We start from the raw sequence: 230,686 nt of genomic DNA, 5'->3' as shown, positions 1-230,686 counted from the left end.
TTGAATGGTGTTGCTACTTATGGATTTACAGGTGGCATGGCTACCGCTTTTCGACAAGTGCCACAAAAGAAAATGACACTTATTTTGTTAGCGAATGCCATGTTCATTCACACTGCGCAGCGACCTAGTTTGGAGGCGATAGTCAATCGACTTTTATTGATGGCAGAGTCATTGCCGCAATAGGGAATGTTTGAATTGCATGTCCGAATTTGGCGATCATGATTGTTGGTAATGCTAGACAATGGCAGCTCTTCAACCACAATCTATATGGTGTAAAGCATGGAGCAAAGAGCAGAGCAAAACTCGCAGTCAGATTCATTGTATAAAATCATTCCCGTTAAGCCAGAATTTCTACAACGCGCCCGTGGCATGGGCGTGGATGATCAAGCTCAGCCAGTCGAGCGACTGATTGCGAGTGGTGGCGAACCGTGTAGAGATAGTTTATATCGTGCCAAGGCAGGCGAAGAACTGATACTGGCGAGTTATTGTCCGTTTGAAATTGCTGGGCCGTATAAAGAATATGGCCCTATCTTTATTCTCGCCAACGAGCTTGATCACTCCGCAATCTCATCAAGCTCGTCAGTCTCATCAGATGTAGCTGGGCTCATTGAAAATCACTATTTGGGCGAGCAATTTGTTCTACGTGCCTATTCTGCTCAAGAACGGATTGTCGATGCTTGTCTGAGTTCTCCAGCGCTGGTTGAAAGTGATTTGCATCGCCTCTTTATGCTCGATGAGGTGAAGTTTGTTTTGGTTCGTTTTGTTGCTTATGGTTGCTATGCTTGCCGCATAGAGCGTGCGATTTAAAAATAAATGCAGCGAAAATTGACGTCTATTTTTCGTAATACTGCAAAAACATATCCGCCGTTAGTTGTATGATTTTTTTCTGTTGCGCTTCATTGAGTAGTGGCTGACCCATCGCGATTTGTGGCCAAAAAGCGAGCGACTTTAATTGACCTTGCAACATATCGCCCATCAAGATGGCGTCCCCGGCTTTGAGTTTTTTATCGGCCTGTGCGGCTTTGATCCAAGCGACTATGCCTTCTTCACGTTGGCTGAGTTTATCCACCATATCGCGCGCACGTTCTGGCGTGTGTATGGTGGCGGCGACAGCGACGCGAACTAAATCCATGAAGTCTTGGTCACACATCATTTGCATTTTTTTATTTAAAAAATCATGTAACTGTACCTTGAGCGTACGGTCTTTTTGATATGTGAATTCATTTTGCGCAGCAGCGCTTTCCCACAAGTGCATTAAGATCGCCGCGAATAAATCTTCTTTACTAGGAAAATGGTTATAGACCGTGCGCTTGGATACTTCTGCGCTTGCCGCAATCTTGTCCATGCTGGTGGCCTCAAAACCATTGCTGCGAAATTCAGCAATCGCCGCTTGCAGAATTGCGCTACGTTTGCGATCGGTTTGACGTAAGGGCGTAGACATGGGCTTTCAATCAAGATTTGTGGGGTTACATAAATTTTACACTAAGTAGTTTACTTATTTAAAGTTTGAAACTACACTGTGTAGTGTACTTTCTGTTTTATTTAAGTCTCTTTGTCCAAAATAGCGCTAAAACTTAATTAGTGATCAAATGTGTTAATCAGTGAGCTGGTAAGCGAACGCGATTTCGCATCCATAAAATGAAAGAATTTTTCTATGTCTCTGAGTGTCGATAATAAAGCAGTTATAGCGCCTGATCAGGCTACATCAGCAAAAGTGAAGCCTGCTAAATTCAAAAATGCGCGTGCCTTGCGTGAACCCGGCTTTTTAAAAACACTGGGAATCGCTCTAAAATTTTTCTTCAATAAACCAAAAAATACCCAACCCGCAGGTAGTATTCCAGTGATGGAATTGACACGTGAACAATTGCTAGCGGCACCCGATAATACTTTGTACCGATTGGGACATTCCACTTTATTGATGAAAATGCAGGGCGTATTTTGGTTAACTGATCCAGTGTTTTCTGAACGCGCATCGCCGTTTCAATGGATGGGACCTAAGCGTTTTCATCAGGCACCGATTAGCATTGCTGAGCTGCCACCACTCAAGGCAGTGATTTTGTCGCATGATCATTACGATCATTTAGATCATGCCGCCATTATGCAACTCGCTGATAAAGTTGAGCATTTCATTACACCGACTGGTGTGGGAGACAGGTTGATTGCGTGGGGTATTCCAGCGGAAAAAATTCAGCAATTAGCATGGTGGCAAAGTACTTCAATCAAAGGCCTAGAAAATGCCGTTGAATTGGTGGCGACACCGGCGCAACATTTTTCAGGACGTAGCTTAGGTGATCGTGACCAAACTTTATGGGCCTCTTGGACTATCTTGAATCAAGATCAGCGTATTTTCTTTAGCGGCGATACGGGCTATTTTGCAGGCTTCAAAGAGATCGGTGATAAATATGGACCGTTTGATTTAACCCTGATCGAAACCGGTGCTTACGATAAGCAATGGCCGGATGTACACATGCAACCTGAGGAAAGTTTGCAAGCGCATTTGGATTTGCGCGGTAAATATTTGCTGCCCATTCATAACGGGACTTTTGATTTGGCGCTGCACGCTTGGCACGAACCTTTTGATCGCATCCTTGAATTGGCGCGACGACATCAAGTCAAAATCAGCACCCCCATGATGGGCGAAGCCGTTGATATGGCAGAAGCGCAAGCGGGGCAAGCGTGGTGGTTAGAGCAATTGCCATCGCTACAAACCAATAAAAAGGCCAATCAAAAGAACAAGCAAAAAGTCGCTTCTTTGTATTCTGTTGTTGCAGAATAAAGAAGCGAGTGCCAAAACGTAGTGGCACTCGCCTTGGTAGTTGTACAGAGAGATCGCGAGTCTGAACTTAGCCTAAGCTACCGAAAATTTATTTAGATTCTTTGAGCGCCAAAGCAATCGCCTTAGAAAAATTACCTGGCTTGACGATTTCTGCTGCTAACTGGGTGGCGGATTCAACTTGTTTGGGACCCATACGAGTGATAGCCACCGCTTTTGCTTTGGCGCCATTGCTGGCTGGGTCCGTCGCAATCAGCTCGAACAGTGCTAAAGCAACCACGGGGTTTTGTGCGACACCTTGGCCTTCTTTGTACATTACCCCTAAGTTATAGATCGCACTTTCGTGTTTTTGTTCAGCGGCTTTAGCAAACCAGATAGCGGCTTTGATTTCATCTTTAGGAACGCCTTGGCCGGTGTAGTACAGCGTACCAATATTGGTCTGTGCTTGAGCGTGTCCTAATTCAGCCGCTTTGTTATACCAACTGATCGCTTGCGCAAAGTCTTGTGCGACGCCTTGACCTTTGTGATACATGACACCTATGCAGTATTGAGCCGAGACATCGCCTTGCTCAGCCGCTTTGTCGAACCAGCTCATCGCAAGTTCATAATTTTGTGGAACGCCTTGTCCATTGCTATACATCAGGCCAAGATTCGCTTGGGCGAAAGCATCGCCACGTTTCGCTTGGCGTGAGAATTCTTTATAAGCAGTCGCGTAGTCGCCCGCTTTGTAGGCGGCGAGAGCTTCAGGGTTGCCAGCGTTAGCTGTGTTGAGGGTGGAGAGAATACTTGTGAGGAGTAGGGTGATTAGTTTGGTTTTCAGGTGTTTCATTTTTGAAAAGTGCTTGATTTGTAAAGGTATAGATATTTCTAATCATAAGTCATTCTTATAATTTTCTGATTGTTATACGGTGCAAAATTGGTCTTACCGAATTTAGTGTTGCGTATTTACGCCATTTGCGACTTTTGGGTGCAAGCGAAAAAATATGACGGTGAAAATTGCGGCCTTAAATTAGGTGGAGTGCACCTAAATTGTGCATTATTTTTTTACGCTTAGATTTGGATAGTCATCATTTGTTGAGAATTCATGTTTCGAACATTTCTTCTAATTCGAATAATCTCAGTGTCATTACCCTATTAGGTCATTGATGCGTCATATTCGCTTAATAAGATCGAGGCCTTTTCTACTTAGAGGCCGGTCATGAAAATTCAAAATTCACGTCGTCAATTTATCCGAGCATTCGCAGCGTCCACCGCAGCCGCGTCAGGCAGTCTCGCATTGAGTGCTTGCGGTGGTGCTGGTACTGCGCCAGTGTTTGCTAGTTTCGAACACGGCGTCGCCAGTGGTGATCCACTCAGTGATCGCGTCATCATTTGGACGCGCGCGACGCCTTCATCCAATTATGATGGCAGAGACTTTGAGATTACTTGGCAAGTCGCGGCCGATGAGCAATTTTCTAAAATTGTGAAGTCAGGCAGTTTTGTGACTAATGCGAATCGTGACTTCACGGTGAAAGTAGATGTCACAGGATTGACTGCCAATACGGTTTATTACTACCGTTTTAATTTCGATAGTCGTGTTTCACCGACTGGGCGTACTAAAACACTGCCGGTCGGAAACGTCGATCAAGTGAAGTTGGCGGTGGTTACCTGCTCTAATTATCCTGCTGGCTATTTCCATGTCTATGGCGAAATCGCTAAGCTCAGCGACATTGATGCCGTGATACATCTGGGTGACTATATCTATGAATATCCACGCGATGGTTACGCCTCGCAAGATGCCGCGAGCTTGAATCGTTTGGTTGAACCCAAAACAGAAATTATTACACTCAGCGATTACCGCAGCCGTTATGCGATTTACCGCAGTGATACGGATCTACAAGCGGTGCATGCGAAAACTGCATTTATCACGGTCTGGGATGATCATGAATTCGCTAATGACACTTGGATTGGCGGCGCGGAGAATCATGATCCAGTCACTGAAGGACCATTTAGCGCACGTCGCGCAGCGGCTTTGCAGGCTTATCATGAATGGATGCCGATTCGTTTGCCTGATGCTAGTAAAAATGATCGTATTTATCGCTCATTTGATTTTGGTAGCCTAGTCTCATTACACATGCTAGACACGCGTTTGATTGGACGAGAGAAGCAATTATCATATGCCAGCTACATCAGTGCGACAGGTGCTTTTGATGCCGCAAAACTTGCGCAAGATATGAGTAATCCTAACCGCCAATTGATGGGAGCAGAACAGAGCGCTTGGTTGCAATCGCAAATGACGAAATCGACAGCGACCTGGCAGATATTGGGGCAACAGGTATTAATGGCGCGCATGAATATTCCTGCGCCATTAGTGCTTGGCCAAATTGGTTTTTCTGATTACACCAAATTGTTGGTGAAAGCACAAACTGCATCGGATACGCTAACCGCAACCGATAAAGCCATCTTGGCGCAACCTGCTATTCCTTACAATCTGGATGCGTGGGATGGTTATGCGGCGGCGCGCGAAACGGTTTTTGCTACAGCAAGAACCTTAGATAAAAATTTGATCGCCTTAGCCGGAGATACGCATAATACTTGGGCTAGTGATTTGACTGATATGAGCGGCAATGCGATTGGTGTTGAGCTTGGTGTCACCTCGGTGACCTCGCCAGGTTTTGAAGAAATCTTCGCTAAGGAAGACCCGGCCGCCGTCGCAGCAGGACTTGAACAAATCATTGGACCTTTGGTGTACGCAGAAACCAAAAATCGTGGCTACATGATCGTGACCGCAACGCCGAGTGAAACTCGTTCTGAATGGCGTTATATCAGCACAGTAAAATCAAAAAATTACACTCTGGTTGCGGGAAAAACACTGAAAGTATTGCCAGGTAAAGCTAATCGGAAATTGTTAGCGGTTTAGTTAATGGTTTAGTTTGTGGCGTAGTTTTCGATGCGGTTCGCTGCGCGGTTAGTAGCGCAGTTAGCAGCTAAAGTTGGCATGAACGGGTACTTAGTCAACGAATTTAAGTTTGGACTAAGTTTGAGCTAAGTACCCGTAGTTGATAGTCGGTTTAAAACTTTGTGTCGGTGAGCACTATTCGACGCGGATGGCTAGAGTCGATTTCGTAGAATTTCATTGTGTTCTTTTGGGTTTGCTATACCAGAGCGCGTTCACAATAATCCAGCGCTCGCCAAATTTCCCCATATGAAAATAATCGACAAACCACGGTGTTTCTAACCGAACTGAGGCAGCTGTATCGGTGACATCCAGCACTTTGCAACTGCGGTTCCACTGTTCCGGAGCCGTTTTCAAGGCACCGTTTTTAGTCAGGGATACTAATTCCTCTTTAGACATACGGCGCAAGCCTAGTCGCTCATCGGGCGTGTCACCAATCACTGAGCGCTTCGCTAAGTCCGGATGTAGGGAGCGCGCCACACGGGCAGGATTCGCTTCCAGTTGACCGTCTATGTAATCGAAACAAGTCGCTTCAATGGCTGTGATGGTCGCTTTATCGACCGTACTATCGGGGGCATCGCTCGCATGACCAAGCAGTGCGGCGAAGAGTAAAAGTGCTGAATAGCTCATCATGTTATTCCTGGCTAATGACGCGAGAATTTGAAAATCGACGTTTTGATATGACTAGATCAGTCTCGCTTAGTTCCTATTTTAATTTCCGCATCTAACGAACAAAACCTCAGATAGTGGTTCTGAGGAATGTAACATTGCTTAACTTTTTAATTTTTCACCTAGGTTTAGAATGCGCTCTTTCTAATTTAGGTAAGAAAAATTAATCATGAAAAAAATCGCTTTATCTATCGCCCTAACCGGTGGTGTCATCGGCGTTGCTATGAGTGCGGCCGTCTTTGCACAAAGCAACACAAATAATGCAAGCGCTGCCAACAAAGTCGAAGTCAATCCATCTTGGTACATCGCACCAAGCATTAACTCCTTAAGTCCAGATCGTGATTTTGGCGTGAACAAAGATGGTCAAGGCTTGGGTCTGCGGTTTGGTAAAGCCTTGAGCGAAGATTGGGATATTCAATTGGGTGGCACAACGGCCAGTACTAAAAAAGGCTTAGCACATTACAAGCAACAGACTTTAGGTGCCGATGCTTTGTACATGTTTTCTCGTAGCGCGTTTCGTCCTTTCTTATTGGTCGGTGCAGGTTTCGAGCGTGATAAAGCCAGTTTGGGTGCTTTGGAAAAAAGTAGAACTTCTCCCTTCATCGGTGCGGGTTTGGGTTTTCAAGCTGACATCACTGAACAATTAGCCTTCCAAGCAGATGTACGTCGTTTGCAAGGTCAATTGCGTGGAAATGATTTTGGATTTAGTAAAGCGCACAATACTTATATCTCTATAGGTTTGAACTACGCTTTCGATAAGATTGCAAAGCCGACACCCGTGTTCACTCCAGCACCGGCACCAGCTCCTGTTGTTGCCGAGCCAGCGCCTGTTGCACCACCTGCTCCAGCACCAGCGCCTGCACCAAAATTTGAAAAAATCACTTTGTCGGCTACTGAGTTATTCGCATTTGATCGCGCAGAATTGAAAGCGCCACAAGCGAAATTAGATGAGATGGCCGCCTTGCTAAAATCTGCACCACAAATCAGTAATATCACCATCAATGGTTACACCGATCGTTTAGGTTCAGATAAATACAATCTGGCTTTATCCGCTAAACGTGCGAATGCGGTAAAAGCGTATTTGGTGAGCCAAGGCGTCGCTGCTGAACGCTTAACGGCGGTCGGTAAAGGCGAAGCAAATCCAGTCGCAGAATGTAAGCCAGCCAAAGGATTGAAACGTGCTGCATTGATCCAATGTTTAGAACCTAACCGTCGCGTTGAAGTCGAGCAAGTCAGCGTGGAACGTCGGGTGAATTAATCTCTCTTAAGCTGTACCAAGTTAGACCTAAGTTATTCCTAAGTTATTCCTTATGGCACCTCATTTTGAGGTGCCATTTTCTCGTTTTGCGTACTGAAGCAGCATAAGCAAGGATGACATTTCTGAATGGCGATTTTCGGATCCTAGCGCTTAGACAGTTTGTACGGTGTTCGCTAGTCGTGGGCTGGGAGTTGTTAATTATCGATAGTGAATAGCGATATTCACAAACAGACCACGAAATTTGTGGCACGCTTAGCCGTTATACCGATTATCCGTGCCGTTTGGTAGCTTTTGACTAAGCTCGAAGTATAGAGATGCCGCCATCCACCAACAGTGCATTCCCCGTCATGAAAGACGATGCATCTGAGGCCAAATATAAGACGGATAGTGCGATCTCCTCCGGCGTCGCGATACGTTTGAGGGCATGCAGATTGCTAATGTGCGCTAAGGCTTCGGGTGAATTGGCGATTTGCTGCCCCATAGGTGTATCAGTTCCGCCCGGAAGCAAGGCATTCACACGTATGGCCTGTGCGCCATATTCCACCGCTAGTGCTTGCGTTAAACCTATCAAGCCTGCCTTACTTGCCGCATACGCTGCGAGTCCTGAAAAGCCTACGGTATAACCCACAAAAGTGGAGGTGAAAATGATAGAGCCAGCACCCCGTTTTAACATTGCTGGGATTTGATGTTTTGCGGCATAGAAAGCACTGCTAAGATTCACGTCCAATGTGTCATGCCATCCGCTTGCGGTGATCTCAGGTGTTGAACCCATGGCACCTAAACTACCTGCATTATTAAAAGCAATGTCCAATCCGCCAAAATGCCTTAGGGCAGTGTCGACCATGGTTTGCGCGAAGGATTCATGTGTGGCGTCACCCGCTACCCATGCGGCGCGGCCTCCTTTTTGCTCGATTTCTTGTACTAATTGTTGTAGTTCGAGTTCACGACGAGCACCAACGACAACCGAGGCGCCTTTGCTGGCTAGAAGTAGCGCGCTGGCGCGACCAATACCTGAACTTGCACCTGTGACGATAGCTACTTTATTAATGAGAGAATTCATAAGTAAATGTCCGATCTCTAGTTGAGGAAAAGAGCGCGCAGTTTGCGCGTTGCCTCTTTTCTTGTCTGGCTGAATTCGGACGTTTAATTATGAATGACAGTGTCGGAGCGGAGATCGTAGAACGGAAGGGCTGCTGCGGTTACTCGATTTAGCGCATAGCATCAATTAGGGTCTGCAACTGTTTAATTTGTGCTTGATCTAATCCTCGTGTCGCATTGGTAGCACCGATGTCGAAGCTGGCTAGCGCATCTTGAAATAAGGCGATACCTGCGTCCGATAGCTTGACTAGGCTGACTCGTGCATCGCGTGGATTGACTTCTTTTTCTACCAGATTAATCTTTTCCATCGGCAGTAAGAGACGCGTCACACCGGATGCTGTTAAGCCTACCGACTCCGCCAAGTCGATACGGCGCATGCTGTAATTGGGCGCATTATTTAGATGGTGCATGACAGTGAATTCAGTAAAGCTAATACCATGCACGCTTAATTGTTGATCGACTTTTTTGAGCATCTGAGTCTGTAAGACGTTGAGTGAGATGATTAATTGCATGGCGGCAGAGTTATTGGCCATTTGTTTTCCTTTGTTGTATTGGGTTTGATGAATAAATGTAGGCGTAAATACAGACATAAGCGCTGGCGTTGGTGCGAACATAGGCATGGGTATCACAGCACTAAGCTTGAATTGTAGTTGATTAATACTTGATTGGTCAAATATAAATCAACTATTCCCCATATTTAAATCCCGAGCGTTCTATAATGCGCCACCGGATTTCTATAAAAAATCGGCGATATGATGCCGATGCACGATGGAGTAACTATGCAGAACAAAAATAATGACAGTAGTTTTGATCACATCGTGGCACGCGAGCAAGGTTTGCAGCGCAGTTTAAGTAGCAAACAAATGTCGATGCTGGCGATAGGTGGCGCTATCGGTACTGGTTTATTTCTGGGTAGTGGTTTTGCGATCAGTTTCGCCGGCCCCGGTGTTCTGGTGAGCTACGCGATAGGTGCGGTGATCGCTTTACTCCTGATTGCTTGTTTAGCAGAAATGACGGTAGCGCATCCTACGTCGGGATCATTTGGCGCTTTTGCCGAACATTACATTAATCCCTGGGCAGGTTTTGTTGTACGTTACTCGTATTGGGCGGCGAATGTATTGGTCATCGGTACCGAGGTGACGGCGATCGCTTTGTATATGCAGTATTGGCTACCTGATTCGCCGGCATGGTTATGGATTAGCATTTTTTCCGCGTGTTTGATATTTGCGAATGCCTTAAGTGTGCATGTGTTTGGCACCATAGAGTACTGGTTTTCCACCATCAAAATTATCGCGATTATCGTGTTCATTGTGCTGGGCTCATGGTTGGTATTTTTTGCGCCAGAACGGTCTGCGCAAGCCAGCATAGGTTTTGCCAATTACCTGCAACATGGTGGCTTTTTTCCCAAAGGATTAAGCGGTACTTGGTTGGCTGTGATCGTTGCCCTGTTTAGTTATCTAAGTATAGAAATGATCGCGGTCGCAGCGGGTGAGGCCAAAGATCCCGAGCACGCCATTACGCGCGCTTTTCGTTCCGCATTGGTGCGTCTAGTCGTGTTTTATCTACTGACTTTGATTTTGGTATTGGCTATCGTACCTTGGACGCAGGCAGGGCAGGGTAAGAGTCCATTTGTCACCGCGATGGAAGCGGCACATATTCCTGGTGCGGCAGGGGTGATTAATTTTGTGATTTTGATTGCCGCTCTATCGGCAATGAATAGCCAACTGTATACCGCGACACGCATGATGTTTAGTTTATCGCGCGCAGGCTTTGCGCCCGCGGTATTGGGTAAGTTGAATCGCCAAGGTGTGCCTATGCAGGCCTTGTTCTTGTCCTGTTTGGGCATTGCTGTGGCTGGTGTCTTAAGTGTTTTGTACCCAAAATCGTCTTTTGTACTAATGATGGCGATCTGCATGTTCGGTGCGATGTTTGCTTGGTTCATGATCTTCGTCACGTATTGGATGTTTCGCAGATACTGGGATAAACATAATAAGCCTAAACTGCCATTTCGTATGTGGGGCTTTCCGTGGCTGACTTTGTTAGGTGCAGGTCTAATGTTGGCCTTGATGATTAGCACAGCGTTCACCGAAGAATTTAAAATGACGCTGTTCACGGGTTTGCCATTTTTGGTGGTGCTCAGTGTCTTGTATTTTGTTTGGTATCGTAAGCGTTGAAATTCAATCTTGATTTGGCTATCTGCGAGGTCGTCGAGCTCATAATTTCACCAGACGGCCTTCACTAGCGCTGAGTATGCCCGCATCCAATAATTGCATGACTTGTAAAGCCTCAGTCGCCGGAACCGGATTGGGCGCACCGTGCAAAATCGCATCACGAATCGCTGCGTAATAACGCGTATAGTCGCCGCGCTCATTCGGCACTTGGGAATGCTGCATCCACGTACCACGCATCACATCGAGTCTACCCATGGTTTTGTCGATACCCCAATCTTCATCGCCCGGACGCAGGCCTGCTTTGAGCACGTCTTCTTGCGGATCGATACCCTCTTTCGTGTAGCTGCCTTGGGTACCATGAATGATAAAGCGCGGCCCTTCGTGTGCCACCAACATACTGGCATGCAGAATGACGCGCAATGTGCCATAAGCAAGTGTGGCATGAAACCAATCGTCAGTTTGTGCTCCATCGCGTTGTAAGGCTCGATCTAGATAAATGGTTTGCGGCATTCCAAATAAGCAGATGGCCTGATCCAGAAGATGGGAGCCCAAGTCATACCATAAACCACTACCGAGCCCGGCGCCTTCGCGCCAACGTTGCCTAACCTCAGGACGAAAGCGATCAAAGTGCGATTCAAAATGGGTGATACGTCCTAGTTGACCTGATGCCAATAATTTTTGTACCGTCAAAAAATCCGCGACCCAACGTCGGTTATGAAACACCGATAATAATTTTTGTGCGGTCTTGGCACGCGCAATCAAATCGAGTGCTTCTGCTGTGTTGAGGGTAAAGGGCTTATCCACCACGACGTGCTTGCCTGCGGATAAAGATTTGGCCGCTAAAGCATGATGTGTATCATTAGGCGTAGGGATCACGATCAGATCAATATCAGCGCGTGCGATTAATTCCTCTGGCGTGCTACAGACTTGAAGATGCGGCCAGTCAGCATGAACTTTCGCGGCGTTACTACTGGAGATAGCGACCAATTCCAAGCTGGGCACCGCATCAATCAATGGCGCATGAAACGTAGCTGTGGCATAACCATAGCCGAGGATGCCGACTCGAATGATGGACTTTGGTGTGGATGACATGGGCGAACTCTGGTTGATCTATGTAAATAATTGCGAATGATACCTTGCTTGCGTAAGCGTTAAGGCCCCGAGCTAAGCGTAAGCTGTCAAGCCATTGCTATAAGAATGGTGGCAATTTTAGCGCAGTCTAATTCGTATCCATATTCGCCTCGCATGATCATCTTCTAAGTTCACCGTGAAAAGCTAATTGGGAGTGCCGACCACCGCGGCATTCCTCTGAATATTCAAATACATACGGCGCACCAGATAGATGCACATCATAAATATCCCAACCACTACATATCCGAGGATATCAAAGTGCTGTAAAGGGCTGCTACTAGTCGGTTGGAAAACGATCATGCCAGCGATGATAGATCCGATACCGCCCGCAATTTGTTGTAGTGATGAAGAAATACTCATGTAAGCACCTCGATCTTCTTGTTTCGGCACCATGGTGTTTAATGCCATTACGGGTGACATCCTACTCATGATCGCTGCGAATAACAGCATATTAATGGTGATCACTAGCCATAGCGGTGACACCGGTAAATGCGTGTAAACCATCACCATGAGAGCTGCTGCACAGGAGCCAAAAGCAAAGAGTCGAAAGCGGTCTAGTTTATCGCTGAGTCTGCCTACGATGGGCATCACGATGAGCGAAGATATACCTGTACACAAAAAGACTAAAGGCAAATGCTCATACGAGACGTGCACATTGTTGATTAAAAATACCGAACTAAATGGCATCAGTATGAAACCACCGACCGCTAAAAACATGATGGCGAGAAATCCGGTTTGGTATTGTTTTTGATTGACGGTATGCCACAAATGGACAAAGGGATTTTTATCGATTTGTTTTTGTAAATGCGCATTGATAGGTTTAAATAGAAACACAATCCCGATCAACATCAATACCGACAAGATCACAATAAAAATAAAGGTGCTGTTCCAACCTAATTTATTGCTGATAAAAATGCCTAAGGGTATGCCGAGGATTTGACTCACCGCAAATCCCATTTGTACGCCACTCATCGCGCGACCGCGTAGCTGCGGCGCAAATAGATCTGCGATGATGGTAAAAATAGCTGAGCTAGTGACACCTGCAAAAATACCTGTGATGATTCTGGATGCAAGAATTTCTACATAGGTGGTCGACAGGCCGCACAGCAAAGTGCCGATGATGAAGCCAGTGAAAAAGACTAGTAGAACTTTTTTCCTATCGTATTTATCGACAAAACCGGCAACGGCGATACCAGAGACCGCCGCACTAAATGCATAAGACGATACGACAAATCCAAATTGTTCGGTACTGATACTCAAGGTCTTCATTAAGATATCGCCAATCGGTGCGATGATCATAAAGTCGAAAATAATCGTGAACTGGATAAAGGCCAAGCTCAACATGACAATTTTTTGGTAAGTGGTGAAACGGTCGCTAATTTGTTTGCTTTCTTGTTTGTTTTCTTCTTTTTTCATTGAATATCCTATTTTAAAAACGCAAGCCCGTAATACTCATATCGCTTTTGTTTTGTCACTAAAAGTAATTCATGGCTACGACAACGGGTAAAAACCTTGTTTGTCAGCGTTCGTCAACTTCTGACAGCGAACGATCTATGGTGTGAGTGGTGGCTGATGTTTAGCGGATGTGAGAGGGATCGCGATACATTCAACCAGTTAGATTAGTTTACAGTTATTTACGTTCCGACAATTGTACAAATCGGTCATCTGCATTTCTAAATAATTCTTTGGGTGTGTGACCGGAATATTTTTTGACGGTTTTAATGAAATGCGATTGATCAGAAAACTCATTTTCTGGAAAAAGCTTGCCTTCCTTGATGTGTTCGAAGCTAGATCGGAATTTCAAGATGGTGCAATAGGTTTTGAGAGACAGACCAAACCATTCATTGAAATAGCGATTGATTTGGCGGCTACTCCAATCGGCGATCTCAGCAATTTGTTTGACACTTGCTGCACCATTGGTGGCATAAATCAGGTCGAACATCTTCAATTTTCTGGTATCGAATTTCTCTTCCTCACGCTGCGTCTTAATCAGCGCAATCAGTTTGTCAGAAATCTTCTGGCAAAAATGAGGAAAACTGTCTAGATCCTTTTTTGAAATCCCCCAAAAGTCATCAGACAAGCGTGCCCGACTATTGAGTATAGGGGCAATACTGCTGTGTAGCAGATACTCAATTGCGGTCAACTTGAGACTAACGGCAAACATGACAGAGTGCGCAGGAATATTGGTATGGAAAGTTTCATGCTCTAAACCAGCCAAACTGACATGAAAAGGTGTGCTGTCCGAGTAGCGGAAATGAATATCTACTCTGCCATCGGGCATCACGACAATATCTTTGCTCTGCTCAGTCGTATTTACCACCATCCAATAACTTTCGACAAATGGCGCTAAGTGAGCGTCAGGGCTGGTGACTTGGTACTCGATCTGGGACATAAATGTTTAAGTATGCGGGTGACTAAGTAATTAATTATGTAAGAGCAAAGTGTTTTCGTTTTGCGTTGTTTGGAATTAAAACCAGAACATGTAAATCAATATCCATCATATACGAAACCGTTTAGTCGCCATTGCTTCTTCTAAAACTAAGGAAATGGTGGCGAAAACAACAGATAATTTTTTATATTTCCTATTCAAATTATTTTATTGACAAATTTATCTAACTCATAGAATCTCTCGGACATAGCTTGAATTTGAAAAATAAGGAGCGCTATATGCATCCCTTGAATGACGTTCCAAGTGAAACTGAGCTATTTGATGGCTTGTGGAATGCCGTTTCAAGAGACTTTAAATGGGTCGCATTGCCGGTCTTAGTGACCAACCTCTTTATATTTCTACTGGTTTATCGTGATGTTCCCCTATGGGCAAGTTTGGGCTGGTTGTGCCTGGCGTCTACCATACCATTGTGTCGCCCTCTCATCATGCGTTGGATTGCTCAAGGTGGTCAACGTGCGGTTCATGTTCGTTTGCGTATGTTGACTGTAGTCTGCATTTTGCACGGTAGTATCCGATCGCTCTCCATTGCCTTTTTCCCTTTTATTCCCGACCTAAGTAAAGCACTCCTTTCACTCATACAAGTGAGTGTTTGCACGAGCGCCATTGCCACTCTGGCAGGTTATCTCCCGCTAGTCCTAGGTTTTGTTGGTCCTATCTTGGGATCGCTGAGTTTGATGTGGTTTGCCTATCCTGTCAGACATCAGGACAAACAGGAAAATATTGGTTTTTGGATTGGAGGGATGCTTTTACTTTTATTGCTGATGACCGCCATTCAAGCCAAAAACTTCTATGCCAATTTTAAAGAATCTTTCATTTTACGTTTTCAACAGCGAGGCCTAGCCGAGAGCTTAAAGCTGGCGCTCACGCAAGCCGAATCTTCTAATCGCGCTAAGACTAAATTCTTGGCCGCCGCGAGTCATGATTTACGACAACCTTTACACAGTCTCGCCTTATTTGCGATGGCGCTTAAAAGACGACAATTGGATGCGCGTAGCGCTGAAATTAGCGATTGCATTTTGCAATCAACGCAAGCCTTAGCACTACAGATGGATGGTTTGCTCGATATTTCCAAATTGGATGCGGGTGTTATTACTGTTGAACATCAGGTATTTCAATTGAATCAGCTTGTTGAGCGTTTGGTACAGGAATTACGACCTATCGCTGAACAGAAACATCTCAATTTGAAATACTTAGCGGCAGAGGAGTTAATGACTAAAACAGATCCTGTACTGCTAGAAAGGATGCTACGTAATTTGCTAGACAATGCGATTAAATATAGTCATCAAGGCAGCGTTGAATTGAAAATTTGCGCACTTGTCGGACAAATCCTTGTGAGCATACAAGATACGGGTATCGGCATAGCACTACATGAACAAGATCACATTTTTGAAGAGTTCTATCAGCTCGACAATCCTGAGCGTGATCGCACTAAGGGGCTGGGTTTAGGGTTAGCCATTGTAAGACGGATTGCTAATTTACTTGAAATTCCTCTCAGCTTACATTCGCAAGAAAATCGAGGAAGTTGCTTTGAATTGATGCTGCCATTAATTACCTCAGACATTTCATTAAAAATTCATAAGCAGCAAATAGCTACAGCCCTTGATTACCGCATTTTGATTATTGCGATCGTCGACGATGAACCATCCGTGCGTCAAGGTATGAGTGTGTTGTTGACGGAGCTAGGTTGCCAAGTCCACCAAGCCGATAGTAGCGAGGCACTATCTGTCATTTGCCAACACGTAAAACCTGATTTGATACTCGCGGACTTCCGTTTACGGGGAAGTGATAACGGCGTTGTCGCCATCAGCAAAGCTAGGCAAATTTGGCCGCAAACACCTGCAGTTCTAATAAGTGGCGATACTGAAAAGAGCAGTTTGATCGCCGCTGCTGAACTCGGCGTGCCCTTACATCACAAACCAGTTTCCTTTGACATCTTGCAACGAGAGCTTGAACGAGCTGTAAAACATAAATATTCGGGAGTGAATAATGGTAGCTAATAATCAAACGGATAATCAAACGGATCATGATACAGATACACGGGATGCTGATTTTTCACTCTCTGAGGATCTACACGCATTTCTGGCAAAGAGAGAGAAACAGCAGCGACATTTTGATGTGTTGATTATCGGTAGTGGATATGGTGGATCGATAGCTGCATCAGAGTTATCCAGCACCAAAGATCCAGTCTCAAATATGCCACTGAATATCTGTGTTTTGGAACGTGGAAAGCAATATTTGCCAGGGATGTTCCCATCTAAGATGGCAGAGTTACCCGGCCATATCCGATACTCAGGAAAATCAGATGTCAAACCGCATGGCGCACGTACGGGCTTGTTTGATATACGCATGGGAGACGATGTCGTTACATTACTCGCCAGTGGTTTGGGTGGTGGCTCTTTGATTAATGCGGGTGTTCTGGAAAGACCCGATTCTGCGATTTTTCAGCATGCGCGTTGGCCTTCTGAAGTGCGAAAGCTATTTGGTGCTACAACTACCTTAGCTCATGATCCTGCAAATCCCAGTGCCGATATGCTTTTTGCTGAAACGGCACGCTTATTGGGCCAGCACGATACAGCACTGGACAGTAGGGATAGTCATCGACAATCGGAATTTTTAGAAAAGAATTTGCGTCATCGTGAGCTTGGCAGTGGAGAATTTAGGTACGCAAAAATTATTACCGTCTTAAATAAAGAAGGTTACGTGACTGAAGGAGGAATTAAATTAAGGCCTTGTAATAATTGCGGTGACTGTATGACAGGTTGCAATCACAGCGCCAAAGTGTCGTTGGATACTAGTTTGCTGGCGAAAGCGAAACGTAAAGCACCTGAGCATGTTAGCTTGGTGACTGGTGCAACAGTATTGAGATTTGAACGAGATCAAGATCATTGGATAATTCATGTTCAGCACACAGATGCGTCCGCGCGTTTGCATCAAGGACCGGCCTATCAAATTACTGCGAACAAATTGATACTCGCTGCAGGCTCTTTGGGAAGTACTGAACTATTATTGCGTTCCCAATCTTCTAAGCTGCAATTTTCGTCGCGTCTTGGACAACAGTTTTCAACAAACGGTGATAATGTACTCGCGGTCTACGATTTGCCAGATGAAGTGAATGCGGTTGCGAACGAAGGAGATCCGCCGGAGCAACGAGAAATTGGACCGACAATTACCGGTATTATCGATACGAATTTTAGCGAGACCAGTGATCCGCAAGGGCGATTTTTAGCTGAGGAGTTTTCTATACCCGGGCCATTACGTCGCGTCTTTGAAGAAATATTTACCACAGCGAATATCGTGCATGGTTTATCGACACTTGATTTGACTGATCATCATCAAGGGAATAGCACCGATCTCGATCCCTGCGCGGTGAATCCCACTCAAATCAAACACAGTTCCCTCATAGGTGTGAACGGCCATGATAGTGCAGACGGTCTACTCACGCTAAAAAATCACGATAAAACTAATGAAACACTAGGTGATGGCTTGATTCAAGTGGTGTGGCCTCACTTAAAGAAAGCCGGTAACTTCGAATCTCAGATTTCAAAGATGCAGAAATTGTTTAATGCAATGCCGGAGAAAAAACGCGGTAAGGCAAAACTGATACCGAATCCATTATGGCGGCCATTGCCAGACAATTTGAAACCGCTACTGGACGGAAATAACGAACCCGGCCCGTTATTGACCGTTCATCCTATAGGCGGTTGCCCTATGGGTGAGAATATCGAATCTGGTGTCGTTGATGCTTATGGTCGAGTTTACGATGCACATCAATCGGTCGCTAAACAAGCCTCTTGGTTCGGCTCTCTGTTAGTTTTAGATGCCGCAATTATTCCCACTTCTATCGGTGTCAATCCAACATTGAGCATCGCGACGCTAACGCGTTGGGCGATAGTGCATTTGCGAGATCGAGTTTGGCATTTGCAGCAAGGCGAGAACAGCCCGCTAGCAACTATTAAACTTCCGGTATTTCGTACGCCCATCTATCAGAAACCAGTGGAAACTAAAGTAGAGCTGATTGAGCGTTTAACGGGGACATTGCCAATGCCGAATAGCAATCCAAATGAAAAGTTTAGGATTGAGTTGACCTTAAAGTTTGAGCCAGTTGCACTTTCCTATTTATCCAGTAATTTACAGAGAGTTATTAAATTCGAATCCGGTACTAATACCAAAACTAATACTTCGACTTGTACACTGCGCGAATATAGGAACGAAACAGCATGGCGTAACGCCTATGACCAAGATGTGTCAAGCCAGGCTTTGAACCAGGTAAACGAGTGCAGCACGTTCAATATTGAGCGTGGCTACATTCAGATTCTGAATAGACCGGATGAATCTAGCGATACGAGTGATCGTATCAAACGAACGCTTTGGCCTTGGTGGCGCAATCGCGGTAAGCGGGACATTTGGCAATGGCTAGACGCTAAGACTAGCCATAGTACTTTCATGAAAAAAATAATGTTGGCATATGTCGAATTTTGTGTGCTGGTATTACATAAGAAGTCAGCGGACGTAGATCGGGAGGTAATGCAAAAAAATATGAGTAGGTTAGTCGCGTTGTTCGATCGATTCTTAGGAAAAAAAACATCCAATATAGGAGATGCATTTTCAAATCGAATCAGCTTGTTTCTGGCGGCGGCTTCGCATGCGGGAGAGCAGCGCGTTATTCATTACACATTATATTTAGAAAATGGCGAACTGATAGAAGGCAAAAAAGTCCTTTCTTATGATATTGCCGCGAATCCTCTGCTACAACTTAATGAATTGCAATTGACCTCGTATCGAGGGAGAAAAATCCCTGAACGCAAGAAGCCAAAAGAGAAAGTAGATGAGCCTATGCTATTTGGAAATAGCTATGGATTTTTTTTACTAACACTTCTTATCTGGGCGGTACAAGGTCTTTTTCATAAGCTAGTTAATTGGGTTCGATATTTCTTTTTTGAGAAAGTATCTTCAGAAAAAATATCGGATGCCCTACCTGACGGTGTCCTTGCACTCGATACTCGTTATTTGACACGTAAACATTTGCCCTTGATAAGGATTGTTAGCGAAAAAAATGTGTCCTATCCAACTCAGCCAGATGCCATCGTCGATCTGGTGTCGTTTGGGTTATACATGACTCGTTTAATGGCTCAGATTCATTTATGGACTTTCCGGAAGCCCGACGATTTTCCGCTAACTCCATCCACACCTAAAGATCATCGTTTACCTGGCCTACTAGAAGGCTTAGCATCACCAGAAATAGTAGAGTTAGAGGTAGCGCCGCCGTTAGCAAATGGAGTTCCTGTCAAAATTAGATTGACTCGCTATCGCAGCAAGCAGCCTTCAATCAACAATAGCGCCAAGTCAAAATCGAATCCGATTTTGATGATTCATGGCTACAGTGCCAGCGGAACGACCTTCGCACATCCAGCCATACCTTTAGATTTAACGCGTTATTTATTGCAACAACATGTAGAACGCGATATATGGATATTAGATATGCGAAGCAGTTGCGGTATGCCGACTGCCACTCACAGCTGGACCATGGAAGAGATCGGTTGTAATGATATTCCAGTCGCTGTAGCGCATATCGTATCGGTTACAGGGCGCAAAGTTGACGTGGTCGCACACTGTGTGGGCTGCGCGATGTTTAGTATGGCAGTCCTCATTCGACCTCAAGCAGGTGATGATCATTCTGAAGCACGTTTAGCATTACCCAACTCTATTAACAGCGCGGTTTTGTCGCAATATGGACCGGTCGTGGCGGTGACGCCCGATAATAATTTGCGGTCATTTGTCATGAATTATGTACGCTTGTACCTAGATAATACGGCGTATCAGTTTAAATCTACCCCGGAAGATAATTTGGCCTTGCTGGATCGATTGCTGGCAAGCCTTCCTTATCCAAGCCATGAATTTATGATTGAAAACCCGATTGATACTCAAGACGAAGAACGATTTGAGGAAATAAGACCTTGGACTTCGATTCGTCATCGTATGGATCTTCTGTATGGACGCACTTTCAATTTAGAGAACATGGATTTGCGGACACTTAATCAGATAGATGATTTTTTTGGCCCTATGAATTTGGACACGTTGGCGCAAATGACACAGTTCTCACGTTATCGTCGAGTGACGAATCGCCAGGGACAGAATGCTCTCAATCTTCCCGAGTCCATGCCGCAATATTGGTTGTTTCCAACATTAAGCTTGCATAGCGAGAAAAATGGCATGATTGATTTTTCAACCAAGAAGTTGATGGAGAATCTTTTTCAAGGATTCAATCATATTGGCTATGAATCGTTTGTCTGTGAGGGCTTGGGGCATCAGGATACTTTCATTGGTACTAAGGAAGCTACCGAGTCCGGGTTCAATAAAATTTCCAATTTTTTGGATGCAGTGCAAAGCGGCGTATATATCCCAGAACGCAAAAAACCTAAGCAAGTTAGGACACAAATACGCGTAGAGATTCCATTCATGGGGCCCTTTATTAAAGCGAGTGCAATGCCCATGACCAATTTTCAAAATCAACATTTGGAATTTTGTGTTGCAGCTTCACCAGCAAAACCTTTACCTAAGCGGCTGGTGGTTTTGTGCGGGAAAAATGCTGACAGCGACGTATGGTCAGGCAATATAAATCGTGCCTTAATATTACTCGATCTTGAATTGGATGCTGCAGCCATCGTGGACGGTTGGATACATGGAAGCATTCCCCTAGCAAGCCTTCCGAAAGATGGAGAATGGAGGCCTGAGAGAGCGAATGTTTTATTAGCATACAAGTCGGAAATTTTTATTGAGAGTGATGGAGTGGAAGCTGCCGAACTAGATGACGACGAAGAGTGCGCTGAGGCTTATATGAGGCTCGCTAGCGAACTATATAAAAACAATGATCCTAGAGAGTTCGAAAAAAGCGCAATCGCCTTAAACCCAGTCAATAGTGACGCATTTGCTTTAGCGAGCTGTCAATATTCGAAAGGTGTTTTGGATGAATTGCCTGCTTCGACCTCGATTCGACGTTTGGCTAAGCGGTTTAATACAAATACAAATGCAAATGCCAATGCAAAAGACGATCGCGTAAAACCTTCTTTCTTACTTCTCTTGGGCGATCAAATATACATTGATGAAACGGCAGGTGTATTTAATCCCGATACTCAGGAGGATTTGGATCAACGTAAGTATGAAATGCAGTATCACGAGAGTATAGGACTTCGTACTGTGCTCCAGAATATTCCTTGTTGGCGTATGTTAGATGATCATGAGATTGAGGATAACTGGGAACCAAGTTTTCAAGGCGGTACGAACAATGACTCCCGAGTGCATGAAAGTAAGCAACGACAAGAATTAGGAATTAAAAAATATTGGCGCAATCAAAGAATGACAGGACCACAAGCATTTCCTGGCAATCTAAGTGCTCTGTATTTCACTTTGAAGCAGAAATTAAATGGCGAATATTTTGATTTCTTCGTGTGTGATACCCGAACCGAACGTGCTTGTCGTTATGATTTTCATGGACCAATACAATCTGAAATTTTCAAGAATGCTCAGCAGAATGCATTGTTCACTTGGTTACTGGAGCAAAAAAATAGCGATAAGCCTAAATTCATCTGTTCACCTGCGATATTTTTACCGCGCTTAAAAAGTTCATCTGCTGGTCATGCTAATCCTTGGCTATCGGATGCCTGGGATGGTTTTCCTAGATCAATGGCGTCTTTGCTTAAATTTATTTTGGATGAGCAAATAAAAAATGTCGTGTTTTTATCGGGCGATGCGCATCTTTGTTGCACTTTGGAAGCGACAATTAGTAAACCAATATTGGAAGATAAAAAATCAACCAATATGCCGAAGGCAATAAGGATCTTATCGATTCACAGCTCTGGTTTATATTCACCGTATCCATTTGCCAATGCGCAATGGGAAGAGTTCGCCGATAGTGAAATTTTCTATTTTGAGGTTAACGGTGAAAATTATCGTTGCGAACTTGTGGCTCAACAGTCGCAAACGCAAGGAGATGGTTTTGCGATGATCGCACCAATAAAGGACACTGAAAATCAGTGGAACATCAACATCGAATTTGACCTCTCAGGAGGACGATCAACTAGTACGCTGACTTTCTAAATTCATTCGTTCTAAATTCATTCTATTCGTCAATGGATAGTGGCACCAAACCCAGACGCGCTGCGGCATAAACCGCCTCAGTGCGGTTGCGCACGCCGAGTGCAATAAAAGCAGCCGACAAATGAGCCTTGACCGTGCTATCTGACAAATAGAGTTCACGTGCTATGGTTTTGTTGGGTTTGCCTTGTATGGCTTTTAGTAAGACATTGAATTGTTTGGGTGACATCTGATCGAGTAAGTTAGGCTTTTTTACTTCGATGGTACTTGTCACGTGGTCGTCCATCAGTGCAGCTTTAGGAATATAAGTGCCGCCGGCAAGTATCAATTGTAAAGCGGCAGTCAATACTTCAGAGGTTGATGATTTTGGGATAAAACCAAGCGCCCCTGCCTCTATCGTTTGGCGAATCGTTGATGGGCTCTCTTCTCCAGAAATTATCACAATGGGCGACTCAGGAAAGCGCTCACGCATCATTTGCAACGCAGGTAAGCCCGAAAGCTCAGGCAGATTCCAGTCCAAAAGAATCAAATCAAAATGGGTATCGGTGGTTGATTTCTCAATCAACTCGTAAGACTTCGCTTCAACACATTCCATATCATCACTCAATTCCGACAATAGAAAGCGCATGCCTTTCATAAAGAGCACATGGTCATCCACCAATAAAATTCGCATGTCAGAGCTCCCTTATCACTTTAATGTATGTATTTCTAACATCATACACGCCGACACGCCAATGCAAAATTGCTAGTACGGCTTGATCTTGCTGCTACCCAATAGCCAATTGGCCAATTGACTTTGTTGGTTTGAGACTTTTGGCTTTTAAAATCGAGACTTCTGGCGAATGGATGTTCAGGTTTTGACTTGTCATACTCATTTTGTCATACCAGTATAAAAATCAATTTCAGTTCGACTACTTAAACAATAAATGGAGCGTTCAAATGAATCAACTATGGCGTAAAAAAATAGGGCAAAGTATTCTTCTAGCGTTGGGCTGTTCTTGTTTGGTCGTGGCTCATGCGCAGGATTCAACGGGAAAAACGGCTGATTCTGAGAAGCTAGTTACTAAAGATGAGTTAAAGAAAATATTAGCGAGCTATCCTAGCTCAGGTAATAGTTATGATGGAGACAAATTGAAGATTCGCAGCAATATTGTGGGTTTCAAACCGTTGGATGGCTCAGATAATTCAGCCACAAAATGTGCCCCGATTTCCACAAAAATGATAGTAAGCTCAGACACAGGAACTGAGTTGACTGTCAATATTACAAACATTCCTAAGCCATCTGATTGGATGGTAGATCAGGAAGAGCTAGATGGTCTAGAGGAATGTAAAAAAGGTGAGAAGCTGGTGAATTTGTATACGGCATATAAAATTGATAAAGCGACTCTTTCCCAATACGGTTTTAATCGCACTGGCGTGGAATTCGGTGCCTTGGTGGTGCCGTTTAAATTTCATTTAGGAGTCAATGAGTTTTCAAGTTCACCAACCGTAGCGCCATATATTGGATGGAGTTCTGGTTTTCTTCAGGATCGTGGAGTTAAATTCACACCAATTTTCTCTTCAGGATTGGCAATGGTTCCCATTACTCCTAAAGATGGAGGTACTAGTAAACCAACTCCCGCTCTTTCCACTGCCTTAGGCGTTATTTTAACGAGTGATAAAAATCAAAATTTTAATGCAGGTTTTCTTTTTGGACATGACTTTTTGGGAAAAAGTGAGCGTAATTTTGATCGAAAAGTTGGTAAATCTTGGATTTCGTTTTACGTTGGTTACAACACTAACTAGTACAAAAAACGAGCCCTTGATTTAAGCAAGCGGCTCGTTTTTTTTGGCAAGCTTAAATCTGCACCCGCGTCCCCAGCTCAATCACACAATTATTCGGCAAGTGAAAAAAATCCGCCACGCTGCGTGAGTTGCGTGACATCACGGCGAACAAGAGTTCGCGCCAATGTGCCATGCCTGTGCCTTTGGTCGGTACTACAATTTCTCGACTTAAAAAATACGAAGTCTCAAACAAGTTGATAGGCAAGCCGTGTTGTTCGCAGCGTTCTAATGCCTTTGGTAAATCGGGTTCATTTTTAAATCCGTAATTAACTTTGACTTTCCAAAAGCCTGGGACTAGCGCTTCTACTTGTATGCGCTCTTTGTCATCTATCCATCGCACATCGTGAAACACCACGGTCAAGATCAGATTGCGTTCATGTAGTACCTGATTGTGCTTGAGATTGTGCATCAAAGCTTGTGGCACAGTATCCGGATTAGCGACCGCGTAAATGGCGGTGCGGGCGGCTCTGTGCATACTGTCTTCGGAGAGTGCGGTGATGGAGGGTAGTAGTTCAGGGTCATCTTGTTGTATGTGCGTGATTAATAGTTCGCGGCCACGGCGCCAAGTGGCCATGATGGTGAAAATCAGTGCGCCTAAAATCAAAGGAAACCAGCCACCTTCGATGATTTTAAAGGAGCACGATACGACCAACAGGGCATCTAAAGTCATGAATAAACCGGTCGCACCGAGCGCCAATGCCAGGGGGAAATTCCACGCGTGACGCACCACAAAAAAAGTAAGCAGTGTGGTGATGAACATGGTGACCGTGACCGCTATCCCATATGCGCCCGCCATCGCCGACGAGCTGCCAAAGCCTACGACCGTGAATAACACGCCGACTAATAAAATCCAATTCACGCTAGGAATATAAATTTGGCCGATCTCTTTGACTGAAGTGAAATGTACTTGCATACGCGGTAGCAAGCCCAATTGCATGGCTTGTTTAGTCATGGAGTAGGCGCCAGAAATCACTGCCTGCGATGCGATTACGGTCGCGATGGTCGCTAGAAATACCGCAGGCATCAATAATTGATCAGGAAAAAGTTGGAAGAAGGGATTACTGATGGCCGTGGCATCACGCATTAATAGCGCACTTTGTCCCATGTAGTTCAAGGCTAAAGCAGGCAAGACTAAGGCTGTCCATGCGAGGCGGATAGGTTTTTTACCGAAGTGACCCATATCCGCATACAGAGCCTCCGCGCCTGTGAATGCAAGCACCACCGCACCGACCACGATGAAGACATGAGCGCCTTGTGCCCATAAAAATGCTATGGCATATAGGGGGTTGAGGGCGGCAAGGATGGCGGGCTGTTGAAGGATTTGTCGTATGCCAAACACCGCCAAGGTCACGAACCAGATCACAATCACTGGGCCAAAAAGTTTGCCAACCACCGAGGTACCATAGCGTTGCATGGCAAAGAGGCCAAATAAAACACCGATAGAGATCGGTAATACATAGGGTTTGAACGTGGAGGAAACAACTTCCAAACCTTCGACCGCGCTCAGCACTGAGATTGCTGGTGTGATCACGCTATCACCGTAGAACAACGCTGCGCCAAGTACGCCGATCAAAAGTAAAGCGACGCGCCGAGAATGCGTGCTGCCAGCGGCTTTGCTAGCGAGTGCAGTTAAAGCCATGATGCCGCCTTCACCACGATTATCGGCTCGTAAAATCAGCGTCACATATTTCAAAGTGACGACAGTCATGAGACCCCAAAAGATGACTGAGACCACGCCGATAATATGCTGCCCATCGAGCGGCACGCCAGTGTGAGTGCTGAAAATTTCTTTCATGGTGTACAAGGGGCTGGTACCAATGTCACCGTACACGACGCCGAGCGCCCCTAAAGTGAGTGCCGCGACACTGTCACGTTGGGTGAGCTGATGTTGTTGACTAGCAGATGCGTGACTCATAAAAACCTGACAAAAATGGAACAGGCTTTGATTGTCTTTGCATCGGTGTTAGGAAGGCATAAGGATGTTAAACCTCCTCCGTCATCGCCAATCGATAACCAACGCCAGTTTCGGTTAATAAGTAGCGCGGTTCGGCGGGATGATCTTCGATTTTGGCTCTGAGTTGTGCCATGTAGAGTCGCAAGTAGTGGGTGTGCTCAATAAATTCTGATCCCCACACATCGCTGAGTAATTGACGGTGCGTGACGAGATAGCCGGCGCTGCGGACTAGTCGTGCTAGTAGATTGAATTCGGTTCGGGTCAGATGGAGCAGTTGTCCACGCAAAGTGACGGTATGTTTGGCGAGATCGACTTGTAAATCCAAGTGGGTATAGCTCGTGACCGCCGCCGCCAAGCGTGTGCCGCGATGGCGTAGGGCGACGCGCATGCGGGCTAATAGCTCAGGTACGCTAAATGGTTTTACCAAAAAATCATCGGCACCCGCGTCGAGTAGGCGGATTTTTTGTAACTCTTGATGGCGCGCGGAGATGATTAAAATCGGCAAACTATGTTGAGTGCGTAGCAGTCGCACCAATTGTTCGCCATCACCATCAGGCAGACCCAAATCAAGTAAGAGTAGATCGGGCAAAGCGCGCTGTAGCATGGCGCTCGCTTCGCTGATGGAGGTCGCGGTGTCGACTTCAAAACCTTCTACACTCAGGCTTGCGTGTATCAGTTTGCGGATTTGTTTATCGTCTTCGACGATCAGTACACGTATCGTCATGGGATGGTCGCTGCTGGTTCAGAGATTGCGGATATTTCGGATAGTTCGGGATTTTCAGCGGCAAATGTCGGTGCATGAGGAATCGGTAGTGTGAGTAAAAAACAGCTACCACCGTGAGCGCGATTGTGAACTAGTAAATTGCCGCCATGGGCTTTAGCGATCGCGCGGCATACGGCCAAACCTAAACCCGCACTGCGTTGATTGGATTGATCGTGTTGCGCTAAACGTGAGTAGGCCACGAAGATGCTGTCATGTTCGGCATCGGGAATGCCGGGGCCGCGATCTTTGACTTCCACTTGCAATAGTGCGAGGGGCGTATTGGCTTGCACGCTTACTGCTAGTTCCACCATGCCATCACTATATTTCAAAGCGTTATCGATTAAGTTGCTCAACAATTGCGCGATGAGTATAGGATCGAGACGAAGTAAGGGCAGGTCTTGCGCTAGGCTAGCCTCAATGCGAGAGGCATTCTTCCCCTGCTTAATCCTCGCTAGCACCGAGCCGACGATTTCTTCTATCGATTCCCAATCGCATCTCAGACTATGCTCAGCGTAGGTAAGGCGTACTAGCTGCAAGGTGTTTTCGGTGACACTGGTGAGGTAATTGGCTTCACCGATGATGTTATTGAGTAGTCGATCTTGCTGTTCTGGGGCGAGTTTGTCGCGCTGACTTTGCAGCGCACTCGCCGCGCCCACCATGACGGCTAAAGGGGTGCGTAAATCATGCGAGATCGCCGATAAAAAAGTACTTTGTAGTTGCTGCTTTTGGGCTTCGTTTTGGGCGGATTGCCAATTTTTATTCAGTTGTAAATGCTCGAACGCTTGCGTTAATAATGAAGATAGAGCTTTGGCATGCTCGCGCCCATCGTCGTCATTAGCGTCTACCTTCTGTATTAAAACCGCGCCCCGACTTTGATCCGCGCGGCCCAAGGGAATATACCAATCATCCAAGTCGCCCCAACGCAAACTACCCGCACCGAGAAATTGCATCTCTTTCATACAACAGCGCAATCCATTGATTTGCTGCGTGCTCAAATCGCTTCGCGTGTCTAGACTTGGACTGTCATCGGCGAGTACCAGGCAACTGCGGCCATGATAGGCGCGCTCGAATGCCGCTTGTCCTAGTTCTTGAATGGCGGCACTGGTGTCGGTGCTGGCTAAACGTATCGCTAATTCTTGCAATTGACGGGCACGTTGTTCATTTAAGTGCGCTAAGGCTGTTTCTTGTTTCAGGCGTCTGGTCAATTGATTGATGACCAAGGCCACCACGAGCATCGTCCCCAACGCAATCAGATGTTCAGATTGTTCGACATGAAAAGTCCAGGTGGGCGGTACGAAGAAAAAATTCAGTAATAAAACAGAAGCGACCGCGCCCACGATGGATTGCAGCCTATCCAAGCGATACGCGGCAATCGTGACGACCAACACGAAGAGCATCGCTTGACTGGTGAAGCTGACATAGGCGTTCAACAAGGTCGAGAGCAGGGTCGCGAGCGAGAGCAAGAAGAACAGGGTGAACCATGCTCGTAATGCGTCTCTATGCACATAAAGTTGTCGAAAAAAAGTCTTAAAAATCGTCGTCATACGAAAGCGCTAACATAGCGCCCATTAGAAAAGCGTTAGGACGTAGCGCAATTTTTACACTTTGTTTACACCCCACCCCCGTCTTTTAACAAGATTCTTATGCGGTTTTTACTATGCTTCTACCTGCAGAAAATGCTTATGGAGGCTGGAATGAATAATTTGAGTACATATTTGGTCGATATTTTTTATGTCGGTGGAATCGCAGGATTCTTTTTACTAGCAGTGGCCTTGGCGGTCGGATGCCAAAAGATGGAAAACAAACAGGAGCGTCAATAATGAATAGCTTTTATGTTATCGGTGGCCTCGTGGCGGCGGCTTTGTTGGTGTACTTGGTCGTAGCATTATTGAATGCAGAGGAGCTGTGATGACGAGTCAATCTATAATTTTAATGCTGTTCTTTTTTGTGGTGTTGCTGGCTTTGGCATATCCCCTGGGTAAATTAATTAGTCAGATCGCGGATGAAAAAGCGAGGGTCACTGGCTTGCACTGGTTGCGCTATTTAGAACGTGGCTTGTATAAACTGGCGGGTGTGAAGCGCGATCAGGAAATGGGCTGGAAGGGCTATGCCATCGCCCTGTTGGTGTTCAATGCCTTCGGCACTTTGATGGTGTATCTGGTGCAACGCGTACAATTTTGGTTGCCCTTAAATCCTCAGGGTTTAGTCAATGTCAGTGCCGATTCTTCCTTCAATACCGCCGTGAGTTTTGTCAGTAACACCAATTGGCAAGGCTATGTCGGTGAAGCGACCATGAGTTATCTGACGCAAATGTTGGTGCTGGCTGGACAAAATTTCTTCTCCGCAGCGACTGGGATTGCGGTGGTGTTTGCTTTGATTCGCGGTTTCTCGCGCCACTCTTCCAAATCTATCGGTAATTTTTGGGTTGATATGACGCGCTCCACTGTGTATTTGCTGTTGCCCTTGTCGGTGATTTTCGCGACTTTCTTGATTAGCCAAGGCGTGATTCAAAATTTTTCTTCTTACAAAGAAGTGCAATTAATTGAGCCTGTTACTTATAGCCAAGCGATCACAGGCCCCGATGGACAAGCTTTGAAAGACGACAAAGGCGCACAAGTCATGGAAACCCTGACGGCCAAAACCCAAACCTTGGCGATGGGGCCAGTTGCATCGCAAGAAGCGATCAAGCTATTGGGTACCAATGGTGGCGGTTTCTTCAATATGAACTCGGCGCATCCGTTTGAAAATCCAACGGCCTTGACGAACTTTTTCCAAATGATCGCGATCTTCTTGATCCCCGCAGGTCTGTGTTTTGCCTTTGGTCGTATGGTCGGTGATCAACACCAAGGAATTGCGGTGCTCGCTACCATGAGTCTCTTATTCGTGCTGATGACGCTTGGTGTGATGACGGCTGAACAGCAAGTTCATCCGGCCTACGCAGCACTGAACATCGATCAAGCGCAGAGTGCTTTGCAAGCCGGTGGCAATATGGAAGGTAAAGAAAGTCGCTTTGGTATCAGTGCCTCGACCTTATTCGCGGCAGTGACGACGGCTGCTTCCTGCGGTGCGGTGAATTCTATGCATGATTCCTTGATGCCACTTGGTGGTTTGGTGCCAATCGCTTTCATGCAGTTTGGTGAAGTGGTGTTTGGTGGCGTCGGCTCTGGTCTGTATGGCATGTTGGTCTTCGCGATTCTCGCTGTATTTATCGCGGGCTTGATGATAGGCCGCACGCCGGAATATTTGGGTAAAAAAATTCAGGCCTATGAAATGAAAATGACCTCTATTGCGATCTTGGTGACACCGATTTTGGTCTTGGCCGGCACCGCGATTGCCGTTATGAGCGAAGCAGGGCGTGCTGGCATTTTGAATCCAGGCGCACATGGTTTCTCAGAAGTGCTGTATGCCTTTACGTCCGCAGCGAATAATAACGGCAGTGCCTTCGCCGGTTTGTCTTCCAATACGCCGTTTTACAACATTATGTTGGCGATCGCCATGTGGTTTGGACGCTTTGCCGTCATCGTTCCTGTGCTCGCCATCGCGGGTTCTTTAGCGGCGAAAAAACGCTTAGAAGTGAACGCTGGCACGATGCCGACCCACGGCCCTATGTTTATCGCCTTGTTAGCCGGCACCGTGGTCTTAATCAGTGTGTTGAACTATGTACCCGCTTTGGCTTTGGGGCCTGTGGTCGAACATTTACAAATGACTGCACCACGCTAAGCTTAGGAGAATGAAATGTCTAATTTAAATTTACCAAAAAATCGTTCGCCTTTATTCGATGCTAGCTTAGTCAAGCCGGCCATCATTGATGCTTTTTGCAAACTCACGCCACGCACGCAATGGCGCAGCCCAGTGATGTTCGTGGTGTATGTGGGTAGCATCATTACCAGTCTGTTGTATGTGGAAGCTTTGCTTGGCAAGGGTGAAGCCGATGCCGGTTTCATTTTGGCGATTTCGATCTGGTTGTGGTTCACGGTTTTGTTTGCGAATTTTGCCGAGGCGATTGCCGAAGGTCGCAGCAAGGCACAAGCCGCTTCCTTGAAAGGATTGAAACAAACGGTGATGGCAAAAAAACTGGCAATTCCTAAGCATGGTACGACATGGTTGCCAGCTTCAGTGCAAGACTTGCGCAAAGGCGATGTATTCTTGGTCGAAGCCAATGATGTAATCGCGATTGACGGCGAAGTGATAGAAGGTGTGGCGACCGTGGATGAGAGCGCGATTACCGGTGAATCTGCGCCTGTGATTCGTGAATCGGGCGGTGACTTTTCTTCTGTCACTGGCGGTACCCGTGTATTGTCAGATTGGTTGGTGGTGCGCGTGACTTCCAATCCGGGCGAAGCCTTTATAGATCACATGATCGCGATGGTCGAAGGCGCTAAACGTCAAAAAACGCCAAACGAAGTGGCACTCACGATCTTGTTAATTGCCTTGACGATTATCTTTTTGGTTGTGACTGTCACGCTGTTACCGTTCTCTTTGTTTAGCGTTGGCGCTGCGACTGCTTTAGGTATGAGCTCGGCACCGGTTTCTATCACGGTCTTGATTGCATTATTGGTTTGCCTGATTCCAACCACGATTGGCGGCCTGTTGTCCGCGATTGGCGTCGCAGGGATGAGTCGTATGATGCAGGCGAATGTGATTGCGACTTCGGGTCGTGCGGTGGAAGCCGCTGGTGATGTGGATGTGCTACTTCTCGACAAAACCGGTACTATCACTTTAGGCAATCGTCAGGCTTCAGAATTTTTCCCTGCGCCGGGAGTAACGGCCGTGCAATTGGCAGATGTCGCACAACTCGCTTCGCTTGCTGACGAAACACCAGAAGGCCGCAGTATCGTGGTTTTGGCCAAGCAGCGCTTTAATATACGTGAACGCGAAATGGCCACTTTGCAAGCGCACTTCGTGCCATTCACGGCACAGACACGTATGAGTGGTATCGATATCGGTGACACTGTGGTGCGTGTGGTACGCAAGGGTGCAGCCGATGCGGTGCGCAAATTTCAAGAAGCCGCAGGACGCGCTTTCCCTGCTGAGGTGATGAAAACCGTTGATGAAATCTCTCGTCGTGGTAGTACACCATTGGTGGTGGTGGATGACGGCAAAGTCATGGGCACGATAGAACTGAAAGACATCGTCAAAGGCGGTATCAAAGAACGTTTTGCTGAATTGCGTCGCATGGGTATCAAAACCGTGATGATCACGGGCGATAATAAATTGACTGCCGCAGCGATTGCGGCCGAGGCCGGTGTCGATGATTTTCTGGCCGAAGCCACACCGGAAGATAAATTGAAATTGATACGCAGTTATCAAGGCGAAGGTCGCTTGGTAGCGATGACCGGTGACGGTACCAATGATGCACCTGCCTTAGCGCAAGCCGACGTGGCGGTGGCGATGAATTCGGGTACCCAAGCGGCGAAAGAAGCGGGCAATATGGTGGATTTGGATTCAAATCCAACCAAGCTACTAGAGATCGTTGAAATAGGTAAACAAATGCTGATGACGCGCGGTTCTTTGACCACCTTCTCGATTGCCAATGATATCGCCAAATATTTCGCGATTATTCCGGCGGCTTTCGTTGCCACTTACCCTCAATTGAAATCGTTAGACATCATGAACTTGACGAGCTCAAATTCCGCGATTATGTCAGCCGTGATCTTTAATGCCATGATTATCGTGTTCTTGATTCCATTGGCGTTGAAGGGCGTCAAATATCGTGCGGTCGGGGCATCCTTGTTATTGCGTCGCAATCTCTTGATCTATGGCTTGGGCGGCATCGCTTTGCCGTTTGTTGGGATTAAATTGATCGATATGATTTTGACTTTGTTGAATTTGGCTTAGTTTTCAGAAAAATAGGAAACATCATGAATATAAATAACTCTATCCTTTCTACCTTGCGTTCAGCGGTGATGCTGTTTGCCGGTTTGACGATCGTAGTAGGAATCGTCTATCCCTTAGCAATGACCGGCGTTGCGAAAGTCGCTTTTAATGATCAGGCTGAAGGCAGTTTGATCGTGAAGGACGGCAAAGTGGTCGGCTCTAGTTTGATCGGGCAGTCCTTCAGTTCGCCACAGTTATTCTGGGGGCGCCCATCAGCGACAGGCCCGATGGCGAATAATGGCGTGAACTCCAGTGGCTCGAATTTAGGCCCCACCAATGCCGCGCAGTTGGATAATGTAAAAGCCAGAGTGGAGGCTTTGAAAGCCGCTGATCCTAGCAATACGACGGCGATTCCGGTGGACTTGGTGACAGCTTCAGCCAGTGGATTAGATCCAGAAATCAGCTTGGCCGCTGCGTATTATCAAGTCCCGAGAATCGCGCGTGAGCGTAAAATGACGGAAACGCAAGTGCGCGCACTGGTCGATCAATTCGTCCAAAAGCCGTTGATGGGTTTGTTCGGTGAGCCACGTGTGAATGTCTTGCAATTGAATTTGGCACTCTCGCCTAGCAAGTAATCGCATCTAAAATAGAATAGATTGCTATGGGAATCAACACCAATCAACGCCCCGATCCAGATGTTCTGCTGGCTCATGTGCAAGCGCAGGAGCGGCGTTCAACGCGTGGCAAATTACGCATTTATTTTGGCGCCTCCGCTGGCGTTGGAAAAACGTATGCGATGTTATCTGCTGCGCATAAGTTGTTAAAAAATGGTGAAACGGTTTTGGTCGGTGTGATCGAAACCCATGGCCGCGATGAGACTAGCGCGCTGTTGGATGGCTTAGACCTGTTGCCCTTGAAAAGCATCAACTATCGCGATAAGACGTTATATGAATTTGATATCGATGCCGCGTTAGCACGTCAACCTGCCTTGATCTTGATTGATGAACTCGCGCATTCCAATGCGCCGGGTTCGCGCCATCCTAAGCGCTGGCAAGATGTGGAAGAATTGCTCGACGCCGGTATTGACGTGTTCACTACCGTTAACGTACAACATCTGGAAAGCCTCAACGATGTGGTCGGCGGCATCACCGGAATTCGCGTCGCCGAGACTATGCCGGATACGATCTTTGATGAAGCTGACGAAGTCGTGTTGGTGGATATTCCTGCCGATGAATTACTCGCCCGGTTGAAATCCGGTCGGGTCTATAAAGTGCAACAAGCCGAACGCGCGGCCAAGAATTTTTTTCGCAAAGGGAATTTGATTGCCCTACGCGAACTGGCTTTACGTCGCACTGCCGATAGAGTTGAAGATGATGTCCAAGCTTATCGCGTAGAAAAATCGATTAATGCGGTGTGGAAGACCGATGCCGCCTTGTTGGTCTGCATAGGTCCTCAAGCCAATGCCGATCACGTGGTGCGTAGCGCCGCACGCCTGTCGCAACAGATGAACGCCGAATGGCAAGCGATCTACATTGAGACGCCGGCGCTGCAAAAGTTGCCAGCCGCAGTGCGCGAGCGCATTTTAAAAAATCTCAAATTAGCGCAAGATTTAGGCGCTAAGACGGCGGTGTTGACGGGCAATGATATTGCGCAAACCATCGTCGATTATGCCTATCAGTATAATTTTTCGCGTATCGTGATCGGTCGACGCAAAGCGGTTTTCAATTGGCGCACCACCTTGGCGCAACAGTTGGCGGCACGTGCTGACAATTTGGATTTGATTGAGATCGGTGGTGAGTCAAATCCGCTAGCAAGTCAACAAGATGCTCGCGCCAAAGAGACAAAACCATCGCCGACAGCCAACGCTCAGCCCGGCAAACGACGTGCCTTGCGTTATGTCTACGCCGCCCTCGCTAGCGTCTTCACCGCCGTATTGGCAACGCCTTTGCTCGCGGTATTTAATCTCGTCAATATTGCCATGCTGTTCCTGCTAACCGTGGTCTTAGTCGCGGTGCGATTTGGGCGTGGACCTTCGGTATTGGCGACCGTCTTAGGTGTCATGGCGTTTGATTTTTTCTTCGTACCACCGCGTTTCACTTTCGCCGTCAGTGATCTGCAATATGTGATGACTTTCGTGGTTATGTTGGTGGTCGGTTTGATCACCGGACATCTAACCGCTGGCCTCCGATATCAAGCCAAAGTAGCTTCACATCGCGAAGCACGTTCTCTCGCCCTGTATGAATTTGCACGTGATTTATCTGGCTATTTGCAAAGCGAGCAGATCACTGAAGCGACTCAAGCGGTGATACAAAGCGCCTTTCGCGCCCAAGCCACTTTGCTCTTGCCCGATGAGGAAGGGCGCTTGCAATTGCCTGAATCGACAGTGAGTGGTTTAGATTTAGGCATTGCGCAATGGGCTTTTGATAAAGTGGAGGCAGCGGGAATTAGCACTGATACTTTGCCCTCTAGCCCTTACTTTTATTTACCCCTCGTTGCGCCCATGCGCACTCGTGGTCTATTGGCGATTGCGCCAGAAAATCCGCATTGGATTTTGATTCCCGAACAACGACAACAACTCGATACTTTCGCGGCGCTAGCGGCAATCGCCTTAGAGCGCGTGCATTACATCGAGGTCGCACAAGGGGCTTTAATACACATGGAATCAGAGCGTTTGCGTAATTCCTTATTGGCAGCTTTGTCGCATGATTTGCGCACACCACTGACTTCGATTGTCGGTATCTCGGAAGCATTGAGTACCTCCAAGCCCGAGCTGAGTCGCAAACAGCAAGTGATGACGCAAGCGCTGTACGCTGAATCTCTGCGCATGAGTGCGCTGGTCGCCAATTTACTCGACATGGCACGCATACAAAGTGGCGAAGTGAAGCTCGATTTGCAGTGGCAGCCATTAGAAGAGGTAATCGGCAGCGCGCTACGCATTAGCGCACCGCAGTTAAAAGCGCATCAAGTGCAAACGCAGTTGGCGAACGACTTACCATTAGTGAATTTTGATGCGGTATTGATCGAGCGCGTGCTATGTAATTTATTAGAAAACGCCGCCAAATACACAGCAGAAGGCTCGCGCATTACCATCAAAGCGCAGCTTTTGGAAAGTGAATTGCAAGTGATGGTCTATGACAATGGGCCGGGTCTGCCGATGGGCAAAGAAGAAGCGATTTTTGAAAAATTTACCCGCGGCGAGCGCGAATCGTCTAAGCCAGGAGTCGGCTTAGGTTTGGCTATTTGTCGCGCGATTGTGGAAGCGCATCATGGCCGGATTCAAGCCGCCAAATCACCGGATGGTGGCGCCTGTATTGCGTTCACGCTGCCATTAGGTGTGCCGCCTCATATGCCGGATGTTGAATTGATGAACGCGCTGCACAAAGAGCTGCCCGACAATGCAGCGCTTGAAAAATAGGAATCAGCATGAGTCAAACTAGTAAAGATCCCAGTGTCAGTGTGCCGAATGCGCCTAGCGCGCTCTTGGTTGAGGATGAGCCTCAGATTCGTCGCTTTGTCCGCGCCTCTTTAGAGGAAGAAGGTTGGCAAGTGCATGAATCGAGCACCCTGCAACGCGGTTTGATCGATGCTGGCACGCGCCAACCCGATTTGGTGATACTTGACTTAGGTCTGCCCGATGGCGATGGGATCGATTTTATTAAAGATGTCAGACGCTGGTCTAACGTGCCGATTATTGTCTTGTCTGCGCGGGTCAACGAGGTCGAAAAAATCCGCGCCTTGGATGCGGGTGCCGATGATTATCTGACCAAACCGTTTGGCATTGGCGAGTTGCAAGCCAGAGTGCGCGCGACACTAAGACGACAACGTCAACCGGGCGTGGATCTGAGCGGTATCGTGCAATTTGGTGATGTGAAGATCGATATGCAAGCCAGACTAGTGACGAAAGCGGATGCCGTAGTGCATCTGACGCCGACCGAGTTTAGATTGTTGAATGTACTAGTCAATAGTGCGGGTAAGGTTGTGACCAATCCACAATTGCTGCGCGAAGTCTGGGGTCCATCGCATGGTGAAAACGGCCATTATCTAAGAATTTATATGCGCTATTTACGGCAAAAATTAGAAGATGATCCTACTCAGCCTATCTATTTGTTAACCGAAACTGCGGTTGGATATCGCTTGATGTTACCGCACTAATTTTCCACAAGCCCTGCTTGTAACTAACTGCATCGACGACCGCTAGGTCTGCCGATAGGGCTGTTGCACGCGTATTAATTGCATTATTTGTGCGCTGCTTGAAATCTACTTCAAGCAGCGCATTCACCAAAACGACATGGTCGCTCATTTGAAAGGAAGTAAGATGAAAAAAGTATTATTAGTCGCCGCTCTATCGGCATTATTTGGCAATCACGCAGCGCAAGCACAAGACGCTGCACCTGCTGCTAAGCCTGAACATGAAGTCAGCTTTAACGCGGCTCTAGCAACGGATTATCGCTATCGCGGCATTTCGCAAACACGTCTACAACCCGCCTTACAAGGCGGTGCCGATTATGTGAATAATCCATCTGGCATGTATGCCGGCGTTTGGGCATCGACGATCAAATGGACCAAAGATGCAGGTGGCGGCGGTAGTGTCGAAGTCGATTTATATGCGGGAAAACGTGGCGCTTTGACCAGCGATATCAGTTATGACGTCGGCGTCTTGACCTACGTGTATCCATCGAATGGCTTAGCGGTCAGTGCGAATACGACAGAAGTGTATGGTCAACTTAGCTATGGTTCCGCGTATCTGAAATACTCGCACGCGACCACCAATTTGTTTGGATTTGCCAATAGTAAAAACAGCGGCTATTTGGACTTAGGGGGGAATATAGAAATAGACAGTGGTCTGGTCTTGAATTTGCACGCAGGCCATCAGTCAGTCAAGAACAATAATACCTCCGCTTATAGCGATTGGAAAATCGGTGTTACCAAGGATTTTGGTGTACTCAGTGGATCCATCACGGTGATTGGCACGAATGCAGGTAAGCTCGCTTATACTTCACCCGCCAATGGAAAATTCCTTGGCAAGACTTCTGTTGTGGCGATGGTGAGTAAGACTTTCTAAGTTGAATGGTCGTCATGGCGGACTCGATCCGCCAAGCATGCTTTAGTAATGATTGGTGATGTTGACTTGGTTCCAGTAAAGTCACAGACTAAATATTAACTCTGGATTGCGGCTCACGCTTACAACGTGCCCGTGCACTGAGAAATCCTTAAGTCGTATCTGTATTAAGGATGGTGCTTGTGGCGATTTTTTTAATCAAGCGCGCATCGATGAAGTAAACTCCGACGCGCTATAAGCTATATCGATTCCTCTGCTGAGCGAAATGCGTCGTGCATAGTGCTCAGAAACTCTATTTGGCGCGCTTGTTACATCCATTGCGCAACACAAAGCGCTGATTTACGGCCATATTTTTATGAAAATAGCTAGAAACTAGGACTTCGCCTTTAAAATCACTGCTTACCTGCTTCTACATACAAATCTACAGCTTCGCCAAATACCAATGACCAAAGCGATATTTCCCGATGTTCAATACAGAACTTTGATGTTAACGCTCATTGTACTGTTGAGTGTGCTGAATATATGGGCAAATAGTCGTTGGCAACATATGGTGACGAGACAGATCACCGCCGAGTTGGGGGCGAATTTTGGTACGCCTAATCGAGAGCATCGTTTGCCGATCGTAGGACTGAATCCAGAGTCGCATTTGGCCAAAGCGGGCGCGAAAATTGGTGATCATGTGGTATTTGATCACGTTGGTGATCAATCCCGTTATCTGCTCATTGATGAGCAAGTCGGTTTGCGATGGTTTCCTTCTGATGCTGTGGTCGAGCAGGGGCAGCACTTGCAATTACCATTGATTCTTAAGCGAGTGCCGCATTTCGAAGCGTGGTTCGGCGTGACCTTGATCCAGTTCGCTACCAGCTTTGTGGTCATCTTCATTATCTTGATGTTAGTTTGGCGTCACGCTAATAGCGTGCCTATGCGGGTATTGGCGATAGCGATGATGGCGATCATTCCTGATATCTTTATTCCCTATCTTCCCAATGGTGCCTTGCAGGATTTTTTGACGGTCTATGTTTTTCCGATTGAGCTGTTCGTTGGGTATGTGTTTTTTACCTACTTCTGTTTGATTTTTCCAGAAAATCGGCCGCATTGGCGCTTGTCGTGGGTGCGTGTACTGTTCTACGTTTACGCATTGTGTTTCGCCAGTTACACCTTTTGTTTGATTTTTTTGCAGCTAGGTATGCTGCCATGGACGCTTCTTGAGTGGCTCAATTTGCGTTTGTGGCGACGCGCCTTGGCGATTACTTCTGTGATTTTTTCTTTAGGCTTTTTGGCGGTTTCATGGCGGGTGACGAGTGGCATTACGCGTCAGCGGCTGGCGTGGGTAGGATTTTGCATGAGCATTATCTATGCAATTTACCTGTTCTACAACGTCGCTCGGATTATGGACGAATATCTGGATTTTGCTTATCTTGAATTTTTCTTCAATCTATTTATTTTTTTGGCTTATGGCGGCTTAGGGTATGCCTTATTGCGGAATCGATTATTCGATTTTAGTTTCGCGATTAATCGTTTTAGTGTTTATGCCTTGGTGACTACTTGGATGGTCGGCTGCCTCGCGTTGATGCAGTACCTGTTTGCCCCACTAATCGCAACGCAGATTCGTTGGCAAACCTTATTATTTGACGCGCTATGTGGCTTGTTACTGATCGCAATCTATAAACCCTTGCGCGCTTTGGCAGAGAAGCTCGTTAGAATTTGGTTGTACCCGAAATGGCGGGCGCAGGAAGAGGCCTTACAACTCGCGGTCGCGAATGCAGCAAATATTGCTGGGCAAGACGCGTTGGCCACCCATTATCTCGATGCTTTGCGTGCCTACACGGGTGGTGCGCATACCGCACTGTATAACTGCCATGAAGGTTATTGCACTTTGGTGACGGGGGATTTTCCTGAATTACCAAATCGCATACATGCCTTAGGTGGCGATCTAGCACGTATGCTAAGTGCCCGTCTTCCTTTATCGTTGCAGGGGCTGACCGGGGAAAATGCACTGTTGGTTCCATTCACGCATCGTGGACAATTGACCGGTATTTTGCTGATAGGCGGTAAACTCGATTTTAATCAATATCGTCCTAACGAGGTGCGCTCAATTACACAAACAGCGGCATTGTTTGACCAAGATTTGCAAGCAGAAGCGCAGCGCGGACATCAACAGATGTTGGCGGAAAAAATGGCGGCGGAATTGCGCGCACGTGAAATGGCTGAATTAGCCAACGAAGCGAAAAGCGCATTCTTGGCGACCATGAGTCATGAAATTCGTACGCCTATGAATGCGATTATTGGCTTAGCTTATTTGTCTCTGCGTACGGATCTCAGCGTGAAGCAGCGCGATTACCTCAGTAAGATTCATGATGCAGGTAATGCCCTACTTGGTATTATCAATAATATTCTTGACTTCTCAAAAATTGAAGCCGGCAAAATGGAAGTCGATTTCAGCCCGTTTTCATTAGACGACGTGATCTCTCATGTGAAGACTGTGACCATGCAAAAGGCGCTGGATAAAGGATTGAATTTGCAGATTCGAGTGCCCGAGCATATTCCGCGTTTTCTGGTTGGTGATGCGATGCGATTGGGTCAGATTTTGATTAATCTGGTGAACAATGCGATTAAATTTACCGAGGCAGGGCAGGTCAGTCTGGCACTTGATTTGCGTAGTGCGGATGATTTTGATGCGACTAATCCCAACGAGCAGCCACTTGAATTGCACTTTTCTGTGTGTGATACCGGCATAGGGATGAGCGAACAACAGATGCAGCGTTTGTTCTCGGCTTTTAATCAGGCGGATAGTTCGACCAGCCGCAAATTTGGTGGGACAGGTCTAGGCTTGTCGATCTCGCGTCAATTAGTGGAGTTATTGGGCGGTAGCATACAAGTGCAAAGTCGCTTGGGCGAGGGATCGACCTTTGAGTGTTTCCTTCCCTTTCACACTTGTAGTGAGACTGCTTTATTACAAATTGGGCGCACCATTTCTAGTTCTCAATACCAGTACACCAATACTCGTGTCTTATTGGTTGAAGATAATGAAACCAATCAGCAAATTGCGGTGGAGTTGTTAGCGACGGTTGGCATTCAAGTCGAGTTGGCCGGTGCTGGACAAGAGGCTTTGGATAAATTACAGGCGGTTGCTGACGATTATTATGATTTGATTTTGATGGATTTAGAAATGCCAGGGATGGATGGCCATCAAGCGACTTTAAGCATACGTCAAAATGCGAATTTGAATCATGTCCCGATTATCGCCATGACCGCGCATGCGATGGCCGATGTGAGACAACGTTGTATGGATGAAGGCATGCAGGATTTTCTTGCAAAGCCTGTGCAACCGAATGCCTTATTCACGACTTTGGCGCGCTGGTTGGAATTTAAAGTAAGTAAAACAAGTAAGGTAAGTGAGGCAGGTAAAGCAGGTAAGGCCGGGGAGCTTCAAATTCAGGAATCCTTGGCACCGTATCAGCTAGGAAATCCTGACGCTGGGTTTAATTTTGCTGGGTTTAAGCATATTGATAGTGCTCAGGGACTCAGTCTGATGATGGGCAAACAGGATTTATATCTTAAAGTTCTGAGCCGCTTTTTGGGTGGACAAGCCAGCACTGCAATGCAACTGCACAACGCGATAGAGCAGGGCCAAGTGAGTCAGGCAGCGATGCTGGTACATACCTTAAAAGGATTAGCAGGCAGCATAGGTGCTCAACAGCTTCAGTTTGACGCTATGCAATTGGAATGCGCAATAAACACTGCTAATGCGGGCACTACGGGTACGGTTGAGAATTTGAATAATGCTCAAGTGCTGGATTTATGGCAAAAATTGAATAAGTCTTTAAATCTGGTGTTGGCCGATTTGCAGCAGCATCTTCCGACGCTACAGGCGACGAGCTTTCAAGCTAGTGCATCGGAACTCGAAAGCGAGTCCGAGTTAAGTCACGATAAGCTGACCGATATTTTGCAGCAATTGCGAGCGCTCTTATCGAATTACAGCGGAGATTGTCCACAGTATTTTGAAGAACATCGTTTGGCATTGATGCGTTTTTTAGACAGCAGCTTATTAGAGAGACTCAATCAACATATCGCGCAGTATGAATATGATGAGGCTTTGTCTTTGTTAGAGAATGCTTAGTTCTGGGTCGCGCTAGAACGAGATTAGGATCATAAACGTAAACTTGGTGTACAGGTAATCCACATAATCTACATAAGCCAAATCACTTCCACTGATAGTGCAATTAGTTTTGCATATTTCCCAAAGCGAGATTTAGTCAATACACTGTGCCTTGTTCCTAAATCTTGTGGTCAAGCTCCATCAATTTCATTTCAAACTTATTTTTAGTATGACGAATTCCAATATCAGCTATAGCGCACGTAGTCGTGCCATCGAACCCTTTCACGTGATGGCTTTATTGGCCCGTGCGAATGAACTACAAGCGGCCGGACATGATGTCATTCATTTAGAAATCGGCGAGCCCGATTTTGTGACGGCGGCCCCAATTATTGAGGCTGGTCAAGCTGCCTTGGCAGCGGGTAAAACTAGCTACACCGCGGCACGAGGCTTACCGCAATTACGTGAGGCGATCAGTGGTTTTTATCAACAACGATATGACCTAAATATTGATCCACGCCGCATCTTAATCACGCCGGGTGGCTCCGGCGCATTATTACTGGCGACCAGTTTATTAGTCGATCCGGGTAAACATTGGCTGATGGCAGATCCGGGCTATCCGTGTAACCGCCATTTTCTACGACTGATAGAAGCGTCGGCGCAGTTAGTACCAGTTAATCCATCGCAGCAATATCAATTGACGCCAGAGTTGGTGGCTCAGTATTGGAACGAGAACACGGTCGGTGCGCTATTGGCATCGCCTGCTAATCCGACCGGCACTTTGCTAACGAGTGAACAACTGCTCGCTTTGTCGCAAGCAATTCGCACCCATGGTGGGCACATGGTGGTAGATGAAATTTATCACGGACTGACTTATGGTCTCGATGCTAGTAGTGTCCTAGAGGTAGATAATGAGGCCTTTGTTTTAAATAGTTTTTCCAAGTATTTTGGTATGACGGGCTGGCGTTTAGGTTGGTTGGTGGCGCCGGATAACGCAATTTCAGAGTTGGAAAAATTGGCGCAAAATTTATACATCAGTGCGCCTAGCATTGCGCAATATGCGGCACTCGCTTGTTTTGAAGAACACACGATTAGTATCTTTGAAGAACGTCGCCATGAGTTTCAAAAGCGACGAGATTTTTTATTGCCCGCTTTGCGGCAGCTTGGCTTTAAGATCGCAGTAGAACCGGAAGGTGCTTTTTATCTTTATGCGGATATCAGTGATTTTGGTGGCGATGCCTATGCGTTTTGCCAGCACTTTTTAGAAACAGAGTTTGTCGCTTTTACGCCGGGATTAGATTTTGGTCAGCATCAAGCGCAGCAGCATGTACGCTTCGCCTATACTCAAAATCTAAATCGCTTGGAACAAGCGGTGGCAAGGATAGCTCGTGGATTGTTAAGTTGGAAGCAGAAAGTGCAATAGGCGCTTGCGCTAAGGCATTTACTAAGTTAAAAAATTTGTTAATGCAGGATGAATTTAGTTTGATCACGCGCCGTAGTTTAGTGGATGGAATTTATGCCAAAACTAAGGTAAAGTTTTAGCACTTTGAAATCTGTTGAAATTACCAGTTAAGATGTGAATGACAATGTGGATTTCATGCGGTTTCAGATATCAAATACACGATACTGAGTTGAAGCTTAGAATAAAAATGGAGAAGCAGATGAAATTAAAACGCGTTCTTTTCTTGTTTGTTTATATGTGTGTCAGCAACTTCGTTTTTTTGACTTCAGCGAACGCCGAATTCATACAATCGAGTATCACTTCGGGTGAAGGCGTCAACACTTTATACGGTAGCCTGTTGATACCAGGTCATAAAGTAAAGCCACCCGTGATCTTGCTCATTTCAGGCTCTGGTCCTACCGATAGAGATGGCAATAGTCCAGCATTGAAAGGAAAAAATGATAGCCTAAAAATGCTAGCCGAAGAATTGGCGATCGCTGGTTTTGCCACTGTGCGCTATGACAAACGCGGCGTAGGAGAAAGCTTTGCCGCAGGAAAATCGGAAGAAGAATTACGCTTTCAAACCTATGTCGCAGATGCGCTAGCATGGGTTAAACAACTGGAAGCGGATCCACGTTTTTCTGGCGTTGCTATTATTGGTCATAGCGAAGGCGCCAGCGTTGGTATGTTGGCTGCGGCAAGAAGTAATGTCGCTGCCTATGTTTCTTTGGCTGGGCCCGCCCGATCCGCCTCCAAGATTCTGAGAACACAATTACAGGATAAGTTGCCGCCTGATTTGCTCAAACTAAATGAAGAAATTTTGAGCAAATTAGAAAAAGGTGAAACGACACCTGAGGTTCCTGCACCTTTGTTAGCTTTGTATAGACCTAGTGTGCAGGCGTATTTGATGTCATGGTTTACCGTAGTACCGGCGGATGTCATCAAAAATTTGAAAATGCCTGTGGCGATTTTTCAAGGCGATACCGATATACAAGTCTCCGTCAGCGAAGCCATGCTTTTATCAAAAGCGCAGCCTTTGGCGCAGTTGCATATCATAAAAGGGATGAATCATATCTTGAAGCAAGTGCCGCCGGATTTAAAGCAACAAGTGGAGTCTTATAGCGATCCCAATCTATATTTAGATCCCGTGCTGATGAAGCCCTTGATTAATTTTTTGAAGAAAAGTTTTACTCGGTAATGACTGCTTACAAAGACTAACTAATGTCGATAGCTGGTCAATAAAATGTACTGTAAAAATGTCCGTAAGCGTTTGAGTCGGGTCCAGAAAGTTAGACAGTTTATTAGTCAGCGCTTATGAGCGTTGATTTCAGAATTGCGCAAGACTCAGTCTTCTTAATGTAAGTATTAATATGGTAGTAAATGTATCCTTTTATACCCTGTTTGATTTATCCAACACTGGTAAAAGTATCATTTAGTTTTGTAGCGTGCTAATACATATCCTTTTTTAGAATTTCAGTATCTCGTTATTGTAAGCAGGGAATTTTATTTTGATTTGTTCCTCGCGATGAATTGGCTAACTCATCGCGTTTTTCATCTGAGTTCGTATTTGTAATAATACAAAATACGAAGGCGGATTATTTTGTTTTAACTGCAGATTGGTACTTTAGTGCGGCAGTTTTGTCTATTGCCACAGGTAGTGCACTTGCAGGTAATGCGTATTCATATTGACCAGACCACCGCTCGCCAAAGAAAACGCCTAACGGTGCTTTTTCAACTAAATAGAATCGATTTGTCCAATACTTGTTTTCTTGATCTTGAAACACCGCGACGTAAACTCGGCTGCGTGTAACTATCGTATCGGTATAAGTATTGTTCACCCATTGTTTTTTGTTTTGATTTTCAAATGAGGTAGCTGGATAAGCATAGACAAGTTTGAACTGGCGTTTGGACTGGGTGCCGCCAACAGCCTGTGACTTGATTAAAATATTCCACTGGTTTTTCGCGGCGTCTAACTCTTGCTTCGTCGGCAAATCATTTGATGGTTCACGTAAGCTTAAATTTGGATCGGCAGTTGCTGCAGTGTCTTCTAAAGCGCTGTCGAACGCTGCATTGGCGGCACGATATTGTTTGATAATGCGTTCTACTGTCCACGCTTTTGCCGCTTCCTCTTTCCCTTCTTTAACTAATAGAGGCATTACCATTCCAGGAAGGAGCAGGTTATGACCGTCAGCTTCGGTCTTGTTTCCAGCAAATGGGGTTTCACCAATATACAGAATTCCAGGTTCAAGCTCTAACAAATTTTTTAGTCCGGTTGGAGTTAATTTGTCCGCTACTTTATTACCTTGCAAATCCGTTTTGTGAATCATTTGTCCGTACAGCAAGTGCATTCTTGATTCGGGATTGCCCTCTGGCAGTAGAAAATGGGTAGTATTTTGTAGTGCACGTAAATTGCGATCCTTATAAGTTGAAGAGCGTGTGAATTTTGCTTTTGGCACTAGTTTAGATGGGTCGCTCGCTTCGAAACCATAGCGCGTTGAGATGGTCGCTACGCCAGTACTGTCGTCATACTCAACTAAGAATTTTCCAATAGCAAAAGTCGCAGATTGATTGAGGGATACACCACCCATTGGTACGTTTGAAAAATATATACCGCTAATCCCGCGCTTATCAGCGGTCACTGGTTTTTTGTCTAAATTATTGTCTGCTCTATCTTGCTCGAATTGTTTTCTATCAGACGCGCTGAGATCAGCGTGCGATAAGCCACCGCTTGACTGGGTAGAACTTTGTACCTTCTCAATCAATTTGTTGAATAGCCCTTGCGCGTGAATTTGTGGGGCTGTTAATGCGAATATACTGGCGATGAGAATCGCACAGCTTTTTTTCTTATACTGATTTTTTTGATGACTTTGTTGATGAAGATTGTGCATAGATATCTGGTTTAGAAGGGTCAATAAAGAATAGTTGATTGTTCAGACTATTGGCTAGTTGAAATATTTTATAAAATACTTATCCCGCTGAAATCACATGAAGATGTGATAGAAAGTTTCTGTAAACTCCTTACTATTTTGTTTTGGAATTTATTTCGCTTTCCTTTTTCTATTTTTATGTATGGAAATTAAGATAGGTATCGTTGAAGATGACCCGAGAACTTTGTCACGCTTTGTAAGCACTATTCAATCACGCGCAAACTGGAGTATTGCCTTCGCGTGTGGGAAATGGCATGAAGCTCGCCACGCTATTTCTCAAGATTCGATAAACGTTTTGTTGTTGGATTTGGGTTTGCCGGACGGAGATGGGATCGACCTGATTCCTTGGACTCTTGCGCACTATCCAAGTTGTCAGGTATTGATAATTTCGGTTTTTGGTGACGAGGATAATGTAATTCGCTGCGTTGAAGCTGGCGCCTCAGGATACCTATTAAAAGGACAGGGAGACGATGAGTTAGCTGAGCATCTAGAAGATCTTATGGATGGTGGTTCACCAATGTCACCACAAATAGCTAGACGTGTTTTAACGCAGTTGCGTGACTACACTACACCAAATCGATTCGGCAATACGACTTTTGAGCAAAAATCATTCGTTAGCGGTTCTTTGCTGACTTCAAAAGAATTGCTTGTTCTCAAAGATTTGACAATTGGTTACACCTATGGGGAAGTCGCTGAGTTGAGACAGATGAGTTTGAACACAGTACGTCATCATGTTAAGAGTATTTATAGCAAACTTTATGTTAATTCACGCACTCAAGCAATTAATACTGCTACTCGTATGGGGATATTGGATCTCAAATAGTCTATTAAGTTTTTTGAGAAAGAAGCTAGTTCTCGTTGGTACCATTCTCTCTATAACGATGAGCGGATTTGTATATGCAGAGACTTCATTGGTGACGAATGCAGAGATAGCTTCTGGATTACAAACAAGATCAAGTTCGATAGGTGTCACATGGTCGTCAGTTACGTTATCTGACGTATGGCGACGCCATAAGCCATGTCGAGAAGGGCATTGGACTTATCGGATTCCGGTGACGTCTTTCCCAAAGAACGATGATTCTGCCGCATTTGTATATCGAGCTGGTAATCGTGTTCATTTCTATCTCGATGACCAAATAATCGCACGATATGGTGACTTATTTGATTCCGATTCAGACTATAGTAATCATGCAATCATCGTATCTTTTCCGAAATTAGAAACAACGAAGAATCTGAATTCCTTTGTTTATATTCAAGTTGCAGGTGACTGTCGACGTTACTCTGGGTTGTCTCAAGTTTTAATAGGATCTCAGCAAGATCTTTCAGCTTTACATGCTGAAAAACTTCGTACGTTCTTGTGGTCAACGATTGCCATCATAGTTATTTGTGCCATCTTAGGATTTATTAGTTTATCTGCTGCCATTTTGTACAGATCTTCTAATGCATTACTGTTTGGGATTGCGTCGGCACTTTGGGCGTTGCGAGCATGGCTTTGGTCCATGCATGACTTGTCGATTCCATACAGCTACTGGTTTTTTCTGATCGATTTGTGTTTTGGAATTTGGATGTCTTTGATTTGTATTCTCGCGTTGAGAGTAAATCAAATTCGAAGCAAGTGGTTGGAGAAGGCACAATGGTTATCTCTTGGCATTTTTTTACTTAGCTCAATTGCCTTAATTTTTGGAGCGCCACCTGTGTTAAAGGCGCTAGGAATTGATTTAATCGTTGTGGCTGGGGCATTTGCCTTGCTGTCTATAGCACGACAGAGTATACGAAAACCATCGCCTTCAAATATTGCAGTTGCTCTGGCTGGTTTGCTAATGTTGATTGTCGGTTTATACGATCATTGGAATGTTTGGATTTCCGATGCAGCTGACGCATATCAGCGCTTTTACTTCACACCTTTGATCGTTTTGTTTTTCATTCTTGCGATTGGTATCGTATTGAATTTGCGATATGTGCATGCCATACGAAGCGACGCTCAGTATAGACACGAATTGGAGGTAGAGGTCGCCAAACAACGAGAGCTATTAGAACATCATCATCAAGAAATGACGGTTCGAGCTAAGCAAGAGGCAATTAGTTTGGAGCGTGGCCGAATTATGAAAGATATGCATGATGGTTTGGGATCGCAGCTTGTGGGCTTGATGTCTTTGGTCCAAACCGCGCCTACGCAGCATACGGAAATTGAGTTTGAATTGCAGCAAGTGATTGATACACTTAGAGCGACAATTGATACCTTGAGTCCAAGTGGAGATGATTTGACTACAGTATTGGCTCAGTTTCGTTTTCGCTACGAATCTCGCTTGAAACGTTTAAAAATTCAATTGCATTGGCGGGTCAAGCCGTTTCATACCATCAACTGGACATCGAACGAATTAATTCAGTTTGAACATATGATTCGTGAAATATTCGCAAACATAATTAAACATGCACAAGCCTCGGAAATCTTTGTGGAGGCCGGTGGATATGGTCTATATGATAGGTTAATCATAAGAGACAATGGGCGGGGATTCAATCCTTTGGTGGTGTTGGGTGGTAGAGGGCTTGGGCATCTACATGAACGTGCAAAAGATTTAGAAATTCAATTGTCAATTGATAGCGAGATTGGTGATGGAACAGCGGTATGTTTGCAATGGAAGACGTAGCTTAACTGTTTGGGTGATACTCCAATGAATAACTTGATTTATAAGTAGAATTGTCTAGAGTATTTCTGTGGATACAGATGAATTTTTCAGGTGCTTTTCTCAATCGCTACAATGTATTACGTCGGTTTTGAGATTGATATAACAATCTGTGTGACACACAGATTGTTTTAGTTTTGGAATGGCCTGATCAAGTTTAAACTAATTCAAGTTAAGGTAGCATGCGACGTAGCGTATTATCTTTGACCACATAATGATGATACAAGCCAGCGAGTGCATGCAGGCCGATTAAAAAGTAACCGACTTTGCCCATGGTTTCATGTAGCTCTTCAATTTGATGCGCCAATTCTTTGTTCGGTCCCATCAGGGCAGGTAATTCCAGACCAAAAAATGGGATGGTTTGTCCTTCGCCACTTAAGATTAACCAGCCAGCCAGCGGCATGCCTATCATTAATCCATACAGTGCGATATGCATGAGGTGGGCGATGGTGGCTTGCCATGGAGGTGGGGGCGGCTGTATGGCAGGTGTCTGATTAGTCACTCGCACCAGCAAACGTACCAATGCAAACGCCAAAACGGACAAGCCCAGCATAAAATGCCACAGCTTCATTGCCTTACGTGGGTCACTACCTTTTGGGAAAAATTCTCGTAACTCTATGCTGGCATATACCGCGATTAAGAGGAGTAACATCAACCAATGTAAGCCGATTGATAGCTTGTGGTAGCGTTGAATACTGTTAGGTGTTGTGCTGTGATTCATAGGTTTCCTTTTTGGTGGGTAGGAAAATCAGATCGTTGATTGTTTTAGACAGCGTGAATGAAATGGAAACGACAGTATAGAAAATTTTTCAGTGAAAATATCATAGGCGACTTCAGCGCGAAATGCCATGCATAAACCAAAGTAAAATTTTATGCATCAATCCCATCAATCCCATCAATCCCATCAGTAACACCAATAGCACCAATGACATCATGAGATAGCTACATAAAGCTTTATACTAGGGTCTGTTAACATTTAAATTGCGAGTGCGAATGCGGAAAAACGGGTACAGGGCTAGGCGTCAAGTCGCGCGGCAGTGCGAGCACTGTAAGCGACTTGCAACAATGCCATGTGCCCGTTTTTCCCATTCCCGAAGGGTTCAATCCAAAACGCGCGATGGACAGCGCGAGGTTTATTTCAGCTCTTGCCGAGGCACCAGCCTCGGCGGCGAACTACGCCTTGCCATCCCACCTTTTGGCTTGAACGCACTTCCCAATTTAAATGTTAACAGACCCTAGCAATATCCCCCAAAAAATTGAAATTTGTATTGGAATTGATATGAATCAAGAGCAATTTAATCCAGCGACTGCGACTGTGATTGCTGATGTGCCTGAAAGCCCATCAACGGCGACCGACAATGCTCAATTATTAGATGCGGTCGAAGTTCGTGTGCTGGCCAGTCTTGCCGAAAAAGAAGCCGCAACACCAGACAATTATCCGATGTCGCTCAACGCCTTGGTCAATGCATGCAATCAACTGACTAACCGTGATCCGATTATGAGTTTGTCAGAAGACGACGTGGTGGAAGCGATCGACCGCTTGGTACAGAAAAAATTAGCGAGCGTGATACATCAAGCGGGCGCACGCGTAGCGAAATATGAGCACAGGCTCAGGATTAAATATTTGTTTGATCAGGATAAACTGGCGGTATTAGCGACGCTGATGTTGCGCGGTGAGCAAACCGCGGGAGAAATACGCAACCGTTGCGGTCGTCTGCATGAATTTTCTTCGGTAGAGCAAGTCGAGCAAAGTTTAAATTATCTGATGGATAAATACCCACCGCTGGTGACGCGTTTAGCGAAAGCGCCTGGCAGTAAAGAAGCGCGTTACGTTCATCTTTTGAGCTGCACTGAAGAACAAGCCCAAGCGAATTCTGCCCGATCGGTGACATCATTAAAAAGTGAAATCAGTGGAACGCAAGCAGAACGCATCGCCACTTTAGAAAGCGAAGTTCTGGCATTGCGTCAGCAAGTGGCGCTGTTGTCTGAACAATTCGGGCAATTTACTAAACAATTTGAATAATGCAATTTGAATAATGCCGCGTAATTCACTCCGTCGAAAAAACTAAAAATCGTATTTGAAACCCGCGTTTTCGTCATTGATCGTATCGCCCTAGTTTGTCATAGTGCTCAGGCTTAGTATGGCGCTAGTTCGATAAATTTTGCATGGATAAAGCGCGAAGGAAGAAAAAGATGTGGAGACAATTTGTAGATTGGCATCGTAATTGGCAAGACGAAATACTCGCGATTTTGCTAAATCCCGAAGTGGCGCAGGGCAGCCTTAATAAAAGAATTGCACGTAGCGTTGAGCGCTTGAGCAGCATCGAGCGCAAGCAATTACATCAGTTCTGCGAAACGTATAATGGTTGGCGTTTGTGGCGTGCTTTGTTCGCCTGCGCCACTTTTTTCTGCGGAGTGGGGCTGAGCTTCACCTACTGGAAAACGAGTGTTGATAAACCTACCGCGATGATAGTCGCGAATGTGGTCGGCTTTGGTTTATTGGTGGCGCTAACTTCAATTTGGTTTAATTACCGTCGGGTCGTCGAGAAAAAATATAGGATTTTTTTCTTCACACAACTTAGCGTATTTGGCGGCGCATTTATTGGTAGTGCGATAGGCGCCCTGATGAAAAATAAGCCCGTATTGCCTTTGTTGGTTGAGCGCATGCCGATTATTTTGACCGCGGCTGGCATTATTAGTGTCATCTATGGAATTTTGGTTGGCCTAGTCGCTGCTTGGCGCAATATCGGCTATGAACGCATCGCGACTCAATTGCAATGGGAAGCCGAACGGGAAAAGGCGGCACGTGAGTTGAGCGAATCGCAATTACGCTTACTACGCGCCCAGATCGAACCGCATTTTTTGTTTAATACCTTGGGCGCAGTTCAGCAACTGGCAGAACAGGGGAGTAAAGACGAACAAGGCCAGTCAAAAGCGGCGGTATTAACGGCTAACTTGATCGTCTTTTTACGCGCTAGTATGAGCGAGATGCGAGCAGAACAAGTGAGCTTAAAGGATGAGTTCGCGATGGTCGAAGCTTATCTAGAAGTCATGCAAGTACGCATGGCGCACAGATTGACATTTAGCTTGGATCTACCGCCCAGCTACGCTGACTACAAGATTCCAAGTATGGTGCTGCTGACCTTAGCCGAGAATGCGATTAAACATGGCTTGGAGCCCGCTATTCGTGGTGGCAGTATTCACATTAGCGCACAGGCGGTAGTTGGTAATTCTACAAGTAGTGATTTATGTATTACGGTGCAAGATACCGGTGTTGGTTTAAGCGATAAACCAAGTCATGGTATCGGTCTGCAAAATATTCGCGATCGACTACGCCTCGCCTACTCGGGTAAAGCAGGATTAGAGATCAGTGAGGCGGAAGCAGGTGGCGTGATCGCAGAAATTTCGATTCCGTTGAGCGAGGGCGTGTTGACATAATATGGATCATGAACTTTGAATAATCTAATGAGAGTGGCGCAATGACGATAAAAATTTTGGTCGCTGAAGACGAACCATTAATGCGAGACCGTTTGTTGGGGCAGTTAGAAAAATGTTGGCCGCAAGCGATGATTGTAAAAGTCGCAGAGAATGGCAATGATGCTTGGGATGGATTTTTGGAACATGAACCGAACGTCGTATTTCTTGATATTCGTATGCCTGGGATGTCAGGGGTAGAGGTCGCAAAAAGAATTGGTAAGGGGGCACACGTTGTTTTTATCACCGCTTACGATCAATATGCAATTGAAGCATTTGATGAGGGTGCCGTCGATTATTTATTAAAACCAGTACAGGAGCAAAGGTTAGAAAAAGCGATAGAGCGCATTAAAGAAAAATTGAATGCGACACCTGCGGATCTCTCACATTTGCTAAGTGGCTTACAACAAAGTTTGCAAAATGTGCAGAAACATTCCACCTCTACCGCCAAGCCAGAAAAGATGAAATGGATTAAAGCGACGGTTGGTAAACAGATCAAATTAATTGATGTCGATGAGGTTTTGTTTTTTCAATCCGATACCAAGTACACCCGTGTGGTGCTGGCAGATTACGAAGCTCTGATACGGACGGCTTTGAAAGATTTGATTGATGGTTTAGATAGTGAAAAATTCTGGCAAGTACATCGTTCGACGGTTGTCAATACCAAAGCGATTTTGGCAGCGGAACGCTTGGATGCCGAGCGCATGCAGGTTTTGATCAAAGGTAGTCACGAAAAATTATTGGTCAGTCGGAACTTTACGCACTTATTTAGAGAGTGAACATGTAAGCATAAGCGTCGAGCAGGGTACGAGTTGCCGCGCTGATTTGGGATGTTTGAGTCGGGAATCATCAATTTCACGCATACTCCGGCACCTTCTCCGCTGTTTTAAATTGTCTGGTTTCTTTTTGCTACGCAAATCGACACTAGAGGTCCGGCACGTAGAACAGCGTTCAACACCCATATCAATCAACTCTATTCGCAAGGAATTCCCATGTCACAAGTTCAATCATGGTCTGATATTTCAGACGCCGCCATCTCTGAAATCGGCGTACGCCAACAACATCGTCCATCTGAAAACTTTAAGTTTTATAGCAATACCTATGAAGCGAATCAAAGCATAACGATTAAAGCCACACATGGTTTTCGCGTTTATGTCCTGACCGGTAGCTGCGCTTTGAACGTTGATGGACAAGTTGTCGAGTTGGAAGCGGAACAATTTATACAATTAAAAGATGGCGCTTACACTTGTGATACGGGCGCTGAAGGCGTCAGCATCGTTAAAGTCTTCAATGCTGCCAAATCGGCAGCAAAACCGGCAGCAAAACCAACGGCGACCAAGAAATAAGAGATCGTAGTCATGTCAGATCAAGAAGTTCAACTGATACAAGAAGCCCGCGTGTGGCAAGCTAAGGAGTGGACCGCACGGGTCATTAAGAACGATGACGACGATGGCTGGGCGGTCGCCATGTACAAAGATGGTCAAGCAGAACCTGCCCTGATCGGCCCGTGGACTATGGGGCGCGATAAGAAAAATCCCAAACCATTAGACCACAATGCGTTCAATACTTTAGTAAAAACCGCCAGCGAATTCGTTCGTCGTCACGAGCAACAATTGCATGCGACTTTGAATAAAAATTTGATCGTGAGTGGTGTGGAGATGGATTACAAAATTTGTTTACAAATCATTCCGGATGAAGATGCGCCTTATGCTTATTTGAGTGCGTTTGATCTTGTAGGTGAACAGATCGCAAAAGTGAAAGTGCGACCGGATTTTAAGTTGAATCAGGTTTCTGCTTTGAAGTGGGTGGAGAGTGAGTTTGGTCGGATTGATTGAGCTAGTTAAATTTGACGCAATTTATATAATCTGTCGAAGAATTAAGAATTATGTTTGTTTTCATTTGAAAAGCAGGTATTTAGGTTTTCATAATCGAATTTCGAGAATTGCAGAATGTCTGCTAAGATTCTGGGCTCGGTTGGATTGATATAGCTAAAAAAACTATTTTTCTTAATGTTAAACTGCAGTTCCCAACTGTGTTTACTATTGTTTGGTTTATCTAAGATACATTTCAAAACTATGTGGCGCTCTCAAATTCATCAGCGTTTATTTAGCTGGATTGCGATTTTAGCGATCTTGTTGAACTCGCTTATGCCTTTGATTTCGCAGGCAGTTGAGCTTCAAACTGGCAATTCATTCAAACCATCTTCATCGTTTGTTGCCGCCGACGGTGCGAATTGGCAAGAACTTTGTTCCGCCAATGGATCGGTTTGGATTAAGCTTGATGCCAATGGCAATATCTTAGAAAAAACCAAAGAAAAGCCGGCTGGTGCACCGAGCACTATTCATCTTGAGCACTGCGCTTATTGCTTAACCCACGCTGGCAGTTTTGCACTAGCAGTGACCGATTTAGTCTATGCGTTTGCTCAAAGTGAACTAGATCAATTCACCGCAGTTGATTTTACACCAGACCTTCCTCAATCCTTTTGGATATCCCCAGCGGTTCGCGCTCCCCCAACTTTTGCATCCTAATTCTTTTGGTGCTCTTGCTTGCATCGTAGTTCTACATCGAAGACTTTTTGTTTGTTTTTGATGCAGCGCTATATGCTGTGATCAATCTTAGTCTGTCTTCAGAATGATTTGATTTCACAAGGGCGATTCAAGTTGGTTTCGACAGTTTTATGTTCGAAACTATCGTATGAGGATGCAAAATGAAACATCATTTAACTCATCGTCGTGCGCGCCAAATTGAAGCGCGCGAAGAATTAAGTCCACAGGATCTCGGTCTTTTGTGGCGCATCGAGGCAGGCACAATGCGAATTGATAGCGTAAGCGAAGACGGTAGCTTGCATTTCGTTCGTTTAGCGATTGCTGGAGACATTTTAGGCATGGAAAATGTCGCAGGTGTCACTGAAAAGTTAGCGATCCGCGCACTGACGCCGACTCGTCTTGTCCCACTAAATGTGGTGGAAGCGCCTCAATTGACACCGCTTTTGCTCGAATCCTTGAGCAAGGCGCATCAGCGTTGCCGCGAAGTCGTAAGTCTGCGAACTGGCGCAATTGAAGATCGTATAAAACGATTATTACGTATCTTATCAGTGGTCGAGACTGACTCTGATGCGACTGCAACTTGCAATCTTCCTAGTCTCGGCAATATCGCTGAGATAGTTCACTCAACACCCGAAACGGTTTGCCGTGTCCTAGCGAGTTTGCGCAAACAGCATGTGCTAGAAAAAACGACACCCAGCAATATTCGTAGCAAGGGCTTGGATTTTCACCAGCACAAAATTGCGACACATGCGCTAGCCGCTTGATTTAGCCGCGTTCTCTTGTTCACCTTCCACTCTTAATTAGAGTGGAAGGTGAACTCGCCCTGCATATGATGTGAAGAGAAAAATCGTTTCTTTAATTCTGATAAAAAACATGAAATTCAATAATCAATTAGTGCCGTTGAAGGCTATCGCTTTAGTTTGGTCTACGGTTCATTTGCTCAGTTATTCTGAGTTCGCACAGGCATCCTGCGGTAGTAGCTTTTGTTTGGTGAATACCGATTGGGCGGTGCAAGGTGCTTGGATGGATCGTGGCTATCGTTACGATCTGCGGTTTGAAACGGTGCGTCAAGATCAGCTGATGCGTGGTTCCAAAAAGCTCAATTTGACTGGATTCGATGCACGCAATGCAGAGCAAGAAACCGATAGTCGTCGTTGGTTGTTCAATTTGGATCATGGCATTAACGAAAACTGGGGCGTATCTGCTGCCATTCCTTTCATTGATCGACGTCACCAACACGCAGAGGCAGGTCAGTCCGTCAGTTGGGATTTTCGTCAAATTGGCGATGCGCGAATAACCGCACGTTATCAAACCGGCTTGCAAGATGCTAAGGATGGCGGTGCATCGGTGATCGGGGCGCATGTGGGAATCAAGCTCGCCACAGGTAAATTTGATATTGCCAATCTAACTGGAACCAAGGCTGAACGAAGTTTGCAGCCAGGTACAGGGACGAACGATCTATTGGCAAGTGTTTATTACCGCAGGGTGCTAGCCGATATCGCGACGACGTGGTTTGTGCAAGCGAATTTAGAAGCGCCACTGCAAGAACGTGATGGCTTCAAACCGGGTCGCAAAATCGGCGTCGATCTTGGCATTCGCACGCTATGGACGAGTTCTTTGTCGCCCATGTTGCAAGTGAATCTCCAACATCGCGCGTCCGATTCTGGCACCTTTGCAGAACCCGCCGATTCAGGTGGACGCAGCATATCTATTAGCCCAGGGCTTAGCTACAAAATGACACCACAGACCCATGCTTACGGATTTGTGCAAGTTCCCGTTTATCAACATGTGACAGGTCAGCAATTAAGCCCTAAATGGGCGGCGACCGTCGGCATTCAATCGCATTTTTGATTTTGTATCCACATTCTCAATTTTCCACTCTTTTACTTTTTTTAGGATAGACAATGAAAGCTACTTCTACATTTAAGCTGCCAACACTAATGACAATCGCAGCAAGCATCAGCTTGGCTGCTTGTGGTGGCTCTAGCAGCCCGGCGGCACCAACTGCACCAACTTATCCAGCGACGATGCAAGTTAGCATCAATTTTGATTTGTTGGCGAATGGCAGCACGGTGAAATGCGGCACAGCGATTACCAGTCTTGGCAGTAAAGCGACGACAGCAGAATTAAAAGACGCGCGCTTTTATATTTCTAGCGTGAATTTGATTGATGCGAATGACAAAGCGGTACCGGTGACATTAACTGCAAATGACTGGCAGAACGATAAGGTTAGCTTAATCAGTTTGATTGATGGTGGCAGCGCGGCTTGTGGTGGCACAACTTTACCAACAAACGCGGTCATCACCGGCACGGTTCCTGGTGCTGCATATAAAGGTATCTCTTATGAAATTAGCGTGCCAGAAGATCTCAATCATAGCGATTATGCTGCGGCTGCAAAGCCTTTGAATGTACAGGCTATGGCTTGGAGCTGGACCTCTGGTCGCAAGTTCATGAAGTTGGAAGTGAATCCAGTTGGCGGTGTCGATGTCGTTCGCACCAATTCAGGAACCACACCGCCAACTACCACGACCAACAAGGCAAGTACATGGAATGTCCATCTTGGTTCTGGTGGTTGCACGACCAATGCCACCACTGGTGCCTATAGCTGTACCAATGCGAATCGCATGTTGGTGAAATTAGCCAATTTTGACTACAACACACAAAAAATCTCATTGGATCTAAATGCCTTATTTTCCGGCAGTGATTTAACGACTGATTTGGCCGGCGCGACTGGCTGCATGTCTGGTGCTACCGATACGGACTGCAAAGCGATCTTTGACAACATGAAGATCAACTTAGCGACTGGCGCTACGACATCTGCGGGCGTTCAATCGATTTTTGTCGCACGCGCAAAATAAGCTAATAATTGAAAGTGATTTTGTACGTGAAACTTCGAATTAGCCGAATAACTTTCACCGCCGTGTGCAGCACGGCGGTTATCAGCTTGCTGGTAACCGCCTGCGGTGCTGGCGGTACTGGTGGAGGTGGCCCCTCCGCAACGCATTCGCATGCAACTCCTACAACGCCAGCATTGAACGGATTTCCAGCGCCTGTGATACCAGCATCCAATCCTTTGAGCGATGAGAAAATTGCCTTGGGGCGCCAATTATTTTATGACCAACGTCTATCCGGAAACGGAACACAATCCTGCGCGTCTTGTCACCACCAAGACAAGGCGTTCACCGACGGTAAACCGCTTGCAATCGGCTCAACGGGAGAAATTCATCCTCGCAATTCGCAAGGCTTAGCAAATGTCGTATACAACGCGACCTTGACTTGGGCTAACCCAGCACTCACCGAATTGGAACGGCAGATGGAGGTGCCCATGTTTGGTGATAATCCGGTCGAAATGGGCATCAACGACGCGAATAAAACAGAAGTACTAAACCGATTCAAAATAGATATTTCCATCCTCAATCAGTTTAAGGCGGCGTTTCCTAAAGATAGTGATCCAATTAACTTCACCAATATCATCGCGGCAATCGCTAGTTTTCAACGTACCTTAATTTCGAACGAATCGAAATATGACCAGTTTTTGCGCAAGCAGGTGACCTTTAACGAATCTGAAATTCGCGGTATGAATTTGTTTATGGGCGAAACCGCAGAATGTTTCCATTGCCATGGCAGCTTTAACTTTAACGATCAACCCAAGTTCGTTGGACTAAGTCCAGTGGAAACACCATTTCACAACACAGGCCTGTACAACATTGATGGCAAAGGAGGATTTCCTTTTCCGAATCGCGGCCTCTTTGAGTTCACCTCCAAACCTCAAGACATGGGTGCATTCCGTGCGCCGAGTTTACGTAATGTCGCAGTCACTGGCCCGTATATGCACGACGGTTCGATCGCCAGTTTGAAAGAAGTATTGGACTTTTATGCGGCAGGTGGACGCCATATTACTAGCGGTCAACATGCTGGCGATGGCAGGCTAAATCCCTATAAAAGTGATCTGATTACGCGGATCAACTTGAGTGAGCAAGACAAGATTGATCTAGTGAATTTTTTGGGAACCTTGACGGACGAAAACTTCTTGAAAAATCCCAAGTTTGCTAGACCACAATAAGTCCGATGTATAGCTGCATGCAGACCCAAAAAACAATGTAAACCAACTACATGGAAACAAAAATGAGAAATAAAACCAATCATCAATTACTACTGAAACCGATTGCTATCGCGATCTTATCCATGACGAGTCTAGGTGCTGTGGCTCAATCTACGACTGCGCCCGAAGTGGTGATTACCGGAACCCGTATTCCAACAATCTTGGGAACTACACAGTCAGCTACGCGCACTGATACGCCGATAGAATTTGTCCCGCAATCGATCGTTGCGATCTCACGTGCGCTGCTTGATGATCAAGGCATAACAAACCTCAACGATGCGCTCCGCAATGTGAGTAATGTGAACCAAGTGGATCCACGTGATACCAATAATGTGACATTTAAAATTCGCGGCTTTAATTCTGCCTTAGTCGTGGATGGCGTAGCGATGCCGGGCTATTTTTCCGGCAAAGAGAGTTTAATAAATGTCGAACGTATTGATGTCTTGAAAGGACCTGCCGGTGGCTTGTTCGGTAGCTCACAAGGAGTGGGTTCCTATGCAACGCTGGGAGGAACTATTGCGATTACCACAAATGCACCTCAAAACAATGAGATTCGCCAAATTGGTGTCGGTGTTGGTAGCTACCAGGCGCGTGATCTGCATATCGATTTAAATCAACCTATTTCGAAAGACTGGGCATTCCGTATCGTGGCAGACAATAGCCGCTCAGATAGCGAATCTCAATACGTGAACTTCAAGAATACAGCAATATTTCCAAGCCTGTCATGGACACCGAGTGCAGACACGAAGGTAGTTTTACGTGTGCGTTATCTGGAAAATACCACCAAAGATTATGGTGGATTACCGCAAGAAGGCACGCTCGTTACGACACGTTTCACGCTGCCACGTAGTAAAAATTTCACCGCTAACGGTATTCCAGATACGGTCAATAAATCTACTGGATTCAATTTGAACTGGACTACACGTCTCGATGCGAATTGGACAGCCAGTTTGATCGCCGCAAAGACGACAACCGACTTAGATCAACGTGGTACCTATGTATCCGCGGAAATGGGCATGCCAGGCTATGAATGCTTTGGTTTTGGTGTGATCGGCGACAAGTACAATTTCTGTGGATTGAGAATGTGGGAGCATTACAATGCAACTGCGATTTCGCCGAGTCTCACCGGTAAGCTTGAATTCGGTGGCATTAAGCATACGGTGAATCTTGGTTTAGATTGGGAAAAGACCTACGACAACGCTTTTATGTTGTATTCCAACATGATGGGATACATCGGACCAATCGATCTTACTAGTAATGTATTGCCAGCTTGGTCAGAGCCGATTGTGCCTGGCGCAGAAGGACGCCAACGTAATGTGTATCAATCGCGTGTTGCGTATATTCAAGACCAAATGCAATTCGGTGGTTTGCATGTGACAGCAGGTGTACGTCAAACCAAAGTCGATGTGACCGATGTGAATCCTGATCCTATGTTTGCGGTGAATAATATTAGTAGCAACAACAAACTGACTTCGCGTATCGGCGCGGTATATCAATTGACTCCGGGCTTGTCCGTATTTACTGGTTTCAACCAAGGGATGAAAGTACCGACGGTATCTGTCTTTGCTAAACCTCCCAAACCAGAAACTTCTACGCAAAAGGAGTTTGGTTTCAAGCTGAGTAACTTCTCGGGTGTGACAGCGACTTTAGCTTGGTTTGACTTGACTCGTCAGAACGCAGCAGTGACGGATCCCATGACCTTTAAAGCGGTGCAAACGGGTGAACAAGAATCGAAAGGAGTTGACCTCGATCTGCAATGGCGCGTCAACCCAGAGTTTTCCTTGTTAGCCGCTTTCTCCTCACAAAAAGTGGAAGTGACGAAAGATACCAATACCGCGCTGTTGAATAAACAGTTGTTCAATGTGCCGAAACAGAGTGGCCGTATTGCAGCTCGCTATGATGTTAATGGCGGAAGCTTGGATGGTCTAGGCTTAGGTCTAGGAATGAGTTACCACAGTAAATTGCCAGGTAATAACACCAATGATTATTTCACGACGGCAGCAACGGTATTCGATGCACAAGTATCCTATCGTGTCGGCAAGGCACGTTATGGCTTGAATATTGTTAACTTGGCGAATCGTCAGTACTATCAGCCTTCGTCGTATTTCCTAGGTGGGCAAGTGACGCCAGCGGCGCCACGCACCGTGATGGCCACTGCTGTTTTTGATCTATAAGGGGAATAGGATGCGACGTCGATTTTTGGGTAGATTGCTTGCTGGAAGTGCCGCGATGGCATGTTTGCCGATGTGGGCAAGAGCGAATGATGCTGCGGATGTAGATCATCAAACCAAGCACCAACAACCGCAAGCAGCCACCAAAGAATCGGCCGCCGCACAACATCAAGCAGCAATGGAAAAACATGCCGAGGCGCTCAAGGGTGATCTGGTAAAGATTGGTTTCTTGATTTATCCAGGCATGTTTTTACAGGATCTAGTGGGGCCGCTGGCGGTGTTTGAGTCATTGATGAATCGAGAGATTTATTTGTTATGGAAAGACAAGGCACCGGTGGTTAATGACGATGGTTCACCTACTTTAATCCCAGTGCAAGCGAGTCATACATTCGCTGAATGTCCAGAGCATCTTGACGTGCTGTTGGTTCCTGGTGGCGGATCTGGCACCCTCAGCATGATGGAAGATCAGGAGGTTCTTCACTTCCTTCGTGAACAAGGTAAAAACGCCAAGTTTATCGCCAGTGTCTGTACTGGTTCTTTAATTTTAGGCGCGGCAGGTTTGTTGCAAGGTTATCGCGCCAGCTCGTATTGGGCTGCGCTTGATGTACTCAAAGACTTGGGAGCGATTCCTGTCAAGAAGCGGGTAGTGATAGACCGTAATCGAATGACTGGTGGTGGTGTTACGGCAGGTATCGATTTGGCACTAACAATCGTCCCGCAACTGCGGTCTGTTGAATATGCCAAAATTGTTCAACTCTATTTGGAGTACGATCCGCAGCCACCATTTGATGCTGGCTCGCCAAGCAAAGCGCCACCAGCCGCAAAGCGATTTATTTTGGATATGTTTGAAGGCTTTGTTTCAACTGCTCGTGAAGCTGCAAAACGGGCGCGGGCGAGTTGGCCCAGCGTCTGAAATTATCTTCTTTGCTCAATATTCCAACTGCAATTTGTGTATTTGCTTGGCTTTTATTTTTTCTAGTACTCCGAGCGTTGTGATAATTTTTTGGGGCTGTAGGTCGGTGGTAGACCGACAGCTACTTACTTTCTTTGCTTCGCCAAAGAAAGTAAGCAAAGAAAGGCGACCACGCTGCCACTGGCCTTCGGCTTCCCAATTGTGCAGCACAAAAAATGGGAAAGCCATGAAACTCGCTCCCCTTGCAGGGCGCATCTTCGCTTGCAAGCGAAGACCGTACGCAGGCGATGTGCATGCACATCGAAACCCCTGCTTAACCTCAAACACAAGGCTTTCTTTATCCATTTTCTGTCCTGCACAATTGGCAGTGTCAGAAGTGGATTGAGGTCAAAAACAGAGTCAAAACCAAAACCTACCCCACCCCATTATCCTGAATCAATCTCAACAAAGCCGCACTATCCAAACGCGCCGCACCGTCTCCACCATCTAACAAACTATCCGCCAAATCACGCTTTTCTGCGTGCAGTGCGAGAATTTTTTCTTCTATCGTGTCTTGCGTGACTAAGCGATAAATAGTCACTGGGCGCGTTTGTCCCATGCGGTGTGCGCGGTCAGAGGCTTGGTCTTCTACCGCGGGATTCCACCATGGATCGAGATGAATTACATAATCGGCGGCGGTCAGGTTGAGGCCAGTGCCGCCAGCTTTTAAGCTGATTAAAAAGATGTCGCCTTGTCCCGCTTGGAAAGCATCAACGCGTTTTTTTCTTTCTAGTGCGGGCGTGCTGCCGTCCAGATATTGATAGGCGATGCCTTGTTCGTCTAGCCACTCGCGCACTAAAGCTAAGTGATCGACGAATTGGCTAAACACGAGCGCCTTATGGCGGTTCTCTAATAATTCTTCTACCGTGCTTTGCAATACGCTTAATTTACTGCCGCTGATGTTGGCGTTTTTCATAACCAGTTTTGGATGACAGCAGAAACGGCGTAGTTTGGTAATTTCTGCCAGCACTTGCATGGCTTGTCCTGAGCTTGGATCGGCTTGGCTAATTTTGTCTAAGGCCTCTTGACGCAGCGCTTCGTATAAGTGTCGTTCTTCATCGCTTAAGGCAACTTGCAGATTGATTTCGGTACGTGCTGGTAATTCGTTGAGAACTTGTGTTTTAGTCCGACGTAGTATGAAAGCTTGAATCAATTTTTTGAGATTGGCACGTGCGACTTTGTCGCCTTTTTCTATAGGGTAGGCGAAGCGTTCGGCAAAACTTTCTTTAGAGCCTAATAAGCCAGGATTAATGAAGCGGAATAGATTCCACAATTCGCCGAGATGATTTTCTATGGGCGTGCCGCTGGCGATCATTTTGAAATTAGCTTGCAATCCCATCGCCGCTTGACTACGTTTGGTGGCGGCATTTTTGATCACCTGCGCTTCATCTAAGACCACGCTATGCCAATGCACTTCGGCGAAGGCGCTGGCATCTTGTTGCAACATGCCGTAACTGGCGATGACGATATCGAATGCGCCTAACTCTTCTAAAGAGCGTTGCTGCTGGTAGGCGCGTACGCGCAAGGTTGGGGCAAAGCGGGCGACTTCGGATTGCCAATTCATGGCTACGGAGATTGGCGCAATCACAAGCGCGGGACCTTGTGGGGCGCGGTCGACTAAGAGTGCTAAGGTTTGTACGGTTTTGCCCAAACCCATATCATCAGCGAGGCAGGCACCGACGCCCCAATGCGCTAAGCGTGCTAGCCATTGATAGCCTTCTAATTGGTAATCGCGCAGTTGTGCCTGCAAGGTCGAAGGTACTTGCGGTGTAAATTGCGCCAACGCGTCGAGTTTACTCACCTGCTCGCGCCACGCTTGATCCGCTTTTAACTCTCCTGCCTCGGCCGCTAAATCCGCCATGGCCGCGGCCGCTAAGGGATTGAGTCGTACGCCGTCTTTACCGCTAGCTTCTCCAAACAGGCGTAATTCATCCAGACGTTTGCGGAAGGCGTCGGTGAGCGCGAGAAATTCGTTGTCGCCTAATTTTAAGAAACGACCTTTGCTGGTCGCTGCCATTTGTAGCAACTCTCGTAAAGCTAAAATCCTGCCGTCATCCAGACTGATTTCACCACCAGCGATAAACCACTCACCTTGCTTCTTGATCGATAAGCGTAGATTGCCTAGGCCACGTTGACCTTGCAGACGGAAGCGTTCTCCTTCGGGCCAGACTAATTGCAATTGATCTTCCGGTATGGCTTTGAGTTGCGTTAGTAATTCTAGACATTGCTCAGGTTCTTGCCACTGCCATTCATTATTGCTTTCTTCTGCTTCGGTAAATGCTGGACAGTTTTTCAATAAGCTTTGTAAAGCGTTTTTTTCTTGTGTGAGATCGCGATTGGCTTGTACCGGTTTACCGTCGTGTTCGCCGAGTACGTGAGCGGCGCCTTTACCGGGCGTGAACCAGCCAGATTCGGCTAAAGGACGTACTAAAATTTGTACGCGTAAACCTTGTTTTAAAGGGAGTAAATGTGCATACAGAGTTCCGTCAGCCGCTACCGTGTGCATGTGCTGCGCCAATTCAGGCAGATCGGAATGAATGGATAGATGCGGCGCAATCGCGGCGATGACGTCCACTAATTGCGCTTTGGCGGCGCTGGGTACCGTTAATCCAGCGCCTAAAATTCCCGCAATTTGTTTGATCTCTGGGCTAGAGCTAAAAAGCTGGAGTCGCGTCGGCGTTTCTTTGCGTATCAGATAGGCTTGCTCTTGTTGCAGCGCAGGTTCTAACTGCAGACTGATTTGTTGATTTTTCTCTTTTAGAAGTAAGCTAATTTCGCCTTTGGTAATTTCCACGCGCGTGTCCGGCGCATCGCCCCAATAGATGTGCGGGTGATTCAATAAGAGCGGTAGGGCTCGTTCGACATCGAGTAGATATTCGCTGCCGCCGTAATAGCCACCGTAAGTTTTACGGATGCAGCTCGCGATTTTTTTATCTTGTGGCGTTAAATAAGACAGGGTCTCATCTTCATCAGACAAACGCTTTAAGGCCACTGGGCGACCTTTACCCCATATACCTTTAGCACTCACTTTTTGTTCGCGCGGTTCTAGATGCGCGTCGTCGCGTAGCAATGTGAGCATCCATGCCAAGCGAGTGTCTGTACTGGTTTTTTTAGAGTCGCTGGGTTCTGCGATGTTCAATTTACTTAAAGCTTGTAAGGCACGTTGCCAACTTTCTTCCTTTTTGAAGGCCATCAATAGAGGGCGTATTTGCCGTTCCTGATGCCAGTTTGGCAGTTGTGGGCGATCCTCAAATTGTTTGACTAAAAGTGCATCGGTTTCGGCCGCCAGCCAATGATAGCCATGCTGCTGATAGTACTGAAATGCTGCTTGTAGGCGATGGTGTGCGTCTTCCCGTTGCGCCTGATCTTCCCAAAACAGCGCCAATCCTTCGAACAGGGTTTCGCTACTAAGTGGGCGCTGCAATACATAGCGTTTGGCATGTAGTGCGACACCTTGGCTCAGATGGTTGCTGAGCGCCTCTAGCAGATAATAGGTGAAGCCATCGTTTTGTTTGATGCCTTCATCGACGTGTTCTTTGAGTTTTTTTCTGTGTTCTGGTGTATCACAGGCCAGTAGGCTCACGGTGTAAAGCAGACCCGTAATATCACTCAGATGTATTTTGCGTTTGCCAGTTTTTGACTTGATTTGCTTAACGATTTGTTCGCTTGCGAGCACTGCGCTTGAGTAGTCGTTTTTTCTGATAGCCAGCATGAATTGATAGCTAGCTTGAGCCGATTCGGGACAAGACGCTGCAATAGACTCGACAACATCAAAGTCGCCCCGCAATAAACATTGCCATGCAAATTGTTCAAACACGAACTCCAATCCCAGACCGAAGGAAGTCAAATGCTTGCGGGTGTAATTGTAGGCGCGCTTAATTTCGTTGAGATACCAATTGGCTTCAAAAAAGAGGTCGGATAACAGTGATGCTTGGGCCATTTTGTCAAAGCCTGCAAAGACTTCTTCGCCTTGCGCAGTACGGAAAAGGATTTCTCCTAATGTGGCTCTGTCTTCGCTTTTTGCAGAAAAGAATTCATCGCGCCAATATACAATTTCTTGTACATCGTTGATGAATAATGAAAACAGTAATTCGCGACGACAGAACGCGACATTTTTGGCTTTCCAGTTATCGTATTCTTTTCGTTTTGCCAAGAGCTGGCGCACACTGCGCACCCAATTGGGCAAATCGGCATGCTGTTTTAAATGCAGTAAAACCGGCATTTGCAAATTTTCTGCCAAGGCATAGCCCTTGCCGCTAATTGGCACCACCAATTGTTGTTCATGTAAGCGCGCCAAGTAATCGCGCACGGTCAAGATCCCGGGAATCTCACCCGCCTTACCGATAGATTCTCGTCGCATCAGCAAAAGCTCCAATATCGCAGCCTGACTCAGTGGAGCATCAAATAGCGCAAGTGCGTATAAAAAAGGAAAATCTTCAGGAGCTAAGTGATCGAATTGGGACATGAGGTGTAATGCGCTCTAGGTGGCGCGTGGGCTAAAAGCAAATAGACGTGATTTTAACTGATGGGGACCTAGGGTGTTTTATTTTGCTAAGAATAAGACCGAAATCCCGAGAAACAATTAGCCGCCGAATTTCAGCTAAATCCTAGCTTAAGCTTCATACGGCAAACTCACAATAAACGTCGTTCCCTTACCGATCTCGCTTTCAAAGCTGATCGTGCCACGATGTTTGTTAATGATTTTTCTAACGATATCTAAACCTAGCCCACTACCTTCACCGACCGGTTTGGTGGTGAAGAAGACGTCAAAAATTTTGGAGCGTATCGCTTCGGGTATTCCCTCTCCGGTATCGCTGACGCTGACGACGGCGTTGTTATCGATTTTTTGTATGCGTATCGTTAGTCTTCCTTGGTAATTCATCGCTTGTAGCGCGTTGTGAATGAGATTGACCCAGACTTGTACTAGCTCGTCTGGCCAACAGCGTAGTTCTGGAATGTCGTCGAATTGGCAGATTAATTCGGTGCCTTGATTGATTTTGTTTTGATAGAGCGTGAGTACGGTGTCCATGCCATCGCGTAGATTGGCTAATATTTTTTCATTGTGATTGCCGATGCGGCTAAATGATTTAAAGGCGAACACAATTTTTGCGACACGATCGACCGCAACTTGTATATTTTCGGCGCTGTGTACGATCGCAGCGATGGCGCTGGCGGCTTGTAGTATGCGATTGGCTTCTTGATGTTGGAGTAGTGGCAGAAATTCTGGTATTCGTTGTTGTGCGCGTAATTGAACCAAGACCTTGGCCGTGCGGCGAGTGTCACTTAAACCGAGTTGATTTAGTGTTTCGGTAGTGTTGGCGATCAGTTGGCGTTCTTCACGAGTATTGAACAGATGTTGCGGAGTTTTGACCTGAGCGATCAAGTCTAAAAATAGTGCACGCGCCTGTTGATCGAGTGTCGCCATCAAATCAGCTAATTCGTGCATTGCCACATCTAATGCAGTGGAAATATTGTTGCCACTCGATTTAATCGCACCTATAGGCGTATTAATTTCGTGCGCCACATTGGCGACTAATTGCCCTAAGGAGGCCATTTTTTCTTGTTGGGCTAATTGTCTTTGTGCGTCTAATAAATGGCGATGCGATTGTGAATTGGCGACGGCGATTGCGACGTAGCTTGCTAGTGCGCGTAGGAATTCTAGTTGATCTTGACTGTAGGCTTGTTGACGTGGGCTTTGTACCGTCATGCAGCCTATTACTTTGCCTTCGACAAATAAGGGCAGGTAGATGATGGACTCCATCGGTTGCCCATATTTTAAAGGCGGTATGCTGCCTATGAATTGCAATAGTTCTTCGCGGTTGGCGGTGATCAGTTCGCGTTTTTGATTGACGCACCAGACCGCGGGGGTATGTGATTCATGCAATGTGTAGCGTATAGGTGGCTGACGTATGCCGTCCTCTACCAGATAGTCGAGTTCTATCAGTGCGTCTGGTTGATCACTATTTTCGCAAAAGGCGATTCCGAAAACGTGGGCATCTAAGCGTGCCGATACTTGCTGACGAATTTTGGCGAAGGTTTGCTCAGTATCCAAACTTGCGGTTAAACCTTGACCCGCTTCGGCTAGTTGCAAGATGTCTTCGGTTCGGGCGGAGACCAGTTTTTGTAAATTACGTTTTTCTTCTTTTACCCTTGCTAAGCGCCAGCGATATAGGGTGTAGATCAAACTCCCGATTAGCAAAGTGCAGAGTGTGATGAACCAAGAGGTTTGCCAGAATGCAGGAAACACTTTAATTGGGACTGACAGTTCTAAAGGACTCCAATCACCCTGGCGATTACTACCTTTTACTTGCAAGGTATAACTGCCCGGCCAAAGATTGCCATAGCTAATATTTCTGTGTGAGGCATCGGTTTCTATCCATTCATTTTGATAGCCCAGTAGACGATACGCATAGCGATTTTTTTGTGGCGATAAATAATCGAGCGCGGCGACTTCAATTTCAAAATGACGTTGTTCGGGTTGTAATTGCAGCTCGATCTGCAATAAATTCATGGGTTGATCAATACCATTAATCTTGAGACCGGTGGCGATCACAGGTGGTTGATATGACCAGCTATGAAATAACTCGGGTTGTATCAGCGCGACACCTTGCGTTCCACCGTATAGAAATAAACCATCGCGCGTACGTAAATAGGACCCGACCCACGCGGTGCCTATGTCAACGCCATTGGATTTGGATAAGTCATGCAGTTGTTTGGTTTTAGGGTGGTAGACAAACCATTGTGTCCAGATTCGTCCTAATTTGTCTTCTAAGAGATTGGCACCAAAGTAGAGGCCGGGGTGACCTAGTTGATCGCTGATGTGTTCAAATTTAGCGAGCTTGCCATCCCAGCTTTGCAAGCGATCAAATCCTTGTGCGGTATCGACCCATAATTGACCTTGATGATCTACCAATAAGCCATTGACTTCATTAGAACTTAAACTATCAGGCGACATGGGATCATGCAATATTTGTTGCAAATGTTGGCTACCAGGCAGGTGTAGCCATAAACCAGATTCACTGCCTATCCAAATACGTCCTTGCTGATCTTCGGCAAATGAAGTGACATAGCTGTTCATTGCAGCGCCCGAAAATTCAGTGAAACGAATGAATTTTTTTTGCTCCACGTTCCACAGCGCCGCACCCTGAGTGGTACCGACCCACAATGCATCATGCTTGCTGGTAAATAAACTGCGAATTTGGTTGCTGGGTAGCCCATGTTCCATGGAATAGGTTTGCCAGTCTTTTTTGCCGAGCGAAAGTTTTTGCAGGCCTGATTGTCTGGTGCCTGCCCATATGCTTTGATCGGCGGTTTGACTTAAGGCCAATACTGCTGAAGCGATGGTTTTATCGGGGTGTTCATTATCGCTACGATAGCCACCGATTAAGCCTAGCTTACGGTCGAAGATGTCGATGCCATTGCCATCCGACCCTATCAGAATTTTGCCATCTCTCGTTTCTAGCAGGCTGCGCACATTAGCGTGGCTGAGTCCGGTGCTGCGATTCGGGCTATGGCGCAACATACGCACGGCTTCTTGGTGCTTGCTATAGCGTTGTAGGCCGCCACCCCAAGAGCCCACCCACAGCATGCCGGAACGATCAAATAGCATGGCACCAATTTGATCAAATGCCAAACTACCGGGGACTGCTGCATCATTGCGTATTCGGTGTACCAGTTCGCCGCTGCTGGCATCTAAGATGTAAATGCCGTAGCCGTAGCGTGAAAGCCAGATTTCTTCTGGGCGTACTTGGGTAATGATGTCGATGACATTATCACCCAGACTGTTTAATCCCAAATTGTCTAGTTTGACTCTGTGCAATTGTGATGTTGCGGGGTCGATCCAGGCCGCGCCGTTTTTGGCGAATCCTAGCCAAATTTTCCCATCTTGTGCCTGAAAGATACTGCGGATTTCATGCCCAATGAGCGAATCGTTATGCTTGATGTCTGTGGCGATGAGTTCAAATTGTGTACGGCCTTTTTTCAGCTTTTGCACGCCATTAGTTGTACCTATCCACAAGGTCTCTTGTTGATCGAGGTAAATGCTGCGTACCTTGTCGTCTAATAAACTCTGAGGATCATCTGCGCGATGACGATAGCTAGTCGCCTGTTTGCGGTCGGGGCTTAAGTACAGTAGGCCTTGATCAGACCCAACTATCCAAACACCACCACGACGATCACCTTGTATGCTCTGTATCGCACCTAGATCGATACTTTGCGCTCCATCTGCACCATAGCGCAAGGGCGCAAATTTGCCTGTATGTGGATCGAAGATTGAAATACCGCTACTCAGACCTCCAATCCAAACCTTGCCATCGGGTGCGGCCCAAAGGCTTTTAATGTAATCGCCAGAGATGGAATCGGGATTACGCGGATTGTGTACAAATTTTTCAAAGCGGTAGCCATCATAACGTACCAGACCACCTTGTGTACCTATCCAGATTAGCCCACTCGCATCTTGTGCTAGTGCAGTGACGATGTTCATCGGTAAAGAATCTTCGTTGCCGATGCGCTCAAAATAATATTGGGTGTAAGAGAAATCTCTATTGCTTAATAGTGGATTAGGTAGATTGCCGGATGACCTTCCTATCTCGCCACTGGGCTGCCTGAGTTGGCTCGAGGTAGCAACAGTCACCGTGGACATCACTGTTGGTCCCGCTGTTGCGCTGGCGTCCGTGGCTACGGCGCTCTGAGACCATCCTATGAGTAACGTGCTGATGAAGGCAGTAAATGCTGTGAGAATGGGCATCGCCAGGTGGCTCCGGTCGAGAATAAATGTGTTTGCATAGTAGCATTGCGACCATTTATCAAGCGAGTAATTCATGGGATAAATGTGGTCATTTAACAATGTTGAAAATGTTTATCGCTGAGCGGACCTAGGTGATCTGATTAAATTCACACACTTCTTTTATTTTGCATCTTGGTATGCTTGCGATCAATGCGGAATTCGTGAATACTTGACTGAAAATATTAGGGTCTTATTAAGTTAACTCGATTCTATTTTCTTCGCTTGATTTTAGTATTCCTTACCGAAAGCGGTACTGCTTATGGTCGATAGCGGAATCATTCTATGTGTCGATGACGATACGACGGTCTTGATTGCTTTGCGCACTTTGTTGACGCATGCGATGGGACATGATTTGGCCATAGAGATCGCGGAAAGTGGTGCTGAGGCATTGGAGTTATTAACTGATCTGGAACAACAAGGTCAGCATCTGAGTATCGTCATTTCTGACTTCATCATGCCGGGTATGCGGGGTGATGAGTTGCTGATTCAATTGCATCATCGTAGCCCCAAAACCATCACCATTATGCTGACCGGACAAAGCGATTTTGAAGGCGTTAAAAAGGTAATTAATCAGGCCAACCTATATCGGTTTTTAGAGAAACCGTTCAATCATGACGATATCATTTTGACCGTCAAGTCAGCGATCTTAGCCTACGAACATGAACGTACACTGTGTGAACAAAATCAACAACTCAGAGAGCTCAACAATGAGTTGGGTCTGATGCTCAGCAAAGTTCAAGAATCGGAACGTCTATTAGAGCAACGTGTCATACAAAGAACGCATGAATTAGATGAAAAAAATCAGGCTTTACAACAGGCGTTGCAAAGCTTGGAAGACGTAGAGAGAATCGCCCGTCATGATTTAAAAACACCGCTGGTCAGTATTGCGGCTGCACCCTCATTGCTGCGCGCTGCACGTCAATTATCCGCGCATGAAGAAGATATTTTGAACATGATAGAAAGTGCCTCAAATCGGGCGCTGAGTATGGTTAATCTGTCTTTGGATTTGTTCCGTATGGAGAGCGGCAGTTATGTATTTCGCCCCGCCGTTGTTGATTTACTCTCTCTTGCAAATTCCGTGGCGATGGGTTTACGCGCCCAGGCGATGTCTAAGTTGGTGACGATACAAGTGACTCATGATAGCGCACCGATTTATGTCGAGGCCGATGATTCCTTGTGTTATTCCATACTAGGCAATTTGATTAAGAACGCGATAGAGGCCGCACCAGAACAAAGTACGGTACAGATTTCCTTACATAATTTTGTGCGGGATACTTCGCTTAGTTCTTCACTTGATTCTCCACTTAATTCCTCACCAAATAATGAGCAAGTCCAATTGCGCATTCATAATCAAGGCGCTGTGCCTCTTGCCTTGCGTGAGAAATTCTTTGCAAAATATGCGACCTCTGGCAAAAGTGGTGGAACTGGATTAGGGACATATTCTTCGCATTTATTGGCTAGCGTACAAGGCGGCACGCTTACCATGCAAACCTCAGATGATGAGGGAACCACCTTGTGTTTGTCTTTGCCACGTAGTCAGATGCTACCCATGCCAGAACCTAAAAAGCTCGGAGTATCTGGCTTGTGTGCAGCCACGCAGGCGGCTCTGTTGGTCGGAACCCAACATTACATTTTATTGGTGGATGACGATGATTTTAATCAGATGGTCATGGGAGAATATATCCCTGAGACCGCTTTTGTGTTTGATACCGCAATCAATGGACGTGTGGCGCTAGAGAAAGTCATGGCGCGACGCCCAGATATCATCATTATGGATTTGGATATGCCTATCATGGGTGGAATGGAAGCTTTGACACATATCCGTCAGTATCAAGATCAAACCGCACAAGTCGCCAGTTATATCATTGCGTATTCAGGCAACGACGATGCGCAAAGTTTCGCGTCCTATTTACAGGCGGGTTTTGATGCCTGTTTGAGTAAGCCTAGTAGCCGAGAAGAGGTTGAAACGATGTTGAGATTGGCATGTAAGGCTCTGTCAAATGAAATAAAATGGACAGATTAAGCATGGACGCATGCAATTACATGGAAGCATGCTATTCGTGAATCAATCAAGGACGCACGCAAGATGAGTGAATTTTCACAAGACATTAAAAAATTTAATGGTATCTATAAGTTGCCAGTGAATACTTTACCGAGTTTGGAGGTGGGTGTACCAGCTGCAGAGCGTATGACGGCCTTCAAAGATATTTTGATGGAAGAAATTCATGAGATAGATGACATCATCGCGGCACAAAACGCCGGCGAAGATCCCTTGAAAGTATTGACTATGTTGGCTGATTTGTTGGGGGACATTCAAGTGTATTGCGCGTCTGAGATGGCAAAATTTGGTTTGCCGCAAGATCAGATTTTATCCATCATTATGCAATCGAATTTCTCTAAACTCGGTGCTGATGGCTTGCCGATTTATGATGAACGCGGCAAAGTGCTGAAAGGGCCTGGTTACTGGAAGCCCGAACCTAAAATTGAGGAATTGTTGACCTCTTTGACAAAATAAGCTTGCTGGTATGTGCTTTCAGTAAGTGCTCTTAGTGGTTTGCACTAATAAATGTGCTTGGTAAGGCGATTTCAGCTACCAAGTTTATGTGCCACAAATCAGGTTGTGTTAAGTAATGGTTTCTTCTCAAGCAGTTTGGATCTTTGCGGGGGCATCGCTATTAATGGCGATTACGCCCGGCCCTAATATGATTTATTTGATCTCTCGTTCGATTTGTCAGGGAACGAGGGCAGGCTTTATTTCATGGTTGGGCGTGGTATGTGGTTTTGCGGTGCATGTCTGTTCCGCAGCGATAGGGCTAACCGCCTTGTTTATGGCCATTCCTATGGGCTATGAAATTCTGAAATATCTTGGTGCGCTGTATTTGTTATGGTTCGCGTGGCAAGCAGTTAGACCCGGTGCCCGTTCACCACTCGATCCGCAAAGTATGCCTGACGAAACACCTAAAAAATTATTTGTGATGGGCTTTTTGACGAATGCCTTAAATCCTAAAGTTGCAGTGTTTTATATGTCGGTCTTGCCGCAATTTATACAGCCTGAAGGTGGTTCTGTTTTGTTTCAGAGTTTTTTGTTAGGCGGTATTCAAACCTTTATTGCGGGTGGCATGAATCTCATCATTATGTTATCCGCTAGCCGTATGGCTGCCTGGTTTGCGGTGAATAAGAAATGGCTGTCAGTCCAAAGATATTTTATGGGTTTCGTATTGGGAGCGATCGCTTTACATCTCTTGCGTCAACATCGTTCTAGTTAACAAGGCTGCGGTGTCAGTGCCTAGTTTCAGGGCTCAGTGCCAGTGCTTAGTGCCAGTGCTTAGTGCCAATGTTTAATTTTAGAATTGCTAATTTGGATTCCAAATTCTTTCAAGACTCAAAAGGATTTATGATGCGACCTACTTTTCAGCTTTGGCAAAAAATCTTCTTAGTACAGTTGCTATTTCTAGTCGGTTGCGCCACGCAATTAGCGCCTGCGTACGATAAAAATGTAGCTGATGGTTTGAATGCCAGCAGTGTTGACGCGATGACTTTGTTTGCGACCATGTCGTCGGGCACCAAAGCGCAAGATTTCTCAACGCGTGCAGATAGGTACGCAAGTTTGATCGGAAAATTAGATGCCTTAGCGCTGGCTGCAGGCGCACGGCCACTGCCGAAAAATAAAGTGACAGACAGCATTAATCGCTTTTTGGAAAAACGCGGTGCTTCAGTATTGAGTGATGACGATGCCACACCGCCCAGTGCGCATGCGATTCGTCAAATTTCTGCCACGCTGAGTAAGATGCGCGACACCGATCAAAAGCAAGGAGTCACGGCTTATGAAGTGATCGCATTTAAAGGTCAAGCCAGTATCTATTTTGATCAGGCAATTACCTATGAGAATTTTTTGCAGCGCTGATAGTGATGTGAAAAACTTTTAAAGCGTTCGTAAAGAAGTGTTGTAAGAAGCTAATAATCAGTAAAGAAAGCTCAGTTTAGTAGAATATTCTTTAGGAGTCGGCGATGACATTCGATGCAAATCAATTGATGTTGGATATGAAAGCTGCCGCCACCGGCGTGCTTAATGCGGATGTGAGTACATTTCGTGGATTTTCTGACCGTCAGGTTGAAGCGATTGCAAAGCAATCTGAATTTGTTGCGATCGGCATTAGTACCGGCCAGATTACTGCTGAGACCAAAGAATTTTTCTTGAACAGTATAGAAGATATGACCTTGAGTTTTGTGAAGACTTTACGTGGCTTGGTGATGGTTACTATAGAAAAAGTATGGAATGCGGTCGTTGGGGTGATTTGGAAGGCAATTTCTACCGCAACGGGTTTGGTGCTGCCGGTGCCTGTTCCACCTAGCAGCGATGCGGATTCATAAAGATTTATTTACAGGCTCAGTTGCAAGCTTAGTTGCAAGCTTAGTTGCAAGCTCAGTTACAGGCGCGATCACAGACTCAATTAGAGACTCAATTACACATCACCAGTATTGCTTAGACTTTCTTTAGATAACAGGCTTTTAACATAAAGTTGCCTGCATCCATTTTGCAGTCAACTTCGTGGTCGCCGCCTACTAAGCGTATGCTTTTTACCTTGGTACCTTGTTTTAATGTGGTGGACGAGCCTTTGACTTTTAAGTCTTTGATCAGAACGACGGCATCGCCATCTGTCAGCACATTCCCGTTGGCATCTTTGACAATACGCTCATCGTTTTCTTCGGCGGCGGCTTGCATAGGCCATTCATGTCCGCAATCCGCGCACATATAATTTTCACCATCAGGATAAGTATTTTCTAAGCCACAAACGGGGCAGGCAGGTACATTCGGCATACATTCTTTCAGCGTAAAGCAAGGTTATCAGTGGCATTAGTATAACCGACCAGCACAGGGCTTTAGTTTGATCTGCCCCATATTCTGTGCAAACACATGAAGAGAATTCTCACAAAGAAATTTAAAAATAGTGATAGTTAAGCATAGATAGACGTCCAGACGTAGAGGACGCAGAGAAAAAATGACTCGCTCTGCGCCGCTACGTTAAGGACATAAGTGTTACGTATCTAGTTGACTGTGGCTTTTACCGTTAGAGCGGAATAAGCCGCATAAGAATACACGCCCAGATAGTAACGACCTGCGGCTGGTGCATTGACGGTACAGCTCTCTACCGATGTCGCGCCGTCGGATTTGCACTTGTAGGTCGTGGTGGTCGGTTTGTTAGTTAACTGGGTGAATAAATCGGCATCACCATTCGTACCATTAATGGAGAATACGACGCTGGTTTTTCCAGCGGGGACATCAATAGCGTAGTATTTCCATGTGCCTGTCGTATCACTTTGTCCAGTAAGCGCGATTCCGCTGGTCAATACTACATCGGTCGGTGTCGTTGTACCAGTCAAACTCCCTTGCATGGCGTAGTAGCCTAAGGATGAATAATTAGAGAAACCGTTTTGCGGTGTACCTTCCGCACCACCCGCGATAACTAGGCGATAGTTCCCTGCACTTAAGTTTAGAGCGATGAATTCTGCAGAACGATTAACGGCCTTATTGCTGCTGGCGACCAAGCTTCCTGCAGCGTTATAGATTTTGGCATCGACATCCAGCATGCCAAAGTATTCAATGGGATCGATTTTTAAATCTAACTTACCTGAGCCGGTGACGGTGAAAGTGAAGGCATCTGTATCACCGGTTCTTTCGATCTGACCAAAATTATTAGTTGCACTGATTGCGCCGTTACTAGCGATGTTTAGTGCTTTGCCTGATGGATTATCATCTGTTACGTAAGGTATAGATTCATTGACATTCATGATACGTAAATCGTCTTCGAAATTGCTAGCAGTATTGTATTCGCCTTTGCTCCAAGTCCAACGACTAGCCGCCCAGTTAGCACCCATCCAATAATTACCCATGATAGGCCCCCACTGATAGGCGGCGATACCCTCAAAATATTCACCACCTGTGCCGCCACGATCATGGTTCATGCCCATTTGATGGCCAACTTCATGCGCTGCGGTCATACCTATGCCGTAACCATAGTCAAATCCACTAGAGGGATTTCGATATAAAGTGCCGGCAGAGGTGGTGCCGAAAGAACTCAAAGGCGCGTTCGAGCGACCATCTTGATTGACAAAATTGATCACACCGGTGCGTAGAATATTGGCAGATTTTGCTGCGTTATAAACGGCAGGATTTGTGGTGATATTGATGTTGTACATGGAGTATTGATCCGCCACGATCTGCCATGCGCGATACATATTTTCTTTAGTCACGCCATTTAAAGGTGTGGAGCCACTCATGACCGCCGAATGATTAAGGTAAAACACCCATGCACTGCCTGGTTTGCTTTCAAGCTTGGTGACGTCTTCATTGCTATAAGGACCTATGTGTGGTGCTTGGCGTAAAGCCATTGGGCTATAGACAGGATGAATCGCACCCGCCAAGTTATTGACGGTGGTTGCCTTTAACCATTGATCATCCAAGTCAGGGATAATCTTGCTTATCGCTACTTCCACGACACTGACTACACCTTTGGCATCAGTACTGTATTCATAGGCTTTTTGGGTGTCGTGCCTAATTAAATATCCTTTAATGCTTTGCGTATTGCCTTTGAGGATGAAGCTTGAATTGGCGATACCGCGGGCTCGACCTGATACCGAAAGTTGTCCATCTTTAAAATGATAGTCCGTGATGTCAGTGTCTAGTTCTGGTCTGGTGTTTGTGTTGGCCGCCGTTATAGAGCGCAGGAAGCTGGCATTCGGGTTGGCATGTTGTGCGGCCAAGCCATTAATCACAGCGTTCACGCTGCCCAGTTCTTGTTTGGTTTTTACTAGCAAATTGTCGGCAGCAGTGACACTGCCTACGCTCAAAATCGATGTCGCCACTAAAGCTGAAAGTAGCTTAGGTGCGATATGTTTGATTCTCGTCTTTTTCATGTTGTCTCCCTGATAGTGTTATAGGCACAAAGCCTGTAATTGAAGCTACGCTGCAAGCTCAAGAGCTACCGCAATGACTATGTTGGCAAGCGCGCTGCCAGTCTCATCAGAACTCTAAAATTGAAGCGAATCCAGAGTTAAGCAGAAAAAAAGGAAAATTAATATGCTTAAAATATATCTTATTTGCTTCATATGTATATACATATGAAAAGACTTTTAGGTAAATTTAATGCGTTGACTTAAATAAAAAAGAATCGCCGTTCAGAGTCGGCTTTTAACGATGATTCGTTGTATTTAGATATTAAAACTAAAAGCAGTATTCCTAAATTATTAGTTGATTTAATTTTATTGGAACGTCGTATCTTGTGAATTTCACTGAACATTAGAATCTAGATTGAGTGAATGGCAGATGTATTTCTTGTACTCGTTTTGTGAAAATATGTTGCTATCTACGTTTGCCATGAGGGCTGTGGAATAGAATGCGGGATAATAAATAGTTACTGCTGTTTAAGTTATTGGTAAATCTTGTTGGTTAAGTTGAATACGCTAAATGAAACTTGTGAGTGAATTTTCTAAAATTGTCCCCCGATTGTTGCACTTAAAAAAAATGGGGGAATTTCAAGACGCGCAAGAGGTATGTTTAGCGTTTCTTCAAAAACAGCCACACCATGTGGAAGCCATGCATGAGTTGGCGATGCTATATATGCAGACAGATCAGGTTGCGCTAGCTCTGACATGGTTTGAGCGCGTGATGTCTGTGAGACCAGATCTACCGGGTTTGCAAAATAACCGTGCAATGGCGCTGCAAAATTTACATCGTTTTGACGAGGCAATGCAGGCTTACGATTACGCTTTGCAGCAAGTACCTGAAGATAAAATTGCGCAAGCGAATAAAGCGATGTTGTGCCTATTCCTAGGTCATTTTGACGCGGGCTGGCCGCTTTATGAAGCACGAAATCATGCGGCTTCAATGGCGTTGCATCCGGAATTGAACGCCTTTCCTCGTTGGAATGGACGTGATAGTTTGACGGATAAAATCATCGTACTGCATCCCGAACAAGGTTATGGTGACACCATACAATTTTGTCGTTACGCGATGCAGCTGGCCTCCCTCGCAGCTCAAGTTATTTTGGTCGTCAATAAAGATTTGTACACACTCATAAAGCTCAGTGTGTCTCGCTGGCCATCTGCTGAAAAGATACTGGTGGTCTCTGCTGGAGCCACCATACCTGCATTCCATTATCAAATATCGATTGTGAGTTTAGCTGCGGTGTTCAATACTCGCCTGGAAAACATTCCCGACCCAGGGCCTTATATTTTTGCACCAGAATCTTCAGTTAATAAATGGTCGCGCAAAATGCCACTAGGTCATAAACCCCGCGTTGGCTTAGTGTGGGCAGGTTCTACCAAACATGCAAACGACAAAAAACGTAGTCTGCCTTTATCCGAGCTGTTGGCTGCTCTGCAAATGCAATCGCAATCACCAACACAAACCACTGCACCATTAGGCATACAAGCAGAATGGGAATTTCATAGCCTGCAAAAAGAAATCAGTCTGAACGATCAGCGATTACTGCAAGAACAACAGATATACCAACATAGTGAGGATTTACAGGATTTTTCGGATACGGCAGCGTTGATCCAGCAGATGGATTTGGTGATTACCGTAGATACTTCGGTCGCACATTTGGCCTGCGCCATGGGGAAACCGTGTTGGATATTATTAGCTTCTTTACCTGACTTTCGTTGGTTACAGCAGCGAGAAGATAGTCCTTGGTATGCCAGCGCAAGACTATTTCGGCAGGAATTAAATAGCGATTGGCACACGCTTTTGAAAAAAGTAGTAGTTGAATTAATGAGTTATTTTTCTCATCCCTCAGGAAGAACTGATTCAGGGTCAGTAATCATGTCCTTGTCGACACATGCGCGGCAACAAATGCAGCAAGGACAATGGGAAGACGCCGAGCGCAGCTACTTTCAATTAAATGAACTTCAAGCGTCGTCTGCGATCATGCAAAATAACTGGGGTGTCGTGCTACAAAAGCTAGGTCGTTTCGAGGAAGCATTGCAGCGTTTTGATCGAGCTATGCAACTTGCGGAAGACTATGTTAGTCCGCGTATCAATAAGGCAATGTGTTTGCTCAGCCTCGGGCAATTTGACGAGGGTTGGCGCTTGTATGAGTGGCGCTGGAAAAATGCTCAATGGGATAGTTCTCGGCGTGATTTTAAGCAAACGCTATGGCTAGGCCAAAAGCTTGAGCCTGGTAGCACTTTATTGATCTACGCGGAACAGGGTCTAGGAGACACGATACAATTTTGCCGCTTGCTGGAGCTCGTGCAAGAACGTTTGCGTGGAGAAGATGTAAAGCTAATTTTTGAAGTGCCTGCGAGTTTGTTTAATCTATTGCGTTGCTTGCCATTAAATGTATTCGCGCGTACAGCTGAACCAGAATTAATGCCTACATTTGATTATCAATGCCCACTATTGAGTTTACCTTTAGCGTTGAATTTACAAACGGAGGATATACCAAGCCACGTGCCGTACTTAGATGTTGGAGCAGAAAAAGTACAACATTGGCGTTCGAAAATTGCGTCTGGCAAGCGCTTAAAAGTAGGTCTAGTCTGGGCTGGATCACCGCATCACCAGAATGATAAAAATCGTAGTATTTCTTTTGCGACGATAAGCCCCTTGTTGCAATTAGAAGCTGATTTTTATGTGCTTCAGAAAGAGCTTTCGGCATCAGAAAAGACGGGGCTAAAAATAATGCAAAGCTTTGGTAGGCAGATACAAATCTTGGCTCCAGAATTGGAGGATTTTTGTGATACCGCTGCTGTTATCAATTGCTTAGATCTGCTAGTTTGTGTCGATACTTCGGTTGCTCATTTGGCGGGTGCTTTAGGCAAACCTTTATATTTATTATTGCCTTATGAGGCCGATTTTCGGTGGATGCACGATCGGGATGATACGCCTTGGTACCCAACTGCGCGCTTGTTCAGACAATCGCAGATTGGGGATTGGTTGCCTGTGATAGCGGCAGTTAAAGCGCAGATTGTTCAAGAAATATTGAATAAACAAACGTATTAATTGTTTAATTCATCTAAATCCCTCTTATAAAATGAGACGCGCCACACGTGAACTTGGATGTGTCACGGTGGCGCGTTTTTATTCAGAGTTTAAGAACTGAGATTAAGCGCTGAGATTCGGGTTACTTATTATGGTGTAAAGAATTGGCATTGACGCAATTCACAACGTACTTTTAACTCACGACCATCTTCACAGGCGATGCGATACATTTCCACCGGTCCTTTTTTATACAATAAACCAGCACCTTTCTCGGATTGGCAGCTATTTTGCTTGGCCATGCGTTCTACCGTGATGGAGGAAACGCCTAGTTCAAACGGCACTTTCTCAATCTTCATATCGCCGTTCGTTGTGCTGAGTGGAGTGGCCGTTGCAGTGGTTGAAACTGCCTGGTTTGTTATCGGTGTTGTCCCAGCAGTAGACGCGTTATTCCCATTTGCCGCATTTGTAGCTTTCGCTGGATTGGTGCCTGTATCAATTAATTTAGACTCTCTTACACCCGCTTGTCCTTGGGCGGCATCGACTAATTGCAATTTAGAACGTGCCGACAGAAATCCCATTTTGATTTCTTGCCATATGTAGTAATTTTTACCTGCTTCTGTATCGATTTCTAAACTAGAATCGTTTTCAGCTTTTGACAATAAACTGTGCTTGCCTGGTGCTACGGTCGCAACTAGAAAGCTTTTTGATATGGTTTTTCCAATTTCTTTGCCATCAAGCTCGACTGGCATTTTAATCGACTGTCCCATGAATTCATTGCGATAGATATACAGCTTGGCAGATTGAGGATTGACTGTGAAATTTTTGGCTTGTGCATCTTCATTAGATGGGGCCATTTGTACCGAAGCACAGCCAGTAAGTAGTCCTGCGCTGAGGACAGTAATTGTAGTAAAGAATCTAAATAAACGCGCCATGTTGTTCCTGTATTGTATTTGCAAAGAATAAAACTCTAAGAGTGCAGCTATTTAAGCAAATTCTCGGCACTTAGAGAAGAAAAAAATGCGTTAAGTCTGGTCAATGTGGGGTAATTGGGCGATTTTAGTGAAATATCCTTGACCTGAAGCGGTGAAGCTGGAGCAATACAAAAAAGCGTGCATCCGTGTGCACGCTTTACTTTCAGCCTTTATTTGCTAATCCAGCTAACTTTTTTAATGACTACTCCAGATTGCGAGCAGGTAACAAACGGCCTTCAACTTCACCAAAACCAATACGCGGTGCACCGTCTTTTTGTGTCCAGCCGCGTATGATAATACTGTCGCCATCTTCGATAAAAATACGCTGCTCACCATTGCTTAAGATAATAGGTTTCTTTCCACCTTCTGTTAGCTCTAACAAAGACCCAGCTTCTTCCGGTAAAGGACCCGATTGTGTGCCCGAACCTAAGAAATCGCCTGCACGTAAATTACAACCATTCACGGTATGGTGAGTGACCATTTGTGATACGGTCCAGTAGGAGTGGCTGAAATTCGACAAAGAAAGGCGTTGCGCTGGCGTACCGTCTTGACGCATTTTTTCTGTTTGCACTAAGACTTCCAGTTGTATGTCAAACGCGCCCGTGCTGCGTAGATCGGCATGATCCAAGTAAGGCAATGCTTGTGGATCGGCAGCATCGCGCGTCCAGCCTTTACGGTAAGGCGCCAAAGCTTCCAGCGTTACGACCCAAGGCGAAATGGTTGAAGCAAAATTTTTGGCTAGGAAAGGGCCTAAAGGCTGATATTCCCATGCTTGCAAATCGCGTGCTGACCAGTCATTGAGTAAGCACATGCCGAAAACATGGTCTTCCGCATGATCAATAGCAATGGCTTCGCCCAGCGCATTGCCTTGCCCAATAAAAATACCGACTTCGCATTCGTAATCCATACGTTTTGCCGGCGCGAAAACGGGTGTGGTCGCGGTCGGTGGCATGGTTTGCCCAATAGGGCGACGGAATTGCTGTCCCGATACGCCTATAGAAGAAGAGCGACCGTGATAACCGATTGGCACCCATTTGTAATTCGGGAGCAAAGGATTATCTGGGCGGAATAATTTACCTACCGCAGTCGCGTGATGTACTGAAGTATAGAAGTCGGTGTAGTCGCCAATTTGCGCAGGTAGCGCGTATTCGGCATCTGCTTGTGCTAACAAGATCGCATGCAGAGCTGCTTGTGCCGAGGCACCTTCGCGCAAGGCTTGTGACAGCGCCAAGCGTACTGCTGAAGACACGCCATTACCTAAATCCATAAAGGCATTTAAAGAAGTTGAAGCCAAAGCATGCGCTAGTCTGGCGTCCATGATGGCAGAAAAAATACCAGCTTGTTGCGCTAAAGTGAGATCAAGAATTTGATCGCCAATAGCGACACCAATACGGAACTGCTCACTACTACCAGCACGGCGAAATACGCCAAAGGGTAAATTTTGAATCGGAAAATCGGTCGTACCATCATTGGCCGATGCTATCCAGCTTCGTAATGCTGGATCGTGGGTTTCATTAAGTTGTACTGGCATGCTGAGTGTGCTTTCTGTATGTGCTTTTTTTGTCTGAATTAGGCTTAGTTAAACATAGTTAATTAAACTTAGTTAATTAAACTTAGTTAGGCCTGATTAGGATTGAAATTCTTTTTAATACCTTGCCAGCATTGGAAATAATCAGCTTGTAAAAGCGGTGACTCCATCGCTTCTCTGCTTGGTTTGAGAATTGTGTTGGTCTCTATCATAAAGGCCATTGTATTATCCACTTTTTGCGGTGTGCTGGTGTCGATTTGACTGGCCTTCTCGAAGGTCGGTGCATCAGGACCATGACCACTCATACAATTGTGTAAGCTGGCACCACCCGGACGGAAACCACCTGATTTTGCATCGTATTGACCATGAATTAAGCCCATAAATTCGCTGGCGATATTGCGATGGAACCAAGGTGGGCGGAAAGTGTTTTCTGCAGCCAGCCAACGTGGTGGGAAAATCACAAAATCTATCGTGTCCACACCTGGCGTGTTACTCGGCGCTTGCAATACCAAAAAGATCGATGGATCAGGATGGTCGTAACTGATAGAACCTATCGTATTGAAGTGGCGCAAGTCATATTTATACGGCGCCATATTGCCATGCCAAGCGACGACGTCGAGTGGTGAATGGCCTATTTTTGCACGCCACAAATTACCGCTAAATTTAGCGACCAATTCAAAATCACCTTCGCGGTCTTCGTACCAAGCGATAGGCGTTAAAAAGTCGCGTGGATTGGCTAAACCATTAGAACCGATGACTCCTAAGTCCGGCAGTTTGAGCATCACACCAAAATTTTCGCAAACATAACCACGCGCCTCTCCATCTTGCAAAGTCACTTGAAAACGTATGCCGCGTGGAATCACCGCAATCTCTTGTGGTTCGATATCTAGTAAACCGAGTTCAGTTTTGATGTGCAAACGACCTTGCTGCGGAATGATCAGTAGCTCGGCATCGGCATTGTAGAAAAATTTATCCGTCATATCACGGTTTGCCGTGTATAGATGAATAGCACAACCCGTTTGTGCGTCGGCAGAACCATTGCCCGCCATCGTCAACCAGCCTTGAATAAAATCGGTTGGCGCGCTTGGCATAGGCTGTGGGTCCCAGCGCAATTGATTTGGGGTACTTGGGACTTGGGTGAAATTATTCGTCATGTTGCCATTATCAATCTGTGCGAAAGGCTGATGCATGGCCGCTGGGCGGATACGATAAGTCCAAGAGCGTCGATTAGCGTGGCGTGGCGCGGTGAATGCGGTGCCAGAGATTTGTTCCGCATATAAACCGTAGGCGCATTTCTGAGGTGAATTTTGATTTTGCGGTAAAGCGCCAGGTAAGGCCTCGGTGGCAAATTCGTTCGCGAAACCGCTCATGTAGTTAGTTGTCATGATCTTATCCAAAATAGAGAAAACACGAGAATGCGCTAATGTAGTGCAATCCCTTCATTTTTACGATATAAATACTAAAATATAGATCATTCATAAAATCAATAATGGGTAGTAGTTCGGAGCGACTATGATAGAAGCCAAAGATATCGATTTAAACTTGCTGGTGGTTTTTCAAGAAGTGTTTCAAGAGCGGCAGATTTCTAGTGTGGCGCGCAAGCTCAATTTATCGCAACCAGCGGTCAGCAATGCGCTAGCACGTTTGCGTAAAACGTTTAATGATGAATTATTTGTGCGCACTTCTCAGGGCATGCAGCCAACGCCATTGGCACAGCAACTGGCCGATCCGATTGCCGCTGCGCTGGTCAACATTACTAAGGCCTTGAATCAACAAGAAGTATTCAATGTGTCGAATAGCCAGCGACATTTCACAATCGCAATGACGGATGTGGGAGAAATGCATTTCATGCCGATTTTGATAGCGCAATGTCGGCGCGCTGCCCCGCATGTGCAGATCTCGACCATCCGAGCCAACAGTATTGATCTGATGGCGGCCATGGAAACTGGCAGGATTGATCTTGCGATTGGTGCGTTTGAAGCGATGCCTGGTGCGTTGTATCATCGACGACTATTTCAGCAAGACTATGTTTGTCTATATCGACAGCAGCATCCTATCTTGAGGGACGGCATATCGAGTAAAGATTTTTTAAAGGCAGAGCACTTGATCGTGTCTAGCCAAGAAAGTCCGTACGACAAAATTAATTTATGTTTAGAAAAAGCAGGTATCACCGCCGCTGCCAGTTTCACGGTACCGCATTTTTCATCAGTACCCTACATCGTCAGTAGTAGCGATCTGGTGGCGATTGTTCCACAAAAGCTCGCAGCAAGCGCTGCACCCGTATTCCGTTTGGCCTATATCAAACCACCGCTTAAGCTACCACGCTTGCAAACCAATATTTTCTGGCATCGTCGTTTTGCGCAGGATGAAGGCAATCAATGGCTACGCGAATTTTTGGTACGTTGTTGTTCCGATTTGGATTAGCCTTAATCAAGTTAATCAAGTTAATCAATTCGATAAAAATTTGGACGTAAAAGCGAATTTTAAAAATACAGCTAGCCCAGTAGATTGGAAACTTGATCATGCACGATCTAGGGGTGAGGGGACTATCATGGGCTGGAGAAATTAGCGCGATGAAGTGATCAGCGCTAATTTCTACCAGGTTTTCTAATAGCTGTTGAACTTAGTTGGTTACATTCACCATACGCTTGGTGTTCCATAATGGCGTATGACCCGCATCGGTACCGACAAAAGCGATTTGATATTGTTCACCAGCTGCTTTGACCGGTAAGCTCAAGCTGACGGCACGTGGATTGCCGTAAATACCCACATAATGGCTTTTGAGTAAGACGTTATTGACATAGACCTTGACGTGTTCGGTGTTGGCGACTTCTAAGCTAAAGCTGCGCGTACTGGCTGGCAGACTTAAAATATTACCGACAGGGCTCACAAAACGATGGAAAGATTTGTTCAAAGGTTTTGCTAATAAGGCGTCAGCAATTTTGTCGAACTGAGTTTGATCACCATTGCTTAAATCGCTTAAGCTGCGCGGCACGTCCACATTCGCGGTGCAACCTTGGTCTTCTATCATACTGCCGTTGTTGTAACCGCTACGGATACTCTGACGCCAAGAGACGCGCATAGAAACGCCACCCGGTAAAGCCGTAAACACTTCGGGAGCAAACGCGTTAAAGAAACCATGTTCTAAGACGTTGGCGCCACCCGCACCCGTCTGTCTATCTTCGCCGAAAATAGTGGCTGCACCATTATCTTGCATGGCACAGGTGAACAAATCGGTTGCAGAATAACTGCGAGCATTAGCTAATACGCCGACGGGTTTGTAATACATTTGTCCCATCGTGTTGGCATCTTGCGGTGTGGTGAATACACCGGTTTTGCTATAACGATTATTGGTTTTTTGAGCGTCGGTAATCAGCTGCACCCAATTTGGCCAGTATTGTTTAAAGATGTCTTGATTCAGGAATTTAAAATTCAGCGAGGTATTGAGTAGACGCGCTGAATTGGTCGTGGCGTTACCAGGCATGAACATTTGCGGCAATTTGTCGGCATAGACAATGCTACCGCCACCGTTATTGCGCACGTCGATCACCAAAGCATCTGTGCTTGCCAATTGATTTCGTAGCAAATTGGCGATAATGGCTAACGCGCCGTTATCCGTGACAGCGCTGGGAACAAAGGAGCCGATACTGATGTAGCCCAGCTTCTTGTCACCACGGATCACGATGGACCATTTGATCGACGGTTCGGCCGTTGCCTGTCTCGTGAAAGCAGCACTATCTTGATTCAAATTACGCGCGAGGAATTGGTTGTAGCGTTCTTGAATCGGCTCATTACTCATCGCCAAAGCATTGATGTTAGCTGTATTCGTGTTGGCTGCATTTTTGACTAATGCTGGCGCCAAATCAGCATCATCGTATTGGCTCATCCAAGGAATCGTAATGCTGTACTCTTCGCCAGTACGGGCTGACTTCAATTTCAAACTAATCTTATCTTTGGCTGGAGGCAAACTCGCCGCCTGTGAGCTGAAAGTCATATATTGCAAAGCGCGTGAAAAACCCGCATATAAATTGGCACCGTTACCGTTGATGACCGCATTATTTACCGCTTGTTGAATAGGAACGCCATCATATTCAAGTACCAAGTCGCCGACTTGAGGCTTGCGTTGATCGGGGAAAAACACATCAAAGAACACAGCATAAATATTCCCGATACGCACTTCGTTTTGATTGCTTGCGGACGCCGTACGCGCAAAATTAAACGGTAAAAAACTAATAAACGCCGCATGCGGCAATGGGAAGTTATAGTTCAAATGTAAGTCACGTTGACTGACAAAAATTTGACTTAGATTTTTGTGCAAATCGCTGGTGCTGAGACTATCAATTTTATTGACGACTTCCTGCACTTTGACGGCGGGATCAACGTGACCGGAGAAATTCGGATTGGTGCCGTAGAACTCATTTTTTTGATAACGATTCACATACAAATCACGCAATAACAATTGAGACTGCTGCGCCAAAATAACTTTTTCGGTACGTGTCAATTCATTGAATTTGATCAATGGACGCACATTCGCTAAATAATTGGTTTTGATTTCCGCTTGAGCAAAGCTGGACGCGATGGCGGCGCTGAGTAAGCTTAGTTGCAGATAATGTTTGATCTTCATGTTGGTGACTCCCTTATTTATGTTGGCGCGGAACACCGTCGCCACTTTATAGTAAGAACTTGCTTTTAAATCGATAGTAATTAATCAATAGAAAGAGAGTATGTTGATTTGAAATTAACAAGTCAATCATCAAAAAAATGATTGAAAATAAGGAAAAAATACTTGGATTTTATAAATTTTTAGACTAGATATTTTTGCTTGTATAGACCACTTTTCTTTGGGCAACTTGTTTCGTCTATGAAAAAAACTATCCGAAAATTTTAGGACGATAGTGCTTGAGTTGAATGAACGAAGCGCGATCTTGGCGGTGGCGATGGATGGATATGAGGCATTGGAGACCTCGACAACTAGAACTGAGCAAAAGTAGCAATACAATATAGGCAGGGAAGAGATACTGCTAGGTGCAAGGGTGGTGCAAAGAAAGTGCAGTCTTCGTTTAATACCAGTGATTGTGGGTATCGATTTTCAGCTCTGAGCAGGCAGCCTGCTCGCCTGTGCCTCAGAGCATTTCGTTCAATTTAATTTGATGAGCTGTATGAATTACATCACATTAAATGCGATGATAACTGCCGCCAATACTGGTTTGCTTATCTACTATAAAGATCAATGATGCTGCTAATCCCATCTTGGCAGACGCGGCAAAATTGATCGCTTCGGTCGAACATCAGGCATTGCATTTGTGAGCGGTAATAGCCTTTTGCTTCGTAGTTGGCACCTTCAAATGCGCCTATGCTGTGATAGTTGGGATCTTTCGAAAATAACAGGGTCGAGTCTATTAAGTCTTTTTTAAACAGTGCACTCATTTCTGATTCTGGGCGATTGTTTTTTCTTAGCTCTGCGCGTATTTTTTGATATGCGCGCGACGCTTCTTCATAGCGCTCTTTGGGCCAGTTTGTAGGAAGGTGAGTGCCCGCCTTTACGTGTTGTTGCCATTTTAGTTGAGAGGGATCTTTCAGCGCGGTGACATTGGGTTCCCATGGTTCTTGCTTGATTTCACCGCCCGTTTGATAGGCGACCGGCGAGGTATAGTACTCATCTGCTAGGCCAGCGAAATGATGGCCGAACTCGTGTACGAATAAATAATTAGCCCAATCGTTGTTCGCCGCTGCCGTAGAGAATTGTCCAAAAATTCCGCCGCCGCCATAGGTCTCGTTGTTAACCAATATCTCAATAAATTCGTAAGGCGCATTTTGTGCGATGTCGCGTAGGGCGCGATTGTCCAAGGTCAAGACATAGCGCTCGCTACCAAAAATATCGTAGCTCGCACCGAGGCTGGAGGCGCGATATTGGCCTGTCGATGGTCTTGAAACGCCTGATTCCTTGGTGGGCGCAGCCAGACCCCAAATATTGAAATCTTTGGCGCGCTCTTTAAATGGTGAAACAGTGAATAAATATTGACTCATACGCTTGGCATCGGCGACGAATTTCTTCATTTCCTGCTGTGTGTAGCCATCACCGATAATCAGCAAATCGACTTTTTCCGCGGAATTACCACTGACATGAATAGGAATGGGTTTGAGTTTGGATTCAGGAAGTTTTCGAATCACATCTGGCGCATCGGTATCGATATCGACGCTCCATACGGTTTGAAATTGATTTTTGTCATCGCGTTTGAGTACGCGTAGATTGACTGGGTGATTCGGTTTTGGAAAACGCAAGGATTCCTGAAAACCTCTATCTAATTTCGCAGCTTCTGCGGTGCTTTGCCATTCGCCAAAAACAGTAGAATAGCCGCGTGAATATAGCAGAGCGCCACTCGCTCTATCTCTGACCTCAAACAAGTTGACGCCACGATTGCTGGTGTCAATAGCCTTCTTTAAATTGCCAGGCCACGGTAATGGTTCTATCAGCACACGATCTAAGGCGTAGTGTTCTTGTTTGGCGTTGCCACTGTGTAGCACATCGACTCTTACGGTTGCTACTTGTGCTCCCTGTGCCACTGGTTGAGCATAGAGAATTTGAGAGGTTAGCAGTAAACCGCCACACAGAATTTTCTTAAAATGATGCATGAATTTTCTCCCCGTTTTGAACTTGATTGGCAAGTATCTTAACAGAGTCGAATTCGCATATTGGAATCAATTGTTGGAAAGAGACCGAAATAAAATCTGAATAAAATCGGAATAAAAAAAAGCGTGACTGTTGCCAGCCACGCCAGGAGGGGAACTTACAAAAAAGTAGATAACAACAAATTTATTACAGGTCTATCTAAAAAAATTTATGCGGCCTGTAGCTGCTCGGAAGAAGGTACCGAGCGTAAGCTATCGCCATCAATCAAAATACGACGTGGTTTGTGGGCTTCAGGAATTTCACGTTGTAGTTCGATATTCAATAAACCATTGTCCAAACGTGCACCGACGACTTTGACGTGATCTGCGAGGCGGAAGCTGTGTTCGAAATCACGTGAAGCAATACCACGATGCAGATAGGTACCTTGGGTTTCAGGTTTCGCTTTGCGACCGACTACTTTTAATACATCACGCTCGGTTTCAATATCAATTTCACTGCGATCAAATCCGGCGACCGCCATACTGATACGATACTGATCTTCAGTGACCAATTCAATATTGTAGGGTGGGTAACTTGGTGTTGCTTCGGCACGTTGTGCTTCATTAAACAGATGCGCCAAACGATCAAAACCAATGGCAGAACGATAGAGTGGAGAGAAGTCAAAATTACGCATGATATATATCCTTATAAAGTGAAGCGATTGTATTTCGCAGACCTCACTTGAGCATCTGCTGATACCGATATGTAGATAGAAAAACGGCTTTTCAAGAGGAAATAATTTAAATTTTTGGGGACTTGAAAGCGGTGAAAATAGCCCCATCTGGCTGCGCTTTTCGTATTGTTGCCAGCGCTACTTAATTGAATCTTATAGTGAGCCAGTTGCTATTCATTGGTTCATTGCCGCTTTATTGATGTCGTATACTCATCGTCAAGTTAAGCATGCTTTATGTGTCAGTTTCGGAACCTATAAAAAATTTTCAAAAAAATTTCAAATTCGTGTCAACAGAAAAAATACGGGTCTCGTTATTGGAGTACGCAGCAAGCACTGCGAGTTAGTAAAAAAAGCAGCACCGGATTAGCACTCACTTTTATGTCTTTATTCAGTTCACTTAATAGGAAATTATCATGAAAAAAATCGCATTGACAGTCGTTGCTACAGCAATCTCTTTTGGCGCAGCTTTGGCTCAAGCAAATCAAACTCAAGCAGCTCCAGCTGCTTCAGTAAAACCAGCGGCAGCAGCGTCCGCCGCGGCAAGCGCAGCTTCTACACATACCGCAGCAGCTGCACATAAAGCGGCAGCAAAAACGGAAACAAAAATGGAAGCAAAAACAGACGCGAAAGTAGATGTAAAAGCAGCGAGTGCGGCGACCGCAGCGCCAAGTGCGACAGCCGCCGTAGCCTCTACCGCCGCTAGCGTACCAGCGGCAGCAAAAGTTGCAGCCAGTGCCGATGTGAAAGCAGCGACAGCACCTGCGAAACACGCGGATAAAGCGGTGAAAAAACATACAGACAAAGCAGTAGAAAAAACAGCAGCATCGACTCCAGCAACAAGCAAATAATTAGCTTTCGAGTCAGGTAAAAACGGCGCTTTATGCGCCGTTTTTTTATTGTTGTCGGCAGCCACGGATAGGCATTTTGCATTCTGCACCCATAAAACGACAGTTCATCGAATTCGCCAGACAAAACCATAAAACATAGGCAAACTGCCTTCATCGCAGTTTTCTTATGTAAAAAAATCACCGATAAATTCATCGATTAATTATTAACCTATTTCTCTGGAGCTCATCATGCGTAAAGTTTGGATTTCATGTTTCACCATCGGTCTTGCACTCGCCAGCACTTTAGCTAGCGCGGGTGAACAAGTACGCAAGGTCACTCCATTTAATACGATACGTACCCAAGGTGCGTTGTCGGTAGAAGTCGTGGTGGGTAGCGCCCATTCAATTACGATCAAGGGCGATGACAAGTACATGGAAAAAATCATTACGGATATTTCTGGTGATGAGCTTTTGATCAGCTACAAAGAAAAAAAGAATATTCGCATCTCAGATGATTTGAAAGTAATCGTCACGATGCCCGCGCTCACAAAATTCAAAATGGAAGGTGCCGGATTGACGACTGTCAGCAAAATTGCGGGCGATCGTTTTGAGTTGAATTATGAAGGCGTTGGCTTGTTGAAAATGAGCGGTAAAGTACGCGATTTTAAATTGCGTGCACAGGGTGTGGGTTTCGTCGATGCGAAAGCTTTAGTTGCAGAAAATGTGGATGCGACTGTGGAAGGTATTGGCTCTGTTGAGGTGACTGCAACGGAGAAACTCAAAGCCAATGTGCAAGGCATAGGTTCTTTAAATTATTTTGGTAATCCTAAATCGATCAGTAAAACGGTCGACGGTATCGGCGGCGTGAGCGCTGGAAAATAAGAGCTTCAGTACAAAGCTGAAGGCTGAAATGAGAAAAGCCAGCGATGATCAATTTCTTCGCTGGCTTTTTTGTCGTCTATTCCAATAATCTGAACCTAATTAATTTAAGACACTTTCTGCTGCTACATATTGATAGCCGAGATCATGCGCCACGGCAGCATAGGTCACTTTACCTTCGCATACATTCAAACCGTTACGCAAATGTAGGTCGTCGCGCAGTGCTTGTTTCCAACCTTTGCTAGCGAGCGCGATTGCATGTCCGACGGTGGCGTTATTTAGGGCGAAAGTTGAGGTACGTGCGACCGCGCCTGGCATATTCGCTACGCAGTAATGGATGACGCCATCAACCACATAAGTCGGTTCAGCATGGGTGGTTGCGTGTGAGGTTTCAAAACAACCACCTTGATCAATCGCCACATCGACTACCACGGCTCCTTTTTTCATACGTGAGATCAGATTGCGGCTGACTAACTTAGGTGCCGCCGCGCCGGGAACTAATACACCACCAATGACAAGATCCGCCGACAATACCGCCTCTTCGATTGATTGAGCATTGGAATAAACTGTTGAAATTCGATTGCCATAAACTAAGTCTAATTGACGCAGGCGATCAATGCTCTTGTCTAACACGGTGACGCGTGCGCCCGTACCGACGGCCATTTGCATCGCATTGGTGCCGACCACTCCCGCGCCAATAATGACGATATGTGCAGGTGCTACACCCGGTACACCACCTAATAACAAGCCCATACCGCCTTTGGATTTTTCTAGATGCGCTGCGCCAGCTTGGATAGACATGCGACCTGCGACTTCGCTCATAGGTGCCAATAAAGGCAGGCCACCATTGGCTCCTGTGATCGTTTCATAAGCGATACAGATCGCGCCTGATTTCACCAGCGCCGCAGTTTGTTCTGGATCAGGGGCGAGATGCAAATAGGTGTACAGAATTTGACCTGGGCGCAGCATCGCACATTCGACAGGCTGAGGTTCTTTGACCTTGACGATCATCTCGGCGCGTTCGAAAATTTCTTTTGCGGTGTCGACTAATTCAGCGCCGACAGCTTGGTATTGCTCATCCGTCAAACCAATTTCGGTTCCCGCATTTTTTTGCACTAATACTTGATGTCCACGTGAAGTCAATTCACGCACAGAAGGTGGGGTCATGCCCACGCGATATTCGTGGTTTTTAATTTCTTTAGGTACGCCTACGATCATGATGTCTCTCTCGCTTACTTGAAAATAGAAAGCGCCGGAAATGCTTAATTTCCGACGCCGCTTTTTATTGTTGTATGTGACCAGATGGGTAATCAGCCGAGGTCGATTATGGCACTCGGTATTCGTACTATTTCAAGCAGCTTGTAGAATTTTTTATTTTGCTGATTTCAGGCAATTGTGCGATCGCACAATGTATTGATTTCTGTACGAAATGAGGATGTGTGTATTAAAAATTGGACAGATTTGCATCATGTTCAAAGAACTCCCTATGGCAAAAAAATATCCGCGTGCATTGTCTTTTCTGTACCGTCCTGTTAATTTGGCATATCCTTTTTTGGAATACAGACAATTTAGATGCCATTTACTCCTTTTCATTTTGGCCCTGGTGCCGCAATTCAAGCGGTTTTCCCCAAGCAGCTGAGTTTCATTGCATTTGCGTTGGGTAATGTCCTCATGGACTTTGAGCCCGCGTATTACATGCTCACCGGCCAGTTTCCGTTACATCGGTTTTTTCATAGTTTCTTGGGCGCGACTCTCGTTGTTCCTATTGTTGTTTTCATGTTTGTCGCGGCGCGAAGAATCGCGGTCGGCAGGGAGTGGGTTCCCAATCTTTATGACTGGTTGGGTTTGACGGTTAGACAAGTTTGTTTGGGAGCGACTATAGGTGTGTATTCACATATTGTACTGGACGGCATCATGCATAGTGATATGCAGCCCTTCGCACCTTTTAGTTCGTTAAATCCATTCTTACATTTGCTCCCGCTCGACCGATTGCACTGGCTCTGTGCTGGTGCTGCGGTGTTAGCATTTGGTGTTGCTATGGTGCGTTTGGGTCGGTCAGTTAGCACCGCAAGCGAGGAGTGTGACAGTGCGAAATAGGATTCTTGGTGCTGGAATGATTCTAATCGGCGGATTTTTAGGATTGATCGCATTGTCGATTGCGTTTGCTGATCATTCTCATCTCTCACAATTTAGACGCAATGCTTGGATTGCTATCATGCTGAAAGAGCTTTATGGGCGATTCGCGTCAATAATGGAGGCTTGGCTCATTTTTTGTATTGCTGTTGTGTTCTTGTATTTAGGTATTTATGAGGTAAAGTCAAAACCATCTGCTGAATCAGTGTCTGTTACACGAGGTTTGGTACTTTCAAGGTTGAGAAAACGAGCGTCACGTAAAAAATGAGCAAAAGTATGATTGCATAAATCCGAGTGTATAAATTCGAGTGCATGAGTTGGGCATCTTCCAGCGATTCCGATTTTTAAACAGTTAAATAAAAAGGGCGTAAATGCATAATATCCAATGCCAATGTGGCCAATTCCGCGCGCAAATAGTCGGTGATGGTACGCGCAATCATATTCGTTGTTATTGCAGTGATTGTCGTGCTTTTGCGCATTTTCTGGAGCAAGGGGAGCGTGTGTTGGATGCGCACGGTGGTACGGAAATTGTGCAAGTAAGTCAGGCGCGCTTGCAGTTGATACAAGGCAGTGAACATCTTGCTGTGGTACGTTTGAGTGATAAAGGAATGCTGCGTTGGTATGCTGCTTGTTGTAAGTCACCGATTGGCAATACTATGCCTGATCCCAAGATGGCTTTTATTGGCTTGATTCATACAGCATTAGAGCGTCCGCGTATCGATCAGGATTTTGGACCTGTCACGGCTTGCTTCGAAACGCAATCAGCGACGGGGGAGCCAAAACCAGTGCAAAAAGGTGTGTTGCCCGTTATTTTGCGTTTCATGTGGATGACAATTGCGGCGCGTGTTAACGGCAGTTATAAGCGGTCGCCATTGTTTGATGCGGATGCTCAAGCTATCGTTAAGCCCCAGATTTTGAGTGCACAAGCTTTACAAGTTTTGAAGAATCGATGAAACATATACCTGTAGAGTTGACGTTGGGCTTCGCTGCGCTCAGCACCTACCTACTCAATAGCATTCTGACCATCATTCCGGCCTATCCAGCTTAGTCGACAGTAATATCGTAGAGAACGTATCCACCACTCCCTTTATTAAACGTATTTTATCAATCACGGCATCAAGCTCGTGGGTGGATTCGGTGGACAGCATCGCGCATAAATCGTAGCGACCTGACACCGTATAGAGCTTGATGATTTCATGGCGCTTGGTTAGTGCGCGCATGATTTCGGGTTCGTGTTGTGATTCTATTGAAATGAGCACCATCGCTCGTATGCTGGGGCGGCTGCGACTGACCGAGATATCCACTGTGTAGCCGCTGATGATGCCGCGGTCTTCTAAGGATTTTAAGCGCAATTGAGCTGTGCTGCGGGCGCAGCCTAGGGCTTTGGCCATCGCCACAATGGGGAGGCGGGCGTTCACTTTGAGTAAATCGATGATTTGCTGATCGAGCGGGTCTATCTTATTAGGCATGGCGGATTTCGGCTAGCTTTCAGAGACCTCAGCACAACCGTAGCGAGCGGTCAAAGTTTGGATCGAGAAGCGCACCTGTGCTATAGCACTTGCTTTCATCGCAGATTCAAAATTTAGCCGCACAGTAGGGTGTGCAGAGGTCTATTTCAGGCACTTTGTTTGAATGTCATGCATTATGACTGATTTTTGTCTGCTGTTTAAGTCATTTTGTGCGTTTGTTGCGGCACAACACGTCCTTACACTATCTCCCTGTTACTCATATGGGTACCCATCACATTTTGCCGTCACAGTGACACAACCGCGACACAACAGAGAGAGACAAATCATGGACCAAAAAGTCGAATTTAATCCTATCAAGAAATTACTGACACGCGAAGAATTAGACGCTTATGATCCAGAGTCAGAATCTTGGCAAAAGCAATTCACGCGTCGTTATTCTCACCATTCTGAATTGATGGGCGTATTGAATAATGTGGAAGACGTCGACAACACCGTCTACAAAAAATTCGCGGTAGCAATTACGCCTTACATGGCGAAATTGATGGACAAAGATGATCCAAATTGCCCTATTCGCTTGCAATACATGCCTTCGCACCATGAGCAAACCATCCCAGGTTTCGCGACTTCTTTGGATCAATTAGGCGAAGAAGGTGACACCATTCCTGGTACTAGCGTGGTGCATCGCTATCCACGTCGCGTGTTGTTCTTGGTTTCGAATACTTGCGCAACTTTGTGCCGTTTCTGCACACGTAAGCGTATGGTGTCGCAGCCTGATGGTTCCGTTGCGAAAGACGAAATCGAAGCATCGATTGACTACATCGCTAGCAATCCAGAAATTGAAGATGTGCTCTTGTCTGGTGGCGATCCACTGACATTTACCGATGAGCGCTTGGACTATATCCTCGGCGAAATTCGTCGTCGTGCACCGCATGTTCGCTTCTTGCGTATGGGTTCTCGTATGGTCGTGCAATTGCCAACACGCGTTACACCAGAGTTGTGTGCGGTATTGGAAAAGCATCGCGTACAGATGATCAATATCCATATCGGTCATCCAAAAGAAATCACACCTTTGCTGCGTCAGCGCGTCAAGATGATACAAAAGGCCGGCATCATGATGGGCTTGCAAACAGTCTGTTTGAAAGGCGTGAATGATGATGTGATGGTGATGCGTGATCTGTTCATGCAAACCATTGAAATGGGCGTACGTCCTTACTATGTGTATTCCACAGACATGGTCGAAGGCGCAGCGCACTTCATCGTGCCACATCACCGTATGATTGAATTGTATGAAGGCTTGCGCGGTTGGATCAGTGGCCCAGCAGTACCAACCTTCGTGGTAGACGGTTTGGGTGGCTTGGGTAAATTGCCTATCATTCCTACTTATGTACGTGAAGAAGAATTGCCAGACGGTAGCGGCACCACAGTCAAGTGCCGTAACTACAAAGGCATGACTATCGATATGCCTGGCTTGGGTCATAACTTTAGTTTGCCTACGCGTAGTAACTAAGATATGGACTAAGTGTTGAAGTGAATTGAGTAGGGCGGGTGCAACCCGCGCCGCACCTAGGTCGTTTAACCCTATACGACGTTCTGGCGGCGCGGCTTGCACCCGCCCTACAATTTGACTTCGCTTAGCTGTCCTACCCCAGCATTCGTCACATCACTGCAAATAAAATTTCCGGTAAGGCTCATCATGACATTCACAACACCAAGCTCCCCCTACGGAATTCACCGCGTTATCGAACCACAAGGCGTCTTGCCACAAGGCGCGTGGAAGATCGATAACACGATGGAGATCACAGACAACGAAATCCTGATCGACGTCTCTGCGTTAAATATCGACGCCGCCAGCTTTACGCAAATCAAACAAGAAGCGAATGGCGATGAAGCCAAAGTGGCAGAAATCGTCAAAGGCATCGTTGAAAAGCGCGGTAAACATCACAATCCGGTGACTGGTTCTGGCGGTATGTTGATCGGAACGATCTTGGAAATTGGTTCATCCTTAGCTGGCAAGATTGACTTAAAAGTAGGCGACAAAATTGCTACCTTGGTCTCCTTGTCATTGACACCTTTGCGCATTGATGAAATCGTCAAAATTCATATGCAAAAAGATCAGGTCGATATCAAAGGTAAAGCGATTTTGTTTGAAACCGGCTTGTACGCTAAGTTGCCAGATGATATCGATGAAAAAATGGCGCTCGCTATTTTGGACGTGGCTGGCGCACCGGCGCAGACCGCACGTTTGGTGAAAGAAGGCGACACCGTTGTTGTTATCGGCGGTGGTGGCAAGTCTGGTACTTTGTGTGTGTACGAAGCGAAAAAACGCGCCGGTAAAAACGGCTGCGTGATCGGTGTTTCTCCGTTTGAAAAAGACTGCAAACGCATGCAAGAATTAGGTTGGGCTGATCATACTTTGCAAGTTGATGCGACCAATGCTTTAGCTTTGATGGAAGCGGTATCCAAGGTCACAAATGGCGCGATGGCGGATTTAGTCATTAATTGCGTGAATATCCGGAACACGGAAATGGGCAGTATTTTGTCCACTAAGCAGCACGGCAAAATTTACTTCTTCTCAATGGCAACTAGCTTCACCGCGGCTGCTTTAGGCGCAGAAGGTGTAGGTAAAGACGTGGAAATGATCGTTGGTAATGGTTATGCGACAGGTCACGCAGAGCATTCTTTAGCGCTCTTGCGCGAGAGTGAAAAATTGCGTCAGTTGTTCACAGAACTCTACGTTTAATTTCGCTCTAGAACTGAGAAAGCTGCCGACGATGGAGTTCAAACATCCCACATTAAGTCATATCAAAACCAGCCCGCTATGGCAACGCATCCACGATAGTGGCATGCAAACCTTAGCGGTGATGGGCATGACCAAAAACACCGGTAAGACTGTCGCGATGAATCACGTGCTGGCGCAAGCAGCGGCAGCGCAAGTGGACATAGGCTTGACCTCAATCGGTCGTGATGGCGAAGACCGAGATCAAGTTTTCTTCAATCCAAAACCACCCATCATGGTGTGGCCAGGCAATCTAGTTGCCACCGCACGTGAGACTTTGCAGCGTGCCAAAGTGCGTTGGAAGTTAATTGACTCAACACAAATCGACAGCCCTATGGGGGAGATTTTGGTGGTCAAGGTGTTGGAATATGGCGAGATGGAAGTTGCTGGCGCATCGCGTGGCAGTGATCAACTAAAAGTCATAGCGCGTCTGCGTCAATGCGGTGCAAGCTTGGTGATTTTGGATGGCGCTTTAGGCCGCAGTCATCATGCGTCTCCAGCGATTGCCGATGGCGTGATTTTAGCGACTGGTGCTGCAATTGGTGGCGGTATTCAAGATGTGATCCGCAAGACCCGCGACCGTCTTGGCATCCTTGGCATCAAGCAAGCAGATGATCATGTCAAAGCCCAATGTGAAGCCGTGTTTACACAAGGTGGCGTTGGCATTTGGGATCAAGATGGAAAGGTCCTCTTCTTAGAAGAAATCGCTACCCTTAATGCGGGTGCGAAGTTGATGGAATACATCGATGCCAAGGTCGGCACCATCGCCGTAAGCGGCGCAGTGGGGCGCAATTTGTGGCGTGCTCTGAGCAGCTTGGCAGAACGTCATCCAGCATTGACCGTGGTTGTTGCAGATGGCACGAAATTATTTATAGAAAATACCGATTTATTGATCTTTCAAAAACTCGGTGCGAAATTAGTCGGGTATCGTGGCATTAATTTGACGGGAATTACCTTGAATCCATTTTCGCCCATGGGTGGTAGCTTTGAGGCTGCTGAGTTCTTGCAAGTCGCGAAAGCTGCTTTTGTTGGCTACGACGTTTGTGACGTCGTCCTCGAAGCAACTTCCAATGAAAAAATTAAAGAAACAGGAGAAGTAGCATGAGCCAATTAAAACTAGATCAGGCACAAATCGACCGCGCACGTGATTCCGCGCGTCGCATTGCACGTCAGGTGTTCGACGAAATGTCACAGTACACGACGACGACGGTCGAGCGCGCGACTTTGCGTTTGCTTGGTATCGACGGCATTGATGAAAACTATGTGCCTTTGCCTAACGTTGTTGTTGATCATTTACAAGCACAGAACTTATTGCAACATGGCGCCGCACCAATCGTCGTCGCTGCCATGCAAGAGCACAATCTGACAGCTCAACAAGTGGCCGAGGCAGTTTCTAAAGGCACACTGACATTAGCTTTGCCGAAAGACGCCGATGCGGCTCGCAAAGCAACCGAAGTGCAAGCTGCGATCATGTGTCAACACATTGCTGGTCAACGTGCATTCCGCGCGAAGCAAATCGAGACCATGGGCGAAGCACCAACACCTTGGTTATATTTGATTGTTGCGACCGGCAATATCTACGAAGACGTGGTGCAAGCACGTGCCGCAGCGGAACAGGGTGCCGACATCATTGCGGTGATTCGCTCTACTGGTCAAAGTTTGCTCGACTACGTGCCGTATGGCGCAACGACCGAAGGTTTCGGTGGTACTTACGCGACCCAAGAAAACTTCAAACTGATGCGCGCTGCTTTGGATGAAGTTGGCGAAAAACTCGGTCGCTATATTCGCTTGACTAACTATTGCTCAGGTCTGTGTATGCCAGAGATTGCGGCAATGGGCGCGATTGAACGTCTCGATATGATGCTGAATGATTCGATGTACGGCATCATCTTCCGCGACATCAATATGAAGCGTACTTTCATCGATCAATTCTTCTCACGCATGGTGAATGCCTATGCGGGCATTATCATTAACACCGGTGAAGACAATTATTTGACGACGGCAGATGCCTACGAAGCGGCGCACACCGTCTTGGCATCTCAATTAATCAACGAACAGTTTGCGTATTTGTCTGGTTTGCAGCCAGATCAAATGGGTCTCGGTCATGCATTTGAAATTAATCCTGAATTAGAAAACGGCTTCTTGTGGGAAATGGCGCACGCGCAATTGGTGCGTCAAGTATTTCCAGATGCGTCATTGAAATACATGCCGCCAACCAAACACATGACAGGCAATATTTTTAAAGGTCAGGTTCAGGACACTTTATTTAACATCGTCAGTACCGTAACAAATCAAAATATTCATTTGCTCGGCATGATGACTGAGGCGATTCATACGCCATTTATTCAAGATCGTTTCTTGGCAATTCAAAATGCGAAGTATGTGTTCGGTACGATGAAAGATTTGAACTCAGAAATCGAATTTAAATCCGGTGGAAAGATCGAAACCCGCGCACAAGAAGTGTTGGCAGAGACAGAAAAAATTCTTGCAGAGATTGAAGCAATGGGTTTATCGGCCGCAATTGGTAAGGGCACTTTTGCCGAGATTTCACGCACCCCAACTGGCGGCAAAGGTTTGGCTGGCGTGATCAATAAAGCAGCGGATTACTACAATCCCTTCCCACAATTGATGTTGCCAACGACGTTGCCAAACCATGCAGCCTAAGGAGAATAACATGACAACAATGGCAGATATCAAAAAACCAGAACAATGGGTTAAACCTTACGGCGACACCATGAACGATGGTCGCGTACAAGTTTCTTTCACCTTACCGGTTGCACTCGATGAGACTTCAAAAGAAGGTGCAAAGCGTTTGGCACTGTTGATGGGTTTAGAAGAGCCAGCGGTCGTCCACAGCGAAGACATGGGTAAGGGTTTTAGCTTTTACGTTGTGTATGGTCAGTGCAAACATCAAGTCGATTTATCGAGCTTCCAAGTGGTTAAGCCAGAATATGAAACGCTGGATAAATATGCGATCGATGCCTTGATTGCGGAAAAAATGGGACGTCGTATGGTCGTTATTGGCGCGTGTATCGAGACCGACGCGCACACCGTCGGTATCGACGCGATCATGAATATGAAAGGCTATAACGGCCACAAAGGCTTAGAAAGCTATCATGAAGTTCGCGCGATCAATATGGGCGCACAAGTCGATTCAGAAGAATTGATCGCCCGTGCGATTGAAGAAAAAGCCGACGTGATTTTGGTGTCGCAAGTAGTGACGCAAAAGAATATTCACCTCGATAATTTGACGAAGTTATCTGATCTGTTAGAAGCAGAAGGCTTGCGTGATAAAGTGATCTTGGTGGTCGGTGGCCCACGTATTTCCCATGAATTAGCGAAGGAGTTGGGTTACGATGCGGGTTTCGGTACCAAGTCGTATGCAGAAGATGTTGCTTCATTTGCGATTCATGAGTGGATTAAACGTCACGCTGCTTAACTATCGGAAGAGAAAGATATGGAAGATTTATCCAAATACACAAGCATGATACGTCTACGCATGGGTTCGCACGATGCACACTATGCGGGTGATCTGGTTGATGGCGCGAAGATGTTGAATTTGTTTGGCGATGTCGCGACGGAGTTATTGATTCGTAGTGATGGTGACGAAGGCTTGTTTGTCGCGTATGACAATGTGCAATTTATGGCACCGGTGTTTGCGGGTGACTACATTGAAGCGACAGGTCGTATTGTTTCTATGGGCAAGACCTCGCGTAAGATGGAATTTGAAGCGCGTAAGGTGATTTCGCCTGCGAAGATTGCGGGGCAGGTTTCTGCTGCTGATGTGTTGGATGAGCCTGTGGTTGTTTGTAAGGCTTCTGGGACTTGTGTTGTGCCGGCGGATTTTCAGCGTGTAAAACGCTGATTGTTTTTATTGAGTGATTGCTGAATGTAGTGCTCGCATTACTCCTTCCCCTTCAAGGGGAAGGTTGGGATGGGGATGGGTTTTTTGTGGTTTAGTTTTGTCATTTTGTTTTGATGTTTTTGGTTGAGTGACTTTTCGTAGGTCGGGTGTGGCCCGACAGCCACTTACCTTTTTTGCTTCGCCAAAAAAGGTAAGCCAAAAAAGGCGACCGTAGACTCGCCCTTCGGGTGCTTACGCTACGCTCCAGCATAATTTGTGCATCACAAAAAAATGGGAAAGTGTTGAAACTCGCCTTCGGCTCAAACAACAACACTTTCTTATCCATTTTCTGTGACGCACAAATTACATCGTCTCAAACGGGGGCAGGTCAAAGGCAAAGTCAAAAACAACGGCCAACAACTGCTATTAGAAAAAAGTAGATCCTTCGATACTGATTGTTTTGATGTTGATGTTGCTGTTGTTTTTGACTTTCATCCACTTCTGACACTGCCAATTGTGCAGGACAGAAAATGGATAAAGAAAGCTTCGTTGTTTGAGCGAAGCGAGTTTCGAAGCTTTCCCATTTTTTGTCTTGCATAATTGGGAACCCGAAGGGCAGTGGCAGCGTGGTCGCCTTTTTGGGGTTACCTTTTTTGGCGAAGCAAAAAAGGTGACTAGCTGTCGGGCTACCCCCGACCGGTGAACGTTAAACGCGCGCGAATCTCAAAACGAAGTTTGAAAGGTTCAGCGCAGCGCGGGTTGCACCCGCCCTACAAATAAGCCAATAAATTAGTTAGAAAAAACGCCAACTATAAGAGGCAAAACATGGAAAAACTCATCATCACCGCCGCCCTAACCGGCGCAGAAGTCACCCGCGAACAACAACCCAATCTCCCCATCACCCCAGACGAAATCGCCGATGCCGCATTCGAATGCGCGAAAGCTGGTGCCTCTATCGTGCACGTACACGGACGTTATGACGACGGCACGCCAACCCAAGATAAAGAAGTCTATCGCCAAATCATCAACAAAGTTCGTGAGCGTTGCGATGTGATCGTGCAAGTGTCCACTGGTGGCGCAGTTGGCATGACAGCACAAGAACGTCTGGCGCCAGTCACGTTGAAACCAGAAATGGCAACCCTGTCGATGGGCTCGGTCAATTTCGGTAACGATGTGTTTATGAATCATCCCGATGACATGGATATCTTCGCGACGACGATGAAAGACTTGGGCGTCAAAATTGAATACGAAGTGTTCGATACCGGCATGATTACGACAGTAAATCGCTGGTTGAAAAAAGGCTTAATCAGCGCGCCATTGCACGTCGATTTCGTACTCGGCATTCCCGGCGCGATGGCAGGCACGCCAGAAGCCTTGATGTATATGCGTTCGCAGTTGCCAGCGGAGGCAAGTTGGACCGTTGCAGGAATCGGTGCCGCGCAATTGCCATTGGCGACTATGGCGATCATACTCGGCGGCCACGTGCGTGTTGGCTTTGAAGATAATGTGTATTACCGTAAAGGTGAACTCGCTACTAGCAATGCACAATTAGTCGAGCGTGTGGCGCGTATCAGTCGTGAGCATGATAGAGCGGTGGCGACACCAGATGAAGCGCGTAAGATTTTGGGTATGCCGGCACGCCATTAATATCTTGTTTTGCAATAATAAAAAAATAGCCGCGTCAGAGATTTTTCTGATGCGGCTTTTTTATTTCAGTATTGATTTTTAATCGACGCCAAAGTCAAAATAACTATTGGCAGCTTGCGCAAAAAAGCCTGCGACGCGTAATTCGCCAGTGTATAGAACGAGCGCATATTCACCTTTCGCCAACTCTTTTTCAGGTGTTACTTTATACAAGATAAATCCTTCGCGTGCCTTGCTTTGATTCGGTAGCGCTTCGGTTTTTACCGGAATGACGCGGTCTTTGTGTATGCCACTGGAGTAACTCAAAAAGCCACCGCCGATTAATACTTCACGATTGCCGTTATCGCGGACTACAAAGCTGGCCAAAGTCAGGTAATTCGGCGCTTGTGCGTTCTTAGGTACCGAGACAATAAACTCAGGTAGAGTGGACGTAATGCGTTTTTGCGCCGCTGAGTTATTGAGTGATGCATAAGTAGCGACACCGCCAAAACCAAATGCGCGGCTCGCGGTGCGCATTTGTGGAATGATGTATTGCATATTCGATTCGCTGCCATTAATTAGCATGGCAACTTCTTCAGGATTGCTTGTGTCATTCGCGGCGGGTTTGCTTGCAGTTGTTGCTGTTTTTTCTTTGCTAGTGTTTGGCTTACTGGCGAATTCGGCAGGATTCAAGATTGCTTTTAGTATCAATGGAGACGCGCCTTTTTCACGCAATTTGATGAGCGCAGCGGGAGAGGTATCAAATTTGTGCTGACCACTGCCTATCGCTTGTAAGATCACATCTTCCGGCATTTTGGCATCTAAGAGTTTAATGACGTCTTGGTTGGTTATAACACCGGCGATTGCCGCTTGCATTGCGGAGTACATGAGACCAGTGACAATAAGCTGACGAAATAGTTTACGCATAAGTATCTAAAATGAAGTTGAAAAAAGAGTGGCAAAGATAGATAAAGAGAGATAAAGAGAGATAAAGAGAGAGATGCTGTGACAAGTAACAATACTGAAATTTAGAAAATTTAACAAGTAAAAAGTACAGCAAAAAGTACATGAGGTCTTGATTTTGTGTGAATGGCGTAAAATCGCATACCTTTTGTTTTTCGCATCGCTATGAATTTTGTTCTTTTTCGTCATCTTCACCGTCACCTTCGTCTTCACCTTGTTTGGCTGATTTTTTGCGTATGTGCTGCATTACCGTCGACGGCCGGTGCGGCACAGTCGCACGATCTCTCTGCGCCGGGTATGACGCCAGCACCGCTAAGATTTTTGCTGACTTTTGACGATGGTCCTAGCGCCTCGGAGTATGACAATCCGACTGAGAAAATTCTCAAGGTATTGAAGACGAACCCCTATCAAGCCGACATTAAAGCCATTTTCTTCACACAGACGCAGGCCAAGGGGGCAGGTGGATCTGAGCATGGTCGCGCTTTATTGAAACGCATGCTTGAAAGTGGTCATGAGCTGGCTTTTCATACCGCGACTTCTGGTCATGCGAATCACCGCTATTTGTCGGATGAAGAGTTGAAGTCATCATTGACCTTAGGCGTTAATGACCTGAATGCAGTGCGAGGAAGTCCACCGCAATTTGTTCGCCCGCCGTTTTGGAGTTATAACGAGCAAACACTTGCTGCCTACCAAACACATGGGATGCAGATGCTGTTAACGGATTTGAGTGCTAACGATGGCGTAATCTATGTTTTTAATTTTAGTTTTACTAAACGAAAAAACATGCGAAAAATGTTGGCGGCGCTTCGACCTGCTTGGCTTGCGGGACTACTTCCTAGTGCCGATGGGGTAACGCCGATTGTCGTGACATTCCACGATATTAATCGTTACACCGCAGGTCACATGGAAGAATATTTGGATATCTTGTTGGATGTGGCTAAAGAGTTAGAGATGCCCGTCAGCGCTACGCCTTTTTATACCGATCACGACGAATTAGTACGAGCCGCTTCTTTGAAAACCGTTAAAGATATGAATGCCAAACAAGATTTGCCTGGCATCTGGAGTTGGTTTTGGCGTTGGTTTTAACGTCGGTTTTAGCGTTGGTTTTGTTCAGGCGTTAGTATTGATGTACGGCTTCAAATACTGACTTCAATGATAGATGGATTAGAGCTAATGACCTGGTCACTCGCAAAACAAATAGCTAGTTCGGCTGCCTGTGGCGGGTGAGGGTAGGACAAATGCATCAGACTTTTGCATGAAACATGTAATTTAAATTGAGCTTCTTGTGTTGTCCAATATCGATAAAAATAATCAATGCCTTGTTGTTTTTCGAGCGTCAAAAAATGTGCTAATTGCGTGGCTTCCAAACTGTGCTCGGCCAGTGCCAAGATATCCCGTTGATGATCGATGACTTCAATATCTAATCCAATGTTGGCATCGGTGCTGATAGCGCAGGCCACCCATAGTCTGCTGTGTGAAATACTAAAACTAATTTTTTGTGGCAGTGCTGGATCGAGCAGAGGGGCGTTGTTGGCGCGTTCTATTAACGGAACTTCCGCTGGTGCGATGTCTAACATTTCTCCGAGACGTTGCCGTAGTAGATAGCGCCCCACCAGAAATTGTCGAGCGCGTTCTGATCTGACAAAGCGATGGTAGCGTGCGGTTTCATCAGACGACAAACATGCTAGCAAAGATTGGATTAATGTCTGGCTGCTTTGGCTTGGTCGCGATAACGCGGTGAGTTGAGCAAGATAGATCTTCATGGTAGGTCGCACTTGCTCAGGTAGTCAGTATTTGATGACGATATTCAAATAAGTAGGACTTACGCAAAACAGACGCTGGCGTCGTTGTGTTCGCCTCGCCGTACATTTGTACTGTCTTCGGCTCCACGCCCCCGACTACATCATTCGAGGGCAGGCTCTAGCCAGCGCAATTTTGCGTAAGTCCTATGAAGACTATTATTTTTCTGCGATCTTGACGAAGTCGCCTTTCAGCGCAACGCCCGCCATGATGGCGCCTGCGTGACATTCGAATTCAGTTTCGCTGGAAAATTCTACATTGTCATAGTTACTGACAATATTCACTACGGCATTGGCACCTAATTCTTTGGCACGTGCTTGTAATTGCAACATGGCGGATAAGAAAACCCAGTTACAAGCTTTTTCGTCAGACTTGCCGAACGCATTGGTTTTTTTGCTGGTTTTGTCGGAGACCAGACGTTTTTCAATTTTCGGCGTTGCTTGTTTTCCGAAATAGAATTTCACCGAGTTATCTAAACGCGAGCTGGCATCGTTAGCGCTCATGGCGGCGGTGATGGGTAACATCACTTTTCTATCGTTTGCCTGTGCGTCTTGTGTAACCAAATTGAGCGTTGCGACCAGTGTCATGCCACAAAATGCGGAGAACCATGTTTTCATCTTTTTTCCTTTTAGATGTTTTGAGAAAAATATTTAATTGAATTGCTAAACTAAACGCTGCTGCGGCTTACCGCGTGATTCTGCCTAATTGTTTCTACGATGCCCACCGTTTAAAGATGAGCGAAGTATTAATCCCGCCGAAGGCAAAATTATTCGACATCACATAATCACAGTGTAAGACTCTGCCTTCGCCAGTGATGTAATCGAGTGGCGCGCATTGCGGATCGATTTCGGTGAGATTGATGGTGGGGGCAAACCAATTTTCACGCATCATCTGTATGCTGATCCATGCTTCTAATGCGCCGCAGGCTCCTAGGGTGTGCCCCATATAGCTTTTTAAAGAACTGATAGGAATGCCAGCGCCGAAGACTTGTGCCGTGGCATGTGATTCAGCGATGTCGCCATGCTGAGTACCGGTACCGTGCGCATTCACATAGCCGATATCGCTGGCTTGTAAGTTGGCATCTTCCAAAGCCAATTGCATCGCAATTTTCATGGTTTCGGCGTTGGGTTGCGTGACATGACAGCCGTCGCTGTTGGTACCGAACCCTACCAATTCTGCAAAGATAGTGGCACCGCGCGCTTGCGCGTGTTCTAGTTCTTCCAAAATCAAACAACCCGCACCTTCACCGATCACCAGCCCATCACGATGGGCATCGAATGGGCTAGGCGTGCTACCTGCCGCATCGTTCTTGGTGCTGGTTGCAAACAGCGTATCAAACACTGCCGCTTCGGTCGCGCAGAGTTCTTCCGCACCACCTGCTAACATCGCGATTTGTTTGCCGCTGCGTATTGCTTCATAAGCGTAGCCTATGCCTTGGCTACCAGAGGTGCAGGCGGACGAGGTAGTGATGACGCGACCAGTGAGACCAAAAAATACGCCCACATTCACCGGTGCCGTGTGTGCCATCATCTTGATGTAAGTAGTGGCGTTGATGCCTTTGGTGGTGCGGTCTTCCATCATGCGACCAAAGTCACCGATGGCGCTGGGAGTGCCCGCGGACGAGCCAAATGAAACGCCCATTTTGCCGCTCTTTAGCAGAGAGTGCTCGAGCAAACCAGCTTGTTCCAGCGCCAATTCACAGGCTCGGGTTGCCATCAAGGCGACTCTACCCATGCTACGGATGGCTTTGCGGTGATAGCGTTCATTTAATTCAAACGGTGCAGCGGGTACGCCTAATTGTGTGTTGAGGCCTTCGTAGTCGGCCCAAGTGTCCATGCGAACCACGGCGTTTTGATAACGCCCTAGATGCGCGCGTATGCTATTCCAATCATTGCCTAATGGACTAATCCCAGCCATGCCAGTGACGACGACGCGGTGGTTTGTGCAATTCCTTGTGCTACTCATGCCATACCTCCGTTGACAGCAATAACTTGTCGGGTAACGTAGGCGGCATCTTCTTGCATCAAGAAACTGACGACTGCAGCGACTTCTTCGGGTTTGCCTACCCGTTTTGCAGGAATGAGTTTCATCGCTTCTTCTAGTGGAACTTCGCTGATCATATCGGTTTCAATCAAGCCTGGTGCGACACAGTTGACGGTAATGGCACGCTTGGCCAACTCTATCGCTAAGGCTTTGGTGGCACCGATGATGCCGGCTTTGGCCGCACTGTAATTGACTTGCCCTCGATTACCTACCATGCCTGATACCGATGCCATAGTGACGATGCGCCCAGGTTTGCGACGCTGAACTAAGGGCATGACGAGAGGATTTAAGACATTATAAAAACCATCAAGATTGGTTTGTAGTACCAGATCCCAGTCTTCGCCGGACATCGCGGGAAACGCATTATCGCGTGCCACCCCTGCGTTACACACCACGCCATAGTAGCAGCCGTGTTGTTCTATATCTTGCGTCAGTATGGTGGCAGCTTGTTCGCGTTGACTGATATCAAATTGTAGTACCCGGGCTTTTCTACCGAGTTGAATAATTTCTTGTGCAACGGCCTCCGCTTGCTGCCGCTCACTGCGACAATGTAGGACGAGGTCGTAACCGTCGCGCGCCAAACGCAGGGCAATCGCTTTACCTATGCCGCGTGAAGAGCCTGTGACTAATATGCTTTGGTCTTTGTTCATAAAAGAGGGACTTACTTATGTATTTAGTTCTTTGTTTATTTGCTGATTTATCTGTTGCGGCGTAAAAATTTGGGGCATTCGTATGCTTGTATCACTGTATATGAATAGAAAATGCCTTACATTGCTTGTCCCTTTAGGAACTGCTCCGCATTATCCGGTTGAAACACCGTGATCGTCGCGCTCGCTAAGATATGCTCGCTTGCTGTGCTATCAACGATGTGACATTCAAAGGCGCCTAAGCCATTCTCGCTTTGTAAGCTACAGTGAACTTGTATATGCAAATTGCTGCCTAGTGTAAACCGTGGCGTCTTAGTTTCAAAGCGCCTTGTACCGAGTAAAAAACCTACTTTAACCGTTTCGCCTTTGGCTCGCGCCAGATAACCTGCATGAGCGGCAATCGCTTGTGCCATATATTCGATTCCTACCCAAGCACCGACACCCTCAGCTTCGCTATCAAAAAATGGACTGTCGCGGCAAATCTTGACCGCCGCGCACAAAGACTCGGCATCTGCAAATAACACTTCATCCAATAACACCATAGGATCTCGGTGCGGTACTAAATCTCGAATGGCCGGATAGTTAGAGACTGTCTGATTCAGAATACTCATGCTGAGGCCTGCTCCGTTCTGCCTAAAATCAGGCTGGCATTCGAGCCACCGAACGCAAAGGAATTACTCAGTGCATAGCGTAAGGGTCTGCCTAGACGACTATCGGCGCGACTCAAATTTAATATCGGTAATTCTGGATCTAGCGCGCCATCCCACAGATGCGCAGGTACCTGTCCATGAGGATTATCGTCTTGCATGCAAATCCAGCACAACGCTGCTTCAATTGCTGCCGCAGCGCCGAGTGTGTGACCGGTGAAGGCTTTGGTTGAGCTGCTTAATACTTGATCCCCAAATAGCGCATGTATCACGCGTGATTCCATCGCGTCATTTTGCAAGGTGGCGGTGCCATGCATGTTGATGTAATCGATATCGCTTGCGTTTAAGTGAGCACGTTGCAGTGCTTGTTGTATTGCTAGCGTTGCGCCAATTCCAGTGGGATCGGGTGCTGACATATGATGGCCGTCCGAGGATTCACCCCAGCCAACTAAGGCAATATTAGAGGCCTGTTTTGACATTAGAAACAAAGCCGCACCTTCGCCGATATTGATGCCATCTCGGTTGGCACTCATCGGTTGGCAGATTTGCTTGCTGACCGACTCAAGCGCAGAAAATCCAGCAACGGTAAATTCGCACAAGCTATCAACGCCACCCGTAATGACCGCATCACAGACACCCATTTTGATCAGTCTGGCGGCACTCGCCATGGCCTTGGCGCTCGATGAGCAAGCGCTGGAATGCACATAGGCAGGCCCGCTGAGTTGTAATTCGTAGGCTAAGCATTCTGCAAGCGAGCCCATCTCTTGTTGCGCGTAATGAAAATCAGCAGACAGTTTGCCAGTTTCTGCATAGTCGCGTAACGCGAGTTCGGTACCGCTGATGCCCGAAGTGCTGGTACCTAACACGATACCGACGCGATCTGCGCCGTATTCATTAATAGCGGCAGTGACTGCGGGACGAATTTGTTCTAATGCCACCAGCGCTAATTGATTATTACGGCTGCGCAAACGAATGGGGAGATGAGCCATATCCGGCAAGTCTGACTTGACTATCCCAAGTGGTAAGGTTTGCGTCTTTGACCAAGCGTCTGTCATTTGCACGCCGCTATGCACCTCCGTCAATAAGCTTTGTCTGACTTGCATGACGTTATCGCCTAGAGCGCAGATGATGCCGCAGTTGTTTAAGAAAAATGTCATGGTGGTTTATTCTTTAGCCGTTTGTATTGTTAAACGGTATTTGTAATGCAGGTTTTCTAAAACCACGGTACCAGCCCAGCGCGATGCTTCGCTGTAACGAATTTTGGTGATCAAAGTATCGCCTTGATACAGCGCACGTTCCAGTCCATTCTCGGTGATGCGCCATGGTGCCGGCAAATGTTGAGCGATAACTTCAGCAGGCCACAAACTCAGTTGTATATCTTCCAGCACGTCTTCAGCACGTACTTGTTGCGGCAACATAAAGTGACGCCAAGTTTTAATTTCCTTACCGTCAAAATTGACGCTCAGCACGCGCTGCCCAAAAGCTAGACCAACCAGTTCTAAGCGTTCAGCATCGATTTCTAAAGCGGCATCAAGATCATCGGTTTTGTTTTCACGTTCGACTTTGAGATGCTGTTGTATGCTGATAGTCGCCCCCAAACTGGCTGGCGTCAGTTGTAAATTCAAACGCTTCGCTACTGGCGCTGGTGCTTCGTTACATCCAGTTAAGCTCAATAGGCTAATGACGCCCAGCATAGAAAGGAGCTTGGCGGGGTAGATACGCCAGAATTTGGTAGTAGATTTATGATTAGATTGCATGCTGATCTTTCTTGAGAGCTGGTATCGTTTGACGGCGAATAAAGAAAGGCACAATCAGCCACACTAAGGCAGTACCTATCAACATAGTCAAACCAAAGGCGCGCAATGCTGGGGTATTACTCAAAGCTAATAAGCCAAACGACAGCAGGGTGCTAGCAGCAGAAAGTCCAGTGGCCAACCATGCCAGATTTTTGCTATCTGAACTGCTATCAGGATTCACATCTTCGTCTACATTTTCATGCATATTTTTACCAGCTTGGCGATTTTGTTCTTGCATAAAAATCCCATAATCCACGCCTATTCCTAGGAGTAGCATGAGAGCTAGAACATGGAATAACTGTAAGGCTTGACCACTGATACCCAATAACGCCAGAGTAATAATACTCGCCATCGCTGCCGGTGCCAAAGTGCGCCAAGTGTGCTTGCGATAGCGCTGATACATCAAGCCAAACACTAGGCCATATGCACCGAGTAAAACCCAGCCCATATTTTGACGATAGCGACCTAATACCGAGGAAATCTCTGCAATTTTATCGACCCATTGCACGCCAGCCAAGCCAGTTGCTGCTTGACTTAGTTGTGTCAGCTTTGTGTATTGCAATCCCTTAATCGCGACGATGCTGGCGTAGGTGTCACCTGTTTTTCCCAACCATAAATGACGCGTTGCTTGACTGGCAGAACTGAGGAAGAAATTCTCTACGGTTAAAACCTGATTCGATGCAGACAAATGTTGTGTGACTGATGTTTGCCAATGGCTATCCTCGCCGATTTTTTCTGCGATGATTTTTAAAGGGCCATCTTGCGCCAATAATTTGTTTTCTATCAGCGCTCGATGATCGGCTTGCATTTTGAGTGACGGCACCCAGTTGGAGATCGCTTGGTAGCCACTAATGATTTTTTGTTCGACTAAGGGATCGAGCGCGCGTTTCAAATTTTCTTCACGCTGCAAAACGATTTCAACCGAGTCACCTCGCACTAAAAAATATTGTACTGGAGTTGGTGCATCTAATAATTTGCCGAGTTTTAATTGGTCACTCACCAGATGCTTGGGCGGGGTTTGGAGTGAGCGAATATCATCATTGGTCTTGATTTGCGATAAACCAATCAGGCACCCAGTACCCAACAATAAGGCGACTAGCCACTTGCGGGCAGTCTTTTTGGGTGGTGCGAATAAATGCAGTAAGCGACTATAGCCCGCCACCAATTTGCCACTCTTTAAGCTATTGGCGTGGACTAATTGTGGAAACCAGCAAATCACGGTAAGCCATGCAAACAGTAAGCCCACTGCTGAAAAGACCGCCATATGACGCAGACCAGGGAAAGGCGTCAATGCTAATCCCAGATAACCAATAATGGCACACAGCAAAGTTAATAAGAGACCGGGAATTAGTTGTTTTAATAAAGTGCGTGAATCGACTTGTTTCGCACCCAGTCGGTGACACAAGTAGTAGATGCCATAATCCTGTGCGATACCAATTAAGCTGGCACCAAATACCAGCGTCATCAGGTGAATGCGATCAAACAAAAGAATGCAGACTGATAAAGCGCCTAAAAAACCTATGCCTATCGACAGTAGGATTAAGCCTATCGGCTTTAATGAATGAAAGCTAAGCCACATTAACACGATGATGCCGAGCAATGAGCCTACACCTATGGTGGAGACTTCTTGGTGGGCTTGTTGTCCCGCTGCGGCGGCGTGTAGCACGACACCGGTGCTAATGACTTCAATCTTGTTGCCAACTAAGCTAGTGCGTGCAGCACTTGCTGCTTGTTCCAGCAATGGCATGACTTTTTCTTGCGCCGTGATAGAAAATGCGGGCGGTACTAAATTGATCGCTAATAAGATGTACTGGTGTTTGGCGTCGGCTACAAATAGATAACCATCGCGCGGGCGTACTGGAGTTTCTTGCGCGCGTTCTTGTACCCATGTGTCAAAAGTACCAAATGGATCGTCTTGAAACGAGCCTAGTTTCGGTCCTGAAAATGCGCTATACAGTTTGCTTAAAGCGGTATTGGCCCAAGTATTTGCCAATGTTTCAGCGCTTTGTGTTTTTAGTTGCTCTTGTTGTTGGGCGGTGAGTAAACCCAGTCGATTTTTTTGAAATGGTGCCAGCCAGTCGCTTTGGGTTTTTTCGCTCAAGCTGGTAATGTCGAATAAATCCTTGTGAGGCGCTAAGACTTGTGTGTAAGCATTGGCCGCTTTTTTGCTAGCTTCCCAGTCCTCCGCACCTATCAGAATAATGACGCGTTGTTGCGCGGCATCCACCATGTGGGTGAACGATTGTTGCAATACCGGATCACGTTCTTGGGTCGGTAATAGAGCCAAAATATCGGTATCTGGCGTGATGCGTTTGCCCAGCCACAGATAAGCATTGTGGGCAAGTAATAGCGAGGCGACCAAGGCCCATACTACAAACCAGAGCCAGCCTCTTTGTTTTGATGTTGAATCAAACTGCTTCAAAATAAGCCTGCCTCTTCTGCGGTGATAGCAGTTTCACCTGTTTTGATTTCAGAGAAAACGATGGTGGTGCGATCGCCACTGGCTTCATTCATTTGTATATTTTTGACATACGCACTACCGTCTAAAGCGATCACACCGATTGCCTTGGCTAAAGCCGCTTCGCGTGCTTTCAAATTGACTTTCCAACTGTTGGCATCAGCACTACCATCGACTTCGAATAAGGATTCGAGTTGACTCAGATCGCCCGATAAGAGTGAAAACAGTACGCTATTAATCATGCGCACCACGGGTTCTTGTTTGGCATCCAAGCGCATCGCAACTCGTTCACCTTGAAAGTGCACGATCTCATCGCGCGTTAACCTGAGCGTATTGGGAAACGGCTGTAAGGTGCGCCATAGCACGCCTTTACCCGCCAGTACACAAAAACGCCCATTCGATAGCAGCGGTTTTTTCATACCGACTAAATGTTTGGTTTGATCGAAACGTCCACACAAAACTTTGGGCTTGGCCAGCATGTTTTGAATGGCCAAGACAGGATTGGTAGGATTGGCGGCGTTTGCGCCTTGAATCACGCTAAGACTAAAGCTGCAAAATAAGATGAGATTCAGGCCTAGCATTTTAATTTTTAACATAGTGTTCTTCCTGACTTTCTATACCTAATTTTTCGAATAAGATCGCTGGCGAGACAAAACACATTTCGCCGTTTTGGATATCGACCGCGACTTGCGTGGTGCTGGCGCGAGTCAGTCTTTTTCCACTGGCCGCATCGCTGATTAGATAATGGATGACCAGACGGTTTTCCCATTCCACGATTTCAGCACGCAGCTTTAATTGTTGACCAAAGCTAGCCGCTGCAACGTAGCGCAACTGCATATCGATGACAGGCCAGGCATAGCCCGAGGCTTTCATCTGTTCGTAGTTGTATCCAATCTTATCGAGCAAAGCGCACCGCACTATTTCTAAATACTTCACATAATTACCATGCCACACGATTTGCATAGGGTCGAGGTCGAAGAACTGAACTTTGAGTTCTGTTTCAGCGAACCAGCGACTTGGGACTTTCGACTTACGCATAGACTTAAGCATATAGTGTCCATGTTTGTTGACGCATGCTGACTAAGAGTTCGCGTAATTCTGGGTCGAGCCGACGGTCTTCTTGTATCGGTGCGATTTGTGTTTCTAAAGCTTGCATCATGTGCGTGATCGCAGGTGATAAAGTGAGTTCTGGATTAGTTTGCTGACGCAGCCAAACCCCTTGACGTACTGTGATGAGTAAGGCGGCGGCGACTTGTTCGGTTAACTCCAGCACGCGCAGGCAATCACGAGCGGCAATCGTGCCCATGCTGACTTTGTCTTGGTTATGACATTCGGTAGAGCGTGAGAAAACGGAGGCGGGCATGGTCAATTTTAAAGCTTCAGCGGTCCAAGCTGAGGCGCTGATCTGCAAGGCTTTCAAACCGTGATTAATTGCCGCGCGAGGACCTTGCATGCCAGATAAATTGGCAGGTAAACCGTGGTTGTAACGACTGTCTACCATCAGTGCCATTTGTCTATCCATTAAATCTGCCAAATTAGCGACCGCATTTTTCATACCATCCATGGCGAAGGCGATATGGCCGCCGTAGAAATGGCCACCGTGTAAGACGCGTTCATTCTCAGCATCAATAATCGGATTGTCATTGGCACTGTTGAGTTCATTTTCTATAGAGGTGCGGAAGAACGGCAAGGCATCGGCGAGGACACCGATCACATGCGGTGCGCAGCGTATCGAATAACGATCTTGCAGGCGCTTACCATTGCGTTCTGCTGCACCTGCAGGTAAATCTTGTCGCAACCATGCCGCGATGTTTTGCATGCCCGCATGCGGTTTTACTGAAAATAAGGTTTCATCGAAATGGTGCGCATTGCCGTCTAAGGTAATGGAGGCCATCGCCGTAATACGCGTCGTCAATTGGCTCAGATAGGCCGCTCTATCGTAGGCCAAGCAGGCGAGAGCGGTCATCACGGCGGTGCCGTTCATAATCGCCAGACCTTCTTTGGGACGTAGACGCAAAGGCTGCATACCGGCTTCTTGTAAGGCTTGTGCTGCGCTGATACTGACACCATCACGCAGCACTTCGCGTTCGCCACAGAGCACGGCGGCTAAGTAAGATAAGGGGGTTAAATCACCACTGGCACCGACTGATCCTTCTGCTGGAATCAGGGGCAATAAATCGGCATCGAGCAGGCCAGCGATTTGTTCCAATAATTCTATGCTGACACCAGAAAAACCTTTGGATAAAGACGCCAAGCGAGCCGCCAGCACCGCACGGGTTTGTTCTGTCGTCAGGTATTGTCCTAAGCCACAACCATGATAGGTGTACAAATGATGGGGTAATTCATCGACTAAATCCGCTGGAATATTCACGGTACAAGAGTCACCATAACCGGTCGTGACACCATAGATAGTGCCATCTTCGCGTAACAGACGATCTAAAAAATCAGCGCCACGGGTAATTGCGGCACGAAAGCCTGCATCGTTCGAGAGTTTTGCTTGTGCTTTGCGGTGCGCGATGGCAACGATGTCTTCTATCGTTAAACGTGAGCGATCGAATTGTACATGCGATTGTACTTGCGATTGCACATGAGATTGCACCTGAGCAGGTGAGGAAGTAGAGTCAGCGAGATGCATCAGAAATATCCAATTGGGAAGTCGGCACGCGATTTACTGGGTGCCAAAAATCATAAAAATTAAACCATTGTAGCGGCGCACTGGCGCAAAAAAAATTTAAACGCTGGGCGTACTTATTTGCCAATGATTGAAAGACTTGTTCGCGTTCTGCGCGTTTCGGGTTGACCGATTCGCTCAGTAATTCAAAGTGAACTTGTGGCACACCTTGAATCGGTAAAGAAAATAAAAGATAAACCGGGCATTGTAATAAGCTTGCCAAAACATAAGGACCAATAGGAAAAGCCGCAGGCTTACCTAAAAACTCAGCCATAGTAACGCGCGGATTGGGCGATACGGGGACACGATCACCTGCAATCACCACAAAGCCGCCTTGTGCTACCCGTTCCGCGAGCAAAATAGCGGTTGCTGGCGTCATCTCTGTGACTTGTAATAAATCAAGCTGACTATCCGGATTGAGTTTGGCCATCATGCGATTAAAACTCTGGGCATGCTTGGTGTGTACCAGTATCGTTAATTTAATGTCGGGATAGCGGCGCGATAACACCCGGCACATGTCGATATTACCTAGGTGAGAGCAAATTAATAATGCGCCTTTTTTATTCTCCACCTGTTGATGCAAGGAGGCTTGCCCATAGTATTCAACCTGATCGACTTTAAACAAGCCACCCCATAACAACATTTTATCGAGTATGGTTTCGGCGAAAGCAGCGAAGTGATTGAGTACGCCATAGAAAGTTGTAGAGACTTGCATAGCGTTATGCGCATTGAGCTGCTGCAAATACAAGCGTGAAGCCTGACGTGCTTTTTTTTGCGTCAACACATACCAACACAAGACGGGATACAGCACGAAACGGAACGGCCAGCGCCCGAACAGTCGGTAGATCCAAAATAATAGGCGCATGCCAGCCACGAAGCTGACTTCATTTAAATTCGCCCAGTGTTTGGATTTGGTTTCTTGCATCATATTGATTTTAGGTTTTGTGCATTTAGTTTTGCTCATTTAATTTTACTTAAAGCGGCGAGCTAACAAACGCGGCAAACGCAATAACATGCCGAAAAACAAGCGGGTATGCATAGCGGTAATGAGCGCATTGTCGCGCCACACACGGAAATGCGAAACCCCGTCCGCGGGGTAAGCGACGCGCGTACCTTCATTCACTACCTCTAAACCATCCCAATATAAGCGCACCAAAATATCCGTATCAAAATTCATGCGTACGCCAATTTTGTGACGCGCCATGAGTGCGATGACGGGAGCCACCGGATACACGCGAAAACCGCACATGGAATCACGTATCGCCAATGACAGGGTATTGATCCAGACCCAGACATGGGTCAAATAACGCGCATAGAGTCGAACTTTGGGTACCGATTCATCGTAGATGGGATAACCAGCGATGATAGCCTGTGGATGTTCTTGTGCGCGTTTGAGAAAGCGTGCAATGTCGGTTACGCAATGCTGACCATCGGCATCGACTTGCAATAGATGTGTAAAACCTTGTTTTGATGCGTAAGCAAAACCGGTTAGCACGGCCGCGCCTTTACCTTGATTATGCGTATGTCGCAGTAAAATCACTTGTTCAGGATATTTCTGTTGTAATTGATCAAGTACAGTCGCGCAAGCTGAATTGCAGCCATCGTCAACCAAGATGCACGGCACATGAAATGGTAAAACCGCCTCGACCACTGCGACGATCGCGTGTTCGTGGTTGTACACGGGAATCACCACACAGGGTTGGAAGTCCAGAGTTTGGTTCATCGGCGCTTGGGGAGTTAGTTTAGCCATATTTGATAAGCTAGGGTAATCAGGTCTACACTTGCTTAGCCGCTCTAAGCTGCTTTTGCAAAGCGCAATAAAGAATGGCAATAGCCTATGCCGTCACGAGCGGTCAGTAATTTCAGCCCCGCTTGTTCCGCTAAACGTATGTAATCCGTGCTCTCGTAAATTTTACTATTGCCGCTCGCCATCGCTGTGAAATACGGCGAAGTATTGATCAAGCAATACGCGGCGATATCGTATTGTTGTCTATCCCAAAAAGTGTCCATAATCAGTAATTGCCCGTTGGCGACCAGTGCTTGAGCTGCGCGTTTCAAGATACTAGAAATCGCATCTTCGGAAAAACAACTGAGAAACTGGCTCATCCAAATGAGGTCCATATTCTCGGGTAAAGCTGCAGATTTATCGAGCAAATTTGTCGGATGGAAATGCGCCCGTGCTTGCACGCCTTGTGCTGTTAGATTTTTTTTTGCGACTTCTAGTTGTATGGGTAAGTCAACTAAATGTAACTCCACTTCGGCCTGATAGCTGAGCGCGGCATAACTAAATTTACCAGTATTGGCACCGATATCCATGATTCGGCGCGGTGCCGTCGCAAACACATCCGGTAGGATGCTGGGAAACGAGGTGTCTGAGTAAAAATGATCGAATTCAAACCAACTGGTTTTAGCTGGCTCGGGCAAATTCGATAAACCTTCGTAAATGGTCGGCCACGCACCGAGATGTTGTAATCCCAAGGGTTTTTCTTCATCTAGTGATTGTTCTAGTTCGAATAAGCCTTGATAGCACACATCATGAGTAAAGTTGATATTGATTTGCGTGATGCTATCGGTCAAGACACAATAGCCTGCTTTGTCTAAGACATAATGCCCGTCACGCAGATAAACGACACCTGCCGATAAACAGGTTTCCAATACCAGTTTTAAGACGTAGCTACTCCACTTGCCACTCGCAGCCATAGTTTCCAGCGCCAGTCCGTCACTGCCTGCGTCGGCTAAGGCTTGTAACATGCCGCGTTTCCATGCGTAACGTACGCATTGAAAAACGACTGGGCCGAAAGCGATTTTTTGGGCTTCAAAACGTGCGGCGAATGCGCCTTGTTTTTCAGGTGAGAATTTTTTATTTAGCATGGCCTAGATTTATTGTAATTCGTTAGATTCAAATAAGACGCGACCCGTGGCGTGTGGCCCGGCATCGGAGTAATAGCGGAACTGCAAAGCTTGTTTCTGTACTTGATGTAGTAGCTCTAAGTGCACCGGCGTCTCAGGGGAAATAATCTGCTGAAATTTGAGTGCGTGTAGGCCGCTAAAGTTGGCAGGCAAGTTGAAATACTGGCGCGCAAAATAAATTGCCCAATCTACTTGCACCACGCCGGGTAGTACCGGCGCGATTTGAAAGTGACCTTTGAAATACAGCAAATCTTGCGGCACAATAATTTCGAACAGTAAGCGTTCTGGTTCTTGCTCAAGTAGGCGCCAGCGTGGCTTGGTGACAGGCTGCAAACTCGATTCCATTGGTGAATTTTCGTTGCCCGCTAACAGTGCGAGTAATTGTGCCTGTGTGGTTTTGCCTTGCGCGTTGACAGGTAGCGCATCGAGATAGCGCCAGCGGCGCGGTAACGCAACTGCTTCTACCAGCGGACTAAGAACACTGCGCAAAGTTTGATTCAGGGCAAATTTACTATGGGATTGCAAGTATGTTTTTCCTTGCTCGCTCAGGACGATGAAGGCATAAATGTGTTGACGTTGATTGTTGGTAGTAGCTTCTTTAGTATGGTTAGTGTCACCAGTATTGAGCATCAGACGGACTTCTAGCACCAAGTCGTTGCCGAGCAATGCTTTTTCCATCAAGTCGAGCGAGATACGTTTTTCTTCTATTTTGACTATGCGATCCTGACGACCTAATAACTGGAAATGTTGCGCGTCTATGGTTTCAATCTGATCGGCGAGCTGGTACCAGTCATCGTCGGCTAAGTGCGGTGATTGAATTTCTAATAAATGGTTTTCCTCGGACATGCGCCATTTGATTTTTGGAAAAACTGTCCAAGCAGCGTGTTGTGAGCGCTGACGTTGACGCCAAGCGATGCCGCCGGTTTCTGAGCTGCCATAGACCTCAAGCGGCGTTTGTTGCCATAGAGCTTGCACATGCTCCAACGCGTCGTTGGGTAGCGGACCTCCGGACGAAAAAACGGCACATAATTGGCTTGCTACCGACGACCAATCTAGGTGGGACGGTAAACGTTTTAAATGAGCTGGGCTAGCGATTAATGCACACGCATGAGTTGATAAATGTTGTTGTAATTGTTCTGGGAAATTGAGCGCCTGCGCAAACACGGCTCGGCCGCTGGCAAATGGCCACAGCACTTTAAATAGCAGACCATAAATGTGATGGTGCGATACCGTGGAGTAAATACTGGCGTCACCTAATTTTTCGCCGAACAATAATTCTAGGGTTTCAATCTCAGTCGCTAACTGTGACCATTGTTTGCTAATCGCTTGTGCTTCGCCAGTGCTGCCCGAGGTATATACCACTAGGGCAGGAAAGTGACTATCTAAGTGCGGCAAGCAAGTTTCGAATTCGGCATTGGTGGCTACATTGTCGATATTATCCGTGGCCGATTCGATTGTCGGTTGTGGTAAAGCAGTGGCATAGGGTGCTGGAAATTCACCAATAAAAATGGCGACCTCACGCGCCAGATTGCGACAATTATTTTCTAAAACATCGGCGCTTAAATAGACGGTTTTTCCTGCATGCCAAGCGGCGAATAAGGCCGCCGTAAACTCTATGCTGTCGCTCAGGTACAGGGCAATTTTGTCTTGTGTAATCTGTTTGAAAATCAGCTTCCAGTGGGCGACTTTTTGTACAAATTGCGCGCGCGTAATAGCGTTTTCGGCGAGCGCATTTTGTCCTTGCCATCCAACTAGATTAGTGTGGGCGTTGTTGCTGGTGCCGCGTTGTACCGATAATTTTTGGTAAATTTCAAACATAGTCAAACATTGTCAAACATACTTAGGCATAACTAGCGTCATTCGACGTTAGGATGCGAGTGATGAGCGGGTTGCGCGTGCCGTCGTTTAAATCGAATCCGAACTAGGTATTCGATTAAAAATAAACTTCCCATTAGTGCATAGGAAATCACCCCTGTGTACAAGGCCCAAACTTCTTGCGACGCCCAGATCGCCGTCGCCAATGCAATACTGCCGTTGAGGACAAAAAATCCGCACCACACTTTGGTGACATTGCGCGTATAGCCTATGGCAGCCTCGGGTAAGTCAGGCTCGGTCATGCGGGCAAAGCGTTCTATCATCGATTGTGGCGTTGATAGGCTGTAAGCAAAGGTGATCAAGAAAGCGATATTGACCAACACGGGATACAACTTGAGCGGCAATAAGGCGTTGGTCCATACTGCGGCGAACACCATCAAGAGGCCACACAATGCTGACCAGCGCGCCAGCTTACTGATTTTTAATGTAGGTAAACGGGTTGCCACCAGCGTAAGTAGCAAAGCTGCCAGCCAGCGCGGCTCTATTTGCCCTTTGCCAAACCAAATGGCGAGAGGGTAAATTAAGGTGAGAATGACTGTAAAGGCAGTCAACACCCGGGCGCGTGATTGAGCGTTGATAAGCTTACTCCGGCTTTAAATTTGAGAGCGCTTCGATTACATCGTCTATCGTACGAATTTGTTTGAACACTTCTGGTTGCAATCGCAGTCCCGTCATTTGTTTTAAACGGACGGCGAGATCAACCGCATCAATACTGTCGATATCCAAATCTGCATACAAATTGGACTGCAGTGTGAGCGTTGATTTTTCTAATTCAAACATCTCAGCTAACAGATCCGTTACCCACGCGAATAACTCGTCTTTACTCATTTCACTAACAACTACCATGGCGTAATTTCCTTACTTCTTTCTTTGTGTTTCAATTAAATTTACCAAGGCATTCACCGAAGAAAAATGTTGGCGTGTGTCTTCTGCATCAGCCGAGAGAGTGATGCCATAACGTTTCTGCAGGGCGACGCCTAATTCCAAAGCGTCGATAGAATCAAGACCCAAACCATCGACAAATAAAGGGGCAGCACTGTCGATGTCGGCAGGTTCTATATCTTCTAATTGCAAGACGTCGATGATCAATTCTTTCACTTCTTGTTCAAGCATGATGGGCTTTTTCCTGTATAAAATATTGTTGTAAAAATTCTGTTAAATGCCTTGCTGCGATTACTTCAGAATCACCTGTCCCGGTAAATGCTTGGATCGGGATATCCTCTTTTACCTCTATCGTGAACTGCACTTGCCGTTCAGGGATTTGCCACCACGGCACGCCTTTGCCCAGTGTTTGTGGCTTACAATTAATCACTACAGGCGTTAAGTCGCGCAAACCTCTGACCGCGATGTTGGCTGCGCCGCGTTTGAGCTTTATTTCACCATTGGCGGGAGTTCTTGTCCCTTCCGGAAAAATAATCAGATTATTGCCCGCTCGTAGTGTTGCTATGCAGGCGTCTAATAATTCTGTGCCTTGTTCGTTATTAATGTAGCCTGCGGCTCGCACTGGTCCTCGGGTAAATAAATTGTTCCATAAGCCACTCTTAACGATGCAATCAGCGTGTTCGACAAAGGCCATTAAAAAGACTGTATCAATCAAACTGGGGTGATTCGCCAGTAACAGTAATCCTTGCCTAGCTAATTTTTCTTGTCCTATGATTTGGTAGCGCAGTACACCTAAAAAATGCATTAGACCGATAAAACCGCGAAAGGTATAGCGAATAATGGCGCGGGCATAGCGCACACGTTTTGTCGGCTGCCAGACCAACATATGCAAGCAGGGGAAGATCAATAACCACAAGATTATTCCGCCTACACCAAAAGCACTAAAACTAATTGCGGTTGCGAATAAGCGCCAGGTGCGTCCACATATTCCTGCAAGATTTTGTATCAAGCTTGGCTTGATGACGGCACTCGATTTAAGCAAGGGCGTCATGACGTGACCAAATCCAATGTTGATTTCCTGCCTGTCGCTCCCACTTCGTTTGTCCATTTAAGTAACAGCGCAAAATATCCAAACCGGGTGGCATGGTTTGTTCTGCTGGCGGCAATTGTTCATGACGATCTGCGCTCGCGGTTTGCCATTGCAAAGTCAGATTTTTATCTTTGTTTAAAGCATCAGCGCTAGGGGCAACCATTAACCATGCCCAAGCATAAGCTTGTTCGATACAATCTTCGAAATGATGAAATAGTGGCGGCAATGCTTGTTCATAATTGACTAGCAAAACCGCCTTTGCACCATCGTTAAGCAAGCCACAGGCTTCGATTACTGCATGCTCTACGCTACTTGTTCCAGCCGCCAGCGCTATATGATTACTACGATCTTTACGCGCAATCGAAAATAAACCCGCAGTTGCGTTATGTACCGCAGAGCTAAAGCCAATCGGAGAAACCGTGCCCTCGTCGAGCTGGGCTTGCATGAGTTCTATCGAATGTCCAACCTCACCATGTCTTGAACAAAAAATAGTTGGAATTTCTGTGGGATCATCATCTGCATTGCCATAGTTCAGATCATCCAGACAAGCATAAGCGACTTCGAGTGCCATACGACCCAGCAAGCGGGCACGACGTCGTAACATCGCGGGCATGGACTTGACTGCTGGTGGTTCACCATCGGTTTCTTGAATAATTTTTGCTTGTTGTAACCACGTTTGCCACGCTTGCGTTGAATCAAGCCCTGGTGCCCATTGCGCATGTTTTGCTATTGAGAAATGAACACTGTTCGATGGCATAAAAAGTACCAATGAGTAAGCAATAAAAATTCGAAATGAAGCTAAAAAGTTTTTGCAAAGGTTTTATTGTGCTGGCTCCAAAGCTGCACGAGCACGTTCGCTTTCGAGTTTAGTCGGCTGAGTCATTCGCCACTCATCTTCTTCTTTTAATTTGTAGCGAAGCAAATTATTGGCTGGATCGAATTGGTAAAAACCATAAGCATCTCTGAAACCACCGATTGCTAAGGCGGGTGCGAAGAACGCAATACTCATTCCCATTTTGGTGCCATTGACGTGCAGAGGCAGAATGCCATACATCTTTTTACCTTCTGGCGACGTTGAAACAAATTCATATTGTCCAGTAGCTTTAGCATCCAAATCTAATTGGTAGGGAAGTTCCGATAAGGCTTTCCCTTTTAATTGCAAAGTGGTCTTTTCTGAAGTCGCGCTAAAGTTGGCTTTATTTGCAGCACAGCCGCTGAGGAATATGGCTGCAATTGCAAAGACGAAAGATGATGGTATTTTCATATTGGGCGTTTCTTTATTAGTATGTTTGGCAAAATTAGTAACATTGTAAATTACGGCTAGTAGAAAAACAAACAATCCTAGTCCGATGGAATGTTTACTTTAATGTTGCAGCATGCTCATTTTGTGCGCATTTTGCGCTCAGTCATCACCCAAACTAGCCAACAACTCTGCTTGATGTTCAGCCACCAGCGCATTGGTCAGTTCGGTCAAATCCCCGTCCATAATAAAATCGAGCTTGTACAAAGTCAGATTGATACGGTGATCGGTCATGCGGCCTTGTGGGTAGTTGTAGGTGCGTATACGTTCGCTGCGGTCCCCTGATCCGATTAAGCTCTTACGTGTGGCGGCTTCTTCGGCTTGTTTTTTGCGCAGTTGACCGTCCATGATGCGGGTGGCCAACACACGCATGGCTTGTGCTTTGTTTTGATGTTGGCTACGACCATCTTGGCATTCCACCACGATGCCGGTTGGGATGTGGGTTAAACGTACTGCGGAATCCGTTTTATTGATGTGCTGACCACCAGCACCTGATGCGCGGAAAGTATCGATACGCAAATCGGCATTATTGATCACGACGTCGGTCAGTTCATCCGCTTCCGGCATCACCGCAACGGTACAGGCTGAGGTATGAATTCGACCTTGGGTTTCGGTTGCGGGTACGCGTTGTACACGATGGCCGCCGGATTCAAATTTGAGCTTGGAATACGCGCCAAAACCAGCGATACGAATGATCACTTCTTTATAGCCACCGAGTTCTGACGGTGATTCGGACATGACTTCGACTTGCCAGCGATTGCGTTCGGCAAAGCGCGTGTACATGCGTAATAAGTCACCTGCGAATAATCCCGCTTCGTCACCACCTGTTCCTGCGCGTATCTCTAACAAAATATTGCGTTCGTCGTTAGGATCTTTCGGTAGCAACATGGTTTGTAATTCGCGTTGCAATGCTTCGATACGATCTTTCGCCGCTTGGATTTCTTCCAGCGCGAATTCCTTCATATCGGGATCGTTCAGCATCTCTTGCGCTTCGACGATGTCGCTCTGCGCTTGCTGATAGTTGTGATACAGCGCGACCAAAGGTTCTAGCTCTGCGTGCTCACGATTGAGCTTGCGGTAGGCGTCCATATCATTGGTGACGCCTTCTTGTACTAGCAGTTGACCAACCTCGACTAGACGTTCTGAGAGTTGATCGAGTTTGTGTAGCATGGATGGTTTCATAGTTTTTTCGCTTTATATTTGCTTGACTCGCTGGCGAGACTTAAATCTCGGTGAGCCGCAATTAATTAAATTTGGAGTATCGTCGTGACGACGCTAGAGCATGCGCAAATGCATGCATAGAATGCTGGAGGTAGCTAACGCTTAGTGCGGAATAATTGTGGCAGCAGGCGCACCAGATGTGCTCGCTCTTCGCCGTGTGCTTGATGTAAAGCTTGTTGTGGGCCGTGCAGGAATTTTGCAGTAATGCCTTTGGAGAGAGCTTCTAACACGACTTCGATATCGTCACCGCGCGCCAGCATTTTGCGTGCGCGCTCTAATTCATGTTGGCGAACTTGTTCGCCGCTTTCGTGCAAATCTTGGATTACAGGAACCACGTGACGACCATCAACCCAGTGCATAAAAGATTGCACACGGGTTTCGATAATAGCTTCGGCTTGCGCTACTGCTGCGTGTCGGTTTTCTAGACCGCTTTGCACCACGCTGGCCAGATCATCTACCGTGTACAAGAATACGTCGTCCAGCTTCGCGACTTCGGATTCGATATCGCGTGGTACTGCCAGATCGACCATGAAAATAGGGCGGTGCCTGCGTGCTTTGATCGCGCGTTCAACTAAGCCGAGGCCGATGATAGGCAGAGACGAGGCGGTGCAAGAAATGATGATATCGAATTCATGCAGGCAATTGGGCAATTCTGCCAAACGTATCGCTTTAGCGCCAAAACGATTTGCCAAGCTTTCACCGCGTTCTAAAGTACGGTTTGCGATCGTGATATTTTTAGGATTTTGTGCGGCAAAGTGAGTCGCGCACAGTTCTATCATTTCGCCAGCGCCGATGAACAGCACTTTTTGGTCTGAAATTTTATCGAAGATGCGTTGTGATAATCGTACCGCGGCGGCGGCCATAGACACACTGTGCGCACCAATTTCGGTGGTTGAACGAACTTCTTTCGCAACCGCGAAGGTGCGTTGAAATAATTGATGTAGATAGGTCCCAAGCCCGCCCGCTTCATCCGCCTGTCTAACCGCTTCTTTCATTTGGCCTAAAATTTGCGGTTCGCCTAGCACCATGGAATCTAAACCTGATGCGACGCGGAACGCATGACGTACCGCATTATCTTGCGGCAGCGTGTACAAATGATGACGCAAATCTGCGTAAGGCAATTTGTGAAAGTCTGCCAAAAAATGCGCAGTCATGTCGATAGGATTGTCCACATCGGCAACGGCGTATAACTCGGTACGGTTGCAGGTCGATAAGACCGCAGTTTCTGATCCTAGTTGAGAACCGCTTCGCGCAAACCAAGCGCGCGCACCCACCACCGCCTGAGAAATCTGCTCAGGGGAGAAGGCCACCTTTTCTCGTAAAGAGACAGGGGCAGTCGTGTGATTGAGGCCGACGGCGAGTAATTGCATAGGATTATTGAGGTTGAGGGCGACATTATAGCGCGACTCGTGCACTAGTTCATGGCTGGCTCACGCTTCTTGCGGAAAATCAATTGCATTTTAAATATTACTGACTGGAATTTCGATGGTAAAACAAGTTCCTTCTCCGGCAACACTGGTAAAACTGATGTGGGCGAAATGTCTATCAATGACCGTTTTGACAAATACCATACCTAGTCCTATACCGTCATTTTTGATGGATTCCGCTGTATTGCCGTGCCCTAAACGTTGAAAACGTTGGAACAGTCGACTCTGGTCTGAGCGCGCTATGCCATAACCTTGATCTTGTATGCGACAGATAATGCTGTCATTTAAGTTCTTAGTATTAAATTCTAAGCTACAAGTCACGGTGGTATCGCTAGGGCTGTATTTGATCGCGTTGGATAGTAAATTAGTTAGTACGCGCGTCATTAAACTGCGGTCAACCCGGACTGGATAATCACCTTCTGGAATCTCGGTCACTATTTTAATGCGTTTGCTTCTGGCCAATGTCCACATTTCCTCGGTGGCGTCGATCAGCAAATCTTGGAAGTCGAGATCGGTGTAGCGATATTCATTCGATTCCGCATGTGCGAGTTGAACAAAGCTATCAGCTAGACTGAGTGTGGTCGTGGCGGCTTTTTCTATGCGATTTAAAAAATCTTCGTGAGCGATCGCTGTTTTGGTGTTTTTTTGTAATTCAATTAGTGCCAATATCGATGCTTGTGGACCACGCATATCATGGGAAATGAAATGCAGCGTCTCGTCGCGGCGACGTTCCGCTTGTCGGATCTCAGAAATATCGAGAATGCTGATAATCCATCCAATCAATACTTTTTGCCCTGAATAGCATGGAGCACTCTTGATGATCAGGTTGCGGTTTTGCGGATCAATGACTTCTACGCCTTTGCTGAGCAATTGGGTTTGCTGTAGATCCAGAATATGCCACCAGCTAAAAGCAATATTTTGAGTCGATTTTGTATCGGTATTTAGGCTCAGATATTCCGTATGTGGATGGCTCATACTGGAGAATAAATAGGGCACTAAGGTATCGATCACTTGTGGCATGCCTATGCTTTGGAAATAGCTAATCGCGGTGGGATTGGTCAAGACTACATTGCCATCTGTGGTCGTGACCAAGGTGGCATCCGGTAAGCTATATAAGCTGTCTGTGACGAATTGGCGCAAGTCACGTACACGGCGCGCTGCGGCGCGCATGGCACTGATATGGCGTTCTAATTTATCTTGAATTTCCTTTTTTGTGCTGACGCTTGTTTGATCTTTGATAGTCAGATCGGGATTGAATTCTGGCAGTAAATGAGGCTCTTGATCGAGCAACATAAACTCTTCATCCAGAAAACCAATCGCGGCTTCCAAACGACGCCAGCTCCATAAAGGATAAGTGAGGAGTAGCACAATGATGGTGCTTGAGGGAGCTAGCCAGACACCCGACCGCAGCAAAATAAAGCTAGCGACTAGTAGACTCAGACACAGCATGGCAAGCGTAACTAAGGCAACCCGGGGTGAAAATAGGAAGCAGCACAATAAAGCGCCCAATACCATGGCGCAACTAATGACGGCGCTTAACCACGGATTGAGTGGTGTGATGCTGCGGCCATCTAATAAACTAGCAAGAATGTTGGCATTGATTTCGATACCTGATAGTGTGCCTTCATTGGAGGTGACGGGGGTTGGAAAGGCGTCGGCCATGCCGGTTGCGGTTGGGCCGACCAAGACATATTTACCTCGGAAAAAATCCTCAGGTACTTCACCGCGTAGTACGGCCACATACGGAACAGTATTAAAGTGGCCACTACTGCCATAGTAAGGAATGTGCATCTGCCAATCGCGACGCCAGACTTTGCTATCGTTCGAGAAATGTTTAGCAAATGAGGTGCTGCCTTTCAACTGCGCGACGCCATCTCCTTCTGTCTTATTGTTTCGAGCGCCTAGATCGTTCAGATCGCGCTTAATGTTCAATCCCAGATCATGCAGCGCCAGCGCAAAATGTGGCCACCATTGTTTCTGCATGCCTTCGCGTAAAAATACACTGCGCGCAACGCCATCGTTATCTAGTTCAATATGTATATGACCTAACGCAAATGCTGCTTGACTTAGTGATTGTAAAGGAGGAGCGACGCGCAAGCCTTTACCTGATTGCTCGGAAATAAGTGGGAGAACGACGTTGGATTTGGCGGCAATAGCGCGCGCTAATTGCGCATCGCCGCTATCACTCTCGCTAGAACCGTTCGACATGCTTGCAGTTGCGGAAGTGACCTCCGCTTCAGAAAACAGAATATCGACTCCAATCGCTAAGGCTTGCGCTTGATTGAGTTGATTGATAAGTGCGGCATGACGACTACGCGGCCACGGCCATTTTCCTAGCTCTGCTAGGCTGTAATCGTCAATCGCAACAATGATGATATCGTCGCGGGCTGGGCGATTTTGAGTTTGTAACAGGCGATCGTATAGCGTTTGGTCGAGTCGGGCTGTGCTGCCAGTCGCGAGCATCACTAAAGTGAGTAAAAGTAATAGACCACCCAAAATCAGGCATTCGCGTAAAGCGATGCTGTGATTTTGGGCGTGACTAGATGGTGTCTTCACTATGATATAAATTGATCCGCATAGCGCTAGCTTTTGAGTACCAGCAGCGTATGCGATGGACAGGCATTTTTAGGTAGTCGGTATAGTGCTTAGTATTAATTCACAGGCCGAACGGTACCACCGACGGAATTAAGTGGTTCACCATTACCCGTCGTCCAACGCAGTTGAATCTCAAATTTTTGTGCGGGTGAAAAATTCCCAATAAAACGATCCGCATCTGTGGCTCGTACTCTGATGTAATAAGTGCCGATTTCTGGACGGGGAATACTGACATTCGCCACATCTAAATCTTTGCTGAAATAAATCTTTTTGAACTCAGGATCATGTGCGATCTGTACTAAAAAGCTTTGGCCTGGCTCGGCTGGCCAACTAAAGTTCATGGTATTTTCACCTGTATCAACCACAGGATTCATGCTTTGCGCTGCTAATATTTGGAAGGCTTGAATTGGTGAAAATGGTCCTTGGTCTAGCTGTCCATTTTTTTCAATAATGGTTGCGACGCGCCAGAAATACTGACCTAAACCCAATTGTGATGTGTTCAGTTCGACGTCGGCAATCTTGTCTTGATCCAACACGACGTTTTTGAATTGGGCATCATTTGCTACCTGTAGACGATAGAATTTTGCAGTGCTGGTCGCCGTCCATTTAAAACTCACCGATTCGGAACGTACCTTATGTTTAGGTTGGAGTAAGAAAGGTGGTTCGGGACGTGCTTTCAATACGAAGGCATGGGTAGCCGGTATCCCTTCCAAATGATTGCTATCAACTGCGCTGACCCGAATAAAATAGGCGCCGTCATTTAAGCCGTCGAATTTGATGCGCGCTTCTTTGCTGAACAATTCACTCACTACGTTTTGCGCCTGTGCATCGGTACTTATTTGAGCGCGATAAGCCGTCGCATTGCCAACCGGGTTTAATTCAAACTGCAAGATCGGGCGTTCTTGTAATTGATATCCCGCTACTAAGCTGGGTGCAGGTAATAATTCTATGGCCTTGCCAACACTGGTGGCACTGACGACATTCCCTTTGCCTGCTGGTAGTAACATGGCATTGGGTGTTTCTGGTTTGCCGACAGCGACGCCACCTTCTAGGACTTCATTGCCTATACCATTGTCGTTAATGCCGACGCGGAAATGAGTGCCGCGTACACCTGCGATTGCCAAAGGTGAGGTGACTTCGTAGCGTCCCTTATTCTGAGTTAAAGGAGTCACTTTAGACTCAACTTTTCCTTGTACTAATTTGATCTCAGTACGTGGGCTTTTAGTAAATTTAGTGATCTTTAACTTCGCCAGATTGATCTGACTATTTGATGGGACGGAGACTCGCGAATCATCCACCAAGGCCAAAGTCGCGAAGCTATTTTTTCCTGTAATAATTTGGCTACCTTCACTCACCACGCTGCCGAGTTCTAATTCGATTTCATTACCATTTTTTTTGATCTCTATGACTTTGCCAGCCAGCGCGAATACTTTGGCAGTGCTTGGTTCTTCAGCCAGTAATTCGGCGGGAATAACGATGCCTGAGCCTACCGGTATGGTTCTATCATTGCCGATCTTATTGCGCTTACCAATGATTTCCCAGTTACTCGGTTTATCGGTAAATTGTTTGGCAATGCTGGTGAGGGTATCGCGCTCTAAGGCGTAGTAAGTGACTTCTGCCGGTGTTACGCTGATCGTGCCAGGATTGCCTTTTAGTTTTTGCGCGAAAGCGGAGCTGCTAAGCATTGTTGTAACTGCGGCTGAAAGTACGAATCTAGTCAGTACTGCTTTGCTTTTATTGGAAATAGGCGTTGAGGGAGTTCGATGTTGCTTCATGTATTTCTCCAGCAAAAACAGTAACTGAGACGATCTGAAAAACGCTGGAAACTAGCCGTACGTGGCTAGATTCCAAATGAAAAGATCTGATATTAAGACGGTTTTTTTGTCGCCAACTTGCGACGATAAGTCATTTAATAAAAATAGCTGCGCCGATACGTGCATTCATCAGAGAATGAATAAAAACCAAGCAAGCTAAGAGTTAGTCGCGGTCTGAGCACACAAAGCCGCTAATTTTATTCTTTGCTGATTTGTTCTAAGCGATAACCGTAGCTATACACTGGCGCTAATCGATAGCCATTTTCTGGGCGCAAATCTAACTTGCTGCGTACCCGCGAAATGTGGGTATCCATAGTGCGAGAGGGGATCTCGATATCGCGCGACCATACGGCTTCCAAAATATAGGCGCGCGACAATGGACGTCCCAGATTTTGGAATAACAATAAGGCGAGGTCGAATTCTTTTTGTGTGAGCTCTATGGCTTCACCATTTAATTTTGCACGGCTACCACGCACATCAAATTCATAGGCACCAAATTGAATTATCTCAGCGGCTGTCTGTGTTGGGTAGGCACGGCGTAGCAAGGCATTGACGCGCGCGATTAACTCAGCACGACGTATCGGCTTGATCATGTAATCATCGGCACCGGCTGCTAATCCGGTCACGATGTCATCTTCACTAGAACGACTAGTCATGAATAAGACGGGCAGTGTGGCAGATAATTTTTCACGTACCCAATGCAAAATTTCAGTACCGCTCAAGTCGGGTACTTGCCAATCGAGAATTAAGAGATCAAAACTTTCGCGGTGTAATTGATGCATCATCGCTTTGCCACTGGTAAACGGGTGGCAAGTATGACCAGCATCGATTAAGGTCGCGACGGTCAGATCTAATAAATTTTGGTCATCATCTAGTATGGCAATTCTCATAGGGTCTTGGATCAAAGCTCGGTAAAGAATATGACAGTGGAGGTGAGAAAATGGTTTACGTTCGTTTTATACGTACTTTACATTTTCTCACCGAAAATTAATTTATAAATGTGAGGAATGACTTTTAACTCAGTTGCGCAGATCAGCGTCTGGCAAGATGACATTCACATCTAAGACTTCAAGATTGCCTTGTTTGTCCAACGAAACTTTAATATCGTCAGGATTCACCTTGGTGTATTTTGAAATCACCGCAATCAATTCCTCACGCAAAGCGGGAAGAAAGTCATAGCCTTCGCGCGTTTCGTTGCGCTCACGAGCGATAATAATTTGCAGGCGTTCTTTTGCCGCACTCGCGCTTTTCGGCTGCGATTTAAACAAAAAATCAAGCAAAGCCATCTTACTTACCTCCGAAAATACGTTGCAGCAAACCTGGCTTTTCATAATCGACGAAGCGCAAAGGTGGCTGCTCTCCTAAAAAGCGCGCAACTACATCCGTATAGGCTTCCGACACGTCACTACCTTTGACATGAATGGCTGGATTACCGTGGTTTGAGGCATGTAATACAGCTTCGGATTCCGGAATTACACCGATCAAAGGTATGCGTAAAATTTCTTGTACGTCGGTATAAGACAGCATCTCGCCAGCCTCGACACGTTTAGGTGAGTAGCGCGTGATTAATAGATGCTCTTTCACTGGTTCGCCACCCGCTTGCGCACGTTTTGATTTGGCTTGGATAATGCCGAGAATGCGGTCAGAGTCACGCACTGAAGAGACTTCTGGATTGGTTACGACGATGGCTTCATCAGCGAAGGTCAAAGCCATTACCGCACCACGTTCGATACCCGCAGGCGAATCGCAGACGATGTATTCAAAGTCCATTTTGATCAAATCATTCAAAACGCGCTCTACGCCTTCTTCGGTCAACGCGTCTTTGTCACGAGTTTGTGAAGCAGGCAAGATGAACAGATTGTCGCAGTGTTTGTCTTTGATCAGGGCTTGATTCAAAGTCGCTTCGCCACTAATCACATTGACTAGGTCGTACACCACACGGCGTTCACAACCCATAATCAAATCGAGATTACGCAGGCCGACGTCGAAGTCGAGCACCGCTGTTTTATGCCCACGCAGGGCTAAACCAGAAGCGAAACTCGCGCTGGAAGTGGTTTTGCCTACACCGCCTTTGCCGGAGGTCACAACGATGATTCTTGCCACAGGGTACTCCTTTGTTGTACTTGAATTGAGTTTAAGTTGGGCTTGTGCTTAGCTCTCATTACGCTTTCACTGAGCTGCTTGAGCATCAGTAAAACCGAATGGCAGCTTTGCGCCACAACTGCAACGAAATAATATGAAAATAAAGCAAAAATACGAAAAAACATGAAACTTACAAATCGAAAAACTAACTAGACTTGATTGATGATACTTCAATACTGTCACCGACTAATTTGATTTGCACCGCCTGATTTGCTGCCAGCTTAGGAAAGCCCGCATCAAAGGTTTGATAAATGCCCGCAATTGAGACCAACTCAGCTTCCATCGCGGTCGTAAAAATGCGTGCATTGGTATTCCCACGCGCGCCTGCCAAAGCACGGCCTCTGAGCGGTGCGTAAATATGGATACTACCGTCAGCGATTACTTCCGCGCCATTATTCACGGACGCTGTGATAATTAAATCGCAGCCTCGTGCATAGACACGTTGTCCTGCGCGTATCGGCGTATCGATGACCATGGCTGGAATATGTTCTATTGCCGCTGGCATTTGTGGCGCCGAAGAAGTCACTGGCTCGGGTTCTGGCGCCTTGCTGATTTCTGCCTCGGCTGCTGGTATTGCGGCTGGCATTTCTTTGGCTAACTCAGGTCTTGCCTTGCTCACTACATCAATACTTAAGTCATGGGCACGAATCTTGGCATGTTGATCTTCGTTCGCGTTGCGAACGGCCACAGCATGCAAGCCACATGATTTGAATAATGTAATCAGTCCCGCCCAATCCAAAGTCTCATGCGCAATATTTTCTACATCAATAATGGCGAATTCGTCGTCAAAAAAATCGGGCGTTCCTCCCGTCATTTCTTTTAAGGCGACTTCTAACGTAGCTAGTGTCGCTTCGTTCAAAATGACGGACACCGCCACCACCGTGGATATTTTTATTTCTATAGGTTTGCGGGTAAGGCTATTTTGCATAATGCGGTGTTAAATCCAAGTGCAGAAAAATGAATATTTAGCGAGTATTAAAAGCAAGAAACTCTGTTAAAACTAAGTAAGTTGACCTTGAATTAGCTCAAATGTCGTAAAAACAGCTTAAAAATGCCATAAATCTCGCGCAGGCTCCATCCTACCAATTGATTGCCCACTTAGCAAAAAAACTGCATAAAAAAATCTCAAAAATCGCTCACTTGCTACGAAATTGGGGCGCTGTGTAATCAGCATGGAGCTTCTTGCGAGTAAAACGAACTTGCGAGGTAATTACTTGCTTTTAAGCATGTCGTTTCGGAGGAGGGCGTTTAGCGTGGATATGCTCAAATTTATCCAAACTCAGGCCTAGGGCAAAGAAAGTAAAGAAAGCACATCAATTTTAGATTGAGCTCAAATCACTCAACTGAATAACATGAGCAACAGATGCTGGGCGCAGTAATCAATGTGCAGTTGAAAATGAACAATCAAAACGGTGTTTCCATATTTTGATCACGCAGGCGGCGTCCAAAACTACGCCGTCTGCCATGATTTTTACGCGTATCTAAATAAGGATGACTCAGGACTTTGCGCCGTTCGTGCTGACGTCTATCCTGACTTGAGCGGCGGTCAATTTGTATGCTGCCATCCTTTGCAATGTAGCGAGCCTGTGGCGTGGGCGGATGTGGTGCTTGAGGCGTGGCAGCGATGACATCTGGGACTTCCGCTGAGTCCGACTTAAATAAGTCCCATACTTGCAAAATCCGTTGAATTGACATGATATTTCCTTACTAATTTGAACGACCAGCGTAATTGCGTGGACTTGATCAATACCTGCCCAATCTCATGGTTTTTGATGAGCCTATTTGTGAGAGGTACTTACTGCGCGCATTACTTCTGATCAAACGTATTTCCATGGAGCAAATTCGCACTAAGATTCAAAATAGCAGGAAGCGTGCCAATCTGTTTAGGTCTATACGTACAGAAGGATTGTAGACGAGTGCAGAGGGGAATGCCTTGAATTAACCAAAGTTCACAAGTGAGTTAGTCTGGTTTTTACATGTAAAATTTGTGGAGCCGATGATGCTGTAAAAAGCGCTGCTAACCTTTGAAATAAATCGGCCGATATTGCATGTGGTTTTCGACGTCACTGGCACGCCGTCCATGCGAGCGGCGACGGCCTTGGGTTTTACGCGTATTGAGAAACGTCGCCTGTTGTTTAAGTCTGCGCTCAATATTGCGACGATCTTCCCCTGTGCGTCGTTCTTCCAGTGTTTCGCCAGAAGTAGCAGCCAATGGCATCGTTTTATCAGCAACGCGCAAACGCTCAGTCCGATAAACATCGGCATCGGGTTGTTGATAGTCAAAAATGCGAGAGAGTTGCAGCGGGAACATGTTCAGCAATGCAATAGAAAAGCGACCATGCTGTAACGGCATGAAAAAGTATAAACTTTAGGAATCCCCTTAAAAAACAATAACTTGCAAATTAGAAAGAGTTTTTAAGCTGGCAAGAGAAAAAGAAAACGGCATAAGGTTTTTGCGCCTTATGCCGTTTTGATTTTGATGATGAAGCTTTAGAGAACCACTATTTCACATCCGTCCCAACCCCATGCGCTTGTTGATCAGCATGGTACGACGACCTAACCATTGCGCCCACCGCAGCATGGGCGAAGCCCATTTTGTAGGCTTCTTCTTCGAACATTTTGAAGACATCAGGATGTACATAACGGCGCACTGGTAAGTGATGGCCACTTGGCGCTAAGTATTGACCAATAGTCAGCATGTCGACATTGTGGGCGCGCATGTCGCGCATGACTTGCAGGATTTCTTCGTCGGTTTCACCTAGACCAACCATGATGCCGGATTTGGTCGGTACATTCGGATGTTTCTCTTTGAAACGTTTTAGCAGGTTCAGAGAATATTCATAGTCCGAACCTGGGCGTGCTTCTTTGTAGAGGCGCGGAGCCGTTTCTAGGTTGTGGTTCATTACGTCGGGTGGTGCCATGTTGAGAATTTCTAAAGCTCTGTCCATGCGACCACGGAAGTCTGGCGTCAAAATTTCTATGCGTGTCATGGGCGACAATTCGCGAATTTTGGTAATGCATTCAGCAAAGTGTGCGGCGCCGCCGTCGCGTAAATCATCGCGATCAACTGAGGTAATGACGACATAACTTAAACGCAATTCGGCAATGGTTTTTGCCAGATTTAAAGGTTCATTCACATCGAGTGGGTCAGGACGGCCGTGTCCGACATCGCAGAACGGGCAGCGGCGGGTGCACTTGTCTCCCATGATCATGAAGGTCGCCGTGCCTTTGCCGAAACATTCACCAATATTGGGACAAGTCGCTTCTTCGCAGACGGTGACTAATTTATTCGCTCGCAGGATATCTTTAATTTCGTAGAAGCGTGTCGTCGGTGAGCCAGCTTTGACGCGTATCCAATCTGGTTTCGGCAGACGCTCCGCAGGGACGATCTTGATAGGAATACGGGAAGTCTTACTCGCACCTTTTTGTTTTTCGGTTGGATCGTAATTGGGATTGTCGGTGGCGAGTGGCGTGTTTTCGGTAGTCATAGCTTCATTCAAGCGCGATTAGGCGGCGGTCAATAAATGTTGTAAACGTTGTGCTAAAGCAGTTTGTACTTGTTCGAGCGGAACGCGTACTTGTAGGGTTTGCATATCTACGGTGGCGAGTCCTGCGTAGCCACATGGGTTAATCCAGGAAAATGGCTGTAGATCCATCGCGACATTCAGCGATACGCCGTGATACGTGCAACCATTGGCGCGGACTTTTAATCCTAATGCGGCAATTTTTGCACCTTTCCATGCACCATCTTTCAGGTAAATGCCGGGTGCTCCAGCAATTCGTTCACCAGCGATATTATACGCCTCCAAGGTGTCGATCACAGCTTGTTCGATTTGATGGACGAATTCGCGGGCGAATAATCGCCCCTTCGTGTGACGACGTTTGAGATCGATCAAGAGATAAATGACCACCTGACCTGGGCCATGAAAAGTCACCTCACCACCCCGATCCGTTTGTATTACTGGAATATCATGCGGAGCCAGTACATGCGATTGGTCGGCGCCCAGGCCTAAGGTGAATACGGGCGAGTGCTCGACTATCCATAATTCATCTGGTGTATCGGCAGTACGTGCGTCGGTGAAGGCGCGCATAGCGGCGAAGCTAGTTGAATAATCTTCTTTCCCACGTTGGCGGATCAAGATTTGCAAGGCGTCATTTGTTGGCGTATTTATATTCGCACTCATACTCATATTGTTGTGGCCAAACGTTTGACGGTAACACGTTGAATGAAAAATTGACCATTCACGACTTTACGAAATGGAATGCCATCTAATACAAATCCTGGTCCTCCCGTTGCGATCCACGATTGCGCTAGACGATCAAAGCTCACTGGATCTAGACCCAGCATAGGCGCGGAAATAACGAAGCGTGCGCCTGGCTTTTGTTTCTCAACGATAGATTGCAAGTCTGACATAGTAGATTCTGGATGACACGGAAGCATTGCATTCCGTCGTGACATATTGAGAGTTGGTGTTTGGGAGTTGCGATTGTTTTGTTAGAGCGCAGATCTATTACAGCACCATTTTCACCATAGGATGAGAGGACAGATCACGGTATAAGTTGTCGAGTTGCTCACGATGAATGGCGCGAATGGTGACTGTCAGCGCCAGATAATTACCTTTGCTGGAAGGGCGCATCTCTAATTTACCCGCATGAAACGTCGGATCGTGAATCATCACTACTTCGACGATGGTTTGAGCAAATGAGTCTTGCATAACGCCCATGACTTTGATGGGGAAGTCACATGGATATTCAATAAGGCTATCTTCGGGTTTGATTTCGCGCATGTTAAAGCTTTTTAAAAAGGCAAGGTGGTTGGGGATATTTCTGTTTTCAGACTTTTTTCTGAATGTCTTATACCTGATGCCATGTTGGGGCATTTCCACCAAAGCCAATAGTTTGAACTTCTAACCGTCATACCGCAAGCCTTGTTTGCTAGCGGAGTAGTAAAACACTTGTGACTTTGACATAGGGAAGTTGCGTGATGTGCGACGGCGCGCCTTACATTTTGACACTTTGTACTTTGTACTAAGGGCATTCTGTATTTCAGGTGTTATTATTGTGGCACTTTTTGTTGAGGGCTTACTTATGAAAAAGCAAACCGAAGTGCTGGATTGGATTGCGGCAGGACATGTTGCCAAAGGCAAGGAATCAGACGCCTTAGCTGCATCTGGTTTTTATCCAAGCGCAACGCAGTGGCGGTGTTTTATTGATCAGATGTTGCTGTGGTGCGGCGTGATTGCATTAGGTGCCGCCATGATCTTTTTTCTGGCATATAACTGGCAGGCCATGGGGCGCTATGCCAAATTTGCTTTAGCAGAAAGTGCTATTGTGTTGAGCCTTTTTGCATGTTGGCGCTTTGGTTTGGGCAGTATGGTGGGTAAGGCAAGCTTATTGTTGGCGAGCTTATTGGTCGGTGCTTTATTGGCTTTAGTCGGACAAACCTACCAAACGGGCGCTGATACTTATGAATTATTTGCTGTCTGGGCGATTGCTATTTCGGCATGGGTTTTGGTGGCGCAATTAGGCGCTTTGTATTTATTTTGGCTGGCCTTAGTGAATCTGGCGGTGATGCTGTATTTCCATACTTTCGGTGGGTTTTTAGGCATGCTTTTTAGTACTCAGGCGCAGCTCTGGAGTCTGTTTGTTTTGAACACTGCGGCTTTGTTGGTGTGGGAATGGGCTGCGTGGCGTGGCGTACCGCATGTGCGTGAACGTTGGCCGGTACGGGTGTTAATCACGGCGAGTGGTGTCTTGATTACGATTTTGGCCTTACATGCCATCTTTGAAGAGCGTTATCGTTCCGACTACGCTGTGTATCTCAGGTCAATGACCTTACTTTTTGTGTATGTGGCTTGGCTGATCGCAGGTTTTGTAATCTATCGAAAATATCTTAAAGATTTGTTTGTGCTGGCTGGATGTGTATTGAGCTTGATTGTGAGCGCAAATGCTTTGGTGGGAAGGATAGTATTAAGTCATAGCGACGCACCTGGATTTCTATTAGTAGGATTGCTCATCATAGGCTCATCTGCATGGGGTGGTTTGTGGTTGAAAAAAGTGGCGAAGGAGATGTCAGCATGAATACGCTTTTGAACTTCAGCGATACTTCTGAGTCGCGTGAACATGTCTGGCAGCGCTTGTTGCAGCAGAAGTTGGTGCAGGGGGATTTACCTGCGCCTGACGCGACTCAAAGCAGCATCAATCAGGCTTGGTATATCCGGGTCATGCTTGGATTTGCGGGCTGGTTTGGCGCTTTGTTTTTGATGGCTTTTGTCGGCATTGGCTTTTCATTTGTGATGGACAGTTCGCTTGCCAGTATGGTCATTGGAATCGCGCTCTGCACGGCAGCTTATGTCATGTTTCGGGCGGTGAAACGGCAGGATTTTTTGGAGCAATTTGCCTTGGCGGTCAGCTTGGCAGGGCAGGGATTTATTTTATTTGGTTTGTTTAAAGAGTTCCGTTGGGAAGACCGTACACTATATGGTGTGATCTTGGGGCTTGAATTGTTTTTGACCTTCTTGATGCCGAATTTTATCCATAGGTTTCTAACCAGTTTGGCGGCTTTGTGTGCTGCTTATTGGTTATTGCAAGTAGCAGGTTTCTATGGATTGATGCATGGAGTATTAGCGCTTGCGGTATTGGCTTTGTGGTGGTCTCCGATCATGTTGCGACAAGCGGGATTATGGCGACCTATCGCCTATGCCTTAGCGTTCGCTCTCTTATGTTTGGAAGGAAGTCGTTTTGTGCGTCCATTTTATTGGTACGGATCAGAGCTGGCGTGGATTAAATACGCGTGGTTGTTCGGTAGTAGTTTAGTTAATATTGCTTGGTTATCGGCTGTCGTTTTGGTACTACGTCGCCAGCAGTTGGCGCTCAATTCGCCGATCGCAATCGCGGCCTTATGTGGCAGTTTGGCCTTGTGCAGTTTTAATTATGTAACGCCGGGTTTAAGCAGTGCCTTGTTGTTGATCTTGATCGCTGTTAGTTTTTCTAATCGTATTTTATTGGGATTGGGTTTGTTCGCATTACTGAGCTTCTTATCGCATTATTACTATCAAATGCAGATGAGCTTATTGTATAAATCGATGGTGCTCTTGAGCTTGGGGATTTTGTTGTTGCTTATACGGTGGGGATTGGGGCGTTTCTTTCCGCAGGCCGACATGACGTTAGACGAAGGAGCTTAATATGTCACGATCAGTAGATAATATGAACGCTAATTTCAGCGCCAAAGTGAGCCTACGAGCCATCATCGTTGCGCTGGCGGGATTGTTAGTATTACTTGCGGTGAATTGGTCTATCATGCAGCGCGAACACTTGTTGCGTGAGGGACAATTGGTTTTATTGGAATTGGCTCCGGTTGATCCACGTTCATTAATGCAAGGTGATTATATGGCTTTGCGTTTTAAAATTACCGATGAGGCTTTTCCGAATTCGCGTTGGGGATTACGTCCTAGGCAGGATGGGGCCGCGGAACCTGAATTTCCTGTCGATGGCCATCTGGTGGTGACGGTGGATGAACATGGTGTCGGCCATTTTCAGCGTATTGCTCGTGCTGGTGAGGTGCGCAAATCGGGTGAGATTTTATTGCGTTATCGAGTGCGTAACGATCAAGTTAAGTTCGCAACGAATGGCTACTTCTTCGAGGAGGGGCAAGCACAAACTTATGAGCAAGCGCGTTATGGCGCATTTCGTGTAGCAGAGAACGGAGACATGATTTTGACCGCCATGCACGGGCTTGATTATGCTTTGTTGAAAAATAAAATGAAACAAGACAATAAGTGAAAGTAGCGCTCTTTATTAGTCATGTCATCAGTGTGCAACTAGCGATGAGTCGTGGATGAGCGATCTTAATATAAGAAGATAGAGGAAAGAGAATGCCGAAAAATTTGCAAAAGCAGTGGTGGTTTATGTTTCCTGTGACTTTTATTTCTGGTTACGCCGCCTTTTTATTGGTGCAAGCCGCAGGCATTGGTGGTTTGGAAACGGTGGCGCAAATGTTGGTGTTTGCCTTGTGTTTTGCGGCGCTACGTGCGGGTTTGCAGTTTGTATCGTGGTTGGCGATCGTCGCGTTTTTGCCTAAGTTGGCGAAGTCGGTCATTGGTCAAGAGGGTGCTAAATAATACTAGGAAATAGTGCTAGGAAATTGTGCTAGGAAATTGTGCTTTAGATTGATACTGGAATCGTATATCTTTATTGAACTTTACGAGCTTTATCAAAGGTGATTTTCAGCGTATTTTCAGCATATTTTCAACATATTTCGCGCCAATAAAAAAGCCCGCAACAGTCGATAGCTGTTGCGGGCTTTTTGTGATTTAGCTCAAGTTTGCGCTAAATACTTATTTGAACCATAAACGTATCGAGTCCCAAGCACGACCAAAGATGCTGGCTTGACTGACTTCTTCTAAGGCCAGAACAGGAAACTCAGCGACGGGTTTGCCGTCTAACATCATCTTCATGGTGCCCACTCGGCTGTTCGCAGCGATAGGTGCCACCAATGGGTCTTTACGTTCTAATGCGGGTTTCATACGAGCCGCGCTACCCTTAGGTAAAGTGACGTATAAATCTTGATTAAAGCCGATTTTCACTTGACCTTGGCTGCCTTTCCAAACATCAGGCGTCGCGATAGGCGCACCTTTTTCATACAACTTAACCGTATCAAAATTCAGATAGCCCCAGTTTAATAATTTTAAACTTTCTTGTGCACGGATTTGATCACTTTTGGTTCCAGTCACGACTGAGATCAGGCGGCGTTGGCCTGTGCCATTAGGACGAATCGCGGAGGAAATTAAACAATAACCTGCCGCTTCTGTGTGACCTGTTTTCATACCATCAACCGTTGGGTCTAGCCATAACAGGCGATTGCGATTCGCTTGTGTGATTTTGTTGTAGGTGAAGCTTTTGGTTGAGTAATAGGTTTTGTAATAGTCTGGATGATCGGCGATCAGACGTGAAGCCAAAATGGCTAAGTCATAAGCTGTAGAAAAATTATCTGGACTAGGCAGGCCGTGTGAATTGGCATAGCGGGTGGATTTCATACCAAGGCGCGCAGCTTCGCGATTCATTTGTACGACGAACGCATCTTCACTGCCTGCGACCGCTTCAGCTAAAGCGACCGAGGCATCATTGCCTGATTGCACGATTAAACCATATAGCAAATCGCCAATGCTGACCGGTGTTGCAGGGTCAATAAACATTTTGGAACTACTGGAATCCACTTTCCAAGCGCGCGTAGAAACGGTGATTTGTTGAGCTAAATCCAGACGTTTTTCTTTCAGCGCATTAAATACTAAATACGCGGTCATAATCTTGGTCAGCGATGCCGGTTCAATTTGCAAAGTGGCATTATCTGAATTGATAACCTGATTGCTGGTCGCATCCAAAAGTATCCAGGACTTGGCTTCAATTAATGGTTTTGGCAATGTTTGTGCTTGCGCATTAGACAAGGTAGTTAATGCAACAGCAGCCAGTAGAACGGATGCCAGAAGTGAAGAAAGTGTTTTTTTCATGAGGAGTAAAACGTAAATACAAAAATTAAAAAACGGAAAACGAAAATTGACTAACTGTGGTTGTAAATGTAGTTGTAGATGAGCTTAGTTCAGTTTAGTTTAGTGCCACAGATCACTGATAATCTTTTTAATATGCGGCAAACGACGATGGAAAAAATGATCTGCGCCTGGAATCACTACAACCGGAATATCCTGCGGCCTGAGCCACTCAAATACGGCTTGTAAAGGGATCGTATCGTCCAACTCACCATGGATCAAAATGGTGTCAGCAGGAATATCAGGCATCGCCCATTTGCCCGCAGCCGCGCCCACCAAAACTAAACGTTGAACAGGAATGCCTGCGGCGCTTAAACGTTGATGCAAACGGGATTGCACAAAGGTACCGAATGAGAAACCACTTAATACCAAAGGTAAATCGGGGAAACGCTGACGCATGTGCTGCAATAGCGTTTCCATATCGTCGGTCTCACCTATGCCTGCATCGTGTACGCCTTCTGATTTGCCGACGCCACGAAAATTCATGCGCACGGTGATATAACCAAGTGAGACAAAAGTACGTGCTAAAGTTTGTGCGACTTTATTCTCCATGGTGCCGCCAAACAAGGGATGGGGATGCGCGACTAAAGCCAAGCCAGTCGGTTTGCTAAACAGTTCGGTATCAGGGGTATTGACAGCGCATTCTAACTGACCGGCATTGCCTGGAATTAAGAACTGCTCGGTATGTATATTCATAGTGATTCAGTTTTTTAAATGCTTATTTTTAAACGCGGATTCTTAAACTTTAAGGCGCTCAACCACGCCGCCGCCAATCAGGTCAACGTCGATGATTTCATCGATATCGCTTTGATCGACATAAGTGTACCAAGTGCCTTGTGGGTAAACTACGAGCACCGGGCCTTGCTCGCAGCGATCAAGACAACCTGCTTTGTTGATACGGATCTTGCCTGCACCATTTTGATCTAGCTGCTTGATACGACGTTTTGCATGTTCTTGTGCTGCTTGCGCGCCGCGTTCGGCACAGCAAGGACGGCCATCATCACGTTCATTCATGCAGAAGAACACGTGTTTCTTGAAATAGAGATTGTCAGACATGAGAAGTTTCGAAAAAAAACTATAAGGGAGGAAAGAAGACGCTATGATACAACGATTGGCGTGTTTTCTCTGGTGATAGGAGAAATTCTTATACGCGATTTCAAGCGCGTTCGGTCTTAGTAGATCAAATTGCCTATCGTACAGATAGTTCTAATTCAGAAAGGAAAATCAACCATGTTGGATCGCAAATGCTTGTCGTCTTTGGTGTATTTGAGTTGTGCATTGATATTAGTTGCCTGTGGCAAATCGAATCAGCCCTCCGCATCGGCCAGCGCTTCTAGTGTCGCTAATGCGGCGTCTAAACCGACTATACAAGTGATAGAAGATCAGCGTCAGCAATTGGAAAAAGCCAAGCAAATTGCTAAAGACGCAGAAACCGCTGCCGCGGCGCAAAAGCAGGCGCTGGATGCGGTCGGTGAGGGTAAGTAGGCGAGCTGGCGTAAGGGCTGGATAATTTTGTTTACTGGCTTGAACTGCGAGCTTACAAATTTCGCTCAGTAGGTCGGGAACCGACTAAGTACCATAAGGCGATAAATGGCCAGACTACAGATAGAAACTGCGCAGCACCATAAAAATTCAACATTTTCCCTTGCACCATGGTTTGCAAGGTATGCAAAAAATAAGGATTGCTAGGGATTAGATTCACCATCAATAAGCTTAAACTTAACAACAAGATGGCCAAACGTCTTTGTGCATGATTGGGGGCGAAGGAAAATCCATACAGCATAATCGCGCTGATCAAAATACCGCCTTGAGCGCTAGGCGTAAGCCATAAAAAGGCATTCTCAGGTTGGAACATCAGAGCACTGGATAATGCACGCACTGCCACGCTGGCTACCAGTAGCAGGCTGGCTAATATCATTTTGGGCGCTCGACGATTGAGTAAGGACAAGCCAATCAAAATGGCGCCGCTACAACCGCAGGCGGTAATGATAGTCTCAGATAACAGATACATTTCGGGACTCAGCTCTATATCGTTACGTAAGACGGCGCTGAGGTCGATGCTGACATCTAAATAATCTTCACACCACAAAGAAATGATGGGCAAAATTTGCCCATGACCGAACAAAAACGCATGTGGAAAAATTTGCGCCAATGGCCATAAGCCGATAACGACTAATTCGCGTGCGGAATTGGGATAAAGCCACTGTGTTCGGAGTTGGTGCAATCTGCCACTTTCTAAAATAAACGGCAGTAAGCAAACGCCGATTAGTGCACCCAGCAAGCAGCCGCCAGCATTGGTAATCAGATCCAATAGTGAAGTGACGCGCGAGGGGAGAAAATATTGCACGCTTTCCATCAGCAGACTCATGGCACATCCGCCTAAGGTCGCGAGCAGCAAAGACCAGCCGCGCGCAATGACGGGATACAGCGAGAATACGATGAGCACTCCTAGCGGCATATAACCCAAAACATTCACAATGGCATCAAACTGTGACCAGTAACGCGGCCATTGAGAAATCTGCGCACTAAATGCGGCGATATTTTCAAATTGCCAGCCTGAGAAGGGATACAAGCTGGCGTACACGATCAAAACTGCGTAGGCAAACAAGCAGGCGCGAGAAAGGGGCGATGCAGTATGGTCTTGGGCGGACACTATAGGGCGTATATAAATGGAATCAATCGTTAGGTTAAAGCTGAGCTAAAGGCAGCATCGCTCTTTTACCTGGTTCGTTTTATAGGGAAAATTATTCACCATAAGACTCATTTTAATTGAGTCTGTAGCCAAGTAATTAGTTCCGTAATGAGCTGATCGCTGACTTGTGGCATAGCGCGCGCTGCGCCTGCCGCGTCAGCGCTGGTGGTATTGAGTTGAGCGGTAAATACCTTTTGCGCAATAAGCTTCTTATTATTGATTAAGCTCGCGCGCCAGCGCAGCTGGACTTGACTATGCGTTGGAGTTGGAAAGTGTTGCGTAAATTCTTCCAGATCAATTCGGAGTGTGGGTAGCCCGGCAATCCCGTCGGCGCTAGAACTGACCGCGCCACCTTCTTGATTGATACGCGCCATCATTCTTTGTTTCAGTAATTGCGCCGGCGGCATGCTCCAGCGACTATTGGCATAGGCGCGTAGTTCTTGTGGATGGTCATACAGTAGCCGGTACAACATAGCTGAACCATCTAGGCTCATCGGCACCTGAATATCGGCTAGATTGAGTTTGAGCGTTGTGAGTTGTTGGTTCGCGGGCGGTGGCGCGATGTTGCTACCGAAGTCGTAGCTGCGTTGTACTTCGTTGCTGGCGCAAGCGCTTAGGAGTAGCAGCAATAGCAACAAAGAGGTGCCGATCAGCATGTTGAGTGTGTACCTAAATTTTTGTGTTGAGGATAAAGTCGATTGATTCATCATGGAGTCATCCTGATTAATGGGGTATCGGAGTATCAGAGTGCCGGAGTATCACTATTGTTTATTCGTACCGGAAGGATTAAAACCTGCTTCGCCCGGCCCTGGCGTCGCAGGTTTTGCGCCAAATAATAAACTCTGAGGGCGTTCGTTAAAATTATCGCTCGTTCGATGAATGCTACGTAGCGTGCCACGTGCGTCTTGTATTAAACCATGCATAGCTGGCAGCGTTTCGTATTGTAAGCTGGTGCTTAACTCTTCCACGTTTTTAGACAGGCGGTTGATACTGCCATTTTCGCCTTGTAAGTTGTTGATCAGATTGTTCAGATTGCTACTGGTTGCTTTGGCATTATCGGAAAACTGTTTGAACGCCAATGCACTGTCGCGCGCTTGTTGTAGCGTTTGCGGTAAGGCATTGAGTGCCGGATCGAGTTTGGCTGGCAGCGCTTCCCACGCAGCTGCGGTGCGACCAATTTGATTGACCGCATTCATTAGGGATTGTTGATTATTTGGATCTAATAAGGTATTTAAGCGCTTACTCAATTCTTCGGTTTGACCTAAGATCGCCAGGCCGTGTTTTTCGACTTCTTGCAATAGTCCGGGGCGCAATGGTATGAGGGCACCCAGTCTGGCGTCTTTGACGATGGCGGCGGGTTTGCTGCCGTCATCGTCCAACTCTATATAAGCGATGCCAGTAACACCTTGGTAGCCGAGTGTGGCGTAAGTCGATTGAGTAATTGGTGTATCTGACACGATGTCCAGATTTAATATTAATTGTCCGGGTACTTTAGTATCAAAATCGATGTCCGTGACTTTGCCGACTTTAATCCCTTTATAACGAACCGCCGCTTGAATGTTGAGACCTGACACCTTTAAAGGCGTCGCTATGGTGTACGGCGTGCGTTGAATCTCGTCTTTACCTAACCATAGTGCCAGTAAGCCTGCCATTATCGCTAAACCTATCGCAAACACGCCAGCGATCAGCGCGTGAGATTTACTTTCCATAATGAACTCCGGTGTTCGTATCCCGTGGGGACGAGGTGCTGCTTGTGTGGGGTGATAATACTTCCATAGCGCGCATACCGCGGCCACCACGGAAATAAGTTTGGATAAACGGATGTGATACTTGCACTACTTCTTGCGCATTACCTATCGCGATCATTTTCTTGTCGGCGATCACACCGATGCGTGAGGAGAGGGCGAATAAGGTATCGAGATCGTGTGTGACCATGACCACCGTCAGATGCAATGATTGATGTAAGGATTGAATCAGACTAACAAAACTGTCGGAACTGTCAGGATCTAAGCCGGCAGTTGGTTCATCCAAAAATAATAACTCAGGGTCGAGTGCAATTGCTCGCGCTAAGGCAATACGTTTAATCATACCGCCTGATAAATCGGCCGGCATTTTTTTCGCATGCTCAAAGCCGATACCGGACATGTGTAATTTGAGGTAAGCGATGTCCATGATCAGTGACTCGGGTAGCACACCCAATTCGCGTAAAGGCTGCGCGACATTCTCAATCACGTTCAACGCAGAATATAAAGCACCATGTTGAAATAACATGCCAGAACGACGGCGCAGGTGGTGTAGGTGCTGCTTTTCTGGAGCGTGAATATCCTCGCCAAATACTCTAATGACGCCACGTCTAGGTGTTTCCAAGCCAAGTATTTGACGCATTAAGACCGTTTTGCCCGAACCTGAGCCGCCTACGATAGAGAAAATTTCGCCACGTTGAATTTGTAGATTCAAATCTTGATGAATCACAGTACGTCCGAATTGAGTGCACAAATGCGCAATATCGATGATATGTTCATTGTTGTCAGTGTTGGCGGACGTGGTCATGATGTTGGCTGAATCTAATAGGCGATATTGCTGAATATGACGGCAAAAAACGCATCGGCAATAATGACACTGGTGATAGAGACCACCACGGAGCTGGTCGTGCCTTGTCCTAAACTCTCGGTATTGGGTTTAATCCTCAAGCCATAGTGGCAAGAAATCAGTGCAATTAAAATGCCAAACACAACACCTTTGCCCAAACCTATCCAATAATTTGCCAAGCTGACGGCATCGGGTAATTTATGAAAGAAAAATCCCGGTGACATATCAAGAATGACTTGCGCTGAGATCGCGCCACCGATCAGTGCCATGATATCCGTCCAGATGACGATCATCGGCATAGTGAAAGCTAACGCTATCACTTTTGGCATGATGAGTCGAAAACCGATAGGAATACCCATGACACGCATGGCATCCAATTCTTCCGTCACTTTCATCACGCCCAATTGCGCTGTGATCGCTGAACCCGAGCGCCCTGCAATCAGGATCGCAGCCAGCATAGGCCCGAGTTCGCGAATGATGCTGATTCCTAGTAAATTGACGATAAATAAATCACCACCGTAACTGCGTAGTTGCTGCCCTGATAAATAAGATAAAACGACACCGATTAATAAGCCGACTAAAGCGGTAATAGCTAAGGCTTGAAATCCAGTACGATAGATATTGGCAGAAATTTCTTTCCACGGGCCTTTGGTTGGGTGGCGCGCAAAACGAGCCAAGTCAATCACCAACTGACCTATCAGTTCTGTGATGGCAATGACATGCAGTGCAAAATTCAGCGCTAAGCCACCCAAGCGCCCAAAAGGAAGGCGGGCCGCTTTTTGCGGTGCGGGGATCGCAATTTTCTGTAACTCTTCCAAGCGCGCAAAGAGGCTGCGGTAATTTTCTTCTAGCTGTAATTTTTCTGGAAAGCGCTTTCCCCAGGTTTGCCACAGCAATTGAGCACCGATATGATCGAGTGCCGTCAGTCCGGTCAAGTCCCAACTCAAGTTGGGCTTAGCTAGCAGACCGGCAAGCAGCGTACTGAGCTTGCGCATGGTGGTGGGTTCTGCCAGCATGTCGGTTAGCCAAGCGCCATGTACTTGGACAGTGGGCTCGTCATTAGCGGAGATAAGCAAGGTGGGAGTAGTGTCGCGACGCATAGTGCAAGTGTAAGGCACAAATTGCTCTACGGGCAATTTTAGTTGTGAGGAAAAACCTGAGTTTCCTCAACTCTCGTTTGTTTAGCTAACTTAAAGCGAACTTAAAGCTCACTTTAAGTTGTCTGCTAGGCGGGCATGCGCTGATTTTGCAGTAGCGCATTATCCGTGCCGTGAGCTTATTTTTCTTGGGTTAAAGGTGTCTTGTTATCAATGACTTCACGGCAATCGCCTTTCAAATACGAGTCATCATAATTGCTCCACCCATAGCTATCGACATAGCGCGTGTGGTATGTCCATTGTGGACTGAAAACACTGCGACTTAATTTTTCATCGGGATAGCGTATATCGACCATATCAAGTACCGAATGGAAGACGTTTTCAGTGCTTAGTTTGGCATTCTGGTGGGCTTTCAACTGTTGAATTTTGTCTGGATGTTGTTTGGCATATTGATCGGAATACCAGACAAATGCGGGAATATGAAATTCAAATTGTGTGTTGTGACCGTGAAAAGCCAAATTGCAAGTGCCGTCATATAAAGTTTGACCATGGTCTGAGACGTACCACAGCGCGCTCATATGGGGTAATACTTTCAATTGTTGAATCATGCGAGCTAAGATCCAATCGGTGTACAGAATAGAATTGTCATAGCTATTGTTGATAGCTTCTTTATTCTTGAGGTCGGTGTACGCGGGATTGCTAACGCCGTACAAGGATGGCTTCCATTGATCATAAGCCTGCGGGTAGCGATGACTGTAGTTCCAGTGATTGCCTAAGGTGTGCAGCACAATCAATTTATTCGGCGCTGAGTCATCTAATGCATTTTGTAGCGGTGTTAATAGGATCTGATCGTAGCTCGATTGGTTGGTAAAACCGCCCAGGTTTAGAAATTGCGTTACGTCGGCTTCCTTCGCAATGACCGAAGTGGGAGTATCAAACTGACCAAAGCTCATTTGATTAGAAATCCAAAAAGTTTTGAATCCGGCTTCTTTGTAGGCGCTTAAAAATGATTTTTCTGAGAACCCTGCTTTTAAGCTCTGTGCCGCGGGTTTGCGGGTGGTGATAATGGGAACGGATAATCGGGTAGCGGCCACTGCTGTAATCATGTCACTAAAATTGACCAAATTAGCTTCTTGGCTCAGATACGGATTGGTTTCGCGCTGGTAGCCATTGATGCTCCAGCGGTCATAGCGAGCCGATTCGCCAATGACGACCACGATGGTTTGTTGGAAATCATTTCCAGATGCTTGTCGTGCGTGAAACAGGAATTCACGACTTTGGTCGCTGAGCTTGGATAAATAACGACGTTCTTTATAAAAATCCGTGCCACGTAATAAGATTCCTAAGGGCCAACTACGAGCAAAGCTTTCCTCGTCATATAGCGCTTCTGCCCAATTGGGCAAAGGCGGCTGTCGTGCCAGATAGTTTTCTATATCCAACCAAGTGCGCAATTGCCAGATCGTTTGGTTCCCAACGCTACTGTTACCGTCGTTGGCATTGTTGCTAGTGCTGATATTATCCGATGCGGATGCGCTTGCTACACCGACTTGCGCACCATAAGTCCAGCAAAGTAGGCAAGCGGCCAGCGCTGACAAAACGATCCAGCGGGAGCTATGTTGCCAAGTTAGGCGGGTTTCATGTTTTGCCGATTGTAATAAGCTCCACCACCAAAGCAAGATGAATGTTGCGATAGCGAATAATAGCCATACTTTATTTCCTAGAAACTCTAATGCTTCTTTCGGACTGGTTTCAGTAATAATGCCTAAATGATGGGTAGAAATGCCCTGTCCATAATATAAACGTAAGTAAATTTCTATCGGCATGGCCAAGAATGCCGGAAGTAAAACATAGTGAAACCAACGAGGTTTTTGGAAAACCGCCCACAGTCCTAACCACGATAAAGCTTGATAAGCCAGAATTCGCCAGCCATGGTCGGGCGACTTACCCAAAAGGGTACTAAAAAACGCTAAACAACTAAGTAAAAAGTAGCTGCCGAGTAAATAGGGTTTGGAAAAACGTTGCAGAAAGTACATAGAAATAATGTTGCCTCAGAATGGATGGGTAAGGCGACCAGCTCTATGAGTTTGTGATCTGGTAAAACCTGACGTCTGATTGGATAATTCAATTAACCGAGAATGGCTAGTATTTTAGCGTTGATGGCGAGCATTGGTTGAACCTTAGACAAGTAAGCACACTAATTTGAATCTGGTGTCCTATCACCGTTAGAGTTTTTCATATCCTCACACCACGCTAAGTCGTTGTTTCCATTGTTTTTCATTGACTTTGCTTGGAATAAAGGTGTACACTCGCGAGTTCTCGATTTTATATAGTTTATTCTTACGCACTGCCAATTTGCATTTAAGTATGTGTGCAGGTGTAAATATTCGAGGGCTTGTATATTTTTACGAGTACATATATAGATTTAAGTGCCCGGGCAACCGTTTCCGGGCGTGTGTTTAACGTTGTATTTTGTTGGATTAAAAACGATGCCAACCATCAATCAACTGATTCGCCAACCACGCGTTTCCGCAGTGGTTAAGAGCAAATCTCCGGCGCTGGAAAACAGCCCGCAAAAACGTGGCGTATGTACCCGCGTTTATACGACAACTCCAAAAAAGCCTAACTCGGCTTTGCGTAAAGTTGCCAAAGTACGCTTGACCAACGGTTTCGAAGTTATTTCGTATATCGGCGGTGAGGGCCATAACTTGCAAGAACACAGCGTAGTTTTGATTCGCGGTGGTCGTGTAAAGGATTTGCCGGGTGTGCGTTATCACATGGTTCGCGGTGCTTTGGATACTCAAGGCGTTAAAGACCGTAAGCAAGCTCGTTCCAAATATGGTTCTAAGCGCGCTAAAGCAGTTAAGAAGTAATTTTTTAGTTCGCTAAAAATTCTTTGTAACTTGCTTGTAAATTAAACTCAGTAATATCTCCGTAATTCGGAAAGGTGTCGGTCTCGAATGAGCCGAGTAAGTGGTGGCTATGATGGCTTACCGCGAGCGTTGATAAGTTGTTATCGGCCGCTCAACTGAAGATTGAAAGGAATTGAAATGCCACGTCGTCGTGAAGTCCCGAAACGGGACATTTTGCCGGATCCAAAATTCGGTAATGTAGAAGTATCTAAGTTCGTTAACGTGTTGATGTTGTCTGGCAAGAAGTCTGTTGCTGAAGGCATCATTTATGGCGCGTTTGATCACATCCAATCTAAATCTGGTAAAGATCCATTGGAAGTGTTCGCAACTGCAATTAACAATGCTAAGCCATTGGTTGAAGTTAAATCCCGCCGTGTTGGTGGTGCTAACTATCAAGTTCCAGTTGAAGTTCGTCCAGTTCGCCGTTTGGCTTTGTCTATGCGTTGGTTGCGTGAAGCAGCGAACAAGCGTAGCGAAAAATCCATGCCACAGCGTTTGGCTGGTGAGTTGTTGGAAGCCGCTGAAGGTCGCGGCGGCGCAATGAAGAAGCGTGATGAAGTGCATCGTATGGCAGAAGCCAACAAAGCCTTCTCCCACTTCCGCTTCTAATTTATTTAGGCTTTGCGTTAAAAGTGAGAGACCATTGTATGAGATATTTACAGTGGTTTTTCCAGGTATATTGAATCAGGCCGGGCGTGATTTCTTCTTGAAAATTGCGCTCGGTTTTGTCCATTAAAAGATTTAGGAATAGCTATGGCCCGTAAGACCCCCATTGAGCGCTACCGTAATATCGGTATTTCGGCTCACATTGATGCAGGTAAAACGACAACGACAGAGCGCGTATTGTTTTACACAGGCGTAAATCACAAAATTGGTGAAGTTCATGATGGCGCAGCAACCATGGACTGGATGGAGCAAGAGCAAGAGCGCGGTATTACTATTACTTCCGCCGCGACCACTTGCCACTGGAAAGGTATGGCGAATAACTTCCCAGAACACCGCATTAACATTATCGATACGCCAGGCCACGTTGACTTCACGATTGAAGTTGAGCGTTCCATGCGTGTATTGGACGGCGCTTGCATGGTTTACTGTGCGGTCGGCGGCGTTCAGCCACAATCTGAAACAGTTTGGCGTCAAGCTAATAAGTACAAAGTCCCACGTTTGGCATTCGTCAACAAGATGGATCGTACTGGCGCGAACTTCTTCAAAGTTTACGATCAAATGCGCGCGCGTTTGAAGGCGAATCCAATCGCAATCCAAATTCCAATCGGTGCGGAAGATAATTTCCAAGGTGTGGTTGACTTGGTCAAGATGAAAGCAATCATCTGGGATGAAGCTAGTCAAGGTATGAAATTTGACTACCGCGATATTCCAGCGGAATTGGCTGATCAAGCTGCTGAATGGCGCGAGAAAATGGTTGAAGCAGCTGCTGAAGCCAGTGAAGAATTGATGAACAAATACCTCGAAGAAGGTGATTTGTCTGAAGAAGAAATCAAGAAGGCATTGCGTCAACGTACGATCGCTTCTGAAATCGTTCCAATGATGTGCGGTACTGCGTTTAAAAACAAAGGCGTACAAGCGATGTTGGACGCGGTTATCGAATACTTGCCATCTCCAGTGGATATTCCACCAGTGGCTGGTACGGATGAGGATGATCAGCCTACAACACGTAAAGCAGCTGATGATGAAAAATTCGCAGCTTTGGCGTTCAAGATCATGACGGATCCGTTCGTTGGTCAATTGATTTTCTTCCGCGTTTACTCCGGTACGATCAATTCTGGCGATACAGTGTACAACCCGATCAAAGGCAAAAAAGAACGCCTTGGTCGTATTTTGCAAATGCATGCTAACCAACGTGAAGAAATCAAAGAAGTTCGCGCTGGTGACATCGCTGCTGCAGTTGGTTTGAAAGATGCGACAACAGGTGAAACATTGTGTGATCCAGCGTCTATCATCACTTTGGAAAAAATGGTTTTCCCAGAGCCAGTTATTCAACAGGCTGTTGAGCCAAAAACCAAAGCTGACCAAGAAAAAATGGGCCTGGCTTTGAATCGTTTGGCGCAAGAAGATCCATCTTTCCGCGTGAAAACTGACGAAGAATCTGGTCAGACTATCATCGGCGGTATGGGTGAGTTGCACTTGGAAATTATCGTTGACCGTATGAAGCGTGAGTTCAACGTGGAAGCAACTGTTGGTAAGCCGCAAGTTGCGTACCGCGAAACAATTCGTAAAACATGCGAAGAAATCGAAGGTAAGTTCGTTAAACAATCTGGTGGTCGTGGTCAATACGGTCACGTTGTCTTGAAAATCGAACCACAAGAACCAGGTAAAGGTTTTGAATTCGTTGACGCGATCAAAGGTGGTACAGTTCCACGTGAATATATCCCTGCGGTTGAAAAAGGTGTTATTGAAACATTGAACTCTGGTGTGTTGGCTGGTTACCCAGTGGTTGATGTTAAGGTCACTTTGTTCTTCGGTTCTTATCATGACGTTGACTCCAACGAAAATGCTTTCCGTATGGCTGCTTCGATGGCGTTTAAAGATGGTTGCCGTAAGGCGAGCCCAGTTATTCTGGAACCAATGATGGCAGTTGAGGTGGAAACGCCAGAAGACTACGCTGGTACAGTGATGGGTGACTTGTCTTCACGTCGCGGTATGGTTCAAGGTATGGACGAAATCCCAGGTGGTGGCGGTAAGATCATTAAAGCAGAGGTGCCATTGTCTGAAATGTTTGGTTACTCGACTTCATTGCGTTCTGCAACACAAGGTCGCGCGACTTACACAATGGAATTTAAGCACTACTCTGAAGCGCCGAAGAATGTTATCGACGCTATCGTAACTGCTAAAGCGAAGTAATCTAAATCGGAAATGCAGCCTTCATTGCTTGCCGTGATGAAGGCTGATTATTAATCTAATCGTTCTTTTTGAAGGAAGAATAAAATGGCAAAAGGTAAGTTCGAACGCACCAAGCCGCACGTAAACGTCGGTACAATTGGTCACGTGGATCACGGTAAAACGACATTGACAGCAGCGATTGCGACAGTATTGTCAGCAAAATTCGGCGGCGAAGCAAAGAAATACGACGAAATCGATGCAGCTCCAGAAGAAAAAGCACGTGGTATTACAATTAATACAGCACACGTAGAATACGAAACAGCGGCGCGTCACTATGCACACGTTGACTGCCCAGGCCATGCTGATTATGTTAAAAACATGATTACTGGTGCTGCTCAGATGGACGGCGCGATCTTGGTTTGCTCCGCAGCAGACGGTCCAATGCCACAAACACGTGAGCACATCTTGTTGGCTCGCCAAGTTGGTGTTCCATACATCATCGTATTCTTGAACAAATGCGACATGGTTGATGACGCTGAGTTGTTGGAATTGGTTGAAATGGAAGTTCGTGAATTATTGTCTAAATACGAATTCCCAGGCGACGATTTGCCAATCATCCAAGGTTCTGCAAAATTGGCGCTCGAAGGCGACAAAGGTCCATTGGGCGAAGAAGCAATCATGAAATTGGCTGATGCGTTGGATTCTTACATCCCAACACCTGAACGTGCTGTTGACGGCGCATTCTTGTTGCCAGTGGAAGACGTATTCTCTATTTCTGGTCGTGGTACAGTTGTTACTGGTCGTGTTGAGCGCGGTATCATCAAAGTTGGCGAAGAGATCGAAATCGTTGGTATTAAAGACACAGTAAAAACAACATGTACTGGTGTTGAAATGTTCCGTAAATTGCTCGACCAAGGTCAAGCAGGCGACAACGTAGGTGTATTGTTGCGCGGTACAAAACGTGAAGATATCCAACGTGGTCAAGTTTTGGCTAAACCAGGTTCAATCAAGCCACACAGCCACTTCACAGGCGAGATCTACGTTTTGTCTAAAGATGAAGGTGGTCGTCACACACCATTCTTCAACAACTATCGTCCACAGTTCTACTTCCGTACAACGGACGTAACTGGTTCGATCGAGTTGCCGAAGGATAAAGAAATGGTGATGCCAGGTGATAACGTATCTATCACTGTTAAGTTGATCAACCCGATCGCGATGGAAGAAGGCTTGCGCTTCGCTATCCGTGAAGGTGGTCGTACTGTTGGTGCGGGTGTTGTTGCTAAAATCATCGAGTAATATATTTTGAATTAAGCTCTGAAGTTTGATCTTGAGTAATCACGATAAAATTTAGAGAAATTTAAAATTTGGTGTACACTAGTCGGCTGTCGTGCTTTTTTTAGTGCGACAGCCGTTTTGTTTTAGCGGTCGTAATAAGCGCTCTTTGTTAAAAATGCCACATTCACTACATCGTGGCTCGTTCTTTACAGGAAATATCATGTCTACAGCAAATCAAAAAATCCGTATTCGCTTGAAAGCTTTCGATTACAAATTGATCGACCAATCAGCTTTGGAAATCGTAGAAACAGCTAAGCGCACCGGTGCTGTTGTTAAAGGCCCAGTTCCTTTGCCAACACGTATTCAACGTTTCGACGTATTGCGTTCCCCTCACGTCAACAAAACTTCCCGTGATCAATTCGAAATCCGCACGCATCAGCGTTTGATGGATATCGTTGATCCTACAGATAAAACTGTTGACGCATTGATGAAGCTCGACTTGCCAGCTGGTGTCGACGTAGAAATCAAATTGCAATAATTGCTAACTCGATAAATCCAATTCTGGGGCGCAGCACCGCGTTGCTTGTCCTCGCAATGCCAAAGTATTGCTGCGGGAAGTGCCTTGTTCTGCATCCCCATAATTGAATTTCTCAAGCCAGCTTTCGATGTGCTGAAAAGATTTTGAAAATAGTAAGAATCGTTTTAAGTGCTAAGAAAAAAACTGACATACCATAATTTTTTTCATTTTCAAATAAATTTTTCTTGTAAGTGGAAATTATTCGGGTTAAAATCGAAGGCTTAAATTTTGATAGGCTTTGGCTTGTCTATTTTTAAGTTTTAAAAGTAAGTTTCTAAACATCAGCCTCACCCAATCGTAGGTGAGAATGGAGAAAACAATGAGCTTGGGCCTAGTTGGTCGCAAGGTTGGTATGATGCGTATCTTTACTGAAGACGGTGATTCAATTCCAGTCACAGTATTAGACGTGTCAAACAACCGCGTGACACAAATCAAAACTCCTGAAACAGACGGTTACTCCGCTGTTCAGGTGACATTCGGTCAGCGCCGTGCATCCCGTGTAACTAAAGCGGCTGCCGGTCACCTCGCAAAAGCGGGCGTGGAAGCTGGTACTGTCTTAAAAGAATTCCGTGTTGACGCTGCTAAAGCTGCTGAACTCAAAGCAGGCGATGTTGTGCCTGTTGGCTTGTTCGAAGCTGGTCAAAAAGTCGACGTGCAAGGTGTGACAATTGGTAAAGGCTATGCCGGTACTATTAAGCGTCACCACTTCGCATCCGGTCGTCAAACGCACGGTAACTCACGTTCACATAACGTACCTGGTTCTATCGGTATGGCGCAAGATCCTGGTCGCGTTTTTCCAGGTAAGCGCATGACTGGTCACTTGGGTGATGTTACGCGTACTGTGCAAAATCTTGTTATCGCTCGTGTAGATGCTGATCGCCAATTGTTGTTGGTGAAAGGTGCTATTCCAGGTGCGAAAAACGGTCAGGTGATTGTATCGCCAGCTGTTAAAGTTAAAGCAAAGAAGGGGGCTTAATCTATGGAACTGAAGCTCCTAAATGCAGAAGGTCAAGCTGCTTCTAATGTTGCTGCGCCAGATACTATTTTTGGTCGTGATTACAATGAAGCTTTGATTCATCAAGTTGTTGTTGCTTACCAAGCGAATGCTCGCAGTGGTAACCGCAAACAATTGGGTCGTGATGAAGTTCACCATACAACCAAGAAGCCATGGCGTCAAAAAGGTACGGGTCGTGCTCGTGCTGGTATGTCATCTTCCCCATTGTGGCGTGGAGGCGGGCGCGCTTTCCCTAATTCTCCTGATGAGAACTTCTCTCACAAAGTTAACAAGAAGATGTATCGCGCAGGTATCTGCTCGATCCTGTCTCAGTTGGCGCGTGAAGGTCGTTTGAATGTTGTTGACAGTATGACTGTTGATGCACCAAAAACTAAGTTGTTGTCTGAAAAATTGAAGACAATGGGTTGCTTGGATTCAGTATTGATTATCACTGAAGACTTCAACGAAAATTTGATGTTGGCTGCTCGCAATCTGGTTAACGTATTGGTTGTTGAGCCACGTTATGCTGATCCAGTTTCTTTGGTGTTCTACAAGAAAGTGTTGATCACTAAAGCGGCCTTGACAAAGATTGAGGAGATGCTGGCATGAGCGTAATCAAGCATAGTGAAGAACGCCTGATGAAGGTGTTGCTGGCTCCGGTGATCTCTGAAAAAGCAACTATGGTTGCAGAGAAAAACGAGCAAGTTGTGTTCCTGGTAACGCCAGATGCAACTAAGCCAGAAATCAAGGCTGCTGTTGAGTTGCTGTTTAAGGTTCAGGTTGAATCTGTGCAAGTAGCTAACCGCTTGGGCAAACAAAAACGTACTGGTAAATTTAATGGCCGTCGCAATCATACAAAACGCGCTTTTGTCTGCTTGAAACCAGGTCAAGAAATTAACTTTACCGAGGGGGCATAAGCATGGCACTCGTTAAGATGAAGCCAACCTCACCAGGTCGTCGTGGTATGGTTAAAGTGGTAACTGAAGGCTTGCATAAAGGCCGTCCGTTTGCTGCTTTGTTGGAAAAGAAAAATAAAACTGCTGGTCGTAACAACAACGGTCATATCACTACACGTCATATCGGCGGTGGTCATAAGCAGCATTATCGCGTAGTCGATTTTAAACGTTCTAAAGATGGTATTCCTGCAAAAGTTGAACGCATTGAATACGATCCTAACCGTACAGCGCACATTGCTTTGTTGTGCTATGCGGACGGTGAACGTGCATACATCATTGCATCTAAAGGTATGGCTGCTGGTGATCAGATCATGAATGGCTCTCAAGCGCCAATCAAATCTGGTAACTGTTTGCCAATCCGCAATATCCCAGTTGGTACAACTATGCATTGCGTAGAAATGTTGCCAGGTAAGGGTGCGCAGATTGCTCGTACTGCAGGTGCTGGTGTGGTATTGATGGCTCGCGAAGGTACATACGCTCAAGTGCGTTTGCGCTCTGGTGAAGTGCGTCGTATCCATATCGAATGCCGTGCAACTATCGGTGAAGTCGGTAACGGTGAGCATAACCTCCGTAAAATTGGTAAAGCTGGTGCGATGCGTTGGCGCGGTGTTCGCCCAACAGTTCGCGGTGTTGTCATGAATCCTATCGATCACCCACACGGTGGTGGTGAAGGTAAGACAGCGGCGGGACGTCATCCAGTTTCTCCATGGGGTCAGCAAACTAAGGGTAAGAAGACACGTCGCAATAAGCGTACGACTTCCATGATCGTCTCACGCCGTGGCAAGAAATAAGGGGTAACACATGACACGTTCAGCTAAAAAAGGGCCGTTTTGTGACGCCCATTTGGTAAAGAAAGTCGAAGCTGCGCAAGCAACTAAAGACAAAAAGCCAATCAAAACTTGGTCACGTCGTTCGACTATCATGCCTGATTTCATCGGTCTGACAATCGCTGTGCACAATGGTAAGCAACACGTACCAGTGTACGTTTCTGAAAACATGGTAGGCCATAAATTGGGCGAATTCGCATTGACTCGCACATTTAAAGGTCATATCGCGGATAAGAAAGCGAAGAGATAATATGGAAACCAAAGCAATATTGAAGGGTGTACGTCTGTCCGAGCAAAAAGGTCGCTTGGTTGCAGACTTGATCCGTGGTAAGAAAGTCGATCAAGCATTAAACATCTTAGCTTTCAGCCCGAAAAAAGGCGCAACAATCATCAAGAAAGTGTTGGAATCCGCAATTGCGAATGCCGAACACAATGATGGCGCTGACATCGATGAATTGAAAGTGACGACGATTTATGTCGAAAAAGGACCAATTTTGAAGCGCTTTACAGCGCGCGCAAAAGGTCGTGGTGATCGTATCTCTAAACAATCCTGTCACATTTATGTGACTGTTGGTAACTAAGGAGTCACGATGGGACAGAAGATACATCCAACCGGTTTCCGTTTAGCGGTAACACGTAATTGGTCTTCTCGCTGGTATGCAGGCAATGGTAACTTTGCCTCTATGTTGAGCGAAGACATCAAGGTACGTGATTACTTGAAAAAGAAACTGAAAAATGCATCAGTAGGTCGTATCACTATTGAGCGTCCAGCTAAAAATGCACGTATTACTATTTACAGCTCCCGTCCAGGCGTTGTGATTGGTAAAAAAGGTGAAGATATCGAATCCTTGAAAGCGGATTTGGGTAAGATTATGGGCGTGCCTGTGCACGTAAATATCGAAGAAATTCGTAAGCCAGAAATCGATGCGCAATTGATCGCTGATTCTATCTCTCAGCAACTTGAAAAACGTATCATGTTCCGTCGCGCGATGAAGCGTGCGATGCAAAATGCAATGCGTCTCGGTGCTAAGGGTATCAAGATCATGTCTAGTGGTCGTTTGAACGGTATCGAAATCGCACGCAAAGAATGGTATCGTGAAGGCCGCGTGCCTCTGCATACATTGCGCGCTGATATCGACTACGGTACAAGCGAAGCTTCTACGACATACGGTATTATTGGCGTTAAGGTATGGGTTTACAAAGGCGATCGTTTGGCTAATGGCGATGCACCTGTAATCGAATCCGCACCAGAAGACGACAAAAAACGTCGTGGCCCACGTCGTGAAGATGGTAAGCCAAACAGCCGTCCACGTGCGAAGCGCCCTGAAGGTCAAACTCCAACTGGTGCAGCACCAGCAGCTAAACGTGTTCGCACAAAAGCAGCTGATGGCGCAGTATCAGCTGAGAAAGCAGGAGAATAATCATGCTGCAACCAGCACGCAGAAAATATCGTAAGGAACAAAAAGGCCGCAACAAGGGTATTTCCCATGATCGTGGTACAGCAGTTTCCTTCGGTGAATTTGGTTTAAAATCAATTGCACGTGGTCGTATTACTGCACGTCAAATTGAAGCTGCACGTCGTGCTATGACTCGTCATATCAAACGTGGTGGCCGTATCTGGATTCGTATTTTCCCAGATAAGCCAATTTCTCAGAAGCCAGCTGAAGTTCGTATGGGTAATGGTAAAGGTAATCCAGAGTACTACGTTGCCGAGATTCAACCTGGCAAGATGTTGTACGAAATGGATGGCGTTGATGAAGCGCTGGCACGCGAAGCTTTCCGCTTAGCAGCTGCTAAATTACCATTGTTGACAACGTTTGTCGTACGTCAAGTCGGCACTTAATAGGGAGTTGTAAATGAAAGTATCTGAACTCCAAGGCAAAGACTCCGCAGCTTTGACGAAAGAATTGAATGATTTGTTGAAGGCACAATTCAGCTTGCGTATGCAAATCGCTACGCAACAACTGAATAACACTTCGCAACTCAAAAAAGTTCGTCGTGACATCGCCCGAGTTAAAACAGTCATGAATCAGAAGGATGCCAAATAATGAACGATCAAGTTAAAGTTGCACTGAAGCGCACATTGATTGGCAAAGTTGTTTCCGACAAGATGGATAAAACAGTGACAGTCTTAGTTGAGCGTCACGTTAAACATCCTTTGTACGGTAAGATCATTGTGCGTACAGCGAAATACCATGCACACGATGAAGCGAACCAAGCAAAAGCCGGTGATACAGTCGAGATTCAAGAAGGTCGTCCAATCTCCAAAACAAAGGCTTGGACATTGACTCGCGTTGTACAAGTTGCGCCAGTTTTATAAAAGTTGTTGCAGTAATCGTTTTTTGATGTAATAATGATGGGCTGTCATTTGCAAAGCATGCGAATGACAGCCTAAATGTCTCTCAGGTCAGTATTTTGAGAGTGGTTAAAAAATCGTCCACCTAATCGGTTGACTCGTGTGTTGTTATTTGTGCTTCTAAGGGCGTCTGACAATAAATGGGTTGGCTGGCGGGACCAAGACTGACTACAGATTTGCAATGTGCGGATTGTGTGGATTAAGTTGGGAAAGAGAACAATATGATTCAAACAGAAAGCCGGCTAGAAGTGGCTGACAATACTGGTGCGCGCGAAGTTTTGTGCATTAAAGTGTTGGGCGGTTCTAAGCGTCGTTATGCAGGGATCGGTGACGTTATTAAGGTCACAGTGAAATCCGCTGCTCCACGCGGTCGCGTGAAAAAAGGTGAAATTTACAATGCGGTTGTGGTTCGCACTGCTAAAGGTGTACGTCGTCAAGATGGCTCTTTGGTGAAGTTCGACGGCAATGCTGCAGTGTTGTTAAATGCAAAGCTCGAGCCAATCGGAACACGTATTTTCGGCCCAGTTACACGCGAATTGCGTACTGAGCGTTTTATGAAAATCGTTTCGCTTGCTCCTGAAGTGCTGTAAGGGGTCGTGATGAATAAGATTCGTAAAAACGACGAAGTCATCGTCTTGACGGGTAAAGACAAAGGTAAGCGCGGTCAAGTGCAGCAATGCATCGACAGTGAATACGTTGTTGTAGCGGGCGTGAATGTTGCTAAAAAAGCGACTAAGCCTAACCCAATGACTGGAGCAGTTGGTGGTATCGTTGATAAATTGATGCCGATTCATGTTTCCAATGTTGCGTTGTTTAACGCTGCATCTGGTAAAGCAGACCGCGTAGGTTTTAAAGTTGTGGATGGCAAAAAAGTCCGCGTCTATAAATCTACTGGCGAAGTTGTGAAGGCGTAAGTCATGGCCCGTCTACAAGCATTATACAAAGATAAAATCGTTGCAGATTTGACTGAGAAATTCTCTTACAAGTCTCCAATGGAAGTTCCTCGCATCTTGAAAATCACCCTGAATATGGGTTTGTCCGAAGCGATCGCTGATAAGAAAGTTATCGAGCACGCTGTTGGCGATTTGACGAAGATTGCAGGTCAAAAACCTGTCGTAACTAAAGCACGTAAAGCGATCGCTGGTTTCAAAATCCGCGAAGGCTATCCAATTGGTTGTATGGTCACCTTGCGTGGTGCTCATATGTACGAATTTTTGGATCGTTTCGTGACTGTAGCTTTGCCACGTGTTCGTGATTTCCGCGGCGTTTCTGGTCGCGCATTTGACGGTCGTGGTAACTACAATATCGGTGTTAAGGAGCAGATCATTTTTCCTGAGATCGAATACGACAAGATTGACGCGTTGCGTGGTATGAATATTAGTATTACTACGACAGCTAAGACCGACGAAGAAGCAAAAGCGCTTCTCGCCGCATTTAAATTTCCGTTCAGAAACTGAGGTCGCCATGGCAAAATTGGCACTGATTAATCGTGAGCAAAAGCGTGCAGATTTGGTGAAGAAATTCGCTGGCAAACGCGCCGAATTGAAGGCCATCATTGATGACCAATCAAAAACTGAAGAAGAGCGTTATTTAGCTCGTTTGAAGTTGCAGGCATTGCCACGTAATTCTAATCCGACTCGTCAACGCAATCGCTGCACTTTGACAGGTCGTCCACGTGGCACATTCCGTAAGTTTGGTTTGGGCCGTATTAAAGTCCGTGAATTCGCCATGCGTGGTGAAATCCCGGGTATGACTAAAGCTAGCTGGTAATAGGAGAATAGCAATGAGTATGAGCGATCCTATCGCCGATATGCTGACTCGCATCCGTAACGCGCAAGTTGTTCAAAAGACTGCCGTCGCGATGCCGTCCTCTAAGGTAAAAGTTGCAATTGCAAACGTACTTAAGGACGAAGGCTACATTGAGGATTTCGCAGTAGTAGAAGCTGCTGGTAAATCTGAATTGAAAATCGGTTTGAAATATTATGCAGGACGTCCTGTTATTGAACGCTTGGAACGTGTTTCACGTCCAGGTCTCCGTATTTACAAAGGTAAAGACGAGATCCCAAGTGTAATGAACGGTTTGGGCGTGGCCATCGTGTCCACACCTAAGGGCGTTATGACTGACCGCAAAGCGCGCGCAACCGGTGTCGGTGGCGAAGTTATTTGCTACGTCGCCTAAGGAGTGCAAGATGTCTCGAGTAGGTAAAATGCCAATCGCGTTGCCAGCAGGTGCAGAAGTTGCCATCTCCGCAGCAGCGATTACAGTAAAAGGCCCTATGGGTGTATTGACACAAGGCTTAAATGGCTTAGTGTCTGTAGCTAACGAAGGTGGTTCGTTGAACTTTAGTCCAGCGAACGACAGCCGTGAAGCAAATGCAATGACAGGTACTTTGCGTGCGCTGGTCAACAATATGGTGACTGGCGTAACTAAAGGCTTCGAGCGTAAGCTGACATTGGTAGGCGTTGGATACAAAGCGCAAGCGCAAGGCGATAAATTGAATCTCTCCTTGGGTTTTTCTCATCCTGTCGTACACGACATGCCTGCTGGCGTGACATGTGCAACACCAACTCCAACTGAAATCCTCATTAAAGGTGTGGATAAGCAGAAGGTTGGTCAGGTCGCAGCAGAAGTTCGTGCATACCGCAGCCCAGAGCCTTATAAAGGCAAGGGTGTCCGCTACGCGGATGAAGTGGTTGTGATTAAAGAAACCAAGAAGAAGTAATAGGGGTTAGACGATGGATAAGAAACAATCACGTCTGCGCCGCGCGACTCAAACCCGTGCCAAGATCGCAGAGCTCAAGGTCACACGTTTATCTGTGCACCGTACGAACCTGCATATCTACGCTAGCATCATTGATGCAGATTCCAAAGTTTTGGCATCTGCTTCTACAGTGGAAGCTGAAGTGCGTGCAGAATTGGCAGCGGCATCCAAGCACGGTGGTAATGCTGCGGCAGCCACTTTGATTGGTAAGCGCGTTGCGGAAAAAGCGTTGAAAGCAGGAGTTACCGAAGTCGCGTTTGATCGCTCCGGTTTTCGTTACCACGGTCGTGTGAAGGCGTTGGCGGAAGCTGCGCGTGAAGCCGGCCTTAAGTTCTAAGGAATATTGTCATGGCAAAAATGCAAGCAAAAACAGCAGCCGACAAGCCGGATGATGGCATGCGCGAAAAAATGATCGCGATCAACCGCGTAACCAAAGTGGTTAAGGGTGGTCGTATCATGGGCTTCGCAGCGCTGACAGTTGTTGGTGATGGCGATGGTCGCATCGGTATGGGTAAAGGAAAATCGAAAGAGGTTCCTGTAGCTGTACAAAAAGCGATGGAAGAAGCGCGTCGTAAAATGATCAAAGTTACATTGAAGAATGGCACGTTGCAACACACCGTTATCGGTAAGCATGGTGCATCTTCAGTCATGATCTCTCCAGCTAAAGAAGGTACTGGCGTGATCGCTGGCGGTCCAATGCGCGCTATTTTCGAAGTGTTGGGTGTTACTAACGTTGTTGCAAAGTCAAACGGTTCCACAAATCCATACAATATGGTGCGTGCTACTTTGAATGGCTTGGCAAAAATGAGTACGCCAGCTGAGATCGCAGCGAAACGCGGCAAGTCCGTTGAAGAAATTTTGGGCTAAGGTGATCGCAATGACTAAAACAGTAAAAGTACAATTGGTCAAGGGTTTGATCGGTACGCGCGATTCACATCGTGCGACAGTGCGCGGCTTAGGTTTGCGTCGTGTCAATTCAGTTTCTGAATTGGAAGACACACCAGCAGTGCGCGGTATGATCAATAAAGTCTCGTATCTTGTGAAGGTTGTATCGTAATCCCTTGGGCTTACGATCGGAGCAAATTATGGAATTAAATACAATCCAACCAGCTGATGGTGCAAAACACGCTAAACGTCGTGTTGGTCGCGGTATCGGTTCTGGTTTAGGTAAGACGTCTGGCCGTGGTCATAAAGGTCAGAAGTCACGTACTGGTGGTTTTCATAAAGTCGGTTTCGAAGGCGGTCAAATGCCTTTGCAACGTCGTCTGCCAAAACGTGGTTTCAAATCTTTGGCTACGCCATATAAAGCAGAAGTACGTTTGTCTGATCTGGAAAGTTTGCCAGTGACAGAGATCGACGTATTGGCTTTGAAACAAGCTGGTATCGTTTCTGATTTGGCACGTGTAGTTCGCGTGATTTTGTCAGGTGAGATCACTAAGAAAGTAACTTTGAATGGCTTAATCGCTACCAAAGGCGCTAAGGCTGCGATCGAAGCTGCTGGCGGCTCTGTCGCTTAATAATTGATTGCGAATTCTGGAGCAATAATTGGCAACATCTCCTCAACAAACAAAGAGTGCTGCAAGTGGTTTTCCTTGGGGGAGACTATGGTTTTTGCTGGCAGCACTGGTTGTATATAGGATAGGCGCACATATACCTGTTCCTGGAATTGATCCAAAGGTATTGGAAGATCTATTTAAACAAAACCAAAATGGTATTTTGGGAATGTTTAATATGTTTTCTGGTGGTGCTTTGTCTCGCTTCACAATTTTGGCGCTGGGAATTACGCCTTACATTTCTGCCTCTATTATTATGCAGTTAATGTCTGTCGTGTCCCCTCAGCTGGAAGCTTTGAAGAAAGAAGGCGAGTCGGGTCGTCGTAAGATTACCCAGTACACACGTTACGGCACTTTAGTGTTGGGTGTGGTGCAAGCATTTTTCATTGCTTTTGGTTTGGAAACGCAAGCAGGTCTGGTATTAGATCCTGGAATGGCATTTAGATTTACTACTGTCGTTACTTTGGTAACTGGCACGATGTTCCTGATGTGGTTAGGTGAGCAAATCACTGAACGCGGTTTAGGTAACGGTATTTCTATCATCATCTTCGCAGGTATCGTCGCAGGCTTGCCCGGTGCATTAGCTGGATTGTTCGAATTAGTTCGCACCGGTTCTATGCAAGCGTTTTCCGCGTTGATTATTTGCGTGATGGTTGCAGCGGTAACTTACTTGGTCGTGTTTGTAGAACGCGGTCAGCGTAAGATTCTGGTCAACTATGCGAAGCGTCAAGTTGGCAATAAAGTTTATGGTGGTCAAAGCAGTCACTTGCCACTGAAGTTAAACATGGCAGGTGTAATTCCTCCGATTTTTGCGTCTTCTATTATTATGCTTCCTGCCACGATAACTGGCATGTTCGCAAAAGGAGCGCAAGATCAGGATTCTGGTTTTGTTCGGTTCTTGCAAGATTTGGCAAGTTCTTTGACGACTGGTGAGCCTGTGCATGCATTGTTGTACGCTGTAACGATTATTTTCTTCTGTTTCTTCTACACTGCGCTGGTATTTAACAGCAAAGAAACAGCGGATAATTTGAAGAAAAGTGGTGCGTTCGTGCCAGGGATTCGTCCTGGTGAGCAAACTTCCCGTTACATCGACAAGATTTTGATGCGTTTAACTTTAATTGGCGCGGTGTACATAGCATTAGTTTGTTTGTTACCGGAATTGTTGATCGCACATTGGAAAGTACCATTTTATTTTGGCGGCACTTCGCTGTTGATTATCGTGGTGGTGACAATGGACTTTATGGCTCAAGTGCAGAATTACGTAATGTCACAGCAATACGAATCGCTTCTTCGTAAAGCAAATTTCAAGGGCGGCATGCCTTCACGGTAAGCACCCAGAGGAACAGCAGATCGAATGGCAAAAGACGACGTTATACAGATGCAGGGAGAGATTCTTGAGAATCTTCCGAATGCAACATTTCGAGTTAAGTTGGAAAATGGGCATGTTGTGCTTGGCCATATTTCAGGAAAAATGCGAATGAATTATATTCGCATTCTCCCAGGTGATAAGGTAACAGTAGAATTGACGCCTTATGATTTGAGTCGAGCACGCATCGTGTTCCGGACCAAGTAACGCATTAGTAGCATTAAATTGAACTAGAAGGGAAGAGGGCAAAAATGAAAGTTCTCGCATCAGTTAAGCGGATTTGCCGCAACTGCAAGATCATCAAGCGCAAAGGTGTTGTTCGTGTTATTTGCACAGAACCACGCCATAAACAGCGCCAAGGTTAATTAACGTTATTGAACGAGGAATAACGAATGGCACGTATAGCAGGGGTTAATATCCCAAATCATCAGCATACCGTAATTGGCTTACAAGCTATATATGGTATTGGCGGCCCACGCGCAGCAGATATCTGTGCAGCAACGGGTGTACCGACCACTAAAAAGGTCAAAGATCTGGACGACAACGAGTTAGAAAAGCTTCGCGACAGTATTGCAAAATACGTCGTTGAGGGTGATCTTCGTCGTGAACTCTCGATGAACATCAAACGTTTGATGGACTTAGGCTGCTACCGCGGTCTGCGTCATCGCAAAGGTTTGCCTGTTCGCGGTCAACGTACACGTACAAATGCACGTACACGTAAAGGCCCACGTAAAGCAGCGCAATCATTGAAAAAATAATCCAGCGTAGTTGAACAACTGGATTCAAGGAACCAATTATGGCAAAAGCACAAAATAACGCAGCGGCAGCACGCGCTCGTAAAAAAGTTAAGAAAAATGTTGCTGAAGGTATCGCACACGTTCACGCATCTTTCAACAACACCATCATCACGATCACTGATCGTCAAGGCAATGCATTGTCTTGGGCAACCGCTGGTGGTCAAGGTTTTAAAGGCTCACGTAAATCTACTCCTTTCGCGGCACAGGTTGCAGCAGAAGCAGCAGGTAAAGTTGCGGTTGAGTGCGGTATTAAAAACCTCGAAGTTCGCATCAAAGGTCCAGGTCCAGGCCGTGAATCTTCTGTGCGTGCTTTGAATAATTTGGGTATCAAGATCTCCTTGATCCAAGACGTTACGCCAGTACCACATAACGGCTGCCGCCCTCCAAAGCGTCGTCGTATCTAATTCAGCGCTTAGCTTAGGCTAAGCTTTGGATAATTCTAGCAATCATGTTAGAATGCAGCCCGCCAATTCATTTGGTGGGTTTTGTCTTTCGTATTTTTGATACGATTTTATTTTTTCTTATTCGATCTTTATTTAATAAGACCACTGTCTGATTGCAGGTAGATCAGACTAGCGTAGGTTGTCAAACGGCACTTACGTCATTTTTAAAGGAAATTATTGTGGCACGTTATATCGGACCTAAAGCAAAATTGTCCCGTCGCGAAGGCACGGATCTGTTTCTGAAAAGCGCACGTCGCTCTTTGGATTCTAAATGCAAATTAGATGTAAAACCAGGTCAACACGGCGCGAAATCTGGCGCACGTACGTCTGACTTTGGTAATCAATTGCGCGAAAAACAAAAAGTTAAACGTATGTACGGCGTGTTAGAGCGTCAATTCCGTCGCTATTTCGCAGAAGCTGATCGTCAAAAAGGTAACACTGGCGAAACTCTGTTGAAATTGTTGGAATCTCGTTTGGACAACGTTGCATACCGTATGGGTTTCGGCTCTACACGTGCAGAAGCGCGTCAGTTGGTGAGCCATAAAGCATTCACAGTTAATGGTACTGTAGTGAACATCGCTTCTTACCAAGTGAAAGCTGGCGACGTTGTTGCAGTTCGTGAAAAAGCCAAAAAACAAACACGTATCGTTGAAGCTTTGTCTTTAGCTGAACAAGTTGGTATGCCTTCTTGGGTAGCTGTTGATGCGAAGAAAATGGAAGGCACATTCAAAGCCATGCCAGATCGTAGCGACATCGCTCACGATGTCAACGAATCTTTGATCGTTGAATTGTACTCACGTTAATATTAAGTTTCACCGCCTGCCCATTTTACGATGGGCAGGCTTTTTTCTTTTTGCCATCAGCCTTATCGGTGTAACGAGCCGAGGGTATTGAAAAGGACAAATAATGCAAAACAATCTGTTTAAGCCTCGTATTATCGACGTTGAAATGTTGGGCCCTGGCTCAGCTAAAGTAGTGATGGAACCATTTGAACGAGGTTTTGGTCACACACTCGGTAACTCTTTACGCCGTGTCTTGTTGTCTTCTATGGTTGGTTATGCGCCAACAGAAGTAACAATCGCTGGTGTTGTACATGAGTACTCAACTCTCGATGGCGTGCAAGAAGACGTCGTGGATATTTTGTTGAACTTGAAAGGCGTTGTCTTCAAGTTGCACGAACGAGACGAAGTCACTTTGACTTTGAAAAAAGAAGGCGAAGGCGCAGTATTGGCTTCCGACATCGATTTGCCACATAACGTAGAACTGATTAATCCAGATCACGTGATTGCTAATTTGACCGCTGGCGGCAAATTGGATATGCAAATCAAGGTAGAAAAAGGCCGTGGTTATGTTCCTGGTAACGTTCGTCGTTTGTCTGAAGATGCCAACAAAACAATCGGTCGTATCATTCTGGATGCGTCTTTCTCTCCAGTACGTCGTGTTTCTTACTCTGTTGAGTCTGCTCGCGTTGAACAACGTACGGATTTGGATAAGTTGATCATTAACATCGAAACCAACGGTGTGATCACGCCAGAAGAAGCAATTCGTCAATCTGCGCGCGTATTAGTCGACCAATTGCACGTATTTGCTGCATTGGAAGGCACAGAAGCAGCCGCAGAAGCACCATCTCGTGCGCCTGCTGTTGATCCAGTATTGTTGCGTCCAGTTGATGATTTGGAATTGACAGTACGTTCTGCAAATTGCTTGAAAGCAGAAAACATTTACTACATTGGTGACTTGATCCAACGTAGCGAAAACGAATTGTTGAAGACACCAAACTTGGGTCGCAAGTCTTTGAACGAAATCAAAGAAGTATTGGCTTCCCGTGGTTTGTCTTTGGGCATGAAGTTAGAAAACTGGCCACCAGCTGGTTTAGAGAAGTAAAAGCTTTAGAATCTAAAACCTCTCAACACAGAGACTCAGAGAAAATCAGGAGGAAGTGCAAGATTTTCTCTGTGAATCTCCTAAACTCTGTGACTCTGTGGTGAGAGGTTTTGAAATCTCAATTTACCGGTCCGCGTCAAATGGTTTGGCGATAGAAGAACTGGAATTTTTAAACAATCGAAAGGAAGTACCATGCGTCATCGTCACGGCTTACGTAAGCTGAATCGTACATCATCCCACCGTTTAGCAATGTTGCGCAATATGACAGTTTCTCTGTTGCGTCACGAAGCAATCAAAACAACTTTGCCAAAAGCAAAAGAATTGCGCCGCGTTGTTGAGCCAATTTTGACTTTGGGTAAAACAGATACATTGGCAAACAAACGTTTGGCATTCAACCGTTTGCGCGATCGTGAAATCGTACAGAAATTGTTCGCTGAATTGGGCCCACGTTTCGCAAATCGTAACGGTGGTTACCTGCGTATTTTGAAAATGGGTTTCCGTGTTGGCGACAATGCACCTATGGCTTATGTAGAATTGTTGGATCGTCCAGAAGTCACTGACGCAGCAGATGCACCAACAGTTGACGAATAAGCTAAGTAGCTATTAGCAGTTCTGAAATAAAAAGCCGTTCAGTAAAATGAACGGCTTTTTATTTTGTGTATCGCAGCAATGTTGTCATGAGTGCCCTCAATGACGCGATTCTTCGTAATCCGTTAAGATGACGAACCTTGCCGCCGGTCTGATTTTATTTCGACGTTTTGAACCATGCGAGCGTAAGTGACTCTGATGGGCTATCTGTAGAATTGTAAAGAACATGATCAAACTTTTTTTAAGTACGCTTTCAGGACAAGATGAATCACATTCAAGGAATGCACTTAATCGCTATCTAAGGGTGTTCTCCGCGCTTGTGATTACCTTTCTCTTGTTCATATCATCTGCTAAGGCTGAGGACTTTCTCGAGCCCGAGAAGGCGTTTCAAATCAAGGCGCAGATGGTAAATGGCGGCAAAGTGCAGATTACTTACACGATTGCAGATGCCTATTATCTTTATCGTGAGCGTTTAAAATTTGCTGTTCAAGGAGCGGAGTTGGGTGAGTTTCAACTCCCTGCGGGTAAAGTGAAATTCGATGAAACTTTTCAAAAAGATGTAGAAACCTATCATCACGAATTGGTAGTGCAAATTCCTGTCAAGGCGACTACCGATTTTCAATTGAAATTAGAGTTGCAAGGTTGCGCCGAAGCCGGCCTTTGTTACCCACCTATGGAATTAACATTGCCGGTTAGGTTGGCTGACATCGCAAATGGTAATAGCAGTGCGGCAGGACTGGCTGGTGCAACTCCAAATACAACAGCAAACCTGAAGCCGGATGCAGCGTCGCAGTCAGTGCCAGCTAGTAGTGAACAATCCAGTATTGCTGATGCCCTGAAAAGTGGGCGTCTTAGCTTGATTATCCCTTTGTTTTTGGTACTTGGTTTGGGCTTGTCCTTGACGCCTTGTGTGTTGCCTATGGTACCTATTCTTTCATTCATTATTGTGGGTGAAGGTGCGGGTGTAAAACGTAGTCGAGGATTTTTCTTGTCCCTCAGCTACGTGCTGGGAATGGCATTGGTGTATACCAGTTTGGGCGTCGCAGCTGGCTTATTGGGCGAAGGCCTTTCAGCCACTCTGCAAAATCCTTGGGTACTGTCGGCATTCGCGTTGCTGATGATAGTTTTATCCTTGTCGATGTTTGGGGTGTATCAATTGCAAGTGCCGGCTGCGATTCAAACTCGGCTGACCTATTTTTCCGAAGGCCAGCGCAATGGGAAAATGGCAGGTGTTTTCTTAATGGGCGCGATTTCGGCATTGATCGTTGGTCCTTGTGTCGCTGCACCCTTAGCGGGAGCGCTGGTGTATATCAGTCAAACCAAGAATGTCGTGGTAGGCGGAACGGCATTGTTTTCTTTAGCGATGGGTATGGGAGTTCCTTTACTGTTGGTAGGCTTATCGGCAGGTAGTTTATTGCCGCGCGCTGGAGTCTGGATGGAGCAAATCAAACGCTTTTTCGGCGTATTGATGTTAGCGATGGCGATATGGATGGTGTCACCTGTTTTGCCACCTGCGGTGCAAATGAGCTTATGGGCAATCTTGCTGCTTGGTTATGGGATTTATCAGTTAGGCTTCTATCGAGGTAAATTATTTTCCAAACTGATTGCTTTTGTTTTTGTGCTGGCCGGTAGCGCGCAACTTATTGGCGTTGCGACAGGCGGGCGCGATGCACTTGCGCCTCTCGCGCACCTTACTGGAACCGTGCAGAATGTCAAATTTCATCGTATCAAATCTTCAGCGGAATTGGATGCGGTGTTGGCACAATCCAAGGGCAAAATAGCGATGTTAGATTTTTATGCAGATTGGTGCGTATCTTGCAAAGAGATGGAGAAACTGACTTTCGTCGAACCTAGAGTGAAAGCGCAATTAGATCAAATGTTGTTGCTGCAAGTCGATGTGACTGCAAATAACGCGGATGACAAAGCCCTATTAAAACGCTTCGGTCTATTCGGTCCACCAGGGGTTATTTTCTTTGGTGCTGATGGAAAAGAACTACCTAATACACGGGTGATCGGCTATCAGAATGCGGACACATTTTTGAATTCATTACAGAAGTTAAAATGACGCTGCAAGCTAACACGCTGAAACCAAGGCATTGGCTTCATTAAGAGAAATAAAGAAGCTGGCTTGGCCTCGCATCAAGTCAGCTTTTTATTTTGTTTTATCGAACCGGAACTACCAGTTCAGCGTAGTCATAGAGCGCCCCAAGAATTTCTTCTGCATCATCATCGGCAGATTCGGATAATTGATCAATCTCATTGAAATACATGTCGACAGTGCGTGCATTCGCTGCGCCATCCAACAATCGCGCTACCCGATGATCTTCCCATGCGGCCATCTCATCTTGGTTGAGTGACTCGGGGAAATTGCGGGCACGGTAGCGGAACAATAATTCACCTAAGCGCTGATCGTTAAAATGCGGATGCGCGTTCGCCAATTGCTGGGGACTCATTTGTCGTAAATCATTCAATACTTTTCTATCCGCACCGCTGATAAATCCGCCGTATAAATCTTCATCCACATCGACTGCTTCAAAACTAGGGCGCGCATAGACTTGCTCCCATAGTTGCGGGTTGAGCTTGGTTTGAGTGTCTTGTGCGATCTCAGCGTGCGCCATGACTTGTTGCATGTCGATGTTCCAGCGCTCCGCCATGTTAGTGCTAAGTGTTTTCAGATTTCCAATCACGATAGGTGATTTGTTCAGATGTATGCTCTTGACAGGCAAACGTAATATGCCTTCGGGCAAATCCGCTGTTTTGCTAAACATGCGTTGCTGTATCGTAGCCACATCCAAGTGCTGCAATTCGCTGGGATCAAATTGTAAGTCCCAAGCGATAACTTCATTTTTATTGGTTGGATGTATAGCTAAAGGCCACATCACCGCAAGGCAACCGCGCTCCGTACTGAACATGCCAGAAATATGTAAGAATGGTTTGCCCAATAACGGCAAACCGATTTCAGCCGCAACTTTCTCTTTCTTATGAAGTCCGAAACAAAAATCAAACAGTTTTGGCTGCTTATCTTTGATTAATTTTGCCAAAGCAATCGTCGCGCGTACGTCCGATAACGCATCATGTGCTGCTGTGTGTGAAATGCCATTTGCTGCTGTTAAATGTTCGAGACGAAAACTAGGTTTGCCATCCTCATTTAATGGCCAGTTGATACCTTCTGGACGTAGCGCGTACGTCGTGCGTACCATGTCCATAATGTCCCAACGCCCACATTGATTTTGCCATTCACGTGCATACGGATCAATCAGATTGCGCCAAAACATGAAGCGCGTGATTTCATCATCAAAACGTATGGTATTGTAACCGACGCCTATAGTGCCGGTGGTGGCCAAAGCACGTTCTACTTGTGCGGCGAATTCATGCTCAGGTAGTCCTTGTTCAAGACATTGCTGCGGCGTGATGTGAGTGATTAAACAGGATTGCGGATCCGGTAAAAAATCATTCGCAGGCTGGCAGAAAATATTGATAGGTTCGCCAATTTCATTGAGATCTGCATCGGTGCGGATGGCAGCAAATTGTGCAGGACGATCGCGCCTCGCCTGCGCGCCAAATGTTTCATAATCGTGCCAGAGAAAGCTATGTGTATGCATGCCAGGAGAATGTCAGTGATATAGATAAGGTTTTAGGTTTGAGAACTTCAGCGATCCGCGCGTTGTCCGCGATTTGCGAGATAGCTTTGCACGCCTAAGGCAATGAGAAACAATAATACCGACAAGCCCATTAAACCTATAGTCCATTTAAATCCAGTCTCTTCATTGATCCAAGGCATCTTGGTGAAGTTCATTCCAAAGATGCCAGTGATTAACGTTAGCGGCATGAATAAGGCCGTGATGACAGTCAAGAGTCGCATGGTTTCGCTGGTCTTATGAGCGACTGCGGCGAAATGAATTTGCACGGAAGATTCAAGAGAAGCTTCTAATCTACGGGTGTGATTCAAGACGCGATTGATATGTTCCATCACGTCATTAGTGCGCACTAATAATAAATCTTTGGCGCGACTGAGTTCTCCGCCTTTCGCATCATAGGTATCCACAAAATGATCGCGTAATTCCTGAATGGCGTCGTATTGTTCTTCACACAGATGTTCTAGTTTGCGTAGTTCAACGCGTGAATCAAGCAGGGCGACCCAATTATTAAAGGGCTTGCGTGGATCAAGTAATGCGTGTTGCCAACGGTCTAATTGATTGGTCAAAGGCTGACGTAGATCGAGGTACTGATCGACCATGAGATTCAACAAACGTAGCATCAGATCTTCTGGAGAGACGGGTAAGCGAGTGCTCAGGTTATTGCCATCTTTCGGTTTGTAATTGAGCAGACGTGCACGCATGCCTTCGATGGTGCGACTTTGTGTCGAGCGTATCGTGACTAAAGTATTGCCAAGCAGAAGAAATGAAATCGGTTGTGTTTGCAGGCGATGTAATGCTGCCGGAATTTTCTTCTTATTAGCTTCCGTTGTCGTAGTTGCTTCACCATTTAAAGCCAACTTTTGAAATACCACTAATTCGTAATCTTGTGTGGCATCAAAATATGAAGGATGGCTTAGATTGCAAATATCTTTTAGATGTAAATCGTAGATACGGATGCCTGTTGCGGTCTCGATTTGATCACGCCATGCTTCGGTATCGCAAGCAACTTCATCGTGCGTGCAATCGATCCAGGTATAGACTGAGGCTTCATCAGCGTGATCGTTTTCGCCGTCACCAATATGACCGAGGTCAGGCGCGACAGTTTTAGTATTTAGGGTGACCTGAGTTTCGCTGATGAAGAAAATATCCATGTTTTACAAGCTAAGCCATTCAAATGGTATCAAGATATCTTGCGCTGAATTATTTGAGTAAGCGGGCAATGTCACGCGCAAAGTAGGTTAACACGCCATCGGCGCCAGCACGTTTAAATGCCATGATTGCTTCCATCATCGTCTTGTCATGATCGAGCCAACCATTTTGTGCGGCGGCTTTGATCATCGCATATTCGCCACTTACTTGATAAGCAAAAGTGGGAACTTTAAATTCGTCTTTGACGCGGCGTACGATGTCGAGATAAGGCATACCAGGTTTGACCATGACCATGTCTGCGCCTTCTGCTAAATCCAAGGCCACTTCGCGCAGTGCTTCGTTGCTATTGGCAGGATCCATTTGGTAGTTGGCTTTGTTGCTCTTGCCCAAGTTGCTTGCGGAGCCAACGGCATCACGGAAAGGACCATAAAATGCCGACGCGTATTTAGCCGAATAGGCCATGATGCGGGTGTGGATAAATCCATTGCTTTCTAAAGCCGAGCGAATCGCGCCTATACGTCCGTCCATCATGTCGCTAGGCGCAACTACATCGGCGCCCGCCGCAGCATGGGTTAATGCTTGCCTCACTAACATCTCGGTGGTTTCGTCATTGAGTACATAACCATCTGCATTGATTAAGCCATCTTGGCCGTGGCTAGTGTAAGGATCTAAAGCAATATCCGTCAAAATTCCGAGTTCAGGACAGCGTGCTTTTAAAGCGCGAATAGCACGTGGAATTAAGCCATCAGGATTAGTCGCTTCGACGCCATCTTCGGTCTTTAATGAATTATTAATAGATGGGAAGAGTGCCAGTACAGGAATTCCTAGTTGCACACAGTCATCCGCTACTTCTAATAATTTGTCCAAAGTCATGCGCTCCACACCTGGCATGGACCCGACTGCTTCTAGTTTGTTTTCTCCATCAATTAAAAAGACTGGATAAATTAAGTCAGATGCCGTGACATGGTTTTCGCGCATCAGATTGCGGGAGAAAGCATCGCGACGCATACGGCGCATACGGATGTGTGGGAAGTGAGCGGACAGTGTATTAGACATGGCAATAAAAAATTATCGAGGTTGATGAAACTTTTCTTACGAATTTAACTCATAGTAGCAGGCATTACGCTTACCGCTGGTCCTCCCTAAGCGGGGCGCCATTTGTTCCCATTCGATTGGCGTTTTTTTTGCCCCGACACCTTCAAGTGTCGGGGGTTTTTTTCTTGAAATTTTATTCAGAGCTAGGCGCGGCGTTATGTATGTTGCTTGGTTCCGTATCTAATTCTGGCACCTGATCTAATCCCGTTAATTCACGAATTTTTGCATCCGCTTCTTCCACGCCGGTGCGATTTAACGCTGAAAATAATTGTGCAGTGTAGGGGTAACTAACGCCATCTCTAGCGTTATAACTGGCGAGGATATTTTGTGCCAATCGTAAAGCATTCGTGGCTTCACTGCGATTAAGTTTATCGGCTTTGGTCAATAAACAATGGATAGGGCGACCAGTAGGTGCGAACCACTCTAACATCTGTTTATCTAAATCAGTAAACGGGCGACGCGAATCCATGATCAATATCAAAGCAGATAGTTGATCGCGCGACTGAACATAGTTACCGAGCAAAATATTCCAATGATTTTTTGCCGCGCCAGGTACTTCTGCGTAGCCATAACCCGGCAAATCAACAAGCAGGGCACGAATCTCATCTTGACGTGTTTCATCTTTACGATGTTGTCCCACATGTGCGCCACCGATGGAGAAAAAATTAATGTGCTGAGTGCGCCCCGGTGTTTTGGACGCAAAACAGAGTTTCTTCTGGTTGCATAAGATATTGATGGCGGTGGATTTGCCCGCATTAGAGCGGCCGGCGAACGCTACTTCTGGTACGGTTAATGTCGGCAAATTGCGTAAATGGTTGACGGTCGTGAAGAACCGAGCTTGCCAAAGGATAGACATAAATGGGGCCAATCAAAAGGAGTCATGCATAAATAGAATGCAAATAAATGCGAAAAACGGGGCAAAATGCGGGTGTTTCCCCTTGAAAAGTGAGGTTTCCTAACGTCAATTGACTTGGAATAGCTCAACATTTCCACTAAAGCTATTGTACAATAAGGGGTTGGCTACGTGGGCTTCATGACACATTGTGCGTTCCGTATGCTTTTTAGCTCCTTTAGCTTCTCTAGCGCTTCCAAAGAACCGATTTCCAATTTTTAGTCTCAAGGTGTTTGAATGAACCGTGCATTTTTATCATTTTCCAAGTCCCTCAGCATTATTGCTTTAGCGGCCTCTTCACTTGTTTCTGTTGCTTCCGCGAATGACGCTGCACACGCAGCGAAACCAGCAAAAGCTGATCCAGCTAAGGGTGATGCACTTTATACAAACGGTGATGCGGCGCGCGGTATCGTTGCCTGCGTTTCTTGTCATGGTGCTGCAGGTAATTCTACGATCAGTGTTAACCCAAAACTGTCTGGCCAGCATGAAGCCTATCTGGTAAAACAATTAACGGATTTCACCACACCAGCACGTAATAATGCAGTGATGACGACATTCGCAAAATTAATGACAGCCGACGATATGAAAAATGTGGCGGCATTCTTAGCAACACAAAAACCAAAAGCAGGTGCGGCAAAGAATAAAGAGACTGTGAATTTAGGTCAGACTATTTACCGCGCAGGTATCGCTGAGAAAAACGTAGCCGCTTGTGCTGGCTGCCATAGCCCAAATGGTGCTGGTATTCCAGCGCAATTCCCACGCATCGCTGGCCAACATCAGGATTACACCATCGCTCAGTTGACCGCATTCAAAACTGGCGTGCGTAAAAATAGTCCGCAAATGGTAACTTTGGCAAAACGTATGTCTGATGATGAGATTAAAGCAGTGTCAGATTACATTGCTGGCTTGAAATAATTTCTGCCTTCTTCAGTTAAGAATTCGCAGTCAGTAATTCATAGTCAATAAGAAAATTAACGGAGGGGGTGGCGCAGGCCATCCCCTTTTTGCTTTTGGAGTTGTATGGAACTTGAATCAAATACTTCTGGCATAGAAATTAAGACCCAAAGAGCTTGGCTCGCAAGCAGCGTAGAGCTGCTGTCGTCTATGCGTTTTGCAATTAGTTTGCTGACGATTATCGCGATTGCTTCCATTATTGGTACTGTCTTGAAGCAGAATGAGCCACTACCTAATTATGTGAATCAATTTGGACCATTCTGGTTCGAGGTATTTCAGCATTTGAGTTTGTATTCTTTGTATTCAGCGTGGTGGTTTTTGACCATCATGGGCTTTTTGGTGTTATCAACCAGCCTTTGTTTGATTCGCAATGCGCCTAAGATGTTAAAAGATATGCGTAGTTGGCGCGATAATGTGCGCGAGCAATCTTTGCGTAATTTTCATCACAAAGCAGAGTGGCACAGCACAGTCCCAGCGGCGGATTTGACCGAGCAATTATCTGCCAAGATTAAGCGGCTCGGTTATCAATTTAAGGTAGTGAACAAAGATCAGGCGACCCTGATTGCGGCCAAACAAGGCGCAGGTAATAAATGGGGTTATATCTTCGCCCATGCTGCGATAGTTGTGATTTGCGTCGGTGGTTTGCTTGATTCGGATTTGGCAATTCGTTTTCAAACCTGGTTCGGTGGCAAAGTACCTTTTGAGGGGAGTGGTGTCCTGATTTCACAGATTCCCGCGCAACATAAATTGTCTTTGTCTAATCCTACATTCCGGGGGAATATCGCCATCCCCGAAGGTATGAGTGGTAATACGGCGGTAATTCCACAAACCAAAGGCGTATTGCTGCAAGATTTGCCGTTTACGATCGAACTAAAAAAATTCAATATTGATTTCTACTCTACAGGCATGCCAAAGTTGTTTGCCAGTGAGGTCGTCATTAAAGATCATGAAACGGGTAAAAGCTTTCCAGCTACGGTGAAAGTAAATCATCCTCTAATCTACAAAGGTATCGCGGTATTTCAATCAAGTTTTGATGATGGCGGTAGTCGTTTGAAGATCAAAGCACATCCTATGCAAGGTAGTAATTTAGCGTCATTTGACATGGATGCGACGATAGGTGGTGCTACGCTATTAAGCGCGCAGCAAACCGGAGATCGGGGTGATTTTACGATTGAGTGGACTGGTTTTCGGCCATTTAACGTAGAGAACATGGTGCGTGATGGGCAAGACTTGCGTGCTGTCAATCCAAACGAAAATTTCGCGCAAAAGTTACGCTCTGATCTCGATAAACACTCTGGCTCAGCGGGTAAGAATGCGAATAATAAAGATCTCAAAAACGTCGGGCCAAGTATGCAATATAAATTGCGTGATAAGACGGGGCAGGCGCGTGAATTCCACAACTATATGGTGCCAGTGCAATTGGAAGGTCGTTGGGTCTTTTTAGCCGGTACGCGTGAATCACCTAATGAGGCTTTCCGTTATTTGCGGATTCCTGCGGATGAGAATGATAGTGTCAACGAGTGGATGCGATTACGCGCAGCGCTGGCTGATCCAGAGTTACGCGCTAAAGCTGCGGAAGTCTACGCTAAGCGTGCTTTGCCTGCGTCGAGTGCTCAAAGTATGCAGTCACAGCTTGCCGCATCGGCAAAAAAAGGCCTGGGTATTTTTGCGGGTGAAGGCGCTACGCCAAAGCTAGCGGGTTATACCGCGATTGCTGGCTTCTTGGAAAATATTCCAAGTGCCGAGCAAGGTAAAGCCGCCGATGTATTTATGAAAATTCTCAACGGAAGTATGTGGGATTTGTGGCAGTTAGCACGTCAAAAGGATGGCTTACCTGTTTTGGAATTAAACGAAAAACGAGCTGAATTTTTACAACTAGCGACGGCAGCATTATCCGATGCGTTCTTTTATGGCGCACCAGTGTATTTGCAAATGACTGGCTTTGAAGAAATTAAGGCATCGGTGTTTCAAGTGACGCGCGCGCCAGGACAAAATGTCGTGTATCTTGGCTGCTTATTTTTAGTGATAGGCGTATTTGCCATGTTCTATATCCGTGAACGTCGTTTGTGGTTATGGATTAAGCAGGAGGGGCAACAAACTAGTGTGCTGATGGCGTTAAGCTCACAGCGTAAAACACTGGATTTTGAAAAAGATTTTGAGCAGTTAAAGTTGCAATTGGGTGTGTCTGACAAAGGGGGGAATAGTCAAACTGAAACCCCAGCTAGTAATGAAGTTTAACGCCTGACAGGAATTTATTATTATGGAAACGTCAATGGAAACGAATGTAACTTACCCAAGTTATTTTAAGCGCTTGTCAATTTTTGACTGGATATACGCGGTCATGCTGTGTTCGGGAGCTATGTTTGCGATGAGTCGCTACGGCGCTTATATGGATGGCTATGAAAAAGCGATCTTAGTATTGGCCGTGCCAACATTCGCCTGGTTGGGGTGGAATTGGAAGCCAATGCGAGCTTTGATGATCGTGTTGGCGGTGTTGTCATTATTTGCGATTTCTCAGTACGGCGGTACTTTAGATGCTGCCAATAAAAAATTCTTTTTGAAGTATTTGTTGTCGAGTCAATCTGCGATTTTGTGGATGAGTACTTTTTTCTTTTTGTCGACCTTGTTTTATTGGGGGGGGGTGATCGCTCGTTCTGATTTTGGCGCTTCGGTGGGCTCGGCTTTATGCTGGGCGGCCGTGGTGATGGGATTTACCGGTTTGTTAGTGCGTTGGTACGAGTCGTATTTAATTGGCGCTGATGTTGGTCATATTCCGGTGTCGAATCTCTACGAAGTGTTCGTTTTGTTCTCAATGATTACCGCCTTATTTTATCTGTACTACGAAGCTAGCTATGGTACTCGCCAATTGGGTGCTTTTGTCTTGTTGGTCATTTCTGCTGCGGTCGCTTTCTTGTTGTGGTACACGGTGAGTCGTGATGCGGCTGATATTCAACCTTTGGTGCCAGCACTGCAAAGTTGGTGGATGAAAATACATGTGCCAGCTAACTTTATTGGTTATGGTACTTTCTCTTTAGCCGCAATGGTCGGTGTCGCTTATTTGTTCAAGGCAAAAGGCATGTTACATGACCGATTACCAAGTCTGGAAGTGTTAGACGATGTGATGTATAAAGCGATCGCGGTTGGCTTTGCCTTCTTCACCATCGCGACTATCTTAGGTGCCTTGTGGGCAGCGGAAGCTTGGGGCGGCTATTGGTCTTGGGACCCGAAAGAAACCTGGGCGTTGATCGTCTGGCTCAATTACGCGGCGTGGCTGCACATGCGTTTGATGAAAGGTTTGCGAGGCCAAGTAGCGGCGTGGTGGGTAGTAATAGGATTGTTGGTTACCACTTTTGCCTTCTTGGGTGTGAATATGTTCTTGTCCGGTTTGCATTCTTACGGTGCTTTGTAACAAATAGAGCAGTTGCAACTAGTAGTTAGTTTGAAATATCTGAACGCGGTACTGATTAACTTGATCAGTACCGCGTTTTGTTTTTGTCCCGGAAAATGCTCGAAACGCAGAAACTTTCTCTGTTTTGTAAGGTTCAAACGCGATAAGCCGACTTATGACACACTAATGCAATTCAATTTTCGTCGGTAGCACTAACAAGGAGTCATTATGCGCGCACCGTTTCAAAAATTTGGTGATCATCCACCTGTAGCATCCGAAATTACACCACGCGAGATGTTCGAATCGCGGCGGGATTTTATTCGTCAAATGGCGCTCGGTTCGATTGCTAGCGCTGGCCTCTTAGAAATGGCGCAGCGTGAAGTCTTTGCGCAAAATGCGGGCGCCAAGTTGGCGGCGGTGAGTAACCCTAGTTATATTAGTCTCGATAAGAAAACGGCTTATAAAGATGCGACTAGCTATAATAATTTTTACGAATTCGGAACCGACAAGTCCGATCCTGCAGAGACTGCAAGTAGTTTAAAAACCCGTCCATGGACAGTCACGATAGAAGGTGAAGTCAAAAAGCCGATTACTCTCGATATAGATAGCTTGTTGAAATTAGCACCTTTAGAAGAGCGTGTGTATAGGCTGCGGTGCGTTGAAGGTTGGTCTATGGTGATTCCGTGGATAGGTTACTCTTTATCGAATTTGCTGAAAAAAGTGGAGCCAACCGGCAATGCTCGTTACGTGGAGTTTATTTCGCTCGCTGACAAGCGTCAGATGCCGGGCGTGAATCGCCCCGTTTTGCAATGGCCTTATACCGAAGGGCTGCGTATGGATGAAGCGATGCATCCGTTGACGCTGCTTACCTTAGGCATGTACGGTGAAGTGTTACCAAACCAAAACGGAGCGCCTGTGCGTTTGACCGTACCTTGGAAATATGGGTTTAAGTCAGCAAAATCGATCGTTAAAATTCGTTTAACTAAAGATCAACCGCGTACTTCTTGGAATGTGTCTGCACCTGATGAGTATGGTTTCTACTCAAATGTAAATCCAGATGTGGATCATCCACGATGGTCGCAGGGATCTGAACGTCGTATTGGTGAGGACGGTTTTTTGACACGCAAGCGCAAGACTTTGATGTTTAATGGTTATAGCGAAGTCGCTAGCTTGTACAGCGGCATGGATTTGAAGAAGTTTTATTAAGGTAAGGCATGAAATCTTTCAGTAAATCTTTAGGTAAGGTTTTAACTAATCGTCAGTTACAGCTGCTTAAAATTACCGTTTTTCTACTCGCGGCATTACCTTTTTTACGCCTTGTTTTTGCGGTATATCGCGAGGATTTAGGCGCTAATCCTTTAGAGTTCATAACACGTAATACGGGCGATTGGACTTTGTATTTTCTGTGTATCACTCTGGCACTGACGCCACTGCGCAAATTGCTACAATGGCATTGGTTGATACGCCTGAGGCGCATGTTGGGCTTGTATAGTTTTTTCTATGCATCACTGCATTTCCTCACCTTTTTATGGTTCGATCACTTTTTTGATCTTAGTGATATGTGGCACGATTTGGTAAAACGTCCATTTATTACGGTGGGATTTGTAGCTTTCGTTTTGCTTTTGCCATTGGCTATCACCAGTAATAACGCCATGATTAAACGGCTCGGTGGCAAGCAATGGCAATTGCTCCATAGACTGATCTATGTGATTGTGCCTTTGGGTGTATTGCATTATTTTTGGATGAAGGCGGGTAAAAACTTGTTGCTGCAGCCGCTGCTTTTCGCCGCCTTGGTCAGTGTTTTGTTAGGTGTACGTTTGTACTGGCGTTTTCAGCCCGCGGCTAAAAAATAAGTGGATTATTTTTTAACGTTTTCTGATGTGCTAGTACTAGTGGTGGGTGCGTCGGCTGGAATCGTGGTCGAGCTCGGCGTAGCCACTTTTTTCTCCGGCATGTAAAGCGGGCCTTTTTGACCACACCCGCTCAAAAGTAGTTGGCTAGAGAATATCAGCCCTGACAAAAGTAAGGCTTTTAAGTTTGTGTGAGTGCGTTTATTCAAAGTCTAAGAACCCGTATAGAATGCTGCTTGAAGAAATGGTAGCAGTAGAACCTTAATCAAAGCAGGAGTGTAACATGACGGAATCAGAATTTTTATCGCTGGCGGATACTTGCCTGCAACAAGCGCAAGATATGTTTGAGCAGGCGTTTGAGAGTGATGTGTGGGATGTGGATTGCAAACGCAGTGGCAATGTATTGGAAATCGAGTTTGTCGAAAATGGTTCCAAAATTATTGTCAATAGTCAGGCGCCTATGCAAGAGATGTGGGTGGCGGCGCGTGCGGGTGGATTCCACTATAAATACAATGGTGAGCACTGGTTAAATACGCGTGATAATTCAGAGTTGTTTGCAACTTTGCGCAGCAGTGCTGAGGCTCAAAATGGGTTGTAATGCTGTCTAATGATTGATGTTGGGTGTCGCCTCTGTGGCAAAAACATCCAGTGTAGTGCATAAAAAAAAGCGAGACTGATTTTCATCTAGGTCTCGCTTTTTTCATGTTATTCGACGATAACTTCTTCGGAATTCAAATTACGCAGGGCTGAGTTCGGTGGATTTTCCACATAAAAATAGTCTCCTTCTGCCTGAATAATGCCATTCGGTACCGGTCGTTCCATAATGGGAATGTCGCGTAAAGCTCTTTGCATGTAGCCTATCCAGATTGGTAATGCGAGGCCACCGCCGGTTTCCCGATTACCTAGATTGCGAGGTTGGTCATAGCCAATCCAAGCAACTCCCACGATCTTTGCTTGATAGCCGGCAAACCAGGCATCAATCGAGTCATTGGTGGTACCTGTTTTACCTGCGATGTCGGGGCGTTTTAAGACCAATGCTTTGGTGGCGGTGCCGAAGCGAACTACATCTCGTAACATGCTATCCATCAAGAAGGCGTTACGCTCGTCAATGACGCGATTGGCTTCATCATCGGCGGTATCCGGACGTGCTTGCGCTAAGACTTTGCCCGTGGTGTCGGTAATTTTGCTAATGAGGTAGGGATTGACTTTGTATCCTCCATTGGCAAATACCGCGTAAGCACCCGCCATTTGCAATGGGGTGACTGCGCCAGCACCTAAGGCGAGGGTTAGGTAGGGCGGATTTTTTTCAGGTAGGAAACCAAAGCGGCTAGTATATTCTTGTCCATATTTAGCACCTACTTTTTGCAAAATACGGATAGAAATCATATTTTTTGATTTGGTCAGACCTTTACGCATGGTCATAGGGCCTTCGTATTTTCCATCGTAATTTTTAGGCTCCCAGGCTTGCCCACCCGTTTGTCCCGCATCGAAACTAATCGGTGCATCGTTGATGATAGTGAGTGGTGAAAGTCCTTTTTCTAAAGAAGATGAATAGATAAAAGGCTTGAAACTGGAGCCAGGCTGACGCCAGGCCTGAGTTACATGGTTAAATTTATTTAAGTTGTAGTCAAAACCGCCAACTAAGGCTCGAATCGCACCATCGTGCGTATCCGCTGCGACAAAAGCTGATTGCACTTCTGGCATTTGTATGATGGACCAATTTTTCCCCTCTAGCATGACGCGTATCACTGCGCCGCGCTGAATGCGCTTGTTGGCAGGAGCGTTGGGCTTAAGTCCTGATGCCGCAAAGCTCAACCCCGGGCCAGTGATTTGGATTTCTTCGCCATTCGACAGTACGGCGCGCACAGTCGTGGGGTTGGCGTCTAATACCATCGCGGCCAGTAAGTCATCGCTATCAGGGTGGTCAGCCAATTCTTTTTCTATGGCTTCGTCGGCTGCGTCTTTATTTCTAGGTAGTTCGATGATGGCTTCGGGGCCGCGATATCCATGACGGCGTTCATAGTCCATGACGCCTTTGCGCAATGAGGCGTATGCGGTTTCTTGCTCTTCTTTGGTTACTGTGGTGTAGACGTTTAAGCCACGTGTGTAAGTTTCTTCTTTGAATTGCTCGTAAACTAGCTGGCGCGCCATTTCTGCAATGTATTCGGCATGAATGCCAAATTCTGCGCTATTTGTTTTAATGTGTAATTTTTCTACTTTGGCTGCCTCATATTGCGCTTCGGTAATGTAACCAAGTTGTTTCATTCGTTGCAAAATGTATTGCTGACGAACGGCGGCGCGCTTTGGATTGGCAACGGGATTATAGGCTGAGGGCGCTTTTGGCAAACCAGCTAGCATCGCCGCTTCGGCAGCTGTAACGTCTTTTAAACTTTTGCCAAAGTAAATTTGCGCCGCAGATGAAAAGCCATAGGCACGCTGTCCCAAATAGATTTGGTTCATATAGACTTCTAGGATCTGATTTTTGGTCAAATTCTGTTCTATTTTCCACGCTAGTAAAATCTCATAAACTTTACGTTTGACGGTTTGTTCTGTCGACAAAAAGAAGTTGCGCGCAACTTGTTGTGTGATGGTTGAGGCGCCTTGTTTGTTACCACTAGTAACATTATTAAGAGCTGCGCGTGTGATACCGATATAATCCACCCCGCCGTGTTCGTAGAAGCGATCATCTTCAATAGCTAGTACTGCTTTTTTCATGACGTCGGGGATTTCTGCAAAATGCACGACATTGCGGCGTTCTTCGCCAAATTCTGCAATGAGCATATTGTCCGCAGAGTAAACCCGCAGCGGCATTTTGGGTCGATAGCTGGTAATGGCATCGATTTCAGGCAAATTGGGATAGGCCATGGTCAAAGCAAATGCTAGAACAAGTAAGCCTGTAAGCCCAAGACCGAAGACAACCAGTAAAATTTGCAAAAAAATACGCATGGCCCGGCTTCTTGGCTGTTTTTCCTCAGGCTGCGATAGATTTGGGGTCTCGGGAGATGATGTGGATGACATGGCATTTTTCGATAGGGAATACAGGCCTGCATTATAACGGGCTGCGACAAACTATAAAAATTGCATTTGGGGCTTTTTTAGGCCGAAGTGGAGAATTGACAACGTAAAACATGCTTTCAATCTTGAAAATGCTTTACATTACACTCCCCTTATTGCTAGGATTTAACGTAAGCTAGTATGAGTGTCTGCTAAATAGCGGTTTTTAAAAGAAAAAATGTGTTTTGAGATGATTTAAATTGTTTTTTATTTGCAATTTATCCTTCAAATAACAGGTACGATTGTAAATAAAATATTATTTTTTTGAGGGGATATCCTTGGCTTTAGATCTCGCATCATTGCTCGGAAAAAAGAATCCACCCTTGGTGGGTTTGGATATCAGCACGTCCGACATCAAGCTGGTGGAACTCTCCCGTTCCGGCGAAAAAGCTTACAAACTAGAACGTTGTGCCACTGAACCTTTACCTAAAGGCGCGGTGGTTGACGGAAATATTGAAAATTTAGAACAAGTTTCAGAGACCATACTGAAAGTGTTGAAGCGAGCGGGTACTAGCACAAAAAATGTTGCTCTGGCGATGCCAGCATCTTCCGTTATCACAAAAAAAATGATGTTGCCAGGCCATCTCAGTGAGCAGGCCTTGGAGTTGCAGGTTGAATCAGAGGCAAGTCAATATATTCCGTTTGCGATGGATGAGGTCAGTATCGATTTTTGTGTGATGGGACCGAGTGCCAATTCCGAAGAAGACGTAGATGTGCTATTGGCAGCTTCGCGCAAAGAAAAGATTGAAGACCGCGTCGCTGCAGCGCAGGCAGCTGGTTTGCAAGCAAAAGTTATGGACATTGAATCCTATGCTGCGCGTTCGGCGGTGGAGCGACTAATTGAGCAGCAAGCGAATGGTGGTCAGGATCAAATTTATGCCTTGTTCCAAATAGGCTCAAAAGTTACTTACATCTCAATATTGTTAAATGGAGAGGTGGTCTACGAGCGAGATCAACAATTTGGCGGCAACCAGCTAACCCAAGACATTGTGCGTAATTATGGATTGTCTTTTGATGAAGCCGAAACAAAAAAACGCCAAGGGGATTTGCCTGATAGCTATGAAATGGAGTTATTGGAGCCTTTCCTTGAGAATGCAGCCTTGGAAGTGACTCGAGCAATACAGTTTTTCTTCACGTCGACGCCTTATACCCGCATTGACCAAATTTTCTTGGGCGGCGGTTGTGCCATGTTGCCTGGATTGGTTGATATCGTAGCTGATCGAACTAAATTATCGACCTCAGTCATTAGTCCTTTTAAAGGAATGGATTTAGGATCCAATGTCAACGAGAAATCTTTGCGTAATGATGCGCCTTCTTATCTGGTCGCATGTGGATTGGCTATGCGGAGGTTTGGCTAATGATAAAAATTAATTTACTTCCCCATAGAGAAGAGAAGCGCAAAGAACTAAAAAATAAGTTCTATACGCTGATGGCATTAGCGGCGTTAATTGGAGCAGTGATTCTGATTTTGGGTGGGCTTTATTTTTCATCTCAAGTTTCTGCTCAGAATGAGCGGAATGCTTTCATTACGAAAGAGAATCTCTTATTAGATGAAAAAATTAAAGAAGTCGCTACTCTAAAGCAAGAGATTGACGCTCTGAAAGCTAGACAGGAAGCGGTTGAAGACTTACAAAGTGATAGGAATCAACCCGTTTTCATGATGAATGAATTGGTTAAACTTTCTCCTGAAGGACTTCACTTAACCCTGATTAAGCAAGATGGCCAGCGAATTTCTATCAAAGGTTATGCGCAATCTCATGCGGTGGTTGGTATTTTCATGAATGAGTTGAATGCATCTCAGTGGATGTCAAAACCTGAAATTATTCAGAATAAAGCCACGGTCATAGGAAAAGACAGAGAAGCTAAGCGTGTCATTGAATTTGATATGAACGTAGGCATTCGTCGGCCACGTGAGCTAGAGGCTGCGGCTGCCAGTGCAGCATCAGCCCCCAAAGCTAATGCGCAAGCCACTAAGAAACCGTAATAGAGATAAATATGGCGAATTTTAAGGAAACAATGGAGTCAATAGAGTCACAATTTCGTGACCTAAATGGCTTACATCCAGGATTGTGGCCTGTTGCACCGCGTATGCTGGCTGCTGGTGCTTTGCTGCTTGTCGTATTGGTGGCGGGCTGGTTTTTTTACTGGGATCCACAAATTGAAGAAATCGATCGTGGGCAGCAGGAAGAACAAAAATTAAAGGATACCTACAAATCTAAGGTGCAACAGTCGATTAGCTTAGAAGCTTTAAAAGAGCAGAAAAAGCTGGTTGATCAATATGTTTTGCGTATGGAGAAGCAACTGCCTAGCAGTGCTGAGATGGGAGCTTTGCTTGACGATATTAACTCTGCTGCTAATGGTCGTGGTCTGAGTTTTGACTTGTTTAAACCCGGCGCGGTTGTGGTTAAAGATTATTACGCTGAACTGCCTATCGATATACAAATGGTCGCTAATTATCACGACTTAGGGCAGTTCGTTAGTGATATCGCTAAATTGCCGCGCATTATTACTTTGAACAATTTAACTTTTTCTGTCAGTAAAGACGCTAAAAAACCGGGTATTGTTTTGGATGGAATTGCAAAGACGTATCGTTATTTAGATCCTGAAGAGGTTGCTAGTCAGCAGGAATTAAAGAAAAAAGAAAAAGAGAAAGGAGCTAAAAAATGAAAATGATAAAAATACTTAGCTCCGTATTCGTGCTGTTGGCTTTAACTGCTTGTGGTGATAACGGTGTAGGCGAGCTAAAGGTCTGGATGGATCAAGTACAAAAAGAAACTCAGGTACGTGTCAAACCAGTGTCTGAGCCTAAATTATTTGTGCCCGTTTCCTATGAACATGGCAACCTGATTGATCCATTTGACGCAAGTAAATTGATGGTGGTATTTGCCCGCTTGAAAGCTGCAAATGACAATGGTCTCAAACCTGACTTTGATCGTCCCAAAGAGGCACTGGAAGGTTACCCACTAGAGTCGATGAAAATGGTTGGTACTTTTGATAATCGCAAATCATTTCAGGCGTTGATACAAGTAGGGAAAGCAGTTTTTCCCGCTACTTTAGGTGCTTATATTGGACAGAATTTTGGCAAGATCGTCAGTATTAGTGATACCAAAATCGACATAGTAGAGACCGTACAGGATGCAACTGGTGAGTGGACTGAACGAAAAGCAAGCTTAGAATTGCAAGAGGCGAAAAAATGAATGCATTGATAAATAAAAGCACGAGGAGCGCCATGCGCATTAAGTTTCTTTTTCTGGGATTGGCCATGGTATGCCAATCCGTATTCGCTCAAAACGATAATTCGATTGATTCCATTACGGCAAATCAACAAGGTGCGAATGTTATCGTCAAAATTAATCTGAAAAAACCAATCGAAAAAAATCCGATTGCATTTTCTATCGCTAATCCAGCTCGTATTTCTCTTGACTTCGCTAACACTACCAATGCCACTGGGAAATCGGCGATAGATATTGGTTTGGGGGAAGTGCGTAATCTGAATCTGATTGAAGTCCCTGGACGTTCAAGATTAGTGTTCAATTTAAATCGATCATTGAACTATGCGACTTTGGTGGAAGGAAACTCATTAATTGTGACGATTGATGGTTCCGGTGGTTTGGCAACCCCGGTAAATTCTGTTGGCTTGCCTGTTGTCGATCAAACTAAGCAGGCCATTGGTAAGCAGAGTATCCGCGATATTGATTTCCGTCGTGGCGTAGCTGGTGAAGGACGTGTGATTATTGATTTACCGAGTAACCAAATTGCCGTCGATCCTAAATTACAAGGACAAAAAATCGTTGTTGACTTGTTTAATGTGAGTTTGCCTGAAATCTTAAAACGTAATTTGGATGTTTCCGATTACGGCTCACCAATACAAAAAGTGAGTACTGAACGCAAAGGTGAAAACGTCAGAATGACGATAGAACCCAAAGGTCTTTGGGAACACAGTGTGTATCAAAGTGATACCCAGTTAGTGATCGAAGTTAAGCCTATTAAAGAAGACCCAAACAAATTGACTCAAGGTACCCAAGGGTATAAGGGCGAACGTTTTGGTATGAACTTCCAAGATGTTGATATACGAGCAGCCTTACAAATTATTGCTGAACAAGGTGGCGTTAATATTATTGCGACAGATTCAGTGGTTGGTAGCCTGACTTTACGTTTAATTGACACGCCATGGGATCAAGCCTTAGAAATTGTCATGCAGATCAAAGATTTGGATATGCGTAAAAATGGTAATGTCATTATGATAGGACCAAAAGAAGAACTCCAAACCAAAGAAAAATTGGAACTTGAACGTAAAGCGCAGATCGCAGAGCTTGAGCCTTTGAAAACGGAAGGATTCCAACTGAAGTATCAAAAAGCTGAGAACCTCGTTAAACTTTTCTTAGGTGAGACACCCGCAAATCGTATGATATCTAAGCGTGGTAGCGTGTCGCCAGAACCTAGAACCAATCAATTGTTTGTGACTGATGTCTCCACCAAGTTGGAAGAAATTCGTAAACTGATCCAAAAAATAGATGTGGCAACTAAGCAAGTTGTTATTGAGGCTAGAATTGTTGAGGCAGATAATAAATTTAGTAAAAATCTTGGTGCAAAACTAGGCTTTGCCGATATGCGAGGGTTTAGAGGTGGGGATGTTGGTTTTGGTATTTCTGGCAATCAGAGAGCTGCCATCACAGGTAATTATTTAGGTGTGGGTGAGCAAACTGGGCAGGCAAAGATTACTGAGAAGAGCTATATACCCAATACGCAATTTATTAATTTGCCCGCAGCTGGTATTGGTGGTCTTGACGCTGGTAGTTTTGCCGTTAGCTTGTTTTCTGCGGCTGCCAATCGTTTCCTTAATCTAGAATTGTCGGCATTAGAGGCAGACGGTGATGGCAAGATTATATCTAGCCCACGTGTTGTGACAGCGGACCAAACTCCCGCGCACATCGAGCAAGGTCAGGAAATTCCTTACCAAATTGCGACTCTAAGCGGTGGAACTGCTATCTTTTTTAGAAAGGCGACATTAAGTCTTGATGTTACCCCTCAAATTACACCTGATGGCACGATTATTCTTAGCGTTGATGTTCATAAAGACAGCCGAGGTGAAGAAACTCGCGGCGGCCCTGTAATTAATACTAAGCAAGTTAAAACCAATGTCTTGGTTGAAAATGGTGGCACTGTTGTACTCGGTGGGATTTACACGCAAGAAGAGCGTAATGATGTGACAAAAATTCCTTTCTTAGGCGATATTCCCTTGTTTGGTAACTTATTTAAGTCTAGTGGTAAAACAAATAATAAAACCGAACTCTTGATATTTATCACACCAAAAGTTCAATTGACAGGTAGTTTAGCCAATCAGTAATTAGTAATCAGCAATCAGTAATTCGAGGGGCGTTTTTAGGTTCATATTAAAACGCCTCTGGTATCAATTTATATTTAATAGGTGTTCCATGATGAAGTATATTCGCGCAGTTCTAGCATTCACCACATTTGCTCTGCTATCTGCCTGTGGCGGTGGTGGCGGCTCTCCTGGTAATACGAGTGGTGCCGCTCTGTTTACAACTGCGGCGGAGAAAATCACGATCGCCCCTAATGAAGTGCAAACTTATAATATTGGTGGTGGTGTCGGTGGTTATAAAGCGACTAGTAGTTCAGGTGCTGCTAGTGTCAGTGTTAATGGAAAAATTTTGACGATCACTGGCGGCGGTGGCGGAGCTGCCACAATCACTGTAACCGACAATAGTGGTGCACGGGTATTAATTGAAGCGACCGTTGGTTCTGGCGTAGATTTATTTACTACTGCACCTGAAAAAATGACATTAGGAGTTGGTGCAACTTCTACTATATTTTCTATAGGTGGTGGTAGTGGAGTTTATTTTGTAACGAGCGGAAGTCGTCAGGTAGCAACGGTGGATCAAAATGGATCTAAGTTTTCCATAGTAGGTGTAGCACCGGGATCAACAACGATTACTGTTACTGATAGTTTGGGTGGAAATAAAAAAATTGAGCTGACTGTCGTGTCTGGGTCGACTCTATTTACATCTGCGCCTAGTACATTGATTGTTGCGGTTGGTACTACTTCACCTGAGTACTCTATCAATGGTGGCATTCAACCATATACAATAACTAGTAGTAACACAAGTGTCGCTGCGGTAACAATGAATGGGAAAAATTATGTTGTGAATGGCGTTGCTGTAGGATCCGCACAATTGTTAATTCGTGATGCTACTGGTGTTACTGCGGACGTAAATGTGACTGTTACTTTAGCCGCGTCGGCGTTGCTGGAAGTATTGCCTGGTGATTCAACAGGTGCTTTGGGGGATACATTAAATTTCTCGATTTTAGGTGGAATCGGACCATTTACCATTACGAATAATAATCCTAGCATCGCTACTATTGTTCAATCTAACAATACTTTTACTGCAAAATTAATAAATGTCGGATCTACAGTGGTTTCTATTGTAGATGCGCAAGGGGTTGCAAAAAAAGTGTCTATTACAGCAAAGCCGGATGCCTCATTGATGCGTATCTCACCTTCAACAATTGAAGTGGGCGAAGACAATACAGGTACAATCGTTTTGGAAATAAAGGGTGGCACTGCTCCATATCGTGCGCTGACTAGTGACTTAGTAAAGTCTAATGTTACAATTTCTGGCTCTTCCATTTCTATCGGCGTCGGAAGTCAAGGGACTCGATGCATTCATCCTGTAGATCTTTCTAATGTTTATCAGCGTGGTTCCACTTATTTACTGACAATTACTGCTTTAGATAATTTGGGCGCGACCGCGACTAGTACATTGGTAATTCGCGATAATTCAAGAGGTGCTGGTGCAGATGGTTGTGGCAACTAAACGATTAGTCATAATTTAAGCAGAATGCAGTGAACAGTAATATATTTTTAGTAGGTCTGATGGGCTCTGGCAAGACAACGGTTGGCAGAGCCCTCGCAAAAAAACTTAACAAGCGATTTGTGGATTCTGATCATGAGATAGAGGCACGTACTGGTGTCGCTATCTCAGTGATATTCGAAATTGAAGGGGAAGCGAGTTTTCGTCAGCGTGAAGCTGATGTGATTCGCGATCTTTGCCAACAAGATGGCATCGTACTGGCCACAGGTGGTGGTGCGATTTTGAATCCACAAAGCCGTGCCCTTCTTCATACACGTGGAACGGTGGTTTATTTGAAAGCCGGTATCAGCAGTATTCTGCATCGAACCCGGCATGATAAAAAACGACCGTTGTTGCGTACCGCAGATCCCCGTAAAAAACTCGAAGAGCTGGAGCAACAACGTGATCCTTTGTATCGCGAAGTGGCACACATGGTCATCGAGACTGGGCAGCCACAATTACAAACCTTGGTGCAGACGATTATAGAAAAGATGCCTTCAGAGCGAGATGCATTTGCCGTCACAGAGAACTTGTCTAAACAAGTAATAAAGCAACTTAATCCGACAGCCAAAATAAAGTCAACGATGGAATTTGAATCAGCGCAAGCACATACCTTAAACGTGGATTTGGGCGAGCGCGCTTATCCGATTTCCATAGGCCAAAATCTCCTGTCGAATGATGGTTTGTTACAAGCGCGAATCAAAGGACAGCGCGTGGTGATAGTCACCAATACCGTGGTTGCTGCGCTGTATTTGGACGCTTTGCAAAATCAATTAATTCAACTCGGAAAACAGGTCGAAGCTATCGTACTGCCAGACGGTGAAGAACATAAAACCTGGGAAAGCCTGATGCTAGTGTTCGACGCATTGTTGGCGAAAAAGTGTGATCGTAAAACCACCTTGCTGGCATTAGGTGGTGGTGTGATCGGAGATATGACTGGTTTTGCCGCATCGGCTTATATGCGTGGTATTCCCTTTGTTCAGATCCCAACTACTTTGCTAGCTCAGGTTGATTCTTCGGTTGGTGGAAAGACTGGGATTAATCATCCCTTAGGCAAAAATATGATAGGCGCGTTCTATCAACCGCAAGCCGTGATTGCTGATATTTCTAGCTTGAATACTTTACCTGATCGCGAATTGTCCGCAGGTTTGGCCGAGGTGATTAAGCATGGTGCGATTATTGATCTCACATTCTTTGATTGGATAGAAGTCAACATAGAAAAATTACGTGCTAAAGACCCAACGGCGCTTGCCTATGCGGTGTTACGTTCCTGTGAGATCAAGGCCAATGTGGTGCGTCAGGATGAACGCGAAGGTGGATTGCGTGCGATCTTGAATTTTGGCCATACTTTCGGACATGCGATTGAATCGGGGCTTGGTTATGGCAAGTGGTTACATGGCGAAGCGGTCGGTTGCGGTATGGTGATGGCTGCAGATTTATCGTATCGCCTTGGCTATATCGACTATGTGACTAAAGTCCGCATCAGTAAATTAGTTGAAGCCGCTGGATTACCTACCGTCGCACCAGATCTGGGCGAGCAAATTTGGTTGGATCTGATGGAAGTGGATAAGAAGAATGAAGGCGGTCAAATCAAATTCATTCTGTTGAAGCCTCTGGGTCAGAGTATGATTACTCAGGTTCCTAAAGCCACTTTGTTGGCGACATTGAATGCTTGTATTTTGCCTACCTGATGTCTGCATAAAATCACCGAGGACAGTATGTTCACCGATACGCATCTAGCCCCTTATGCTGCACAATCCGCGCAAACTAAGGGGCGGCGTTTCGTAGAACCTAGTCCCGGTACCCGCTCCGAATTTCAACGCGACAGAGATCGTATCATCCATAGCGCAGCGTTTCGTCGCCTAGAATATAAAACTCAGGTCTTTGTGAATCATGAAGGCGACTTGTTTCGTACTCGTCTCACACATAGTATTGAAGTCGCCCAAATCGCACGTTCTATCGCCAGAAATTTACGTTTGAACGAAGACTTAGTGGAAGCGATCTCTTTAGCCCATGATCTCGGTCACACACCTTTTGGTCATGCTGGACAAGACGCTTTGAATGCCTGCATGAGAGACTATGGTGGCTTTGAACATAATCTACAGAGCCTGCGCGTCGTTGATACTCTTGAAGAGCGCTATGCCAGCTTTGAAGGTTTGAATTTAACATTCGAAGCGCGTGAAGGCATACTTAAACACTGCTCAATAAATAACGCCAAGGCCTTGGGTGAATTGGGCCTGCGCTTTATTAATAAAACGCAACCTAGCTTAGAAGCGCAACTCACGAATTTGGCGGATGAAATTGCCTACAATAATCACGATATTGACGATGGGCTGCGTTCTGGCTTGTTGACCGAAGCACAGTTAATGGAAGTGGATTTCTATGCACGTTTTCGCCGCGAAGTGGATGATACTTATCCGGGTATCAGTGGTCGGCGCGCGATTTCCGAGACGATACGGCGCATGATTAATATGCTGATTAGTGACCTGACCCAGACAGCGCAGCAAAGGATACGCGACGCAGCGCCCAAGTCGATTAATGATGTGCGCACCTTGCCCGCTATGATGGCATTCTCAGATGCGACCTACCAAGATGCGAAATCATTGAAGCAATTTTTATACGAGCATTTGTACCGGCATTATCTGGTGAATCGCATGAGTCATAAAGCCAAGAATACTGTGCGTGAATTATTTGAAGTGATGATGGCGCAGGCTAATTTGGTGCCACCTGACTATCGAGTGCAAGCCTCGTTAGATAGTGAACAATCGCGCTTGTTACAAGCACGTCGTATCGCCGACTATATCGCGGGAATGACGGATCGTTTTGCGATTCGTGAGCACAAGCGCTTATTCTTGATAGAAGAAGTTTGAGAACTGATAGTGGTACGTAGCACCTAGAATTTCTTGAAGAAGTGCTAAAGTGCATTTGACTCGTATTTGATTCGCATTTAATTCGAATTGAATTAACCGTAAGGACATAAAATGAAACCATGGGTAAAACACAGCGCTAGCGTGATCGTCGTGGCCTGTGCAAGTTTTCAAGCGCATGCTGCCGATTTGAGTAAGCTTAGCAACCAAGATGCGAATGCGGGTTTAAAGGCTGCGCTAGAAACGGGCGCAAACGCTGCGCTACAAAAGCTCGGTGTCGCCGACGGATTTTTAGGTAACGACAAAGTAAAAATCCCGCTGCCGTCAATGTTAGAAAAAGCACGCCCTTTGTTGAAATTGAGCGGACAAAGTAAGCAGCTAGATGAACTCGTCGTTGCCATGAATCGAGCGGCAGAGTCAGCGGTGCCGATGGCAAAACCACTATTGATGGATGCGGTAAAAAGCATGTCGGTAACGGACGCAAAAAATATTTTGAGTGGCGGTGATACTTCGGTCACCAATTTTTTCCGTGAAAAAACATCGGTATCTTTAAGCGCAAAATTCTTGCCTTTAGTCAAAGGCGTCACCGATAAAGTTGGACTCTCAACCAAGTACAACGCCGTGATGGGCAAAGCACAAAAGTTAGGTGCAGTACCTGAGAAAGAAGCGACGGTCGAATCTTACGTCAGCAACCGAGCAGTGGATGCGCTCTACACGATGATTGCAGAGGAGGAAAAAGCCATACGCCAAGATCCTTTGGCTGCGGGTAGTAAGATTATCGGTAAGGTGTTTGGCTTACTGAAATAAGCTGCTACGCAATTACTAGATATTCGAGATTCGATAAAAAAAGCCGAAAGATGTTCGCATATCTTTCGGCTTTTTGTCGTCGGTATTAGGTATTACGCTGAGGTGCCCTACGGTAAATGCGCCAAAGGATGCGCATAGCTTGGCCATACCTCAACAAAAAAATCGGATATCATTTCTTCAGTCACTTCAGCAATAGTAGCCGGTGACCACTTTGGCATATTGTCTTTATCGACGACCAAAGCACGCACGCCTTCTAATACTTCACCATGCTTGAAACAATGCCTTACCATGGTACGCTCCAGACGTAAGCAGTCAGCCACCGATCTTGATTGGCAGCGACGTAATTGCTCTAAAGTGACAGCCATCAATAGTGGTGAACGTTTATGCATGGTGGCTAGGGTTTTCTTTGCGAATTCGGTGTCATCACCTGCAAGCGACGCACAAATGTTATGCAGACTATTGCCAGAAAAATGTTGGTCTATTGTCGTTCGGTATTGTGCCAGCTGTGAATGCTCTGGCGAAATATCAGATGCAAATTGCGCTGAAAATTGACGTATCGCTACCCGTAAATCCGCTTCTGTGTGGTGTGCAATCAAATCCATTAAAGCCGGAATTTGTGTGGTGGGAATATAGACATCTGCTAAGTTAGCATAGATGGCATCAGCTGCCTGAATAATTTCTCCCGTGAGACCTAAATAGCTACCGATTTCGCCTGACGTTTGATTTAGGAAGTAACCACCGCCCACGTCAGGAAATAAGCCAATATTCACTTCCGGCATCGCCATTTTCGTACGCTCTGTGACGATGCGCAAACGACTGGCAACACCAGACTGCGCGATACCCATACCGCCGCCCATCACGACACCATTCATCAGAGCGATATAAGGTTTTGGGTAAAAGTGAATCAAATGATTGAGCGCATATTCTTCCGTGAAAAAATCTTCTAACAAAGCGCTGTCACCCTTAGGTGTCAGTGTGCCTACATCGTAGAAAAAGCGGATGTCTCCGCCCGCACAAAAAGCTTTTTCGCTACTGCTGTGTATGAATACAGCACGAATATTAGGATCGTTATGCCAAGCGCGCAAAGTGGCGGTGAGCACACGCACCATGTCTAAGGACAGGGAGTTTAGTGCTTTAGGACGATCTAAAGTAATGATGCCAACATGATTACGGATTTCGGTGATGACGTGAGAGCTCATTTTATTTGCCAAAAATAGTGATGCTGAATTTTACCTTAGGGCATAAAGTAAAAGATGAAAAAGACCGACAGTCTTTTAAGTTGAAATTTCCGATGTCTGCCAGTTTTAAGACGTAAAAAAGGACGCTAAAAAGCGTCCTAGGGATCATCAAATTGATGAATCGGGATTCTGAATTAATCTAATTGTGTAGAGGCCGGATCAGGGATATGTTTGATCGCATCATGTTGATGGTCTTGAATTTTATCCTTGTGTTTGATGACCTGACGATCAAGTTTGTCGATTAAGGTGTCAATGGCGGCATATAAATCGTGCGCCAGACTTTCTACATGAATATCTTTGCCGCTGAGATGTAAATTAATGTCCGCTTTGTGGCGTTTGTCCTTTTCTCGGAGCTTATCAACCGTCAGGATAACGGCGATATCAATGACTTGATCGAAGTGTCGTCTTACCCGCTCTAGCTTGTTTTGTACATATTCACGAATTGCAGGAGTAACTTCGACGTGGTGTCCACTGATGGTGAGATTCATACTACGCTCCTATGGTGATATTGCTTCATTTGTTTCTATACTGCCGTTACTACGATCGCTCATTGGCAGAAATTTGTTTTGAGCTAAATCATATATAACGATAGAAAACAATATTTCAAGAACTGGTTTATAAAGATTTTCTTAGACTCACTGGGGGAATTTTCAGAGCTTCGCGGTACTTCGCCACTGTGCGGCGCGCGATGACCATGCCTTGTTCTCCCAATATGTCGGCGATCTTACTGTCCGAGAGGGGTTTTTTCTGGTCTTCTTCTCCTATTAATTGTTTGATCAGCGCACGTATCGCAGTAGAAGATGCTTCACCACCCGTTTCCGTTGCGACGTGACTGCCGAAAAAATATTTCAACTCAAACATACCATGGGGTGTCAGCATAAATTTCTGAGTTGTTACACGCGAAATAGTGCTCTCGTGTAATCCCAGTGTATCAGCTATTTCGCGCAAAACAAGGGGTCTCATCGCGACTGCGCCGTGCGTGAAAAAATTATATTGCCTTTCCACTATGGCTTGTGCAACGCGCAAAATCGTATCAAAACGTTGACGCATATTCTTGATCAGCCAACGCGCTTCTTGCAGTTGTGGGTTGAGACAAGGATCTCCGCGTTGTTGCTTCATTAAACTCGCGTACATCTGATTAATCCGCAGACGCGGCATGACATCACGGTTTAACATCACCTGCCATTCGTCGCCGATTTTCTTGACCACAACATCCGGCACCACATAGTCTGATTTCGCTATCGCAAATGCCAAACCCGGTTTGGGGTTACATTGACGAATGACCACTTGCGCTTCGCGTAAATCTTCATCATCGCATTGCAAAAATTTGCGTAATTTGGTGAAATCTCGTTGCGCGAATAAAGGTAAATATTGCTCGACAATTTGTAGCGCCAAGCGGCGTGTCACAAAAGGAATTTTAGGAAAACGTTTGATTTGTAAGGCCAAACATTCCGCTGTATTGCGCGCTCCGACGCCTTCAGGCTCGAAGCTTTGCAGCATAGTTAGGGCGAACTGTAGTTCTTCTAATTCGACACAAAGGTCAATTGGAAGACTCTCGTAAATTTCGTCCAAGCTCTCGCACAAATAGCCATTTTCATCGATAGCGTCGATGATTAATTCTATCAAGGCACGATCACGCGGCTCCCTGATGTTCAGACGCATTTGCTCTAACAGATGTTCTCTTAAAGTGGTCTGCGCGGCTTCTAATTGCGGGCGACCATCTTCTTCATCGTTGTTAGATTTAGAGCCATTACTAGGCGCATCGTCGAAGCTCCAGTCATCATTGTTAACTGGCCCTGCATCGGCATCTGGGGCTGTCTCGTTAACTGTCTCGTTGCTACTCGTGTCGGGTGTTTTTTCTGCGCTTTGGAATTCTTTTTCATTTTGCTGAGTGGCATTATTAATGCAGCCATCCGCCAGCAAACGCACAGCATTGTCCAAAGCATCATCGACGCGTTCTAACAATGGATTTTCAGTCAGTAATACCTCTAACTCTTGATGTAATTCTAAGGTCGATAATTGCAGTAATCGTATGGATTGCTGCAATTGTGGCGTCAAAGCCAAATGTTGCGAGGTACGTAGCTGTAAGCTCTGCTTCATGATGAGTTCGTCGCTTACATGCGGAAATGTTCACCCAAGTAGACTCGGCGCACAGTCTCATTGGTGATGATTTCATCGGGGCGTCCGCTCGCCAATACCGAGCCTTGATTGATAATGTATGCATGATCACAAATGCCGAGTGTTTCTCGCACATTGTGATCGGTGATCAACACGCCGATATTGCGCTCCTTCAGAAAACGCACGATACGCTGAATTTCAATCACGGCAATCGGGTCTACACCAGCGAACGGTTCATCGAGTAAAACGAAGCGTGGATTGGTTGCCAAAGCACGCGCAATCTCCACCCGGCGACGTTCGCCACCCGATAAGGCACGAGCAGGATTCTCGCGTAGGCCATCAATTTGCAATTCTTCTAGTAGCGTGTCGAGACGTTGCTTGATCGCGGCTTTAGACAGTGCCTTACCCTCTTCATCGCGCTGCAGTTCGAGCACGGCACGCACATTGTCTTCTACAGACAGTTTGCGGAACACCGATGCTTCTTGCGGTAAATAAGACAAGCCTAAACGTGCTCTTTGATGAATCGGTAAATGCGAAATGTCAGTGCCATCGACATCAATTTTTCCGGCATCGGAGGGCACCAAACCAACGATCATATAGAAGGACGTGGTTTTGCCGGCACCGTTTGGGCCTAGCAATCCGACGACTTCACCACTTTTAACTTGTAGCGAGACGTCACGAACTACCTGGCGCATGCCATAGCGTTTTTGCAGACCTTGAATTGCGAGAGTGCTGGATATCATTTTTCTTGTTTAGCTTCTGTCTTAGCTTGCTTAGGTTCTGAAGTAATCGTCACGCGACCGCCACCGGGAACACGTTTGCCTGAGGTTGAATTAGTCGCAGTAAAAACATCGTTAATACTGTCATACGACAAAAATTCACCATTTTGTTCTTGCGTCATTTTTTGTTGACTCAAATAACGCACATTGGCTTTGGCAATAAATTTCACGACTTCTGTTTTCTTGTCATATTCAACGCGATCTGCGGAGCCTTCTATCCATAAGTCGGGGCCACCATCACGTTTTTGACGGAAAAATACCTGGCTACCGGGTTTGCCAGACAGCGTGACCATGCCGCCATCGCTAGTTTCGGTTTCTACTGCGTTCTCTGCTTTAATCAACAAAGTCCCACGCGTCAATTCGACATTCCCCGCTAAAGTTTTGGTGCCGGTCTTGCCGTCATAGACAGTGTGTTCTGCATTAATTAAGGTCTTTTTTTGGCTATCTGCTTTTTCAGCGTGGGCGGACGAAGTCAGTGTTGCCGTCAAAAATAATGCGCTGCCAAAAAATGTTAAGAAACGCGCAGTGGGATTTAGTTTGAAATCCATATTTAATCCTTTTTCATTGATGTTATAGCGACTTAAATGTGAGATATTTTTACAGTATCTCGGTATTTCCCCACCTCGGTAATGGCTTTATTTTGCTATTTTATTGTCGATCTCTATGTGTACGTTCTTTAAAAAATGAACTTTTTGATCTGCGTTATTGGCTACCATACCAAATGCGCTAATCGTCGCTCTTGCAGTCGTCATTTTGATTCGTGCATCTGTTTTCATTTTTTCACTATCAGGGTAAAGAATTAAGGAACTCGTTTCCATGATAATCGCAGCAGTACGCGCACTCTTTGCTCTTTCTATGATCACATTGTCCATCATGTGAATCTGGTCTTCTGGTTTGGCATTTGCCGACTCTTGGACTTTCTGTTTCACGATCGCGCGATCAGCACGAATTAACATCGGCGTCTTGTCTTCATCAATGCTGACAATACGCGGCTGTAGGATTTCAAATTCATCTTCTTGCGGAAAGTGAGTTAGTTTTTCACCTGTCACGCGGTAATTAGTATTCCCTGATTGCGACAAGCGCACGAAATTAAAATCTTCCACAAAATAGTCTGGCTCACTACGCACTTTGGCGCCATTTGCACGCTCTTCACTATTTCTGCGCATAACCTCATAGGCCCAGAAACTGCCTAGCATTAATAGTCCAAGCAGTGAGACGCCTAGCCATACTCGGATACGATCAGCCGTCATTTGTCACATCCAACCGCACATCCAAATTCACATCCAAACGCACATCCAAATTCACATCCAAACGCACATCCAAAAAAGGTGCTAATGCCGTGTCATATTTGTTTTGTGCTTTCAGAATGAAGTCACATACCTCGCGCGCTGCACCGCGTCCGCCGCTGGCTTGGGTAATATAGTCAACTCGGGTACGTACTTCTTGATGGCCATTGGGTACGCTGGCAGCGAAGCCCACGCGTAATAAAATTGGCAGGTCAATCACATCGTCGCCAATGAAGCCGCAGTGTTCGTGCGCTACACCTAACTCTCGTGTTAATTGTAAGAATGCCGATTTTTTATCGTGTATCCCTTGCATCACATGTGTGATCCCCAAGTCCGAGGCACGCTTAGAAACAATCGCCGATTGTCGGGCGCTGATAATGGCGGTGGCGATACCTGCTTGTTGTAGTAATTTAATGCCTTGGCCATCAAGTACATTGAAGGTTTTCATCATTTCGCCTTCGGGACCAAAATGCAAACTACCGTCGGTCAAAATACCGTCAACATCAAATATCATCAGGCGCACTTGCGCGGCCTTGTTTTGTATTTCTGTGAAAGTGATGTCACTCATTAAATCACCTTGGCACGAGTTAAATCATGGATGTGCAAAGCGCCTACTAATTTGCCTTCCGCATCCGCAACCAGTAATTGATTGATACGATGCGTTTCCATTACTTCCACAGCTTCAACTGCTAATTGTTCAGGACGTACTGTACGTGGATTTTTTGCCATCACGTCAGCAATACTGAGGTTGGAGAAATTACTTTGTTTTTCCATCATGCGGCGTAAATCGCCGTCGGTAAATACACCAACTATGCGATTGTCGTCATCAACGATCGCCGTCATCGCCATCCCTTTTTGGGTAATTTCGAGTAAGGCTTTGGTCAAAGCAGTATCGGGTGTGACATGAGGAATCGCAGCGCCTGCGCGCATAATATCTCTCACATGAGTCAGTAAGCGTCGTCCTAGCGCACCACCTGGATGTGAGCGAGCGAAGTCTTCTTCTTTAAAACCGCGTGCATCCAATACCGCGACCGCTAATGCGTCACCTAAAGCTAAAGTTACTGTTGTACTCGCAGTCGGTGCCAAGTTGAGGGGGCAAGCCTCTTTTTCTACATGCACACTTAAATGAATATCGGCCAACTTGGCGAGGGTTGATTCAGGATTGCCAGTGAAGGCGATCAATTTGACACCCAAGCGTTTTAAAATCGGCAAAATAGCGATTAGTTCACCCGCTTCGCCAGAATACGAAATCGCGATAAACACATCTTGTGCCGTTACCATACCTAGATCGCCATGCGCTGCTTCGGCTGGGTGAACAAAAAACGACGGCGTTCCGGTGGAGGCAAAGGTCGCCGCGATTTTTCTGGCGATATGTCCTGATTTTCCGATTCCGGAAACCACTACTCTGCCGCTGCAATGTAGCAGCATAGACAAAGCATCTCCAAAACTGCGCGCATCGTCACCCGCGAGTCGTTGTTTGAGATTTAAGATGGCATCTGCTTCGATTTGCAGGGTTTCGCAAGCCAACTGCAAAGCCAGACTTGTGGTCTGCTTAGTAGTTGCATCAGGGGCGGCCGAGAACGGCATAGGGGAAGAATTTGATGTACTCATAGTTGGAGTATAAACCAAATACGAACAAGCAAGAACTTTGCCAGAGCTAATTTGATGTCTTCTTGATGGGTTCGAATATCATGAGCTAATGAAAAAAGTGTTGGGTAAATGTCCTAATTCGAATTTGTACAGATAGAAAGAATTGCTAAGCTTGTAAATTAAAATGTAATCAAGGATACTTTTGCGGATACGAATTTTCGTATTTGTATTTTGCGCTTTTTTGTATTGTTGTTTGTGTCGTTGTTTGTGTTTTTTGGCGCAGATATAAAAGTTTTTTAAGCATATTTAATTAGATTATTTTGTGAAAGTCATACTATGAATCCATACTCAGTAGATCCTAACGGTAGTTCATCCGATCCAGCGTCACAAGTTGTAGAGGCGCAAACTACGCCAGATGGCGCCCAGTTCGTTCAAGAAGGAAATTCCGTCGACGCCGGAAGAGCAACCGCTTGGTATGGTTATGGCTTTGATCAGTTCAAGGCAAATGCCGGTGTTTGGATCGGTATGTTAGTTGTATTATTTGTCATTATGATGGTGTTGGCCTTCGTGCCTGTGCTGGGTAGTTTGGCATCGAATGTGTTAATGCCAGTCTTTTTTGGTGGATTGATGTTGGCCGGTCAGGCTAGCCGTGAAGGCCGTCCAGTTACATTTGATTATTTGTTTGCGGGCTTTAAAGACAAATTTGGTTCCTTGGCTTTGTTAGGTGTATTTTGGATGATCGCGATTTTGTTGATTACTGTTGTAGCAGGTATTTTTGCTGCGCTGTTATTTGGCGGTGCGATGGCAACGGGTGCACTCGTTGGCGGCGCGGGAATGAGTGGCGGCGCTGGCTTGCTGGGCTTAGGTTTAACGGCGATCTTGGGTTTTGTTTTGGTTGCAGTGATTATTTCCATTCCTATGGCAATGGCGATCTGGTTTGCACCAGCTTTGGTCGTTTTTCACAACATTTCACCTATTGATGCGCTGATGACTAGTTTGAAAGCTAGTTTGAAAAACTGGGTCGCATTCTTGGTATTCTTTGTTTTGTATATCGTTTTTGCGATTATCGCGACCATTCCATTGGGCTTGGGTTGGTTAGTGTTGGGGCCAGTTTTGATTGGGGCTATGTACGCTGCTTATCGTGATATTTTCTTGAAATAAAATTCATAGTCGTTTTTAAAAAATGAACGCAGAGCCGAAATGCTCTGCGTTTTTTTTCGGCTTCATTTTTATATCGCGATATGCTTCATTTGTGGTGCCGCCGATATTTTCTGCAACTTACATGAATTCTCTCTGCCTATGAATAAGCAGAATCGGTAATAATAGAACGCATGAATGCTCTCGATACCACTTTACTTTTGCTCAGTAGCGCCGTGTTAGGCGTAGTTGCTTTACGTTTATTGAATTTGCCACCCATGCTCGGTTATCTGGCTGTCGGCATTGTGATTGGGCCGCATGCTTTGGGATGGGCGCAAGAGAGTTCGACCACCCATTTGCTGGCGGAATTTGGCGTTGTGTTTTTGATGTTTTCGATTGGCCTAGAATTTTCCTTGGCGAAGCTCATTTCCATGCGACGCGCGGTATTTGGTTTGGGCATGGCGCAGGTGATATTGACGATCGCGTTGGCAATGGTGGTCTGTTTGGGGGCCGCAATTATTTTGCCACAGTATTTTGACATGACTTGGGAAGCGGCCTTCGCCATCGGCGGCGCTTTGTCCATGTCGTCTACCGCGATTGTGTCGAAAATGCTGACCGAAAAACTGGAGCTGGAGAGCCCGCACGGGCGTCAGATTATCAGTGTCTTGTTGTTCCAAGATTTGGCCGTTGTTCCTTTGTTGATCTTAGTTCCGGCCTTGGCATCTAATGCTGAAAATTTACCTATGAGTCTGGCAATCGCAGGCGGGAAAGCGGTGCTCGTACTGTTTCTTTTGTTCTTCGTTGGTCAGAAAATAGTACGCGAATGGTTTGCGATAGTCGTGCGACGTCGTTCTCAAGAACTCTTCATGCTCAATTTGTTGTTGTTCACTTTAGGCGCAGCGTGGTTGACTGAGAAAGCTGGTTTGTCATTGGCATTAGGTGCTTTTGTTGCCGGCATGTTGATTTCAGAGACGGAATATAAACATCAGGTTGAAGAGGATATCAAATCTTTTCGTGATGTTTTATTAGGCCTGTTTTTTATTACCGTTGGCATGCTTCTGAACTTGGGATTGATCTTGGAGTATGGTTGGCTCATTCTCATTTTATTGATCGGTCCGGTTTTGCTGAAATGTGGTTTGATCTTCGCTCTGGCTCGTTTGTTTAAATGTCCGACCAGCGTCGCTTTGCGCACTGGATTGGGCTTGGCGCAGGCAGGCGAATTCGGTTTTGTATTATTAAATCAGGCGGGTGGTTTGAATTTGATTGATCCTTTATTGCTGCAATTGATTTTGGCGTCCATGGTGTTGTCGATGCTTATCTCTCCTTTTATTTTGGCGAAATCGGATTGGATCGTATTGAAATTGTCTTCCAGTGAATGGATGATGCAATCACTCGCTTTGACGCAGATCGCAGCCAGAACCATGACCACCAAAAAGCACGTGATCATTGCCGGATTCGGACGTAGCGGACAAAGCTTGGCGCATTTGCTGACGGAAGAAAAAATTGATTACCACGCGCTTGATCTAGACCCTGATCGCATCAGCGAAGCACAAATTGCTGGTGCCAATGTTTCTTATGGCGATGCTGGGCGACGAGAGAGTTTGACAGCGGCGGGTATTAATCGTGCGGCTGCATTGGTCATCACTTACACCAACACACCTTCTGCATTAAAAATTCTACATTTAGTGCATGAATTAAATCCTAGTTTGCCGGTCGTGGTGCGTAGTCATGACGATACTGATTTAGAAAAATTGCGAGCCGCAGGAGCGACTGAAGTCGTGCCCGATTCTATGGAAGGTAGCTTGATGTTGGCATCGCACGCTATGGTATTGCTGGGCGTTCCTTTACGGCGCGTGGTGCATACGGTGCAGGCGGCTCGCTATGCGCGCTACGAATCCTTGCGTGGATTCTTCCGGGGCGCAAGTGACGCAGCGGATGATGCTGAGACTATGCAAATTCGCTTGCACACCGTCGTGCTTACCGAGCGATTGAAGGCGCTAGGTAAAACGATTGCTGATTTAAATCTGAACGAATTCGAAGTCGACGTAACGACCATACGACGTGGTAAAAATCGTTTGGAGCCTACGGAAGATTTGCTGTTACAGCCGGCCGATGTGGTAGTTTTGCGTGGTACTGCGGAAGGCGTCGCACGTGCAGAACAGCGCCTGTTGAAGTGATAGCTGTGTTAACGACGCCATGAGCCGAATAGACTAAGTCAACAAGGCTAAATAAGTTAGCCAACAATCGCACACAAGCGAATAGAACATAATAGAAAGAGCGCCACCATGATGAACGTCAACGATTATATTAAACAGCACATACGCACCGTGGCCGATTGGCCGCAAGCGGGAATACAGTTTCGAGACATTACGCCTTTGCTGCAAGATCCTAAGGTGTTTCGCGTATTGATCGATATTTTTCTGGCGCGTTATGCAAACGCCAAACTCGATCTAATTGCTGGCTTAGATGCGCGTGGTTTTATTCTCGGTTCGGTAGTGGCGTATGAATTGAATTTAGGTTTTGTCCCGATTCGAAAAAAAGGTAAATTACCGTTCACCACGGTATCCGAACAATATGAATTAGAGTATGGGAGTGCCACTGTAGAGTTGCATACCGATGCCTGTAAAAGCGGTGATAGGGTGTTGTTGATTGATGATTTGATCGCCACGGGTGGCACCATGATGGCGGGCAAGAAGCTGCTAGAGCGACTGGGCGCTACTGTGATTGAAGGTGCGGTGATTGTGGATTTGCCGGAGCTAGGTGGTTCAAAATTGATTGAAGAAAGTGGTTTACCCGTTTTTAAAGTATGTGATTTTGCTGGACATTGAGTTGGACTTTTTCTTTGGAATTGAGTTTGCGCCTAACATTGAGTTGCCTAATATTTAAGCAAATATTTTTTAGACCTTACACCAGCCCGCCCGAATTGCGTTATACTTCGAGTCCTCCAAGGAGCGCTGCGACAGATTTTTGCCTTCATTATCTTTAATGAAGCACACTGCCAGGCTTGGATCAGACGAGTAGATCGCTAGAAAGTCTAGAGATCGTACTCACAGCAACTGCGCTCACGTTACTTTTTTCTTGATCATTTATTAGAAAGGAGGGCGTGAGAACGCCACCATCATGACATCTCAAACCACACAAGATTTCCACGTCGCAGACTTAAGCTTGGCTGACTGGGGTCGTAAAGAAATTCAAATCGCAGAAACAGAAATGCCAGGCTTGATGGCGATTCGTGAAGAATTCGCTGCTAGCCAACCTTTGAAAGGTGCGCGCATCACTGGCTCACTGCACATGACGATCCAAACTGCGGTGCTGATCGAAACCTTGAACGCACTCGGCGCGCAAGTACGTTGGGCATCTTGCAATATCTACTCAACCCAAGATCACGCTGCTGCGGCAATCGCTGCTGGCGGCACGCCGGTGTTTGCATTTAAAGGCGAAAACTTAGATGAGTATTGGGAATTTACACACCGTATTTTCGACTGGAAAGATGGTGGATACTCCAATATGATTTTGGATGACGGCGGCGATGCAACTTTGTTGTTGCACCTCGGTACCCGCGCGGAATCTGATATTTCTGTTTTGAACAATCCAGGTTCAGAAGAAGAAACTTGCTTGTTCAGTTCCATCAAAAAACATTTGGCGATTGATCCAACTTGGTACTCTAAACGTCTCGCTGCAATCAAAGGCGTGACCGAAGAAACGACAACTGGCGTGCATCGTTTGTACCAAATGCACAAAGAAGGCAAGCTCGCCTTCCCAGCAATCAATGTCAATGATTCTGTCACTAAATCCAAGTTCGATAACCTATATGGTTGCCGCGAATCTTTAGTCGATGGCATCAAGCGCGCAACCGACGTCATGATCGCTGGTAAAGTTGCTGTGATCGCTGGTTATGGTGATGTAGGTAAAGGTTCAGCGCAAGCGATGCGTGCATTATCTGCACAAGTGTGGGTTACAGAAATCGATCCTATCTGCGCCTTGCAAGCAGCGATGGAAGGTTATCGCGTCGTGACTATGGATTACGCTTGTGAACATGGTGATATTTTCGTGACAACTACGGGTAACTACCATGTGATTTCACACGAACACATGTTGAAGATGAAAGATCAAGCCATTGTTTGCAACATCGGTCACTTCGATAATGAAATCGACGTTGCTTCGCTCAAGCAATACAAGTGGGAAAACATTAAACCACAAGTGGATCATGTGATTTTCCCAAGCGGTCGCCGTATTATTTTGTTGGCGGAAGGTCGTTTGGTCAATCTTGGTTGCGGTACTGGTCATCCATCCTATGTGATGAGTTCTTCTTTCGCGAATCAAACCATCGCGCAAATCGAATTGTTCTGCAATACCGATAAATATCCAGTGGGCGTTTACACTTTACCGAAACATCTGGACGAGAAAGTCGCACGTTTGCAATTGAAAAAACTCAATGCACAATTGAGTGTGTTGACGGATGAACAAGCGAACTATATTGGTGTGAAAAAAGAAGGTCCGTATAAACCAGAGCACTATCGCTACTAAGTCGCGCCATAAATCCAATTGCTGGGCGCATACCTTTGTCGTGAATAATCGCAATATCAACTATTGCTGTGCTTCACTTCGCGGTCTGCTTCCCAGTAATTGAATTTCTGCCGATCTTAGCTTTTCAAATTTGTAAAAACTTTGGAGATGCCATGCGCTTACTCGCTACCTGGCTAATCAACGCGTTGGCATTATTAGCCCTGCCGTATTTACTCAGTTCCATCACGATAGATAGTTTCACAACTGCGCTATTAGTCGCAGTAGTTTTGGGTTTTGTGAATACCGTGATTCGCCCTATCTTATTAATCCTTACATTACCTGTAACCGTCTTAAGTCTAGGCCTATTTATTTTTGTGATTAATGGACTGATGTTCTGGGCAGTTGCCAGTATGTTTGACGGCTTTCATGTTGCAGGTTTTTGGTCAGCCGTTTTTGGTGCTTTGTTATATAGCGTGATCTCATGGACACTCTCCACCTTACTTCTTTCAAACAATGAATCCACATAATTTTAGTATTGAATTCTTTCCGCCTAAGACGGAAGAGGGAACCGAGAAATTACGGGTGACACGTGCCAAGTTGGCAGAGCTTAATCCCAAGTATTTTTCTGTCACATTCGGTGCGGGTGGTACGACTCAGCAGGGAACTTTAGATACGGTTGTTGAGATCCGTAAAGAAGGTTTTGACGCTGCGCCTCATTTGTCTTGTGTTGGCGGCACTCGTGAATCGATACGTCAGATTTTACAAACATATAAAGATCACGGTATTCATCGCTTAGTTGCCTTGCGTGGCGATTTACCGAGCGGCTACGGTATGGGCGGCGAGTTCCGTTACGCGAATGAACTCGTTGAGTTTATTCGTGCCGAAACGGGCGATTGGTTTCAGATTGAAATTGCAGCGTATCCTGAAATGCACCCACAAGCCAAATCACCACAAGATGATTTGAATAACTTTGTTCGTAAAGTGAAAGCGGGTGCCAATGCCGCAATCACTCAATATTTCTATAACGCGGATGCGTATTTTCAATTTGTAGAAAATGCGCAAAAAGCGGGTGTTAGCATACCTATCGTTGCCGGAATTATGCCGATCACGAACAGTAGTCAACTCATGCGTTTCTCAGAAATGTGCGGCGCAGAAATCCCTCGTTGGGTACGCCTGAAGTTGGCAAGTTATGGCGACGACAGCGCATCGATTAAAGCTTTTGGTTTAGACGTGGTGACGCAGATGTGCGAACGCCTATTAGCGGGCGGCGCGCCGGGTTTGCATTTTTATTCTTTGAATCAAGCGGCAGCGACGACGGCGATTTGGCAGAGATTAGTGAGCTAGTTTCCGACAATCGCATTCACTTAGTAACAAACATGCCACGGAGTAGATTCTTTTTCCGTGGCATTTTTTATTGGTCAAAGTTTTTAGTACCTTTTGCTGTTAGAAAAAATGGATTTCTTAAAAAAATCCTTTTAGCTATGAAGATAAAATAATATGTTGATTAATATTGTTGACTAATCTGATACAGTACCGCCTTTACTTTATTATCAAGTCCAAAGTGAGCTAAACGATGGAGACCTTTACATAATGATTTTTAGTACTGTTACCTTTCTTTTCTATTTTTTGCCTCTCTTTCTTCTTATCTATTTCGTATTGCCATTTCGAAATACCGCTTTATTGATTGCGAGTCTTATTTTTTATGCATGGGGAGAGCCAGAAAATTTCGGTTTGCTGGTGATTTCTATTTTGTTAAATTATGGATTCGGATTAGCAATTGGCAAGGCAAAGAGTCAAGGACGCACTGGCAAACCAGAGTTAATTCTCGGCATCATTGTTAATTTAGGTGGGTTGACTTACTTCAAGTATTTCAATTTCTTAATGGCCGGGATTAAAAGTATTTTTGTAACTGCCAATGTTGCGCTGCCTGAGTTTGAAGTCGTAGCACTGCCTTTAGGGATTTCCTTTCTCACTTTTCATGCGATTTCGTATTTAGTTGACGTCTATCGAGAAAAGACTAAGTGTGAGAAAAATGTATTTGCGCTTTCAACCTATATGACGATGTTTCCTCAATTGGTTGCTGGGCCCATTATTCGTTTTTCGACAGTCGCTCGACAATTGCATCACCGCCATCACACTTGGAATAGGATAGACATAGGGCTACAAATTTTTATTGTGGGTTTGGCGCAAAAAGTATTGATTGCCAACATCGTAGCGCTCCCAGCTGACAAAATTTTCTCCGTAGCCGCAACTGACCTGAGTTTTGTCGTCGCTTGGCTAGGTATTGTTTGTTATTCCCTGCAAATCTATTTTGATTTCTTCGGATATTCAAATATGGCAATTGGACTTGGATTGATGCTTGGTTTCACCTTTCCGAGAAATTTTAATTTGCCTTATGTCGCGCGGTCTTTGACAGAATTTTGGCAACGCTGGCACTTAAGCTTGTCACGATGGTTTAGAGATTATTTGTATATTCCATTAGGTGGAAATCGAGTTGCTCCATGGCGTACCTATCTTAATCTTTTTGTCGTCTTCTTCCTTTGTGGTCTATGGCATGGAGCAAGTTGGACCTTTGTTTTTTGGGGTGTTTTCCATGGATTTTTTCTGATTGTCGAGCGAGCAGGTCTAGGAGAATTATTAAAAAAAGCGCCCAATTTTTTGCGTCATTGTTATACCTTAATAGTGGTGATGATTGCGTGGGTTTTCTTTCGCGCTGACTCGTTTTCTCAGGCGGCCGGCTTTTTGTATGCGATGTTCGGTTTGAATCATTTCCAGATCGCAGCAGCACCAGTGGGCAGCTTCTTGAATGGTGTGACGACCACAGCATTGATCATTGGTGTACTTCTCGCGCTGCCAGCTAAAAATATCGCTGCTAATGTATTTCGAGCATATCGTCGTAGCGTGTGGGTAAGGATGCATTTTCTTTTCGCGACTGTTCGACGCGCCTCCTTATTAGGTATTTTCGTTCTTTCCGCTATCAGTCTTGCTAGCGGTGCGTACAATCCATTTATTTATTTTCGGTTTTAAAAAGGGCGAGATATGATTAAGTTAGAGAATGCTCGTTTTATTTTTAATAGACTTCTAGCCGCCGTATTCATTTTTCTCTGGTTTGGGCTATTAGCCACACCTTCCTATATTCAATTTTTTATGCCGAATAGCGAAAAAGTGAATAGCGAAAATAGAGAACTAGCAGCTTTGCCAGGGACCCCGTTCACTTCGCAGGAACGTTTGTCTTGGCCAGGGAAAATGGATCGCTATTTGAATGACCATTTCGGCCTACGTATGGAAATGATTGAGTGGAATAATCTATTCCACTTTAATGTATTTGGACATCTGAATTCTGTTCAATTGACATCAGGGAAAAATGATTTTCTGTTTTTCAATTCTCATAGCGCACAAGATCCTTTGTCCATGATTCATTTTTTGTGTGGACGTAGGACCAAGGCTGATGATCATCAACGTATGGCAACTACGGCGAGTGCATTTATGCACTCCGCGCTGTCCGCTATCCCAAATAGCCATTTCCTCGTTGTGCCGACTAAACCTGTTGTGTACCAAGAGATGTTGCCGGATTGGTTGCAACAACAATGCGCGGGGTTGACGCCACCTGTTCCAGAAATCGTTGGGCAATTGAAGCGCGATCCAAGCTTGACTACAAAAGTCATTTTTCCCTTATCAGAAATGAGAGCGATCGCGTCGCAACATGAGTTTTATACCAAGGCAACTTTCCACTGGACCGGTGATGGGGCTAGACCCGTCGCGCAATTAATTGCTTCAGAATTCTTTCATCTGCCATCGATTTCGACTTTGTCTACCGTTCCCAAAAGAGAGGTCGCGGATATGCAAAGATTTTTACCTGGCGTTCTTTTGGAAGATAGTTTTAAAGAGCCCGATTATCAAAAAGCTGGCATTACAGAATGTAGAGGGGATACTTGTTTTCCTGAATTTTCAAGCGCTTCCACCAAAATTGGCGATCTATCTCGCTTTACTCAGAATGAAAAGAAAGGACCTAAACTATTGGTTATTTCTGATTCCTTTGGACGCGGAATTGCCGGCATGTTTTCAGAATATTTTGGTGAAGTTTGGCATATTTCCGTCAATAATTTTAAAACCCTCACTCCTACAGAATTGAGTGCTGTTCAGGATATCTCTTTAAATCAGTTTAAGCCCGATCATGTTTTGTTTCTATGGCATGATTTCTCTATTGGCTATTTCGATCAGAATGCAAAAGTATTTTTAACCGCTGCTAAGAACTAGTTTGCATGAAATCGCAACCAGTTGGGCTTTGGGAGCAAAAAAGCCCTGTACATTGATTCTATAGATTCGAACTTACATTCTGTTTTCTTATTAAGCTCCAGTAAACTAGATGTCCCAGTAAAGCGATTTTTACTGGGACATTTTTTTGACCTAGCGGAGAATATTCATTGATTAGATTGAGCAAACCTCGGAAAACATTAGGGCTAGCATTGCTATTGTCGGTGCTCGTATTGTTTCTATGTTTATTGTATGTGTGCTTGGCAGCTGATGAACATCAAGGTCGGAGCGTAGCTAATCCGACCGAGCAATCACCTAAGTGGTTTGAGCAATTGCTGGCACCAATGACTGCCGCCAATCGAAACGAGATTGACCGAGTAAAAGTATTATCAGACGTAAGCGCAACAGCGAATAGTGACAGGCGTGATGCAGAGGTTTGTCATGATTTTATGAGTAAAAACGATCCCCAGAAAATAGCGACGGATACTCGGGGTGTGATGTACGCGTATTTACGTCGGGCCGATCCTAAGCTTAAAGAAACCTTGATGCAGATAGCGGCGACTGGTGACCCATTACAAAAAGCGACGGTTTTACTACTGTCTGCCGAGATTGAGCAAAGGAATGCGCGAGAGTCTTATTTTCAAGGCCATCCCCATTGTGAATTAAACGACGCTTGCCAGCTTGAGTTAAGTCGCTTGCAAATGTCCGCTAGTAGAGCGAACGTCGATGCAGTGGCGAAAATGGCGGTTTATTCTAAAGACCCAAGCTTATATGCCACCGCATTTCATGCTTGCGCTAGCTCACCTTCAAAAAAAGACGGTTTTTGCACCCAAGTGAATGCCGCGCAGTGGGCGAGTCGAGATCCCGAAAACGGTATTCCGTGGTTACACGTACTGCAAGAATTAAGTCAAGGTAGCGAAGGAGAAAATCAAAGTACCATCGCTGATGCCCTATATAAAATTTCAAAAGCAAAACGTTTTGATGCGCAAACGAATATTTTGTCGCAGTTACACAATCAGACACTGTCCGAGAGCGATAGTATTTCGCATGCACGTTTGCAGGATTTAGCGTTCAATATCACGACGAAAATACCGATGCCAAGCTATAAACCGATTATCAATGCTTGTAAAGGAAGTGCGCTGAATGATGGAAACAGGCGCGCGATTTGTGAAGATTTAGCGAGTCAGTTACAACGCGAAAATGCTTCAATGATTGAAGTCATTTTATCTGGGAAAATTGGAGAACAACTAGGCTGGGATAAGGTAAGAACGCAGTCTATTCAAGATGATCGTGATGCCTTCCGTGGATTGATGATCGATAAGGCAAATAAAGCACTAGCGAAGAAAAAATCTCAAGAAGACGTCATGAAATTGTGTCTTGATGATTTAGGTGCGTCCCGTAAGTTTAGCCAGATGAACGTGGAAGGCGAGTACAAACAATATCAAGAAGAATTAAAACATTATCCTGTCCCACGTGCTGAGTTAATTCGTATGGGTAAGAAGTAAGGGGAGCATTTAAAATTATTGTAGATGGAATTGCCGAGCATGGATGTCGCTTATTTAATGGCGTACATGTTCTTCCAAAGAGTTAGTCTCAATAAGAATGGCGACAATTACGTGTTAATTTAGAGATATTGACGAATACGAACCACACGCTTGATGTTGACGACATAGAACGCATCCTACGAGCCCAGATAGCTTAGATCCCTCGTTCCAATTTTACTGCGTTCCATCATTCTTCTTTTGCAATGCAGCATGCTGAGCGTTGTTTACGAGAATGACACTGCTTGCCAATTACCGCTTTCGCTTCCGGTGCCTTGAGCCCCTACTTAGAAATCTTAGAATTTTTTAAAATTACGGCGCGATCGGTCTCTTATTATCGATCTCTTAGTGCGACGCATTCTTTCGCAAAATAATTTTTCATTCAAAACAATTTACTTGCCAATCAAAATAACTCGGCGTATTTTTGTACTGCTTCGATATAGTACAAGAAGATACTAGAAGTAATGTTGATGAGCTAATCACCAAAGGCGTGAACTATGGACCTAGAAATTGATGAAGACAGTAGTGAACCTGTATATGAACAAATCGTGAGATTAATTCAACTGGGTGCACAACAAGGTCGTTTGGCGGCAGGCTTGGCACTGCCTTCGATAAGGCAGTTGGCTAGTGATTTGTCGCTTAACCACAATACCGTGGCGAAGGCGTACAAAATCTTGGAAAGTAAGCGCGTGATTCGTACTGCGGGAACTAAAGGTACGTTTATTCATAGCGAGGCTGCATCTCATGTGGAGCAGCACAATCAAACGGATGCACTTCTCTTGATGCGTGAGTTGGTCGCACGCTTGCGTGAACAGGGAATGAGTAATAAGCAAATTCAGGCGGCGTTTAAGGCTGCGATCAGTCAATAAAATTAGGAGAATTGGCATGAATGATTGGATTATTGTTGCATTGGCGGTGAGTCAAATTGTGGTGTTGTTTTGGCTCAGTACGCGCAGTTGTCTGGCGTTGATTAATAAGATTTATTTGGATAAAAATGTGGCTTGGGTACGAGATAATCCGACATTCTACAAGCGCTTTTCACAACCCAAATATGCCAAGTTTATGATGTACCTTATCGGTGCGTTTTGGCTGTTTAGCCTATTTTCGATGCCGGACGATAGGAGTGACGCGAAGCTATTTTTCTACACAATAATGCCGAATTTTGTCTGGCAGTTGTTGCTGGCTGTGTATGTAGTCGCGATGTATTTTCTGATTGCGAAGAAGATACCTTTGGCGGCTAAACGCAGTGCCAATCTCGCTCGGCGCAATTTGCGTGATTATGTGCACCCACTTTGGACGGCATTGTGTGTGGGTTGCTATCTCTTTGTGTTCGGCGCTTATGTTGTTGCGCTCTCGAATCAACAAATTGAGATGAACACTTTTCTCTATCGAGTGACGTATGTGTGCTTCGTGCTGTTGATTACCACGGTGCTGCTGCGTTATAGCATTCGCAGAAAGAAGCACTTTCTTGATGACGTTTTTGGTCCTTCATTTAGGCGTTGGGAGGTGATTGCCAACTTCGTCTTTTCCATGTTGGGTGGTGCTTTGGTGGTGCTGTGGGTCATGATCAACGATCTCACAGCTAGCCTATGGGCGACTCAAATCAATATTGCTGTGGCCTTGAGCGTAGTCACTCAGATACTGTTGATTTATTTGACGTTCAACGCGCGCATTAAGTTGGCGATCGGATATGCGGCGCCCGTTGAAATGAAAATGTAAACATCTTCATAACTATAAACACAAATAAGGAAAGACCATGTTAAAGAAAACCGTTTTGCAACTCATCATCGTAGCCTTAAGTTTAGTTAGCACGATGAACACGATGAGTCAGTCGCATGCTATGCCAATCAAAGATATCGTCAAGAAGAAATCTGCTGTGACATCAAGAGTTACAGTGATCAGTGATGCGCAGGTGAGGGAAATTTTGGAGCAACGTATCGGTCAATGGCAGCGAGGTGTGGGGGCAGTAGTGGGCATCATTGATGCGCGTGGTACTCGCTTTATTTCTTATGGCAAATTTGATCAAGCGCGACCTGAATTGATCTCGCCTGACTCACTCTTTGAAATCGGTTCGGTGACTAAGGTATTTACCTCTTTACTCTTAGCCGATATGGTAAAACGGAGTGAAGTCGCGCTGACTGATCCACTCTCTAAATTTTTGCCGAGCGGTGTCAAACTACCGCAAAGAAATGGTCAATCGATACGATTAATCGACCTCGCTAATCACACTTCTGGCTTGCCGCGTTTGCCGAGTAATTTGAATCCTGCTGATCCAGCAAATCCCTATGCGGATTACAGCGTGGAACAGCTACTCACATTTTTATCGACTTACGAATTACCGCGTGATATCGGCGCAAAATATGAGTATTCTAACCTTGGCGTTGGCATCCTTGGGCAGGTGTTAGCCATGCCTGCTGGGAGTGATTTTGAAACGCTGATCAAAACCCGAATCACACAGCCTTTGGGAATGAACAGTACGACGATTGCGCTTGATGCCGATCTTAAAAGTCGTATGACTATCGGTCACAATGAGCGTCTAAATCCAGTTGCGAATTGAGATATTCCAACTTTAGCGGGGGCGGGGGCTTTGCGTTCAGATGCTAACGATATGCTTCAATTCGTTGGCGCACATCTTGGTTTGGTGAAGACTTCATTGAAACCTGCGATGCAGTCTATGCTCACAAAGCTTACCCCGACAGAGAACCCCAATGTCTCGATTGGATTGGGTTGGCATACCCTGAAACTTCATGACGCGAACATCGTTTGGCATAACGGTGGCACGGGTGGGTTTCGCAGTTTCGTTGGATTTAGTCCAGCACGTAAAGTCAGCGTTGTAGTGTTATCCAATACGGCCAATGAAGGAGTCGATGACATCGGACGTCATATTCTCGATGCGCGCTTTGAACTTATCAAGCAACCCAAAGCACCTACAGAGAATGTCAAGGTAGCAGTAGATCCCAATTCCTTGGAGAGCTTTGTTGGAGAATATCAGCTCATGCCAGGCATGGTGCTGACGGTGAGTCGTGAGGGCGATAAATTGTTTGTGCAGGCGACGAATCAGGCGCGAGGTGAAGTACATGCAAAATCAGCTCGCGAATTTATCTCGAATGATGTGGATGCCTGGGTCAGCTTTGATGCAGATGTGAATGGAAAAGCGGCGAGTTTGGTTTTGCATCAAGCTGGACAAGAAATGAAAGCCGTCCGGTTGGAAGAAAAGGCGGCGAGTAGTTCTGTTGCTGCTGCCGTTGCTACAGTTGAAAGTAAGAGTGACAGTCTAGTTTCAGCTCAGATCCTGGATCAATATGTGGGCGACTATGCGATCACACCGAGTTTCATTCTAAGCTTGAGTCGAGAGGGTGAAAAATTTTACGCTCAAGCGACGAATCAACCTAAGTTTGAACTCTTCGCTAAAGATGCTAAAAACTTCTATCTAAAAGTCGTTGATGCACAAATTAAAATGGACGTCGATACCAACGGTCGCGCAACGAGTCTGACTTTATTTCAGGGTGGGGCTGTGATGCCTGCTAAGCGCATACGCTAAAACGAGATTAATTCAAGTTTGTAATTTGTAATAGTTGCGTCCCGATCTGACAGCCACCTGTTTTGTTAGGCTGACTGTCAGATTAGATGTCAGATTAGATCAGAGTAGATTCCAGTCAAACTCAGGAAAAGATCTTTTGTAGTTCTACTCCAGGTTCCTGCGCACGCATAAATGCCTCGCCAACTAAGAAGCTATGTACGTTCGCAGCGCGCATCGCAGCTACATCTTCGCGCGTGAAAATGCCGGATTCCGTCACTACTAGTTTATCGCTTGAAATCTGTGGCAATAGCTGTAGGGTTGTATCAAGACTCACTTCAAACGTACGAAGGTTGCGATTATTAATGCCGACTAAATTCGTTTTTAATTTAAGTGCCGCATCGAGTTCTTCCCCGTTATGCACTTCAACCAAAACACCCATACCGAGTTCGTGTGCACAGGCTTCTAGCTCTGCCATGAGGCCATGATCGAGTGCTGCAACGATCAATAAAATGCAATCTGCGCCCCAGCTTCTGGCTTGATAAACTTGATACGGATCGATCATGAAATCTTTGCGTAGCACAGGAATAGTGCAGGCAGCGCGAGCTTGTTTTAAATAGTCGGGTGCGCCTTGAAAGAATTTTTCGTCGGTCAAAACGGATAAGCATGCAGCGCCATGATGGGCGTAACTGATAGCGATATCGGCAGGTATGAAATTCTCGCGTATCACTCCCTTGGATGGCGATGCTTTCTTAATTTCTGCAATCACTGCTGCCTCACCATTTGCAATTTTATTGCGCAGGCTTGCTTCAAAGCCGCGTAAATTTTGTTTTGCTTCTTTGTTGGTTTCAACATCGGCACGCAAGCTGGTATAACTCTGCACCTTCTTATCGCGTGCAACTTCTTCTACTTTGACTTCGAGAATTTTATTGAGTATGTCTGACATGTTTGTTCCTGAAATGCGCTGATAGAAAACGCCATGAAATCTTCATCGTGTAGGGCGGGTGCAACCCGCGCCGCTCAGGTGCTTGATATCCTGGCGGCGCGGGTTGCACCCGCTCTATGATTCTGCGTTTGAATTATCTATTTTCCCAACTGATGCGTGACTTCCACCAATTGATTTAATTTCGCCAAAGCGGCTCCTGAGGCGATTGCAGCTTGTGCTTTCTTTACCCCATCGGCAATTGAATCGGCAATCCCTGCGCCATATAAAGCCGTACCCGCGTTCAGGCTAACGATATCGGTTGCTGGACCGGCGACATTGTTCAGTACATCTAAAATACGTGCTTTAGACTCATCAGCGCCCGACACTTTAAGGCTCCGGTTAGAAACCATTTGTAAGCCAAAGTCTTCAGGATGAATATCGTATTCACGAATCTCACCATTCACCAATTCGCCGACCATCGTAGGTGCGCCGAGTGAAACTTCATCCATATTGTCGCGCCCCCAAACGACAATCGCGTGTTGCGCACCTAAGCGTTGCAAGACACGTACTTGAATACCAACCAGATCAGGATGAAATACACCCATCAAAATATTCGGCGCACCAGCGGGGTTGGTGAGCGGCCCCAAAATATTAAAAATCGTACGCACGCCGAGCTCACGTCGCACCGGTGCTGCATGTTTCATCGCTGCGTGGTGATTCGGTGCGAACATGAAACCGATATTGGTTTGCGCTATCGATTGTGCGATTTGCTCAGGTTGCAAATTGATATTCACACCCAGCGATTCGAGTACATCTGCGCTACCTGATGAAGATGACACGCTACGACCGCCATGCTTAGCAACGCGTGCGCCTGCTGCTGCGGTAACGAACATCGACGCGGTAGAAATATTAAAAGTGTGCGCGCCATCGCCGCCGGTGCCGACGATATCAATCAAGTTCTTGGTGTTCGCCATCGGTACTTTGGTTGAGAATTCACGCATGACTTGTGCTGCGGCAGTGATTTCTCCTATGCTTTCTTTTTTGACGCGTAGTCCCATGGTGAGCGCCGCGATCATGATTGGCGACATTTCTCCACCCATGATTTTGCGGAACAGCGACAACATCTCATCATGGAAAATTTCGCGATGTTCGATGAGGCGGGTTAAAGCTTCTTGCTGTGAGATCGTCATTTTATTTTCCCAATAAAAAATTCTTCAACAATGCATGACCGTGTTCTGACAAAATTGATTCAGGGTGAAATTGCACGCCCTGTAAATCAAAAGTCTTGTGACGCACACCCATGATTTCACCGTCTTCGGTCCATGCCGTGACTTCTAAACAGTCTGGCAAACTGGAGCGCTCGATCGCCAGTGAGTGATAACGCGTCACCGTATAAGGGCTAGGCAAGTCGCTGAATACGCCAACACCGGTGTGGGCAATTGGTGAAGTTTTACCATGCATGACTTCTTTGGCGCGAATCACTTTGCCACCGAAGGCTTCGGCGATACTTTGATGGCCAAGGCAAACACCGAGAATAGGAATCTCGCCCGCAAAGCGTTTCAGCACAGGTACAGAAATGCACGCTTCTAAAGGCGTGCAAGGGCCAGGTGAAATACAAATGCGATCAGGCTTCATCGCCTCGATTTCTTCCAGCGTAATTTCATCATTGCGATACGTGCGAACTTCCTCACCCAATTCAGCAAAATACTGCACGAGGTTGTAAGTGAAGGAATCGTAGTTGTCTATCATGAGTAGCATTTATATTTCTCCGTCTAAACCATCTTGTACTTGTTCCGCGGCTCTGAGCATCGCACGCGCTTTGTTTTCTGTTTCTTGCCATTCCATTTCAGGCACGGAATCGGCAACCACGCCGGCAGCCGCTTGTACGTAGAGCATGCCATCTTTAAGCACGCCAGTGCGAATCGCAATTGCTAAATCCATTTCGCCACCGAACGATAAGTAGCCGCAAGCGCCGCCGTAGATGCCGCGTTTGACAGGTTCTAGTTCGTCGATGAGTTCCATGGCGCGTACCTTCGGTGCGCCCGATAAAGTGCCTGCAGGGAAGGTGGCTTTGAGTACGTCGAGATTCGACATATTCGGCTGTAATAAGCCTTCGACATTCGATACGATGTGCTGTACGTGCGAGTACTTCTCAATCACCATTTTTTCGGTGAGCTTGACGCTGCCAGTTTGGGCGATACGACCAATGTCGTTGCGGGCGAGATCGATCAGCATCACGTGTTCAGCGATCTCTTTAGGATCGGCCAATAATTCCACCGCGAGTTCTTCGTCACGCTCTGGCGTTGCGCCGCGCGGACGTGTACCGGCTAATGGGCGTATCGTAACTTTTTTATTGCCATCGCTGAGCTGCTCGTTACGCACGAGAATTTCTGGTGAAGCACCGATGATATGCATGTCGCCAAAATTGTAGAAGTACATATACGGTGATGGATTAATTGAGCGCAGCGCACGATACAAGGACAGCGGTGAGTCAACATACGGCTTCTTGATGCGCTGTCCAATTTGTACCTGCATCAAATCGCCCGCCATGATGTATTCCTTGGCTTTGAGCACGGCCTTCAAATAATCTTCTTTGGCGAAATCGCGGATGGCTTCTGTGCGTACCGATGCTGAGGTCACTGGAACATCCACACTGCGACGTAACATCGCGCGTAAATCCTTCAACCGTTGGCGAGCTTTGCTCCACGCCTCAGCTTGCGTCGGGTCGGCATACACGATTAAATACAATTTGCCAGAGACATTGTCGATCACCGCGAGCTCTTCGGTGAGCAGCAGTTGAATGTCGGGCAATCCGAGATCATCTTTTGGCGCAGTTTTTTCTAAGCGCTTTTCTACATAGCGCACGGCATCATAGCCGAAGTATCCAGCCAACCCGCCACAAAAACGTGGCAAACCAGGGCGCAAGGCGACGCGGAAACGGGATTGATATTTCGCGATGAAATCTAAAGGGTTGCCCTCATGCGTTTCTATCACTTGGGCGTTTTTGATGACTTCGGTGTGAAAGCCTGTTGAGCGCACCACGGTGGAAGCGGGTAAGCCGATGAAGGAATAGCGACCAAAGCGTTCACCGCCTTTGACCGATTCCAATAAGAAGCTATTCTTGCCGCCATTGGTCGCTTGTGCGAGTTTGAGGTAAAGCGTGAGTGGCGTTTCCAGATCGGCAAAAGCTTCGGCGATCATCGGGATACGATTGTAGCCTTGTGCGGCCAAGGATTTAAATTCGAGTTCAGTCATGATGGTTGTGCGTTAAATGTGTTTGACCGCAGCGTCTCCACACGATCTTTGCCAAACGTCAGAAAGTTAGACGAAGCCAATGATTCAATAGGAGATTAACAGTCGAAACGGTACAGCGAAAACTTACAAAAACTTGTCAAAGATGACGAGAGATGAAAAAACGTCGTTGGCGCGCATCAGGGTTTGGATAAAACTCAGACACATAGACGAAAGCGCCCACGCTGGTCAGTTAGATTGCCAGCGTCGCCATAGCCAGGCCTCAAAAGTGCCTGGAGTAGTTGATGGACGTTTCTTATCGAGGAACATTCTAATTTTGTTAGAAGCTTGATGAAATTATTGGGTTTTTTCTACTGAGTAAAAATTGTGCAGCGCTCAGTAAGGTTTCGACTATACCATCACTTTCAATAGTTTGTACAGCCTCGCCGTGATTGTAGCCATACGGCACGATTAAGACAGGGCAGCCTGCAGCACGCGCAGCCTGCGCATCATTGGAAGAGTCGCCAATCGCCACCACTTGTGCTGGCGCTAAGTGAAAATCGAGGCAAACTTGCAGCAGCGGTAGAGGATCAGGTTTTTTGCGAGGCAAAGAATCGCCGCCATACACCACACTAAAAAAATCGCTTAAGCCCATCTTTGCCAGCAAAGGCGTGGTGAACGCGATTGGTTTATTCGTCACGCAGGCCAGACGTAATCCTTGCGCCTTGAGTGCTTGCAATCCTTCGAGTACCTCTGGATACAAAGTGCTGTAATCGCCATTGATCGCTAAATAGTGTTTTTGATAGCTTGCCATGGCTTGTGCAAAATGCCGTGTGACTTCGGCTTCATTGAAGTCCGTTGCTAACACGCGCTGGATTAAATTTTCTGAACCTTTACCCACGAAATGCGTAATGGTCGTGAGGTCTAAAGGCGCGAGTGAAAATTCTGCACGCATGCGATTGATCGCGACCAAGAAATCCGGCGCGGTGTTGAGCATGGTGCCGTCTAGGTCGATGATGGCGGCTTGGATGTCGGCGAATTTTTGCATATGGTGAGTTGTCATTCCCGCGTACTTTTAGCGGGAATCCAGTGTCTTTGATGAATTAATTAGGTGATTGAACTTGGTGGTTTATGCCAGCGCCAACTCACCCCGCATAGCATCAATCACAGCCTTGTAATCAGGCTTACCAAAAATTGCAGAACCCGCCACGAAAGTATCCGCCCCCGCAGCAGCAATCTCGCGGATGTTATCGACTTTCACACCGCCATCGACTTGCAACATAATGTCGCGGCCAGATTCGTCAATCATGCGGCGCACGGCAGCGATCTTTTTCAATGTATGAGGGATGAAGGATTGCCCGCCAAAGCCGGGGTTGACTGACATCAGCAAGATCAAATCCAGTTTGTCAATCACATGTTCTAAGACATGCAAAGGCGTGGCAGGATTAAATACCAAACCTGCTTTGCAGCCATGATCGCGAATTAATTGCAAGCTACGATCAATGTGCTCTGAGCCTTCTGGATGAAAACTGATGATGTTCGCGCCCGCTTTGGCAAAATCAGGAATGATGCGATCGACAGGTTTTACCATCAGATGCACATCAATTGGCACTTGCACATGCGGACGAATCGCTTCGCACACCAAGGGACCTATGGTGAGATTGGGCACATAGTGATTGTCCATCACGTCAAAGTGAATCATGTCGGCGCCTGCGGCAACGACGTTACGAACTTCTTCTCCCAAACGGGCGAAGTCTGCAGAGAGAATGCTAGGAGCGATGCGGAAGTTTGTCATAGTGAAATCTCGAAGAATGAAGCAAAATGTCTGTAAAAGCCATATTTTACTCCTGCGAAGATTGCTGCGCTCTTGTAAGATGCTTGTTTTAATTGCTTTCTCACGGTGATTAGCGGTCGGCTTTGGGGTAAATTTTGCTGGCTTTGCTGAATTTGCCAATATTTGGGGCGAGGTTTTATAGCTATGAAATATGAATTTAAAGTAACTGTCGCGACGCAATATTTAGAGGATCAGTCGAATCCAGATAAGGCGCATTTTGTATTCGCTTATACGATTATGATTAAGAATACAGGCGACATTCCAGCGCAATTGATTTCACGTCATTGGATCATTACCGACGCGAATAATAAAGTACATGAAGTGCAAGGTTTAGGTGTGGTTGGACATCAACCTTTGTTAAAGCCGGGTGAAGCCTTTGAGTACACGAGCGGTAGTTCTTTGGAGACACCGCATGGGACAATGAAGGGTACGTATTTCTGCGTGGCGGAAGATGGTCACAAATTTGATGCCGTGATTCCTGAATTTGTCTTATCTTTGCCGCGCACTTTGCATTAAATCTCAAATCGATTGTCTTATTTTTGATCTGTTTTATTCGGTTTTTTTATGTTTTTATCGGATGGTTTTTTTCCTGAGAACATGGTCCACCAAACGATAAAAGCAAATAAACAGAAAGCGCCCAGAGCTTCGACGGCTAATAACCACATAATTAATCCTTTATGAATTCATTGTTTGCACAAAAACGCATTTTAGCAGCATCATTAGTTTTGACTTTGGTCGCTTGTACCACGCCACCAAAGCAAACGCCAGTAGAATCCAAACCTGTAACGCCGCCGGTAACGACGGCGGTGACGCCAACGGTAGCGGCGTCTACGCCGACTAAACTAGCGCCGATTTCAAATTACACTCAGGCCTATAAATTAAGTTCTTACGCTGATATGCCGGGTTGGGTGAATGATGATCTGAGAGAGGCGTGGCCTGCTTTTGTTAATTCTTGTTCGGCTTTGAAGAATAAAACAGAGTGGAGAGAGGTTTGCAGTAAGCTTAAAAGCGTGGATGCAAAAGATTTAACCTCGATTCGAGGATTTTTTGAAGCAAATTTCTTGCCTTATCAAGTGCAGCATCTTGATGGTGCAACCGAAGGTATGATCACCGGTTATTATGAGCCTTTGTTAAAAGGGGCTCGCAGCAAAGGTGGTGTGTTTCAAACGGCGCTATATGCGGTACCAAATGATTTATTGACGATTGATCTTGGTAGTGTATATCCCGATTTGAAAAATATGCGTTTGCGAGGGCGCTTAGTCGGCAATAAGGTCGTGCCTTACGCTTCACGTGCAGATATTTTGCCTTTCCTCGCTGGTAAAGAATTGGTTTGGGTCGATGATCCTGTGGATGCTTTTTTCTTGCAGATACAAGGTTCAGGTCGCGTGCAGTTGATGGACACTGGCGAAACAGTGCGCGTTGCCTATGCAGATCAAAACGGACATCCATATAAATCGATTGGGCGCTATTTGGTCGATAAAGGCGAGCTCACTTTAGATCAGGCGTCAGCTCAAGGTATTAAAGGCTGGATCGCTAAAAACCCATCCCGTCAGGAAGAATTATTAAACGCTAATCCTAGTGTTGTGTTTTTTAAAGAAGAGAAATTGCTGGACCCGAGCATTGGCCCCAAAGGCGCCTTGGGTGTGCCATTAGTGCCGCAAAGATCAATTGCGGTTGATCCAACGCAATTACCACTGGGCGCGCCAGTATTTTTGTCGACTACAATGCCACTGAGTAGTAATCCCCTTCAAAGATTGATGATGGCGCAAGATACGGGCGGCGCTATTCGTGGTGCAGTACGTGCTGACTTCTTCTGGGGCTTTGGGCGTGAGCCAGGCGAATTGGCTGGGCGCATGAAGCAGCGCGGCGCGATGTGGTTATTGCTGCCTAAGACATTTGAAATCAAAAATAACTAATGTACCTATTCATTAATTTATCGGAGTAAATGATGGAATACCAAAATATTATTGTAGAGACCAAAGACAAAGTGGGCGTGATCACCTTAAATCGCCCGAAAGCTTTAAATGCATTAAATGACAAACTGATGGACGAATTGGGACATGCATTGCTAGCTTTTGATCAGAACGATGAGATTGGCTGCATGATTATTACTGGCAGTGAAAAAGCTTTTGCGGCAGGAGCAGATATTGCGGCAATGGCTGATTACAACTATATGGATGCCTATAAAGGAAATTATGTGACCAAGAATTGGGAGCATATTCTCCGCGTAAGAAAGCCAGTGATTGCGGCGGTGGCGGGTTATGCCTTGGGTGGTGGATGTGAACTCACGATGATGTGTGACTTCATTATTGCCGCGGACAATGCTAAATTTGGTCAACCGGAGATTAAGTTGGCGACTTTGCCTGGCTGCGGTGGCACCCAGCGTTTGCCACGCGCTATTTCTAAATCAAAGGCAATGGATTTGTGTTTGACGGCGCGTTTAATGGATGCGAATGAAGCCGAGCGTGCTGGTTTGGTGTCGCGTGTTGTACCCTTGGAAAAATTAATGGAAGAAACTTTGGCCGCGGCTACTACTATTGCTTCCATGTCTTTGCCAGTAGTGATGATGATCAAAGATGCCGTGAATCGTTCGTTTGAATCTGGTTTAACTGAGGGAGTACATTATGAACGCCGCTTGTTCCATGCGAGTTTTGGTACGCATGATCAACGCGAAGGCATGAAAGCTTTTCTTGAAAAACGACCTGCCAATTTTCAGAATAAATAATTCATAATCGATAAAGATGTACGGTGCGCCGCGCGCACCGCAGTGAAGGTAATGAGGCGCTCAAGTATTGAGCGCCTTTTTCGTTGCAGCTAGGGAATTAAACGATTTATTCGATTTATCCAAATAAGGCTTGCCAAATCTGAGTAAGGCTTGCTATAGTTCGCCTCCCGCAGAAATGCGGGTGTGAAATAAGAGAAGTGCAGGCGGTAAAGCGTTGATTTTCCTGAGGTTTAAATCGAGTAGTAAGAAACGATTTAAATCAAAACAAAAAACAGGGGGTTGACGGAAATAAAGAAGTGCTGCATAATCTCGTTTCTCTGCTGCTGACGAACACAACGCTTCGAAGCAAAAGCAGAAAAGAATTGAAGATCTTTAACAATTAACAGTCAATAAATGTGGGCACTTGATAGTGATGGCGACTAACTGCAGTCTGTATAAGATGCATAGTTAGGAAACTTAAAATATATCAAATGTTCACAAGAAATAACAAAGCAAGACGATTTTCAGAAATGAGAATCGAACTGTCAGTATTTTGAGTGAGCGACACCATTTAAGGATGGAAGCAGAAATG

General features: G+C 45.9%; 214 protein-coding genes, 1 pseudogene and 1 riboswitch (1 of these 216 cut by a window edge). Of the genes and pseudogenes, 123 read left to right on the top strand and 92 right to left on the bottom strand.

The annotated features are described in order from the left end of the window. Both ACFFJH_RS03780 and ACFFJH_RS03775 read left to right on the top strand, forming a co-directional pair. A protein-coding gene (locus tag ACFFJH_RS03780; protein WP_390210162.1) for a serine hydrolase domain-containing protein crosses the window boundary here: on the top strand, positions 1-183 show its 3' portion. 882 nt of this gene lie to the left of the window's left edge; 183 of the gene's 1,065 nt are visible here — the last part of the coding sequence; its start codon lies off the left edge, out of view; the stop codon is at positions 181-183. A gap of 96 nt (positions 184-279) precedes the next feature. Then, entirely contained in the window at positions 280-807 is a 528-nt protein-coding gene (locus ACFFJH_RS03775; protein ID WP_390210160.1) for a DUF1203 domain-containing protein, read from the top strand. 25 nt (positions 808-832) lie between these two features. Here the strand turns inward: ACFFJH_RS03775 and ACFFJH_RS03770 are convergent, their stop codons facing one another. After that, complete coding sequence (locus ACFFJH_RS03770) at positions 833-1,441, bottom strand: TetR/AcrR family transcriptional regulator (RefSeq protein WP_390210159.1); 609 nt, start codon at positions 1,439-1,441, stop codon at positions 833-835. Positions 1,442-1,654: 213 nt separating this feature from the next. Here ACFFJH_RS03770 and ACFFJH_RS03765 point away from each other — a divergent pair, with 213 nt between their 5' ends. Beyond that, positions 1,655-2,776, top strand: coding sequence for an MBL fold metallo-hydrolase (locus ACFFJH_RS03765; protein ID WP_390210158.1), 1,122 nt, complete (start codon positions 1,655-1,657; stop codon positions 2,774-2,776). 88 nt (positions 2,777-2,864) lie between these two features. On the opposite strand, the gene ACFFJH_RS03760 is transcribed toward ACFFJH_RS03765, so the two are convergent. After that, entirely contained in the window at positions 2,865-3,602 is a 738-nt protein-coding gene (locus ACFFJH_RS03760; RefSeq protein WP_390210155.1) for a tetratricopeptide repeat protein, read from the bottom strand. Positions 3,603-3,971: 369 nt separating this feature from the next. Between ACFFJH_RS03760 and ACFFJH_RS03755 the strand changes: the two genes are divergently transcribed. Next, positions 3,972-5,672, top strand: coding sequence for an alkaline phosphatase D family protein (locus ACFFJH_RS03755; protein ID WP_390210154.1), 1,701 nt, complete (start codon positions 3,972-3,974; stop codon positions 5,670-5,672). A 213-nt stretch (positions 5,673-5,885) separates the two neighbouring features. Here ACFFJH_RS03755 and ACFFJH_RS03750 read toward each other — a convergent pair whose 3' ends face one another. Next, positions 5,886-6,341 (bottom strand): nuclear transport factor 2 family protein, encoded by a 456-nt coding sequence (locus tag ACFFJH_RS03750; protein ID WP_390210153.1) that lies wholly within the window; start codon positions 6,339-6,341, stop codon positions 5,886-5,888. Between the two features lie 205 nt (positions 6,342-6,546). Here ACFFJH_RS03750 and ACFFJH_RS03745 point away from each other — a divergent pair, with 205 nt between their 5' ends. Next, positions 6,547-7,635: an OmpA family protein gene (locus ACFFJH_RS03745; RefSeq protein ID WP_390210152.1), complete on the top strand. Its 1,089-nt coding sequence runs from the start codon at positions 6,547-6,549 to the stop codon at positions 7,633-7,635. 295 nt (positions 7,636-7,930) lie between these two features. On the opposite strand, the gene ACFFJH_RS03740 is transcribed toward ACFFJH_RS03745, so the two are convergent. Further along, positions 7,931-8,695, bottom strand: a complete 765-nt coding sequence (locus ACFFJH_RS03740; protein ID WP_390210150.1) for an SDR family oxidoreductase — start codon at positions 8,693-8,695, stop codon at positions 7,931-7,933. A gap of 148 nt (positions 8,696-8,843) precedes the next feature. After that, positions 8,844-9,353, bottom strand: a complete 510-nt coding sequence (locus ACFFJH_RS03735) for a MarR family winged helix-turn-helix transcriptional regulator (RefSeq protein ID WP_390210149.1) — start codon at positions 9,351-9,353, stop codon at positions 8,844-8,846. A gap of 159 nt (positions 9,354-9,512) precedes the next feature. Here ACFFJH_RS03735 and ACFFJH_RS03730 point away from each other — a divergent pair, with 159 nt between their 5' ends. Then, positions 9,513-10,907: an amino acid permease gene (locus tag ACFFJH_RS03730; RefSeq protein ID WP_390210148.1), complete on the top strand. Its 1,395-nt coding sequence runs from the start codon at positions 9,513-9,515 to the stop codon at positions 10,905-10,907. A gap of 39 nt (positions 10,908-10,946) precedes the next feature. Here the strand turns inward: ACFFJH_RS03730 and ACFFJH_RS03725 are convergent, their stop codons facing one another. The 3 genes from ACFFJH_RS03725 to ACFFJH_RS03715 all read right to left on the bottom strand — a co-directional run bounded on the left by ACFFJH_RS03725 (position 10,947) and on the right by ACFFJH_RS03715 (position 14,427). Continuing rightward, positions 10,947-11,996: an oxidoreductase gene (locus ACFFJH_RS03725; RefSeq protein WP_390210146.1), complete on the bottom strand. Its 1,050-nt coding sequence runs from the start codon at positions 11,994-11,996 to the stop codon at positions 10,947-10,949. A gap of 183 nt (positions 11,997-12,179) precedes the next feature. Continuing rightward, entirely contained in the window at positions 12,180-13,451 is a 1,272-nt protein-coding gene (locus ACFFJH_RS03720; RefSeq protein ID WP_390210143.1) for an MFS transporter, read from the bottom strand. A gap of 214 nt (positions 13,452-13,665) precedes the next feature. Further along, complete coding sequence (locus tag ACFFJH_RS03715) at positions 13,666-14,427, bottom strand: helix-turn-helix domain-containing protein (RefSeq protein WP_390210142.1); 762 nt, start codon at positions 14,425-14,427, stop codon at positions 13,666-13,668. 275 nt (positions 14,428-14,702) lie between these two features. Between ACFFJH_RS03715 and ACFFJH_RS03710 the strand changes: the two genes are divergently transcribed. Together ACFFJH_RS03710 and ACFFJH_RS03705 are read left to right on the top strand one after the other, a co-directional pair. After that, entirely contained in the window at positions 14,703-16,481 is a 1,779-nt protein-coding gene (locus ACFFJH_RS03710; protein ID WP_390210141.1) for an ATP-binding response regulator, read from the top strand. Continuing rightward, positions 16,471-22,578, top strand: a complete 6,108-nt coding sequence (locus ACFFJH_RS03705) for an alkaline phosphatase D family protein (RefSeq protein ID WP_390210140.1) — start codon at positions 16,471-16,473, stop codon at positions 22,576-22,578. The genes ACFFJH_RS03710 and ACFFJH_RS03705 overlap by 11 nt, the downstream gene beginning before the upstream one ends. A gap of 22 nt (positions 22,579-22,600) precedes the next feature. On the opposite strand, the gene ACFFJH_RS03700 is transcribed toward ACFFJH_RS03705, so the two are convergent. Beyond that, positions 22,601-23,248, bottom strand: coding sequence for a response regulator (locus tag ACFFJH_RS03700; RefSeq protein ID WP_390210139.1), 648 nt, complete (start codon positions 23,246-23,248; stop codon positions 22,601-22,603). A 266-nt stretch (positions 23,249-23,514) separates the two neighbouring features. Between ACFFJH_RS03700 and ACFFJH_RS03695 the strand changes: the two genes are divergently transcribed. Further along, positions 23,515-24,360 carry a hypothetical protein gene (locus ACFFJH_RS03695; protein WP_390210138.1) on the top strand — a complete coding sequence of 282 codons (846 nt, stop codon included), beginning with the start codon at positions 23,515-23,517 and terminating at the stop codon, positions 24,358-24,360. 52 nt (positions 24,361-24,412) lie between these two features. Here the strand turns inward: ACFFJH_RS03695 and ACFFJH_RS03690 are convergent, their stop codons facing one another. The 3 genes from ACFFJH_RS03690 to ACFFJH_RS03680 form a co-directional block, all read right to left on the bottom strand. Continuing rightward, positions 24,413-26,314 (bottom strand): potassium transporter Kup, encoded by a 1,902-nt coding sequence (locus ACFFJH_RS03690; RefSeq protein WP_390210137.1) that lies wholly within the window; start codon positions 26,312-26,314, stop codon positions 24,413-24,415. A gap of 67 nt (positions 26,315-26,381) precedes the next feature. Further along, entirely contained in the window at positions 26,382-27,077 is a 696-nt protein-coding gene (locus ACFFJH_RS03685) for a response regulator (protein ID WP_390210135.1), read from the bottom strand. Next, positions 27,074-28,660, bottom strand: coding sequence for an ATP-binding protein (locus ACFFJH_RS03680; protein WP_390210134.1), 1,587 nt, complete (start codon positions 28,658-28,660; stop codon positions 27,074-27,076). Before ACFFJH_RS03680 ends, ACFFJH_RS03685 begins: the two co-directional genes overlap by 4 nt. A gap of 150 nt (positions 28,661-28,810) precedes the next feature. Between ACFFJH_RS03680 and ACFFJH_RS03675 the strand changes: the two genes are divergently transcribed. From ACFFJH_RS03675 to ACFFJH_RS03625, 11 genes are all read left to right on the top strand, one after another. Continuing rightward, positions 28,811-28,936, top strand: a complete 126-nt coding sequence (locus tag ACFFJH_RS03675; RefSeq protein WP_390210133.1) for a hypothetical protein — start codon at positions 28,811-28,813, stop codon at positions 28,934-28,936. Then, a complete protein-coding gene (gene kdpF, locus ACFFJH_RS03670; protein ID WP_390210132.1) occupies positions 28,936-29,025 on the top strand; it encodes a K(+)-transporting ATPase subunit F in 90 nt (29 codons plus the stop codon). Before ACFFJH_RS03675 ends, kdpF begins: the two co-directional genes overlap by 1 nt. After that, a complete protein-coding gene (gene kdpA, locus ACFFJH_RS03665) occupies positions 29,025-30,836 on the top strand; it encodes a potassium-transporting ATPase subunit KdpA (protein ID WP_390210130.1) in 1,812 nt (603 codons plus the stop codon). Before kdpF ends, kdpA begins: the two co-directional genes overlap by 1 nt. A 15-nt stretch (positions 30,837-30,851) precedes the next feature. Next, positions 30,852-32,954, top strand: coding sequence for a potassium-transporting ATPase subunit KdpB (kdpB, locus tag ACFFJH_RS03660; RefSeq protein WP_390210128.1), 2,103 nt, complete (start codon positions 30,852-30,854; stop codon positions 32,952-32,954). A gap of 41 nt (positions 32,955-32,995) precedes the next feature. Then, entirely contained in the window at positions 32,996-33,568 is a 573-nt protein-coding gene (gene kdpC, locus ACFFJH_RS03655) for a potassium-transporting ATPase subunit KdpC (protein WP_390210273.1), read from the top strand. 26 nt (positions 33,569-33,594) lie between these two features. Beyond that, positions 33,595-36,348: a two-component system sensor histidine kinase KdpD gene (gene kdpD, locus ACFFJH_RS03650; RefSeq protein WP_390210127.1), complete on the top strand. Its 2,754-nt coding sequence runs from the start codon at positions 33,595-33,597 to the stop codon at positions 36,346-36,348. Between the two features lie 8 nt (positions 36,349-36,356). Next, positions 36,357-37,085, top strand: a complete 729-nt coding sequence (gene kdpE, locus ACFFJH_RS03645) for a two-component system response regulator KdpE (protein WP_390210125.1) — start codon at positions 36,357-36,359, stop codon at positions 37,083-37,085. Between the two features lie 163 nt (positions 37,086-37,248). Further along, complete coding sequence (locus ACFFJH_RS03640; protein ID WP_390210124.1) at positions 37,249-37,995, top strand: TorF family putative porin; 747 nt, start codon at positions 37,249-37,251, stop codon at positions 37,993-37,995. 481 nt (positions 37,996-38,476) lie between these two features. Beyond that, positions 38,477-42,112: an ATP-binding protein gene (locus ACFFJH_RS03635; protein ID WP_390210123.1), complete on the top strand. Its 3,636-nt coding sequence runs from the start codon at positions 38,477-38,479 to the stop codon at positions 42,110-42,112. Positions 42,113-42,320: 208 nt separating this feature from the next. Beyond that, on the top strand, positions 42,321-43,511 hold the full coding sequence (locus ACFFJH_RS03630; RefSeq protein WP_390210122.1) for a pyridoxal phosphate-dependent aminotransferase: 1,191 nt from the start codon (positions 42,321-42,323) through the stop codon (positions 43,509-43,511). 238 nt (positions 43,512-43,749) lie between these two features. Then, a complete protein-coding gene (locus ACFFJH_RS03625; RefSeq protein ID WP_390210121.1) occupies positions 43,750-44,727 on the top strand; it encodes an alpha/beta hydrolase family protein in 978 nt (325 codons plus the stop codon). Between the two features lie 397 nt (positions 44,728-45,124). Here the strand turns inward: ACFFJH_RS03625 and ACFFJH_RS03620 are convergent, their stop codons facing one another. Next, positions 45,125-46,441 carry a hypothetical protein gene (locus tag ACFFJH_RS03620; RefSeq protein ID WP_390210118.1) on the bottom strand — a complete coding sequence of 439 codons (1,317 nt, stop codon included), beginning with the start codon at positions 46,439-46,441 and terminating at the stop codon, positions 45,125-45,127. Positions 46,442-46,598: 157 nt separating this feature from the next. On the opposite strand from ACFFJH_RS03620, the gene ACFFJH_RS03615 reads away from it, so the two are divergent. Together ACFFJH_RS03615 and ACFFJH_RS03610 are read left to right on the top strand one after the other, a co-directional pair. After that, complete coding sequence (locus ACFFJH_RS03615; RefSeq protein WP_390210117.1) at positions 46,599-47,279, top strand: response regulator; 681 nt, start codon at positions 46,599-46,601, stop codon at positions 47,277-47,279. Further along, entirely contained in the window at positions 47,215-49,104 is a 1,890-nt protein-coding gene (locus tag ACFFJH_RS03610) for a sensor histidine kinase (protein WP_390210116.1), read from the top strand. The genes ACFFJH_RS03615 and ACFFJH_RS03610 overlap by 65 nt, the downstream gene beginning before the upstream one ends. Positions 49,105-49,312: 208 nt before the next feature. Here the strand turns inward: ACFFJH_RS03610 and ACFFJH_RS03605 are convergent, their stop codons facing one another. Beyond that, positions 49,313-49,861, bottom strand: coding sequence for a cytochrome b (locus ACFFJH_RS03605; protein WP_390210115.1), 549 nt, complete (start codon positions 49,859-49,861; stop codon positions 49,313-49,315). A 558-nt stretch (positions 49,862-50,419) separates the two neighbouring features. Between ACFFJH_RS03605 and ACFFJH_RS03600 the strand changes: the two genes are divergently transcribed. From ACFFJH_RS03600 to ACFFJH_RS03545, 12 genes are all read left to right on the top strand, one after another. After that, positions 50,420-51,163, top strand: coding sequence for a YceH family protein (locus tag ACFFJH_RS03600; RefSeq protein WP_390210113.1), 744 nt, complete (start codon positions 50,420-50,422; stop codon positions 51,161-51,163). A 170-nt stretch (positions 51,164-51,333) separates the two neighbouring features. Next, a complete protein-coding gene (locus ACFFJH_RS03595) occupies positions 51,334-52,578 on the top strand; it encodes a sensor histidine kinase (protein WP_390210112.1) in 1,245 nt (414 codons plus the stop codon). A gap of 41 nt (positions 52,579-52,619) precedes the next feature. After that, a complete protein-coding gene (locus ACFFJH_RS03590; protein ID WP_390210111.1) occupies positions 52,620-53,393 on the top strand; it encodes a LytR/AlgR family response regulator transcription factor in 774 nt (257 codons plus the stop codon). A 213-nt stretch (positions 53,394-53,606) separates the two neighbouring features. Next, positions 53,607-53,960, top strand: a complete 354-nt coding sequence (locus tag ACFFJH_RS03585) for a hypothetical protein (RefSeq protein ID WP_390210110.1) — start codon at positions 53,607-53,609, stop codon at positions 53,958-53,960. A 12-nt stretch (positions 53,961-53,972) separates the two neighbouring features. Beyond that, a complete protein-coding gene (locus ACFFJH_RS03580) occupies positions 53,973-54,449 on the top strand; it encodes a hypothetical protein (protein ID WP_390210108.1) in 477 nt (158 codons plus the stop codon). Between the two features lie 240 nt (positions 54,450-54,689). Further along, positions 54,690-55,142, top strand: a complete 453-nt coding sequence (locus tag ACFFJH_RS03575; RefSeq protein ID WP_390210107.1) for a DUF2946 domain-containing protein — start codon at positions 54,690-54,692, stop codon at positions 55,140-55,142. A 179-nt stretch (positions 55,143-55,321) separates the two neighbouring features. Next, the gene (locus tag ACFFJH_RS03570) at positions 55,322-55,924 is read left to right on the top strand and encodes a Crp/Fnr family transcriptional regulator (RefSeq protein WP_390210105.1); all 603 of its coding nucleotides are present in this window, start codon (positions 55,322-55,324) and stop codon (positions 55,922-55,924) included. Between the two features lie 109 nt (positions 55,925-56,033). Beyond that, complete coding sequence (locus ACFFJH_RS03565; RefSeq protein WP_390210103.1) at positions 56,034-57,011, top strand: hypothetical protein; 978 nt, start codon at positions 56,034-56,036, stop codon at positions 57,009-57,011. 53 nt (positions 57,012-57,064) lie between these two features. Then, positions 57,065-58,018 carry an MbnP family copper-binding protein gene (locus ACFFJH_RS03560; protein WP_390210102.1) on the top strand — a complete coding sequence of 318 codons (954 nt, stop codon included), beginning with the start codon at positions 57,065-57,067 and terminating at the stop codon, positions 58,016-58,018. 26 nt (positions 58,019-58,044) lie between these two features. Then, positions 58,045-59,223: an MbnH family di-heme enzyme gene (locus ACFFJH_RS03555; protein WP_390210100.1), complete on the top strand. Its 1,179-nt coding sequence runs from the start codon at positions 58,045-58,047 to the stop codon at positions 59,221-59,223. Between the two features lie 62 nt (positions 59,224-59,285). Then, entirely contained in the window at positions 59,286-61,436 is a 2,151-nt protein-coding gene (locus ACFFJH_RS03550; protein WP_390210098.1) for a TonB-dependent siderophore receptor, read from the top strand. A 10-nt stretch (positions 61,437-61,446) separates the two neighbouring features. Then, positions 61,447-62,346: a DJ-1/PfpI family protein gene (locus ACFFJH_RS03545; protein WP_390210097.1), complete on the top strand. Its 900-nt coding sequence runs from the start codon at positions 61,447-61,449 to the stop codon at positions 62,344-62,346. A 15-nt stretch (positions 62,347-62,361) separates the two neighbouring features. On the opposite strand, the gene ACFFJH_RS03540 is transcribed toward ACFFJH_RS03545, so the two are convergent. The 3 genes from ACFFJH_RS03540 to ACFFJH_RS03530 all read right to left on the bottom strand — a co-directional run bounded on the left by ACFFJH_RS03540 (position 62,362) and on the right by ACFFJH_RS03530 (position 71,131). Then, positions 62,362-62,691, bottom strand: a complete 330-nt coding sequence (locus ACFFJH_RS03540; RefSeq protein WP_390210096.1) for a hypothetical protein — start codon at positions 62,689-62,691, stop codon at positions 62,362-62,364. A 67-nt stretch (positions 62,692-62,758) separates the two neighbouring features. Beyond that, entirely contained in the window at positions 62,759-66,850 is a 4,092-nt protein-coding gene (locus ACFFJH_RS03535; protein WP_390210095.1) for a DEAD/DEAH box helicase, read from the bottom strand. 147 nt (positions 66,851-66,997) lie between these two features. After that, on the bottom strand, positions 66,998-71,131 hold the full coding sequence (locus ACFFJH_RS03530; RefSeq protein ID WP_390210094.1) for a sensor histidine kinase: 4,134 nt from the start codon (positions 71,129-71,131) through the stop codon (positions 66,998-67,000). 298 nt (positions 71,132-71,429) lie between these two features. Here ACFFJH_RS03530 and ACFFJH_RS03525 point away from each other — a divergent pair, with 298 nt between their 5' ends. The 5 genes from ACFFJH_RS03525 (at position 71,430) to ACFFJH_RS03505 (ending at position 75,541) form a co-directional block, all read left to right on the top strand. Then, positions 71,430-73,193, top strand: a complete 1,764-nt coding sequence (locus tag ACFFJH_RS03525) for a response regulator (protein ID WP_390210093.1) — start codon at positions 71,430-71,432, stop codon at positions 73,191-73,193. A gap of 63 nt (positions 73,194-73,256) precedes the next feature. Then, positions 73,257-73,685 carry a pyrophosphatase gene (locus tag ACFFJH_RS03520; protein WP_390210092.1) on the top strand — a complete coding sequence of 143 codons (429 nt, stop codon included), beginning with the start codon at positions 73,257-73,259 and terminating at the stop codon, positions 73,683-73,685. Between the two features lie 115 nt (positions 73,686-73,800). After that, positions 73,801-74,436: a LysE family translocator gene (locus ACFFJH_RS03515; protein WP_390210090.1), complete on the top strand. Its 636-nt coding sequence runs from the start codon at positions 73,801-73,803 to the stop codon at positions 74,434-74,436. 128 nt (positions 74,437-74,564) lie between these two features. Further along, positions 74,565-75,074 (top strand): hypothetical protein, encoded by a 510-nt coding sequence (locus tag ACFFJH_RS03510; RefSeq protein ID WP_390210088.1) that lies wholly within the window; start codon positions 74,565-74,567, stop codon positions 75,072-75,074. Positions 75,075-75,178: 104 nt separating this feature from the next. Then, positions 75,179-75,541 (top strand): hypothetical protein, encoded by a 363-nt coding sequence (locus tag ACFFJH_RS03505; protein WP_390210086.1) that lies wholly within the window; start codon positions 75,179-75,181, stop codon positions 75,539-75,541. 112 nt (positions 75,542-75,653) lie between these two features. Here the strand turns inward: ACFFJH_RS03505 and ACFFJH_RS03500 are convergent, their stop codons facing one another. Further along, the gene (locus ACFFJH_RS03500) at positions 75,654-75,989 is read right to left on the bottom strand and encodes a zinc ribbon domain-containing protein YjdM (RefSeq protein ID WP_390210085.1); all 336 of its coding nucleotides are present in this window, start codon (positions 75,987-75,989) and stop codon (positions 75,654-75,656) included. Positions 75,990-76,216: 227 nt separating this feature from the next. Beyond that, positions 76,217-78,085, bottom strand: coding sequence for a pre-peptidase C-terminal domain-containing protein (locus ACFFJH_RS03495; RefSeq protein WP_390210083.1), 1,869 nt, complete (start codon positions 78,083-78,085; stop codon positions 76,217-76,219). Positions 78,086-78,692: 607 nt separating this feature from the next. Between ACFFJH_RS03495 and ACFFJH_RS03490 the strand changes: the two genes are divergently transcribed. Continuing rightward, positions 78,693-81,170 (top strand): glycosyltransferase family 9 protein, encoded by a 2,478-nt coding sequence (locus ACFFJH_RS03490; RefSeq protein WP_390210081.1) that lies wholly within the window; start codon positions 78,693-78,695, stop codon positions 81,168-81,170. A 128-nt stretch (positions 81,171-81,298) separates the two neighbouring features. Here ACFFJH_RS03490 and ACFFJH_RS03485 read toward each other — a convergent pair whose 3' ends face one another. The 3 genes from ACFFJH_RS03485 to hmgA form a co-directional block, all read right to left on the bottom strand. After that, positions 81,299-82,081 carry a DUF2846 domain-containing protein gene (locus ACFFJH_RS03485; RefSeq protein ID WP_390210080.1) on the bottom strand — a complete coding sequence of 261 codons (783 nt, stop codon included), beginning with the start codon at positions 82,079-82,081 and terminating at the stop codon, positions 81,299-81,301. A 241-nt stretch (positions 82,082-82,322) separates the two neighbouring features. Continuing rightward, a complete protein-coding gene (gene fahA, locus ACFFJH_RS03480; RefSeq protein WP_390210078.1) occupies positions 82,323-83,651 on the bottom strand; it encodes a fumarylacetoacetase in 1,329 nt (442 codons plus the stop codon). 86 nt (positions 83,652-83,737) lie between these two features. Further along, positions 83,738-85,033 (bottom strand): homogentisate 1,2-dioxygenase, encoded by a 1,296-nt coding sequence (gene hmgA / locus ACFFJH_RS03475; protein WP_390210077.1) that lies wholly within the window; start codon positions 85,031-85,033, stop codon positions 83,738-83,740. Positions 85,034-85,160: 127 nt separating this feature from the next. Here hmgA and ACFFJH_RS03470 point away from each other — a divergent pair, with 127 nt between their 5' ends. After that, the gene (locus ACFFJH_RS03470; protein WP_390210076.1) at positions 85,161-86,072 is read left to right on the top strand and encodes a LysR family transcriptional regulator; all 912 of its coding nucleotides are present in this window, start codon (positions 85,161-85,163) and stop codon (positions 86,070-86,072) included. Between the two features lie 199 nt (positions 86,073-86,271). On the opposite strand, the gene ACFFJH_RS03465 is transcribed toward ACFFJH_RS03470, so the two are convergent. The 3 genes from ACFFJH_RS03465 to ACFFJH_RS03455 form a co-directional block, all read right to left on the bottom strand. Beyond that, positions 86,272-88,272 (bottom strand): S41 family peptidase, encoded by a 2,001-nt coding sequence (locus tag ACFFJH_RS03465; RefSeq protein WP_390210074.1) that lies wholly within the window; start codon positions 88,270-88,272, stop codon positions 86,272-86,274. 587 nt (positions 88,273-88,859) lie between these two features. Then, positions 88,860-90,281: an IgA Peptidase M64 gene (locus tag ACFFJH_RS03460; protein WP_390210073.1), complete on the bottom strand. Its 1,422-nt coding sequence runs from the start codon at positions 90,279-90,281 to the stop codon at positions 88,860-88,862. 206 nt (positions 90,282-90,487) lie between these two features. Continuing rightward, positions 90,488-90,952, bottom strand: coding sequence for an Hsp20 family protein (locus tag ACFFJH_RS03455; RefSeq protein ID WP_390210072.1), 465 nt, complete (start codon positions 90,950-90,952; stop codon positions 90,488-90,490). Between the two features lie 452 nt (positions 90,953-91,404). On the opposite strand from ACFFJH_RS03455, the gene ACFFJH_RS03450 reads away from it, so the two are divergent. Continuing rightward, on the top strand, positions 91,405-91,839 hold the full coding sequence (locus ACFFJH_RS03450; RefSeq protein WP_390210071.1) for a hypothetical protein: 435 nt from the start codon (positions 91,405-91,407) through the stop codon (positions 91,837-91,839). Positions 91,840-92,067: 228 nt separating this feature from the next. After that, positions 92,068-92,700, top strand: coding sequence for a head GIN domain-containing protein (locus ACFFJH_RS03445; RefSeq protein ID WP_390210069.1), 633 nt, complete (start codon positions 92,068-92,070; stop codon positions 92,698-92,700). A 99-nt stretch (positions 92,701-92,799) separates the two neighbouring features. On the opposite strand, the gene ald is transcribed toward ACFFJH_RS03445, so the two are convergent. Next, positions 92,800-93,915 carry an alanine dehydrogenase gene (ald, locus tag ACFFJH_RS03440; RefSeq protein ID WP_390210068.1) on the bottom strand — a complete coding sequence of 372 codons (1,116 nt, stop codon included), beginning with the start codon at positions 93,913-93,915 and terminating at the stop codon, positions 92,800-92,802. A gap of 354 nt (positions 93,916-94,269) precedes the next feature. Here ald and ACFFJH_RS03435 point away from each other — a divergent pair, with 354 nt between their 5' ends. Continuing rightward, a complete protein-coding gene (locus ACFFJH_RS03435; protein ID WP_390210067.1) occupies positions 94,270-94,794 on the top strand; it encodes a metal-dependent hydrolase in 525 nt (174 codons plus the stop codon). Between the two features lie 407 nt (positions 94,795-95,201). Next, complete coding sequence (locus tag ACFFJH_RS03430) at positions 95,202-95,783, top strand: DUF6151 family protein (RefSeq protein WP_390210066.1); 582 nt, start codon at positions 95,202-95,204, stop codon at positions 95,781-95,783. A gap of 72 nt (positions 95,784-95,855) precedes the next feature. Here the strand turns inward: ACFFJH_RS03430 and ACFFJH_RS03425 are convergent, their stop codons facing one another. Further along, a complete protein-coding gene (locus tag ACFFJH_RS03425) occupies positions 95,856-96,299 on the bottom strand; it encodes an Lrp/AsnC family transcriptional regulator (protein WP_222612449.1) in 444 nt (147 codons plus the stop codon). A gap of 325 nt (positions 96,300-96,624) precedes the next feature. Between ACFFJH_RS03425 and ACFFJH_RS03420 the strand changes: the two genes are divergently transcribed. The 7 genes from ACFFJH_RS03420 (at position 96,625) to kce (ending at position 104,566) form a co-directional block, all read left to right on the top strand. Further along, entirely contained in the window at positions 96,625-97,806 is a 1,182-nt protein-coding gene (locus ACFFJH_RS03420) for a KamA family radical SAM protein (protein ID WP_189347654.1), read from the top strand. Between the two features lie 186 nt (positions 97,807-97,992). Further along, entirely contained in the window at positions 97,993-99,039 is a 1,047-nt protein-coding gene (gene kdd, locus ACFFJH_RS03415) for an L-erythro-3,5-diaminohexanoate dehydrogenase (protein ID WP_390210065.1), read from the top strand. Between the two features lie 31 nt (positions 99,040-99,070). After that, a complete protein-coding gene (gene kamB / locus ACFFJH_RS03410) occupies positions 99,071-100,180 on the top strand; it encodes a lysine 5,6-aminomutase reactivase subunit KamB (protein WP_390210064.1) in 1,110 nt (369 codons plus the stop codon). Continuing rightward, positions 100,177-101,739: a lysine 5,6-aminomutase subunit alpha gene (gene kamD / locus ACFFJH_RS03405; RefSeq protein WP_390210063.1), complete on the top strand. Its 1,563-nt coding sequence runs from the start codon at positions 100,177-100,179 to the stop codon at positions 101,737-101,739. Before kamB ends, kamD begins: the two co-directional genes overlap by 4 nt. Before the next feature lie 10 nt (positions 101,740-101,749). Continuing rightward, a complete protein-coding gene (gene kamE / locus ACFFJH_RS03400; RefSeq protein WP_390210062.1) occupies positions 101,750-102,514 on the top strand; it encodes a lysine 5,6-aminomutase subunit beta in 765 nt (254 codons plus the stop codon). 18 nt (positions 102,515-102,532) lie between these two features. Beyond that, positions 102,533-102,940: a 3-aminobutyryl-CoA ammonia lyase gene (gene kal / locus ACFFJH_RS03395; RefSeq protein WP_390210061.1), complete on the top strand. Its 408-nt coding sequence runs from the start codon at positions 102,533-102,535 to the stop codon at positions 102,938-102,940. Between the two features lie 804 nt (positions 102,941-103,744). Further along, the gene (gene kce, locus ACFFJH_RS03390; protein WP_390210060.1) at positions 103,745-104,566 is read left to right on the top strand and encodes a 3-keto-5-aminohexanoate cleavage enzyme; all 822 of its coding nucleotides are present in this window, start codon (positions 103,745-103,747) and stop codon (positions 104,564-104,566) included. 78 nt (positions 104,567-104,644) lie between these two features. Here kce and ACFFJH_RS03385 read toward each other — a convergent pair whose 3' ends face one another. Next, on the bottom strand, positions 104,645-105,469 hold the full coding sequence (locus tag ACFFJH_RS03385) for a hypothetical protein (RefSeq protein ID WP_390210058.1): 825 nt from the start codon (positions 105,467-105,469) through the stop codon (positions 104,645-104,647). Positions 105,470-105,670: 201 nt separating this feature from the next. Here ACFFJH_RS03385 and ACFFJH_RS03380 point away from each other — a divergent pair, with 201 nt between their 5' ends. Beyond that, complete coding sequence (locus ACFFJH_RS03380; protein WP_390210057.1) at positions 105,671-106,591, top strand: polysaccharide deacetylase family protein; 921 nt, start codon at positions 105,671-105,673, stop codon at positions 106,589-106,591. Positions 106,592-106,641: 50 nt separating this feature from the next. Here the strand turns inward: ACFFJH_RS03380 and ACFFJH_RS03375 are convergent, their stop codons facing one another. From ACFFJH_RS03375 to ACFFJH_RS03205, 35 genes are all read right to left on the bottom strand, one after another. Further along, the gene (locus tag ACFFJH_RS03375) at positions 106,642-107,268 is read right to left on the bottom strand and encodes a 4'-phosphopantetheinyl transferase family protein (protein ID WP_390210055.1); all 627 of its coding nucleotides are present in this window, start codon (positions 107,266-107,268) and stop codon (positions 106,642-106,644) included. Between the two features lie 195 nt (positions 107,269-107,463). Further along, positions 107,464-107,922 carry an excinuclease ATPase subunit gene (locus tag ACFFJH_RS03370; RefSeq protein ID WP_390210053.1) on the bottom strand — a complete coding sequence of 153 codons (459 nt, stop codon included), beginning with the start codon at positions 107,920-107,922 and terminating at the stop codon, positions 107,464-107,466. Positions 107,923-108,016: 94 nt separating this feature from the next. After that, entirely contained in the window at positions 108,017-109,270 is a 1,254-nt protein-coding gene (locus tag ACFFJH_RS03365; protein ID WP_390210052.1) for a beta-ketoacyl-ACP synthase, read from the bottom strand. Further along, positions 109,267-109,998, bottom strand: a complete 732-nt coding sequence (gene fabG, locus ACFFJH_RS03360) for a 3-oxoacyl-ACP reductase FabG (RefSeq protein ID WP_390210050.1) — start codon at positions 109,996-109,998, stop codon at positions 109,267-109,269. Before fabG ends, ACFFJH_RS03365 begins: the two co-directional genes overlap by 4 nt. Before the next feature lie 116 nt (positions 109,999-110,114). After that, positions 110,115-110,606 carry a hotdog family protein gene (locus tag ACFFJH_RS03355; protein ID WP_390210049.1) on the bottom strand — a complete coding sequence of 164 codons (492 nt, stop codon included), beginning with the start codon at positions 110,604-110,606 and terminating at the stop codon, positions 110,115-110,117. Further along, a complete protein-coding gene (locus tag ACFFJH_RS03350; RefSeq protein ID WP_390210047.1) occupies positions 110,603-111,799 on the bottom strand; it encodes a beta-ketoacyl-ACP synthase in 1,197 nt (398 codons plus the stop codon). The genes ACFFJH_RS03355 and ACFFJH_RS03350 overlap by 4 nt, the downstream gene beginning before the upstream one ends. Positions 111,800-111,805: 6 nt before the next feature. Next, entirely contained in the window at positions 111,806-112,399 is a 594-nt protein-coding gene (locus ACFFJH_RS03345) for a DUF3261 domain-containing protein (RefSeq protein WP_390210045.1), read from the bottom strand. Further along, positions 112,389-114,860, bottom strand: coding sequence for an MMPL family transporter (locus tag ACFFJH_RS03340; RefSeq protein ID WP_390210044.1), 2,472 nt, complete (start codon positions 114,858-114,860; stop codon positions 112,389-112,391). Before ACFFJH_RS03340 ends, ACFFJH_RS03345 begins: the two co-directional genes overlap by 11 nt. Next, positions 114,857-115,492 (bottom strand): outer membrane lipoprotein carrier protein LolA, encoded by a 636-nt coding sequence (locus ACFFJH_RS03335; protein WP_390210043.1) that lies wholly within the window; start codon positions 115,490-115,492, stop codon positions 114,857-114,859. The genes ACFFJH_RS03340 and ACFFJH_RS03335 overlap by 4 nt, the downstream gene beginning before the upstream one ends. Next, positions 115,479-115,946 (bottom strand): acyl-CoA thioesterase, encoded by a 468-nt coding sequence (locus tag ACFFJH_RS03330; protein ID WP_390210042.1) that lies wholly within the window; start codon positions 115,944-115,946, stop codon positions 115,479-115,481. Before ACFFJH_RS03330 ends, ACFFJH_RS03335 begins: the two co-directional genes overlap by 14 nt. Next, positions 115,939-117,531, bottom strand: coding sequence for an HAL/PAL/TAL family ammonia-lyase (locus ACFFJH_RS03325; RefSeq protein WP_390210040.1), 1,593 nt, complete (start codon positions 117,529-117,531; stop codon positions 115,939-115,941). Before ACFFJH_RS03325 ends, ACFFJH_RS03330 begins: the two co-directional genes overlap by 8 nt. Then, a complete protein-coding gene (locus ACFFJH_RS03320; RefSeq protein WP_390210039.1) occupies positions 117,518-118,531 on the bottom strand; it encodes an LpxL/LpxP family acyltransferase in 1,014 nt (337 codons plus the stop codon). The genes ACFFJH_RS03325 and ACFFJH_RS03320 overlap by 14 nt, the downstream gene beginning before the upstream one ends. 6 nt (positions 118,532-118,537) lie before the next feature. Then, positions 118,538-119,317 (bottom strand): glycosyltransferase family 2 protein, encoded by a 780-nt coding sequence (locus ACFFJH_RS03315; RefSeq protein WP_390210038.1) that lies wholly within the window; start codon positions 119,315-119,317, stop codon positions 118,538-118,540. Positions 119,318-119,361: 44 nt separating this feature from the next. Continuing rightward, positions 119,362-120,438, bottom strand: a complete 1,077-nt coding sequence (locus ACFFJH_RS03310) for a class I SAM-dependent methyltransferase (RefSeq protein WP_390210036.1) — start codon at positions 120,436-120,438, stop codon at positions 119,362-119,364. A 9-nt stretch (positions 120,439-120,447) separates the two neighbouring features. Beyond that, positions 120,448-122,295: an ApeI family dehydratase gene (locus tag ACFFJH_RS03305; RefSeq protein WP_390210035.1), complete on the bottom strand. Its 1,848-nt coding sequence runs from the start codon at positions 122,293-122,295 to the stop codon at positions 120,448-120,450. A gap of 38 nt (positions 122,296-122,333) precedes the next feature. Further along, positions 122,334-122,906 carry a COG4648 family protein gene (locus ACFFJH_RS03300; protein ID WP_390210033.1) on the bottom strand — a complete coding sequence of 191 codons (573 nt, stop codon included), beginning with the start codon at positions 122,904-122,906 and terminating at the stop codon, positions 122,334-122,336. A gap of 28 nt (positions 122,907-122,934) precedes the next feature. Further along, positions 122,935-123,198: an acyl carrier protein gene (locus ACFFJH_RS03295; protein ID WP_446697459.1), complete on the bottom strand. Its 264-nt coding sequence runs from the start codon at positions 123,196-123,198 to the stop codon at positions 122,935-122,937. A gap of 12 nt (positions 123,199-123,210) precedes the next feature. Further along, positions 123,211-123,465, bottom strand: coding sequence for a phosphopantetheine-binding protein (locus ACFFJH_RS03290; protein WP_390210032.1), 255 nt, complete (start codon positions 123,463-123,465; stop codon positions 123,211-123,213). After that, positions 123,458-124,285 carry a lysophospholipid acyltransferase family protein gene (locus ACFFJH_RS03285; protein ID WP_390210031.1) on the bottom strand — a complete coding sequence of 276 codons (828 nt, stop codon included), beginning with the start codon at positions 124,283-124,285 and terminating at the stop codon, positions 123,458-123,460. Before ACFFJH_RS03285 ends, ACFFJH_RS03290 begins: the two co-directional genes overlap by 8 nt. Further along, positions 124,269-125,081, bottom strand: a complete 813-nt coding sequence (locus tag ACFFJH_RS03280; RefSeq protein WP_390210030.1) for a beta-ketoacyl synthase chain length factor — start codon at positions 125,079-125,081, stop codon at positions 124,269-124,271. Before ACFFJH_RS03280 ends, ACFFJH_RS03285 begins: the two co-directional genes overlap by 17 nt. Before the next feature lie 63 nt (positions 125,082-125,144). Then, a complete protein-coding gene (locus ACFFJH_RS03275; RefSeq protein ID WP_390210028.1) occupies positions 125,145-125,588 on the bottom strand; it encodes a hypothetical protein in 444 nt (147 codons plus the stop codon). A 138-nt stretch (positions 125,589-125,726) separates the two neighbouring features. Continuing rightward, positions 125,727-126,806, bottom strand: coding sequence for a peptide chain release factor 1 (gene prfA / locus ACFFJH_RS03270; protein ID WP_390210026.1), 1,080 nt, complete (start codon positions 126,804-126,806; stop codon positions 125,727-125,729). A gap of 134 nt (positions 126,807-126,940) precedes the next feature. Next, positions 126,941-128,215 carry a glutamyl-tRNA reductase gene (gene hemA, locus ACFFJH_RS03265; RefSeq protein ID WP_390210024.1) on the bottom strand — a complete coding sequence of 425 codons (1,275 nt, stop codon included), beginning with the start codon at positions 128,213-128,215 and terminating at the stop codon, positions 126,941-126,943. 90 nt (positions 128,216-128,305) lie between these two features. Continuing rightward, complete coding sequence (locus ACFFJH_RS03260) at positions 128,306-130,828, bottom strand: CHASE2 domain-containing protein (protein WP_390210022.1); 2,523 nt, start codon at positions 130,826-130,828, stop codon at positions 128,306-128,308. Positions 130,829-130,923: 95 nt separating this feature from the next. Next, a complete protein-coding gene (locus ACFFJH_RS03255) occupies positions 130,924-132,642 on the bottom strand; it encodes a FecR family protein (protein WP_390210021.1) in 1,719 nt (572 codons plus the stop codon). 236 nt (positions 132,643-132,878) lie between these two features. Continuing rightward, on the bottom strand, positions 132,879-133,571 hold the full coding sequence (locus ACFFJH_RS03250; protein ID WP_390210020.1) for a response regulator transcription factor: 693 nt from the start codon (positions 133,569-133,571) through the stop codon (positions 132,879-132,881). A gap of 129 nt (positions 133,572-133,700) precedes the next feature. Beyond that, on the bottom strand, positions 133,701-133,967 hold the full coding sequence (gene minE, locus ACFFJH_RS03245) for a cell division topological specificity factor MinE (protein WP_390210017.1): 267 nt from the start codon (positions 133,965-133,967) through the stop codon (positions 133,701-133,703). Between the two features lies 1 nt (position 133,968). Next, on the bottom strand, positions 133,969-134,784 hold the full coding sequence (gene minD / locus ACFFJH_RS03240) for a septum site-determining protein MinD (protein WP_390210015.1): 816 nt from the start codon (positions 134,782-134,784) through the stop codon (positions 133,969-133,971). Positions 134,785-134,968: 184 nt separating this feature from the next. Further along, positions 134,969-135,751, bottom strand: a complete 783-nt coding sequence (gene minC / locus ACFFJH_RS03235) for a septum site-determining protein MinC (RefSeq protein WP_390210013.1) — start codon at positions 135,749-135,751, stop codon at positions 134,969-134,971. A gap of 476 nt (positions 135,752-136,227) precedes the next feature. Further along, positions 136,228-136,518 carry a hypothetical protein gene (locus ACFFJH_RS03230; RefSeq protein ID WP_390210010.1) on the bottom strand — a complete coding sequence of 97 codons (291 nt, stop codon included), beginning with the start codon at positions 136,516-136,518 and terminating at the stop codon, positions 136,228-136,230. 322 nt (positions 136,519-136,840) lie between these two features. Beyond that, positions 136,841-137,176, bottom strand: a complete 336-nt coding sequence (locus ACFFJH_RS03225) for a hypothetical protein (RefSeq protein WP_390210009.1) — start codon at positions 137,174-137,176, stop codon at positions 136,841-136,843. Between the two features lie 148 nt (positions 137,177-137,324). After that, on the bottom strand, positions 137,325-138,311 hold the full coding sequence (gene lipA / locus ACFFJH_RS03220; RefSeq protein ID WP_390210008.1) for a lipoyl synthase: 987 nt from the start codon (positions 138,309-138,311) through the stop codon (positions 137,325-137,327). An 18-nt stretch (positions 138,312-138,329) separates the two neighbouring features. Then, positions 138,330-139,013 (bottom strand): lipoyl(octanoyl) transferase LipB, encoded by a 684-nt coding sequence (gene lipB, locus ACFFJH_RS03215; RefSeq protein WP_390210006.1) that lies wholly within the window; start codon positions 139,011-139,013, stop codon positions 138,330-138,332. Then, entirely contained in the window at positions 139,010-139,237 is a 228-nt protein-coding gene (locus ACFFJH_RS03210) for a hypothetical protein (protein ID WP_390210005.1), read from the bottom strand. Before ACFFJH_RS03210 ends, lipB begins: the two co-directional genes overlap by 4 nt. A 97-nt stretch (positions 139,238-139,334) precedes the next feature. Next, positions 139,335-139,610, bottom strand: coding sequence for an HP0495 family protein (locus ACFFJH_RS03205; RefSeq protein ID WP_390210004.1), 276 nt, complete (start codon positions 139,608-139,610; stop codon positions 139,335-139,337). Between the two features lie 301 nt (positions 139,611-139,911). On the opposite strand from ACFFJH_RS03205, the gene ACFFJH_RS03200 reads away from it, so the two are divergent. From ACFFJH_RS03200 to ACFFJH_RS03185, 4 genes are all read left to right on the top strand, one after another. Then, on the top strand, positions 139,912-140,904 hold the full coding sequence (locus ACFFJH_RS03200) for a DUF2157 domain-containing protein (RefSeq protein WP_390210003.1): 993 nt from the start codon (positions 139,912-139,914) through the stop codon (positions 140,902-140,904). Continuing rightward, the gene (locus ACFFJH_RS03195; protein ID WP_390210001.1) at positions 140,901-142,007 is read left to right on the top strand and encodes a DUF4401 domain-containing protein; all 1,107 of its coding nucleotides are present in this window, start codon (positions 140,901-140,903) and stop codon (positions 142,005-142,007) included. The genes ACFFJH_RS03200 and ACFFJH_RS03195 overlap by 4 nt, the downstream gene beginning before the upstream one ends. 1 nt (position 142,008) lies before the next feature. After that, complete coding sequence (locus ACFFJH_RS03190) at positions 142,009-142,605, top strand: GDYXXLXY domain-containing protein (protein WP_390210000.1); 597 nt, start codon at positions 142,009-142,011, stop codon at positions 142,603-142,605. Positions 142,606-142,697: 92 nt separating this feature from the next. After that, complete coding sequence (locus tag ACFFJH_RS03185; protein ID WP_390209999.1) at positions 142,698-142,943, top strand: hypothetical protein; 246 nt, start codon at positions 142,698-142,700, stop codon at positions 142,941-142,943. 216 nt (positions 142,944-143,159) lie between these two features. On the opposite strand, the gene ACFFJH_RS03180 is transcribed toward ACFFJH_RS03185, so the two are convergent. From ACFFJH_RS03180 to ACFFJH_RS03170, 3 genes are all read right to left on the bottom strand, one after another. Beyond that, a complete protein-coding gene (locus ACFFJH_RS03180; RefSeq protein WP_390209997.1) occupies positions 143,160-144,329 on the bottom strand; it encodes a D-alanyl-D-alanine carboxypeptidase family protein in 1,170 nt (389 codons plus the stop codon). A gap of 99 nt (positions 144,330-144,428) precedes the next feature. Then, entirely contained in the window at positions 144,429-145,061 is a 633-nt protein-coding gene (locus tag ACFFJH_RS03175) for an alpha/beta hydrolase (protein WP_390209996.1), read from the bottom strand. A gap of 42 nt (positions 145,062-145,103) precedes the next feature. Further along, a complete protein-coding gene (locus ACFFJH_RS03170) occupies positions 145,104-145,421 on the bottom strand; it encodes a (2Fe-2S) ferredoxin domain-containing protein (protein WP_390209995.1) in 318 nt (105 codons plus the stop codon). Between the two features lie 174 nt (positions 145,422-145,595). Between ACFFJH_RS03170 and ACFFJH_RS03165 the strand changes: the two genes are divergently transcribed. Continuing rightward, positions 145,596-145,850, top strand: coding sequence for a hypothetical protein (locus tag ACFFJH_RS03165; RefSeq protein WP_390209994.1), 255 nt, complete (start codon positions 145,596-145,598; stop codon positions 145,848-145,850). Positions 145,851-145,902: 52 nt separating this feature from the next. On the opposite strand, the gene ACFFJH_RS03160 is transcribed toward ACFFJH_RS03165, so the two are convergent. From ACFFJH_RS03160 to ACFFJH_RS03135, 6 genes are all read right to left on the bottom strand, one after another. Continuing rightward, positions 145,903-147,018, bottom strand: a complete 1,116-nt coding sequence (locus tag ACFFJH_RS03160) for a VanZ family protein (protein ID WP_390209993.1) — start codon at positions 147,016-147,018, stop codon at positions 145,903-145,905. 107 nt (positions 147,019-147,125) lie between these two features. Next, on the bottom strand, positions 147,126-147,767 hold the full coding sequence (locus tag ACFFJH_RS03155) for an ABC-type transport auxiliary lipoprotein family protein (protein ID WP_390209990.1): 642 nt from the start codon (positions 147,765-147,767) through the stop codon (positions 147,126-147,128). 51 nt (positions 147,768-147,818) lie between these two features. Further along, entirely contained in the window at positions 147,819-148,766 is a 948-nt protein-coding gene (locus ACFFJH_RS03150) for an MlaD family protein (RefSeq protein ID WP_390209988.1), read from the bottom strand. Continuing rightward, the gene (locus ACFFJH_RS03145) at positions 148,756-149,607 is read right to left on the bottom strand and encodes an ABC transporter ATP-binding protein (protein ID WP_390209987.1); all 852 of its coding nucleotides are present in this window, start codon (positions 149,605-149,607) and stop codon (positions 148,756-148,758) included. Before ACFFJH_RS03145 ends, ACFFJH_RS03150 begins: the two co-directional genes overlap by 11 nt. A 14-nt stretch (positions 149,608-149,621) precedes the next feature. After that, positions 149,622-150,746 (bottom strand): MlaE family ABC transporter permease, encoded by a 1,125-nt coding sequence (locus ACFFJH_RS03140; protein WP_390210269.1) that lies wholly within the window; start codon positions 150,744-150,746, stop codon positions 149,622-149,624. Positions 150,747-150,922: 176 nt separating this feature from the next. Further along, entirely contained in the window at positions 150,923-152,776 is a 1,854-nt protein-coding gene (locus ACFFJH_RS03135) for a phosphoethanolamine transferase (RefSeq protein WP_390209985.1), read from the bottom strand. A gap of 453 nt (positions 152,777-153,229) precedes the next feature. On the opposite strand from ACFFJH_RS03135, the gene rpsL reads away from it, so the two are divergent. From rpsL to dsbD, 34 genes are all read left to right on the top strand, one after another. Then, positions 153,230-153,613: a 30S ribosomal protein S12 gene (rpsL, locus tag ACFFJH_RS03130; protein WP_186917398.1), complete on the top strand. Its 384-nt coding sequence runs from the start codon at positions 153,230-153,232 to the stop codon at positions 153,611-153,613. Positions 153,614-153,790: 177 nt separating this feature from the next. Beyond that, a complete protein-coding gene (gene rpsG, locus ACFFJH_RS03125) occupies positions 153,791-154,261 on the top strand; it encodes a 30S ribosomal protein S7 (protein ID WP_186921430.1) in 471 nt (156 codons plus the stop codon). Between the two features lie 144 nt (positions 154,262-154,405). Then, positions 154,406-156,511 (top strand): elongation factor G, encoded by a 2,106-nt coding sequence (gene fusA / locus ACFFJH_RS03120; protein WP_390209982.1) that lies wholly within the window; start codon positions 154,406-154,408, stop codon positions 156,509-156,511. 84 nt (positions 156,512-156,595) lie between these two features. Next, entirely contained in the window at positions 156,596-157,786 is a 1,191-nt protein-coding gene (gene tuf, locus ACFFJH_RS03115) for an elongation factor Tu (RefSeq protein ID WP_212674894.1), read from the top strand. 199 nt (positions 157,787-157,985) lie between these two features. Then, positions 157,986-158,303 carry a 30S ribosomal protein S10 gene (gene rpsJ, locus ACFFJH_RS03110; RefSeq protein WP_186892579.1) on the top strand — a complete coding sequence of 106 codons (318 nt, stop codon included), beginning with the start codon at positions 157,986-157,988 and terminating at the stop codon, positions 158,301-158,303. A gap of 358 nt (positions 158,304-158,661) precedes the next feature. Continuing rightward, the gene (gene rplC / locus ACFFJH_RS03105; RefSeq protein ID WP_189347732.1) at positions 158,662-159,318 is read left to right on the top strand and encodes a 50S ribosomal protein L3; all 657 of its coding nucleotides are present in this window, start codon (positions 158,662-158,664) and stop codon (positions 159,316-159,318) included. Positions 159,319-159,321: 3 nt separating this feature from the next. Beyond that, positions 159,322-159,945, top strand: coding sequence for a 50S ribosomal protein L4 (rplD, locus tag ACFFJH_RS03100; protein ID WP_212676796.1), 624 nt, complete (start codon positions 159,322-159,324; stop codon positions 159,943-159,945). Then, positions 159,942-160,253, top strand: coding sequence for a 50S ribosomal protein L23 (gene rplW / locus ACFFJH_RS03095; RefSeq protein WP_390209981.1), 312 nt, complete (start codon positions 159,942-159,944; stop codon positions 160,251-160,253). The genes rplD and rplW overlap by 4 nt, the downstream gene beginning before the upstream one ends. A 2-nt stretch (positions 160,254-160,255) precedes the next feature. Further along, positions 160,256-161,083 (top strand): 50S ribosomal protein L2, encoded by an 828-nt coding sequence (gene rplB, locus ACFFJH_RS03090; RefSeq protein ID WP_189347734.1) that lies wholly within the window; start codon positions 160,256-160,258, stop codon positions 161,081-161,083. Between the two features lie 10 nt (positions 161,084-161,093). Next, entirely contained in the window at positions 161,094-161,369 is a 276-nt protein-coding gene (gene rpsS, locus ACFFJH_RS03085; protein ID WP_186917405.1) for a 30S ribosomal protein S19, read from the top strand. Position 161,370: 1 nt separating this feature from the next. Beyond that, positions 161,371-161,700 carry a 50S ribosomal protein L22 gene (gene rplV / locus ACFFJH_RS03080; RefSeq protein ID WP_186892585.1) on the top strand — a complete coding sequence of 110 codons (330 nt, stop codon included), beginning with the start codon at positions 161,371-161,373 and terminating at the stop codon, positions 161,698-161,700. 9 nt (positions 161,701-161,709) lie between these two features. Beyond that, positions 161,710-162,540 (top strand): 30S ribosomal protein S3, encoded by an 831-nt coding sequence (gene rpsC, locus ACFFJH_RS03075; protein ID WP_189347736.1) that lies wholly within the window; start codon positions 161,710-161,712, stop codon positions 162,538-162,540. Between the two features lie 2 nt (positions 162,541-162,542). Then, positions 162,543-162,962: a 50S ribosomal protein L16 gene (gene rplP / locus ACFFJH_RS03070; protein ID WP_186892587.1), complete on the top strand. Its 420-nt coding sequence runs from the start codon at positions 162,543-162,545 to the stop codon at positions 162,960-162,962. A gap of 13 nt (positions 162,963-162,975) precedes the next feature. Then, a complete protein-coding gene (gene rpmC, locus ACFFJH_RS03065; protein WP_186892588.1) occupies positions 162,976-163,167 on the top strand; it encodes a 50S ribosomal protein L29 in 192 nt (63 codons plus the stop codon). Further along, positions 163,167-163,439, top strand: coding sequence for a 30S ribosomal protein S17 (rpsQ, locus tag ACFFJH_RS03060; RefSeq protein WP_186892589.1), 273 nt, complete (start codon positions 163,167-163,169; stop codon positions 163,437-163,439). The genes rpmC and rpsQ overlap by 1 nt, the downstream gene beginning before the upstream one ends. A 257-nt stretch (positions 163,440-163,696) precedes the next feature. After that, a complete protein-coding gene (gene rplN / locus ACFFJH_RS03055; RefSeq protein ID WP_006464924.1) occupies positions 163,697-164,065 on the top strand; it encodes a 50S ribosomal protein L14 in 369 nt (122 codons plus the stop codon). Between the two features lie 9 nt (positions 164,066-164,074). After that, a complete protein-coding gene (gene rplX / locus ACFFJH_RS03050; RefSeq protein ID WP_390209977.1) occupies positions 164,075-164,389 on the top strand; it encodes a 50S ribosomal protein L24 in 315 nt (104 codons plus the stop codon). A gap of 3 nt (positions 164,390-164,392) precedes the next feature. Next, positions 164,393-164,932: a 50S ribosomal protein L5 gene (rplE, locus tag ACFFJH_RS03045; protein ID WP_189347740.1), complete on the top strand. Its 540-nt coding sequence runs from the start codon at positions 164,393-164,395 to the stop codon at positions 164,930-164,932. A 7-nt stretch (positions 164,933-164,939) separates the two neighbouring features. Then, positions 164,940-165,245: a 30S ribosomal protein S14 gene (gene rpsN / locus ACFFJH_RS03040; RefSeq protein ID WP_189347742.1), complete on the top strand. Its 306-nt coding sequence runs from the start codon at positions 164,940-164,942 to the stop codon at positions 165,243-165,245. Between the two features lie 13 nt (positions 165,246-165,258). Continuing rightward, on the top strand, positions 165,259-165,654 hold the full coding sequence (gene rpsH, locus ACFFJH_RS03035) for a 30S ribosomal protein S8 (protein WP_189347744.1): 396 nt from the start codon (positions 165,259-165,261) through the stop codon (positions 165,652-165,654). 10 nt (positions 165,655-165,664) lie between these two features. Then, on the top strand, positions 165,665-166,198 hold the full coding sequence (gene rplF, locus ACFFJH_RS03030; protein WP_189347746.1) for a 50S ribosomal protein L6: 534 nt from the start codon (positions 165,665-165,667) through the stop codon (positions 166,196-166,198). A 13-nt stretch (positions 166,199-166,211) separates the two neighbouring features. Then, entirely contained in the window at positions 166,212-166,574 is a 363-nt protein-coding gene (gene rplR / locus ACFFJH_RS03025; RefSeq protein WP_186892595.1) for a 50S ribosomal protein L18, read from the top strand. 11 nt (positions 166,575-166,585) lie between these two features. Beyond that, a complete protein-coding gene (rpsE, locus tag ACFFJH_RS03020) occupies positions 166,586-167,104 on the top strand; it encodes a 30S ribosomal protein S5 (RefSeq protein ID WP_186917415.1) in 519 nt (172 codons plus the stop codon). 10 nt (positions 167,105-167,114) lie between these two features. Beyond that, a complete protein-coding gene (gene rpmD / locus ACFFJH_RS03015; protein ID WP_212676792.1) occupies positions 167,115-167,294 on the top strand; it encodes a 50S ribosomal protein L30 in 180 nt (59 codons plus the stop codon). A gap of 28 nt (positions 167,295-167,322) precedes the next feature. After that, positions 167,323-167,754, top strand: a complete 432-nt coding sequence (gene rplO / locus ACFFJH_RS03010; protein ID WP_390209973.1) for a 50S ribosomal protein L15 — start codon at positions 167,323-167,325, stop codon at positions 167,752-167,754. A 28-nt stretch (positions 167,755-167,782) separates the two neighbouring features. After that, entirely contained in the window at positions 167,783-169,120 is a 1,338-nt protein-coding gene (gene secY / locus ACFFJH_RS03005) for a preprotein translocase subunit SecY (RefSeq protein WP_390209972.1), read from the top strand. Between the two features lie 24 nt (positions 169,121-169,144). Next, entirely contained in the window at positions 169,145-169,363 is a 219-nt protein-coding gene (gene infA, locus ACFFJH_RS03000; RefSeq protein WP_005663428.1) for a translation initiation factor IF-1, read from the top strand. Between the two features lie 44 nt (positions 169,364-169,407). Further along, positions 169,408-169,521 (top strand): 50S ribosomal protein L36, encoded by a 114-nt coding sequence (gene rpmJ, locus ACFFJH_RS02995; protein ID WP_014004415.1) that lies wholly within the window; start codon positions 169,408-169,410, stop codon positions 169,519-169,521. 27 nt (positions 169,522-169,548) lie between these two features. After that, entirely contained in the window at positions 169,549-169,914 is a 366-nt protein-coding gene (rpsM, locus tag ACFFJH_RS02990; RefSeq protein WP_390209968.1) for a 30S ribosomal protein S13, read from the top strand. Between the two features lie 38 nt (positions 169,915-169,952). After that, a complete protein-coding gene (gene rpsK, locus ACFFJH_RS02985; RefSeq protein ID WP_186892601.1) occupies positions 169,953-170,357 on the top strand; it encodes a 30S ribosomal protein S11 in 405 nt (134 codons plus the stop codon). A gap of 218 nt (positions 170,358-170,575) precedes the next feature. Then, complete coding sequence (rpsD, locus tag ACFFJH_RS02980; protein ID WP_390209967.1) at positions 170,576-171,199, top strand: 30S ribosomal protein S4; 624 nt, start codon at positions 170,576-170,578, stop codon at positions 171,197-171,199. Between the two features lie 103 nt (positions 171,200-171,302). Then, on the top strand, positions 171,303-172,280 hold the full coding sequence (locus ACFFJH_RS02975; protein ID WP_186892603.1) for a DNA-directed RNA polymerase subunit alpha: 978 nt from the start codon (positions 171,303-171,305) through the stop codon (positions 172,278-172,280). A gap of 192 nt (positions 172,281-172,472) precedes the next feature. Continuing rightward, complete coding sequence (rplQ, locus tag ACFFJH_RS02970) at positions 172,473-172,871, top strand: 50S ribosomal protein L17 (protein ID WP_212676787.1); 399 nt, start codon at positions 172,473-172,475, stop codon at positions 172,869-172,871. Positions 172,872-173,094: 223 nt separating this feature from the next. Next, a complete protein-coding gene (dsbD, locus tag ACFFJH_RS02965) occupies positions 173,095-174,933 on the top strand; it encodes a protein-disulfide reductase DsbD (RefSeq protein WP_390209965.1) in 1,839 nt (612 codons plus the stop codon). Between the two features lie 97 nt (positions 174,934-175,030). On the opposite strand, the gene sbcB is transcribed toward dsbD, so the two are convergent. The 4 genes from sbcB to yihA form a co-directional block, all read right to left on the bottom strand. Next, the gene (gene sbcB, locus ACFFJH_RS02960; protein WP_390209964.1) at positions 175,031-176,470 is read right to left on the bottom strand and encodes an exodeoxyribonuclease I; all 1,440 of its coding nucleotides are present in this window, start codon (positions 176,468-176,470) and stop codon (positions 175,031-175,033) included. Between the two features lie 47 nt (positions 176,471-176,517). Further along, positions 176,518-177,657, bottom strand: coding sequence for a magnesium transporter CorA family protein (locus ACFFJH_RS02955; RefSeq protein ID WP_390209963.1), 1,140 nt, complete (start codon positions 177,655-177,657; stop codon positions 176,518-176,520). 49 nt (positions 177,658-177,706) lie between these two features. Then, a complete protein-coding gene (gene hemB, locus ACFFJH_RS02950) occupies positions 177,707-178,711 on the bottom strand; it encodes a porphobilinogen synthase (protein WP_390209962.1) in 1,005 nt (334 codons plus the stop codon). A 172-nt stretch (positions 178,712-178,883) separates the two neighbouring features. Continuing rightward, positions 178,884-179,606: a ribosome biogenesis GTP-binding protein YihA/YsxC gene (yihA, locus tag ACFFJH_RS02945; protein ID WP_390209960.1), complete on the bottom strand. Its 723-nt coding sequence runs from the start codon at positions 179,604-179,606 to the stop codon at positions 178,884-178,886. Between the two features lie 273 nt (positions 179,607-179,879). Between yihA and ACFFJH_RS02940 the strand changes: the two genes are divergently transcribed. The 5 genes from ACFFJH_RS02940 (at position 179,880) to ACFFJH_RS02920 (ending at position 185,837) form a co-directional block, all read left to right on the top strand. Then, positions 179,880-180,557 carry a c-type cytochrome gene (locus ACFFJH_RS02940; protein WP_390209959.1) on the top strand — a complete coding sequence of 226 codons (678 nt, stop codon included), beginning with the start codon at positions 179,880-179,882 and terminating at the stop codon, positions 180,555-180,557. 105 nt (positions 180,558-180,662) lie between these two features. Further along, on the top strand, positions 180,663-182,834 hold the full coding sequence (locus ACFFJH_RS02935) for a cytochrome c biogenesis protein ResB (protein ID WP_390209958.1): 2,172 nt from the start codon (positions 180,663-180,665) through the stop codon (positions 182,832-182,834). A gap of 34 nt (positions 182,835-182,868) precedes the next feature. Further along, on the top strand, positions 182,869-184,005 hold the full coding sequence (ccsB, locus tag ACFFJH_RS02930) for a c-type cytochrome biogenesis protein CcsB (RefSeq protein WP_390209957.1): 1,137 nt from the start codon (positions 182,869-182,871) through the stop codon (positions 184,003-184,005). Between the two features lie 207 nt (positions 184,006-184,212). Beyond that, the gene (gene msrP / locus ACFFJH_RS02925) at positions 184,213-185,190 is read left to right on the top strand and encodes a protein-methionine-sulfoxide reductase catalytic subunit MsrP (RefSeq protein ID WP_390209956.1); all 978 of its coding nucleotides are present in this window, start codon (positions 184,213-184,215) and stop codon (positions 185,188-185,190) included. An 8-nt stretch (positions 185,191-185,198) separates the two neighbouring features. Then, positions 185,199-185,837: a protein-methionine-sulfoxide reductase heme-binding subunit MsrQ gene (locus ACFFJH_RS02920; RefSeq protein ID WP_390209955.1), complete on the top strand. Its 639-nt coding sequence runs from the start codon at positions 185,199-185,201 to the stop codon at positions 185,835-185,837. Positions 185,838-185,842: 5 nt separating this feature from the next. Here ACFFJH_RS02920 and lptM read toward each other — a convergent pair whose 3' ends face one another. Next, entirely contained in the window at positions 185,843-186,004 is a 162-nt protein-coding gene (lptM, locus tag ACFFJH_RS02915) for an LPS translocon maturation chaperone LptM (RefSeq protein WP_390210268.1), read from the bottom strand. A gap of 113 nt (positions 186,005-186,117) precedes the next feature. On the opposite strand from lptM, the gene cyaY reads away from it, so the two are divergent. Continuing rightward, positions 186,118-186,432 carry an iron donor protein CyaY gene (gene cyaY, locus ACFFJH_RS02910; RefSeq protein WP_390209953.1) on the top strand — a complete coding sequence of 105 codons (315 nt, stop codon included), beginning with the start codon at positions 186,118-186,120 and terminating at the stop codon, positions 186,430-186,432. 107 nt (positions 186,433-186,539) lie between these two features. Here cyaY and ACFFJH_RS02905 read toward each other — a convergent pair whose 3' ends face one another. After that, complete coding sequence (locus tag ACFFJH_RS02905; protein ID WP_390209952.1) at positions 186,540-188,852, bottom strand: penicillin-binding protein 1A; 2,313 nt, start codon at positions 188,850-188,852, stop codon at positions 186,540-186,542. 314 nt (positions 188,853-189,166) lie between these two features. On the opposite strand from ACFFJH_RS02905, the gene ACFFJH_RS02900 reads away from it, so the two are divergent. The 9 genes from ACFFJH_RS02900 (at position 189,167) to ACFFJH_RS02860 (ending at position 199,434) form a co-directional block, all read left to right on the top strand. After that, positions 189,167-190,246, top strand: coding sequence for a pilus assembly protein PilM (locus ACFFJH_RS02900; protein WP_390209951.1), 1,080 nt, complete (start codon positions 189,167-189,169; stop codon positions 190,244-190,246). Beyond that, positions 190,246-190,872: a PilN domain-containing protein gene (locus ACFFJH_RS02895; RefSeq protein ID WP_390209949.1), complete on the top strand. Its 627-nt coding sequence runs from the start codon at positions 190,246-190,248 to the stop codon at positions 190,870-190,872. The genes ACFFJH_RS02900 and ACFFJH_RS02895 overlap by 1 nt, the downstream gene beginning before the upstream one ends. A gap of 104 nt (positions 190,873-190,976) precedes the next feature. Continuing rightward, entirely contained in the window at positions 190,977-191,555 is a 579-nt protein-coding gene (locus ACFFJH_RS02890) for a type IV pilus inner membrane component PilO (RefSeq protein WP_390209948.1), read from the top strand. Next, positions 191,552-192,085 (top strand): pilus assembly protein PilP, encoded by a 534-nt coding sequence (locus tag ACFFJH_RS02885; RefSeq protein ID WP_390209947.1) that lies wholly within the window; start codon positions 191,552-191,554, stop codon positions 192,083-192,085. The genes ACFFJH_RS02890 and ACFFJH_RS02885 overlap by 4 nt, the downstream gene beginning before the upstream one ends. Positions 192,086-192,117: 32 nt before the next feature. Beyond that, the gene (gene pilQ / locus ACFFJH_RS02880; RefSeq protein WP_390209946.1) at positions 192,118-194,235 is read left to right on the top strand and encodes a type IV pilus secretin PilQ; all 2,118 of its coding nucleotides are present in this window, start codon (positions 192,118-192,120) and stop codon (positions 194,233-194,235) included. 88 nt (positions 194,236-194,323) lie between these two features. After that, the gene (locus ACFFJH_RS02875) at positions 194,324-195,724 is read left to right on the top strand and encodes a hypothetical protein (protein ID WP_390209944.1); all 1,401 of its coding nucleotides are present in this window, start codon (positions 194,324-194,326) and stop codon (positions 195,722-195,724) included. A 29-nt stretch (positions 195,725-195,753) separates the two neighbouring features. Beyond that, on the top strand, positions 195,754-197,451 hold the full coding sequence (gene aroKB / locus ACFFJH_RS02870) for a bifunctional shikimate kinase/3-dehydroquinate synthase AroKB (RefSeq protein ID WP_390209943.1): 1,698 nt from the start codon (positions 195,754-195,756) through the stop codon (positions 197,449-197,451). A 27-nt stretch (positions 197,452-197,478) separates the two neighbouring features. Next, positions 197,479-198,630: a deoxyguanosinetriphosphate triphosphohydrolase gene (locus ACFFJH_RS02865; protein ID WP_390209942.1), complete on the top strand. Its 1,152-nt coding sequence runs from the start codon at positions 197,479-197,481 to the stop codon at positions 198,628-198,630. A 111-nt stretch (positions 198,631-198,741) separates the two neighbouring features. Beyond that, positions 198,742-199,434 carry a DUF4197 domain-containing protein gene (locus ACFFJH_RS02860; RefSeq protein WP_390209941.1) on the top strand — a complete coding sequence of 231 codons (693 nt, stop codon included), beginning with the start codon at positions 198,742-198,744 and terminating at the stop codon, positions 199,432-199,434. Between the two features lie 107 nt (positions 199,435-199,541). Here the strand turns inward: ACFFJH_RS02860 and ACFFJH_RS02855 are convergent, their stop codons facing one another. The 8 genes from ACFFJH_RS02855 to ACFFJH_RS02820 all read right to left on the bottom strand — a co-directional run bounded on the left by ACFFJH_RS02855 (position 199,542) and on the right by ACFFJH_RS02820 (position 206,442). Further along, positions 199,542-200,633: an enoyl-CoA hydratase/isomerase family protein gene (locus tag ACFFJH_RS02855; protein WP_390209940.1), complete on the bottom strand. Its 1,092-nt coding sequence runs from the start codon at positions 200,631-200,633 to the stop codon at positions 199,542-199,544. A 173-nt stretch (positions 200,634-200,806) separates the two neighbouring features. Continuing rightward, positions 200,807-201,160, bottom strand: coding sequence for a ribosome hibernation-promoting factor, HPF/YfiA family (hpf, locus tag ACFFJH_RS02850; RefSeq protein WP_390209939.1), 354 nt, complete (start codon positions 201,158-201,160; stop codon positions 200,807-200,809). A gap of 127 nt (positions 201,161-201,287) precedes the next feature. Next, complete coding sequence (locus ACFFJH_RS02845) at positions 201,288-202,772, bottom strand: RNA polymerase factor sigma-54 (RefSeq protein WP_390209938.1); 1,485 nt, start codon at positions 202,770-202,772, stop codon at positions 201,288-201,290. Positions 202,773-202,786: 14 nt separating this feature from the next. Next, positions 202,787-203,533 (bottom strand): LPS export ABC transporter ATP-binding protein, encoded by a 747-nt coding sequence (gene lptB, locus ACFFJH_RS02840; protein WP_390209936.1) that lies wholly within the window; start codon positions 203,531-203,533, stop codon positions 202,787-202,789. Further along, complete coding sequence (gene lptA / locus ACFFJH_RS02835) at positions 203,530-204,117, bottom strand: lipopolysaccharide transport periplasmic protein LptA (protein ID WP_390209935.1); 588 nt, start codon at positions 204,115-204,117, stop codon at positions 203,530-203,532. The genes lptB and lptA overlap by 4 nt, the downstream gene beginning before the upstream one ends. An 87-nt stretch (positions 204,118-204,204) precedes the next feature. Next, on the bottom strand, positions 204,205-204,819 hold the full coding sequence (lptC, locus tag ACFFJH_RS02830) for an LPS export ABC transporter periplasmic protein LptC (RefSeq protein WP_390209934.1): 615 nt from the start codon (positions 204,817-204,819) through the stop codon (positions 204,205-204,207). Further along, complete coding sequence (locus tag ACFFJH_RS02825; RefSeq protein WP_390209933.1) at positions 204,809-205,423, bottom strand: KdsC family phosphatase; 615 nt, start codon at positions 205,421-205,423, stop codon at positions 204,809-204,811. The genes lptC and ACFFJH_RS02825 overlap by 11 nt, the downstream gene beginning before the upstream one ends. Next, a complete protein-coding gene (locus ACFFJH_RS02820) occupies positions 205,423-206,442 on the bottom strand; it encodes a KpsF/GutQ family sugar-phosphate isomerase (RefSeq protein WP_390210266.1) in 1,020 nt (339 codons plus the stop codon). The genes ACFFJH_RS02825 and ACFFJH_RS02820 overlap by 1 nt, the downstream gene beginning before the upstream one ends. A 339-nt stretch (positions 206,443-206,781) precedes the next feature. Between ACFFJH_RS02820 and ACFFJH_RS02815 the strand changes: the two genes are divergently transcribed. From ACFFJH_RS02815 to ACFFJH_RS02755, 13 genes and pseudogenes are all read left to right on the top strand, one after another. Next, positions 206,782-207,606: a BPSS1780 family membrane protein gene (locus ACFFJH_RS02815; protein WP_390209932.1), complete on the top strand. Its 825-nt coding sequence runs from the start codon at positions 206,782-206,784 to the stop codon at positions 207,604-207,606. 170 nt (positions 207,607-207,776) lie between these two features. Further along, the gene (locus tag ACFFJH_RS02810; protein ID WP_390209930.1) at positions 207,777-209,759 is read left to right on the top strand and encodes a cation:proton antiporter domain-containing protein; all 1,983 of its coding nucleotides are present in this window, start codon (positions 207,777-207,779) and stop codon (positions 209,757-209,759) included. 108 nt (positions 209,760-209,867) lie between these two features. Beyond that, a complete protein-coding gene (locus ACFFJH_RS02805) occupies positions 209,868-210,410 on the top strand; it encodes an adenine phosphoribosyltransferase (RefSeq protein WP_390209929.1) in 543 nt (180 codons plus the stop codon). Positions 210,411-210,522: 112 nt separating this feature from the next. Further along, a riboswitch (S-adenosyl-L-homocysteine riboswitch) is annotated at positions 210,523-210,653 on the top strand. A gap of 49 nt (positions 210,654-210,702) precedes the next feature. Beyond that, positions 210,703-212,109, top strand: a complete 1,407-nt coding sequence (ahcY, locus tag ACFFJH_RS02800) for an adenosylhomocysteinase (RefSeq protein ID WP_390209928.1) — start codon at positions 210,703-210,705, stop codon at positions 212,107-212,109. 152 nt (positions 212,110-212,261) lie between these two features. Further along, on the top strand, positions 212,262-212,615 hold the full coding sequence (locus ACFFJH_RS02795) for a phage holin family protein (RefSeq protein ID WP_390209927.1): 354 nt from the start codon (positions 212,262-212,264) through the stop codon (positions 212,613-212,615). Then, positions 212,602-213,432 (top strand): methylenetetrahydrofolate reductase [NAD(P)H], encoded by an 831-nt coding sequence (gene metF / locus ACFFJH_RS02790; protein ID WP_390209925.1) that lies wholly within the window; start codon positions 212,602-212,604, stop codon positions 213,430-213,432. The genes ACFFJH_RS02795 and metF overlap by 14 nt, the downstream gene beginning before the upstream one ends. A gap of 246 nt (positions 213,433-213,678) precedes the next feature. Then, entirely contained in the window at positions 213,679-215,115 is a 1,437-nt protein-coding gene (locus tag ACFFJH_RS02785; RefSeq protein WP_390209923.1) for an MBOAT family O-acyltransferase, read from the top strand. Positions 215,116-215,370: 255 nt separating this feature from the next. Next, positions 215,371-216,345: an alginate O-acetyltransferase AlgX-related protein gene (locus tag ACFFJH_RS02780; protein WP_390209922.1), complete on the top strand. Its 975-nt coding sequence runs from the start codon at positions 215,371-215,373 to the stop codon at positions 216,343-216,345. Between the two features lie 257 nt (positions 216,346-216,602). Then, positions 216,603-217,847, top strand: coding sequence for a hypothetical protein (locus ACFFJH_RS02775; RefSeq protein WP_390209920.1), 1,245 nt, complete (start codon positions 216,603-216,605; stop codon positions 217,845-217,847). Between the two features lie 533 nt (positions 217,848-218,380). Further along, entirely contained in the window at positions 218,381-218,752 is a 372-nt protein-coding gene (locus tag ACFFJH_RS02770; protein ID WP_390209919.1) for a GntR family transcriptional regulator, read from the top strand. A 16-nt stretch (positions 218,753-218,768) separates the two neighbouring features. Then, a complete protein-coding gene (locus ACFFJH_RS02765) occupies positions 218,769-219,602 on the top strand; it encodes a hypothetical protein (RefSeq protein ID WP_390209917.1) in 834 nt (277 codons plus the stop codon). 37 nt (positions 219,603-219,639) lie between these two features. After that, positions 219,640-221,046, top strand: a pseudogene (locus ACFFJH_RS02760) (serine hydrolase); the annotation flags it as partial. Between the two features lie 27 nt (positions 221,047-221,073). Next, complete coding sequence (locus ACFFJH_RS02755; RefSeq protein WP_390210264.1) at positions 221,074-221,424, top strand: DUF3471 domain-containing protein; 351 nt, start codon at positions 221,074-221,076, stop codon at positions 221,422-221,424. A gap of 121 nt (positions 221,425-221,545) precedes the next feature. Here ACFFJH_RS02755 and trpC read toward each other — a convergent pair whose 3' ends face one another. The 6 genes from trpC to rpe all read right to left on the bottom strand — a co-directional run bounded on the left by trpC (position 221,546) and on the right by rpe (position 227,351). After that, positions 221,546-222,346 carry an indole-3-glycerol phosphate synthase TrpC gene (gene trpC, locus ACFFJH_RS02750; RefSeq protein WP_390209915.1) on the bottom strand — a complete coding sequence of 267 codons (801 nt, stop codon included), beginning with the start codon at positions 222,344-222,346 and terminating at the stop codon, positions 221,546-221,548. Positions 222,347-222,483: 137 nt separating this feature from the next. Further along, positions 222,484-223,515 carry an anthranilate phosphoribosyltransferase gene (gene trpD, locus ACFFJH_RS02745; RefSeq protein ID WP_390209914.1) on the bottom strand — a complete coding sequence of 344 codons (1,032 nt, stop codon included), beginning with the start codon at positions 223,513-223,515 and terminating at the stop codon, positions 222,484-222,486. A gap of 1 nt (position 223,516) precedes the next feature. Beyond that, positions 223,517-224,083 (bottom strand): anthranilate synthase component II, encoded by a 567-nt coding sequence (locus ACFFJH_RS02740; protein ID WP_390209912.1) that lies wholly within the window; start codon positions 224,081-224,083, stop codon positions 223,517-223,519. Then, positions 224,084-225,580 (bottom strand): anthranilate synthase component I, encoded by a 1,497-nt coding sequence (gene trpE / locus ACFFJH_RS02735; protein ID WP_390209910.1) that lies wholly within the window; start codon positions 225,578-225,580, stop codon positions 224,084-224,086. Positions 225,581-225,896: 316 nt separating this feature from the next. Further along, a complete protein-coding gene (locus ACFFJH_RS02730) occupies positions 225,897-226,604 on the bottom strand; it encodes a phosphoglycolate phosphatase (protein ID WP_390210263.1) in 708 nt (235 codons plus the stop codon). Between the two features lie 81 nt (positions 226,605-226,685). Further along, complete coding sequence (gene rpe / locus ACFFJH_RS02725; RefSeq protein ID WP_390209908.1) at positions 226,686-227,351, bottom strand: ribulose-phosphate 3-epimerase; 666 nt, start codon at positions 227,349-227,351, stop codon at positions 226,686-226,688. A gap of 183 nt (positions 227,352-227,534) precedes the next feature. Here rpe and apaG point away from each other — a divergent pair, with 183 nt between their 5' ends. The 3 genes from apaG (at position 227,535) to ACFFJH_RS02710 (ending at position 230,115) form a co-directional block, all read left to right on the top strand. Then, complete coding sequence (apaG, locus tag ACFFJH_RS02720) at positions 227,535-227,906, top strand: Co2+/Mg2+ efflux protein ApaG (protein WP_390209905.1); 372 nt, start codon at positions 227,535-227,537, stop codon at positions 227,904-227,906. A 161-nt stretch (positions 227,907-228,067) separates the two neighbouring features. After that, positions 228,068-229,306, top strand: coding sequence for a murein transglycosylase A (gene mltA, locus ACFFJH_RS02715; RefSeq protein ID WP_390209903.1), 1,239 nt, complete (start codon positions 228,068-228,070; stop codon positions 229,304-229,306). A 32-nt stretch (positions 229,307-229,338) separates the two neighbouring features. Further along, positions 229,339-230,115: an enoyl-CoA hydratase gene (locus tag ACFFJH_RS02710; protein ID WP_390210262.1), complete on the top strand. Its 777-nt coding sequence runs from the start codon at positions 229,339-229,341 to the stop codon at positions 230,113-230,115. Positions 230,116-230,686 lie beyond the last annotated feature (571 nt).

Source organism: Affinundibacterium danionis (assembly GCF_042432465.1).
In the GTDB taxonomy this organism is placed as follows: domain Bacteria; phylum Pseudomonadota; class Gammaproteobacteria; order Burkholderiales; family Burkholderiaceae_D; genus Undibacterium; species Undibacterium danionis.
Note: the sequence above shows the minus strand (reverse complement) of the source record. Positions and strands in the feature narration are given on the sequence as shown.

Bases quoted from the DNA above. Each gene is read 5' to 3' on its own strand.
- cyaY (WP_390209953.1), top strand. From the start codon at position 186,118: ATGACGGAATCAGAATTTTTATCGCTGGCGGATACTTGCCTGCAACAA.
- ACFFJH_RS03510 (WP_390210088.1), top strand. From the start codon at position 74,565: ATGATGCGACCTACTTTTCAGCTTTGGCAAAAAATCTTCTTAGTACAG.
- rplE (WP_189347740.1), top strand. From the start codon at position 164,393: ATGGCCCGTCTACAAGCATTATACAAAGATAAAATCGTTGCAGATTTG.
- ACFFJH_RS03380 (WP_390210057.1), top strand. From the start codon at position 105,671: ATGAATTTTGTTCTTTTTCGTCATCTTCACCGTCACCTTCGTCTTCAC.
- ACFFJH_RS03205 (WP_390210004.1), bottom strand. From the start codon at position 139,610: ATGCGCGAAATCAAACCCGAAGATAGCCTTATTGAATATCCATGTGAC.
- ACFFJH_RS03385 (WP_390210058.1), bottom strand. From the start codon at position 105,469: ATGCGTAAACTATTTCGTCAGCTTATTGTCACTGGTCTCATGTACTCC.
- ACFFJH_RS03330 (WP_390210042.1), bottom strand. From the start codon at position 115,946: ATGCTTAAGTCTATGCGTAAGTCGAAAGTCCCAAGTCGCTGGTTCGCT.
- ACFFJH_RS03345 (WP_390210045.1), bottom strand. From the start codon at position 112,399: ATGCAATCTAATCATAAATCTACTACCAAATTCTGGCGTATCTACCCC.
- ACFFJH_RS03705 (WP_390210140.1), top strand. From the start codon at position 16,471: ATGGTAGCTAATAATCAAACGGATAATCAAACGGATCATGATACAGAT.
- ACFFJH_RS03320 (WP_390210039.1), bottom strand. From the start codon at position 118,531: ATGAGCAAAACTAAATGCACAAAACCTAAAATCAATATGATGCAAGAA.
- rpsK (WP_186892601.1), top strand. From the start codon at position 169,953: ATGGCAAAAGCACAAAATAACGCAGCGGCAGCACGCGCTCGTAAAAAA.
- ACFFJH_RS02815 (WP_390209932.1), top strand. From the start codon at position 206,782: ATGAATCCATACTCAGTAGATCCTAACGGTAGTTCATCCGATCCAGCG.
- ACFFJH_RS03720 (WP_390210143.1), bottom strand. From the start codon at position 13,451: ATGAAAAAAGAAGAAAACAAACAAGAAAGCAAACAAATTAGCGACCGT.
- ACFFJH_RS02710 (WP_390210262.1), top strand. From the start codon at position 229,339: ATGGAATACCAAAATATTATTGTAGAGACCAAAGACAAAGTGGGCGTG.
- msrP (WP_390209956.1), top strand. From the start codon at position 184,213: ATGCGCGCACCGTTTCAAAAATTTGGTGATCATCCACCTGTAGCATCC.
- rpsL (WP_186917398.1), top strand. From the start codon at position 153,230: ATGCCAACCATCAATCAACTGATTCGCCAACCACGCGTTTCCGCAGTG.
- ACFFJH_RS02780 (WP_390209922.1), top strand. From the start codon at position 215,371: ATGGAAATGATTGAGTGGAATAATCTATTCCACTTTAATGTATTTGGA.
- tuf (WP_212674894.1), top strand. From the start codon at position 156,596: ATGGCAAAAGGTAAGTTCGAACGCACCAAGCCGCACGTAAACGTCGGT.
- ACFFJH_RS03585 (WP_390210110.1), top strand. From the start codon at position 53,607: ATGTCACAAGTTCAATCATGGTCTGATATTTCAGACGCCGCCATCTCT.
- ACFFJH_RS03490 (WP_390210081.1), top strand. From the start codon at position 78,693: ATGGGGGAATTTCAAGACGCGCAAGAGGTATGTTTAGCGTTTCTTCAA.
- ACFFJH_RS02810 (WP_390209930.1), top strand. From the start codon at position 207,777: ATGAATGCTCTCGATACCACTTTACTTTTGCTCAGTAGCGCCGTGTTA.
- ald (WP_390210068.1), bottom strand. From the start codon at position 93,915: ATGATCGTAGGCGTACCTAAAGAAATTAAAAACCACGAATATCGCGTG.
- rpsS (WP_186917405.1), top strand. From the start codon at position 161,094: ATGACACGTTCAGCTAAAAAAGGGCCGTTTTGTGACGCCCATTTGGTA.
- ACFFJH_RS03310 (WP_390210036.1), bottom strand. From the start codon at position 120,438: ATGCTAAATAAAAAATTCTCACCTGAAAAACAAGGCGCATTCGCCGCA.
- ACFFJH_RS03275 (WP_390210028.1), bottom strand. From the start codon at position 125,588: ATGAAAATACCATCATCTTTCGTCTTTGCAATTGCAGCCATATTCCTC.
- ACFFJH_RS03185 (WP_390209999.1), top strand. From the start codon at position 142,698: ATGCCGAAAAATTTGCAAAAGCAGTGGTGGTTTATGTTTCCTGTGACT.
- ACFFJH_RS03295 (WP_446697459.1), bottom strand. From the start codon at position 123,198: ATGGTAGTTGTTAGTGAAATGAGTAAAGACGAGTTATTCGCGTGGGTA.
- rpe (WP_390209908.1), bottom strand. From the start codon at position 227,351: ATGACAAACTTCCGCATCGCTCCTAGCATTCTCTCTGCAGACTTCGCC.
- ACFFJH_RS03760 (WP_390210155.1), bottom strand. From the start codon at position 3,602: ATGAAACACCTGAAAACCAAACTAATCACCCTACTCCTCACAAGTATT.
- rplC (WP_189347732.1), top strand. From the start codon at position 158,662: ATGAGCTTGGGCCTAGTTGGTCGCAAGGTTGGTATGATGCGTATCTTT.
- ACFFJH_RS02825 (WP_390209933.1), bottom strand. From the start codon at position 205,423: ATGAGTGACATCACTTTCACAGAAATACAAAACAAGGCCGCGCAAGTG.
- rplO (WP_390209973.1), top strand. From the start codon at position 167,323: ATGGAATTAAATACAATCCAACCAGCTGATGGTGCAAAACACGCTAAA.
- ACFFJH_RS02770 (WP_390209919.1), top strand. From the start codon at position 218,381: ATGGACCTAGAAATTGATGAAGACAGTAGTGAACCTGTATATGAACAA.
- kdpF (WP_390210132.1), top strand. From the start codon at position 28,936: ATGAATAGCTTTTATGTTATCGGTGGCCTCGTGGCGGCGGCTTTGTTG.
- ACFFJH_RS02975 (WP_186892603.1), top strand. From the start codon at position 171,303: ATGCAAAACAATCTGTTTAAGCCTCGTATTATCGACGTTGAAATGTTG.
- sbcB (WP_390209964.1), bottom strand. From the start codon at position 176,470: ATGCATACACATAGCTTTCTCTGGCACGATTATGAAACATTTGGCGCG.
- rpmC (WP_186892588.1), top strand. From the start codon at position 162,976: ATGAAAGTATCTGAACTCCAAGGCAAAGACTCCGCAGCTTTGACGAAA.
- ACFFJH_RS03175 (WP_390209996.1), bottom strand. From the start codon at position 145,061: ATGAATATACATACCGAGCAGTTCTTAATTCCAGGCAATGCCGGTCAG.
- fabG (WP_390210050.1), bottom strand. From the start codon at position 109,998: ATGAACAAAGACCAAAGCATATTAGTCACAGGCTCTTCACGCGGCATA.
- rplX (WP_390209977.1), top strand. From the start codon at position 164,075: ATGAATAAGATTCGTAAAAACGACGAAGTCATCGTCTTGACGGGTAAA.
- hmgA (WP_390210077.1), bottom strand. From the start codon at position 85,033: ATGACAACTAACTACATGAGCGGTTTCGCGAACGAATTTGCCACCGAG.
- apaG (WP_390209905.1), top strand. From the start codon at position 227,535: ATGAAATATGAATTTAAAGTAACTGTCGCGACGCAATATTTAGAGGAT.
- ACFFJH_RS03315 (WP_390210038.1), bottom strand. From the start codon at position 119,317: ATGGCTAAACTAACTCCCCAAGCGCCGATGAACCAAACTCTGGACTTC.
- ACFFJH_RS03455 (WP_390210072.1), bottom strand. From the start codon at position 90,952: ATGCGTAATTTTGACTTCTCTCCACTCTATCGTTCTGCCATTGGTTTT.
- ACFFJH_RS03250 (WP_390210020.1), bottom strand. From the start codon at position 133,571: ATGAGAATTGCCATACTAGATGATGACCAAAATTTATTAGATCTGACC.
- ACFFJH_RS03200 (WP_390210003.1), top strand. From the start codon at position 139,912: ATGAAAAAGCAAACCGAAGTGCTGGATTGGATTGCGGCAGGACATGTT.
- ACFFJH_RS03170 (WP_390209995.1), bottom strand. From the start codon at position 145,421: ATGTCTGACAATCTCTATTTCAAGAAACACGTGTTCTTCTGCATGAAT.
- ACFFJH_RS02890 (WP_390209948.1), top strand. From the start codon at position 190,977: ATGCTGGCTGCTGGTGCTTTGCTGCTTGTCGTATTGGTGGCGGGCTGG.
- ACFFJH_RS03595 (WP_390210112.1), top strand. From the start codon at position 51,334: ATGTGGAGACAATTTGTAGATTGGCATCGTAATTGGCAAGACGAAATA.
- ACFFJH_RS03525 (WP_390210093.1), top strand. From the start codon at position 71,430: ATGGTCGATAGCGGAATCATTCTATGTGTCGATGACGATACGACGGTC.
- kce (WP_390210060.1), top strand. From the start codon at position 103,745: ATGGAAAAACTCATCATCACCGCCGCCCTAACCGGCGCAGAAGTCACC.
- lipA (WP_390210008.1), bottom strand. From the start codon at position 138,311: ATGACTACCGAAAACACGCCACTCGCCACCGACAATCCCAATTACGAT.
- infA (WP_005663428.1), top strand. From the start codon at position 169,145: ATGGCAAAAGACGACGTTATACAGATGCAGGGAGAGATTCTTGAGAAT.
- ACFFJH_RS03355 (WP_390210049.1), bottom strand. From the start codon at position 110,606: ATGAGTATTCTGAATCAGACAGTCTCTAACTATCCGGCCATTCGAGAT.
- ACFFJH_RS03350 (WP_390210047.1), bottom strand. From the start codon at position 111,799: ATGACATTTTTCTTAAACAACTGCGGCATCATCTGCGCTCTAGGCGAT.
- ccsB (WP_390209957.1), top strand. From the start codon at position 182,869: ATGGAAACGAATGTAACTTACCCAAGTTATTTTAAGCGCTTGTCAATT.
- rpmJ (WP_014004415.1), top strand. From the start codon at position 169,408: ATGAAAGTTCTCGCATCAGTTAAGCGGATTTGCCGCAACTGCAAGATC.
- ahcY (WP_390209928.1), top strand. From the start codon at position 210,703: ATGACATCTCAAACCACACAAGATTTCCACGTCGCAGACTTAAGCTTG.
- ACFFJH_RS03135 (WP_390209985.1), bottom strand. From the start codon at position 152,776: ATGTACTTTCTGCAACGTTTTTCCAAACCCTATTTACTCGGCAGCTAC.
- ACFFJH_RS03290 (WP_390210032.1), bottom strand. From the start codon at position 123,465: ATGCTTGAACAAGAAGTGAAAGAATTGATCATCGACGTCTTGCAATTA.
- ACFFJH_RS03745 (WP_390210152.1), top strand. From the start codon at position 6,547: ATGAAAAAAATCGCTTTATCTATCGCCCTAACCGGTGGTGTCATCGGC.
- ACFFJH_RS03770 (WP_390210159.1), bottom strand. From the start codon at position 1,441: ATGTCTACGCCCTTACGTCAAACCGATCGCAAACGTAGCGCAATTCTG.
- dsbD (WP_390209965.1), top strand. From the start codon at position 173,095: ATGATCAAACTTTTTTTAAGTACGCTTTCAGGACAAGATGAATCACAT.
- ACFFJH_RS03505 (WP_390210086.1), top strand. From the start codon at position 75,179: ATGACATTCGATGCAAATCAATTGATGTTGGATATGAAAGCTGCCGCC.
- ACFFJH_RS03690 (WP_390210137.1), bottom strand. From the start codon at position 26,314: ATGAGTCACGCATCTGCTAGTCAACAACATCAGCTCACCCAACGTGAC.
- ACFFJH_RS02755 (WP_390210264.1), top strand. From the start codon at position 221,074: ATGAAAGCCGTCCGGTTGGAAGAAAAGGCGGCGAGTAGTTCTGTTGCT.
- rplP (WP_186892587.1), top strand. From the start codon at position 162,543: ATGCTGCAACCAGCACGCAGAAAATATCGTAAGGAACAAAAAGGCCGC.
- ACFFJH_RS03565 (WP_390210103.1), top strand. From the start codon at position 56,034: ATGAAATTCAATAATCAATTAGTGCCGTTGAAGGCTATCGCTTTAGTT.
- ACFFJH_RS02730 (WP_390210263.1), bottom strand. From the start codon at position 226,604: ATGCAAAAATTCGCCGACATCCAAGCCGCCATCATCGACCTAGACGGC.
- rpsG (WP_186921430.1), top strand. From the start codon at position 153,791: ATGCCACGTCGTCGTGAAGTCCCGAAACGGGACATTTTGCCGGATCCA.
- lipB (WP_390210006.1), bottom strand. From the start codon at position 139,013: ATGAGTATGAGTGCGAATATAAATACGCCAACAAATGACGCCTTGCAA.
- rplV (WP_186892585.1), top strand. From the start codon at position 161,371: ATGGAAACCAAAGCAATATTGAAGGGTGTACGTCTGTCCGAGCAAAAA.
- ACFFJH_RS03675 (WP_390210133.1), top strand. From the start codon at position 28,811: ATGAATAATTTGAGTACATATTTGGTCGATATTTTTTATGTCGGTGGA.
- ACFFJH_RS03615 (WP_390210117.1), top strand. From the start codon at position 46,599: ATGGAAATTAAGATAGGTATCGTTGAAGATGACCCGAGAACTTTGTCA.
- ACFFJH_RS02885 (WP_390209947.1), top strand. From the start codon at position 191,552: ATGAAAATGATAAAAATACTTAGCTCCGTATTCGTGCTGTTGGCTTTA.
- ACFFJH_RS03605 (WP_390210115.1), bottom strand. From the start codon at position 49,861: ATGAATCACAGCACAACACCTAACAGTATTCAACGCTACCACAAGCTA.
- ACFFJH_RS03140 (WP_390210269.1), bottom strand. From the start codon at position 150,746: ATGCGTCGCGACACTACTCCCACCTTGCTTATCTCCGCTAATGACGAG.
- ACFFJH_RS02955 (WP_390209963.1), bottom strand. From the start codon at position 177,657: ATGGATATTTTCTTCATCAGCGAAACTCAGGTCACCCTAAATACTAAA.
- ACFFJH_RS03425 (WP_222612449.1), bottom strand. From the start codon at position 96,299: ATGCCTAATAAGATAGACCCGCTCGATCAGCAAATCATCGATTTACTC.
- ACFFJH_RS03695 (WP_390210138.1), top strand. From the start codon at position 23,515: ATGAATCAACTATGGCGTAAAAAAATAGGGCAAAGTATTCTTCTAGCG.
- ACFFJH_RS03500 (WP_390210085.1), bottom strand. From the start codon at position 75,989: ATGCCGAATGTACCTGCCTGCCCCGTTTGTGGCTTAGAAAATACTTAT.
- ACFFJH_RS03630 (WP_390210122.1), top strand. From the start codon at position 42,321: ATGACGAATTCCAATATCAGCTATAGCGCACGTAGTCGTGCCATCGAA.
- hemA (WP_390210024.1), bottom strand. From the start codon at position 128,215: ATGCAATTACTCGCCGTCGGCCTCAATCACACGACTGCCCCTGTCTCT.
- ACFFJH_RS03515 (WP_390210090.1), top strand. From the start codon at position 73,801: ATGGTTTCTTCTCAAGCAGTTTGGATCTTTGCGGGGGCATCGCTATTA.
- rplN (WP_006464924.1), top strand. From the start codon at position 163,697: ATGATTCAAACAGAAAGCCGGCTAGAAGTGGCTGACAATACTGGTGCG.
- rplR (WP_186892595.1), top strand. From the start codon at position 166,212: ATGGATAAGAAACAATCACGTCTGCGCCGCGCGACTCAAACCCGTGCC.
- ACFFJH_RS03375 (WP_390210055.1), bottom strand. From the start codon at position 107,268: ATGAAGATCTATCTTGCTCAACTCACCGCGTTATCGCGACCAAGCCAA.
- ACFFJH_RS02740 (WP_390209912.1), bottom strand. From the start codon at position 224,083: ATGCTACTCATGATAGACAACTACGATTCCTTCACTTACAACCTCGTG.
- ACFFJH_RS03190 (WP_390210000.1), top strand. From the start codon at position 142,009: ATGTCACGATCAGTAGATAATATGAACGCTAATTTCAGCGCCAAAGTG.
- ACFFJH_RS03775 (WP_390210160.1), top strand. From the start codon at position 280: ATGGAGCAAAGAGCAGAGCAAAACTCGCAGTCAGATTCATTGTATAAA.
- ACFFJH_RS03225 (WP_390210009.1), bottom strand. From the start codon at position 137,176: ATGCCGTTACAGCATGGTCGCTTTTCTATTGCATTGCTGAACATGTTC.
- ACFFJH_RS03600 (WP_390210113.1), top strand. From the start codon at position 50,420: ATGAATCAAGAGCAATTTAATCCAGCGACTGCGACTGTGATTGCTGAT.
- ACFFJH_RS03735 (WP_390210149.1), bottom strand. From the start codon at position 9,353: ATGCCTATGTTCGCACCAACGCCAGCGCTTATGTCTGTATTTACGCCT.
- trpC (WP_390209915.1), bottom strand. From the start codon at position 222,346: ATGTCAGACATACTCAATAAAATTCTCGAAGTCAAAGTAGAAGAAGTT.
- ACFFJH_RS02860 (WP_390209941.1), top strand. From the start codon at position 198,742: ATGAAACCATGGGTAAAACACAGCGCTAGCGTGATCGTCGTGGCCTGT.
- rpsN (WP_189347742.1), top strand. From the start codon at position 164,940: ATGGCAAAATTGGCACTGATTAATCGTGAGCAAAAGCGTGCAGATTTG.
- rpsE (WP_186917415.1), top strand. From the start codon at position 166,586: ATGGCAAAAATGCAAGCAAAAACAGCAGCCGACAAGCCGGATGATGGC.
- ACFFJH_RS03535 (WP_390210095.1), bottom strand. From the start codon at position 66,850: ATGTCCCAATTCGATCACTTAGCTCCTGAAGATTTTCCTTTTTTATAC.
- ACFFJH_RS02805 (WP_390209929.1), top strand. From the start codon at position 209,868: ATGATGAACGTCAACGATTATATTAAACAGCACATACGCACCGTGGCC.
- hpf (WP_390209939.1), bottom strand. From the start codon at position 201,160: ATGAATCTCACCATCAGTGGACACCACGTCGAAGTTACTCCTGCAATT.
- ACFFJH_RS03430 (WP_390210066.1), top strand. From the start codon at position 95,202: ATGCATAATATCCAATGCCAATGTGGCCAATTCCGCGCGCAAATAGTC.
- ACFFJH_RS03560 (WP_390210102.1), top strand. From the start codon at position 57,065: ATGAAAGCTACTTCTACATTTAAGCTGCCAACACTAATGACAATCGCA.
- ACFFJH_RS03445 (WP_390210069.1), top strand. From the start codon at position 92,068: ATGCGTAAAGTTTGGATTTCATGTTTCACCATCGGTCTTGCACTCGCC.
- kdpD (WP_390210127.1), top strand. From the start codon at position 33,595: ATGGGAATCAACACCAATCAACGCCCCGATCCAGATGTTCTGCTGGCT.
- ACFFJH_RS03325 (WP_390210040.1), bottom strand. From the start codon at position 117,531: ATGCATCTCGCTGACTCTACTTCCTCACCTGCTCAGGTGCAATCTCAT.
- ACFFJH_RS02935 (WP_390209958.1), top strand. From the start codon at position 180,663: ATGGAACTTGAATCAAATACTTCTGGCATAGAAATTAAGACCCAAAGA.
- yihA (WP_390209960.1), bottom strand. From the start codon at position 179,606: ATGTCTATCCTTTGGCAAGCTCGGTTCTTCACGACCGTCAACCATTTA.
- ACFFJH_RS03570 (WP_390210105.1), top strand. From the start codon at position 55,322: ATGAAACATCATTTAACTCATCGTCGTGCGCGCCAAATTGAAGCGCGC.
- kamB (WP_390210064.1), top strand. From the start codon at position 99,071: ATGGAGTTCAAACATCCCACATTAAGTCATATCAAAACCAGCCCGCTA.
- ACFFJH_RS02855 (WP_390209940.1), bottom strand. From the start codon at position 200,633: ATGAGCTCTCACGTCATCACCGAAATCCGTAATCATGTTGGCATCATT.
- ACFFJH_RS03165 (WP_390209994.1), top strand. From the start codon at position 145,596: ATGTTGGATCGCAAATGCTTGTCGTCTTTGGTGTATTTGAGTTGTGCA.
- lptC (WP_390209934.1), bottom strand. From the start codon at position 204,819: ATGACGGCTGATCGTATCCGAGTATGGCTAGGCGTCTCACTGCTTGGA.
- rplQ (WP_212676787.1), top strand. From the start codon at position 172,473: ATGCGTCATCGTCACGGCTTACGTAAGCTGAATCGTACATCATCCCAC.
- ACFFJH_RS03335 (WP_390210043.1), bottom strand. From the start codon at position 115,492: ATGTTAAAAATTAAAATGCTAGGCCTGAATCTCATCTTATTTTGCAGC.
- minE (WP_390210017.1), bottom strand. From the start codon at position 133,967: ATGGCTTTGCTTGATTTTTTGTTTAAATCGCAGCCGAAAAGCGCGAGT.
- ACFFJH_RS03230 (WP_390210010.1), bottom strand. From the start codon at position 136,518: ATGTCAATTCAACGGATTTTGCAAGTATGGGACTTATTTAAGTCGGAC.
- kdpA (WP_390210130.1), top strand. From the start codon at position 29,025: ATGACGAGTCAATCTATAATTTTAATGCTGTTCTTTTTTGTGGTGTTG.
- rpmD (WP_212676792.1), top strand. From the start codon at position 167,115: ATGACTAAAACAGTAAAAGTACAATTGGTCAAGGGTTTGATCGGTACG.
- ACFFJH_RS02920 (WP_390209955.1), top strand. From the start codon at position 185,199: ATGAAATCTTTCAGTAAATCTTTAGGTAAGGTTTTAACTAATCGTCAG.
- ACFFJH_RS03545 (WP_390210097.1), top strand. From the start codon at position 61,447: ATGCGACGTCGATTTTTGGGTAGATTGCTTGCTGGAAGTGCCGCGATG.
- ACFFJH_RS02820 (WP_390210266.1), bottom strand. From the start codon at position 206,442: ATGCCGTTCTCGGCCGCCCCTGATGCAACTACTAAGCAGACCACAAGT.
- ACFFJH_RS02795 (WP_390209927.1), top strand. From the start codon at position 212,262: ATGCGCTTACTCGCTACCTGGCTAATCAACGCGTTGGCATTATTAGCC.
- ACFFJH_RS03725 (WP_390210146.1), bottom strand. From the start codon at position 11,996: ATGTCATCCACACCAAAGTCCATCATTCGAGTCGGCATCCTCGGCTAT.
- ACFFJH_RS03610 (WP_390210116.1), top strand. From the start codon at position 47,215: ATGTTAATTCACGCACTCAAGCAATTAATACTGCTACTCGTATGGGGA.
- trpE (WP_390209910.1), bottom strand. From the start codon at position 225,580: ATGACTGAACTCGAATTTAAATCCTTGGCCGCACAAGGCTACAATCGT.
- ACFFJH_RS03550 (WP_390210098.1), top strand. From the start codon at position 59,286: ATGAGAAATAAAACCAATCATCAATTACTACTGAAACCGATTGCTATC.
- ACFFJH_RS02865 (WP_390209942.1), top strand. From the start codon at position 197,479: ATGTTCACCGATACGCATCTAGCCCCTTATGCTGCACAATCCGCGCAA.
- lptA (WP_390209935.1), bottom strand. From the start codon at position 204,117: ATGGATTTCAAACTAAATCCCACTGCGCGTTTCTTAACATTTTTTGGC.
- ACFFJH_RS03370 (WP_390210053.1), bottom strand. From the start codon at position 107,922: ATGAAAACATGGTTCTCCGCATTTTGTGGCATGACACTGGTCGCAACG.
- ACFFJH_RS02765 (WP_390209917.1), top strand. From the start codon at position 218,769: ATGAATGATTGGATTATTGTTGCATTGGCGGTGAGTCAAATTGTGGTG.
- ACFFJH_RS03150 (WP_390209988.1), bottom strand. From the start codon at position 148,766: ATGGAAAGTAAATCTCACGCGCTGATCGCTGGCGTGTTTGCGATAGGT.
- kdpB (WP_390210128.1), top strand. From the start codon at position 30,852: ATGTCTAATTTAAATTTACCAAAAAATCGTTCGCCTTTATTCGATGCT.
- trpD (WP_390209914.1), bottom strand. From the start codon at position 223,515: ATGACGATCTCACAGCAAGAAGCTTTAACCCGCCTCATCGAACATCGC.
- ACFFJH_RS03520 (WP_390210092.1), top strand. From the start codon at position 73,257: ATGAGTGAATTTTCACAAGACATTAAAAAATTTAATGGTATCTATAAG.
- metF (WP_390209925.1), top strand. From the start codon at position 212,602: ATGAATCCACATAATTTTAGTATTGAATTCTTTCCGCCTAAGACGGAA.
- ACFFJH_RS03750 (WP_390210153.1), bottom strand. From the start codon at position 6,341: ATGATGAGCTATTCAGCACTTTTACTCTTCGCCGCACTGCTTGGTCAT.
- ACFFJH_RS03195 (WP_390210001.1), top strand. From the start codon at position 140,901: ATGAATACGCTTTTGAACTTCAGCGATACTTCTGAGTCGCGTGAACAT.
- ACFFJH_RS03210 (WP_390210005.1), bottom strand. From the start codon at position 139,237: ATGTCAGACTTGCAATCTATCGTTGAGAAACAAAAGCCAGGCGCACGC.
- fusA (WP_390209982.1), top strand. From the start codon at position 154,406: ATGGCCCGTAAGACCCCCATTGAGCGCTACCGTAATATCGGTATTTCG.
- ACFFJH_RS03740 (WP_390210150.1), bottom strand. From the start codon at position 8,695: ATGAATTCTCTCATTAATAAAGTAGCTATCGTCACAGGTGCAAGTTCA.
- ACFFJH_RS03435 (WP_390210067.1), top strand. From the start codon at position 94,270: ATGCCATTTACTCCTTTTCATTTTGGCCCTGGTGCCGCAATTCAAGCG.
- ACFFJH_RS02845 (WP_390209938.1), bottom strand. From the start codon at position 202,772: ATGAAGCAGAGCTTACAGCTACGTACCTCGCAACATTTGGCTTTGACG.
- ACFFJH_RS03590 (WP_390210111.1), top strand. From the start codon at position 52,620: ATGACGATAAAAATTTTGGTCGCTGAAGACGAACCATTAATGCGAGAC.
- hemB (WP_390209962.1), bottom strand. From the start codon at position 178,711: ATGTCTAATACACTGTCCGCTCACTTCCCACACATCCGTATGCGCCGT.
- ACFFJH_RS03715 (WP_390210142.1), bottom strand. From the start codon at position 14,427: ATGTCCCAGATCGAGTACCAAGTCACCAGCCCTGACGCTCACTTAGCG.
- ACFFJH_RS03180 (WP_390209997.1), bottom strand. From the start codon at position 144,329: ATGAAAAAAACACTTTCTTCACTTCTGGCATCCGTTCTACTGGCTGCT.
- ACFFJH_RS03460 (WP_390210073.1), bottom strand. From the start codon at position 90,281: ATGCATCATTTTAAGAAAATTCTGTGTGGCGGTTTACTGCTAACCTCT.
- ACFFJH_RS03255 (WP_390210021.1), bottom strand. From the start codon at position 132,642: ATGAAGCAACATCGAACTCCCTCAACGCCTATTTCCAATAAAAGCAAA.
- kamE (WP_390210062.1), top strand. From the start codon at position 101,750: ATGACAACAATGGCAGATATCAAAAAACCAGAACAATGGGTTAAACCT.
- ACFFJH_RS03575 (WP_390210107.1), top strand. From the start codon at position 54,690: ATGTGGCGCTCTCAAATTCATCAGCGTTTATTTAGCTGGATTGCGATT.
- kal (WP_390210061.1), top strand. From the start codon at position 102,533: ATGGAAGATTTATCCAAATACACAAGCATGATACGTCTACGCATGGGT.
- lptB (WP_390209936.1), bottom strand. From the start codon at position 203,533: ATGATATCCAGCACTCTCGCAATTCAAGGTCTGCAAAAACGCTATGGC.
- minC (WP_390210013.1), bottom strand. From the start codon at position 135,751: ATGCAAAATAGCCTTACCCGCAAACCTATAGAAATAAAAATATCCACG.
- rpsC (WP_189347736.1), top strand. From the start codon at position 161,710: ATGGGACAGAAGATACATCCAACCGGTTTCCGTTTAGCGGTAACACGT.
- ACFFJH_RS02785 (WP_390209923.1), top strand. From the start codon at position 213,679: ATGATTTTTAGTACTGTTACCTTTCTTTTCTATTTTTTGCCTCTCTTT.
- ACFFJH_RS03485 (WP_390210080.1), bottom strand. From the start codon at position 82,081: ATGGCGCGTTTATTTAGATTCTTTACTACAATTACTGTCCTCAGCGCA.
- kdpE (WP_390210125.1), top strand. From the start codon at position 36,357: ATGAGTCAAACTAGTAAAGATCCCAGTGTCAGTGTGCCGAATGCGCCT.
- fahA (WP_390210078.1), bottom strand. From the start codon at position 83,651: ATGCCAGTACAACTTAATGAAACCCACGATCCAGCATTACGAAGCTGG.
- rplB (WP_189347734.1), top strand. From the start codon at position 160,256: ATGGCACTCGTTAAGATGAAGCCAACCTCACCAGGTCGTCGTGGTATG.
- ACFFJH_RS03280 (WP_390210030.1), bottom strand. From the start codon at position 125,081: ATGCCATCGAACAGTGTTCATTTCTCAATAGCAAAACATGCGCAATGG.
- ACFFJH_RS03450 (WP_390210071.1), top strand. From the start codon at position 91,405: ATGAAAAAAATCGCATTGACAGTCGTTGCTACAGCAATCTCTTTTGGC.
- ACFFJH_RS03625 (WP_390210121.1), top strand. From the start codon at position 43,750: ATGAAATTAAAACGCGTTCTTTTCTTGTTTGTTTATATGTGTGTCAGC.
- ACFFJH_RS03305 (WP_390210035.1), bottom strand. From the start codon at position 122,295: ATGTTTGAAATTTACCAAAAATTATCGGTACAACGCGGCACCAGCAAC.
- ACFFJH_RS03730 (WP_390210148.1), top strand. From the start codon at position 9,513: ATGCAGAACAAAAATAATGACAGTAGTTTTGATCACATCGTGGCACGC.
- kdd (WP_390210065.1), top strand. From the start codon at position 97,993: ATGACATTCACAACACCAAGCTCCCCCTACGGAATTCACCGCGTTATC.
- ACFFJH_RS03420 (WP_189347654.1), top strand. From the start codon at position 96,625: ATGGACCAAAAAGTCGAATTTAATCCTATCAAGAAATTACTGACACGC.
- ACFFJH_RS03530 (WP_390210094.1), bottom strand. From the start codon at position 71,131: ATGCCCATTCTCACAGCATTTACTGCCTTCATCAGCACGTTACTCATA.
- rplF (WP_189347746.1), top strand. From the start codon at position 165,665: ATGTCTCGAGTAGGTAAAATGCCAATCGCGTTGCCAGCAGGTGCAGAA.
- rpsJ (WP_186892579.1), top strand. From the start codon at position 157,986: ATGTCTACAGCAAATCAAAAAATCCGTATTCGCTTGAAAGCTTTCGAT.
- rplW (WP_390209981.1), top strand. From the start codon at position 159,942: ATGAGCGTAATCAAGCATAGTGAAGAACGCCTGATGAAGGTGTTGCTG.
- ACFFJH_RS03640 (WP_390210124.1), top strand. From the start codon at position 37,249: ATGAAAAAAGTATTATTAGTCGCCGCTCTATCGGCATTATTTGGCAAT.
- ACFFJH_RS03365 (WP_390210052.1), bottom strand. From the start codon at position 109,270: ATGAGTAGCACAAGGAATTGCACAAACCACCGCGTCGTCGTCACTGGC.
- ACFFJH_RS03540 (WP_390210096.1), bottom strand. From the start codon at position 62,691: ATGGATAAAGAAAGCCTTGTGTTTGAGGTTAAGCAGGGGTTTCGATGT.
- mltA (WP_390209903.1), top strand. From the start codon at position 228,068: ATGAATTCATTGTTTGCACAAAAACGCATTTTAGCAGCATCATTAGTT.
- ACFFJH_RS03145 (WP_390209987.1), bottom strand. From the start codon at position 149,607: ATGACCACGTCCGCCAACACTGACAACAATGAACATATCATCGATATT.
- ACFFJH_RS02940 (WP_390209959.1), top strand. From the start codon at position 179,880: ATGAACCGTGCATTTTTATCATTTTCCAAGTCCCTCAGCATTATTGCT.
- ACFFJH_RS03465 (WP_390210074.1), bottom strand. From the start codon at position 88,272: ATGAAGATCAAACATTATCTGCAACTAAGCTTACTCAGCGCCGCCATC.
- ACFFJH_RS03755 (WP_390210154.1), top strand. From the start codon at position 3,972: ATGAAAATTCAAAATTCACGTCGTCAATTTATCCGAGCATTCGCAGCG.
- ACFFJH_RS03765 (WP_390210158.1), top strand. From the start codon at position 1,655: ATGTCTCTGAGTGTCGATAATAAAGCAGTTATAGCGCCTGATCAGGCT.
- ACFFJH_RS03470 (WP_390210076.1), top strand. From the start codon at position 85,161: ATGATAGAAGCCAAAGATATCGATTTAAACTTGCTGGTGGTTTTTCAA.
- kamD (WP_390210063.1), top strand. From the start codon at position 100,177: ATGAGCCAATTAAAACTAGATCAGGCACAAATCGACCGCGCACGTGAT.
- ACFFJH_RS03700 (WP_390210139.1), bottom strand. From the start codon at position 23,248: ATGCGAATTTTATTGGTGGATGACCATGTGCTCTTTATGAAAGGCATG.
- pilQ (WP_390209946.1), top strand. From the start codon at position 192,118: ATGCGCATTAAGTTTCTTTTTCTGGGATTGGCCATGGTATGCCAATCC.
- ACFFJH_RS03495 (WP_390210083.1), bottom strand. From the start codon at position 78,085: ATGAAAAAGACGAGAATCAAACATATCGCACCTAAGCTACTTTCAGCT.
- ACFFJH_RS03155 (WP_390209990.1), bottom strand. From the start codon at position 147,767: ATGATGAATCAATCGACTTTATCCTCAACACAAAAATTTAGGTACACA.
- ACFFJH_RS03580 (WP_390210108.1), top strand. From the start codon at position 53,973: ATGTCAGATCAAGAAGTTCAACTGATACAAGAAGCCCGCGTGTGGCAA.
- ACFFJH_RS03710 (WP_390210141.1), top strand. From the start codon at position 14,703: ATGCATCCCTTGAATGACGTTCCAAGTGAAACTGAGCTATTTGATGGC.
- ACFFJH_RS03685 (WP_390210135.1), bottom strand. From the start codon at position 27,077: ATGACGATACGTGTACTGATCGTCGAAGACGATAAACAAATCCGCAAA.
- rplD (WP_212676796.1), top strand. From the start codon at position 159,322: ATGGAACTGAAGCTCCTAAATGCAGAAGGTCAAGCTGCTTCTAATGTT.
- ACFFJH_RS03635 (WP_390210123.1), top strand. From the start codon at position 38,477: ATGTTAACGCTCATTGTACTGTTGAGTGTGCTGAATATATGGGCAAAT.
- ACFFJH_RS03285 (WP_390210031.1), bottom strand. From the start codon at position 124,285: ATGACGCCCTTGCTTAAATCGAGTGCCGTCATCAAGCCAAGCTTGATA.
- prfA (WP_390210026.1), bottom strand. From the start codon at position 126,806: ATGAAACCATCCATGCTACACAAACTCGATCAACTCTCAGAACGTCTA.
- rpsQ (WP_186892589.1), top strand. From the start codon at position 163,167: ATGAACGATCAAGTTAAAGTTGCACTGAAGCGCACATTGATTGGCAAA.
- rpsH (WP_189347744.1), top strand. From the start codon at position 165,259: ATGAGTATGAGCGATCCTATCGCCGATATGCTGACTCGCATCCGTAAC.
- ACFFJH_RS02905 (WP_390209952.1), bottom strand. From the start codon at position 188,852: ATGTCATCCACATCATCTCCCGAGACCCCAAATCTATCGCAGCCTGAG.
- rpsM (WP_390209968.1), top strand. From the start codon at position 169,549: ATGGCACGTATAGCAGGGGTTAATATCCCAAATCATCAGCATACCGTA.
- ACFFJH_RS02875 (WP_390209944.1), top strand. From the start codon at position 194,324: ATGATGAAGTATATTCGCGCAGTTCTAGCATTCACCACATTTGCTCTG.
- ACFFJH_RS03680 (WP_390210134.1), bottom strand. From the start codon at position 28,660: ATGACGACGATTTTTAAGACTTTTTTTCGACAACTTTATGTGCATAGA.
- ACFFJH_RS02895 (WP_390209949.1), top strand. From the start codon at position 190,246: ATGATAAAAATTAATTTACTTCCCCATAGAGAAGAGAAGCGCAAAGAA.